The sequence below is a fragment of the Allofrancisella inopinata genome, from assembly GCF_012222965.1.
GTDB lineage: Bacteria > Pseudomonadota > Gammaproteobacteria > Francisellales > Francisellaceae > Francisella > Francisella inopinata.
In genome coordinates this window covers 230,686-461,371 of sequence record NZ_CP038241.1, presented here as the reverse complement: position 1 = coordinate 461,371, position 230,686 = coordinate 230,686, and the positions used below count along the sequence as shown (strand labels likewise).

Genomic DNA, 230,686 nt, shown 5'->3' with positions numbered 1-230,686 from the left:
AGCAATATCTGCTAATTTAGTAAAACTTTGAACTATTGGTAAAAAAGAACCTGTAGCTAATGCTGGTGCCTCATCAGTTATTGTATAAAATATTTTATGCATAAGAAATCTCCGTAAATAGATAATTTTAACTTTTAAATACTAGCATAAAACTAGTAAGTATTTAACATTTCAGCAATCTTATCCTCTGATCTTGCTACAACGGCAAAATCTTTATGCTCAATAATTGGTCTTTCTAGCAGTCTTGGATTTTTAGCTACTATTTCTATTATTTGATCTTCGGAGTATTCATTATCTTTAAAGCTTTCTTTCCAAAGTTCTTCTTTTGTGCGGATAATATCTCTTATAGAAAGTTTAAGTTTTTTAAGTAAACCTTTTAACTCTTCTATTGACAATGGATTATCCAAGTATAAATGTTCATCATAGTTTACATCTTGTTTATCTAAAATCTGTTTAGCTTGACGTGATTTTGAACATTTCGGGTTATGATAAATTTTCATAGCCATTTTTATATTTTCAGACGGTTTGAGCTAAATTATATCTTATATCAGCCCTAAAAGCTAAGTGTTACAGATCGATCTCTGTACATGATGATTTTTTCAACCAGTCCTTTGCCTTACTGTTTCATATAAGGCTACACCTGTAGCTACCGAAACATTCAAACTAGAAACTTTACCAAACATCGGTAACTTTGCTAAAAAGTCACAACTAGTTTTTGTGCGTTGTCGCATGCCACTGCCTTCTGCACCTGCTACTATAGCTATTGGATCATTTAAATTCATGTCATACAAACTATCACTAGCTTCACCTGCTAAACCTACCACCCACACTCCTTGGTTTTTAAGCTTTTCTATAGCTCTAGCTAAATTTGTAACCACAACAATTTTAGTATGTTCAACAGCTCCACAAGCTACTTTTTTAACCGTAGCATTTACAGGTGCACTATTGTCTTTAGGAACCACTATAAAATCCACGCCAGCTGAATGAGCACTACGGATACAAGCACCAAAATTATGTGGATCTTGAACACTATCAAGCACTAAAATGAAAGGTTTTTCACTCTCTAGCAATAAGTTAGGAATATCGTTCTCACTATATGTTCTTAAGTTAGACCTTTCAATAGCAAAAATATTTTGGTGGTTTGCATCTTTTTTAATACGGCTTGGCAAATCTTTAATACTACTTAAAAATGTAATCTCTATACCTAAAGCTTTAGCTTCATCTATAATCTGAGATAATTTAGCATTTAAGCTTTGCTTTTGTAATACAAGCAACTCTTTTGCTTGATGTGCTTTTACCAAACTTTCTACAGCATGGATTCCATATACTAAATCACTCATTATAACTTTCCAAAAATTTTACAAGTTTTTCTCTTAATCCATCAAAAGAACCATTACTCATCATAACTATTTCTATATCTTTACTTTTTTGGATTACTAAAGATCCTATTACATCCATAAACTCTTCTATATTTTTAATAAAATCAACTTTTGTACTATCTTTTAAGAGTTCGTTTGCATCCCATTTTAATAAAGCATGATCATATAATAAAACCTTATCTGCTTTTAGTATTGCGTTAGGTAAGTTTTCTTTATTATTTCCTTGTTTCATAGTGTTAGATCGTGGATCTATTAGAGCAATTATATAAGCTTGTGGATTTTTATTGCGTACAGCTTCTAAAGTTAGTTTTATAGATGTTGGGTGGTGTGCAAAATCATCGTATAAAACAATACCTTCTTTTTTACATAAAACTTCCAAGCGTCTTTTCACACCTTTAAAGTTCTCTAAAGCATGCTTAATATCGTTATTAGATATATTAAGCTGTTTAGCTACAGCATAAGCACTCAATGCGTTTAAAGCATTATGCTCACCAATAAAATTCCAAGAAATTTCTACTTTATCACTACTATTTGAAACCAGCGTAAACTTAGAATAATCATTAGAGTGTTCTGAAATATAGAAACCTAATTTTGAGTTAGCAGCAACAGTATTTGACCAGCATCCCATATCTATTATTTTTTGTACATTTACATCAGAAGCATTATAGATGATACTTGCACTAGCTGGCATTTTTCTAATAAGCTGGTGAAACTGCCAATAGATAGCATCAATGTCTTTGAAAATATCAGCATGATCATATTCAATATTATTTATCACTAAAATATTAGGGTCATAATGAATCAACTTAGAGCGTTTATCAAAAAAGGCTGTATCATACTCATCTGCTTCAATAACAAAATATTCTGAATCTGTATACCTTGATGAAACACCAAAATCCCCACTAATTCCTCCAACAAGGAAACTTGGATTAAAACCGGCCTGTTCTAGAATTTTGATAGTCATAGTAGTAGTAGTAGTTTTACCATGAGTTCCTGCTATGGCGATAACCTTTTTATATTTTAATATGTTATGGTAAAGCCACTCGGGCCCAGAGAAATAGTTTAATTTTTCATCTAAAATTTTTTCTATTATTGGCAAGCCTCTTTTCATAACATTACCGATAATAATCTCATCAGGTTTTGCCTCTAATTGTGAACAATCAAAACCTTGAATAATTTCTATTGCCTGTGACTCAAGATAAGTACTCATTGGAGGATAAACGTTAGTATCAGAACCAGTAACTTTATAACCTTTTTGCTTAGCTAATATAGCTAATGAACCCATAAAAGTCCCGCAAATTCCTAAGATATGGATATGTTTAGACATCAATTTTTTAAAAATAAATCACAAAGATTACTACCGATTATATCAGCTTATAGTTTTTAAATATACAGCTACTATGGGACTGTCCACGCTGGAATTAGATGGGTGGTAACAGTATGATTACGTTAAAGAAAACTGACAAGTATGAGAAAATTTCATTTCGAAATAGCATAAAATAAAAGTAATTACATATTAAAAGCTTGCGTTATTTCTATCAAAAATTCACTCATTTTATTAAAAAAAACATATATGATATTACGTCTTTAATACGTATATTATAACTACATTTTTGTATAACAAAAATAATTATAATTTAGGAGATAAGAAATAATGCATAAGGAAAAACAATATTATGGATTTTAAGCAATATATTAAAGCATATCTTGCGTTTAATGAAGGTTTGGTCAAACTCTTAGATAAAGAAGATAAGCTATGTGAGCCTATAAGATCTTTTAAGAAAGACTTTTTAACAACTTTTTACGTTAGGAAGAGTTTTATTACCGGCATTACAAATATGGATATAATATGTTCAATGGAAAAGGAATTAAAAATAAAAGCTATAAACATTTTAACAGACTATCTTAAGTTTACAGAACAAGCAGAATTTAAATCTAAGTATCTAAGTACTATTCCTAAAATTTCTGATAATTTACACTTATCTAAAATGAAAAGAGAAACTTGTACTTTTATCGTTGAAAATGTAAATACCCTGGCTAAGCTATCAATAGCTAATATGCAACAACAACCACTTAAATCTGATGAGTATAATACCACTCTCTTTCAAGCTCACTTAGAAAATGTTAAACAGATTTTAAAAGAGAATAGTTTGATTGCTATTTCAGCAACAATCAATAAACTTCAGGAAAAATTTATCCAGCATGCATCAACGACAAACGTATCAAAACTAACAATGAAACAAGCTAGTCAATATGCTTCTATCAATAACCCAGGTAGAATGTTATGTAGTAATAGTGCTATTTGTGCTGCGTTGGAAACAAATGGTATACTTTTAAACCGTAATGATAAAAAAATAGCATCTTTTGGTTATTTAAGGAGTGAATATTTAACTTCTAGCTTTTTAGAAAAATGGTTTACTATACAAGAAGTAGTATTAGATCCTAGATTGTCTACTACTGAAAATGCAATCTTAGCACTCACAAGTGGAAAGTTTAATGGTGGAGTTTTTATAAGGACCACTATGAAAGAAGGTCCGGGACATAGCGAATATGTAATGTCCGACCAAAATGGTAAATTTTGGAAATCTGACGCTAATAGTAATATAAGTTACAATAGTATTACTCATAGTTACAGATGGCGCAAACTATATACAGGAAACGATAAGCATGTATTATATCATGATGACCTTAATGATGGTGAACATGACAGCATCACTATTTGGGGATTGATTAGAAAAGAAAATATAACTTGTGAAGCTAACCTAAACTTTAATAAACTTAAAGCGGTTGATCAACTTAATAATAAAATTTTCAACTTTAACTTACCAAAAGTTAAACAAGTATGTTTAGCACACATTCAAGAGTATCTTGATATAAAAACTCTATCATGGAAATCTTATAAAGATAGAGCTAATTCGATGTTAAATAGTATTCAACAACAAACTTCTATACAAAATGTGATAAAGATTATAGATAATGAAATTGAAGTCATTCGAAATTCAGGGAGTGTTAGATATTTGAATAAATTAGTTGATACTAAACTATATGTATCAAGCGTTTTAATGGAAAACTTTTAACTGTGAAACTCATTTGTAATAGCTAAAACCATATCTGACGCTAATTGCTTTAAACACCATATACATTCGTAATTTCTACTCTTTTTTTAATGCAATTGCCATGCCGTATACACAGTTATTACTAGTATTCTGTAAATTATTATTTATACTTATAAGCAACTATTAAATACTTGAGAAAAGTAAAGTGTTTATTGATTTTGCACTCAAAAACCAAGTCCTTAAATTTGGCGAGTTTACCCTCAAATCAGGCAGAGTTAGTCCGTATTTTTTTAATGCTGGGTTATTTAATACTGGCAGCCAACTTGCAACTCTAGCGGATTATTACGCACAGCTAATAGCTAAAAATAATATAAAATATGATATTTTATTTGGCCCTGCATATAAGGGAATACCTCTGGTAGCAGCTATATCAACTGTCTTAGCTGTTAAATACAACATAGATATGCCATATGCTTTTGACCGCAAAGAAGCAAAAGATCATGGTGAAGGCGGGGTTTTTGTAGGTGCAGATATGACAAATAAAAACGTTCTACTTGTAGATGACGTAATGACTGCTGGAACTGCGTTTTATGAGTCTTATAATAAGTTAAAAAATATAAATGCTACAATCACTGGGGTTGTGTTATCAATAGACCGTCAAGAGAAAGCCAAGGACAGCAATATTTCAGCTACAAAAAAAATCTCCCAAGACTTCGGTATCCCAGTTTTAGCTGTTACTAACTTTGATAGTATATTTGAGTATGTTAAAGAAAAGCTTAATGACAAAGTGATCAATAAGTTTAAAAACTATCGTGAAAAATATGGATCATAACAAAGATATATATATAATAGCTGATTTACATCTGAATGCTCATCATAGTGAACAGGCTAATATTTTCAAAAAATTCCTTGATAAAATATTATCAAATGAAAATATTCTTTTCATACTAGGAGATTTTTTTGATTATTGGATAGGCGATAATCACAAAGACAAGTTTTATCATCAAATCACAACGTGGCTAAAACAAGCTAGCGATAAAGGCTTAAAAATATATTTCATGCATGGTAATCGCGATTTTCTGATTGGCAAAAAATTTGCAAAATACAGTGGTGTAACTATAATTAAAGATCCTTATTATCTAAACATTGCTGATAAAAAAATTCTTTTTTCTCATGGTGATTTATTTTGTACTGGTGATAAAAGCTACCAAACCTACCGTAAATGGATTGCTTATAATAAGCCTTTAAGATTTCTATTTCGAAGGTTACCATTATTCTTAAGGGAAAGAACTGCCAAAAATGTAAGAAGCCATAGCTATGTGAAAAATCGTAGACAACCAAATATAGATATCACATCAATAGGAATAGAAAAATATCGAAAAGATTGCAACATTGTAATCCATGGCCACACTCACAGAATGGCTATTCACAAAGAAAAAGACCACACCAGATACGTACTAGGAGACTGGTTTAAAACAGGTAATTATATAAAAATTTCTACAGTTGGTGAGATAGTCCAAATTTCTAGTTTTGTTTAATATAGCCGTTCTACCTCTAAATAATCACTAAATTAGTAATAAACTCCTTTGTGATAAATGCACCAATTTATGTTGGAATTGGTATAAAACCCCTTACAGCTTGTGCTATTTCTTCCATCTCATAACTTCTAGCACCTTTAACTATGACTTTTGTAGCTACGTCATTATAAAGCTTAAGGACTTGTTCTAAATCCTTTTTTAGTTCTTCTTTTGTCTCATAAAGTTTAACATTTTCACTTTGAATTTGGCTAAGAGCAATTTCTAGTAAACTGTTATCACCATATAAAAAAACTCTATCAAACTTTGCCTCTTGTAGCCACTGCCCCATCTGCCGGTGATAATTTTCTGCCTCGTTACCAAGCTCCTTCATCGAACTGATAGCTAAAATCTTTTTTCCATCAAACTCTGCTAAATCTTCAATAGCTGCTTTTACTGCAGCAACACTAGCGTTATATGTATCATCTACCAGAATTAACTTTTCACTTAATTTCTCTATACAAAATCTACCTTTATAATTAATAATTTTACTAGTATTTTTAAGAAAATCTTTTGGATCAACTCCTGCAGCAACTACACTAGCAATAGCTAATACACTATTAAATAAATTGTGTTTACCTATAGCTGGAAGAAAATATTCATATTCTTTACTAAAGATACTAAGTTTAACCTTATAGGTGTCTTGGATAAGATCATATCCTTTTATGTAAATATCTGCCATTTGATTAAACATAGAGCAAGTGATTTTTTTACAGTCTAAGACAGATACATATTTAGATATTCTCTCATCGTCAAGATTTACTATACAATAGCCTTTTTGTGGTGTTACTTTTAAGAGTTCACCCTTTTCTGCCATTACACCATCTAAACTTTTCAAATTTTCTAAATGTGAAGCTCCAACGTTTGTGATCATCGCTACATCTGGTTGAATAATTTCAGCAGCTGCTTTAATCTCACCACCCACATTAGTACCAGCCTCAATTACTGCAAAATCTGCATCTTGAGGTGTTTCTAAAATAGTCATTGGTACCCCAAGATAATTATTTAAATTACCCTTAGTAAAGTGAACCTTCTTATCACTTAGTAAAGCTACTATCATCTCTTTTACTGTAGTCTTACCACAACTGCCTGTTAGCGAGATTATTGGCATTTTTAACGATTTACGGTACTCCTTAGCAAGCTTACGTAAGCCACGGATAGTATTTTCACACACTATTTGTGGAACATCTGTATTTTGCTTTTTAGAAACTAATAACGCTTTTGCACCATTTACGATAGCCTGAGGAATAAAATCATGACCATCCCTATTTGCCACTATTGCGACAAACAAACCATCTTGCTTAATATCATTTGAATTAATTACAATGTTTTTTATTTGAACGTCTTTTCCTATATACTCGAATCCTGCTTGAATTGCTAAATCTTTTAAAGAAGTGATCATACCTATTAATAAAAAACCTTCAAATAACATTATTGTAAGGCAACAGAGAAATATATGCTAGCAATTCTTATCGCCTCACAAATAGTTTGATAATACTTTGATTTTTCTAAATCTTTAGGACGATTTTTTATTTGCCCAGGATCTTTAGTCCAACGCTCATCGATTTTAGCTTTTCCACTATACTTTACATCAGCAACTTCAAATGCCTTCTTTTCTTTGTTTAAAATATCTAACATATCAACTATATTCTGCGAACCATCTATCGCTTTTAAAACCAATTTTGAACGATCTATGTGATGTCTACCATTAAGATACAATAATGCCTTCAAAGACATTTTACCTTTATTAGGGTCAGTTTTTAAATACTTTTCAAGTATTTCCAAAACTTTTCGTTTACACGTCTCAACCACCTTTTTTAATTCCCGAGCTTCCTCTACTTGCCATTCAAAACTCTTAGTTAGCTGATACTGCTGAATATTATATTCTAAACTTTCTCTAACACTCCTAAATCTACGACCTCTAGCAAAAGATTCACGTTTATTATCTAATTTTTGTTTTTGCTCTTTATAAAAAAATTCAAACGTGTTTATATAATCCTCATTTATATTAGTGATTTTACTTTTCGGAGATATTGTAACATGAACACTCCCATACATTATGACGCTATCGTAAAAATCTCCAACTTGGAACAATTCTGCATGTTCCAGATGCTCTAAATAATTTGATAATTTTGTAGCTTTATAGATCCATGGATCAATAATAACAGCGTTGCTTAACTCAGGATCGATTGATAACTCATGAAAATTATCTTTGTAATATACCCACTCTGGAGATGATGTACTATTGAATAACTTTAAACTAGTATGAGCCAATATAAACGCATGTTCAGCAGTGTTCATAAAAGATAAATAAAATGTATTTACTTTTATTTTTTTTAAACCTTGTGCTATATATAAGCAAGCAAATGATAGTTCTCCACAATAGCCAACACCTAGTTCTAAACTAACTCTGCCCTCTTCTTCAGGTGTAGAAGGTGATAAGCTACGTAACTCCCTGAATTTATACAACCTACTTATATAAAAACCATTTTTTTTATAACCAGAGTAAAGAGAATCTATATTTTCTGAATACTTTATATATTTCCTAACAGTCTTAACCAAAGCAGTTCCAATAGCTAACAACTCATTACTATCTACCATTATATATAATATTTTTAAATTTATTTTATATAATTATATAATTTTAATTAAATTTTTAAAGGTTAATTTTATATTTTAAGACTTAACCTATTAAATCATCATAGACTAATTAAACTAATAAGCGGTTGCTAAGCTTGCTTGAAATTTTCAGTCAGATTCATGAATCTATAGCCTTCCTTACTAAATTATAGTAACCAGCCTTATTTGTATATAATTTCTCCAACCTGAACTGTGCATTCCAGCCTTCTAACTTATCTAAAAGGGCTGTATATCTAACTCTATCTATAGCACTGTGTCTACGAATATCTCTCACCCAATCTAATTTTAAATCCACATCTGAGGTATATTTTTCAAAGTCATATTGTGTTTCTGGCACTACACCTAAACTAAATAATCCTTTAGCTGTTGAAGTCATGGCTATATTTTCCTTACTTAAGTTAGTAGGTGCTATATTTGAACTTCTTACAATAGAAAGTATAGTCATTACCCTTGTAAATATTTTTACTAGTTTATCTTCCCCAGGATATTTATAATCATCTATACACCTTTCTAGATATAAAATTATAGAGTTTATAGCTTTACCTTTTCGATCACTATGAAGACACCAACTATACCAGTATGATGATTTACTTTTCAATTTAGTAAAAAAATCTATTAAACTTATTAACTGCTGCTGCAAATGCTTCCTTGTTGTATAACCACGGTATATCTTCTGGATTGTTACAATTTCATTTTCATTTTCTCTATTGACATCAAGTATTAAACTATTTTCCACACTACTAAATCTACGTCCTCTAGCAAAACTATCACTATGTTCTGATAGTTTTTGTTGTTGCTCTTTATAAAAAAATTCAAACGTATTTACATAATCCTCACTTATATTAGTGACTCCACTTTCTGGAGAGATTGTAATACGGACACCTTCATACCTTATAATACCCTCAAAAAAATCTCTAACTTGGAATAATTCTGCATGTTCCAGATGCTCTAAATAATTTGATAATTTTGTAGCTTTATAGATCCATGGATCAATAATAACAGCGTTGCTTAACTCAGGATCGATTGATAACTCATGAAAATTATCTTTGTAATATACCCACTCTGGAGATGTACTATTGAATAACTTTAAACTAGTATGAGCTAATACAAACGTATGCTTCAAAGTGCTTATAAGGGATAAATAAAATGTACCTATTTTTATTTTTTTTGATCCTTGTGCTATATATAAGCAAGCTAACGATAGCTCATCACACCAACCAACACCTAGTTCTAGTCCGACTTTCCCATACCCTTGGGGTGTATAAGTTAAGCCTGGTATATTATCTATCTGCGTCACTTCTTCTCGTCTTTTTTTATAAAATTTGCTGCCTTTATAGTTAGAATATAATAGCTTCATATTTTCTGAATACTTTATATATTTTCTAACTGTCTGAACCAGAGCAGCACTAATAGCTAACAACTGATCACTATCTATCATGTTAATCTCCCCATTTTTTATTTTTGTACACATTTTAATATTTTGGTCGCAAATATTGCCAACAAACAAGTTGCTAATCATTTTTTCAAATTACAAAATGTGACGCGTGAAACTGGATTTCTAGAGTCAGACTAAATAATTTTACTAATATTTCTGCTGTAAATCTAAGCCAAGAGATTTAAAGTACTAATATGTGCTGAGATTATAACGATAGTAGACTTTTTATAACTTATTATCTACGTGTATACTAGAATGGACAAAATATCAAACAAAAGCCAGATTCTAACTTTTAATATCCCAAATGTTTCTAAGAGTTACAGTTCTATTAAATACAGGGTTTTCTTTTGAGTAATCTTTTTGATCTGCTACAAAATAGCCAATTCTGTTAAACTGGAAATGCTCTTCAGGCACAGCATCTTCTAGAGATTTTTCTAGTTTAGCATTTTTGATAATTTCCATAGAATTAGGGTTTAGGCTATCTTCTATGTTTTCAAATTTAGTTGGGTTTTCGTCATTAAAAAGTCTGTCATAAATCCTAATTTCAGCATCTATACAGTTATTAGCATCTACCCAATGGATAATACCATCTGGTTTTTTACCATCTTCTGGTTTTTTACCACCTAAAGTTTCTGGTAAATAACTACATTTTAATTCAATGACCTCACCTCCAGCGTCTGTTATAACTTCATCACAATCTATTACATAGCTATTCATAAGTCGCACTCGACCATTTGGGTTTAGTTTTTTCATACCTTTTTCAAGCTCAAATACAAAATCATCTCTTTCAATAAATATCTCAGACGAAATGGTGATATCTCTTCTACCTAAATCAGAGTTTTGTGGGTGGTTTGGCACATCTAAGGTATGTGGCTGCATCCCTTTTATAGTTATTTTAATAGGATCTAAAACAGCATTTTTCCTTAAAGCGTTTTTATTAAGGTCATCTCTAATAGACTCTTCAAGTACTGATACATCAATTATAGAATCTTGTTTTGATATTCCTATCATTTCACAAAAATTACGGATAGATTCTGGAGTATAGCCTCTACGACGATAACCTTTTAGTGTAGGCATACGTGGATCGTCCCAACCATTTACCAGATTATTATCAATTAGATATTTCAATTTTCTCTTACTTGTAATCGTATAGTTTAGATTAAGCCTAGAAAACTCTATTTGCTGAGGTTTAACTTGGAACTCTGTCTCATTTACTACCCAATCATAAAATGGTCTTTGATCTTGAAACTCAAGAGTACAAAGAGAATGAGTGATACCTTCTATAGCATCTTCTAATGGATGGGCAAAAGCATACATTGGATAGATACACCATTTATCACCAGTTTTTGGATGACGTGAGAATTTTATTCTATATAAAGCTGGGTCCCTTAGATTGATATTGCCAGATGACATATCTATTTTTGCTCTTAAAGTTTTACTACCTTCAGCAAATTCACCATTTTTCATTTTTTCAAAAAGCTCTAGATTGTTCTGTATACTCCTATCTCTATATGGACTATTTCGACCAGCTTCTTTTAGGGTACCTCTATATTGCTTCACTTCATCAGCAGACAGATCACAAACATAGGCTTTGCCTTTTTTGATAAGTAATACAGCAAGCTCATACATTTTGTCAAAGTATTCTGATGCAAAGTGAGGCTGATTTTCCCACTTAAAACCAAGCCATTGTACATCCTCTTGGATTGCATTTATATATTCGATATCTTCTTTATCTGGATTAGTATCATCAAACCGTAAATTACATTTCCCACCAAATTCTTGAGCGATACCAAAATTTAGACAAATAGATTTTGCATGCCCTATATGCAGATAACCATTAGGTTCTGGTGGAAACCGTGTCAGTATGCTAGAAATATTATTATTTTCTAAGTCTTTTTTAACAATATTTTTGATAAAGTGAGTTTTAACAGTATAATTTTTATCAGTCATATTTCTTATGATAATGTGGTTTTAATATATTAGTTAATATTTTACTTTATTCGAGAACTCTGCGTACAATTTTTTGAAAAAAAAGTATATTCCAGCTATAATCTGACTAAAATATCACTAGCTTATCTGGCTAATAAGGAAACTTGTATCATGGATCCGTCTTTTGTGGATGATAGTAAGTATTTATTCACAACAAAAAATGTATACCAAAATTTAACTTTGGATGAACTGGCTGAACACGCTCAACATACTTGTAACTTCATAAATATGGACGGTAAGACCTTAATAGTTGATAGTGGAAATATCAAAGGTAGATTACCTGATGATAAGTATGTGGTTGAAACTAAATACGCTAAAAAAAATGTTTGGTGGCATGAGCATGGTTCTGATAACAAAAGACTCAAACGTAAAGACTGGAAGTTAATTAAACAAAAACTTTGTGATAACATTTCTAGCAAAAACATATTTGTTATAGAAGGTTTTTATAATCATGATGAAAAAAACAAAATAGCTGTTAGACTTATAACAACTCAAGCTTCAGCTGCTTATTTTTTTAGGCTTATATGTATCAGGCCAGCTGCAAAAGAGCTTGAAGATTTTAAGCCACAATGGGTAATGATGCATTCACCTGAAACCATTATAGATAACTATAAAGAACTCGGGTTGAATTCCTCAAAAGTTATAGCAACAAACCTTAAGCAACGTCAAAGTATATTTATAGGTACTCGCTACCTTGCAGAAATTAATAAAGTTTTGTTATCAATCATGAGTTATTATTTATCACTTAATAATATTGGTATCTTTTACTGCTCTGTTGGCGTTGATGCAGAAGCTAGAAGCCTTATGTTCTTAGGGCTTTCTGGTAGTGGTAAGACAACACTAGCGTTAGACAACCATAGAGCTTTAGTCACAAATGAAGCTATAGCTTGGACAGAATCAAAAGGTTTATACAGCCTAGAATCTGGACTAACCATTAAAGCTGCTAGTTTTAAAAAAGATGATAGCCGTATAAAAAACGTTCTACAAAACCATTTGCTTATAGAAAACCCTAATTTTGATGAAAGCGAGAATGTGATTTTCGGCCATAAAGAACCTTCCCAAAGCAACACCTATCTAACATTTTGTCGAGAAAATTTTGAAAACTGTATTATAAATACAAATGATCCTAGCACAATAATTTTTTTAGTAAAAGACGCAAAAGGTGTGTTGCCTAGAGTAGCAAAATTAAGCAAAGGTCAAGCAATATATTATTTCTTATCAGGTTATACTAGTACTTCAACAGGAGTTGAAGAAGGTGTGATAGAACCTAAGCCTGAATTTTCTAGTTGTTACGCTCAACCATTTTTATTACTCCAACCTACAAGATACGCAAGTATTTTACGTCAAAGGCTCAAGCATAGTAACGCTAAAATTTATATGGTAAATGTTGGCTGGATAGATGGCGATTTTAAAACAGGTAGGCGTGTACCAGTAGAAGAAACAAAAGCTATAGTTAATTATCTGGTAAATGATAAACAAGATATTGCTTTTAAATATGTACGGCAAAAATATTTTAATTTTAAATCGTTAATAACGATACAAGACCAAGAACAAACCTTACATTTAACTAATCACTGGCAAGATCAATCAGAATACAAAAAACAGTATAAATCTTTAGCTAAAGCTTTTATCAAGAACTATGAGCAGTTTGAAGAAGATGAATTTGCTCTAAAATACAAAAAATTTCAACCAATCGTATGAACAACTTTATAGCTAATATGATTGGGAAAATATAGCCAATCCTACAATATTTCGTAGTCTTTAGAAAATAGAAAAAACGGCTATTGGTAGTTAAATTTTCTTAAAGATAACTGACCCATTAGTGCCACCAAAACCAAATGAATTATTAAGCACATAATCAATTTTCATTTTTTTAGCAGCGTTAGCAGCATAATCTAAGTTACAGCCATCATCTAAATTTTGTAAATTTATAGTAGGAGGAGCAACTTGATCTCTTATAGCTAAGACACTAAATATAGACTCAATTGCACCAGCAGCTCCTAATAAATGACCAGTCATAGACTTTGTGGAACTCATAACAAGGTCTTTTCTATATTGACCAATAGTTTTTTCAACCACTTGACTTTCTTGAACATCACCTAAAGGAGTCGAAGTACCATGTGCATTTACATAATCTATAGCATCAGGGTTTTTTTCAAGTCCTGCATCTGCTAAAGCATTTTTAATACATTTTTCTTGACCTGGTGCGTAAGGCATAGTCATATGGTAACCATCGGCTGACATACCAAAACCTACAACTTCAGCATAAATCTTAGCGCCACGTGCTTTTGCTCTTTCATACTCTTCTAATACTACTACTCCAGAGCCATCACCTAAGACAAAACCATCTCTATCTCTATCCCATGGACGAGAAGCTCCTTGCGGGTCATCATTTCTTGTAGATAAAGCTCTAGCGGCAGCAAAACCACCGATACCAATAGCGTTACTAGCTTTCTCAGAGCCTCCAGCAAGCATGACATCAGCATCACCATAAGCTATAAGTCTCGCTGCCATACCAATATTGTGAGTACCAGTTGTACAAGCAGTAACTATAGGCACATTAGGCCCACGTAAGCCATGATTTATTGATATAACACCAGATAGGATATTGATAATTGACGATGGTATACAAAAAGGAGATATTTTTGATGGTCCTTTTGCATCAATAGTAGCTTTTGTAGACTCTAAAGTTTCAATACCACCGATACCAGAACTAACTGCTACTCCAAACTTATAAGAGTCTTCTTCAGAAACTTTATCTATACCAGCATCTTTTAAAGCTTCATTAGCAGCAGCTATACCATAATAGCAAAATGGATCCACTCTTTTTGCGTCTTTCTTGCCTACAAGCTTCTCTACATCAAAATTTTTAATCCTTGCAGCAAATCTTACCTTAAACTCACTAATATCTGGCGCTGGGGTATCAAAACCAGTTATAGTCTCCACACCACTTTTACCAGCTAGAATATTAGCCCAAGTTGTAGGCACGTCATTTCCCAAAGGTGTTACCATCCCAAGACCAGTAACCACGACTCTACGATTAGATTTCATATTAAATTAACCTATTTAATTCTTTTAGAAAAATGCATGAAACTAGTTTAAGTAAAATCATGCCACTTTTGAGATTAATTATTGATTAGTTTACTTTAGAATCTATATAGTCGTAAACATCTTTAACAGTTCTGATTTTTTCAGCATCTTCGTCAGGAATTTCAGTGTCAAACTCTTCTTCTAGAGCCATTACTAACTCAACTGTATCAAGAGAGTCGGCACCTAAATCATCAATAAAAGAAGCCTCTGGCTTAAGGTCTTCTTCTTTAACGCCTAATTGTTCTACTATGATAGAGTTTACTTTAGCATATAATTCGTTTGCGCTCATTTTTTTTCCTTCTATTATTTTGTTTAAAATTTTTAAATTAACTAACCGTTTTAATAATATTATTTTTTGGCTCTTTTTGCAATAATTTTGCAAAAATTAAGCCATATACATACCACCATTAACATGTAACGTTTGTCCTGTAATATATCTAGCTTCTTCGGAAGCTAAGAAAGCTACAGTATTAGCTATGTCTATAGGTTGGCCCATTTGTCCTGAAGGTATTTTGCCAGCTATGAACGTTTTTTGTTCTTCAGTAAGCTTATCCGTCATATCTGTAGCTATAAATCCTGGTGCTACAACGTTCACTGTAATGTTACGACTAGCAACTTCATAAGCTAAGGATTTTGAAAACCCGATTACGCCTGCTTTAGCAGCACAATAATTAGTTTGACCAGGATTTCCTGCAGAAGCTACTACTGAACCAATAGAAATAATTCTGCCCCATCTTTTTTTCATCATCCCACGGATACATTCTTTTGACATCTGGAAAATAGAGCTTAAATTAGTGTTGATAACAGCATTCCACTCGTCATCCGACATTCTCATCATTAGATTATCACGAGTAATACCAGCGTTATTTACTAAAATATCAATAACTATTTTTTCATCTTTAATTTTAGCAAAGAAATTTTTTATACTCTCAGAATCTGAGATATTTAAAACCATTCCTCTTGCACTTAAACCCTGATCTGTTAAGTTTTGTTCAAACTTTTTGGCGCCAGTTTCTGAGGTTGCAGTACCTATAACAGTAGCTCCTTTTTTTGCAAGAGTAACAGCCACTTCATAGCCAATACCTCGACTAGCTCCTGTTACTAAAACTACTTTTTCTTTTAAAGACATTTTTTATTATCTCCTTATAGTTATTGAATATTTTCTAGACTATCAATAGTATTTGTATCTTTTGTGCTTAAATTTTTGTCAATCCTCTTTATTAGCCCACACAGCACTTTGTTTGGCCCACACTCAATAATTTCGTTGACACCCAAATTTACAAGTTCTTGTACAGATTGAGTCCATAATACTGGTTTATATAATTGCTTGATTACAGCTTCTTTTATTTCACTTAAACTAGAGTGTGATTTAGCATCAAAATTTTGTACAACAGCTGTTGTAGGATTTTTAAACTCTACTTTATTTAATTCTATTTCAAATTTTTCTGCAGCACCCTTCATAAGTGAACAATGAGAAGGTACACTTACAGCCAATATTTGAGCACGTTTTGCACCCTTTTCTTTCGCTATAGCATTAGCTTTTTCTACAGCTATCTTTTCACCAGAAATAACAACTTGACCAGTCGAATTAAAATTTGCTGCTTCAACGATACCTTCACCAGAAGCTTCTTGGCAACAGGCTACCACGTCATCATTAGATAATCCAAGAATAGCACTCATGGCACATTCCTTGTCTGTAACAGCATTTTGCATAAGTTTACCTCTAGTTGAAACCAACTGTAAAGCATCCTTATAAGAGATACACTCAGCAGCCAATAAAGCGGTATATTCTCCCAGGCTATGACCAGCAAAGTATTGAACCTCTAGGCCTGGCCTTTGTTCTTTAAGTACTTTATATATCGCGTAGCTTGTAGCTAAAAGTGCCGGTTGTGTAAACTCAGTTTTATTTAATTTTTCTTCATCATTTTGAATAATGTTCCATAGATCGTAACCTAAATGGTTTTTCGCCTCATCTATTATATTTCTAAATGTTGCAAAGTTTTGATAATAATCTTGTAACATACCTAGTTTTTGTGAACCTTGACCAGGAAATACAACAGCAATTTTTTGTGACATAGTGTTCTCCTTATTATTGAAAATCAAAAAAGTTTTTAGAATATAAAAGTTGATAACTTTATTATATCTTTGCTACGAATCCGCCCCACACAAATCCCGCTCCAAAGGCTTCTGATATTATAATTTGTCCTGGCTTAATTTGTCCGTTTCTAACTGCATAATCTAACGCTAGTGGTATAGACGCTGCTGAGGTGTTGCCATGATCTTGTAATGTAGTTACCACTTTAGACATAGGCATGTTTATCTTATTTGCTGTTGAAGTTAGTATTCTATAGTTTGCTTGATGTGGTACTAACCAATCTATATCACTAGCTTTTATTCCAGCTTCTTGAATTAGTTCTTCAGCCAAAGACGATAATCTTGAAACAGCAAATTTAAAAACTTTATTTCCTTCCATTATCAGGTATGGGTCTATGGTTATAGCTTCTCCTCTATTACTTGGCAGATTGTTAGGGATATTTAACGTCTCTAAGCATGAGCCATCTGTATAAAGTAAAGAGGATAAAATTTTCTTCTCTTGGCTTTGAGATAAAACTACAGCACCTGCTCCATCACCGAAAAGTACACAGGTTGACCTATCATTCCAATCAAGTACTCTGGTCATTTTTTCAGCACCAATCACTAATATGTTCTTTGCTGAGCCATTTTCTATATATTGTTTTGCAATATCAAGCGCGTATACAAAACCACTACATGCTGCAGAAACATCAAAACAGCGGGTTTTAAAATTTTGGATATTAAGTGCTTTTTGAACAATAGAGGCTGTAGAAGGCATAATGTAGTCACCCGTACTAGTGGCAACTATTATAGTATCAATTTCTTGAGCATCTAAATTAGCCGCTTCTAGAGCTTTTTTTGCTGCTTCTGTAGCCATAAAGCTAGTATTTTCTTGCTCATTAGCACAGTGTCGTTTTTCTATACCGACTCTTTGCTTTATCCACTCATCAGAAGTATCAATAAATTTACTTATATCATCATTAGTTAAGATTTTTTCAGGCAAATAACTTCCTGTGCCTAATATTTGTGCAAACATGAATAGTCTACCTATATGTTAGTTAAATACAATATATGAAACGAGCCCTTTAGTCTTTAATAATCTAAAGAGTGCCAAACCCTCAAAATTATTGTAACATGATTAATATAATTAAAGAACTTTTTCTAAAGATTCTTGAATCGTTTTAGGGATGTTATATTTGATTTCTTTGGTAGCTTCATAAATAGCGGTCTCAAAGGCATTAGCACTAGCACTACCATGGCTTTTTATGACGATCCCTGTTAGGCCTAACAAAGAAGCTCCGTTAAAGCTATCCAAATTCATTCCTTTTTTCATTTTCTTGAAAAGTGGTAAAGCCATAATCGTTGGTATTTTCATTAACCAAGAGCCTTCAACTACAGTTTTTTTGATTAAAGATTCTATAAGCCTTAAAGTACCTTCCATAGTTTTTAATGAAACATTACCAACAAAACCATCACAAACTATGACATCTGTAGAATCATCAAAAATATATTTACCCTCTATATAGCCATTATAGTTGATAAAATCACAGCCTTGTAAAAGTTTGGCAGCATTTTTAATATTGTCCAACCCTTTCATCTCTTCTTCACCAATATTAAGTAAAGACACTCTTGGCTCAGCTATACCTTTTGAACTTGCTGCTAAAATAGAACCCATGATAGCAAATTGAAAAAGCTGTTCAGAAGAACAAACCACATTTGCACCTAAATCTAGCATATAGGTTTTACTTAGCTTTTTAGTTTCCCTATTGTACGCTGGTAAAGCATAAACTATTGCAGGGCGGTCTACCCCATTGATAGTTTTTAGAACAAATTTTGATATAGCCATTAGTGCCCCAGTATTACCAGCACTAACACAAGCGTTTACCGAGCCATCTTTGACAAGGTTAACAGCTACGCGCATAGAAGAATCTTTCTTTTTTCTTACAGCTATAGATGGTGATTCATCCATTCCAACAGTTTCACTAGCATGATGAATAGCTATTCTTTGTAGGATTGGCAGTTTTATCTTTTTTAGTTTTGAATATCTGTCTAAAGCCCTTTTAACCTTATGGTGATCCCCAACTAAAACAATTTGTAAGTTGGGGTCTTTTCTTACAGCCTCAAGAGCTGCTGGAATCGTAGTATTTAAACCATGATCACCACCCATTGCATCTATAGATATTTTGTAACCCATAATAAATAAAACTTCCTATTTTATTTCAAACCAATCATTTTACTAAAAGTTGATATAGTAAAATGATATAATTATAATTTTCTGGGAGAAGGAATTTTAGTCTTCAGATTTTACCTCTACTACTTTTTTACCCTTGTAAAACCCGTTTGGTGATACATGGTGTCTTAGGTGTAATTCACCAGTTGCTTTATCAGTTGATAAAGTAGGTGTAGATAAAGAGTCGTGTGACCTTCTCATATCTCTTCTTGATCTGCTTTTTTTGACTTGTTGTACTGCCATTTTATGTAACCTCCAGTAGAAATTTTACTATTTTTATTTAGTGTTGTTTAAGCACTTTTAGAACCTCAAAAGGGTTTTCCTTTTTTTCAACATCGTTTTCTTGCTTGCTATAGTATGAATGTTTTTTGTTTTTTTTACAAGTGTTAGCGTTGTTTTTTGGTATTAACGGTAAGTCTAAAAGTATTTCTTCTTTGATTACATCTGCTAAATTTATAATAGCTGTGCTACAAATAAAAGGCTCATATAAGCTATCTTGAACTAGTCTATCATCTTCGACAATCATAATAGTGTTAGATGCATTAAAATCATACTCAAAAGGTTCAAGAGATTCTTGGCAAATTAGTTCTAAGTTGCTAGAGATATTATATTTAATACAAGGTTTACCGTTTTCTTCAAAAAAAGAAAAATTACAGTTAAATGTATAGGACGCTTCTAAAATGTAATCAGATAGCTCGCTAAGATCAGTAAGTATGATTTCAAAAGCTACTAATTCTCTTTTTTGTTTGGCGTATACACTATAGTTTATGTCGTATTTATTTTTCATAATCAGCTTTCTAAGGTGTTACTTATATTTAGAATATTCTAACTTGGTTTCTTGTTTTATTAAAGTTGCTATTGTATCATCATAGTGTTGTTCACATTCACTTTACTTTAAATTTTTACTTAAAGGATCGCTTATATGTCTTTACCTATTTCTCAAGATTTTTCAAATGCCATAAGATTTTTGGCTATAGACGCAACACTAAAAGCCAAATCTGGCCACCCGGGTATGCCTATGGGAATGGCAGATATAGCTACAGTTTTGTGGACAAAATTTCTCAAACACAATCCTAAAAATCCTCACTGGATTAATCGTGATAGATTTGTCCTTTCAAACGGTCATGGCTCTATGCTTTTATATGCCTTGTTGCATTTAAGTGGATATGATGTGTCTATTGAAGATATTAAAAATTTTAGGCAGCTTCACTCTAAAACCCCTGGTCACCCAGAATATGGTTATACTCCAGGAGTTGAGACGACAACCGGACCTCTTGGACAAGGTCTTGCAAATGCTGTTGGCATGGCTTTAGGGGAAAAGCTTTTATCACAAAGATACAACTCTCCTGATTGCGAACTTATAGATCACCATACATATGTATTTTTAGGAGATGGATGCTTAATGGAAGGTATATCACATGAAGCATGTTCATTAGCTGGCACTTTGGGTTTGAATAAACTTATAGCTTTCTGGGATGACAATAGTATATCTATAGATGGTGATACAAAGGGATGGTTTACAGATAATACGGTCGAAAGGTTTAGATCTTATGGCTGGCATGTTATTGAAAATATAGATGGTCATGATACTAAGACTATCGCACAAGCTATCATACAAGCACAATCTGAACAAAAAAGACCCACCCTAATATGTTGTAAAACAGTTATAGGTTTTGGCTCACCAGAAAAAGCAGGTACAGCATCAGTACATGGCTCCCCATTAAGCGTGGAGGAAAGAAATTCAGCAGCCAAAGAGTTGGGTTGGCAGCATGGCCCCTTTGAAATACCTAATGAAGTGTATAGATTTTGGGATACTACCCAACGTGGTCAAATATTAGAGGCAAATTGGCAAAAGCGTTGGGAAGATTATGAAAAAAACCCTAAATATAATGAGCTTAAGAGAGCATTAGATAAAGTTATCCCAGCTGAACTTGAAAAAGAAGTTCAAAGTTACATAAAATCACAAATAGAAAATCCCACGAAGGTGGCTACAAGAAAAGCGTCTCAAATGTCACTGGAAGTACTATGTAAGCATATGCCAGAAATGTTTGGAGGCTCAGCGGACCTAACTGGTTCAAATAACACTAACTGGAGTGGCTCAGTTTGGTTAAATAATACGGATAAAGGGGCTAACTATCTTTCATACGGAGTACGCGAGTTCGGTATGGCGGCGATTATGAATGGTTTAAGCCTGTATGGTAGTTTTAAGCCATATGGTGGTACTTTTCTTGTGTTTAGCGACTATTCACGAAATGCTATCAGGATGGCTGCGCTTATGAAACAACCTGTCATACATGTAATGTCACATGATTCTATAGGGCTAGGTGAAGATGGCCCGACACATCAGCCAATTGAACATATCCCGAGTTTGAGATTGATACCTAACCTTAATGTTTGGCGTCCAGCTGATACAGTTGAAACAATGATCGCTTGGTATGAGGCTATTAAATCAAAAGAAACTCCAAGTGTTATGGTTTTAACTCGTCAAGGATTGCAACCAATAGTCGATTGTATGGAAAAAGCTAGCAATATATCTAAAGGAGGATACCTAGTTAAACAATATTTAGATGCTAAAGCTACGATAATTGCGACAGGTTCCGAAGTTGAGTTAGCGGTAAAAGTAGCCAATGAATACAATAAGAAAGGTATAAATATAAATGTTGCGTCTATACCTTGTGTAGAAATTTTTGATAAGCAAACCAATATATATAAAACCTCTGTAATTAGACAGGATATTCCAGCAGTATTTGTTGAGCTTGCTCAACCAGACATATGGTACAAATATATGCCAAAGGCAGGTGGTGAAGTTAAAGGAATAACAACTTTTGGAGAATCAGCACCTGCTGAAGAGTTATTTGAATATTTTGGCTTTACCGTGGAAAATATAAGCAATATAGTTGCTAAATACATTTAAAAACTTTATCTGATAAATATTAGTTAAAAAAATCTAATAAAAGGAGACTAAAATGAAAGTTGCAATTAATGGTTTTGGTAGAATAGGTCGTTTAGCATTTCGTCAAATGTTTGGCAAAGACGGGATTGAAATAGTAGCGATTAATGATTTAACAAATCCAAAAATGTTAGCTCACTTGTTAAAATATGATTCTGCTCAAGGTAGGTATACTAGAGCTGATGAGGTTTCTGCTAAAGAAGATTCTATAGTTGTGGGAGAAAAAGAGATAAAAATTTATGCGCAAGCAGATGCTACTAAACTACCTTGGGGTGAGTTAGATGTAGATGTTGTCTTAGAGTGTACAGGTTTTTACGCGTCAAAAGCAAAATCCCAAGCCCATATAGATGCTGGTGCTAAAAAAGTTGTAATTTCTGCTCCAGCAGGAAATGATCTACCAACAGTTGTTTATAATGTTAACCATAATATTTTAACAGCAGAAGATAAGGTTATATCAGCAGCATCTTGTACTACTAACTGTTTAGCTCCTATGGCAAAAACTCTGCATGATCTAGCAAATATAGAAAAAGGGTTCATGACAACTATTCATGCTTATACGGGTGATCAAAACACTCTTGATGGCCCGCATAGAAATGGTGATTTACGTCGCGCTCGTGCTGCTGCTATAAACATAGTACCAAACTCAACTGGAGCTGCAAAAGCTATAGGCTTAGTTATTCCAGAATTAGCAGGTAAATTAGATGGTGCCGCTCAGCGTGTGCCAGTTGCAACTGGATCTTTAACTGAGCTAGTAGCTGTGGTTTCTAAAAACGTAACAGCAGAAGAGATAAATGCTGCTATGAAATCAGCAGCTAATGAATCTTTTGGCTATACTGAAGAAGAGCTAGTTTCAAGTGATGTGATAGGAATTTCTGAAGGTTCATTATTTGATGCGACTCAAACTAAAGTTACTCTATTAGGTGATAAGTCTCTAGTGAAAGTTGTATCTTGGTATGATAACGAAATGTCTTATACAAACCAAATGGTTAGAGTAGTTAAGTTGATAGGATCTTTGTAATTTGGAGCTAATATGAGTTTTCTATCTATAAAAGATGTAAATCTAAAAGATAAAAAAGTAATAGTTAGGGTTGATTTTAACGTTCCAGTTAAAGATGGTAAAGTCACTAGCACTGTAAGGATTCAGGCAGCTATCCCTACTATAGAGTATATCTTAGAACAAGGCGGAAGACCGATTTTATTATCTCATCTTGGACGTCCTACTGAGGGTGAGTATGATCCTGAATTTTCGCTAGAACCTGTAGCAAAAGCTTTAGAAGAAATAATCCATAAACCAGTAAGATTTGAAAAAGGTTGGCTTGATGGTATTGAGATTAAAGCTGATGAAATTATTATGTGTGATAACGTCCGCTTTAATAAAGGTGAGAAAAAATCCGATGATGAGCTATCTAAAAAAATAGCAAGTTTAGGGGATGTATTTGTAATGGATGCGTTTGCAACAGCTCATCGTGCTCAAGCCTCTACTTACGGAGTAGCAAAATATATTCCAGTAGCATGCGCTGGATTTTTAGTTTCAAATGAAATCAAAGCTCTAGAGAAAGCATTAAAAAACCCTAAAAAGCCAATGGCTGCCATAGTAGGAGGCTCAAAGGTCTCTACGAAACTATCAGTTTTACATAACTTACTTGATAAAGTTGAAACTTTGATAGTTGGAGGAGGCATAGCTAACACCTTTATAAAAGCTAAAGGATACTCTGTGGGAAGTTCTCTTTATGAGCAAGATTTAGTTTGTCAAGCAAAAGATATCTTAATTAAAGCTAAACAAAAGGGTATTAATATACCTGTTCCTGTAGATGTAAGAGTTGCTAAAGAGTTTAGTGAAAATGCTCCAGCAGTTATAAAAAATGTAGCTGATGTAGCTGATGATGATATGATCTTGGATATAGGACCTAAATCAGCAGAAAATATTACTAAGCTACTAAATTCTTCCAGTACTATATTATGGAATGGACCAGTTGGTGTATTTGAGTTTGACAGCTTTTTAGAAGGTACAAAGGCTTTATCGTTAGCTATCGCTAATTCAAAAGCGTTTTCTGTAGCTGGCGGTGGAGATACTATAGCAGCTATAGAAAAATTTGGCATAAAAGACAAAGTTTCTTATATATCAACAGCTGGTGGAGCATTCTTAGAATTTTTAGAAGGTAAAGAGTTACCAGCTATTGAAATATTAAAAGAAAAAGCAAAAAAATAATTTTATTTAAGGTAATACTTATGAGAAGAACCAAAATTTTAGCTACTCTTGGCCCTGCAAGTGAATCTAAAGAAGTCCTTACTGAGATGATAAAGGCTGGGGTTAACGCTGTTAGGTGTAATTTCTCACATGGATCTGCTGAAGATCATAGAAAGAGAGTTGAATTGATTCGTCAAATTGCAAAAGAGCAAGATACTTACGTTGGGATATTAGCAGATTTGCAGGGTCCTAAGATTAGACTTTCTAAATTTAAAAATGGTTCTGTAGAGATAAAAAAAGGGCAAAAATTTATACTTGATGCCGACCTTGGTGTAAATGATGGCGATGAGAATACAGTAGGTATTGATTATAAAGAGTTAATTAAAGACGTTAAATCTGGAGATATTTTACTAGTTGATGACGGTAAAATTGTTTTGCAGGTTGAATCAGTTAAAGAAAATAAAGCTACAACCAAAGTAGTTATTGGCGGTAAAGTTTCTAATAACAAGGGAATCAATAAAAAAGGCGGTGGACTTACAGCCCCGGCTCTTACAGATAAAGATAAAGAAGATATTAAAATAGCAGCAATGTTACAAGTAGATTTTTTAGCTGTGTCTTTTGTAAGGGATGGTAAGGACATGGAGTATGCACGTCAATTAGTACATGAAGCTGGTTGGAAGCCAGCTATGGTTGCCAAGATTGAAAGAGCCGAAGCAGTACATAAAGAAAACTTAAAAAGTATTATAGAAGCTTCTGATTTAGTTATGGTTGCTCGCGGTGATTTGGCTGTAGAGATTGGTGATGAGAATGTCCCTACTGTACAGAAATTCATTATTAGTACAGCTAGACAAAATGAAAAGGGATCTATTACAGCCACTCAAATGATGGAATCCATGATAGAAAACTCCTCCCCTACTCGTGCTGAAGCTTCTGATGTAGCAAACGCTGTATTTGATGGTACAGATGCGGTTATGCTTTCAGCAGAAACAGCTGTTGGTAAATATCCAGTAGAGACTGTTGCTGCTATGTCAAGAATTTGTGAATCTGCTGAAAAAAGTAAGTATAACCACATTGTTAAAAAACAAAAAATAGCTGATTGTAGTCGAATTGATCATGCTGTATCAGTAGCAGCCGTTAAGATAGCTAATGATATTGGTGCTAAAGGTTTAATTGTTTTAACAGAAGGTGGAAATACTTCACGCTGGATGTCACGAATAAATACAGATTTACCAATTTATGCACTATCTCGTAATGCTCCAACATTAGGGGCTATGACTCTGTTTAGAGGAGTTATACCAATATATTTTGACTCTACTAGAATGTCAAAAGTATATGTAAACAGGTCTGCCTCTATGGAGCTTGAAAGTAGAAAGTTAGTAAAAGAGGGAGATATTCTTGTACTTACTAGCGGTGACAGTATGGGTGTACATGGAAGTACTAATAAAATCAAAGTAATAATAGCAGGTCAAGTAAGATAAAAGGAGAGAATAAATGGCTTTAGTTTCATTACGTCAACTATTAGATCATGCAGCAGAACATGGTTATGGAATCCCAGCTTTTAATGTAAATAATTTAGAACAAGTAAGAGCTGTTATGGAGGCTGCTGATAAAGTAAATTCACCAGTTATTTTACAAGGTTCTGCAGGTGCTAGAAAATACGCAGGTGCCCCTTTTATCAGACATTTAGTTTTAGCTGCGATAGAAGAATATCCACATTTACCAGTTTGTATGCATCAGGATCATGGAACATCTCCAGCAGTTTGTCAACGATCTATTCAATTAGGCTTTTCATCTGTGATGATGGATGGCTCGCTAAAATCAGATGGCAAAACCCCAGCAGATTATGAGTATAATATAAATGTAACCAAAACTGTTACAGATATGGCTCATGCTTGCGGTGTTTCTGTTGAAGGGGAGCTGGGTTGTCTTGGCTCTTTGGAAACTGGACAAGCAGGTGAAGAAGATGGTATAGGTGCAGAAGGCACTTTATCTATGGATCAGCTATTAACAGACCCGGAAGAAGCAGCTGATTTTGTGAGAAAAACTAAAGTAGATGCATTGGCAATTGCTATTGGTACAAGCCATGGAGCTTATAAGTTTACTAAGCCACCTACAGGTGATGTATTATCTATTAAAAGAGTAAAAGAAATCCATGCTAGAATTCCAGGCACACATTTAGTGATGCATGGCTCATCTTCCGTGCCACAAGATTGGTTAGAAGTAATTAACAACTATGGTGGCGCAATGGGTGAGACCTATGGTGTGCCAGTAGAAGAAATAGTTGAAGCAATAAAATATGGTGTACGTAAAGTAAATATTGATACTGATTTACGTATGGCAGCAACTGGTGCAATCAGAAGGTTTTTAGCAGAAAACCCTGCTGAGTTTGATCCACGTAAATATAACGCTGTAGCTAAAAAAGCAATGTCTGAAATTTGTCAAGCTAGATATGAGGCTTTTGGTAGTGCTGGTATGGCTAGCAAAATCAAGCCAATCTCACTTGAGACAATGTTTCAGCGTTATGAAAGTGGTGAGTTAGATCCAGTTGTTAAATAGGCACTAATTCATACCAAATGTTTTTCTATGCTTTTTTCACATACTTCTAGTGCTTCACAAATAGTTTTATAAAACTTTGATTTCTGAAAATTTTTAGGAACATTCATCTCTGACGTTTTACAACCACCCAAACCATCTTTCAAACCAGCTAGGCTCTTCACTTCCATCTGGCCTTAGTTTTTTAAGGTAATTACTATTTGGATAATTCTTTTTAAGCACTTCAAGGTTTACTTTTGCTTGCTCATTCAAACCTAAATCTCTGTATGCTTTTATTGTTATTACTAAAGCATCTTCGGTAGATGAGCTTTGAGGATAATTGCGTATGACTTGTGATGCTCTATCAATAGCCGCATTAAAAGCCCCTCTCTTATAATAAAAGTGTGCAATATTATCATAGTATTTTGCTATCGTATTATTTATATAAATCATCCTACGCTTAGCATCTGAAACAAATGAACCATTAGGGTCTAAAGCTAAGGCTTTCTCAAAATTGTTATATGCATCAGTATAGCCAGTAGGGTCATGATGACCCATATCATATGGAGCATAAGTCTGTAAAAGCCCCCTACCATTTTCAAAACCAACTACCCCAATCATATAGTAAATGTAGCCTTTGTACTTACTATATGGATACATCTTGATAAACTGCTGTGCTAAAGCTAATGACATAGTCGATTCGTCATTCATATAGTATACATATACAAGATCAACCATACCTTTTTCAGCTAAAGGAGTAAAAGGATACTGTGCAACTAATGATTTATAAGACCTGATCGCATCAAAATAATCATTATTTTGCATTTGTTTATGGGCATTTGCATAAATAAACTCTGCTGTGTAGCCTGTGTAGACCTGAGGTAGCTCATTATCTTTCTTAGGGCCACACCCTGCTACAGCAAAAATCATAGATAAAATAACTATTAAATATAAAAATCTAGTCATTTGATTAGCTATCCTTTATTTTTCTTATATAATTTCCATACAAAAAATTATAAAATTTACGCTACGTATAGCAATTTAAACTATGGCAAATAATACACTATCCAAGCGATTTCATCAAAAAATTATTCTAACACCTGAACACGCAGGCAAAAGGCTGGATATAGCTGTTAATGAAGTATTTGAGGATTTTTCGCGCTCTCAAATACAAAAATGGATAAAAGATGGCTCTATAACTTTAAATAATAGCCATACTAAAGCTAAACATATAGTTATTGGAGACGAAGAAATAGAAATAGATGTCACATTTGTACCAACAAATGAATGGATAGCTGAAGATATTAAACTAAATACCATTTATGAAGATGAAAATATTATTGTTATAAATAAACCAGCAAATATGGTTACTCATCCAGGTGCTGGGAATATGACTGGCACTATTTCAAATGCTCTGCTAAATCTCAATAAAAACCAACAAAACTTACCTCGTGCTGGGATCGTTCACCGTCTAGATAAAGATACTACTGGCCTTATGGTAGCTGCTAAGACTAATTTAGCTTACCTTAGCCTTACCCAGCAGCTATCAGATAGAGCGGTGTCTAGGAAATATCTAGCGATAGTAGAGGGTGAAATTTACGAATCAGGTACAATTGACCAACCAATAGGTCGTGACCCTAATAATAGAATCAAAATGGCTATTAATTATAGTGGCAAACAAGCTATCACAAACTATACTCCTTTGGAGATATACGATGGGTTTACTCTAGTAGAATGTAAACTAGAAACAGGCCGCACACATCAAATAAGAGTACATATGAAAAGTATCAATCACCCTTTAGTAGGTGACCAAACCTATAACAAATCCTCTTCTAAACTAAAAAATACAAACCTCGCCTGTTTCCCTAGACAAGCCTTACACGCTTATAGTCTTTCGTTTACTCACCCTTTAACTCATAAAATACTAAACTTTACATGTGATATGCCATGTGATATGTTAAATCTTATATCACAACTTAGGTTGACTATATCAGACGACCCCAGTCTAACAGAGGATTATTAAAATATGGTAACTGATAAATTACATACTCTTAGAAATTTCGTACTTTTCTGCAGTTTTATAATACTAGCAACTTTTTTATCTTTTGATCATGGAAAAGCTAAACACGCCAGTTATGCTCTAGCAACCAAAATTAGCCAGAAATCTGACAAGCCGGATTTTCTTAATATAGATGATACCGCTGAAAAAAAACAAGCTTTTATAAACTACATCTTAAAAGCGATTCAAAATGCTAATAAAGAAATTTGTGCTCAGCAAGAAGAATTACAGAAACTCAAAAAGGCTTACGATAAAAACCAAAAACTCACAAAGAAGCAGCAAGATAGGCTTGATACATATCTATCCTACTATAAAATACGAAATGCTACAGACACCCAACAGATGATAAATCAGTTAAAAATAAAAGTCGGTACTGTACCTAGCAGCTTTGTTATAGCTCAAGCGGTGCTCGAAAGTGGTTGGGGCACCTCACGTTTTGCTAGAGAGTATAGCAACTATTTTGGGCTTCACTGTTTTTCGGCAGATTGTGGTGTTAAAGCCTCAGGAGCTGACGTATATTTAGAGACTTTCCCTAATGCAACAGAAAGCGTTCTAGGATACTACCATAGACTAAATACAGGCACAAAATTTAAGCAGTTCAGGCTTACTCGTCAGCAAGTTAAAAATCATACTCTTCCACGTTCTGCAATGCTTGATGCTTTAGAAAACTACTCGGAGTTAGATGGTGAAGAATATAAAAACCGCCTAGAAGGTGTAATTAGACCTAATAATTTAACTCAATATGATAATGATGATACATGTTAATCCAATACTTTAGATATTCATGTTGGTATTAAACTATTTTTCTTGTATATTAGATTAATTAAGATATTGCTGCCCAGTATAATCAGTATGAATATAAAAGTAGTTCAAAACACTATTTATTTCGAAGGTTTTCTAACACTTAAGCAAATAAAACCAAAGCTTATTGAAAAACCTCTTAATAGCCTAAAAAATAATATTCAGTTTGTTGATATAACAAACGTTCAAGAATTAGATACTGCTGGTGCTTATATAATATTAAAAACCTTAGCTAAATTTAAACTCGACAAAAAACAAATCATTTGCACCTCAGAAAGAAACCAAAACCTTATTAATCTAACAAACCGAAATCTACCTACTAAAGAAATTGGTAAGTTTTCAAAAAAGCCAAATGCTGTTTTTAATAGTATTTATATACTAGGTAAAAACACCAATGACCTAATAACAGAAATTAAACTAAGCATTAGCTTCTTAGGAGCGATTGTTCTAGGTTATTTAAACTTTTTTAGACGGCCTTATGGCTCTTTTTTTTCTATTGTATTAAATATAGCATATGACTCAACTATTAAAGCGCTTAGTATCGTTATACTTTTATCATTGATTATCGGCTTAGTTTTAACATATCTACCACTTAATTTAATGATGCAGTATGGTACACAAATATTTGTCGTTGATATGTTGGGCATATCCTCTTTTAGAGAGTTTGCTCCCTTGTTTACTGCCATAATAATAGCTGGTAGAAGCGGTTCTGCTTTTACCTCAGAGATAGGAATTATGAAAGTAAATGAAGAAATTGACGCCCTTCAAACAATTGGTGAAGACCCTATACAACGCTTAGTTTTACCACGAATTACGGCTCTAATAATTAGCTTACCAGTACTAACAACTGTAGCGATGATAGCTAATATTACAGGGGGTATTATTATTACTTACTTGATTGCAGATATATCTCCTTTTGAATTCATTGATAGACTATTTTCAAATGTAAATGTTAGCCATTTTTATATTGGATTATCAAAAACACCTTTTTTTGCTCTAGTAATCGCTGGCATTGGTTGCCTAAAGGGTATGTCTGTTAAAATAGACTCTCAAAGTGTTGGTAAGGCAACTACAACAAGTGTTGTGTATTCAATATTTCTAATAATCATTGTTGATGCAATCTTTGCTGTTTCACTAAATGGTGTTGCTTAGGAACTATTTTATGGATAAAAATATTATTGAAATAAGAGACCTAAGCACAAAATTTGGTAAAGAGTGGATCCACAAAGATTTAAACCTTGATATTCCAGCTAAAAAAATTAGCTGTATAATTGGTGCTAGTGGCTGTGGGAAAACTACACTTATGCGTGAAATACTCATGCTACAACCAATTTATTCTGGAAAAATATTCTTATTAGGTCAAGAGATTTCTAAACTTGCTGATAATCCCTATAAGCGAAAACAAATATCAAGCAAAATGAGTATGATGTTTCAACACTGTGCGCTATTCTCCTCATTAACAAATCTACAAAATGTCATCTTCCCACTCAAGCAACATACAGATCTGCCGTTAGATATACTAACTGACATAGCTATCATTAAACTTAAAATGGTAGGGCTAAAAGAAGAAGCTTTTGATAAATACCCTTACGAAATAAGCGGAGGTATGTTAAAAAGGGTTGCATTGGCTAGAACTATAGTACTAGATCCTAAAATAATATTTCTAGATGAACCTAATGCAGGATTAGACCCTTATTCTGCTAGAGCTATGGATGAGTTAATCTTATATTTAAAGAATGAGCTTGAGATGTCTGTAGTTATGATAACTCATGATTTAAGCACAATTTGGAATATAGTCGATGATATAATATATATGGATAATAAAAAAATAATGTTACATGATACTGTTGAGTTTGTGTCTCAACAGACACAATATGAAAGTATAAGAAAGTTCTTTGGTTCACATAATGGGACTAAAGATATAGAGGAACCTATTTATGAATGAAAATAGTATAAAAAATATAGTTGCTGGCTTATTTGTTATTTTTATGGTTTTTGTGATGATATTTGTTGGCGTTTTTCTATCTGGAGGGTTCAAAAGTCAAGCTACTACAACTTTTGTAACAAACTTTAAGAGCATCTCAGGTTTAAGCGTAGGCTCTGATGTATCATACAAAGGATTCAGCATTGGTAAAGTTTCAGATATATTAATCAATAAAGAAAATCCTAAACTGATAAGTGTCTACATGAAGATCTATGATAATATTACCATTTTCAAGCAAACTGTAGCCACCCTACAACCAATGGGCATAACAGGTCAATCAAAAGTAGTGTTGTCTTTTAATATTAGCAAAGAAGATACAGCACTAGAGCCTCTTACAAAAACAAAAGGTAAAATCCCTGAAATCAACTCCAAACCATCACAAATTGAGAGTATTCTCAACAAAGTTAACAATATAGCTGACTCCTTACAGCAGATATCAAATAAATTCAACAAAATGCTTTCCCAGGAGAATATCCAAAGGTTCAATGAGTTTACAGATAGCGTTAATATCCTATTATATAATTTAAGTAACTCATCACTATATTTTAATAAGACTCTAGTAAACTTAAATGAAAATATGACAGAAAGTCAAGAAGCTATTTCACGGTTAAATGATGTTATTAGATTACTTCAATATGATCCTTCGATAATAGTTAGAGGCGTAGAACGCTAAGGAAAAATTATGAAAAAATACCTTTTATTTTTATCAGCTTTAATTATACCAGCATATACATTTGCTTTTTCGTTGCTTGGAGGCCCAATCAAAGTCCCTGAAGAAAAGCAGTTTGTAATATATAACAAACAACTAGAAAAAACAGAGTTGCCTAACGTTAAAAAAGCTGATGTTAACACTACCCTTCTAGTTTACAATATACAAACTCAAGCTGCTAAATCTACATCTATGTTTTATATTCAAGGTAACCAGTTACATACTTTTGAAAACAACGTATGGGCAATACCTGTAACAACAATGCTTACAGTTAGTGTTTTTGAGTATATTTTGGATAATAATATTGTCAGCAACCTAGCTTTTCAAAATGTTAATATACGCCAAGATTTTACTTTATCTGGCACTACACCATATGGTCCAGTTATAGACCTAGATGAGCACCAATTTTCTTTTTATATAACTTTCTATCTAAAAAATGAACGTAGTGGCGAAACCAAAATAAAAACAATAAGATATAAACAATCTATAACTAGTGATTATGTAACAGCAAATAATTATGTTGATTTAACAAATGATGCTTTAAAACATATTCTTTTAGAGCTAAAGCCCTGGCTTATCCATAATCTAGAAACTCAGATAACTAAAAATACACAAAATAATAATCCAGCACCAGCTTTAATAAATATAAATTAAAAGGTTTAAAATTAATTAATAAAGCTAGCTACCAAACCTATCAATCCTCCAAAAACTCCTCCCCATACAACAAGCCAACCTAGATGCTCTTTTATTATTTTTTGTATAATTTCTTTTACCATTTGTGGCGTTAACTCCTCTAATCTAGCATCTATGAGTTTTTCAATTTTTGCTGTTACTTGTATTGAAACTTTTTTTTCATCAATGTGAAGCTCTGCTATTAGCTGAGAAATTTTTAAATCAAGCTTAGATATAAAAGGCTCTCTTAAGCCTTCTAGCGCAGCTTTTCCCCCTAAAAACATCTCTACCATTGAGCCATATTTACTATCCATTAGCATCTCGATAAAACTGTCAAAAATTTTATTATAGTCAACCTTCTCCTTAAATGTAGTTTGTAAATACCTTTTAAGTTCGTCACTTGCTAAAAATTTCTGTAAATTCTCTTCGGAAAAAAACTGCTCCATAATCATTTTCTTAATAGCTTTTTTAAAACTATCAAACTTATTAGGAATAATCCCTGAACCATATAAAAATGGTATCTTCTCAAATAACATATAAATTGCTATCCAATTAGTTAAAGCTCCTGATAGAGCATAAAAACCAATATTTTTTATATGTTGATCTGTGAAATACAATCCAACTAGAATTATCAAAAAAGATATTAAGTTTGTCATAAAACTTTTATTTAACAAAAACATGTATCACCTCTACTTTTTATTTTTTCTAATTATGGGGCTGTTGCAAGCTGGAATTAGATGGGTAGTAACAAGGCAAAAATATTCGAAAAAGCGCAGCTTACACACAGTAAATAAGCATTTTGAGAATATTTTTAACACAGTTAGAAACATATAATTTTAGTTTGCAGCAGTCCCATTATATAATAAAGAATAAATATTTTAACAAATTATAATCCTATGAGAACTATTCGTGGTTTTTTCAATGATGTTTCTAATGCTTCAACTAGCCTTCAAATAACTGGTGAATACTATAACTACTTTAAAAACGTATTACGCTTAAAGAAAAATGATTTTATAGAATTATTTAATGGCTGTGATAGTAAACAATATAAAGCTAAAATTACAGCTGTAAATAATAAACATATTGAACTTGAAGTAATAAGCTCTCAGTTAATTAACAATGAAAATCCTTATATTATCAACCTTTACCAATCAATCATTAAAAATGAAAACTTTGAGTTAGTGATACAAAAAGCTACTGAATTAGGAGTTAACAACATTTTCCCTTTGATAACAGAAAGAACTAATCATAAGTTTGATAAAAAAAATTTTGATAAAAAACTCGAAAGATGGACGAAAATAGCTATAAACGCCTCCGAGCAGTGTGCGAGGGTGTTTATTCCAAAAATTCATAGTTTAATACAACTTGATAGTATAAATTTAGAGCCTGAAGCTTTAAACATCACATTATGTCCATATACAATAACAGACTCTACTTTTGTAGATAAAATTAAAAATAATTGTAATTTTAATGTTTTTATTGGGCCAGAAGGTGGTTTTAGTGATTCTGAAATAAACTACTTTAGAGAGAACAGTTTTTGTATGGTAAACTTAGGAAAGAGGATACTAAAGGCCGAAACTACGCCCGTAAATATATTATCCATACTAAATTTCATCAAACAGAGTTAATAAATCATTGAAAAATAATTGCTACAGTGTTTTAATTAACCTAATACAACTTTAAAATTCAGGTTACGTTATGCAAAAAAACTATAAAACTCTTTCAGCTCCCTTTTGGATTGTTTGGGGTGTCGAGTTTTGGGAAAGGTTTGGGTTTTACGGATTCCAAGCAATTATCGCCTTATTTTTCACGCAAAAAATGGGGTTAAGTGAAACTGAAACAATATACCTGATGGGTTCATTCTTTGCTTTTACTTTTGGTTTTATCTGGGTCGGAGGATTAATTGGAGATAAAATACTTGGAGCTAAACGTGCTGTTGTTATTGGTGCCATAATATTAGGTGTATCTTACTTAGGGTTTATCTTTGCTAACCAACAGACAATATATTATATATTTTCTGGGATTATTATTGGTAATGCTATCTTTAAAGCTAATCCTTCATCACTAATATCCAAAATGTTTGAAAAAGGTGATGGTCGCTTAAATAGTGCTATGACTTTATACTACCTTGCTATTAATATAGGCGGTCTAACATGCATGGCTTTAACGCCCGTTATCTCTGAAATTTATGGTTATACGTATGCTTTTGTATTATGTGGTTTGGGCCTGTTTATAGGACTTTTTGGTTTTTTAACCTTTTATAGCAAAATGAAAGACTTAGATACAGATATTGGCAAACAACCTGTAAATAAAACCCATCTTATTTACATATTAATTGGATTAATTATTGCCTTTCTAATAATAGCAAACATTTTAGCTAATACTACTTTATGTATAATTCTAACAGCTATAGTGGTATGTATAGCTACAATATATTTTCTATATGTTGCATTTGGCTTAGAGAAAATTGACAGAAATAGGATGTTTGTAGCTCTAATACTTATAATCGAAGCTATAGTCTTTTATGCTTTATACTTCCAAATGCCCACAACTCTTACTTTCTTTGCTAAACATAATGTTGAGTTAAATATCCTAGGATGGAGTGTACCAGCAGCACAGTATCAATTTCTCAATCCACTATGGATAGTAATTTTTTCCCCTCTTCTAGCAATAATCTACAAAAAAAGTAAACTCACTCACGCTACAAAATTCTGTATAGGAATGGCTTTGATGTTTATTTCATACAGCATATTATATTGTACTAAATTCTTTGCTACAAACTACGTTGTTTCTGGAAACTGGTTAATTATTTCTTATGCTGCCTCCTCTTTAGGCGAGCTTTTAATTTCTGGACTTGGACTAGCTATGGTAGCTGAACTGTGTCCGGCTTTTATTTCTGGGTTTGTTATGGGATTTTGGTTTATAGCCACTATGATAGCTTCATACCTTGCTTCATTTATAGGCTCATTCATAGCTTTACCAAAAGATAGTACTGGTATTACAAAACAGCAAATCTTAGAAATGTATACAACTGTATTTGGTAACATAGCTATTGGAGTAGCTATTGTTACTGTTATCATGCTTATACTGACCCCTACACTGAATAATTACACTCGTAAAATAAAGGTTGTTGATGACCATAAAGCTGAAGTTGGCACTTCAATTTAATCAAACAAAGCTATAGAAAGCTTCTCCCATGCTCTTAAAAATATTGCAAAAATATTATCACAATGCTTTAATACATTTCATTGAATATTATTTCCATGGTGCTTTTAATGAATAAAAACAACAAAACACTTTCTGCCCCTTTTTGGATTGTTTGGGCGATTGAATTTTGGGAAAGATTTGGTTTTTATGGTTTCCAAGCTATTATTGCTTTGTATTTTACAAAAAAAATAGGCCTAACTGAAACACAAACTATATACATAATGGGCTCTTTTTTTGCTTTTACATACGGCTTTGTGTGGATAGGAGGCTACCTGGGTGATAAGGTGCTTGGTGCCAAGCGAAGTGTCATTTTAGGGTCAATCATACTAGCAATCTCTTATTGGTCTTTTAGCTTTGCAGATAAAGAGACTGTCTACTATACTCTTGCTGGTATCATAATAGGAAATGCTATTTTTAAAGCTAATCCATCCTCGCTAATATCAAAGATGTTTGAAAAAGGTGATAATAGATTAGATGGAGCTATGACACTATACTATATGGCAATAAATATAGGATCATTATTTTCTATGAGTATAACTCCTATTATTGCTGAAACATTAGGTTATAAATATGCTTTTATAATTTGTAGTTTAGGTCTTATAGCTGGGCTTATAGGATTTTTCATTTTCTATAATAAAATGCAAGCACTCTATACAGTAGCGGGTAGTAAACCATTAAACAAAACCAAATTTGTTTACACATTAGCAGGGGCTTTAGTTTCTTTACTAATAATAGCCCATATATTACCTAATACTAAGCTATGTGTAAGCCTAACTGCTATTATAGTTATTATTGCTACAACTTATTTTTTATACATGGCTTTTACTTCAAGTAGTTATGAAAGAAATAGAATGCTTGTGGCTTTGGTTTTAATAATTCAAGCAATCATATTTTTTGCTTTATATTTTCAAATGCCTACTACTCTTACTTTCTTTGCTGAACACAATGTGCAATTAGATATATTTGGATGGAATGTACCTTCTGCACAATATCAAGTACTAAATCCTTTTTGGATAGTAGTACTATCTCCTTTACTAGCTATAATATATAAGAAAAGCAACTCAAGCCACGCTAGCAAATTTTGTTTTGGTATGTTTATGATGTTTACATCTTATGCTATCCTTTATTTTACAAAATTCTTTGCTACAAATGGCATAGTTTCTGGAAATTGGTTAGTTATTTCTTATGCTGCCTCATCATTAGGTGAACTTTTAATTTCTGGACTTGGTTTAGCTATGGTTGCAGAACTTTGTCCTGCTACATTTTCAGGATTTGTTATGGGCTTTTGGTTTATTTCTAGTATGATTGCCTCATATCTTGCTTCTTTTATTGGTTCATTTATAGCACTTCCAGAAGGTATCACACTAACAGTCCAACAAAGTCTAGAAACTTATACACATGTATTTGGAGTTATAGCACTAGCTCTTATAGTAATCACTGTATTAATGATAATTTTGGTACCTACTTTGAATAAATATATTAAAGGCATTCATGCTATTGAAGACCATAAAGTAGATAATGTTTAACCAAAAGTTTATAATTTTTCTCGATAGTTCTAGATTTTATTTGCTAAAATGTATTAACCAAAATGGCCTTTAAACAATTTATGACTAAATTTTCTAAACAAACGTGGTTAAATAACTATTCAAAACACGTACCTACAACTATTGACAATAATGCTCAGACAATATTGGATTTTTATGAAAATACTATAATACAATTTCCTTATAAAATAGCTTTATCTTGCCATGAAGTAGACTTCACTTACTCAAAACTAGATGACCTAGCTACAAAATTAGCTAGCTATCTACAGAATAATCTTGGTGTACAAAAAGGTGATAGAGTTGCTATAATCTTGCCAAATTGCGTCCAATTTACAGTTAGCTTATTTGCATGTATAAAGATTGGAGCTATTTTTGTAAACATTAACCCACTGTATAAGTCTGATGAGTTAGAAGCTATACTAAATAGTTGTAATGTGAAAATTGCTATTGTTTTAGATATGTTTGCCCACCATATTCAAAAAGCTAGGATAAATATACATTCTCTAGAAAATGTTATAGTGACTAATATCTCTGACTTATATTCATTTCCAAAAAAGCAGATTATTGGATTTATATCAAAATACCTTATTAAAGATAAGCCAAACTATAACAAAAACACTTTTATTTCATTTAACAAAGCTATGACTGCGGATAAAAAGCTATATCAAAGACCAAATATTACAACAGAAAACATTCTTTGTTTACAATATTCAAGTGGTACTACAGGCAAGCCAAAAGGAGCTATTCTCACACATAATAATGTTGCTTCTAACATTAAACAAGTCTGGGCCTGGATTAAAGCAGATATGGATTTATCAGAGCAAATAGTAATAACGGCCCTACCTCTGTATCATATCTTCTCTCTAAGTGCTAACTTGTTTTGTTTTTTCTTTGCAGGAGCAAAAAACATCTTGATACCAAATGCCAGAGATATTAAAAATCTTATCAAAACAATGTCACAAAATGAATTTTCTATTTTTAATGGCCTTAACACTCTTTACATGGCGATGTTAGAGCACCCTGATTTTGATAAAATTAATAAAACGAAATATAAATACTCTTTAAGTGGAGGCATGCCTATCTCACGTAAGATTTATTTACAGTGGTTAGATAAGACTGGTGTTGAGCTTAAAGAGGGTTATGGAATGACTGAGATGTCTCCTGCAATCTCTCTAAATAAGTTTAATGTTTCTGAAAATGATTATTTTGGCACTTGCGGATACCCTATCCCAAGTACTGAACTTAGTATACGAGACATAGACACACATCAAGAAATAGTAGAATGCTTTAAAGAAGGAGAAATTTGGCTCAACGGACCCCAAAAATGTCAAGGATTTTGGGATGACGAGGAAAGTAACAAACTCTATTTTACTGAAGATGGATGGTTGAAAACTGGAGATATTGGATATATTGACAAAAAAGGCCGTCTAACAATCTCTAGTAGACTCAAAAATATGATTATTGTTTCCGGATTTAATGTATATCCTAGAGAAATAGAGATATGTATTTTAAAACTTAACCAAATAAAAGAAGTTGCAGTTACTGGAATAGCATCAAAAACTTCGGGAGAACGCGCTATAGCATTTATATCGTTAGAAAAAGGAGCACAATTGACAGAAAAAGACATTATTGATCACTGTAGAGAAAAACTCGCTAGCTACAAGATACCAAAATCTTGCATCTTTGTTGAATCTCTTCCCAAAAATAATACTGGTAAGATTGACATTAAAAAGCTAAAAAATGACTTTCTATAAAACCTTACTAAAAATTCCAACTTTACATTTAAGTTCTTTTGGCATAAGCTTTCGCCATATTTTTGTATTTAATTTACTTTAAAATTTGACATGCAAGCAACTACACCTTCTCCTACCCAAAGCTTTTGGAGTCAAAAACGCACTATTGTTGCTCTAGCAATAAGCTTGCTTGCTTTGGCAGAAATAGTTGATTTAACAATCGTTGCTGTAGCCATACCACAGATTATGGGAGCTATTGGCGCAAACGTTGAAACCATAGCTGATGTGACAACCGTGTATATAGTTTCTGCGGCTATATTTATATTGCTATCTGGTTTAGTAATAGAAAAATATGGAATTAAACGTGTAGCGCTAGTTTCATCGATAGTTTTTGGTGTCTCATCTATTATGTGTGGCTTATCTACATCGCTTACAGAGATGATTATTTTTAGAGCATTTCAAGGGATAGGCGGAGCATTTTTGCCTTCTGTAGCTCAAACGTATATCTCAACAAACTTCAAAAATGATGAATATAAAAAAATGATGACCATATATAGTATGGTTATTGTCATGGGACCTATACTTGGACCAATCCTGGGTGGTGCAATATGTGAAAACATGTCTTGGGAATGGATTTTTTATGTCAACGTGCCTTTATGTATAGTAGCTTTTATTATCATTTTATTTATGATGGAAGCTACTACAATTAAAAAAATGAAAATAGACTACACAAGTTTTAGTTTTATGGCGATAGGTGTGGGCTGCTTAGAATTTTTTATTGATAATGGTAATACTAATGGTTGGTTTGATTCTATAGAAATGATTATCTTATTTGCTATATCTATAATATCATTAGGGTTTTTCATATGGCGAGGTTTAATTTATTCCTCGGTAGTTAAGTTTAGAATTTTTAAAAATATTAATTTTGTACTGGCATGCTTTTTATGTTTTACTTTCGTTTTACTATTTTCTGCAGCAATGGCGTACTTACCTACTATGCTACAACAAGTGTATGGCTATCCTGTCGATTTAGCTGGTTATATCACAGCTCCTAGAGGTGTTGCTGCTGTATTTGGGGCAGCGTTTACCCAAGCTTATCTAGTAAAAAAAATAGGTGTAAGAAAAACAATAAGCCTAGGTATAATCACCTTTGGTGTGTCATGTATTATGCAAGCCCATTTTTCAGCTACCGCTAATGAATTATATATAGTAATAACTACTATGATACAAGGAGTTGGTATGATGATGTTTTTTATACCTTTTATGAGTATATTAGTTGTTGGTATCGCCGAAGAAGATATGGGAGATATGTCAGGTTCATTTAACTTTTTTAGAAATTTTGGAAGCTCTGTTGGTACAGCTTTTGTAGCTACATTCATATCTAGAAGCCAACAAACCAGCTTTCAAGAATTATCACAGAATATTTCTTCTCTAAACCAAAATTTTCAAGCATGGAGTAACAAAATACCTCTTTCAGACCCTACCGTTATTGCTATAGCAAAACAACAAGTAATCCATCAAGGGAATTTATTAAGCTATCTAAACTCATTTTATATAGTTGGTATACTTAGCTTTTTTTTAGCTGTTATACCATTTTTATTAAAAGAACCACCAGAAGATATTCAAACAATAGTTGCACATTAAATTAATTATTATAACAAGGTTAGCAAAATGCCAGAAACTAAAGAACAAAACCCACAAAAAGATAATAAAACAACAAAGTTCTCACCAAAAAAAATTGCTATTGGTATCAGCATTATTGTAGTTACAGGTTTTAGTATATATGGGTATTATATGTATAATAAAATATATCCTAGCACAGATAATGCCTATGTTGATGCTAATGTCATAAATATATCTGCTAAAGTTGGAGGATATATTGAAAAGGTGTATGTTCAAAATAATCAATATGTGCATAAAGGTGATAAATTAATCCAGATTGACCCTACTGACTACCAACTTAAGGTTTCCCAAGCTAATGCCAGTTTGATTCAAGCAAAAGGACAATTAGCTGTAGCAAACGAGCAAGTATCGATAGCAAGATCAAATCTTATAAAGACAAAAGCCTCCCTTGAAACTGCAACAAGTATGGCTGATAGGTACGTTGAACTTTATAATGAAGATGCTGGATCATTACAAGACGCTCAAAAGTATACTGACCAACGCGTACAAGCAGAAAAAGCATCTGACCAAGCCTTTTCATCTTTAAAACAAGCCTTACTCCAAGTTGAGATAGCTAAAGCTCAAGTCCACTCTGCTCAAGTAAATTCCGAAAACGCCAACTTAAACTTAGGATATACAACTCTTAGAGCCCCTTCTAATGGTTATGTTTCTAACTTAAAAATATACAAAGGACAGCTTATATCCCCAGGCCAACCCTTATTTGGTTTTATTGACAATAAAAAATGGTGGATAAATGCTAACTTTAAAGAAACAGATCTTGATAGGATTAAAACTGGACAAAAAGTAAAAGTTAAACTAGACATGTATAGCCATACATATACCGGGAAAGTTGATAGTTTAAGTTATGCCACAGGCTCTGTCTTCTCACTATTACCTCCTGAAAACGCTACTGGGAATTGGGTGAAAGTTACCCAACGTTTTCCTGTTAAGATAGTCTTAAAAGATGATCCTAATTATCCTTTACGCGTTGGTGCAAGTGCAACTGTGAAAATTAATACTTTATAGGTGAGAACTATTATGTTAAAGAAAATTACGCTACCTATAATTTTAATTACAACTACTTTAGTTACATCTAGCTGTAGCTTCTTCAGTCCTAAGTATGAAAAACCAGAAATAGAGGTGCCTGCTCTTTGGAACAGTCAAAATAAAGACATTGAGAATACAAAGGATTGGGACCTAACAAGTCTAGCATGGTGGCGTGAATTTAATGACCCTGTATTAAACAATCTTATCACTACCGCGTTAAAAGATAACAATAGTCTACAAGTCTCAATAGGCAATATTCTTCAAGCAAACGCAGAAATAAACAAAGCTAACTATGGTTGGCTACCTACAGCTAGCGTTGGTGGAGGCGGGTTTATTGCCCAAACATTTGATACCAATTCCAGTACTAGTATTCCTAATTTAAACATCCCTAGATCAACTCTAGCTGGTGGTGGTCTTGTGGGTATAATTCCAAGCTACACTATCAACATAGCTAGACAATTTAAACTAGGCGAAATCTCCAGGTTTAGCAAAAATATGCAAGAAAATATTAAAAATGCTACTCGTCTTTCTATAATTAGCCAAGTTAGTGCAGCTTATTTTTCATTACTTACAGCACAAGAACAACTTAAACTACAATCACAAATGGTAAACCAGTTAGAGCTACTTTACCGTTATGCTAATGCTCAGCATAAACTAGGCGCTAATTCCCCTATGCTGTCAGAATTAATTAAGCAGCAATTAGAATCCGAAAAAGGTAAAGTTGCTACTATCAATAATGATATAGTGCACTTTCAAAATACTCTTAAAATATTGCTAGGTAAAAATCCTGGAAAAATTACTACATCACGAAATCTTAATGATATAAACGCTAACGTTAAAATCCCAGTCAATATGCCTTCTCAGGTTTTAGAAAACCGTCCTGACATAGCTATAGCTGAATATAAGCTTAAAACAGCTAATGCAAATATTGGTTTAGCAAGATCACAATTTTTCCCTAGCATAGATCTAACAGGAACTTTTGGTAATGCAACTTTAGCTTTAGGTGAATTAGCAACTATGAATGCTTGGGCTTGGGCGGCTCAAGCGGTTTCTGCTGTACCTATATTTAACATGAGCATTTTAGCTGATAGTGACAAAGCTAAAGCGCAATTTTACCAAGGGTATTATGATTATATCTCCACACTTCAAAAAGCATTCCAAGATGTTGATGATAGTCTGTCTGAAAGAACTGCAAATAACACAAATTTCAACAAACAAAAACTTTCTTTAGAATCTACAAGAAAACAACAAAGTATACTTTATAAACAGTATCAAAATGGTGCTATTAGTAAGGCTGAGTTGACAGGAATCGCCTTGAATATCCTTAATCAACAAATGCAAACAAATCAAGCTAAACTAAAATCACTAATAAGTATCGTTAATCTTTACCAAGCTTTAGGTAGTGGTTACAACGTTGATAACTATAGTGACCCTAATTATAACAATCCTGCCTTTGGTAAATAGTGATTAATTAAGAGGCGTAGTAGCTACTAGCGTAATCCGTTTCTCATCACAAAAGAAGAATGACTTTATAATCAGAATTAGATGGGTGGTAACAAGGCAAAAATATTCGAAAAAGCGCAGTTTACACGTAGTATAGCTAACGATACTAAAAAGTAGTACGTCATCAACTATGTTGCTAATTTCTTTATAAGACCTTCAAATCTCTTTTTAGATCTCTAATTTTAGCATTAGCAATGACTATAATTTTTCTCATAACAGCTACAAGTGCTACCATCTTCTTTTTACCCCTTTCAACAAGATCTCTATAAAATATTCCAAGCTTACCATTACTTCTAGCAGCAGTTAATGCTGACATAAATAATATAGGTTTTAAATCAGCTCTACCACCATAAGTCTTTCTATAACCAACCTTCTTACCACTTTCATACGGATATGGAGCTACTCCTGCTAAAGAAGCTATTTGTTTACGGTTTAAGTTTCCTAACTCAGGCATCAAAGCAAGTAAAGATGTGGCTGTAGCATTTCCTAAACCAGTAACCTCTTTAACTAATAGATCTCTAGCTTTTACTAAGTATTGGCAATCATCGACTAACTTATTTATATAACTTTCTATAATCATAATCTCTTGTTTATAGAATCCTATCATTCTTTGGTGAGAGTCTTTTGTACATTTTTGGTCTGGTGCTTGATATCTATTTTTTTCAGCTACTAACTGTTTTTTAATATCTTGTTTTCTAAGAATATATTTTATAAGCTTCTGCATTTTATCATCATTAGGTTGATAACATTCTAGATCACGGTGTCTTTCATACCCATATTTAGCTAGTCCAATAGCATCAATATTATCTGATTTACCTAATTGACCTGTAGAACGAATAAAATGTTTAACTACTCTAGTATTAGCTCTGTGAACAACTATATTCTTAGCTATTAAATACTCAAGTAAAGCTTTTTCATAGCCTCCAGTAGTTTCAAGAACTACAAAAGAATTATCCTTGAGTATAGGATGATCTGATAAAAGCTCATCAAAACCAGTTAAGTTATTAAGATATTTAAAAGTCTTTTTCTTAGCATGAATTGCTACTACAAAATCATTCTTTGATATATCAATACCGATAAAATTATGATACATTTCAAGTATCTCCTTAGTATGTTTATAAATGTTTGCGATTGTAAACGGTCGTTAAAACCAAGCAACTATCCAAACGTATTAAGGAGATAACCCAAGTACCTTGATGACGACGATTGTTTAAATCTATTCCGGGACGGTCGCTTGGGTTATAATCAAAACTATTAAACAGCTCTGATTTAACTCCTTAGTAAACATTATACTAAGAATTTAACTTACAATTCCGTCAGGCTTGACCACGGAATCTACTGAAATAGCTGGTTTTAAGCTATTTCAGTTAGTACTACTTTTATGACTAGTAGGCTATAAATGAGCATTTTGAGAATATTTTTAACACAGTTAGAAACGTATAATTTTAGTTTGCAACAGTCCAAATTTCTCATTAAATTTTTCAGGAGTGTATGGTTTATTAATAATTGATTTTGCTGAAGTAGACAGATGGCCTATATCTTCGAACACACACTGGTTCTCAAGATATTTTTTATAGGAGATTGCAATTCGAGAGTTAGCATTATGCGATAACATTTTAAATTCCGCAACGTCCCATAAATAATACACTATATTCTGGCCATCACAAAAACTTATGTTATAGCATATATAGTTTGTGTCTTCACGCATCATAAGATCGATTTCTATCCTTCTTCCATTTATATTTTGGATCCCTAAGGAAGCTTTTGGAGTAATAAATTTTTTTCTTTCGTTCAGGGGCACCTCCTCCAATCTATACCATTTACTTCGATGCAACATAATATCGGCAGATGGAATTTCTAGTTTATCAAAACTAGTGCCTGTAATTTTTTGGGTTTCCATTTTTTTGAATTTTTGAATCAAATCTTCCCTAGTTTTAAAGAATTTATGAGATTCCACTATAAAGTTCTCCTTATCTCTACTTTGTCCCATCAATTAGTAATACGTATGTATTACTATAGTTTTTCTATAAATAGTATGACTATTTCCAAGAACTAAGTCTCATAAAATAATCATATATACCAAAATTTTATTTCAAGCAAAACAAAATAATCGCTTTACATTAAAAATTTATTAACCATTTTAATTTATTTTAAATAGTTATGTAAACTTAAAAATTTACTTTATTAAATAATACAATAAAATAACTTAATAATAAACATAAAATTAAAAGAATTTCGGAATTGAAATAAATATTGAGAATACAATCTAGCAATCTATATAGAGCCTGTTGCTTAAATAATTGTTTTAAACAATGCACCGCAATCACTAGTAAGCTATAATAAACAATAATTTTCTATTTATGCTTCTAAATTATATGAAAGATTGTGAATTTATACTCAAGCAAAATGGTAAGATAAGTAGGCTTACTAATAAAACTTTTAATTTTGATGGGCAAATTGAAGAAGGATTTTATTCTGCTAAATATTTCTTAAAAACTCAACAAATCTTAGAGCAGCAACCCTCTTCTGCTATTGTATTATTGCAATTTTTTCAACGCAAAGAAAAGGCTATACTTTGCGGCGTGGACGAATCTTTAGCTTTAATTCAAAAGTTTGCTAAAAATCACGATAAATTAGAAATCAAAGCTTTACATGATGGCGATGAAATATCAGCTTTTGAGCCAGTATTAACAATAAAAGGTGAATATAAAGTCTTTGGTTTTCTTGAAGGTATAATTGACGGAATACTAGCACGTAGAACTAGTCTAGCTACTAATGCTTCTGATCTTGTAAATTTACTCAATGACAATCAAGAAATAATTTTCATGGGTGACCGAGAAGACATATACACAACTCAATCAGGTGATGGTTATGCTGTAAATATTGGTGGAATAAAAAAAGTAGCTACCGATGCTATGGGTGCCTGGACCGGTGCCAACGGTATAGGAACTATGCCTCACGCTTTAATTCAAAACTTTAATGGTGATTTAATAAAAGCTTGCCAAGCTTATGTAGAAACTTTTCCAACTGAACCTTTAATAGCTCTTGTAGACTACAATGATGACGTAATCATAGATTCACTAAAAGTAGCTCACCAATTTGGTCAGAAGCTTACTGCTGTGAGAGTTGATACCTCACCTACAATGGTTGATAAATATTTTCTGAGAAACCCTGAGCATATGGGCAGCTTTGATCCACGTGGAGTAAACCCAAATCTTATAAAAATTTTACGTAGCACACTCGATAAAGAAGGTTTTCACCATGTAAAAATAATAGCTTCTGGCAACTTTGATTACGAAAAAATCAAACAGTTTCAGAATGATGCTACTCCTGTTGATATATATGGCGTTGGTAGTTCACTCTTAAAAGTAAAGATAGGTTTTACAGGAGACTGTGTAGAGCTAAACGGTAAACCCCAAGCAAAATTAGGTCGCAAAAAATTAGATTCAAGTAGATTAACATTAGTCAAATAGGTACAAAATGAACATAGTAAAAAATTTTAATCCTAAAAGATATTCAGAAAAACTTGTACAATGGCTCACCGATAGCTGTATAAAATATCCTGCCGAGGGTTTTGTAATTGGTATAAGTGGTGGTATAGATTCTGCAGTCTGTGCATCACTTTTAGTCAAAACTGATCTTCCTATAACAGCTTTAATAATGCCCTCAGAAAACAATCCCGAGCAAGATATAGTAGATGCTTTAGAACTTATAAATAAATTAAAAATTCCATATCATATAATCCCAATCCAACCAGTTTATGAAAGCTTTCTACAATCTACACAAGTATTTACAAATTCACAGAATGATAGACAAAATGTCATAAAAGGTAATGCTCAAGCTCGTTTTAGAATGATGTATTTATATGCTTATGCCCAACAAAATAATCGCATAGTAGTTGGAACAGATAACGCTTGTGAGTGGTATATGGGTTATTTTACTAAATTTGGGGATGGAGCAGCTGATATATTACCGTTAATAAATCTTAAAAAATCTCAAGTATTTGAATTGGGTAAATACTTAGATGTTCCAGCAAATATTCTAACTAAGGCGCCTTCTGCTGGTCTTTGGCAAGGCCAAACAGATGAAGATGAAATGGGAGTTACTTATCAGGAAATAGATAATTTTCTCGACGGTAAAGAAGTATCGCCAGCAGCGCTTGAAAAAATAAGCTACTGGCATAATCGCTCTCACCATAAAAGAAGAATGGCTTTAATACCAGATTAAAAATACTACTACCCGAAATCATAACTATTTATTGCTTGCATTATTTTACCACTCAACAAACTAAAAATTTATATACAATAAATTTAAGCTTCTTATGTATAAAGGATATAAATTTTAATGAACAAGGTACGTTACCTCAAGGCATACATGATGAAAGTTATCTTAGATTGTATTCTCAGTGTTTATTTTTATTCCGAAATGCGCCTCATTAGGAGTTAAGTAATTTAAACATTTCTTAGATCTATTATTCAAGTCAATTTGTAACTTAAAACTTATAACTATTTAATTATCAACCATGGTCTTTAAAAATTGGAAATGGTGAACAAACTCCTGATAAGTGTATTCTTCTTTAATCGATAAAGCATTTGTATTCTTAAATATGTATTCTCTATTTATATGCTACCGCAACGCCACAGCCGTAATGATGTGATAAAATTTTTAAACACTTAATTTTAGTAATCGTATTTATTGCTTTATTTTTTCCATTATGAAAATATATATTATATTCATACCCTGCCGTATTACTTTTATAAACTATGACTTTTATTTTTCCTTCCTCTATATTACTAATTGTCCATGAAAAACTCGTACTTTTATGGGATCTATGTATATCTGTCAATTTCCATGTATTTCGATCCAATATAATATTAGCTTTGGGCAGTTTTAGGATGCTATAGGAATTATGCTGCATGGAATCTACTTTAGGGTTCTCAAAAATATCAAAGTCATCAACATCTGCAATCCCCCCCATGTAAAGTCCTCAAAAACTTTAAAGTTACTATTATTTGCTGTCTGCTGTACTTTAGAGCCTTCAAAAGTTTTAAAGTCACTGTCATCTGCAGTCTGCTGCACTTTAGGATAATCAACTAGTTGATTCAGTTTTTGCCCTTTTCTTAAGAAATGATCTCTCACACTATCAGCTATTTTAAAAAAGTTATTCATTTTTCCATAGCCTGTGTACATAAGTGATGATGGAGTATGAAGGTAAACACGAGTTAATTTATTCCAAAATAAATTAACGTATAGCTCTTTATAAGATTCATCTATTTTTGCAAGATCTCCGGAGACGTTATCGGGTGGTCTAAAGGTGCTAATATTATAAAGGTTTGAAACAAAATTCGATGCTGCTCTTAATGGGTCTCTGCTAATTGTAAAGCCCAGGGATGTATTCTTAAGTGCATTAAGAGCAACTACCTTTGACTGATCTTCCCAGTATTGTTGAGGGTATTCATTTTCTTTAAAGTAGCTACTAAATTTTTTTAATTTTTGTTCATTTTCCTTTTTTTGTACCTCACATAAACCTTCATGACCAATATATTTATCATCTTGAAACAACCCTGTAGGAAATATCTTCCGAGCACCTTCTTTATATTTCTCAGTAAAATCTTTATAGAGATTATAGTTTTCTTTAAACTCTGTCATTATTTTCAGGTCTCTTAATATTGGTATGGTTTTTTTTCTCTTATAGGCTCAAAACAAATTTTGAAACCGACATCATACCCAGCGATTGGTGTTTCTTCTATTATACTACCAATATCTCGCCTTATCTTGGAGATAAGCGCATCTTTGTCGCTTACATTGCAATACTTAACTAAAATAAAGCAAAAATTTTTATTAGTTGGATAAATTTCTTTTAATGGTAAAAAATCTATATCAAAATATAGTCCTCCAAAATTAGCAAGAAAATAAAGGATATAGTGATCTTTTACAAAGGCATAGTAATACGGTTTATTGCATAATTTATAAATTTCTAGCATAAACCTGAAATTTTCTGTTTCCACCGGTGTTTCTCCCAAATTAGATAAATAACTCTCAAAGTTAACTACTATTACAGGAATCCATTTAAACCTATCTTCTACTTCTTTTTTTAAGTCCCACCTTTCCTTATCTGGATAGAAGATACGCTGATCAAGCATCCAGACTTCTCTTTGCCCGGAAGTAAAGCTTTGCTTAAAAGCGATATGGACTATGAAGTTGTGCTCATAGACGCAACTGAAACACCTTGCCAGCGCCAAAAAAAGAGTAAAGAATAAGAAGCTTATTAAGAACCGCAACAACAAACAAAAGCAGTTTTACTCTGGCAAGAAGAGAAGGCATACTTTAAAGACTCAGGTTGTGGTTGATCAGAAAACTAAAGCAGTGATATGTACGGCATTTTCAAATGGCAAGCGTCATGATTTTAGGCTGTTTAAAGAATCCAAAACCAAAATACATGCTGATATAGTTAACTCCATATAAAACTATTACGAATAGCATTGAGTTACGGAGCATTTATATTTTCTGATAAAAGCCTTTTTCTCAGCCCATTTATTTTCTATAGGATTTAAGTCAGGTGAATAAGCAGGTAAAAACTCAACGATATGTCTAGCCTTTAACAATATCATCTAACATTCCAAAATTTTTATGAAACGTTGCATTATCCATAACAATAACAGTCTTTGTCTTTAAGTTAGGAAGTAAGAAATGCTTTATCCAAGTTTTAAACACTTCAGTATCAATGTTGCAGTTGAATAAGCCAACTGCAAATAGAATTTTGCCAATCAACGCACCTATGACGTTAGTACGACCTTTAGCACCCCAGTCACAAGTTCCATAACATCTTTCTCCTTTAATAGAGGAGCCATGTGTTCGAGGCATATCTAATGCATGACCAGATTCATCTAGGTAACAAATAGGCAAACCTTTAGCCTCATATTGTTCAATCTTTTTCTGAAATAATTTTCGCTTGCCTTCGTCTGCTTTGGGGTGAATCAGAGTTTTTTTTATATGTAACATCTAACTATTTAAGATTCTAGCTAATACAATGCTCGCTAACTCCCAACCTTTGAGCTCTTTCTCTTAAATATGCATCAGGATAGTCAAATATATCTTGTTTTAACTTAACTAAATCAAGTTTGGTATTAGGCTTATTTCTTGTACCTTTAGGTAAATTACCTTTTAGCCACTCTTGGATACTTCTAACACTAATATTAAATCTATTTGATAATTTTAAAAAGCTAACACCTTCTGATTTTAGCTTTAATACCTTCTTTATAAAGTGATGCGAATATGCCATAAGAGTAAATAAAAAATAGTATACTACTTTTATACGTAGTTAGCTATAAATATAGAAATAGAAGAAAAAGATTTGGGCTAAGATTCAATTTAATAGCTGGCATTTATAACCTAGAATTACATAAATGAGTTTCGAAAGAGGTCTAGTGAGATTCGGCATCAACTTTACAACTAAATAAAATGGTTTTTGAACGCTCTAGTAATTTACATTCTTCTGATACTTTCTTATCAAATCGTTTACTAGCAGAATGTCTGACTCGATACTTTGCATGCTCACTTTTAACTATAATCCAACGTTGCTGAACACCTGCGTAGTTTGCATCCAATTCAGTATAGCTGTATAACCGTATCTAGACGGATGCTGATAAGAGGAAAATTGTAAATATCCTACCAGTTTGCGACAGAACACCTTATATTGTCAATTTTAACCTGATATAATTTTTAACTTCATCAATATTTTTTGCTAATAAATCTGCAGTATTATCCGTATTTTGAGTTGTTAATAAATCTAATAATTGTTGTTTATTTATTCCAGTATTTGTCAACGCCTCAAAATAACCTAAAATAGCATTTACCTGTTCTTTTAGTATCGCCATATATAAGCCCGAAGTGCCATCCGCGTCCTTAGCAAATAATAAATCTAATAATTCTTGTTTATTTATTCCAGTATTTGTCAAAGCCTCAAGATAAACTTTAATTGCCTCTGCATGACCATTTCGTAAAGCCATATATAATCCCGGAGTGAAATTCGGCGATCTAGCAGCTAATAATCGTTGTTTATTAGTGGTAGCACTCTTTGCATTTATTAGATTGACATAAAAAATTACAGCTTCTTGGTGATTATGTGATAACGCCAAGTGGAGTATGTCACCGATAGCAGCTACTTCCCGATGGTCCTCAAAGTTTACTTTAAATTTAGTTGAAAGTACCCTACTATTATTTTCAGATGAAAATTCTAGTATGCTTATTGCATTATAGGCATTAAAAGTTCTGGATGGAAATAAAGCTTCATTTATACAGTTAAAAGCTGTTTCCTTAGTTATAATATAGTGTCGATCATGATTGATAAGAAAAATGGGGCTGGATCGGGATTTACCAATTGCTATTATGTGATTAAATATTGTAATTGAAAAAGCAATAGGTTGGATACTTTTATTGATTTTATCAATAAGCCATTGTACTAATTCTTTGCTAAGAAAATCTAGGTGTTTTGATTTTAATACTATACTTTCATATCCTGCATTTTTTTTAAAATGGTTTTCACTATGTATAGAGTCTGCTTTTCTAAAACGATTAGTTCTTGCTAAAGGTTTTTTTTGCTCATCTTTTGTTTTAAAAAAATTTGTAACAGCTCGGTAATCTTGATTGGCAGTTAGCTTCACATTATCTTCAAGATGTGTATCATTAAAATATAATTGAACACCGTCAAACCAAGCTAATATATCTAATAACTTTTCATCTTGCGGCGTGAGAGAATATCTTGTTTGTAGATTCTTTCTTTTCTCATAGGCAGCTTTTATATCTGCTACTAAAACTTCGATGGCGATTCTTTCTCTATTAATTTCCATACCATAGGATGACAAATATAATTCGTTTTTATTCCATTCTACTTTAATATCTTTAGAAGATATGTCATCGCTACTTTGTTGTTGAACCTTGATATCAAACAACTTCAAGTTATCTGAAGATGACAAGTTACTATAGTGTTGATATAACGGATTACGCTGTTTGTTTTCTGTTACATTGCTAGAGTTGTCAATATTAAGGATATTATGATTCTTAGGTAATACTATAATATTTTTTTCATAGCTATCTATCAACTTAATGCGAGAAATATAAGTTTTAACCTCATTCCGAATAATTGCTTGTATGGCCATATAGGTTATACCATAACACATGCCTTTTTCATTAACTTTATAGCCAAGTCTGTCTTGGAGGCTGAGTAAGTCCATACAATGTATCCTAGGTTTATACTAATAGCCCTATTATATAATATTCTTGGTGCTGTGGCAATAAACCTCTTGCATAACCGATCTATATCTCAAAATCATAAATTCCAGCAATCAAATTAAAACTTAAACCAAATCTTTTTCTTCTATTTCTATAACGATCGGCAATAATTTTAAATCGCTTAACCATGCTGATCACATTCTCATTTAGAACACGTTGACTAGACAGTTTACGGTTTTTCTTTTTGTCTTCTTTGGTTAGTGGGTTCTTCTTTGTTCTTTTCTTCGGCAATTCTGAATGCTGATGCAACTTATGTATCCCTTGATAGCCCGTATCGGTGAGACTTTTAATCTCTGGGTGGATATGAACACCAGATTCTTTAAATAATCTAAAGTCATGTCTCTTGCCATTGCAAAAATTGGTACAAATAATTTCCTTTTTCTTCCTATCCACGATAATTTGCGTCTTTAACGTATGTCGCTTCTTTTTGCCAGAATAAAAGCTTTTTTGTTTTTTTTAGGTCGTTCAATGGGTGTTTCTGTCGCATCTATCAGAACAACCTCATACTTAACATCACTTTTTAATAATGCCTTACGTCCAGGCAATGAGAATTGCCCATCTTTAATCAGAGTATCTTCAACCCAGCGTATATTACGATAACAAGTACTTTCACTTAGACCATAGCTGCGTGAAATATGAAAATATGTTCTATATTCGCGTAAATATTCCAGCGTCATAAGCAGCCTATCTTCTATAGACAATTTATTCGGCTTACCTCCTTGTGCTTTTAGTTGGGATTGCGCTTCATTTAATATCTTTGTCATGACAGTAAAAGTAGTGCGTTTAACACCTGTAAGTATACGAAATCCTTCTGGTGACTCATCTTTAATCTGCTCAAATTTCATCAACATCATTCCAATAAAAATAAAAAGTTTAAACAATTCAGAAAGTTATGCAAGAGGTCTAATTTAAGAAGTAAAGATAAACCACGGAAAACCATTGAAGCTAGTTCAGTAGGCAGAAAATAGAATAATAAATATAAATAAAAAGCCAAAAGTTACTCTTTTACTCAAAAAATTTCTTGGCATAGTCTTTAACATTATCAAACCAAGATTTGCTTTTTGGTGAATGTTTATTTTCGTAATCTTCACCTAAACTTTCAGCAAATTTTTTGAGCAAATCTTTTTGCTCGGAGTTAAGACTCACGGGAGTTTCAACCACTACCTTACAAAGCAAATCTCCCCTTCTATGACCACGAAGAGACTTCATTCCCTTTTCTCTTAAACGAAAAACCTTATCAGTTTGAGTCTCTGGCATCACTTTAAGCTTAACTTCTCCATCTAAAGTTGGGACTTTAATCTCTCCACCTAAGCAAGCTGTAGTGAAACTAATTGGCATTTCACAATATAGGTTAACATCTCTTCTTTCAAAAATACTATGTTGTTTTATGATAATTTGGACAAATAGATCACCATTCATAGCACCAGTGGACCCAGCATCGCCCTCACCTGGTAATCTTATTCTATCTCCATTATCAACACCTTCTGGGATTTTAACTTTTAGTGTTTTATGTTTTTTAACTTTCCCTGAACCATAACAATCATCACAAGGGTCAGCAACACTAGATCCACTACCGTTACACACAGGACAAGTTTGTTCAAAAGCAAAGAAACCTTGCTGTCTACGGATAGTACCTTGACCATGACAAGCATGACATGTTGCTTTAGATTTAGTTTTAGATCCTGTACCATCACAACTCTCACAAGTTGACATCCTTGGAATAGTTATTTCTTTTTCTACTCCTAAAAATGCCTCTTCTAGAGTTATTTCTAAGGTATACTCTAAATCACTACCTCTAGACTGGCGTGTTCTACCTGACCCACGAGCAGAACCTCCACCAAAGAAAGTATCAAATATATCCTCAAAACTACCAAAGCCCCCAGCAGACCCATTTCCTGCTTGCTGGTTAACCCCAGCGTGACCAAACTGATCATATCTAGATCTTTTTTGCTTATCACTTAGTACTTCATAAGCTTCTGAAATTTCTTTAAATTTCACTTCTGCTTCTTTATCACCAGGATTCCTATCAGGATGATATTTCATTGCTAATTTTCGATAAGACCTCTTTATTTCAGTGATATCTGCTGTCTTTGAAACATTAAGGATTTCGTAGTAACATCTCTGTTGCATAATATTATAACCAATAAAAAATTTAGGAAAATTATACCAAATAGAAAAGTGTGGATAAACCACACTTTATTGATTGTTAAAGGTTTAACTATTTTTTGTTATCATCAACGTCCTCAAAATCAGCGTCAACAACATCATCACCTTTTTTAGCTTCTTCACCTTGAGCAGCTTTCTCGCCACCTGCAGCAGATTGAGTATCTGCATATGCTTTTTGAGCAACTGGTGTAAACGCTTCTTCTAGAACCTTAGTCTTAGCTTCTATAGCATCTTTATCATCACCTTTTATTACAGATTCCAAATCTTTACAAGCAGCCTCAACTTTTTCTTTTTCTTCGGCTGTTATTTTATCTTCCAGCTCTTTTATCGCTTTTCTAGCACTATGAATCAAATTATCAGCGGTATTTCTAGTTGCTACAAGCTCGTGGAATTTTTTATCAGCTTCAGCATTAGCTTCTGCATCTTGAACCATTTTTTCAATATCATCTTCAGATAAGCCACTTGATGACTTAATCACAATATTTTGTTCTTTACCAGTAGCCTTATCTTTAGCAGATACATTCAAGATACCGTTAGCATCTATGTCAAATGTAACCTCAATTTGCGGCATACCACGTGGAGATGGTGGAATATCAGCTAAATCAAATCTACCTAAAGATTTGTTAGCTGAAGCCATTTCACGCTCACCTTGAAGTACATGTATAGTTACTGCTGGCTGATTATCCTCAGCTGTTGAGAAGACTTGTGATTTCTTAGTAGGAATAGTTGTATTTCTCTCTATCAGTTTAGTCATAACCCCACCCATTGTCTCTATACCTAGAGAAAGAGGCGTTACATCAAGTAAAAGTACGTCTTTTACATCACCAGCTAATACTCCACCTTGAATAGCAGCGCCTACAGCTACTGCCTCATCAGGGTTAACATCTTTACGTGGTTCTTTACCAAAAAACTCTTTTACTTTTTGTTGTACTAGAGGCATACGAGTTTGTCCACCAACTAGTAACACTTCCGTTATATCAGATTTACTTAGTCCAGCATCTTCTAAAGCTTTTTTACATGGTTCTAATGATCTTTCAACCAAATCATTAACTAAAGATTCAAACTTAGCTCTAGTAATCTTAATATTCAAATGTTTAGGTCCTGTAGCGTCAGCTGTAATATAAGGTAAGTTTACATCTGTTTGTTGCGCTGAAGATAACTCTACTTTTGCTTTTTCAGCAGCTTCTCTAACTCTTTGAAGAGCTAGCTTGTCATTATGTAGATCTATTCCTTGCTCTTTTTTAAACTCATCAATTAAATAGTTCATTAATGCTAAGTCAAAATCTTCACCACCAAGGAAAGTATCACCATTTGTAGATAGTACTTCTATTTGGTTGTCTCCATCAACATCAGCAATTTCGATAATAGATATATCAAATGTACCACCACCTAAGTCATATACAGCTACTGTTTGCTCACCTTTTTTAGAGTCAACACCATAAGCCAAAGCTGCTGCTGTAGGCTCATTAATAATTCTCTTAACATCAAGACCAGCAATCTTACCAGCATCTTTTGTAGCTTGTCTTTGGCTATCATTAAAATAAGCTGGTACTGTGATAACAGCTTCTGTAACTGGTTCTCCTAAGAACTCCTCTGCTGTTTTTTTCATTTTTCTTAAAACTTCAGCTGATACTTGAGGTGGAGCTAATTTTTTACCATCTTTAGTAGCAACCCAAGCATCTCCATTCTCAGCTTTGATTACTGCATAAGGCACTTTTTTCTTAATATCATCTTGTACAGCTTTATCGTCATACTTTCTACCAATTAATCTTTTAATAGCAAAAAAAGTGTTATCTGGATTAGTTACAGCCTGTCTCTTAGCTGCTTGCCCTACTAAAATTTCTCCACTGTCTGTATAAGCAACTATTGATGGAGTAGTTCTATGCCCTTCAGCATTTTCAATAACTTTTGCCTTCTTACCATCCATAATAGCCAAACACGAGTTAGTTGTACCTAAATCTATTCCTATTATCTTGCCCATTTTGTTCTCCTATTTTTCATTTTCTTTTTTTTAAAAACATACCGTAAACTTATCTAATAGATATGGTAGTTCTAATCAGTTTTTCAAGAAGATTTTTTAATTTTTTACCACTATCACTTTAGCAGCTCTAACAACTCGGCCATTTAACAAATAACCCTTTTGAAACACTTCAAAAACAGTATCATTTTCAAACTCTGGGTTAGGAATCATAGCCATTGCCTCATGCATATTCGGATCAAACTTTTCACCTCTAGGGTCTACCTCCTCCAGACCATTTTTCTTAAGTACATCTACAAAGATCTTTGCTGTTAACTCTACCCCATCTTTCATAGCGATAGCTTCTTCTAACTTAACTTCATGCTTAAGAGCTTGCTCTATACTATCCATAACAGGCAAAAGCTCTTTTGCAAACTTTTCAATCCCGAACTTGCGGGCGTTTTGAACATCTCTTTCTGCTCTTTTACGTGTATTCTCAGCTTCTGCCTTAGCTCTTAAGACTTCCTCTTTCATAGCATCACAAGTTTCTTCAAGTTCTTTAATAGTATCTTTTGATTTTTCTAACTGTTCTTCTATAGACAATTCATGGACAGCTCTACTAGAAGGTTTTTGCTCCGTTTCTTTTTCGGTGTCTAAGTTTTTATCTTCTATTTGATTTTTTTCTTCTTTACCCATAAAACAACCTTTTATTTTAATCCCGTTAATACTACAATTTATTAGATGTTTTAAACATAATGGTTATTTCTAACATTTTCAAGAAATTATTAGTATTTTTTAAATATGAGCGCTCAAAAACAATGAAAACTTTAGAAAAATTAAGTGTTTTACTAGTAATAATATTTATAGCTGGGTGCACAAATCTAAATGCTAAACGCTATCTTACAGAAAAATACTCAGATAAAGTAACATATAAGAAATCAACTTTTAAAAGTTTAAAAAATTGGAACAATGCCGACCAACTTAAATCTTTTAATGCATTCAAATTATCTTGTGAAAAAATCATTCAAGAAAGCAAAGCTGAGTATAATAACTGGATTAACATATGTAAAAAGACCATAAATACTAAAATTAGCACTATTGAAGAAGCAAGATTATTTTTTAAAGAAAATTTTTCGCCTTACCAAATAATATTTAATAATAAAAATACAGGCGTTTTTACCGGTTACTACGAGCCAACTCTGCAAGGAAGTTTAGTTAAAACTCTCCAATATGATGTTCCAATTTACAAAACTCCAACAGATCTAGTGAAAATACCAAACATAGGCGATTCCTATAAATTTGGTAGGTGTGAAAATAATAAACTAGTTCCTTACTATACTAGAGCTGAGATATCTAGTGGTAACCTTTTTGATAATAAAGATGTTTTAGTATGGGTAAAATCAAAAGTTGATCGCTCTTTTTTACAAATACAAGGATCAGGTAGAATTCAGACTGAAAGTGGTGATATTTTAATTGGTTATGATAGCGAAAATGGTCACCCATATAAGCCCATAGGAAAATACTTACTTGATCATAACCATATACCTCTAGAAAAAATATCTATGCAGTCTATAAAAGAATGGCTCTATAATAACCCTGACAAAATTGATGAAGTTCTTAGTTACGATCCATCATTTGTTTTTTTTAGATATATTGATGCCAAAAATGCCATAGGTGCTCAAGAAGTTGAATTAACCCCTGGTTATTCACTAGCTATTGATGATGAATATTATCTTTACGGTATACCAATGTGGTTAGAAACCCAATATTATGAAAAAAACCGTAGTGAAACTGTTCCTCTAGATAGACTAATGATTGCTCAAGACACAGGTGGAGCGATACGTGGAGCGATACGAGGTGATGTTTTTTGGGGGCATGGTGACCAAGCTGAATTTAATGCTGGACATATGAATAATCAGGGCAAACTATGGTTACTTTTACCTAAAGAAAAAATATGAAACATATAGATACAATTATAATTGGTAGTGGAATTTCTGGGTTTAGCTTAGCTCGAAAACTAAGTCAAGCAAATATAGGTAACTGTATTTTTGAAGCTAATAAAATCGGTGGTTGTATTGATTCTGCCACTTATCAAGATTTTTGGTTTGAAATGGGTGCACATACAATATACAACTCCTACTCAGATACTATAGAATATATTCAAAATAATACCCTTGAACAAAATATACAACCTAGAAAAAAAGCTCCCTTTTTATTTGTACAACCTAACAATAAAATTCAAAGTATTTTTACAAACCTAAATCCTTTTACTTTAGCGCTCAATTTTATCAAAAATAGGAAGACACTCAAAAATAATAAAACTGTTAGTGAATATGCTAAAAAGGTTTTTGGGGAGTCAAACTATACCAAAACCCTAAAGTATTGTTTTAATGCTGTACTTTCACAAAATAGTGAAAACTTTCCTATGAAATATCTTTTTAAGAAATATGACCGAAATACGTCATTACCCAGAAGCTTTACTTTAAAAAATGGCTTATCTGGTCTATTTGAAAAAAACTCTCAAAATATTATAAAAGAAAAAGTTACTAAAATAATAAAAGTAAAAGATAAATGGATCTTAAAACAAATCATTCCAAATACTCATGTGATAATTTATGTTTTGCAACACCGTGGTATGTTACAGAAAGACTACTTAAAAACATTTTACCAACTATAACTAATCACCCTTATCGTCCCACTACGTCTAAACTAACAAGTATTGGTATTGTAATTAGAAAAGAGAACTTAGAACATATTAAGAATATAGCTGGTTTAATAGGTAAAGAGCAGTTTTTCTTTTCAGCTGTTTCTAGAGATGTTGTTGATCATCCAAGCTATAGAGCTATAGTATTTCATTGTTATAAAAACATCTCTCAAGAAAATTTAACAGAGAAAATAGCTAAACTACTAAAAATAAGCAAAGAAGATATTTTACATAACTATGTAAAAAATAATTCTTTACCCTGCTATCATCGTAACCACAGTATCTTTTTAGAAGATCTAGAAAAAGAACTCTTACAAACCCCCAACTTATATATTACTGGAAATTTCTTTGATAGATTAGCAATTGAAAATTGTATCAAAAGATCTAATAAAGAGGCTGATAGAATTATTCAGAATAAAACCCCTATATAATTTGATTATTTGCAAATAAAAATGTATTATGTAAACTGCTTAAAATTTAAACTAGCATGCTAGAAATTTAGCGAGTCTTAAGCAACTTGCTGAAATAATTTTTTGCGAAAACTGAGTAATTTACAACAATAAAATAGGAATAAAGATGAAAACGTTTACTGCAAAACCATCAGATATCAAAAGAGATTGGCTTTTGATCGATGCTACAGATAAAACTTTAGGTCGCCTTGCTACAGAAGTAGCTATGATCCTAAGAGGTAAAAACAAGCCAGAATATACTCCACATATGGATACTGGTGATTATGTTATTATCATAAATGCTGAAAAAGTAGCTGTAACTGGCAACAAAAGAAAAGCAAAGATTTACCACCACCACACTGGCTACATTGGTGGGATCAAATCTATATCTTTTGAAAAGCTAATAGCCACTCATCCAGAAAGAGCCATTGAAAAAGCTGTTAAGGGCATGTTACCAAGAAGCCCTTTAGGTCGCACTATGTTTAAAAAACTAAAGGTATATGCTGGTGAGAATCACCCACATACAGCTCAACAACCTCAAGCTCTAAATATTTAAAAAAGGATGGAAAAGATGTCAGAATATAATTATGGTACAGGTCGTCGCAAAAGCTCTGTAGCTCGTGTGTTTATGAAAAAAGGTACAGGTCAGTTTATTGTTAATGGTCTTCCATTAGAACAATACTTATGCCGTGAAACAGATTGCATGATTGTTAAACAACCTTTAGAGTTAACAAATAATGTTGATAATTTTGATCTAAAAGTAACTGTAAAAGGTGGGGGATCAACTGGTCAAGCAGGTGCTATACGTTTAGGAGTCACTAGGGCTCTTATAGAGTTTGATGAGGATTTAAAACCAGCTTTACGTCAAGCAGGGTTCGTAACTCGTGATCCACGTAAAGTTGAGCGTAAAAAACCAGGTCTTAGAAAAGCTCGTAGAAGAAGACAGTTCTCTAAGCGTTAATATATCTTTATATTATACTTTTTATCTATTATTCTTTTTATCTATTAGGAGGTTAAAACTTTGGTTTTATACACAAAAAAGAATGATATCTATAGTGATATAGTACGCATGATCCTTCTTATAAAAGGAGCTAATGCTAAATTTATAGATGTTTCAGACGAGGAAAACTCTAAACATTTTGAAGAACTAAATATTATAACTCCTAACGGCAATATCCCTACATTAACTACTGAAGATTTTGCCGTTTATCGATTAGGAGTTATTATAGAGGCTATAGAGGACCTATACCCTTTTCCGCCTATGTTTCCTGTGTTTCCGAAACAGCGAGCTAATTCCAGAATTCTTTTGGAACATGTTAATAAAAGCTTCCTTCAAAATATTCATAAGCTGTGTGAGCTTGACTTAGACCAAGAACAAATTAATGAAATAAAAAAAGCTATGCAAAAAGAGCTTATCAAAACTTATAAAACAGTTATAAATGAAAGGGATATAAATGCTGAAAGTAATCCTGACTCTCAAAACATAAACGTTTTAACACTTATTATGACTTTTGTTTTTTATTATTTCATTAAACTAAAAATAGCTATTCCAACTAAAGACAAAAATATCATTAAAGAAATTAAAGCTCTTTTTAATGAACCAAACTTTGTTAAAACTATTAAAGACGGAGCTAAATATGGCAATGCTTAGAGCCTATATAATTAAGGCAACATATAACTGGCTAGTAGACCATGGATTTACACCATATGTGCTAGTAGATACCGAATATGACGGTGTTATAGTGCCAACTAATTATGTAGATGAAGACAAGAAAATACTGTTAGATTTATCCCTACAAGCTATCCAAAACTTTCATATAGATGACCAAAAAATTTCTTTTGACGCTACATTTGATGGTCAATCTATGTCAGTAGTAATACCTATAGAATCTGTGCTAGAGGTGTTCTCTAGGGAAACTGAGCAAGGGATATATGCGCGTGAGTTTGGATATGGTATTAACGTTAATGAAGGTGAGGATGACGATTCAGTTAACCCCAACAAAGTAGGCGAAAATACTTCTTCTGACAATAACGTTATAACTCTAGATTAATGATTTAATTTATAAGCAATTTTAATTTTTTAACCTTTTATTTCCAAAATATTTGCTATAGGTTTATAACTTCTTCGATGTATTTCTAATACACCATGCTTTAGAATATTTTTTAAGTGTTCTTTAGTGGGATATCCTTTATGTTTAGCAAAACCATATTGTGGATATTTCTTTTCATGCTCAAAGCATATATTATCTCTATGTACTTTTGCTAATATCGAAGCGGCTGAAATTTCCGGAATCTTAGAATCTCCTTTTACAATAGCTTCAGAATTATATCGCCAATTTGGTAGCCTATTACCATCAACTAAAACTTTGTCAAACTGATTTTTTAAATCCTCTGCTACTTTTTCCATACCGTACAAAGTTGCTTGAAGGATATTAAGCTGATCTATTTCTTTAGCAGACACCTCTATGATTGAATAAGCCTTAGCTTTAGTCGTTATCTCTAGAGCAAGTATTTCTCTTTTTTTACTACTTATCTTTTTAGAATCTGCCAAACCTTCTATAGGTCTATTCAGGTCAAGGATAACTCCAGCTACCACAACCGGTCCAGACAATGGACCACGACCTGCCTCATCAATACCTAGTATTATCATCTTAACTATTATCCATTTTTATAGAACTCAAGAAGCCTCGTAAAATATTTACTTCTTGACTTTCTAATTCACTTCTTTGAAAAAGCCTTTTAACCTTATCCATAACATACCCAGGCCTATCTTTATCTAAAAATCCTGTAGCTACCATCATCTCTTCAATATGCTTATAAAACCCTTGTAGCTCTTTTGCAGATGCTTTTTTGTGCAAATGAGTATAATCTGGTACATCATTTAAATCTAAAACATCAAGAGCTTGTTTATATATTTCATAAGCCACAAGCTGTACTGCTTGAGCTAGATTTAGCGATGTATACCCTTCATTAGAGGGTATATATGCATGCACATTACTCATAAGCAATTCTTCATTTAATAAGCCTGTCCTTTCTCTACCAAAAAGTATAGCTATTTTATCATTAGAAGCTTTTATCTTATTTAAAACATTACTAGCCACTTTTGATATAGGTTCTATTGGCAAGGAGACTCGCCTAACTCTAGCGCTGGTTCCAACTATATAATCTACTCCAACCAAGGCTTCTGCTAAAGTATTTACTGCTTTGACGTTATTGATAACTTCTAAAGCATGACATGCTAATGCTTTTGCTTCTTCATTAATTTCTTTCTTAGGGTTAACTAACCATAAATTTGTTAGACCCATATTCAACATAGCCCTTGCTGCAGATCCGATATTCCCACTATGAGATGGTTCAACTAAAACTATTCGGATATTAGTGAGTAAATTATTAGGTATCATTATTTTTAACAATCAATTTGTATAATGTATCGGCATTGTCAGCACCTTCAAAATACTTCTGGATGTGGACATCTTTTAGATAAAATGCTAATTGTTTTAGGAGTTCTATATGTATTTTTGAAATTTTATATGGGAAAAACACACCAACAGCTATTTTTATCTCTTCGTTAACTATATCATCGTAGTAGCTATTTTTTAGCGTAGCAATAATTATTTTAGTAGTGATCAATCCCTCAACTCTACAATGTGGAATATAAATATTTTTGCCTATATATGTGTTGCCGATCCTTTCTCTTTGGTAAACACTACGAATTACATTATCTTCGTCAACCTCAGGATGAGTGTCTGCTAGCCTATTAGCAAAAAATTCAATCAATCTCTTTTTAGATTCAATGTTAAGGTTCAGGATAATATTTTTTCTATCTATTAAAGCCTTTAAATTCATAAGAAAGGAAAATAAACTACTTAGAAAAGATTATTCTCCATGGTTACATTTAATTTTATTCTTATGTTTTTTAAGTTGACGAGCTAGCTTACCTTCTAGCATGTCTATAGCTGCATATAAATCTTTATCTTCAGCTTTGGCTACAAACTCACTGCCAGGCACTATAACTATAGCTTCAGCTACTTGATATTCTTTTTCAACAGCTAGAATCACCTTTGTTGATGTAATATTATCAAAATAATGCCCGATTTTACCGATCTTTTCATCAACGTATTTTTTGATTGGATCAGTAACTTCTACATGCCTACCTGTAATTTGAATATCCATTTAAACCTCCACAATTGAAATATTAAGTCCACTATTTACTTTACTATAGTAGCTCTATTTTAATAATCACCAAAGTGATATACTTGAACTCATATTATACAAGCTAAATACTTTAAATAAAAGCGATGAACAATAATGTCTCACAAATTTTAATTTCCTTAGGGTTAATAGCTGCCGCTATTATATCTTTCATACTATTTGCTCCTTTATTTATCTTTTTACTTATATTCTTAACGATTTCATCATTCTTCTTAAGAAGAAGAATAATAAAAGAAAATCCTGAGTTTTTTAAGCAATTTAAAACTAAAAAAGATAGAGTTATAGATCAAGAAGAAAATAATGATCCCTTCAATAATCTAAAAAATTTAAAATAACCATGTCAACAAAAGATACTATTGTTGCAATAGCAACTCCACAAGGTACAGGCGGGATAGGAATTATAAGAATCTCTGGAACAGATGCTCTAAATATCTCCCAGAGGATCACTCGTAAAAAACTAACCCCTCGTTATGCTACTTTTTGCAATCTTTATCACCAAGATGAAAGAATAGATAATGGTATTGCAATATTTTTTAACTCCCCTTTCTCATATACAGGAGAAGATGTTGTTGAAATTCAAGCACATGGAAACCCATTTATTCTTAATTTAATTATCAAAGCAGCTATTCATCATGGAGCAAGAATGGCCAAAGCTGGTGAATTTACAGAAAGGGCTTTTTTAAATAACAAACTTGATTTAGCCCAAGCTGAAGCAGTAGCTGATATAATTAATGCTTCATCAGAATTAGCTGCCAAATCCGCCGCCAAATCTCTACAAGGAGAATTTTCTAAAGAAATAAATAGCCTTCTAGAGAAACTAATCTACCTAAGAATGTATGTTGAAGCATCTATAGATTTCCCAGAAGAAGAAATAAACTTTTTAGAAGACCAAAAAATATATAATAGTTTAGAACAAATCTATAACGCTATTTTAACTGTTAAAAATAGCTGTAAACAAGGTGTTATACTTGCTGAAGGTATAACTATAATTTTAGTTGGCAAACCAAATGCTGGTAAATCTAGTCTTTTGAATGCTCTTGCCGGAAAGGAAACTGCTATTGTAACCTCTATAGCTGGTACTACTAGAGACATTGTAAAAGAGCATATCCAAATAAATGGTGTACCAATGCATATAATTGATACTGCAGGGCTTAGAAGCAGTGACGATATTATAGAAAGTGAAGGTATTAAAAGAGCTATAAAAAAAATTCAAGAGGCTGATCAAATACTTTTTGTCACTGATGATTATATAAACAGTAGAGTTAATTTTAGTGATATAAAAGAAATTATCCCTGAATTCTATAATCAAATTCCACAAAACATAAATATAACCTACGTGCATAATAAAATAGATTTACTAGATACAATTCCCCAAAACTCTGAAAATCATATTTATATATCTGCTGAAAAAAATATTGGGATTAATGAGTTAAAAGAGTGTATCCTTAAGAAAGTCGGGTTTATAAACCAAAATGAAAGCATTTATACAGCCAGAGAAAGACATATGACAGCAATTGATAAAGCTTTTCAACACATCAATTTAGCAAAAAAACAATTATCATTAGGTAATGGTGAGCTTATTGCTGAAGAATTACTCATCGTTCAAGAGTATTTAAACTCTATAACTGGTAAATTTAGTTCTGATGATTTATTAGGAGAAATTTTCTCAAGCTTTTGTATTGGTAAATAAAACTCTTTACTTGACTACCTTTTGCTAGGGAAAGTAAAAATGAAAAAACTAATTACTGCCTTAATTTTAATCTCTAACGTGTTAATCACTACCTATAGCTTCGCGTGTTCTGAATTAAATCATGACTTTGGAGATAAAATAGGTGTGTATACAGCTAGAACTATGGATATGTTTATAGACTTACAACCAAACCTTACTGTGTATCCTAGAGGCTTAAAACAAGATGGTGGGCTTAAAAAAAATTCTCTGACTTGGACAAGTAAATATGGTTATGTCTCAATTGATGAAACAAATTTAAATAATCTAACTGGTGAAGGACTAAATGAGAAAGGACTTGCTGCTCACCTTTTATATTTAGGTGACACCAAACAACCCAAGAGACACACCTCCCAGCCTGGAGTAAATGGATTATTCTGGGTGAGATATGTTCTTGGAAATTTTGCAAGCGTACAAGAAGTATTAGATAATTTGGACAAATACCAAATATATAATCCTCCTATAAGCATAAATGGAAAAGAGTCATACATACCAGTTCATTATATGATCGAGGATAAAACTGGTGATAGTGCTCTAATAGAATATATAAATGGAAAGATTACTGTGCATAAAAATGTTAAAACTATTAGTAATGAACCTAGTTATTATCAACAACTTAAGAATTTAGAAAAAGCTAAAGAACTTAATTTTTATAACATCGATCAGCTTCCTGGCGGTGCTAATTCAACATATAGGTTTATACGAGCATCTTTCATAAATGACAACCTACCAGTAGCAGAAACCCCAGAACAAGCTGTAAACTACCTATTTGCTGCTATGGACTTTGTATCTGTTCCTTTCACTAAAGGTTATAAAGATGAAAATTTTAATAACCCCAGTCTTTTAGACAAATGGCCAACACAATGGAAAAGTGTAATTTCTTTAGGTGAAAATAAGCTATATATAACTGATACTTTAACCAGCAACAGAGTATACATTGACTTAAATAAGGCTAATTTAAAAGATGGAACCCCAATAAAAACTATTTCTGTCATGGATAAAAATTTAGTAGGTGATGTAACAAATAAGTTAGCATGACCTATAATTTTTAATCTACTTACGTAAGCTGTTTATTTTCTGAGTGCATAAGTAAAGGATTGTTATAACTACTTTTTCAATTACCATAGAATTTTTTTCTTATTTAAACAAAATACTTTAGATAATCCTCCAATATAGCATAAATTTTGTTACAATTGCTCAACCCAAAAAAAATAATTAATTAAAATGTTATCTTTAATAGGTAATACTCCTATCATTAAACTTAAAGCACCTAATAACAAACACCATCTTTTTGCGAAATGTGAATGGCTTAACCCTACAGGTAGTATAAAAGATCGTGTAGCTAAATATATAATACAAGAGTTAATTAACAGTAAACAACTTAAACCCAATCAAGCTCTCGTAGAAGCAAGTTCAGGAAACATGGGAACATCTTTAGCAGCTTTAGGCAAGCTATATAACCATCCTGTTTATATAACTTGCCCAGAAAAAACTGGTCCCACAAAAAGAGTTATGATTGAAAAATTAGGTGCTAAACTAACGGTTTGCAAAAATACTTCTGACTACAAAGATCCAGAATTTTATGTTAATAGAGCTAAAGAAATAGCCAAAGAAATTGATGGTATCTTAATTAACCAATATGATAATAAGCTAAATACACTTTGCCATTATGAAACTACTGGACAAGAAATTGTAGATTTCTTCACTAAAAATAATTTATCTCTAGATTATTTTATCACTGTCGGAGGCTCCGGTGGCACTATTACTGGATGTGCTAAAAAGATTAAAGAACATTTTCCAGACGCTAAAGTAATAATGCCAGATCCTAAAGGTTCTGTCTATTATGATATCTTCAACTATGGAAAGCCTATCCAAGAAAATATACATAGCTATAAAGTCGAAGGTCCAGGCAATCCGGTTTTTTGCCAATCTATGGATTTATCTTATATTGATGAAGTAATACAATTTGATGATGTCCAAGCTTTTAATTCTTGTAACGATCTAGCTAAAGAGCAAGGAATATATGCTGGACACAGCAGCGGTGCTAACTATCTTATAGCTAACCAACTTCTAAAAACCTTGCCCCCAGATAGATCCTATAATATCCTCATCATGATACTAGATAGCGGTATGAAATACACTTTTTAGTTACTAAAATCAACTAATTGACTCCAGCAAATTGTATTAAAAAAATTTAAATGCTATGATTTTCTCTGTTTATTATGTAAATTAGGAGAAATTATTATGCCTGGTATTTTAATTAGTTTTATATTTTTATTTACCTCTGCAGTCATAGCTTGGTTTAACCGTAGATGGGGAGTAATAGTATTTAGCATTTTCCTTATCGTTGCTGGGGCGACATTCTTACATCATGCAACTGATCACTTATCTATATACCTATAAGGAACAAGCTATGAAAAAAATAACCCTTAACGATTTAATTAAAACTTTAAGTGCAATAGAAGTTACAGGTATAACTATCATAATTCTTATGGCTTTTTTCTTTCAATTTGTTATGAATGAAATCCCTTGCCCTTTATGCTTATTACAAAGACTTGGTTTATTAGCCATTGGCTTTGGTTTTTTATTAAATATGCACTATCATGTTCGTCCAAGCCATTATGCTTTATCATTATTAGCAGCAGTATTTACTGCCTTTGTTGCACTTAGACAAATAGCTCTACATATTACCGATCCAGTAGGGTTTGGCTCAAAAATATTAGGTATGCATATGTACAGTTGGGTTTTTGTAATTTCTATGATCGCAATTATTTATATAGCTATTATTTTATCATATCCACAACAGTACGAAATTCGTAAGCCTCCTCAAGAAACTGCTGAAGCTAAAAATAAAAAAATTAGAATTTTCACCCATGTAGCTTTTATATTATTTGCAATAATAATTTTCGCTAATATAGCTTCTACATTCTTTCAATGTGGCTTACATGAATGTCCCGATAACCCTGTAGGCTACATACTAGTATAAAAAGCTTATTAAATTTACAAACATAAAACTTACTCTTCGAGGACTTCTTTAATAATATAACCTAACCATTAAGGGACTGTTGCAAACTAAAATTATATGTTTCTAACTGTATTTCATACCTAATTTAATCCTTTAATATTTACCAATAGCCACTACTATTAACTGCACATCAAAAACTTAAATTAGTCATAAACTCCTTTGTGATAAATGCATCAATTTATGTTGGAATTGGTATTACAATTGCGCGTCAGGAAGTCATTGAGCGAAGTCGAAGTGCTAGAGCACTCAATCTCGTCAAATAGCTTTGTTTTAAGCTTGTTTCAACTAGTATTACTTTTATACATAATAGGTTATAGTAAATGAAATACTGGACTAGAAGTAATACAGATAAGGATTCCCTAAGAAACTGTAAAATTCTTAGCTGATAATATAGGTACACACCATGTTTCTGCAAAGCTTCCAGTTAAATCTATACTTGCTCTATCTCCTGTTGATATATCTAAAAAAGCAGTAGCATCGCCAGTAGGTGGTGTAATAGAAGGATTGATCTGAACATTTAAGATTCTAATATTATTTGCACCAGTGTAAGTTATATTTACAGATCCATTAAATGGTGGCGGATTATCAATTAAAGATTTAGGAATAATATAACCACCAGGGCAATCAAATTTAATTAACGTGGATATAACTATAAATATAGCCCCTAAAGCTGTTCCCTGACCAGAGCCAGTAAAAGCTCCTCTAATAGCTTGTGATGAACTTCCTGCTTCTTCCTGTTTTATGCATCCTGCAAGAACCATGACACTTATTACTATAACACCCAATATTATTTTTTTCATCTAACAGCATTAAATTTTAACAAAAAGTTTTAATATTATAGCTAATACTTTATAGCTAAACAATATTAGGAGTTTGAAATTTTGCTAGCTATTTAAAGTGTTTTTAAAAATTATTTAAAAACTTCTCTTAGAATAAAAAAGATGGCGACTACCTACTTTCACCTGGGCAAGAGCCAGACTATCATCGGCGTGTTGTAGTTTCACTTCTGAGTTCGGAAAGGGATCAGGTGGTTCCTACAAGCTATCATCGCCAAAACTTGAGTTTTGGATTATAAAGATATTTAACAATTCAGCATAGAAATAGACTTAAGTCTCTCGGATCATTAGTACTGGTAAGCTACATACATTACTGCACTTCCACACCCAGCCTATCAACGTCGTAGTCTCCAACGTTCCTTACAGGTTTTAAACCTGAGAGATCTAATCTTGAAGGAGGCTTCCCGCTTAGATGCTTTCAGCGGTTATCCCGTCCGAACGTAGCTACCCGGCAATGCTTCTGGCGAAACAACCGGAACACCAGTGGTTCGTTCACTCCGGTCCTCTCGTACTAGGAGCAACTCTTCTCAAATCTCTAACGCCCACGGCAGATAGGGACCGAACTGTCTCACGACGTTCTGAACCCAGCTCGCGTACCACTTTAAATGGCGAACAGCCATACCCTTGGGACCTGCTTCAGCCCCAGGATGTGATGAGCCGACATCGAGGTGCCAAACTCCTCCGTCGATATGAACTCTTGGGAGGAATCAGCCTGTTATCCCCGGAGTACCTTTTATCCGTTGAGCGATGGCCTTTCCATACAGAACCACCGGATCACTAAGACCTACTTTCGTACCTGCTCGAGCCGTCACTCTCGCAGTCAAGCGCACTTTTGCCTTTATACTCTTGGTATGATTTCCGACCATACCGAGTGCACCTTCGTACTCCTCCGTTACTCTTTAGGAGGAGACCGCCCCAGTCAAACTACCCACCATACACTGTCCTCGTCTTTCAACTGAGTTAGAACTTCAATAATTCAAGGGTGGTATTTCAAGGTCGACTCCACATGATCTAGCGACCATGCTTCTTAGTCTCCCACCTATCCTACACATAAATGATCAAAGTCCAGTGCAAAGCTATAGTAAAGGTTCACGGGGTCTTTCCGTCTAACCGCGGGTACGCTGCATCTTCACAGCGATTTCAATTTCACTGAGCCTCTGGTGGAGACAGTGTGGCCATCGTTACGCCATTCGTGCAGGTCGGAACTTACCCGACAAGGAATTTCGCTACCTTAGGACCGTTATAGTTACGGCCGCCGTTTACTGGGGCTTCGATCCAGAGCTTCGCCTAAGCTAACCCCTTCAATTAACCTTCCAGCACCGGGCAGGCGTCACACCCTATACTTCCTCTCTCGAGTTCGCAGAGTGCTGTGTTTTTGATAAACAGTCGCAGCCACCTGGTATTTGCAACCCTCAACAGCTTACGTAGCAAGTACTTCACCATTAAGGGCACACCTTCTTCCAAAGTTACGGTGTCATTTTGCCTAGTTCCTTCACCAGAGTTCTCTCATAGCCTTAGTATTCTCTACCTACCCACCAGTGTCGGTTTACAGTACGGTTACTTATACAATATACTTAGAAGCTTTTCCTGGAAGCAGGGCATCAGTAGCTTCGCCAAATAAATTTGGCTTCGTCTCGTATCTCAGATTATCAAGTTACCGGATTTGCCTAATAACTCTACCTACTTACTTTCACTTGGACAACCATGCGCCAAGCCTACCTAGCCTTCTCCGTCCCTCCTTCGTTCATATAAGCAGCACAGGAATATTAACCTGTTTCCCATCGACTTCACTCTTCAGCTACGCCTTAGGGGCCGGCTTACCCTACGTTGATTAACATTGCGTAGGAATCCTTGGGTTTTCGGCCAATAAGAATCTCACTTATTTTACGTTACTCATGTCAGCATTCGCACTTCTGATACCTCCAGCAAACTTCTCAATTCACCTTCATCGGCTTACAGAACGCTCCCCTACCAATATATTAAATATATTCCGCAACTTCGGTGCATAGCTTAGCCCCGTTAAATCTTACGTGCAGGCCGACTCGACCAGTGAGCTATTACGCTTTCTTTAAAGGATGGCTGCTTCTAAGCCAACCTCCTGGCTGTCTGGGCCTTCCCACTTCGTTTCCCACTTAGCTATGACTTAGGGACCTTAGTTGGCGGTCTGGGCTGTTTCCCTTTCCACGACGGACCTTAGCACCCGCCGTGTGTCTCCCGTGATAAAACTTGATCGTATTCTGAGTTTGCATCGAGTCGGTAAGCTCGTAAAAGCCCCCTAGTCGAAACAGTGCTTTACCCCAATCAGTCAATTCACGAGGCACTACCTAAATAGTTTTCGGGGAGAACCAGCTATCTCCGTGCTTGATTAGCCTTTCACTCCGATCCACAGCTCATCCCATACTTTTGCAACAGTACCGGGTTCGGTCCTCCAGTTAGTATTACCTAACCTTCAACCTGGCCATGGATAGATCGCGCCGGTTTCGGGTCTACTCCTAGCGACTAGTCGCCCTATTAAAACTCGCTTTCGCTACGGATCCCTTATTCAGTTATCCTCGCCACTAAAAGTAACTCGCTGACCCATTATACAAAAGGTACGCAGTCACATGACTAAATCATGCTCCTACTGCTTGTATGCAAGCGGTTTCAGATTCTATTTCACTCCCTTTATTAGGGTTCTTTTCACCTTTCCCTCACGGTACTAGTTCACTATCGGTCATTCAGGAGTATTTAGCCTTGGAGGATGGTCCCCCCATGTTCAAACAAGGTTTCTCGTGCCCCGTCCTACTTGTTCGTATGCTTAGTTCCATCTTAATCATTTCGTATACGGGACTATCACCCTCTATCGTCAAGCTTCCCAACTTGTTCTACTATAATTAAAATTATATCATACCAGGCTCTTCCCACTTCGCTCGCCACTACTATGGGAATCTCAATTGATTTCTCTTCCTAAGGGTACTTAGATGTTTCAGTTCCCCTCGTTCGCTCTCTATCTTATATCAGATAAAGTGACTGGACTGCTCCAGCCGGGTTCCCCCATTCGGAAATTCCGGGATCAACGCTTATTTGTCAGCTACCCCAGACTTATCGCAGACTAACACGTCCTTCTTCGCCTCTGAATGCCAAGGCATCCACCGCTTGCACTTATTCTCTTAAGTCTATTTCTATACTAAATTGTTAAATATCTCTATATTCATGCAAATAAAATATTGGTGGAGCCAAGCGGGATCGAACCGCTGACCCCCTGCGTGCAAAGCAGGTGCTCTCCCAGCTGAGCTATGGCCCCAAAAAAAATGGTGGGTCTGAGTAGACTTGAACTACCGACCTCACCCTTATCAGGGGTGCGCTCTAACCAACTGAGCTACAGACCCGTATCTTATTTACACTAAAATATATTAGCTACAAACACTCTATCAATTCATCTGAATTAGCAATTAAGCTCTATTCTTATTATTCTTTTCGTATTTCCTTTAAGGAGGTGATCCAGCCGCAGGTTCCCCTACGGCTACCTTGTTACGACTTCACCCTAGTCATGAATCACTCCGTGGTAAACGCCCATCCGTTAAGCTATCTACTTCTGGAGCAACCCACTCCCATGGTGTGACGGGCGGTGTGTACAAGACCCGGGAACGTATTCACCGCGACATTCTGATTCGCGATTACTAGCGATTCCGACTTCATGCTCTCGAGTTGCAGAGAACAATCCGGACTAAGAGTACCTTTCTGAGTTTCGCTCCACCTCGCGGTTTGGCAGCCCTCTGTAATACCCATTGTAGCACGTGTGTAGCCCTGGTCGTAAGGGCCATGATGACTTGACGTCGTCCCCACCTTCCTCCGCCTTGTCAGCGGCAGTCTCAATAGAGTACCCAACTTAATGATGGTAACTATCAATAGGGGTTGCGCTCGTTGCGGGACTTAACCCAACATTTCACAACACGAGCTGACGACAGCCGTGCAGCACCTGTCACACAGTTCCCGAAGGCACCAATTCATCTCTGAAAAGTTCTGTGGATGTCAAGACCAGGTAAGGTTCTTCGCGTTGCATCGAATTAAACCACATGCTCCACCGCTTGTGCGGGTCCCCGTCAATTCCTTTGAGTTTTAGCCTTGCGGCCGTAGTCCCCAGGCGGAGTACTTATCGCGTTAGCTACGCCACTAGGCCCTTTACACCGAACCCAACAGCTAGTACTCATCGTTTACAGCGTGGACTACCAGGGTATCTAATCCTGTTTGATCCCCACGCTTTCGTCCCTCAGTGTCAGTATTAGTCCAGAATGTTGCCTTCGCCATCGGTGTTCCTTCTGATCTCTACGCATTTCACCGCTACACCAGAAATTCCCCATTCCTCTACCATACTCTAGTTTGACAGTATCAAATGCAGTTCCAAGGTTGAGCCCTGGGCTTTCACATCTGACTTATCAAACCACCTACAGACCCTTTACGCCCAGTAATTCCGATTAACGCTTGCACCCCCCGTATTACCGCGGCTGCTGGCACGGAGTTAGCCGGTGCTTATTCTTTAGGTAACGTCAATTCCATTAGCTATTAACTAATAGACCTTCCTCCCTAACTAAAGTGCTTTACAACCCTAAGGCCTTCTTCACACACATGGTATTGCTGGATCAGAGTTTCCTCCATTGTCCAATATTCCCCACTGCTGCCTCCCGTAGGAGTTTGGGCCGTGTCTCAGTCCCAATGTGGCTGATCATCCTCTCAAATCAGCTATGGATCGTCGCCTTGGTAGGCCCTTACCCTACCAACTAGCTAATCCAACGCAGGCTCATCCATTCGCGGCAGCAACAAGTTGCCACCTTTAATCCTCAGATATTATGCGGTATTAACAGTCGTTTCCAACTGGTATCCCCCTCAAATGGGTAAATTCCTACGCGTTACTCACCCGTCCGCCACTCGTCAGCATCCGAAGACCTGCTACCGTTCGACTTGCATGTGTTAAGCATACCACCAGCGTTCAATCTGAGCCAGGATCAAACTCTTCAGTTTAATCTAATTCTCTGACTCAATCACTAAACTCAAATTCTTCAACAAAGTGTTTGTATTTAATATATCTCTTAAATATCTCCAGGCATCAAGCCCCTCTCTACCGCTAACATCACCCGTCAGCCAGTGAAGACATATAATACACACCTCCCTCTCTCAACGCAAGAGCTTTTTATGAAAAAAATGTGGTTTTTCGAGTTTTTCTAAAAAACTCGCTTAAATTAAAAGAATGTATAAAATAACTAAAGTTTTAAATCATGAATGATTAAGTATGCTTATTTTTTATAGCTTTTTTAATTATATTACAAAACTATCCGTTGCTTTAACTAAAGCCTCTATAATTCCAGGTTCACTTATTGAGTGTCCTGCATCTGGAATTATTTCTAATTTTGCAGCTGGCCAAGCCATATCATAATGCCCTTGTACAATCACCGCAGGTATATTTGCTATTTTATATGGATTTTTAAGTAATTGGGATTCTTCTAAAAATAGACCACCCTTAAAAAAAGGTGCTCCAGTCCAAATATCGACTGGATAGATCTCAACTAACTAGGTAGAAACTGTCCACTCCCCATCCGTAGAATTAGGCACACATGTAATATATATATTCATATCCTGATTACTATTATTAGAGTTTTCAATCCAATATCTATTTTGACCGTTTGTCATGGAAGTAGGTGCTGATTGATTATCTCCTAAAATAATTTCTGTTCTTGGATATATGCTACCATTACTGCTTGATATATTATATCCCGTCTGACGATTATTGATAGCATTGAATGCTGCCTCAAAAACATATCCATATCCTTGAGAACACCTAACCTCTAGCTTTTTAGTTAAAGAGTCCCAGCTGTATTCAACATTATTTAATACTGCCGATCCTGACCCTGTATTTGCATTAGGATACTCAAGCTCTAGGGTATCGTTACTCAACTGAGTATCATCAACCACAAAACTGCCTCCTTGCACGGTTTCATCTTCAAGGTTATATGTTGTGCCATTTACAGTTACCGTGCCACTTAATGATATATTAACACCCTCCCCAGCAGTAAACACACCTGCGGTAGGATTAGATGTATCTGAACAAACCCCTCCCCCACAGCTATTTAGTCCTAGAGGGGCAAGTATTGAATTATCCGCAAAATTTGATATACCATTCCACTGGATATTATATGAATCAGCCAATAATTTTTGTGATTTGACGACATGAGTAGACCCTAAAAAACTTTCTTGAACTACTTGTGAAACAGGTGTGAGGCTTATAGAACAAACTGTTCCATTACACTGGTGGATAATTTGAAATTCCAGCCTTTGCTGACTCTCCTTAACACAACTAGATAAAATAACTGGTCCAGCAAATATTCCAGCAAGTATCGACAATTTTTTCATTATTTACAATATCTCTCTTTTATTTAAAAAAAGAGATAATAATCGCTCAATTGTCAATTGTCAATTGTCAGAAAAAATGGTGGGGGCGAAAATCAAGATGTAAATGTATTTTTAAAGAATAATCTTTCTATCACCATTCTTTATGGTGGGTGCTGAGGGGTTCGAACCCCCGACCCTCGCCTTGTAAGGGCGATGCTCTCCCAGCTGAGCTAAGCACCCGATATGAAATCGAAATGGCGGAGAGGACGGGATTCGAACCCGTGATAGGGTTTAAAGCCTATACTCCCTTAGCAGGGGAGCGCCTTCAGCCTCTCGGCCACCTCTCCTAAACCATGTGAATGGTTATTATATATAGATATAATATGGTGTCAAGTAAAACGTTATAGATATTTGGCTTTAATTTTCATAAACAAGAAAAAAAGTAATCTGTAATACAATGTCCTTTATAATCTTTTCTGTAATATATATTGCCAAACTTTCCAGACGTATATACTTTTGCCATATAAGTTAACTATCAAATGGCATGACTCCTTCTGTATGATCAAGGTGGATCAAAGCATCAAACTGGTAGGGTAAGCGTGAGAAGTAATAATGACTCATACGCTCTGTTTCAGGACTGTAAATAACCCCTATCGCTCGCTGTAACAAAGGCAATTTAAGCAAATGTGTTAGATGAGTTTCTTCACGTAAGTTTAACAAAAATTGTTTTTCATCAAGTTGATGGAAAAACCATTCATAGCTGCCCTTTAAAGGAGAATTAATAGTTTTAGCCTCCGCTTTTGCTCCCCATCTACTAGCTGCTGTTACCACACCAGTAGCAGTAGAGAAACCCAATAAAAAGCTATTTGTATTAAAACGCTCCCTGACTAGCTGACCTAAATTTATCTCTCCATGCTCAGACATTTCTGTTGCTCGGGCGTCTCCTATATGTGAATTATGTGCCCACACAATTACTTTGGCAGGCTTATTAGTTAATGTTTCTATATGCGATATAATGTTTTGCAAAGTATCTGCCATATGTTGGTCACGAATATTCCAAGTACTAGCTTGAGACTCAAACATAGTTCTATAATAGTTTTCTGCATTTTTAACAACGCGGGCGTTTTGTGTCATATAGAATTGCTGTTCTTTAAAGTCAAAAGTAGTATCTATGTTTAAGTTTTGGTAAGCACTACGATAAGTTTCCAATAGTTGAGTAGTAACTTCATCTAAACAAGCTTCTCTCAAATGTTTTTCAACTGCATAACCATAAAATTGAGGATCCATCTGTACCTGGCCAAAACAAGCATAACGTTTAGCTGCCATCTCCGCAGCCTCAGGATCGTGCTGCTGCAGGTAATTAATAATTGCTCGTGTAGCTTCATTTAAACAATATAAATCTAAACCATAGATACCAATTTTATCTGCTTCATCTTCATAGTTATCATTATATTGTCTAAGCTGCTCGATAAATTTTAACATATCAGTGTTACACCACATCCATTTCGGAAAACGATCAAAAGCCTTTAATGCCTCTTGTGCTTTATTTAACTTACTTAAGCTTTTACAATAACAATGAAGAGGGTATACACTAGTCCAATCTCCTTCAATTGCTATTGCTTTAAATCCTTTTTCTCGGATAAGATATTTGCTTAATTCCATACGCGTTTGATAAAATTCTGATGTCCCATGAGTAGCTTCACCCATAAGCACAATACGGGCATCTCCAATCAACTTAGCAAGATCTTGATAAGAAGGTTGTTCTTTTATATCAAAAGCAATGATTTCTTCATTTAGTAGCTTAATAAGTTTGTCGGAAATAACTTTAGATTGTGTACTCATAACTTTCCTCCAGCTGATTTTTTTGGTGAATTTTGAAGTAATCGCAACACTTCTACATCTGTTGTTTGTTGAAAATTACGATACCATTGTCCTACACCATAAAAAGGTTCAGGAGTTGCTAAGCAAATAATTTCATCTACTAATAATGAAAGTTTCTGGATGCTGTCAGAACTTGCTACAGGTGCAGCAAGAACTATTTTTTTTGGCTTTAAAGTTTTTAAAGCTTGAACAGCTGCCTTAAGTGTGTTGCCTGTAGCTATACCATCATCCACTAAGATAATAATCTTATCTTTTAAGGGTGGTAACTTTTTGTTTTGTCTATATTTATCTAAACGCCGTTCTAATTCTTGTTTTTCTTTTTGTAATACTCTATGGATTTGCTCTTTAGGAATATTTAACTGCTGGATTAAACTATGATCAAGGATACAGATATCTTCTTCAGAGATAGCTCCCATAGCAAATTCCTCATGACCGGGAACTCCAAGTTTTCTTACAAGAAAAACAGTCATTGGAATTTGCAGTGTATTAGCAATTTCAAAAGCAACCGGCACACCGCCGCGTGGTAATGCCAAAACTAAAACATTCTCTTTACCTTTATAAGTTGTTAGCTTTTCAGCTAAACGTTGACCAGCGTCAGCACGGCTTTTAAAAAGGTTCATGAATTATAGCCTCGATAGTTTCATTTAATTTATGCTCTGGCAAAGGGATATAATCTTTTTCAATTACTTTTACCACCAAAGATTTTAATACAGAAGTAAAAAATTGTCTTAATAGACCATAAAAATAAGGTTCGGCACATAAAATCACCTGCTTGTAATGCTTTTTATCTACAACTTCTTTAATAAACTCTGCCACCACTTTTGCAAAATGAATATGCTCTTGCTTATGAGGGTCAGATGCTGGAATAAATTTTCTGGACTGGTAATTACCAGGACTATCGCTAGTTAACTGTTGTGCTTTTAGCCTACTCTGAGGATGTTCTAACTCCTCAATACGGGAGTACTTAAACCCATTTATATCATAGACTTTTGCTTTAGCCGTGTTAGTAACTAAAAGCAAAGTTGGTTTTTTCATATCAATATCCTCCTTTTTACAAACTTTAAATTAATACCAATTCCAACACATATTAGTACTTTCTAACTTTGTATTTCATACCTAATTTAATCCTTTAATATTTGCCAATAGCTACTGCTATTGCCTGCACATCAAAAACTTAAATTAGTCATAAACTCCTTTGTGGTAAATGCAACAATTTATGTTGGAATTGGTATAAGATGGTAAAAAACGCTTAAACCACCCTATTGTAAGATTAGTCATTTTCTCCAAGGTGCCGGGTTCTTCAAATAAGTGCGTTGCTCGAGGAACGATTTCCAAGCTCTTGGTGCAGTTTAAAGCTAGATAAGCTTGATTATTTAACATTATAACCTCCGTGTCGTTTCCCCCAACTATTAATAGTGTTGGTGCTTTAACCCGAGTCAGATCTGGAATAGCTAGGTCTGGTCGGCCTCCGCGTGAGACAATAGCTTTGATTTGTTTTTCTTGCTTAGCAGCACACTTTAAGGCGGCAGCTGCGCCTGTGGTAGCTCCAAATAGGCCTATTGGCAAATGCTGAGTACTAGAATTAATAGTAAGCCAATCAACTATACCAATTAAACGCTCTGTTAGTTTTTCAATATCAAATCTATTTTTATATATTTGATCTTCTTCTTCGGTTAAAAGATCAACTAATAATGTTGCAAAAGCACTTTGCTGTAATATACTTGCCACAAATTGATTGCGTGGTGACAAGCGACCACTACCACTGCCATGAGAAAATAAGATAAGTCCTAATGCTTTTTCCGGAATCGTAAGTATACCTTTTAATCGCTCACCAGAAACTGCGATATTTACTTTTTTTTGCACCACCAACCACTCCTTAGTACTTTGAAAACCACTTAGTACTGTCTTAAAGTCAGGCATATAACCGCATTTTAGGGACTGTTGCAAGCTGGAATCAGATGGGAGGTAACAAGGCAAAAATATTCGAAAAAGCGCAGTTTACATATAGTAAATGATCATTTTGAGAATATTTTTAACACAGTTAGAAACATATAATTTTAGTTTGCAACAGTCCCTTTTACATGAGAGTATAATCTACTTACTTTTGTTTACCTTGATTTTAGTCAAGTGTAATAAATGACTATGCTTCTGCAAGTAAATATATCTTCCAAAAATTTATCTAAACAAAACATGTAAAAATCTTTATAATAGCTATAATCTAACAAGTCAATTCAAATAATAATGCGGAAAATACTAGTTACCAATGCCTTACCTTATGCTAATGGTGATTTACACTTAGGTCACATGCTTGGCTATATACAATCAGACATCTGGGTTAGGTTTCAAAAATTACAAGGTAATAAATGTGTCTTTGTCTGTGGCAGTGATACTCATGGTACACCGATAATGTTAAAAGCTAAGAGCCTAGGTATTTCTCCTGAAGAATTGGTTAAAAGTTTTTCAGAAAGACACTTAAAAGATTTTACAGATTTTGAAGTTGAGTTTGATAATTATCATTCTACCCATAATAAATTAAATAAAGAAATTGTTGAAGAAATATACAATAAATTAAAAACAAAAGGCTTAATTTCAACAAAAGAAATTGCTCAAGCATATGATATGCAAGCTAAAATGTTTTTGCCTGATAGATTTGTAAAAGGCACATGCCCAAAGTGTAAAGCTGAAGATCAATATGGAGATAGCTGTGAAGTCTGTGGAGCAACCTATGATCCTACTGATTTAATAAACCCAAAATCTGTAGTTTCTGGTAAAGCTCCTATTCAAAAAAAATCTGAGCACTTTTTCTTTGACTTGCCAGCTTTGGAAAAAGATATAGAAACTTGGATAAACACAAACCAACAATTACAGCCAGAAGTTGCCAATAAACTAAAAGAATGGTTTGAGCAAGGCTTACAAAGTTGGGATATATCACGCGATGCTCCGTACTTTGGTTTTGCAATACCTGACACAAATGAGCAGAAATATTTTTATGTATGGCTAGATGCTCCTATGGGCTATATAGCTAGTTTTAAAGACTATTGTAATAAAACTGGTATAGTTTTCGATCAATTTTGGGGCAATGGTAGTCAAAATGAGCTTTATCATTTTATAGGAAAAGATATTATATATTTTCATGCCTTATTCTGGCCAGCTATCTTAGCTTCTACAGGATACAAAACACCAACTAGTGTTTTTGCAAATGGCTTTTTAACTGTAAACGGTAAAAAGATGTCAAAGTCGCGCGGTACTTTTATCCAAGCAAGAACATACCTTGATAATCTAGAGCCAAGCTACCTAAGATATTATTTCGCGTCTAGACTAACCTCTAAAATAGATGATATTGATTTAAATCTAGAAGAATTTGTCACTAAGTCAAACTCTGATATAGTCGGAAAAGTTGTAAATATTGCTAGTCGCTGTGCAGGATTTATATATAAAAATTTTGATGCTACATTATCAACTGAAGTCTATGATACAAACCTAGAAAAAGAATTTACCAATGATCATGATTCTATTACACAAGCATTTGAAAAAAGAGAGTTTGCAACTGCTGTTAGGTTAATAATGGCATTAGCAGATAAAGCAAACCAATTCATAGACCTTCATAAACCTTGGCAACTAGCTAAAGAAGAGGGACAAGAAGAGAAAGTTCATCAAGTATGCTCCCAGGGTATCAATATGTTTAAGGTTTTAGTTTCTTATCTTAAACCAATTGTTCCTAGCCTTACTGGAAAAGCTGAAACATTTTTAAATATTCAAGTTAACAACTGGTCTGACGCACCAAAGTTTTTAAAAAACCATAAAATAAATAAATTTAAGCCGCTAGCAACTCGCATAGAAAAAGAAAAAGTTGATAGAATTCTGGAAGATACAAAAATGATACTCGAAAATGAACAATCTCAGCAGCCTCACGATAAACCACAAGATCAAACTGATGATATAGCTCCAGAATGCACTTTTGACGACTTCATGAAAGTAGATTTACGTGTTGCAAAAATCATTGAAGCCTCACATGTCGAAGGAGCTGATAAACTCCTTAAGTTAATTCTAGATCTAGGTGGTGTTACTAAGCAAGTATTTGCTGGCATAAAATCAGCGTATAATCCAGAGGGCTTAGTAGGTAAACATACTGTTATGGTTGCAAACCTAGCCCCAAGAAAAATGAAATTTGGTGTTTCTGAAGGAATGGTTTTAGCTGCTGGAGATGGTAAAGGTCTATATATACTAGAGCCTCATGAGGGTGCTAAACCTGGCATGAGGGTAAAATAAATATGTCCAAAAAAACTTTTTATATTTTTGTCGTTTTTATACTTTTTCTAGGCGCCTTAATAAATTACCTTGATCGCTCAACATTAAGTATTGCCAATATCTCAATTGCTACTGATTTTAATATAAGCCCAGCAGGAATGGGATTACTACTATCTGCTTTTATGTGGTCTTATGCTTTATCAAGTCTCCCAGCTGGATACTTAGTTGACCGTTTTGGCATTAAACGTATTGCTATATTAAGTATGGTAGCATGGGCAGGAGTATGTATTCTAAGTGGTTTAGCTGTTGGTTTCTATTCGATTCTTGTAATGAGAATCTTATTAGGAATAGCTGAAGCACCTTTATTCATAATTGCAACGAAAATTATTCAACAAAACTTCTCAGTTGCTAAAAGAGGTTTTGTATCTTCAATAGTTGCTCTAGGCCCAAGGCTTGCAAACATTATAGCCCCAATTTTTTTAGTTAGCTTAATGCTTTTAGTTAGTTGGCGAGGCATGTTTATCTTACTTGGGGTTATCGGCTTAACCACAGCTTTTATCTGGGCTAAACTACAGAATCATAGTTACTTTGCCCATAATAATGATAGCTCAAAACCAAAACCTCTGACAAAAAAACAATTCAAAGCCATAATAACCAATCATAATGTAATATTTTTATGTATTGGTAATATCTGTAGCACGTATGCCTATTGGTTATTTATAACATGGCTGCCATTTTATTTTATTGAAATAAAGAACCTTAGCCTATCACAAATGGGGCTTGCAACATCTTTATCATTTTTATCGTCACTTGTATCGGTGATACTAGGTGGTATAGTTTCTGATTATCTTATAAAACGAGGTTTTTCAGCTATTGCTTCACGTCTAACTCCTATAATTCTTGGTTGTCTAATAGCTGGTGTTGCAATAATGACGATTGCTACTTTAGATAATATTTTAAGTATAATTTTGCTTATAAGTATCAGTATCTTTTGTCTAGGACTTAGAGTATCACCAACATGGGCAATAGTTGCTGACATAGCCCCACCAAAGTTAATAGGAATAGTTGGCGGCACACAAAACCTAGCTAATTTTATTGGTGCTGGACTGGCCCCCCTAACAACTGGTTTTATTTTGCAAAAAACAGGAAATAGTTTTAGTATCGTTTTTATTGCTGGAAGTGTTATTTGTATTTTAGGATCTTTGAGCTACTTATTCATAAACACTAAAAAAATCATTAATCACCAAATTGTCCAATAAATTTAAAAACTCTTTTAAACTCAGTGTCGTTTAAAATATTACCCCATTTTGCCTATGCCTCGTAATAGGATTGTTGCAAGCTTGAACTAGTGCATGTTGGTAACTAATTATTTTATTTATTTGTTAAAACCCTCCACACTTCCTGCACCTTCACGCAAAACAGTATAAGGCAATTCTAACATCTCAATTACAGTAGTTGGCTCATAACCACAGTAGTCAGATTCTACTATTAAATCTATATTATTCATGATTTCATTGTCAATGTTACTACAGTCAGTTATAACATGATCCTGAGTCGGTAGAATAAAAGAGCTAACTACCAAAGGCTCTCCCATCTCTGCACTTATAGCTTGAGGAACATAATGATCACTTACTCTTATACCTACAGTGTTTTTAGATTTAGTAACAAGTAAAGAAGATACCTTTTTAGTAGCGTTTAGTATAAATGTATATGGGCCAGGAGTGTATCTCTTTAGTAGCCTATAAGCGTTATTATCAACTTTAGCATATTCTGAAATTTCAGAAAGGTCTCTACACGCCAGAGTAAAATTATGACTACTATCTAAATCTCTTATTTTCCTAATTTTATCTATAGCTTTTTTTGATTTCATTTTACAAACTAAAGCATATCCTGAGTCTGTTGGAATAGCTACAACACCTTCTTTATCTAATACTTGTTTTATTTCTTGTAGTGCTAAAGCGTTGTTACCATAACTATATAATTCTATTAATCTCTTCATAATCTTCTTAACAAAGGCTATACTTTTATGATAATTATACAACACTTATTAAATTTAGCCTAAATTATGAATAAAATGCTTAATGATCTATTACCCGCAATCGTTTTTTTCGCGATTTATAAAGTCTATGATATTTTTTATGCAACTGCTGCTTTGATTATCATCACTGTAGCACAGGTTATATGGGAATACATAACTCATCGTAGAATCGCCAAGATGCAAATTTTAATTACTGTGTTGGTAATAATATTTGGTGGTGCTACTTTATATTTTCATAACGAGGAGTTTATCAAATGGAAAGTTAGTATAGTAAATTGGCTAATAGGTATTGGATTAATAATAACAACCTACGTTATGAAAGAAACTCCTATGGAAAAGCTTCTTAAAGAAGCTATTAATCTTAATTCACATAAATGGAAAGTAATTAATACTATGTGGGGTGCATACTTTGTAATTCTTGGGACGATTAATCTTTTTGTAGCCTATTTTTTCTCTACAAATATATGGATGAACTTTAAATTGTTCGGGCTTTTAGGTATTACTTTTATATTTATGCTAATCCAAACATTATACTTATCTAGAAATATGAAAAAATAAATCAGATTTTTAATTGCAAACTACATGTTATAAAATATATAAAAAATAATTAAATTAAGCTTTTACAAAACAATGAAAGACAATTATAGAAAATACCCTAAAAAAATTCACTTTTTTAATAAACTAGTCAGCTATTTACTTTTAACCACAATATTAGCTGTTTTTAGCTTTCTTGAGCTAGCAGTAATGACAGTAATATTTTTGATCTTTATGAGCTTCTATGTAGCTATAATTATTTTGGGCGCTACATACTTAGCTATTACAAGTGTATTTAAAATAAAGAAAAACATAAAAGATAAAAAAGCTATTTAATCTTTTTTGACCAAGTTGGCAGCATAAGCTCTAGCTCCTATCAATCCAACGTCTGTATTCATTATTATGTGGATTGGAAAATCTTTCATCATTGCTGACATTCTCCCTTTATCTCTAAATTTTTCCAAAAATTTGCTTTCTTTAATTTGACCAATAAGGCGCGGAGCAATTCCTCCAGCAATATATAAACCCCTAAATGGTAAGCTTGTTAAAGCTAGATTCCCTGCAACTGAGCCATAAATGCTCAGAAATATATCTACAGCTCTTGAAGCAGACGGTTCTTTATATTCTATAGCATACTTAACTATTATTGCCGCTTTATCTGAATCTGAAACTTTAAATAAATCTCTACGTAAACTGGTACATTCAGGTTGATTATATAATGGATTTCTAACTACATATTTATAAATATTATAAATACCATAACCGCTACAAAATCTTTCTGGAGAAACTCTATGTAAAGTTTTACGCATAAATTTAAATAACTCAATCTGCTCATCATCAACTGGAGGAAAATCAACATGACCGCCTTCGGTTTTATAAACTCTAGGCTTATGGTTTTCATCATAACTCACCAAACACATTCCAAGCCCAGTTCCTGCACCAATAACCGCGCAAAGGCTATTATCATCTTTTTTGCCTTCTTGGATAGTTATAATATCCTTTTGTCGGTCTAATTTTTCAATACCATAGCCAATGGCTTCAAAATCATTTATCACTTTGACTTTACTTTTATCAATACCTAAACCCTCAGCAACGTACTGCTCTGAAACCATCCATGGCAAATTTGTAATTTCGACCTCTCCATCTACCACAAAACCAGCAACAGCTAAGCAGGCTGAATCAATTTTTCCAGCTAAATCAATTTCAGCTAAAAAAATATTAATAACATCTGTTAAGCAGTTAAAATCTGCTCCTTTATATTTTCTTACAGCTATACTTTGAGTTTTACCATTTTCCAACTGAGAAACTTCTAATCTAGTATTAGTTCCTCCAATATCTCCAGATAATATATACATAAACCCTATTTCCCTTATTTACTATCTTGCCAGTACAAATATATGATATTCTGCTATAATTAGACAACAACTAATATATCATAAATCTTAGTCTAAATGTCTAAAGAAAATAAAACTACAGATTTTGAGTGTATAGGAACAGTCATATACCTTATTATTTAAATTTGTTTTTGCTGATGCCCATTTTTGTTACCGACCTCTACAATTTGTTTTTCTTTAGTTAGTTCCGTAAACGAAATTTTACAGTTAATACCAATACCAACATAAATTAGTACATTTATCACAAAGGAGTTTATGACTAATTTAAGTTTTTGATGTGCAGGCAATAGCAGTGGCTATTGGCAAATATCAAAAACTTAAATTAGGTATGAAATACAAAGTTAGAGAGTACTAATTTGTGTTGGAATTGGTATAATATAGCTAAGCTGAATAATTAATGTAGAGAAAGGCTCGTCATTTCAAACTCCGATCTGGAACATACTTAGTTGCCTCTGAAAAAATTTTCAAAGCAATATATTATGACGGCACTTTAACGATAAAATATTAGTAAATAAGTCCCAAGTAATTTACAGTAGTACTATCAAAACCTTGCAAATTTACATTATAATAACCAATAGGTAAATAATAAAATAAAGTAAGTATCGCATATTAGCGGTTAGTAGCTACAAAAAACAAAGAAAATAAAACGTTTGAGCCTAAGCGAGCTTTTTTATTTTCCATTTGTTTGTAACTACGTTAGCATAGTGCTAGGCAGCTTTACATATAAAGCTATAAGCTTAGCTTAGCTTCAACTTTTAAACACAGCTTAACCGGATTAACTATAACTCACTTTATAGCACATACATCTCTAGAGCAATAAAATAAATTATCTTCTATGTATGAGAGTGGATTTTCGTAGTAGCTTATCATTGCTTCCGACACATTCACTAAAAATTCTACATGCTCTTTTTTATCTAACGATTTTAACTTAAATTTTCTTGGGTCGTTTGCAAAGTAGCCTCTCTCATATACATTTGCACCTGTCTTATGGTCATGGTTATTAGTGCTCATTTCAGTATTTAGTATATTTAAGTATACTGGATAAAAATCCACTTTTTTAGATATAGAATTGTATATAACCATATCTCGCCTATATATTCCTGGGTGTTTAAGGTTGCCATACTTATAAACATTTTCATATTTTTTATAATTATACATAACAACCTCTTCAACTGTTACTTGCCCGGCTTTATCAGTTTTGACATGACTTTCTAAAGCTGCTATTAGTTCATTAAAAGAAATTCCTCTATGAAATTTATTTGCATTTCCGTTTGAAGCTGAACCTTTTATAACGATATTCTTGCCTGATAACATATAGAGGTTATAGAGTTTTTGTTTTTGAGTGAAGTTTAATGAAAAATTAGTCTTCTGGCTAGGATCAACACATATTGCTATAAAGTGAGGTTGGTATTTTCTAGTTAGAACTGAGCGATCAAAACATATACGTTGATAAGCCTTATGAGAGGATTGGTATTTAAGAGGCGTCATTTTTGAGAATATAGCATCAAGTTCAACATAACTTTGGTTGATATAGCGAGAATTTATATATTTTTCCCATTTCTCGAGTTGTCCCAATCTAGTACAATTTTCATTGTAATTACTAGCTTTAGAATGGGGTATGGTTGCAGTTTGATCTGACCAAAACCTTTGCACTTCATATATAATGTATTTTATATTAGTTTCATGAAAATTATTTCCAACACTATAATCAATCGTAAACTTCAGAATCATTCCTTTCCTCAACATTAGCTAAAAACAACACTTATCTATCATCAATAACTACAATATAATTAAAATTTAAGACTTATGTTTATATATAAATATTTTATATTAACATTTTTTAAAAAAAAGTCAACCCAGGTAAAAGCAAATAGAAGTTCTTAAAAGTAAAATATTATTCTAAACGTGTATGTTTTTGGTGTATACGCATTGTTTACATAATGTAGCTTATTAGGTTTCGGTAATTAAAATAAATATTAAAGTACAATCTGATGAAAAATTCTAACAAGCAACTCAACAATTCTATTATTTATTACATAAACCCTTATTTATTATCTCGCCAATACAAATATACGATATTCTGCTATAATTAGACAATAACTAATATATCATAAATCTTAGTCTAAATGTCTAAAGAAAATAAAACTACTGATTTTGGTTTCACAGAAGTACCATGGGAAGAAAAACAAAAAAAAGTTGCTGGAGTTTTTCACTCAGTCGCAGCTAAATACGACCTAATGAATGATTTGATGTCCTTTGGGATCCATCGGTTATGGAAAAAACAAACGATTTCAAAAGCTAGTATTCGTAAAGGAGATAGAGTTCTAGATTTAGCAGGTGGTACAGGAGATTTAGCTTATAAGTTTTGTCAGCTAGTAGGTTCTCAAGGCAAAGTTGTTCTTAGCGACATAAACTCTTCTATGTTAGAAGTTGGTAAAGAAAAACTGACTAATAAAGGATGCGTTGGAAATATTGAATATGTACAAGCAAATGCTGAATGCTTACCATTTCCAGATAACTTTTTTGATTGCATAACTATATCTTTTGGTTTAAGGAACGTTACAGACAAAGATAAGGCTTTAGCTTCTATGTGTAGAGTTTTAAAGCCAGGTGGTAGATTACTAGTTTTAGAGTTCTCTAAACCTATAATACCTATGCTTGCTAAAATTTATGATGAATACTCTTTTAAAGCATTACCTTTTTTAGGAAAAATCATTACACAAGATGCTGATAGCTATAAATATCTAGCAGAATCAATACGCAAGCATCCTGACCAAGAAACTTTAAAACAAATGATGTTAACTGCTGGCTTTGATAAGGTTGAATATCAAAATATGTCAGGTGGCATAGTCGCTTTACACACTGGGCATAAATACTAAAAATGATACAAACTGTTAATAAAGCTTTAAACTTAATAACAAAACTTGACCCCCAAGCTAGCCACTTACTATTGCCTTTAGAGAATAAATCTCTGACTATACACTTTAGTGATATAGACTACACAATTGCTATAAATGTAAAAAACCAAAGTTTATACGCTACAAACTCTAGTTTTGAGAATGTTTTAAGTGGTAAATTAGCTTATATTATAGAGTTAGTTTTTAATAAAAACCTACAAGAACTTTTAATAGCTGAAAAACTAGATTACAAAGGCAGCTTAAAAGCACTCAACGAATTTAATCATTTTTTTAATGCCCTTGATATCGATATAGTCTACAAAATTTCGCAAATTACAAGCCCAAGCTTTGCTAACCTAGTTGCAAAACCATTTAACAAAGCTAAAGAGTATTTACAAACATCTCACAAAGAAACTATCATTGATATAAAAGATTACTTAACTGAAGAAAAACAGTTATTAATTTCACAAAATGAAATAAATATCTTCTATCGTGAGATTCAAGAGTTAAAGCAATCTGTTGATAGGATAGATTTGAAACTAAAGCTACTACAAGGTTTGTATAATGATTAAAAAATTTTTCAGACTTATTTATATTTTTTATATCGTCAATAAATACTGCTTATTTAATGAACCAGTACGAGCTACAAATCTAAAATCTTTAAGGGCTATACTTTTTCTAAACCCTTTCTACTATTCAAGGAGAATTAGAAAGTTAGACCATGGTATACGCATACGTGAAGCTTTAGAAAAACTAGGACCTATATTTATTAAATTTGGACAAGCTTTATCTATTAGAGCAGACTTATTACCTCCAGAAGTAATAAAAGAAGTGGCAAAGCTACAAGATGATGTACCTCCCTTTGACAGTAAACTTGCAATGCAACAAATTGAAAAAGCATCTAAACAAACTATTAAAGACATATTTAGTGAGTTTAACGAATCTCCATTAGCTTCTGCATCTGTAGCGCAAGTACATAGTGCCACTCTTCATAGTGGTGAAGAAGTTGTAGTTAAAGTTCTGCGTCCAAACATTGAGAAAATCCTTAAACTTGATACTTCTTTGATGCTATTTTTCGCTAAAGGGCTTCGACTATTAAAAGAAATAAGAAGGTTTAAACCTGTTGAAATTGTTAGTGAAATTAATCAAAGTTTTTTTGACGAGCTAGACCTAGTAAGAGAAGCTGCAAATGCTTCTCAATTACGTAGAAATTTTGAAAATAGTCCTATACATTACGTTCCTAAAATTTACTGGGAATATACTAGTTCCACTGTAATGGTGATGGAAAAAGTCAGCGGTGTTAGCGTTTCAGACATAGAGACTTTAGACTCCCTAGGAGTTGATCGACGTTTACTAGCAAAAAGAGGTGTAGAAATTTTCTATTCTCAAGTTTTTGATGACTGTTTTTTTCATGCTGATATGCATCCAGGAAATATGTTCATAGATGTAACAAACCCAGCAGATCCTAAATACATATCTATAGATTTTGGTATTGTGGGCACTCTAAATAGAGAGGATCAACGCTATTTAGCTGGAAATTTCTTAGCTTTCTTTAAGCGTGATTATAGAAAAGTTGCTGAGCTGCATATAGAATCTGGTTGGGTACCAGCTAATACGCGTGTTGATGTACTAGAATCAGCAATCCGTACAGTTTGTGAACCTATATTTGAAAGACCTATGAAAGAAATTTCTCTTGGTTATACTTTAATGCAACTATTCAACGTTGCAAGAAGATTTGAGATGAATATCCAACCTCAACTAACTTTGCTACAAAAAACTTTATTCCATGTTGAAGGCTTAGGACAAAAACTCTGTCCTGAATTAAACATTTGGGAAACTTCTCGCCCTATTTTAGAAAAATGGATGAAAGAACAGATGGGACTTAGAGGCTTTTATCATCGTTCTATAGAAAATATGCCTAGAGTTAGTGACAAGCTGCCTGAATTACCACGTATAGTTTTTGATATCTTGCAGCAAACTCAAGCTAACCTAAAAAAAGAAAAAGATGTATCTTATATAAAAATTCCACAAAAAAAACCTAAAAAATGGCCTTTAGCTTTAGGGCTTGGATTGACAGGCTTAGGTATGTGGTATAGTTTATATGCTGACCCCACACCTTTAGTAAAACTACAAGAATTTATAGAAACCCATCATAATGGATTTATTGCTACAGGAGTAGTTTTTTTAATTTACTATATTTTTAAGAAGGAGAAATAAAAAATGTCTGACTGTATCTTCTGTAAAATTATCACTGGCGAAATTCCATGCAACAAAGTTTATGAAGATGATAGTTTTTTAGCTTTTCATGATATCAATCCTGCTGCAGATATCCATGTACTAGTCATACCTAAAAAGCATATAGCAAGCTTAAATGACTTATCTACGCAAGATCAAGAGCTTATGGGTGAATTTATGTTAATCATCCCAAAAATCGCTAAAGATTTAGGGCTAAAAGGGTTTAAAACTGTTATAAACACAGGTAAAGAAGGCGGTCAAATGGTATTTCATTTTCATGCTCATATACTAGGTGGTAAAATACATATGAGACTGCCTGAGTAATGTAAGAATACTCTACCCTGCCCTTACTAAGGTGATTATAGATATCTTATCGATCTTACTTCCCTCTTTAATAGTTTGAACAAATTCTTTTAAAGTTGACCCTGTTGTTAATACATCATCAAAAACTACTAGGTGTTTTGCTTGTATTGGCTTATTTAACTTAAAGACTCCTTTTATCTGGTCTATACGTTTTTGCTTAGAAGATTTTGATTGAGGTTTTGTATACTTAACTCTTTTATAATTTGTGAAAGTTGTTGGGACATTAGTATATTGTGAGAGTTTATTAGCTAGAAGCTCTGCTTGGTTAAAACCACGGTATAAATACCTAAATCTATGGATCGGTACTGCAGCTATAGTATCGATATCACCTAATTCTTTATTAATAGAGTTTTGCCACCATATAGATATTAATTTATCAAATATTGGCTCTACTAGTAAATCCTTATGGAATTTTAGTTTCTTAAGTAAATACTTAATTTCTACAGAATAGTTAAGTAAAAAATAATAATCATATTCATGGCAATCAAGTTCTATGGTTTCTTTTTTAAAGTTTAAATGACCAATTAAATCACTTGAACAATATTCACAAATAATATCATCTGAGCTTTGTCTACATAGTAAGCAACTTTGTTTAAGGAGTATTTTTATTATTTTTGGTATAATCACCATATAACTAGCTATCTTTTATAAAAAACTTATGTTTAATTATAACCTTTTTCTAAAGTTACAATCTAGTAAACCTGCTACTAAGGTTCACCAAGAGTCTTTTATAAAAAATGAAATTGCTCAAAGGTTATTAAGCAGACTTGAGTTCATAAAATTAAAACCTAACGATATTTTAGTCGACGGTTACAGCGATGAACAATATCAAAACGTTTTAAGCTTACGATTTCCTACAAGCAAAATACACAAACAACCAGGCCACCATATTAGATTTGACCTTATTGTCTCAAACTCGACAATTCACTTAACAGATAACATAGCTAATAAACTAGAGTATTATTATAAATTGTTAAATGATAATGGCATACTACTATTTTCAACTTTTGGCGATAAAACTTTTAGTAGTTTTAACAAAACTTTTGCTGAGATAGATGATCTAAAACATACCAATACAATGATAGACGTATTAACGTGGGGAAATACCCTACAAGCTAGCAAATATAAAACACCTGCTATAGAATCTGATCTTATAACTTTTACATATAAGTCTATAGAAGTTCTGTTTAATGATATACGTTCTCTAAACGAACCTCTTTCTGATACTAAGATGCGAACAACTTTTACTGGTAAAAAACGCTGGCAAAAATTTATAAATAAACTTAGTAAAAATTTACAATTAGAAATAGAAGCCTTATATGGCTATGCTGTACGTAAAGCTAATGATAATAACGTTACTCCTCGCCCAACTTCAAACAGAATAAGCTTAGATGATTTAAAAAAACAAATTATTGAATTTAAAAATACTACTAGCAATACATAATTGCCATAGTTGAAATATCACGCCAGTCTTGTGACGTACACATATTTGGCTTTGCTAAAGGTTGACAGTAAGTTTGCCATGCACCATCACCATATTTCTTCATAATCAAACAATTTTTAAAGCGTGTTTCTTCATTTTTAAGCAACCCAACTGTAGTTACATCTTCTATACGGTAGCCATCTTCTGATTGGAATTCTGATCCACTACTATTAACACTATCCTCTAAATTAGTTACTTGTGATGTTATTACACTAGTTGTTTTATTACTTTGCTCTGTTTCTTTTTCAAACGTTTCTTTGCCTAATATTTTTTCTGCTCTAGCCATTAGCTGGTCGTATTCTTGGTTCATATTTTTGCTAAACTGGTCCCATTCTTTTTTAGTGTGTTCAGGTAATTTCCTATTTTTGAGTTTTTCTACACTATTTTTATCAGTTTGTTTAGCTTGCTCACTATCAGCTACTGTACTAGCCAAACCAATGGTTTGAGACTCTAAATTAGTACTTCCAGCAGTGTCTGCATAAGCAAAACTTGAAGATACGAAAGCAATTGCAATAGCAAGTAATTTATTAATTTTCATATAACATATAAAAAGATTTTGTACGATTAAAAAAAGTATATAAAATATTGTGAATATAAAAAAGCCATTTTACAATTGTATCATCAAATTACAATCTGTTCTTCATGTAACTCGATATTATAGTGCTTAAATATTTGATCTTTAATAAAGTTAATTAAAGCTAAAATTTCCTGACCAGTAGCTTCACCTTTATTAACAATAATTCCTCCATGTTTCGGGGAAATTTGCGCATCTCCTATAGATTTTCCCTTTAAACCAAGCTCCTGTACCATTACACCCACTGGAACATTAGCCTGAGGCCTTTTAAAAACACTTCCTGCTGTAGGTTTTTGAGGTAAGTTAGCCAGACGCCGAGAATAAATGTCATTTAGCTTATTTTTAATCTCTTGCTTAGGTTTTTTTTCAAACTCAAATTCTGCTGACAAAATGCATAGGTTACTCTTATCTTTAAACATTGAGTACCTATATCCATATTCTATATCTTTTTTTGCATAGTTTATAACCTCTTGTGTAAGAAGATCCAAAACTCTTACACTTTTGACACAAGTATAAATCTCATCACCATAAGCACCAGCATTCATAATAAGTGCCCCACCAATACTAGCTGGAACATCATAAAATGTCTCAATTCCACTTAAACCAGCTTCATATGTGGCTATAGCAAGGTCTTGTAATAACACTCCTGACTGCACATTGACTGTGCTTTCTTGAATTGTAAACGAATTAAAATTCTTACAAAGAATTACAAAAGCAACCTCATCATCATAATATTTTTTAGAAAAGATAATATTACTACCATTACCCAAAAAAAATATTTTCTCATGCTTATTGGCTATAGCTAAAACCTCATCTTCACAACTTGGAAAATAAACGTTTCTAGCAAAAGATTTAATTCTATAAGTATTATATTTCTCTAGAGATAAGTAATTTTCTGGCATCGAGTCACCTAAATGTCTTGCTCTAGAAGCTCTATCTGCATAAAATGCGCCATATTATCTACAAGATTATCATAGCCTCTAAATATTTGATGTGCATTATTAATAGTAGAAAATTCATCCAGTAAAGAACCTGCCATCAAACACGCCATACCAGCACGTAAATCCTTCACACTCATAACAGCTGCTCTAAGGTTTTCGTAGTCTTTTATTGGATTTATTTTTATGAGGTTATTATCAATAGATAAATCAAAACCCATTTTACGAATCTGATAAACGTAATTAATACGCTCTGGATATACTGTATCTTGTATAGTGCTAGGGCTGTTTGCTATAAGCAGCATAACAGCATAGATCGGTTGCAAATCTGTAGGGAAATGCGGAAACGGCGCTGCGATTATGTCCACCCCGTTTAAACTACTATCCTTACCAAAAAATTTTATAGTTTTATTTTCTTGGTTATATTCCCAATTTGCTCCAGCATTAGTAAGCTTTTCTAAAGGTTTTTCAATATTGTAGATATCTTGAGTATTAATATTTGTGATTGTAACGTCCGTTTTATATAAGTATGCCATAGCTGCGTATGTCATAGCTTGGATACGATCAAATATAATCTCAAACTCACACCCTAAAAGTCTAGTCACCCCATATATTTTTATTTTTCTACTTCCAATATCAAAATCAATCCTTGCTCCACACCTATTTAGGTATTCTATTAAGGTAACCACTTCTGGTTCTAATGCAACATTTTCTAAAACCACCTCTGAACTACCTATCACAGCATACATTACTAAGTTCATCGTGGCACCAACAGACGGAAAAGGCATCTTAAACTCTGCATTTTTTTCTTCTTTATATATGACTTCAATATGCTCATCAGTTAATTTAACTTCTGCTCCTAAAGCTTCTAAGCCACTTAAATGAATATCAAAAGGCCTTTTTTCACTAAAACTACATCCACCTGGAAAGCCAATCTTAACTTTACCTTTTTTCTTTAGCATTGAACCTAAAAGCATCAAAGAACAGCGCGTCTTTGAGGTCATTTCACCACAAAGCTCAAGTGGTTCTATAGTAACACCTTTAGTATCAATACTTACCTCTTCACCTTTTTCGATAACTTTTGCACCAACATTTTCTAGAATTTCTTTTGCGCCTTTATAGTCTAAAAGAGTAGTAGGAACATTAGTAAATTTTGTTTTTGTATCTGGAATTAAACTAGCAAAAACAAGGTGTAAAAGGGCATTTTTCGCCCCACTAATATTTATAGTCACGTCAGAAGCAATATTATTTAGCTTTCTTACTCTTAGTACTTTCATCATTTATTCTCTTATTTTTTCTATTTGCAAAAGGATTATCTGACTGTTTAAACTCAAATATTACAGGGGTGCCACGAAAATCTAAAGCTTCTCTAAAGAAATTTTCTAAATATTTCTTATAAGACTGTGGTAATTTACTAAGTTGGTTTCCATGAATAACTATAATTGGAGGATTATGTCCTCCAACGTGAGCGTATTTAAGTTTTATTCTAAACTTACCAACCATTGGTGGTGAATGTGCTTCTATAGCTAATTGTAACAATTTAGTAGCCTCAGCTGTAGTTATTTTCTTATTAGCGCACTGGTAAGCTGTATCTATAGATTCAAATACATGACCAACATTTGTACCATGTAATGCTGAAATAAAATGGATATCTATATAATCTTGTAAGAAAAATAGACGTCTTTTAAGTTCTTTTTTAACGTTTTCTTTAGCTTCATCTGTCATACCATCCCACTTGTTAACAGCGATAACTAATGCTCTGCCATTTTTTATAGCAAAATGGATTAGACTTAAATCTTGATCTGAAATGCCTTCTCTGGCATCAACAACAGCGACTACAACGTTAGAATCTTGTATAGATTGTAATGTTTTTACTACTGAAAATTTTTCTAAAGTTTGCTTTATCTTACCTCGTCTACGTACTCCAGCAGTATCGATAATAGTATATTTTTTACCATGACGTTCAAAGGGAATACTTACACTATCAATAGTTGTACCAGGCATATCAAATACAACTACTCTTTCCTCTCCAAGCATTCTATTAGTCAAAGTTGATTTACCAACATTTGGTCTACCAATTAATGAAAAATGTACACCATGGCGAGATTTTTCTTTATGCTCATCTGTTTGTGTATGATCTTGGTAATACTCTAGCAACGGTTTTTTTAAATACTTATCTAAAAGCTTTTGAATATTACGACGATGTGCTGCAGATATAGCAAATACTTTTTCAAAACCTAATTCATAAAACTCTGCCATTGCTGAGTTTTCTTCAACGCCGTCTACTTTATTTACAACTACTACGACTTTTTTATCTTTCTGACGAAGTAAATTAGCAACATATTCATCACCACTTGTTAACCCTGACCTGCCATCAACAACAAAAAAAACTAAATTTGCTTCGTCTATAGCCATCTCTGCTTGCTTTGCCATAAATTCATCAAAGCCAATATCTTTATCAGAAATTCCTCCAGTATCTACTACCAGATAATCAAGGTCATCGTATTTTGATTGTCCATACTGGCGGTCACGAGTAACACCCTCAAAATCGAAAACCAAAGCATCTCGGGAATTAGTTAATACATTAAATAAAGTAGATTTACCAACATTTGCTCTACCCACTATAGCTGTTAGAAAAGACATTAAAATATAGCCATTTAGATTATTATATTATTATTGCTCAATATTACTCTATTTATATGTATTTATAAAGCGAATACTATTTAGATATAAACTGAAATATCTAAAGTAACAGTATTCATATGCTGGCCATTATACAAACTTTGATAAGAATACTCCGGACCAAACAATACATTATCATCAAAAAAAGACCTTTGTGTAGAGATCAATACCTGATCTTTAATTCCGGAGGCACCCATAAATCTACTTGCTGAAAAAGAAAGGGGCATAGGTATATTTTCTGCATTGTAAGAATGGCCATAGCTGATGTTAATATTCTGACCACTTCCAAAAATAGTAAATGTGTATGCAGCTTGAACTGTAAAAGCTCCTGCGTAGGAATCACTTATACCATTAAATTGGACGCTTTTATTTGTTGTAGTGGCCCAACCTGCTCCTAAGTTAAAACTACCAGGAAACATATTTGTAAGATTCAAAGCAAAGTCGATATTAAACTCGCCTACTCGCTTATTTACAAATGAAAACCTATTATTAGCACCACGAATATCATGCATATATCCTGTATTAAAACCAAGTTGAACTATATCAAATAACCTAACTGCATCAAAATAGGCCAAAGAAAAAGTAGGATGATCTCCTGCATTTGAAACTGTGAAGTTAGCATTTGAAGTATCCCCCTTATAATTAATAGCTGCATTAGCTACACGAAGTGGGCGAAACATATTTGCAGTTAGACCAGTTGTCCAAGGGCCACCTCCCCCAAAACTTCCTAAAGAAACCCTGTACTTACCTACAGATAAAAAAAACGGTGACGTATCTAAATTTCCAATCATGAAAAAAGCATCTTGGATGTTGTAGCTATTATTCTGACTAGCTGAAAAATCTAAATTAGCTGTAACATAATGACCAACATTTGCCAAAAAATAAAGTGTCGCTGCAGTTAAGTAAACTCCCTCACCAGCGCCTTCAAGCACCGAACCATTACGTTGAGTGATAGCTGAACCTCTCCAGCCTTGCAAATCAGTTTCTATAAAACCGCCAAAGAAAATAGCATAATCATCATACAACCCTCTTTGGTTAAGTATACTAGAAGCAAATAAATTACTAGGTAGCTGACCAATTGGGATACTGTTATTACTTGAAAATGATCCAACGTAAGATACCTGACCCTGAGTTGTAATCTTAACTTCACCACCTACATTAACATCTGATACTTTTTTATTATTCTTATTTATACGCTCTTGAAAAATCTTTTCTTGAAGCTCTTTACTCTTATACTCGAAAAGGTCATCATTAAAAGTAGAGTTTATAATCTCTCTTTGTAAATCCAAACTAACCGGACTTTGCTGCTTGGAGTTAAGATTACCGACCTCAAGCTCTAAAAGCTGAATTTGATGTACTAGTTTACTTATTTCTTGTTGTTGAATATTCTTAAGATCACTAGCAGTATCTTTAGAGTTAGCTACGCTAACACTAAAAATTGACAGCACTGTGGAAAAAAATACTTTTTTTTTGACATCAAAATTAAAAAACAACTATGATATGGTATTTAGGGTCCTATTCTACACTATAAAAGACTCTTATTAAACATATACTGAAACATCAAGCGTAATAGTATTCATATGCTGGCCACCATAAAGCTTTTGGTATGCGTACTCTGGACCAAATAGCACATTATCATCAAAATAAGCTCGCTGAGCAGAAACAATAAATTGGTTTTGAATACCTGAGGCTGCTCGTCCAAAACTAATAGGCGAAGAAGCTATAGTCATTGGTATATTAGCAGCATTATAAGATTGACCATAGGATGCACCAAAGTTAGTATTTCTACCAAAAAGTTCCAGTGAATAGTTAAGAGCTGTATACCATGCACCTGCAAGAACGTTATTACCTGTGCCATTGAAGTTTTCTTCGTTAGTTGTAGTTGCCCAACCTGCTTGAACCTGCCAAAACCCTCCTAACATAGCATATCCTAAGTTGGCATCAAGGTTAAAAACACCCACATTATCATTCTCTTGTGGTGTATCTTTTAATGCTCCTGCAAGAGCACTATTACCTGCACCGGCCATATTAAATACATATCCAACATTAAAACCAGCTGCTAGATTTTCTGATAAACTATCAGCATAAAATAAACCTGTAGAAAAGTTAGCACGTCTATCATCTGAACCAAACACAGCCACATTGGCGTTGATAGTATCAGACTTATAATTAAGAGAAACGTTAGTGACTTGTCCTGGTGATAAAAAATTCTTAATTATACCCGAAGTTAAAGTACCACCGCCACCATAAGAACCAACAGATAACTTGTTTCTACCTGCAGTTACAAAGAAAGGCGAAGTATCTAAGTTACCAAACATTACGAAAGCATTACCTAAGTTAAAACTACCAGATTCGTCTGTATCAAAATCAAACTGAGCTGTAACATAATGTCCAAGGTTTGATAAGAAATATAAGTTTGCAGCTGTTAGATAAATATTTTGACCATTACTTTGGGATATATCACCATTATTTTTTGTAATTTGACTACCAAAAAATACTTGCGCATCAGTTTCTAAGAAGCCCCCAAAGAAAACTGAGTAATCGTCAAATTTACTTCTTTGACCCATCAATGTAGAAGCAAAAAGGTTTGAAGATATCATTCCAATTGGGATGCTATTGTTACCTGAATATGAACCTAAAAAGGCTATTTGACCTTGGGTTGTAATTGGAGGTGCCCCACCTACATCAGTACCTCCGTTTTTGTTAAATACCCCTCCAAAAGACTGGTTTCCTAAGTTTACAATAGCATGATCTGAACTGACATTTTCTAAAATATCTGAATTGTCACTATCTATAAAAGATTCCTTCAAAGATGCATTAGGATTTGCTCTTCCAAACTCTTTATTATCATCTACTTTAGAGCTATAAGTTGTAAACTGAGACCCGCCACTAGAAGTGTTATTAAAATTTGTTTGTTGTTTTTTTAATTGTTGTAACTGACCCTGTAATTGCTGGACTTGTTGTTGCAACTGTAATAGTAGCTTTCTTTCATCTATGTTTGTCGTATTGGTACCCGTAGCACTACTACTATTTGATGATTTATCATCAATATCCTGTTCACCAATACTTGTAAAGCCTAATGGCCCACCTTGGGAAGCAACTTCTGGAGAATTTTCTGCAGAATAACCAAAGCTCCAACAAGACAAAATACCACCAACAATAGCGTAAGTTTTACTTAATTTTCTATACATTAAAAACCTCGGTTAAGTTAACCAAAAACACATAGAGTTTTTTTGATTTTAGCAATTAAGAATAACATTTTCAACAAATAAACAATAGAAATCTTAACAACTGAGAAATTACGCCTATTCTATCACAAAATTAAATTAAACAGGAGAAAAAACTAAAGTTTTTAATTGCTTATATTGGCATATATGGAGCATAAGTCGGCGTCCAAGAAGAAAGATTTATTAACCTATCTATTTCTTGAGCTAACTCTTCATCAGTTACATCTTCTAGGTCTATATCTACTTCATGTACACCTTCTACTATAGCTTGTTTAACTACAGCTTTTGTGATTTCTTTAGTCACTTCCACTAAATCTGTGATTTTTGCTAGTAATGGCTGTGTAATATCTTCATTAATAACCATAGGGGACAACTCACTTAATCTATAACAAGCTGCTCTAATCATTCCACTAGTTAAAACTCTAGCATGTACAGCAACGCATCCTAGACCTAACCCTGGAAAAATAAAGGCGTTATTACCTTGTGATATACGATATTTCTTACCATTATATTCAACATCTGGAAATGGACTACCCGTAGCTATTAGAGCTTTACCGTCACTCCATTTAACAATATCTTCCGGTAAAGCTTCACATAGTGAAGTAGGATTAGAAAGAGGCATAATAATAGGATAATTATTATGCTTAGTCATTTCTTTTATTATCTCTTCGGTAAATGTTCCTGGCTGACCAGATGTGCCTATTAGGACTTTAGCTTTAGTGTTTTTTACAGTTTCTTCTAAGGTGATACAATTTATGTCAGTAACGTTCCACTTATTAAACTCTTTTGAGCTTTTTATAAATAACCTTTGTTCAGGAGTAACTCGTTTTGCTTTTAACTTATCAGTTACCAAACCATACCTATCAACTAGATAAATATTTTGTCTTGCCCTCTCAATAGAAACTTGCGCTCTATCTGCTATTATATCAGCTATCTGTCTGGCTATACCACAACCTGCGCTACCTGCGCCAAAAATTACTACTTTAATATTACTAATACTACTTATAGCTTGCTCTGTGGTTAGCTCCCCTGCGTTGATTCTGATAGAATTCACAGTTTTTAATCCCGCTATACAATTAGCTGCTGCAACAATACCTGTACCTTCTATATCATCATTAAAAGTGCATAATCTTTCTTTGTATTTCTCAAGAATACGTGTAGCATTATCTCTACCAATATCTTCCCAATGTAAAAACACATTAGGAAACCTACTTTTAACTTGTGTCACAAACTCTTCAATAAATTCATCATAAGTCTCTCCTGAGACTCTTGGCAAGCGCATACCCAAATATCCAGGCGCGCTTAGTAGTTCATCATTATTAGTGCCCATGTCAAGCTGCACAGGTAGAACTCTAGCTGGATCTATACCACTTGCAGCAACATATACCATAATTTTGCCTATACTGATATTCATGCCACCTATCCCTTGATCTCCTATGCCAAGCACAGCTTCACCATCAGTGACCAAAACCAAATCAATACTATTAAAGTCATACCTTTCTAGAATTTTACCAATATGCTTTTTATGATTAATTGAAATAAATAAACCGCTTTGTTTTCTAAACTGGCTACTATACTTTTGTACAGCTTCACCAACAGTTGGAGTGTATATTATTGGCATTATTTCTTCTAAATTCTCACGTACAAAATGGTAAAAAAGTGTAAGGTTAAAATCATGTAACCTATTGAGAAAAACGTATTTTTCTAGTGAGTTAGGCTTAAGATCCAGTTGCCTTCTAACTCTAAGAGCCTGCTCTTCCAAGCTTTCCACCTTCTCTGGTAGATACCCTACTAAGTCAAAAACTATTCTCTCTTCTTGACTAAAAGCTACATCCTTATTTAAAACGCGATTATTTAGTAACTTTCTACCTGTAAGGTTTGTTTCAATTGCAAAAACTTTTCCAGTTTTATTTCTTAATTTTCTTATTCTTTTCTTTTCCATGTCTAGCCAAAGGTTGAATTGCACAAAAACTATAATACACTAATGCTCTTTTACAGCTAATAAGTATCTAACAGCAGTTGCTTTTTTTCAACAAAAAATGAATACTATAATGCTATTAGTTATGGTTTTTCCAACATCCAATAAAACATTTGTAATGAACATAATAACCCACCTAAACAAATTCTCTAGTACCCAAAATACAGCTGTAGCAATAGGAGCTTTTGATGGGATTCATTTAGGGCACCAAACCGTAATCAATAAACTTCTTTCAATCTCATATTTAAATATTTTAGTTCCTTTTGTTTTTTTCTTTGAACCTTTGCCCAAAGAGTTTTTTAGAAAAGAAAAACTTCCTACTAGAATTTATGACTTTAGAAACAAAATTATAAATATTAATCATGCAGGGATAAAAAACATTATTTGTCAAAAATTTAATGAGCAATTTGCCAATATTGATGCCGAGGAGTTTGTCACTGAATACCTTGTTAAAAAACTAAAAATCAAGCATATAATTATTGGTGATGACTTTAAATTTGGTAAAAACCGTAAAGGAGACTATAATCTTTTGGAACAACTCTCAAAAAAATATGACTTTCAGGTTGATAAAATATCTACTTTAACTCTTAACAACCAACGCATTAGTAGCAGCCAAATACGTACAGCTATTGAAAACCACAAGCTTGAAAATGCTGCAAAGCTACTAGGAAAACCACTAAGAATAAACTCACGAGTTATACACGGACAAAAAAACGGTAGAAAAATAGGTTTCCATACTGCAAACCAAAAATTACTTAAAAACTCTGTGTTAAAAGGTGTCTATTTAACTAAAATATATATTGATGATGAAGTTTTCTATGGTGTTTCTAACGCCGGAACCAGACCAACTGTGGACGGTAAAAATAATCTTTTAGAAACTCATATTTTTAATTTTAACAGAGAAATTTATAAAAAGCATATAACGGTAGAAATACTTGAATTTATTCGCGCTGAAAAGAAATTTAACTCCTTTGATGAGCTAAAAGACCAAATAGCCAAAGATATACAAGCAGCAAAAAGATTGATAACTACATCCTAGACTATTAACATAACTAGCTTTGTACTTTATAATTTGTATTTAAATAGTTTGATTTCATTAAACTTTAAATTAATCATATACCAAATAAACTAAGGAATCCGCATGAGTGATTACAAAGACTCTTTAAACCTTCCTAAAACTTCTTTTTCTATGAAGGGTAACCTTGCAAACAAAGAGCCCATGATTCTTAACAAATGGGAAAAGCAAGATATCTATAAAAAAATCCGTGAGCATTTTGCTGGGAGGAATAAATTTATACTTCATGATGGACCTCCTTACGCTAATGGAAATATACATGTTGGTCATGCTGTTAATAAGATTCTTAAAGATATTATAGTAAAATCAAAAACTTTAAGTGGTTACGATGCTCCATATATTCCAACATGGGATTGCCACGGTTTGCCAATTGAGCTACAAGTTGAAAAAAAATATGGTAAAGCTGGACAAAAGATAGATGAAAATACTTTCAGAAAAGAATGCCGTAAATATGCAAAACAACAAGTAGAGTTACAAAAAAAAGATTTTAAAAGATTAGGTGTATTAGGAGACTGGGAAAATCCTTATCTGACAATGAACTTTGAATACGAAGCTAACATGATTAGAACTTTAGCTAAAATAATCTCAAACGGTCATCTAAGTAAAGGATTTAAGCCCGTACACTGGTGTACTGATTGTAGCTCAGCATTAGCTGAAGCAGAAGTTGAGTATATGGATAAAGTCTCACCAGCAATTGATGTAAAATTTAAAGTAAAAGACCATGATAAACTTGCTAAAGCATTTGGATTAGAATCTCTAAAAAATGAAGCTTTTGCGGTGATATGGACTACCACCCCATGGACACTACCTGCTAACCAAGCTATTGCTGTACACAATAATCTTAATTATAGTCTAGTAGAAATTGATAACTTTTACATAATACTAGCTAGTGGCTTGGTTGAACAAACTTTAAAAAGGTACGCCACAGATAATGCTAAACTTATCGCCACAACTACTGGAGATAAGCTAACCGGTATAATTGTTGAGCATCCTTTTTACAGCCGCCATGTCCCTATCTTACATGGGGATCATGTAACTGATATTGATGGTACTGGTATGGTTCATACAGCTCCTACTCACGGTGTAGAAGATTTTTCTATAGGTAAAGAACACAATCTATCTATGGAATCCTTTGTAAAAGGTAATGGTTGTTATAGTGAAAATACTAAACTCTTTGCCGGTGAATTTATTTTCAAAGCTAACGATAGAATAGTAGAGCTTTTAGGTGAAAGAAAACGTTTAATGAATTTTGATAAAATAAAACATAGCTACCCTCATTGCTGGCGTCATAAAACTCCTTTGATGTTTAGAGCTACCCCACAGTGGTTTATAAGCATGGAGAAACAAAATTTACGTGATAACGCGATGACTGCTATTAAAAATACACTGTGGATTCCTTCATGGGGTCAAAACCGTATAGAAGCGATGATGAAAGACAGACCAGACTGGTGCATCTCTCGTCAAAGAACTTGGGGAGTACCGCTACCACTATTTATCCATAAAGATACAGAAGAGTTGCATCCCAATACAGCTGAAATTCTTGAGAAAGTAGCTCAAAAGATAGAAAAAGGTGGTATAGAAGCTTGGTTTAATGCTCAAGATAGCGAGTTTATATCAGAAACTAACGAGTATAAATCTGTAAAGGATACCTTAGACGTTTGGTTTGATTCAGGATCTTCTAGCATGTGTGTACTAGATAAGGATCCTCAATTAAATTATCCCGCTGATTTATATTTAGAAGGGTCAGACCAACATCGTGGTTGGTTTCAAACCTCTCTACTTGTTGGGTTATCTGCTAAAGGAGAAAAACCTTTCAAAGAAGTTTTAACTCATGGTTTTGTAGTTGATGAGCATGGTCGTAAGATGTCTAAGTCTTTAGGTAATGTAACATCTCCTCAAGATATCTATAATACTTTAGGAGCTGACATCTTGCGTTTATGGGTTGCTTCTAGTGACTATAAAAGTGAAATGGCTGTGTCAGATCAGATTCTTAAAAGAACCGCTGATACATACCGTAGATTGCGTAATACAGCAAGATTTCTATTATCTAACTTAACTGGTTTTGATCCTAAGTCTGATATTATAGAGTTTGATAAGTTGGTTAAACTTGACCAGTGGGCAATAGCAAAAACAAAAGAGTTTCAGGATAAAATAATTCAAGCTTACGAAAACTACCAGACTCATACAGTAGCTCAGCTAATACATCATTTTTGCTCGATTGAAATGGGTAGTTTTTATCTTGATATTATTAAGGATAGACAATACACAGCTAAAACTGATGGGCATCCACGTAAGTCAGCACAAACAGCAATTTACCATATTGTACATGCATTAGTTAGATGGATAGCCCCAATTTTATCATATACCGCTGATGAAATATGGGAAGCTACTCCAAAAATAACTGATTTACCAATCCAGTTATGTGAATGGTATACAGAGCTAAAATCATTCTCTTTAACTGGTGAATTAGATTTAGATTTCTGGGCGAAAATCCAAGAAGTTCGATCCGAAGTAAATAGAGTACTAGAGATAAAGAGAAATGAAAATCTCATCGGAGCATCTTTAGAAGCAAAAATAACTCTTTATGCTGATCAGCAAAACTATAAGCTTCTAGCAAAAATTGAGGATGAGCTAAGATTTTTACTAATATCTTCTGAAGCTAAGTTAAAAGACCTTGGTGGAAAGCCTAGTGATGCTACACCTACGGATATACAAGGCTTATATATTGATATCCAAAAAATGCTAGAACCAAAATGTGAAAGGTGTTGGCATCGTAGCTCTACAGTTGGCAAAAATCCTGAGCATAAAGATATATGCAGTCGCTGTATAGAAAATATTACGACAGAATCAGGGGAGTCTCGCAAATATGCTTAGACCTAAACTTAAGTATTTTGGGTTAGCTATTATAATCATAGCCCTTGATTTGTATACTAAATACCTAGCTAATATCAACTTAAATTTTGCTACTCCTGTTAAAATAACAAATTTTTTTAACTTAACTTTACTGTATAACCATGGAGCAGCATTTAGCTTTTTAAGTAATAGTCAGACCTCATGGCAACTAATGATGTTCTCTATAATCTCTTTAATTGCTGCTGTCATACTTATATGTTTGATTATAAAACAACCAATACAAGCTAAACTAAATCTAATCTCTTTCTCATTGATACTTGGCGGCGCATTAGGAAATTTTTACGATCGAGCTTTTAGAGGCTTTGTTATAGATTTTTTAGATTTTCATCTTGGCAACTATCATTGGCCTGCTTTTAACATTGCAGATTCAGCAATCACTTGTGGAGTTATATTGATAATTTTAAAGTCTTTTTATAAAAAAACTAGAGTTTAAGTTAAGTATTATAAGTTTTATTATTATACCATCTCTAGTTTTTTATAGCGCCTGAAAGATCATCTACTCTAGATTAGAGCATCTATTCTAGTTTGACATTCCTTACAGCATTGAGTAGGTTGAGGTTGAAAAAATGCGTTATTGCCTCTGCCAACTGTTATTCCATTAGGTTTACCTTTAATAAGATTACAGCTTTCACAATTAAAACGCCAACCAAAATATATTTTTGACTGAATAAGTCCAGCTACAGTTAAACGTTGATTAGTATCTATATACAGAGGATTTTTACATACTTCATAATCATTTTTTATTTCCGCAAGCTGTTGCTGTTCATTTTTTTGGTCATAAACTTTCATTTCCTTTAGTAAACCAATTACAATGTCGTTTCCAAGTATCCCCCATGAAGCTTTTACCATTAAAGCTTGTTTTTTATCCTCTTCATGACATTTAGCTTCGTAATCTTTGTGTTCTAGTTGTTTATTGAGAAAAGTATTTTTATTAATATTTCTTAAATCTTCAGGTAATGATTGTTTTTTCAATAAATTAAATTTTGCGATATCAACTCTATCATCTGTAAAGCTAAACGGCCAATTGACTTTCACTTTTGAGTCTAACGCTTCAATACTTCCTAAATTTAAACGCTTAACTGTTAGCTTTGTAGCCAACATAGGAAGCCGAACTTCTTTATTTAACTTTCCGGTTCTATTTTTTGTGTATTCTGCATATCTAGTCTTCCAAATCTGATATTTCTCACTATTTTCCTTGTAATGCTTTGTTTTTTTAGAATAGAGTTTGGCTTTGAGAATATGTTCTGACATCCCATAACCTTTTTGCGTCCACACAAAAAGAAGTAACCGCTTAACAGCTATGGATGAGGATTCACATCCCAAAAGACCTATATTTGGATCAAAATAATAAACTTTATTTTCAATTCTCACAAGAACTGTAACATGAGTTGATATTGAAACTAGATAAACATCATTAGAATTATCTTTACAAATATAATCACTCAAGTATATAAATTGGTCATAATCTGAAGCTGCATTATATTCCCCATAAGTTATAGTTTCTTTAATTTTGCCATAAAAATTACTTATTTTATCAAATTTTTGAAAATTCTGCGCGTCCTTGATGAAGTTTTGGTTGCTATCGACAACTTCTTCCCAACGACTTTTTTTAGGTAATTTTTTATAATGTCTAATATAACGAAATAGTAAAGCTGCTAAGCCATGACAAACACCTGATGCGTCAACTGTTTTTTGTAATTTTTCATATATACCTTTTTGTGTCCATTCATAATATAAGTTAATCATATAATACTACCTGCTGTCGTTTGCTACATTGATCTTACAAAGATAAGTATACAAATTAAAATTCGCTTTTCTATATAGGAATTTTGACAAGTGGGTAGTATTATTGACAGAAACCTTATAAATAATTAAATATAATAAGATAAAGACGTGAGTTACGTACGAGCTCTATAATTTCTAATTCATACATAGGGGCTGTTGCAAACTAACACAAGTAGTACATACTTTCGTCTTATATAATCCTTGCTTGATTTTCATACCCTTGCCACTTAACGGGTTATCTATTTTAGTAATTATGTAACAATTACCACAAATAATATGCCCACATGAACGACAATGATGTTTATTTGTGCTAAAAAACGATCCCTTAATCACTTGATTACACGCACTACAGTTGTTACTACTACTATCAGGTTGCCATTTATAGCCTTCTCTAATCATGGTTTTTGTTATAGATGGCGGTCTCACACTATAGTTATTATTAAGTTGCCAGTTTTGCTCTTCATGAATTAAATTTCTTGTTATAGGTGATGGTTTCTTAAATGTGTACTTACCATTTAGAAAATCCTCACATAAATTAGCAAAATTAGTATCCATTGTATCTCCACTATCATCGTAATAGAGTCTTATTATCATTTTTTCACATAAGTGGGTCAACCACTCTTGTTTTTCCTCTTCTGATTTACAATTATATAGTGAATTATCAATAAATTTGAACATAAAGGGGATTACATTGCACGCTTTTGGTTTAAAATGCCCACTATGAAAAAAAAATGTGTCCTTTTCAATAACGCCTGCACATTTAGTTACACCTTGCTCTGTCAAGCTTGGATGGCCACCGCGGCCAGTGCCAAAAAAGAGATCTCCAATAGTAATATTATCACTACCGTCCCAAACAAAATCGCCCTGATAGTGGTCTCCCTTAAAACTCCTCCACTTTCTGAAAATACCTTGGAAACTACACTTAAGACTATTCCTATATGAGCTATTTAAATCCCGAAAGTTATTATCATAACCTTGGCTACTTTGAAAAAGTGTCTCAGGAGATAAATAACACTTAAGTTTAAGCTTTTTATACTCAACTATGTCCACATTTATACCTATATTCATACTTCTACTGGTACTACGATTATAATAACCAAGCTAAGTATCTACAAGTCATGTCTCTAGAGATGTGCACAAACCACGCTCAAGGATTAAAATCCAAAATTTACTTAAAGCTAGTTTAAGAATTACAAACTTTTACTTTACAGTGTTTTTTTATAATCATTATAAAATTTACGAGCTAAGAAATTATTATCTCCGTAAACTATACTGTATTTAGTTTGCTTAGCTCGAGAATTCTGTTCCATTAAAATACCAACATAATAAACATCTGGCATAGGCTTATTAACCTCTGCTATAATTGTAGCTACTGCTGGTAATTTTTCATCGACTACTATAGTGTATCCTTCATGCTTAAGGTAACCTACCAATTTACTATACCTGGCGTCAAAGTCTTCACCATCTAAGAAAATTACTTGATCTGGGTGATTTGCAACTAAAAATCGCATTCCCTCAACTGTATTTGTATATTTAGCAAAACTAATTTCCTTAACATTTTGGTCTCTAGTTAATCTATTATAATGATCTATATTATCTTGAATATCCTCTCTAACTGTACAAGAACTAATAGCTAAAACCCCTAATCCTATAAGAAACATTTTCCTTAACATTTATAAACCTATAAACATTCAATATATAACCATTATATCCAAAAGACTTAAGTTTATAAATTTATATCAACCTTAAAACAGGGATTAGACTTTATTTAAGATTTAAATATTCATACAATATAACAAACTTTCCAATAAATACAAGAAATGGTTAAAACAGCTAGTAGTAAACGCTGGGTACAAGAGCACAACTCAGATTACTATGTTATTCAGGCAAATAAACTAGGCTATCGTAGTAGAGCAAGCTTTAAAATAATTGAGATTCAAGAAAAATACAAAATATTTAAACAAAATATGTTTGTTATAGACCTAGGCGCTGCTCCAGGTGGTTGGTCTGAGCAGATAATCAAATATATTGGTTCTAATGGAAAACTCATTGCTCTTGACTTACTTGAAATGGTACCTATCCCAGGCGTGGATTTTATTCAAGGCGATTTTACAAGTGATGAAACTTATGAGAAACTAAATAACCTAGTTGGTCAAAATAAAATAGACTGTATAGTTTCCGATATGTCTCCAAATATAAGTGGTAATAAAACTTCTGATCAAGCTAAATCTATATTCTTATTAGAACTAGCTCTAGATTTTGCAATAAACAATCTTAAAAAAAGTGGAGGTTTCGTAGCTAAAATTTTTCAAGGTGAAGGAGCTGATAAATATATAAAGCAAGTTAAAAACCACTTTACCAAAGTTACTCAATTTAAGCCTAAATCGTCACGATCTAGATCTAGAGAGTTTTATATTATTGCTCTAGGATTTAAAGGTTAAATATTATGCTTTAAAAGTTCAAACATTCTCTTAGCTATTACTTCATGACCTTTTGTTGTAGGATGACAATAATCCCAACATAAAAATTTATCCGGGTCATTTACTAACTCTATCTCATATTGAATATTGCCAAGAGAATCTGCTCCTCCATAGCTGTCTACACAAATATCTGTAACATTTTCAAAACCATAATCAGTAGGATTATTGAAACAATCATTCAGTAAAGCATAAAAATCAAAGAGCTTTATATTTACTTTAGGGAATAAAAGTTGCAAATCATTTACACGACTTTTAAGCAGGTTATTTTGTAAATTAATATTTAGTTGCAAATATGATCTAAAAAACTTACCAACCCAATTAGACAAATAGTCTTTATACGCAGGTGCTTTAGTCACATCAGGAATATTCCAAACTATAATATTACTAGCGCCCATCTTAATAGTTTTTGTGATTATTTTTTTAAGATCTCTGGCAACTCTGAGTTTAGCCATAATATTTATATAAGGTATTTCATTGTAAATGGTAAACATAAAATTATTAGCTCCACCATTTATGATCACAAGATCATCTTTAGAAAATCTCCCTTCTTCATTTTCAAATCTTATTACCTGTTGTGAGACAGCAAAAGAATGATACCTCAGTAAAGATGAAGGATTATTACCATGAGTTAAAGCTCCACCAATAGCATAACTTTTATGCTCAATAGTCTCTATGTTTTGATCTTTAGCGATATACTGAGCTAAATATTCTGTAGATACTATACCGTTAGAGAATCTACCTTGATAATACGGCTCCCCTGGCACATCTAGCGTTTTTATAATATTCCCTGCATCTAATAAACTATCACCAAATACAACTAAACGTTTAATCTGCATCATTAATCCTTAAATTCAAAAAAATTTGCCATCCAATGGCCTATCACTAAACTATTATCTCTTATTCTCAAACTTTCTAAAGCATGCTGAAATTCGTTTTTTATCTCATCTTGATACTCTTTTATCAAAGCGTAATTATGTGTTTTTAACATCTCTGGATGAGCTTGTATACCAAATATTTGATTACTAATACAAAACATCTGGATCTGACAATAATCACTAGTTCCTATAAGCTCAGCCCCTGTAGGGAGCTCAACTATCATATCTTGATGATAAAACAATAAGCTCAAATAATGATGAAATGGCTCCATCCAAGATTTTTTTGTTAAAATCTTCACATTTTTTATTCCAACAGAGAAACCTTTAGTAGCTCGCTCAACTCTGCCTCCTAAAGCTTGTGCTAAAATCTGATGACCAAAGCAGACTCCTATTATTTTTTTACTACTATTATACAACTCAACTATAGTTGATTTAAGCTTAGATATCCATGGTAAGTTATCAAATGCAGTGGCTTTACTACCTGTTATTATAAAACCATCATATATATCATAATCTGATGGATAATCTTGCTCTGTCACATCAAAAATATCAAAATCCACAATCAATGACAATTTAAAAAATAAATTTGCAAACATCTCTGGATAATTACCTCCAGCCATTTCACGTCGATGCTCTGGAATATGATCTGTTTGTAATATAGCTATCTTCATAAATCTTATTTTACAAGTGCTTCAAATAGTATTTTTTTAAATTCTTCTGTTATCTCAAAAGTATAAGTATGTGCTTTTAATCCTGAACGAGAGCCTTTTATTTTTAGAAGCTTACCTTCTTTAGATACTTCTTTTACATTTATCACATCTAGTTTTGCACTATCTAAAATTTGAGTTTTTCTTTTCCAGTTTTCTCTATAACGTGTTATAGCTGATCTAAAGGATCCTGAAATTTTGTTATCCAAGGCTTTTTTAACAAATTCGCTAGCACCTTCTGGAATTTCTTCAGCAAACTTTTTTAGCTCATATAAAGTGCGTACATCTTCTATGATACCCTTTTGGGCTAATTCGCGAATAGCCTCATCTGCATCAGATATTTTCAAACGCATAGAAATCCAGCTTGCATCTCGTCCAAGTATTTTTGCTATATCAGCTTTTTTTAGTTTTTTAACTTCAATCAGTTGTCTTAATGCGTCGGCTTCTTCAAATGGGGAAACATTCTCACGTTGATCATTCTCTAGAAGTTGTAACAATAGTATACTTGCATCAGACTCTTCTTCTCTAACAATACATGGTATCGTACTACGCTCTGCTTGTATACTTGCTAGATACCTTCTTTCACCTGCAATTATATGGTGAGTACCATCAATATTTTTAGGTGTAACTATAATTGGTTGAATCACACCATTTTCTCTAATACTATCTGCTAAAGATTCTATGTTTTTAAACGTTTTACGTGGCTGATTTCTATCAGGTTGTATAATACTAAGAGGTAGTTCAAAAAGTCTACCTACTTTGCTTGCTTGCTCACTTAATTCCTGTAGCTGCATAGCTCTTAGAATATCTTTTTTCTCTTGGCTTACTGGGTCATTAATTTTTTGGTTAATTTTACGATTAGCTAGAGATACTTTTTTAGCCATTTATACCCTCTCCAAAAAACTCCTCTACTTCTCTAGCAAGCTTTTTAACTTGAAGATGAACTTTACTACCATTTGCATAGTCACCTATATACACACCTTCTGCTTCTGCTTCGATAAACTTAACACTTTGGGAAACGAAAGCTTCAAAAAAATGTCCATCCTCTTCAAAAAATTCTATTAAACTTTTTGACATATTCGATTGCATTTGTACTCTATTTGCAAAAAACTTATATGGTTTATTTGCTGTTAAAGCTAAATCTTTTGCTTCTACCAATCCAGAAAGATCCATACCGCTTGGTGAACATGGAATCACAACCAAATCTGACAACAAAGCTGACTTTAATGCAGCTGTTTGGAAATTTGGAGGAGTATCAATAACTATAAAATCTACGGAGGATTTTAATTCTAGGACCTTTTCACGAACATTTTTCTCATCTAAGTTGTAAACAAAATCATTGTTTTCATTGTTTTTTGTCATCCACATGTATGCATCTGGTTTATCTTTATCCATGTCTACTATGGCAACTTTAAAACCCAACTCTTTTAAACCACACGCTATATTGATTGCGGTAGTGGTTTTCCCAGAACCTCCTTTTTGCTGGAGTAATGAAATTACTTTAGCTGCTTTCATCTAATCGAAACCTTAAACTATATAGCTTAGCTTATTAATAATTAAAAAAATACTTACAGAATTATAGTCTATATTTATTGACTATAAAACTAACTTTTATGATATTAACTATTGATAAGCATCTGCTTTTCTTATATTTTATAATGCAACTACAAAGCATAAATAAAACTCTTTTTTAGAAAAAAATTAGAAAAAGGTAAAAAATGGCAAAAAATTTAGTGGTCGTAGAATCACCAGCAAAAACTAAAACTATCAAAAAATACTTAGGAAAAGATTTTGATATCTTAGCCTCGTTTGGGCATGTAAGAGAGATCCCTTCAAAAGATACTTCGATAGATGTAAATGATAACTTCAAAATTAAGTATGTTATTAACGATAAAAGTAAAAAGCATATTGAAGCTATAAAAAAATCTGCTCAAGAAGCTGAGAATATATATCTTGCTACTGATCCAGATAGAGAAGGAGAAGCTATATCATGGCATGTTCAAGAAATTCTTAAAAATGCTAAACTCCTAAAAGGTAAAAATGTTTATAGAATTAGCTTTAATGAAATTACTAAAACAGCCGTATCTAATGCAATAGCTAACCCTAAAGAAATTTCTATGGATCTTGTGAATGCTCAAAAAGCTCGTCAAGCTTTAGATTTTCTAGTTGGTTTTAACCTATCTCCTCTGCTATGGCGTAAGATTACAAGCGGGTTATCTGCTGGAAGAGTGCAAAGTCCTGCCTTACGAATGATAGTAGAACGTGAAATTGAACGTGAAAATTTTATCAAAAAAGACTATTGGAGTCTTACTGCAGATACTTTTAAACAAAAGCAAATACTCGCAAATCTAACAGAATTTAACAAAACCAAAATAGAGCAATTTAGCTTTACCAATGAAGAAACAGCTCTAGCAGCTAAAAAAATAATTCTTAGTGATGCTAATGGATATCTTATAGTTGATGAAATAACAGAGAAAACACTAAGAAGAAATCCATATCCTCCTTTTATAACTTCAACTTTACAGCAAGAGGCAGCTAAAAAATTAGGATTTACTGCTAAAAAAACCATGTCTGTTGCACAAAAACTCTATGAAGGTATAGACCTTGGTGATGGTGAGTCAGTTGGTCTTATTTCATATATGAGAACTGATTCTACAAATTTATCTAATGATGCCTTAAATGACATAAGAAACTTCATAGAGTCAAAATATCAAAAAGGCATGCTGCCAAGCAAACCTCGTGTGTTTAGCAAAAAATCCCAAAATGCTCAAGAAGCACATGAAGCTATACGAGTAACAGCAGCAAGTAGAACTCCAGAATCTATCAAACAATATCTAACACAAGATGAGTTTAAACTATATAGTTTAATTTATAACAGAACAATAGCTTGCCAAATGAAGCATGCTACTTTAAACAGCACTTCTGTTGATTTGATTACAGAAAATAATAAACACAAATTTAGAACTACTGGTACAGTTATAGTTGATGCTGGTTTTTTAAGCTTATATAACGTTGAAAAAGATGAAGATGAACAAGATGATTCTGAAAGCCAGCAAACTTTACCAAAATTTGAAAAAGGTGAAAAGGTCAAACTTAACGATATTATAAGTAAAGCCCACTCGACAGAACCTCCCCCAAGATTTACAGAAGCCTCTTTAGTCAAAGCTCTTGAGAAATATGGTATTGGGCGACCTTCTACTTATGCCAGCATCATATCCACACTTCAGCAAAGAGATTATGTTGAAATTGAGAAAAAAAGGTTTATTCCTACAGATAAAGGCAGAGTTGTAAATAAGTTTTTAACAGAGTATTTTAAAAAATATGTAGAATACTCCTATACCGCAGGGCTTGAAGAAGAGCTAGATGAAATTGCTAATCATAAAAATGATTATTTGAGTGTTTTGAATAATTTCTGGCAGCCTTTTATAGAAAGAATAAATAAAATCTCTGAAGAGGTATCTCGTAAAGATGTTGTTCAAGAAGTAATTGATGAAGACTGTCCAGAATGTGGCAGTAAACTATCATTACGTTTAGGTAGAAATGGTCGCTTTATTGGTTGTACAAATTATCCTAAATGTACTTATACAAGACAAATAGTCGGTGTAGGTGAAGAACTAAAAGAAAAAGAAGAACCTACCGTCATCGAAGATAGAAAATGCCCTAAGTGTGACTCTGATTTACATATAAAACAAGGTCGATATGGAAAGTTTATTGGTTGTTCTAACTATCCGACTTGTAAACATATGGAACCACTTGAGAAGCCTAAAGATACTGGTGTAGTTTGCCCTAAATGTAATCAAAATCATATAGTTGAAAAGAAATCTCGTAAAGGAAAAGTGTTTTATGCTTGTTCAGGGTTTCCAAAGTGTAAAAATGCATATTGGTACCCTCCGATTAAAGAGCCTTGCCCTAAATGTAATTCACCTATACTTTTGCATAAAATCACAAAGAAAGATGGTGAACAAAAAGCATGCCCAAACACAGAATGTGACTATGCTGTATCTATATAAACTAAACTTTAAGAAGATTACCAAACAATACGGATAAAACACTTACAATTTGTCTTTTAAAAATTTCCAATATTCGTAGTCATGTTGTATAATACCAATTCAAATAGCTATAAAAATATAATAACTTGGACAAGAAAAACGAATATATAGAAATAAATTTTATGAGTTTTTTTATTCTTCTATATAAAAATTTTAAAACATTAATATTGTCTTTTATTTTGTTGCTGACTTTAGCTGGTGGTTTTTTATATTACAAAGGAAGCAAAGAAACTGGTATCGTACTTAAACAAATGATACAAGTTCCATCCTATTTTGATGGGAGTCAAAACCTACATCCAATAATAGATTACGATAGAATTAATGTTATTTTGCAAAATATCTTAGAAGAGATTAAACAGTCTGCTTATGAAGACAAAATGTTAAAAAATATACGTTTGCTTTACCCAATGGTCAAGTATAATATTGATATTCAAAGACAAGTACGTACAATAAATGGTCAAAATTCTATAGAAAATAAAAAAATTGTAAAGGATGCCAATTATAAGCTAAAACAAAAATATGACCGACAAAGGTTATATTTTACCCTGCTAGCACAAACAAAACTGTCAGATGTAAAGCAGATGTCTCAATTATATCAAGATATAATGAGGAAGTTCTCCGAATCGAAGCTTATAAGTAATCAGGTTCAACTTTGGAAAAATAGCATTGAGGTAAATATCAAAGAATCATCTGAGATGATAGCTGAATATAAAGAATTACTCAAGCAAGATGAGGTATATTTAAAAGAGCTTATGTCTGAAAAATCAAAAGGTGATGTCATAGAAGCACAAGCTATGAAAATTAAATATATAACTATAGTCGATGGATTGAAAAAGCAAATATTTTCATTAAAGCAATCTATTGATAAAAACAAGTTAAAGCTTAGTTCATCAAATTCAGAAGTATTAAGTTTTGGTGGAATTATACAACAGCCTGTCGTGTATGTGGTAGCAAAGAAGTTAATCTTAGCTAGTTTATTATTAGTTATTATCGGCTCTTTAACAATAACATTATTTGTTGCTTTCTTTAAAAAAGTAGCTAACGAAGCAAAAAAACCTGGAAATTAATATGAAAGATTTAATTATTGATACTGATTTATTGGATAACACCAAAGTGATTAAGGTTAAAAAAGAATGGTTTTCACCAAGTTATTCTAACATCACATCTCACCACCTTCTAATAGAAGCCGACAAAACTTTTTCTAGCTTCCAAGAAATCAACGTGAGTATGGGCCTCCTCGGTAGTTAAATATCATCTATCCGGTTGACTAACACCTTTCCCCTTGTTATAATTTTTCATATTAATGCTAGTCTACACAATTTGGGTGGTAAGTGCTTTTTGCAAAGAATTTATTTAATTTGCATTATTGTCGACACCCACATCAATTATATTACTTTTAAGGAGACAATCATGACCCCAAACCTGAAACCAGTTAATCCACCTACATATTTAATAGACTGGGAACCCCCAAAATTTAAAAAGCACCACCCCCAACTATCAAATACAATTGAAGGTAAATTATTTACATCTTTAAACGAATTTTTCACTTCTTATGGAGTGAGTTAGTGCTTCTGGCTGAATATTTTAGCTCTTAAACAAATGAATTAGAGATATATTTGTAGTAGTTATTAAAATATTTTATTTGCATAATAATTTCTTTATTATTTCTATCTCTATTCGCGTATCAACCCTTACCATTTTTTTTAGCTTTATAATTAATAGTAAGTACTCATAAAGTTGGTTGATTTTTATTAAAAAGTTTAACTCTGTAGAGCTTCTAATAGCATAAACCCCTTTTCGAGAGATTTTTACCCCTAAAAATTCAAAAGGTTTCGCATTTGGATTATTAAAATTTCTATAGTCCGTCTTATCAGGGTGTTCCTCTAATTTTAATTCTTGAAGTATTTGCTTAACTATTTTCACAGCTTCTCTAAGCTTGTGTTTTGTAGTAGCCATTATAATAAAATCATCAGTGTATCTTTGATAAATAACACCACCTAGGTTCTTCATAGCTAAATCAAGCTGATGCAGATAAATACAACCTAACACAGGAGATAAAGGTGATGATTTTGATATTCCTTTTTTAATTTCTATATAGCTTCCATTTCGCCATTCTATTCTATCTAGATGCGTTTTTATAACTTTATGTTCATAGAATGTAGAAAATTTAGTAAGCTTTTGTAGTAAAATATTATGATTTATAGAGTTGTAGAATTTTTTAATATCAGTCCTATAGATACACTTATGGGTTTTTATATATTTATTGACTACTGAAAAAGCCTGCTTAACTCCACTGTTAAGTTTATTTGAAACACAATTCTTAGAAAAAACATTCTCATATCTTGATTTAATATCTTCGGCTAAAGTTTTAAGCACTAGCGAAACTTGAGAACCCCATATACAAAGCATTTCTCCTGTTTTTGAATTATTTATTACTGTAGCAGGTTCAAAAAAATAGTTACCAGAATTTAGTAAATTATTTATATAAGTAATATTTTCCTTATTGGTATCTATTGCGCGTTTGAAATGCCAATAATCACTATTATAGTGAGATTTTCGTCTATTTCTAAATAACCATGATAAATGTTTTTCCACTTTAAGCATGCTAGGCTCACTTAAAGAAGATTTTTGTTAATAATATTTTCGACCATTTTTATTAAATTATCTATTTGAAATCCAAATTTATTAGCAGGTCTAGTAATTTTATATAGAGGAATGTTTTTAGCAAGTTGAGTATTTAGCTTAAAAAATTGTTCCTGATACCCCATTCTTTTAACATATCCCTTACGATAAGTATGCTTTTGAAGTTGGGTTAACTTTATTATGCCTTTTAGTTCCTCTATTTTAAAACTATTATCATCATGATTTTCTAATAGAAATATTGCTCTTATTACCCTAGGTTGTAAACAAATATTTGACGTAATAGGATAAGAATATTTATTTACTAAGAGTCTTATTTTATCAAGATTTTCTGTATTTATGTTTAGAATATTTGCTGTATCATGCCAAACTTTTAGCCTTGGTATGCCCGGTTGTACTTCTAGTTTGTCATTTATGACTGCTAAATCATCAGCAATAAACGGATATCCATTTTTATAAAAAGCTGTTGATATAGTTGATTTACCAGCTCCAGAGTCTCCTGTAAAAACTATACAGCCATTGTTAACTTCAATAGTATTACCATGAATTATAGTCTTCCCTTGTTGATGAATCAAAGCACCTATTCCAGAGCCAAATAAATATAAACATACTGTTTGTAGGTCAGCATTTGTATATAGCTCAACGGTAATATATTTACCATCATGTATGTGTATCCAGGCATTACCTTTTATATGTAGCCAAATATTGTTTGGTTTGACTATAGTGTGGTTATTTGTATTTTTCATATCATCTGGTAAGTGTTTTTTTACTTCACCAAACCTTATAAATACATTTGCTTGATCTTTGAGCTTGGATTTTTCTTGACATACTGGTAGCTGAATCTCACTAGCTATTATTAATCCAAAAATATTGTATATGTACATGTTAATACATTTATTCCTTTAAAGATTGTCTAACCATACCTTAGCGATATGATCGTTTTGGTCATAACTAAAAGCTCTATATAGTATTTCTATATCCCAATTATAATTTGCTTCTATAATTATTTCTTCTTTTGACGATATTATAATATCAAAAGCAACGGCTCTAATATTAAGTTTCTTGTGGGCTTCTAAACATTTATTAATAGCTGAGCGTATTCTGTTTTTTAAATTTAGTGGTATTTTTATATTCTCAAAATTTGCTTTATCTTTAAAATCTGGCATATCAGCTAGATCAATATCTAGAGTATTTATATCTAAAGGCAATATGTTATAAAACTGTTGCTTGTTATCATTCTCTAAAAGAGGTATCTCTAATTGAGTATATATGACTTGTGGGGATAATTTAGTACTATCTATAGAAGCTGTGATAATACGTAAAGTTGTAGCATCGTTATGATATTGAGATAATTTTTTTATTTCAATATAGTCCTCTAAAAAGGTTTCTACTAAAATATCCTGATCCTTTGAATAATGACTTTTAAGAAAAGCCAAAATATTATCTTTGCCAACTATTTGCTTTTTATCAACCAGAGTAGTAAGTTGATAATTGGAATTATTATAGTCAATATACAAAGCACCGATCGAACGATTTGCTATATTAGGTTTGCAAAAAATCTTTGTTTTCTTAAATAATATATCTGCCGAATTTGTTAAAATTTTATTAGCTTTAGCTTTGTAGCTGTAGTTAGTTTGGATACCTTCCTCTTCTAAAAAATTTAAAAAAGCATATTTATCTGAAATGAGCCTGCTGTCTTTTTTTGAAGCCTTGAGATTTCTATCACTATATAAATGTAAAAGACTATTTTCTTTACTATAGAAAAAACCTAAAGGGTTATTTTTATAGAGCTTATATTTAAAATAATAAGATGGTGCTATAAAATGTGTTAAGCTCAACTTCAAGAGTCTTAAGAAAAGAAAGCTTCTATTTTTAATAGACGCTTCGCATAATTTTTCTTTTGTAGTATTTTTACTAACTCTATAACTATTAACCCAAGCAAAATACACAACCCATTTAAAAATAGCTAATAGGTTAATAATAACCAAATCTACTCTTTTGAAATTTTTCAAAAACACAGCTCGATGTGCTTTTATATAGTTATCTGTTGACCTTGTAAAATATTTATAACTAATAATAAAAGTAGGCTGTTTCATATATACTATACGAGAAAAAAAAGGCTTTATTTTTTTTATCATTTTACTGTTAAACCAAAGTGCTTTAGCCATAGGTCTATATTATTAATATTAGAAATATTTCTATTGATCACCATAGTAATATTTTTATCAGGTTTATTAGAGTTATTATAGTTAGTTATTTGTGTTTGGAGTTTATCTAAATCTATCAATTTGGCTAATCCTAAATGCAGATTATTATTTAAAGTTAGCTTAGGATGAATATCTGATTTGTCTAAGAAAGGCTCGCCCATATATTTACTTCTTTTCCAAATGATTTTCTGAGGGACTACCTTTTCTACAGACTTTCTATGTAGGTACCTACCATAGCCATTATGAAATTTTAGGGTATTTGGCATAGATAAAAAAGTTTGGATCAATTTAACATCTAACAATGGCCAAAAATAATCAATGCCATACGCAGCAGCCATTAATGAGCAATTATCTGTGCGTGTTGGCACGAATGCGACCCATCTTTTTTGTAAGGTGAACTCATCTAGATTTGTATATCCATTGTCAAAACTTCCTACTTCAAAATACCTATTTTTCAGGTGGTATTTTTTAATAAATTCATCTTTGACACAGAAATAAGGCCACCTTGATTTAAATGCATTTAACATCTTAAAACTCTTCTTACCTCGTTTAATATTATTTTTTAGTAAAAAACGTAATATTCTAAGAGGTTTTGTTATAATATTACCACCAAAATGACGAAATATCCCTTTATAATCTTTTTTAGCAAGTAGCTCAAAAGCAACTAGGTCACCATGAATAGATGTTACAAACTCATCCCCACCAAAACCAGAAAATAAACTTCTAACCCCATCTCTTGAAGCGTTTTTATAAAAAATTTCATGACCCGTGGCATTACCATGCTCAACAGGAGCTCCTAATATATCTAGGGGGTTTTTATTATTAATTTCATCATAACTATTTCCAGAACAGATAAAAGCATTTGGTAAGTTATAGACTTGATTAACAAGTAGAGCGTACTCAGGCTCTTGGTCTAAACGAGTAAATCCATAAGTATAAAGCTCATATATTGGTTTGTTAAAATATTTAGCAATATATGAAGTTACAGTAGAAGAGTCTATTCCACCGCTTATTTCACTACCAATGGGGTGGTTAGTATTAATAAACCTCTCAGTAACTGCTTTTTTTACTTTTTCCTCATATTCTTCAAAATATTTTTCATCATCTTTTAAATATTTTTTTTCTGTAGAAAATTCAAAGTATTTTTGTTTTTTATAGGTGTTTTTTGATACTTCTAAAAAATAAGCTGGAGGAACTTTAAAAATCTCATTATAAGCCGTTTTCTCAAAATCCATATTTGTACCACCAGCTAAAAGTCTACATACCCATTCTTGGTTTGCAGATATATTTATTACCTCTAAATAATTAAATATAACTTGAGAAGAAGAGAAAATAAAAATATCTTCATTTAAGTAATAATAGAATGGTCTAGTCCCCATATGATCTCTAACACAGAGAGCTTTATCATTATCAGTATCAAAAATTACAAAGGAATAATCTCCATGCAAGTATTTTGGGAATGTATCTGTGAACTTTTCACATAAACGCGCGATTAATCCTTCATCTGTAATTTTATCCGAATAATTAAGTTGTAATTTTGAAAAAATCTCTTCACGATTATATAGTTTTATCCAACCAACAATAATAAGATTTTTATATGAAAAAATATTATTATTTGATCCTTTGTCTATCGCTTGGGCAAGCCAGTAATTTTCATTATATACTGTCTTAATTGTTTTTCTTTCAGGGTCAATATTTAATATTCTTTTTGATCCATCAGTTATATCTTGAGGAATATTATCTAATTTACTATTTTTTCTAAAAAAAATTCCGTGAAACATAATAGTCCATATATATTTAAATTGTTGTTTTAAATTCAATTGAGGTGATAGTGCAGCTTATATTATAGCTTTTGCAACCATGACCATCTCCACCAATAACTACCTTATCACCCACCTTAACCCATGCATGAGCTAAAAAAGGTTTTTCTTCTTGATTATACTTTTTTATTCCAATATGAATTACGTAAGGTATTTTATAGTATTTTAGTAAAGTTTTTACCATAATTGCTTCAATAAGACACTTAGATTCCCATGGAACGTATTTTGATACAAGCGTAGCTGTTTTACTAATTTTATATGCTATTATAATTTGTTGCTCATTAGCCGGAATACAAAGCTCTTTGTTCTCATACATATAACCCAAATACCAAAATATCTTCTTTAAGCTTAGTGTTAATGATGCAAATCTAGCTACCCCGCTTATAGGATAAAGTATTATAAACCATATTTTCCTTTTTAAAGGCATTTTGAAAGCAGTTAAAAGCTTTCTTAATATTTTCTTGGCAATCATTTTTCTATAAATATTGCACTATTATCTAATAGTTCAGTTAGAAACTTTAAAACATCTTTTTGACACTGTTCTTGAGAGACGTCATACTCTTGAATTAACTGTTTACAAATATCCTCACAGGTAGTTACAGTGTCTAATAGCTGCCAAATTCTATTGCCAATTTCTCCTGTACTATAATAAGAGTTATTATCTATATTCATCATTATAACCTCATCGTCAATTTCTGAGCTATAGAAGTCTTTATTTCTATATATTTTATCCTTTATGCTTAGATTATTCATATTGTCTCCTATGTATTTTATTTGCTGAGTGAAAAAATTTCATTAAATCGAGAATCTTTGTGGTTGCTTAATTCATCGTAGTTTCCTTGCTCTATAATTGTGCCCTTATCCATGACTAAAATGTTATCTGTAGCTCTTAAAGTTGATAATCTATGTGTGATAATAATTATAGTTATTTGCCCTTTAAGCTTTTTTAGAGTCTCATATATTATTTCTTCATTTTGCATATCTAGAGCACTTGTTGCTTCATCAAGTAATAAGACTTTGGGTTTTCTTAATAGAGCTCTAGCTATGGCAAGTCTTTGTTTTTGACCTCCTGATAAATATACTCCCCTATCTCCTATGATAGTATTTATATCATTAGGAAGCTGTGTAACAAAATCATACAAGGCTGCTAATTTTAGAGCTTCATAAATGTCTTTGTCTTTAGCTTCTGGTGCTGCCCATAGAAGGTTGTCTTTAACACTTTCATTAAAAAGGTATGTATCTTGAGGCACATAACTTATAGATCTTCTCCAGCTATATGTATATTTTTGGTCTAATATAATATCATCAATTTTTATGTATCCTTCATCTACAGTTAAAACACCTAATAATAAATCAGCAAAAGTACTTTTTCCAGCGCCAGAATGTCCTACAATAGCTACTGTTTGGTTGGCAAATAAGCAGCAGTTTAAATTATTTAATACTTTCTTTTTTGCATAAGAAAAACTGACATCTTTGATCTGAATTTTTTCTTTTAGTTGCATCTCTATGCTTCTCTGCGGAGCTTCTTGGTTTTCTTCAAGTTCTACCATCATGTTTTTTATTTGTATGTATATCGGAACAATATTTAAGACACGAAAATAGTTTTGTTGTATCGTCGCCAGGTTTGGTAATAGCCTTGAAAAAACTAACAATAATGCAATCATTGATACTAGTTGTATTTTAAATATAATTAGAGCAGTATAAAAAAATATAGCTATTACTATAGCTGAAGATATTTTTACAAATAAAGAAACTATTTTTTGTGAACGTATAAATTCCATTTGTACAGCTTCACTTTGTTTATTTAGAGTATCAAAGTGATCTATATAATTATCTATCGCATTATAGCTTTTTGCTAATTTTATTCCATCTAAAAAGGAACTAAAAGCGCAATGAATTTTTGTATGAATAGCAAAATTCTTCTGACCATTCACTATAGGATTAAACTTGTACGTTATAGCAAAAACTAGCAAAGATAAAAATATAGTAAGTAACGTTAACCATGGAGATATCACTAAAGCAAATAATATATACATAAAGGCTATAAGCAAAGCTGATATCATTTGAAAACTGAATATTGTTAAGGTAGATATTTGAGATAATCCACTAGAAAATAAATGTTCAATATTTTTTATTTTATTTCTTATTAAATAAGACCAGCCAGCATGAGCTATTTTGTAGTTAAAATCTTTTTTTAAATTATAAAGATAAGATTTTTTAAATGAGTTTGTGACGGTTGTATTTATGTACTCTACTATAGCTGCTAGCGTTATTAAAAATAAAAAAAAAGCTAAAACAATAAAAACTGAAACTTCTTTAGGAAGTTTAGTAAATGTTGGCAGACTTGTATTTACAAAGTATTGGCTTTCATTACTCCAGCCAAAAAAGTGAAATAATGGTATAAGCAACAATAAACCTATACCTGCACAAAAAATATTTATAATTGTTAGGATACAACCAATTACGAATCTATGCGGAGAATGTCTTATCACGTCTTTAATATATAAGTAAAAATAATATATATTTTTTGTATTATTCTTCATTACACTCATCTTCTATTAGTTTTACTAAGCTATCTATAGTTGATTTTGTTCGAATATTTAAAACTTTAAAAAAAGTTGCTTGAGTGGCTAATACTATAATTGTTTTTGCTATATTTATTTTGTCATTTTTATCTAAGCTAGTTAAATCACTTCCAAAAATGCAGCTTTGTAGTAAGGTTATTTTTTTTATGCCCGTAATTTTTTCAATCAAATTTTTATTTTCTAAGTTTTGTTCTTTAATTTTAAAGATATGTTTTACTTCTAATTTTTCATTACAAAAAGGAGCCTTCCAGTAAAATCTTTTTAAGTTTGGACGAACTTTCAGTAGCGTTTCACTATCTATTTTAAGTATTTTTGTAGCTTGAAACCAAAGTTTTATGTAAGGAAAAGCAGGTTGAACGTATACTTTATTATTCTCTATCGATAATATACAAAACTGATCTGATAATATTTTATAATCTCTTTTTGCAAAGGCAGCTAATAGAGTAGATTTACCTACCCCTGAGTTACCTAATAGTAAATTGGCAGTTTTACATTTTTTTGTAAAAGAGCACCCTCTTAAAATAACTCTTCCTTGCTTAGCAAAAAAATATGGTATCGCAGCGCTTACCAAAAAATTAGCTATAGTCTGTGTATCTACACCTTTGTAAGGTTGAATAAATATTTGATTGTTAGTAATTTTATAAAAACAAATATTTGGGATATCTAAGATAAGGTCACCCTCTGTATCTACACTTAATCCTTTATTTATTTGTTCTTTTATAGTAGGTATAAAATTATTTATAAATTCTATTTCAAGATCTGTTTGCTGTAAATCACAATTCTTAATACTATTTAAAAATGGTAAATCAATTTTAGAATTCAACTTTAGATCATAAACTTCATGTTTAAACATTACAATTCTATTAGGTATCTAAAATTACATTATTGTATACTATATGAAATTCTATGGGAATTTATTTATTAAATGAAGAAAATTAATTATAAAACTGTTTGGCTAGCCTCTTACCCTAAGTCTGGAAATACTTGGTTTAGAGTTTTTTTAACTAACTATATTAATGATTCTGATAAGCCAGCATCTATAGATGATTTAGAGCGAACCCCTATTGCTAGTTCTAGAGGCCATTTTGATCGATTATATGGAATAGACTCAGCAGATCTTTATTTAGATGAAATAGATGCCATGAGACCAGCTATGTATGATGATTGGAAAGCAAATGATAGTATACAATTTCATAAAATTCATGATGCTTACACTTACGTTAAAGAACAACCATTATTGGGTAATCCAGCCGGACAGGCGGCGATTTACCTTATTAGAAACCCTCTAGACGTTGCTGTATCATTTACTCATCATAATGGACATGAGGATGTGAATAAAACCATAAAAAATATGGCTCAGGAAGATTTTGCTCTTTGTAGCTCTGATAAAACCATGCCAAATCAACTTAGACAAAAGCATTTAACTTGGAGTAATCATGTTAAAAGTTGGGAAAATGCACCAATAGACAAAATTTTCCTTAGATATGAAGATATGGTTGTTAACCCTATAAAAGAATTCACAAAAGCAATAAAGTTTTTAGGGTTAGAAGCAGATGAAAAAAGGATAAAAAAAGCAGTTGAATTTAGTAGTTTTGAAAATCTAAAAAAACAAGAAGAAGAAAAAGGCTTCCAGGAAAAAGCTCCAAATGCAAAGAGTTTTTTTAGAAAAGGAAAAGCTTCTGATTATTTAGATACATTATCACAAGAGCAAATTAACCAGATTATAAAAGATCATAAGGAAATAATGGTAAGGTATGGTTTTGTCTAATTATAAATCAGATGTTACATTTCAGTTTCTTTTATATCTAATAAGAAAACATGTTCACAGATATAGGCATAGTTATGTCGACTCTTTTGATACAGAAAATATAAAGAAAGTTAATTTTGATAGATTATTCAAATTGATTACTTACCATAAAGTTGAGTTAATAGTCCTTCCAATTTTAAAAGATATGGATATACCAGGCTTTAATTATAGTCAGCTAAATTTGAGAACAAAAAAAATAGTAAAAAAGCAACTACTAATGGAGAAAATCCTTTCAGACATATTAGCAAAATTTGATGAAAATAAAGTAGAAAATATTATACTTAAAGGATTACCTCTAGATAAAAAGCTTTATGGAAATAAAGGTAAAAGGGTTTATAACGATATAGATATTTTAATAAAAGAAAATCAGCTAAAAACTGCACATAAGCTATTATTAGATCTGGGGTTTTGTTTTGATAAAGATCTTTTTTCTATTGAATTTATATCAAAAAACTCACTTGTTAGAAAAGGTCTAAAGGATATTGTATATATTAACAAAAAGTACAACATCACACTAGAACTTCATTGGAGACCTTTAATTATAGGAAATTTCAAATATGACATTTATAGTGAATGTTCAGAAAATTTTCAGTATGCTTTTAGGGCTTATCGGGTTCTAAAGAATGAGTACTGTTTATCTTATCTTGTTATACATGGATATAGATCTGCATGGCATAGAATTAAGTGGTTAATTGATATAATTAGTTTTATCCAAAATTTAGATTTTGATAAAAAGAAATTCCATGAAATTATACTAGAGGAATTTGGTGAATATAGATCAGTAATGGATTTAAGTAAGCTTCTTAAGGATTTTTTTAATTTTACAAGCAATATTTTAGTATCTAATAACGATAAGTTTTTTGATAGATATGCATGTAAATATAGAATAGAATATATTAAAAATATAGTATATAGAAATCCAGGTTTTACTCCATCAGTTTTTAAAAAAACTTTTTATCATATGCTAGTTTATCCAAATAAGTATGCTTACTTTAAAACATATATTATTTATTTACCACTAAAAAAAATGTATTTAATATCCAAAAAAAATTAGATTGTTATCTTGTAGCGAAATTTGTTTAATTTTTTGAAAACTTGTTAGTGGAGTGATAAGTGCAAACCCATTTAAAAAAACTAGAAAATGAATCAATACAAATATTTCGTGAAGTAGTAGCTCAATTTGAAAACCCAGTGATGCTTTATTCGGTAGGTAAAGACTCATCTGTATTACTTCACTTAGCTCGTAAAGCATTTCACCCTGGCAAAATACCTTTTCGATTATTACATGTTGATACCACATGGAAGTTTAAAGAAATGATCGAGTTTAGAGATAAGATGGCAAAAGAATATGATTTTGAGCTTCTAGTGTACATAAATCAAGATGGTATTGAGCAAGGAATTGGGCCATTTAGCCATGGTAGTGCTAAGCATACGGATATCATGAAGACTCAAGCCCTAAAACAAGCTCTGAATAAATATAAGTTTGATGCTGCTTTTGGTGGTGCTCGCCGTGATGAGGAAAAGTCTCGAGCAAAGGAAAGGGTATTTTCTTTTAGAGATAAAAATCACCGTTGGGACCCTAAGAATCAAAGGCCAGAACTTTGGAACATCTATAATGGTATGGTAAACAAAGGTGAGAGTATAAGAGTATTTCCACTTTCAAACTGGACTGAGCTAGATATTTGGCAGTATATTTATATGGAGAATATTCAAATACCTAGTTTATACTTTGCTAAAGAAAGACCTGTAGTTGAGTATGAAGGTATATTGATGATGATTGATGATGAGAGAACTCCTAAAGAGCTAAGAGAAAAGGCTGTCAATAAAATAGTCAGGTTTAGAACTTTAGGATGTTATCCATTAACAGGAGCTGTAGAGTCTGAAGCCGATACATTACCAAAAATTATTCAAGAAATGTTGTTAACTAAAACTTCTGAAAGGCAAGGTCGAGCTATAGATAAAGATAGTTCTGGATCTATGGAGAAAAAGAAGATTGAGGGGTATTTCTAGCTAATAGCTTTTGGTCGATAGTCGTTGGTTGATATTTGCTTAGTTAACATATTTTTTAATAGCGACTAGAAAAGCTTATGATTAACGACTAATTAACAAAGGCTAATAACTAAGGACTATTTATGAAATGTGAAAAATTAGAAGTGTGGGAAAAATCGATTAATATTTGTACAGAAATTTATAAGCTAATGGGCGAGTTACGAGATTATAGTTTTAGAGACCAAATAACTAGGAGTGCTCTCTCTATCCCTAGTAATATAGCTGAAGGTATAGAAAGAATATCAGATAAAGAAAAAGTCAGATTTTTAGATATTGCTAGAGGTTCTTTAGCTGAATTGCAAACTCAAATTATAGTTGGCACTGAAATTAACTATATTAATAAAGAAAAAAGCTCACAATTAATAAACCAGCTAGATCAAATAGGAAAGATGCTAACTGGCTTAATAAAATCCATAAAAGGCATCACTAATGACTAACGACAATAGACTAATAACTAACGACATATTAGCTTACTTAAAGCAACACGAACAAAAAGAGCTTCTTAGGTTTATAACATGTGGAAGTGTTGATGATGGTAAAAGTACTCTTATAGGTCGGCTTTTACATGATAGTAAAATGATTTTTGAGGATCAGTTAGCTGCTATACAAGAAGATAGTAAAAAAGTTGGCACTCAAGGTAACGAAGTTGACCTTGCTTTGCTTGTAGATGGTTTGCAATCTGAAAGAGAGCAAGGGATTACAATTGATGTTGCCTATAGGTATTTTTCCACAGATAAAAGAAAATTTATTATCGCTGATACTCCAGGCCATGAACAGTATACACGTAATATGGCTACTGGAGCTTCAAATTGTGATTTAGCTATTATCCTTATTGATGCAAGAAAAGGTGTACAAACTCAAACTCGTAGACACAGCTATATTTGCTCAATACTTGGAATTAAGCATGTTATTGTGGCTGTTAATAAAATGGATGCTGTAGAATACTCTCAAACAAAGTATAAAGACATACAAGCAGAGTATTTAAAATTAGCTGGTAGTTTAGAGATTCCAGATATTCGTTTTGCCCCTATATCAGCACTTAAAGGTAATAATGTTGTTACTAAAAGTGAGAATATGCCTTGGTTTAGAGGTTCTGCACTTATGGAATACCTTGAGACAATAAAAATTGATAATGCAGTTAATAATGAGTTTCGTTTTCCAGTGCAATTAGTCTGTCGTCCTAATTCTGACTTTAGAGGGTTCCAAGGTACAGTAGTTTCTGGTGAAGCTAAAGTAGGTGATATTATTCGAGTTTTGCCAAATGGTAAGATTACGACTATCAAGTCTATAGAAACTTTTGATGGACAGTTAGAGAAAGCAGAATGTGGTCAAGCTATAACAATTACAACTAGTGAAGAGATTGATATCAGCCGTGGAGATATGATTGTACATAAAGATGCTATTAGCCATGTTTCATCACGTCTTAAAGCACGTATTGTGTGGATGGCAGAGCAGCCAATGGTTGAGCATAAGGATTATTACATTAAATTTTTAACTAAGCAAACATCAATGAGTGTGGAAAAATTTGATTATAAAACAGACGTTAATACATTGGCAGATACAGATTGCGGTAAGCTTGAACTTAATGAGATAGGGGTGGCAAATTTAAACCTCTCTGAGAAGGTTTGTTTTGATGATTATCAAAAAAATAGAGCAACAGGTGCATTTATTATAATTGATAAACTAACAAATGTAACAGTTGGTGCAGGTATGGTACTTTCTCCATTAGCTGAAAAAATATTACCTGAAGCACCAGCTGAATACTCAGAATTTGAACTAGAATTAAATTCTTTAATCCGTAAGCACTTCCCACACTGGGGAACAAAAGACTTGAGAAATTAGTGTCTATAATCTATACATTATCTTGCATAGTAATGATTCCGTTGATTTATCCATTATACAGGAGAGTAAATGTCTAATATTGTTTGGCATAATGCAAGTGTCTTACACCAGGATAGAGTAAAGCAAAAAGGTCATAAGTCTGTGGTACTATGGTATACAGGCCTTAGTGGTTCCGGGAAATCTACTATTGCCAATGCTGTTGATAGAATGTTATATGAAAAAGGTTGCCATACTTATCTTCTAGATGGAGATAATATCCGTCATGGACTCAGTAAAGACTTGGGGTTTGATGAGCCAGACCGGGTTGAAAATATCCGTAGGATTGCTGAAGTTGCTAAACTTTTTGCAGATGCTGGATTAATTGTTGGCACAGCTTTTATATCGCCTTTTGTTTCTGAAAGAGAGCAAGCACGAGAACTTATTGGTAGAGATCAATTTATTGAGATATTTATTGATACTGATTTGTCAGAGTGTGAGAAAAGAGATCCAAAAGGATTATATAAAAAAGTAAGAAAAGGTAATATTACTAACTTTACTGGGGTAAGCTCTCCTTATGAGAAGCCAACAAATCCGGAAATCTATGTTAAAACGCAAGAAACATCTATAAAGGAGTGTGCTCAAAAAATTATTGATTATCTTGTTACTAGGGGAATAATCTAAGGTTTAAAAATGCATATAGATATATTTAACGGTGATGCTGACGGCATCTTATCACTAGTTCAGTTAAGAAAAGCTTTTTCCGTAGAACAATCTAACCAAAAACTGATAACAGGAGTTAAAAGGGATATAGATTTATGTAAGAAAGTTAGTGATTTACAAGCTCAAGGTTCGGAAATTACAGTTTTGGATATATCTTTTGATAAGAACGTTGAAGATATTAAAAGGCTCTTGCAATCTGCTAAGCAGATAAATTATTTTGACCATCATAAAGCAGATAAGCTTATTAGTCACCCTAAGCTAAATTTAAAGATAGACTTGACAGTAGATGTCTGTACAGCGTTACTTGTTAGCGAAAGTCTAAATAACGAACACCATTTATGGGCGATAGCAGCAGTTTATGGTGATAACTTGTTTCAAAAAGCAGAGCTAGAAGCAGATAAATTAAACTTAAGCCCAAAGCAAAAAGATCAATTAAAAGAGTTTGGGATTTTAATTAATTATAATGGTTATGGCAGTTCAATTGATGATTTGCATTATCAACCAGAAGATTTATATCGAGAGTTAATGAAATGTGATACGCCGTTTGAGATAATCGCCGATAAAAAATCTTGCTTTTATGTACTTAAAAAAGGCTTCGAAAAAGATAATGAGAATTTGGAAAAGCTAGGTATCCAAGAATTAGAGTATGTTAATTTTGTAGAATTACCTAATGAGCCTTGGGCTAGAAGAATTAGTGGTACTTTAGGCAATGACTTAGCAAACAGATATAGAGATAAAGCTATAATAGTTGCTACACAAAAAGAAAATGGTAATTATTTAATAAGTCTTAGAGCTCCTAAAAATAATCCTAAAGGAGCATCTGAGATTTGTTCGCAATTTTCCAATGGTGGAGGTCGAGAAGCTGCTGCTGGTGTAAATGATTTATTACCAAGTGAACTTACAGATTTTATAAAAAAAGTTCAAAGTTTTTATAATTATTGAGGATTAATCATGGAAAAAATTTGGGTAGTTATAGGCGGTGGAGTCGCTGGTATAACAGCAGTGGCTAAACTCTTAGATACAGGTGTAAAGGGTGAGAATATTTATTGGGTTTGCTCAGATTTTAGTGTAGGAGATCTTGGTAAAAAATGGCGTAATGTCTCTGGTAACACCTCTGTTAAGAGAGTTAAAGAGTTTCTTTTATCATATAAATTATTTGATTTACATGATAAGCAAGATAAATTTAGTATTTTTAGTATGCAAGAAGAAGAAACTTGCTATTTAAGAGATATAGTTATACCACTTGAGTATTCAACAAATATTTTGATGAATAAAGTCAACACATACAAAAATGTTGTAACAAATGTAGTATCTGATGAGTCAAAAGTATGCGTTACTTTGTGCAATAACCAAAATATAGTTGCTGATAAGGTTATTGTAGCAATAGGATGTGAACCTAAAGCTGCACTATATAAAGATATTGAAGAAATAAACTTAAAAATTGCTCTTGATCCTAGTAAACTTGTCAATAAGGTAACTTCCACCGATACTGTAGCTGTTTTTGGTTCATCACATTCTGCTATTTTAATTTTAAAATCTTTAGCAGAAATAGGGGTTAAAAAAATTATAAACTTTTATATTGAAGATATAAGTTATGCAGTTGAGACGCCTGATGGAATTATAAATGACAATACAGGACTAAAAGGGGTTGCAGCTAAATGGGCAAAGCAATATTTAGAACAGGGCTTAATAGAAAACTTAATCCAGGTAAAATCTACGAGAGAAAATATTGGTGATTTTTTGCCAAAGATTAATAAAGCTATTTACTCAATAGGCTTTAAAAAGCGTAAACTTTATATAAATGGTATTAGTGATAGAGATTATGATAAAGAAACAGGAGAAATAGTCAAAAATGTTTATGGTTTTGGTATAGCATACCCTAGTTTGAAAAAAGACTTATCTGGGAAGTATGAATATCAAGTTGGAGTTACGAAATTTGTTAAGCAAATAAATGAAAGTATTAAATTATGGGAACAGTAGAGAGTGTAATGGAGATTAACGCTATTAAAAAGTTTTGTGCACAAAATTATTATTGGGAAATTTATACAAAAGAGCCTTTCCACTTAACTGTGTAAATTCAGTTACATGAATCTCTGGATTCTATCCTCAAACTCAATAGCGAAATAAGGCATAGCCTCATTCCAATATCTGACAGGCATAGACCATTTTTTAGTCAAATAATCTATAGCCAAGTACAAAGATTTGAAAACAGAGTCATCCTTAGGAAACAGCTTTTTATTTTTAATAACTTTCCTAAACTGACTATTAAGCGATTCTATCGCATTAGTAGTATAAATAACTTTACGAATTTTTGGTGGGTATTGCAAGAATACGGTTAAATTATCCCAGTTATTTGTCCATGATTTTGAAATTAAAGGATATTTAGCGTCATACTTATTTGCAAAGTTATCAAGTTCAGATTGAGCTATTTCAATGGTATCAGCATCATATATTTTCTTTAACTCTCTAGCTACCTCTTTTTTGTCTTTATATGGCACATACTTAAGACTATTACGAATTTGATGAACCATACAAAGCTGATGCTTTGTCTCAGGGTATATAGCTTGTATAGCATCAGACATACCTTTTAAATTATCAGTACATGCTATAAATATATCCTGTAAGCCTCTATTCTTTAATTCAGTAAATACTCCTAGCCAATATTTAGCACCTTCATTTTGACTGATCCAAAGACCTAATACATCCTTATGACCAGTTAACGATATGCCAAGAGCCACATACACAGCTTTATTAATAATATGCTTGTCTTCTCTAACTTTAACGACTATACAGTCAAAAAACACTATTGGATAAACTGACTCTAAAGGTCTATTTTGCCATGCTTTAACATCATCAATAATAGCTTCTGTAACATCACTTATAAAGCTTGTACTTATCTTTGTATCATATAACTCAAATAACTGTTGTTGGATATCTGTAGTACTCATACCTTTAGCATACAAAGATATTATTTTTTGGTCTAATCCATTTATCTTTGTTACTCTTTTGGGAACTATTTGAGGCTCAAAGTTACTATCTCTATCTCTAGGAATTGATATATCTATATTACCAGTATCCGTAGATAAACTTTTATTACTATAGCCATTTCTAGCATTTGAAGAGTTACTGCGTTGATGCTTTGAGTAGCCAAGATGACTATTCATTTCTGTATCTAGTGCTTTTTCTAATAATCGTTTTGTTAGTTGCTTTAGCAAACCATCTTTCTCAAACATTTGATTAACATCAACACCTGAATCTATTATTTGATCTGCAATAACTGAGTAAATATCTTCTGACTTCTTATTCTTAGACATCGTTTCTATCCTTAATATTTTGCTAGATATAATCTAGCAGGTTAATTAAGAATTTACACATTTATTTGGAAAGTCCCATACAAAATTATTTAACTAAATAAATTTCTTTTGATATCTACATTATCGATAAAACTATTAGACCTAGAGTAACTAAAATCATTACTTTTAGGCCTAATAACTAATGCGGACATCCTTAAACCATCATCTTTTATATACGGGACTCCGACATTTAATTTACGATCATTTATATGCTCTTCTAAATTTAAATATACAAAATCTACAATAAGGCTAGTTGAATACTTTTCAGCTATCACTTTTGCTACAAATTTCCAACTTAATATTGCTGTTTTCATTTTTGATTCAAAAGCCTTATATCTATACTCTGTTAAATCTATGGGACCACCAAGGAAAATCATAGAGTCTTTATTTTTCAAATCTAATAGGGAAATCAAATTTTCCAAAAATCTTATCGCTTCAAATTTATTATAGCTATCAGATGGATGTCTTATAGGATGTCTTATGCCTGCACAACTAAAATTAAACCTATTCGTCATACAGTAACACAATCCTCGTATCATAAATATCTTATCAAAATAGCTTGTTTTTTTAACCTGCGAGATAATATTTTGACGGTTATCTACAGGCAAAATATGAATTTTAACTCTAGCATTCCAAAAAGAGTTCGTAGAATACCTTTTAATCTTAGATAGCGGATATCTTATATCTATTCCTCCCATCCAAACTTCTTCTGGAAAAATATTATCATTAATAACTAAAGATTTTACGTGACTATCAATAAGGCTATGATTATTATAATCAGCTAGAAATAGAGCTCTTCTTGTTGGTATAGTATTATTAAACTGCTTTTGCCCTCCAAATGATGACGTCTCCCTCATCAAGCCATTCATATTTTGATATGAAAAAAAAACGTCAAAATGAGAACTATAGTTACTTATCATATCTTCTCTTATTATATTAATTCTGCCTACCTTCATATAAAATAATGTAAATTTATTTTTATTTATTAAAATTATAATTTTAATTTATTGCTAAATCCACAGCGGTGAAAAAATTAAAGGCAAAATTACTATACAGAATAAGCTACCAAAAATTGCCAATCTAGTAACTAAAAGAGCTAACCTAGATACTTCTGTATTTCTATATCCACTAGGTTTAAAAATTGATAAACAAAAACCAACTACAAATACGCAACCAAATAAACCTAATGATGTTTTAAACATAGCATTTAACATACCGTCTATCATTCCAGCTGTTAACATCATTATGAAAATACAGTAATATGGATTTTCACATATTTCTTTACGCTGTTTAAATAAGTTCTTAATGGCAGTTAAAATAACTACTATAGCCGTTGCAAATGCTAATATACCCCACTGTGACCAAATTTCTAACAATAAATTATGGGGATAACCAGCAGAATCATATCTAGTAATAGCTAAATAATTCCACTGGCCTACTCCTGTAAAAGGGTATTCAAGGCCTATCTTAAAGGCTTCTATCCACACTGGTATACGCCCAGATGTATCATACCTAAAAATAGTAGAAACCTCCTGATTTGGGACTGCCATAATATAGTTAATATATATAAAATTAATAGCAATCGCTATAACTATACTTACAGTAAAAACCTTCAATACTAGCTTAAACATTTTACGATTATAAAATGCAAGTAATGGAAGTATAATTATGTATTCAGCGATGACTGTCCTAAAAGCATGATTAATAAGCACAAACCAAACCATAATCAAAGCTACTAAAGAACCTACTTTAAATATTGCTCTTAAGTTAATAAACCAAGGCAGTAATAACAAAGGAATAAACCAACTAAAATAGTTATCTAAAAATCGAGGATTCAGGCAGTTATATGTATATAACAAGACCTTCTGAATATTACCGGCTATTACTTGACCATAAATAGAAAAATTAGACAAAAACAAATGCAAAAACAAACTGCCACCAAAAAATATTAAAGACAACAAAACTATCGTGTAAAAATTTTTTATCGCAGTAGTATTTTGGCTAGTATAGTGTGCAACGAACGTTACACAAATAAATTGTAAGAAAGTAACACTTACTCCCTTAAAAGCTATCGAGGGGGAGATAGCAAAAGATGATGAGATTAACCCAAATATGAAAAACAAACCTATCGAGATTTGGACCAATTTACTAAAGCTTTTAAAATAGTTTATTAATTTAGCTAAAAGTTTTGTATTAAAGATGATTGCTATACTACAAATACATAAAGTATAGTAGAAAATAAGATACCTCACCTTAAACAAATAAAGATTTTCTGAGAGAATATCGTTTAAATAAATTGTCTTTCCACCAGATGAGGTTTTAATCAAATTTAGGGTACTATAAGGCATAAAAGGCATTAGAAAAACTATAAATAAAGATATACATAAAAAATAGAAGATTATATCTTGGTATGTTATCTTTTTAAGAAAATTTAGCATTAGGTAATATTTCTTTATTACTGGAATAAACAGTTTAACATAAATAGAAGTCACAAGCTTCTATCTTTAAAAAACTGTAATACCAATTCCAACATAAAGGGACTGTTGCAAGCTGGCAATAAGTCTTGAAAAAGAAGTATGAATATCATCCTATTATCACAGAAGCTTTAGCTAATTCTGAATTATCAGATTTATTTACTACTACAGCTTTCCAAGTACCCGCACATACCTTATCATCACTAAGAACACTTTGACTGTCAACAGTATAGTCTTCTGTTTCTTTAAATTTAGCAATAGGGAAAGATGTACTATAACAATCTGTATCTTTTGGAGCAAACCAAGTTAAATATACCGTGCCTTGAGGAGCTCCATTCCAATTAGTAACCATACGAGCATCTATCTCATGAGTAGCCGGCTTATACTTAAGTGTTAAGGAAGCTGTAGGAGTATCATAAGCTACAGCTTCACCATCTTGGTCCGGATTCTCTAAAGTATCATCTGGATTTACTGACACAGCATCATCATGACTATAAAGCTTATCTATAAAAGAATTATAAGTACTGCAACTTACCAAACCAATACTTACCAAACAAAATAACAATATTTTCTTCATCCCCACCTATCCACTATATGTTTTAAGTTTTAAGTTTAAATTTTACTTCTTATTTTAGTTTTACATTATATTACAACCACCATTGGATTAATAGACTTTACAAACTTTAAATTTTTCAAAACAATCATTTGACATAAAAAATTAGTTTTTGAAAAAATGATTATAAGGAAATATTTTTTAGAATGAAATAAATTAACTAATCGATAAAGTCTTTAATAAGTCTAACTTTTTATAAAGAAGTTACAATTAACACTAATTATATAGTAATAGAATCAGTAGCGATTACATGCTTGTCATAAACAACATTTGCTGTCCATGTACCTTTACAATACTTACCAGCTTGCTTAGTTTCTACAGATGCCCAAGTTTTATCATTTTTCTCACCGTATTTTGTAATAGGGAAACTAGTATCATAACAATTAGTGTCACTTGGAGCCTTCCATTGTAGCTTAACACTACCTTCTGGATTGTTATTATAATTTGTAACTATTATTGCTACAATTTTATCTTGTGAGCTCTGTTTTAAGCTTACTTTTGCAGTAGGAGCTGTACTTGATGAGCTTACGTCTGGAGCTTTAGCCTTATCTTGGCTACCAGTAGCACTTGGACTATCTGACCCAAGTGTAGAACAACCTGCTAACGCCATAACTGATAGAGAAAAAACTCCCAACTTAATTACTTTTTTCATAATGTTTCTCCTTTGAGTATTACACTTACAATTTACACATAACCAATTTAATTGTAACACTTATATTTTTAAAAAAAAATAGTTCTTTAAATAATTATACAGCTTACAATACGATTTTCATTAACAAGTAAGTTATAGGTTTTACAAGCAATATCACTAGCCATAAAATCAACACTTTTACCGACTTTAGCTAATTCGTTTATAACCTCTATAGGAGGTAAAACTTGTTTATTGCCTGTACCTAAAATTACAATCTCTGGATTAGTTTTAAGTATTAACTTTAAATGAGATTTCTTAATATCATTAATCGAAGTTATCTTTTCATCGTATTCTATCATCTTATTAGCGGATAAAATCAGTGGATAGTTATACTCACCTATATTAAGCTTAAAAAAGCCATTTATATATTCTTTGAAAAAAATTGGGGCTGTAATTTTATCTTCTTGTAAACTCATCATAAATAAAACCTTGATGTATGCTAAGATAGATCCTATATAAAATTATAGCACAGACTAATATTTAAAAACATTTTGAGGTAATTATGAATTCAATACTAAAACACTCTAGCTTGCCAGATTTAGCCAATTTTCAAGAGCATGAAGTAAAATCAGCTATAGATACTGCTATAGAACAAGCTCAAAATAATCTAAAAAATACTTTGAAAGCTAAAAATATAAGTTGGGAAACTCTCTTAAAACTAGAAGAAGACGATGAAAAAATCACCCAAGCCTTTTCAACCATTTCTCATATGAATGCTGTATGTAATACTAAAGAATTACGAGAAAGCTATGAATATGCTGTAACTAAACTTACAAACTTTTATACAAAAGTAGGACAAAATAAAGAATTACTAAGCTTTTATCAGAAAGTGCAAAATCAAGATTTAAATTCCGAGCAAGCACAAGCTGTACGTAAAGCTATTGTTGGTTTTGAGATGTCAGGAGTAAACCTTGAAGAAGCTAAAAGACAAAGACTACTAGAAATATCAGAAGAACTGGCCCAACTAGCTAGCAAATTTGAAAATAATGTTTTAGATGCTACTATGGATTGGGTTTACACTACTGATAACGATGAAGACTTAAGTGGATTACCAGAAACTACTATTCAAGTAGCTAAGGATAAAACTAAACAAAAAAGATTAAGCTCAAAATATGCTCTTGGCATAGATATCCCAACATATTTAGCGGTGATGCAACAAGCTGATAAGAGAGAGTTACGAGAAATATTCTATAAAGCATACTCGACAAAAGCCTCTAAAGAAGCTAGTAATATTAGCTTTGATAATGATGAAACTATTGAGAAAATTCTAAAATTACGTATCGAAAAATCACAAATTTTAGGTTTTAATAATTATGCTGAATATTCACTGTTTACAAAGATGGCTGAAACCCCAGAACAAGTTTTAGAACTTTTAAATAAACTTTTAGACAAATCAAAACTACAAGCAAAGAGAGAGCTAGAAGAGTTATGTACCTTCGCTAAAGAAAATGGTTTAAAAGATGAACTAAAACCTTGGGATACAGCATACTACGCTGAAAAACTTAAAAAAGCTAAATATGATTTCACAGCCGAAGAGCTAAGAGAATATTTCCCTCTAGAAAAGGTACAACTTGGTTTATTTAAAATCCTTAATTGTATATATGGTTTAGAGATAAAAGAAAATACTTCTTATAAAAAATATATCCCTGAACAACAAACTTTTGATTTTTTCAAAAACGATAAATATATAGGTAGTATAATTTGTGACTTATTTGCTAGAGATAATAAACGTGGTGGTGCTTGGATGGATAGCTCTCGCACAGCATTTATAAAATCTGACGGTAAAACACAAAATCCTGTTGCTTATGTAACTTGTAACTTTCTACCACCATCTAAACAAGGTGCTAATCTAACTCATAACGATGTTGTTACACTATTTCATGAATTTGGTCATGCTTTACATCATATTTTATCAAAAGTTAGTATTCCTTCAATATCTGGGACAAATGGTGTTGAATGGGATGCTGTAGAGCTTCCAAGCCAATTTATGGAAAACTTCTGCTGGTGCGAAGAAGGACTAAACTTAATCTCAGGCTCACGTGATGGTAAAAAGCTTTCTAAAGAGCAAATAAATAAACTAGTCGGAACACGACATTTTCATTCAGCATTAATGATGGTTAGACAGTTAGAGTTTGGTATTTTTGATATGAATATTCATTTTAAAAAGTTAACTAGTATAAATATGGTACAAACAGAGCTAGACGCTGTTCGTAAAAAAATAGACCTACTTCCAGTGCCAAACTACAATAAATTCCAAAATAGTTTTTCACACATTTTTGCTGGTGGGTATGCAGCTGGATACTATAGTTACAAATGGGCAGAAATCCTCTCTTCTGATGTCTTCTCTCGCTTTGAAAAAGAAGGTGTTTTAAGCGATAAAGTCGGACAAGAATTACTAGAGAATATTATTTCAAAAGGATCATCTCGTGATGCTATGGATAATTTTGTGGCATTTATGGGTAGAAAACCTAGTGAAGAGGCATTACTAAGGCATAGCGGAATTAACAATTAAGAAATTTAATCTTTAGTGTAGTGACCAGTTCGCTGATCTGTCAAAACCTAAATTTACTATCAAAGACAGCACAATGTGCTGTCACTACAAGTAACTACAAACATGAAAAAAACCACAAAAATTGGTAATAAAGCAGAATTAGAAGCTTGTAAATTTTTAAAGTCTCAAGGTCTGCAAATTTTAGTGCAAAACTTCAAAGTTTTGCCTTACGGTGAAATTGACATTATTGCATTAGACAAAAATACCCTCGTTTTTATTGAAGTCAAATATAGAGGCCCTACAACTTTTGCTAAAGCTGAAGAGATGATAACTTATTCTAAACAAAAAAAGCTTATAAACACTGCCAACATTTTTCTAAAGAGAAATTCAAAGTATGAAAATTATGAGTGCCGGTTTGATGTAATTGCTATAAATAATAATGACATTAACTGGGTAGAGAATGCTTTTATAGCATAATCTCAGAGATAAGCTTGCAACCTCGATACTTACTACTATCACTACTCCAAATTACTTTAATAACCTAATATTATTCAATTTTTAGCCATTCTATACAAATAAATTGAATAATAATATCTATTACATGAGTTATTGATTAATTTATGTTATACTTAACATTATTTAATAAAATATATATTAAATAACTTTAGTTAATCAAAACCATATAATTTGTTTAAAACTAAATTTAACTAAAAAATTGTTGATGAGCACTTGTTTTACTTTTAGGTTGCAACAGTGTCTTATAACTCAAACCAAAAAATAAGAATAAGGTATTAAAATGAAGGAGTATAAGAAGTATTATTCTAAATATAGAAATTTAAAGCAAATTAATATAGAACAAATAAAAAATGAATTAGATGAAAACTTCAAAATAGAACCTGGTTATAAAGCCACATTTGCTATTGGAGATTTACATGGCAATGCATTAAAAGCTATTAGATTTCTCATTGAAATCGGTGTTATAGATTTGCATCAACATGGTCTACAAAGTATATATGACAGGTTAAAGTCTGCTTATAACAGTAAAAATTATTATTCCTTTGAAAGAAATCTAGAGGAAATTCGATTTGATACCAGTCGCATTAAACAGATAAAATTAGTTTTTATTGGTGGTATTTTGGCTGATATAGGAAATTCCGACTATATGACTCTGCTAGTTTTCCAAAGAATGAAAGAATCTAAAATCGATTATACTATATGTCTCTCAAACCATGATGAGAAGTTTCTTGATTTACTAAACAAGAAAATAAAGCCTCAATTCCTGTATAAATCTTATGATTTAGATTCAATACTTCACTATGAAGATACATTCCTAGAGAATTATGCTACAGCTTACTTACCGCATTTAAAAGTTATGGAATATGAAACTATAGGAATCAAAGAAATAGTTTACTCTCATGCTCCCTGCAATCTTGAAACAATTAAGGAAATTACTTTTGCTCCAAAAGGAGCAAACCTACATGCTACGATAACTAAAATCAATAATTATTTCCATGACTTTGTCATTAATAGTAATCAATCATTTACCAGCATGTGGATACTGACTACTCATCTTCACAACTTCGTACGGGGTATAAAAAATACTAAGTTTCCTGATCATAATGTTATAAACGTTTTTGGTCATATAGGTAACAACGACACCAACAACCAAAATCAGGTAAATTTATATTCAAATTTTGGCAAAGATAATGATCCTCCTACAGGTGACTTAAAAATATACTCTGTTTACAAATATCAAACTTCTGAAAACTCCATTCACCACGATCTCTATGTTAAGGAAATGAATGAGCTATTTGACGATCTCTATGTTAAGGAAATGAATGAGCTATTTGACGATCTCTTTGAGCGTAGAGACGCAAGTAAAAGCTCTAGTAAGACCTCATTTAAAGCTGAAGCTAGTGACCAAAACTATGTTACTTGTAAAAAACGAAATAGCATTATAGATATTAAAGAAATTAGAATAAATATTTTGAGAATATTAGAAAAATACTTAAAAACCAACCCTAATAATACCTCAAAGTCTAGAAATATATGGTTATATCTTAAAGGTAAAAACCATATAGGTCGCCTAGAACAAGTTTATGACGCAATAGAAAAATCAACCAATATAAATGAAATGCGAAGCATTTTGCAACAGCAAAAGGACATATTTGAAACTGCAATGTCATATTCCAAAACCAAAGTAAAAGGTAGCATTTCTGAGCGTTGGAATAAGAACGAAGTTCATACCTGGGTAAAGAATATACCCAAAAATTTAAACAAATCAGAGTTTTATAAAACCATTGATAGTGCGCTTAAATATGTAAATATAAAGCTGCAGAAGGCCTCTGGTCCACGCTATAATTCACCTCGAGCTTCTTTTAATCATCTTGCTTCCCCCCACTTTAATAGCAATAGTAATTTTTTCACACCATTACGCAACGTTAATAATACTTGTTACATAAACTCATCTTTACAGCTATTAGACCATATAAATGAATCTCCTAACAACGTTTTCAATTTCCCATCTTTTTCTTCAAGAGATAGTTTAAATTCTTTAGTATCAGCTTTTTGGCTGCCTGAAGGCCAATTGTTAAATGAAAATTATTCACAGCAGGATGCTTATGATTTTTTATCTTCAATTATGAGTAACTCTGAATATAGAAATGTTTGTCTAAATAATTTTCAAATACTGTTTACTATAACAAAAAAACTTCACTGTACAAAACATAAAGAGATAGAAGAAACTAGAATAACAAATGATGAGATTTATATTTATGACCTAGATTTTATTAAAGATACACATTCGACTACACACTGTATATCAGATATGTTAGTTCGTCAACAAAGCCCACAAAAAAGTGATGTTCCACTAATTTGTTATAGTTGTCTAGCTGAGAAATATGGACAAAAAGAAAATTATACACTTCTAGAAGAAAATAATTATAAATTTCCAGGAGAGCACTCTACTAAAATTTCTAACAACCCTAATTTTTTTATTATAAGATTAAAAAGGTTTCAGTGGGATGGCTATAATAATTACTCAAAAAATATAAGTGAAATTGAAGTAGATATAAATTTAAATATTGCGAATAAGCAATATAAATTATTAGCCTATATTATTCATAAAGGAAAGACCTCTAAACAGGGACATTACTATTTAGTTTCACTCAAAAAATATCCGAAGGTGTATAAGATTAATGATGAAGAAGTAAAAATCTTAAAAGAAAATGAAGAAACAGAACTAAGAAAACAAGCATATATAATGCTGTATAAAAAGATATAAGTTAAGAATCACACAGTAAGCCAGAATCTGACTATATTACATACAGCTTAAAAGAACTTTAGCAAAACTGTGAGCATGCAATTTGCGCTACTACAAACAAGAAACTTTACGGTAGTTGTAGTTGTTTATAGACACGTGTCGTTACAATTCAATTATATCTACACTCTTCTTACTATGACCCAATTATTCCTCCACAAGCAATAGCAGTCCATTGCACTGAGGAAGAAACTTGCTCTGCGTTTCTAACGTAAGTTCCACCATACGACGCCGTGAACGTCACACCAGCTTCAAATTGTACTGAACCTGATTGGTCAACTAAATTTGAAAAATCTAATTTTTGACCACTTGATAAATCACGCATTGCTGAAGTAATATACTGCCCCTCCTCACATGTAAAAGTAATATTATTATTATCTACTGATATAGAACTAATTCCTGCTCTTTCATTACTTGGCAGGTTATTAAAGTCATTCACCATTTGAGTAGCGTTATAGTAAGTACTACTACTGTTTTTAGGAACCCTGTATGTAGCCGTAGAATAAAGTCCGACAAGTATAGATTTTGACTGATTTACATTAATCGTACGGCCATCACTTAGTTTAACAACACCTGATACACTTATTTGTTTAGCTCCAGGTGAACTAAATACGTAACCAGTTGGATTAGCTGTGTTTGAACAAGTATCGCTTTCACATGCTGTTAACCCAGCAGCTGTCATGTCTGCATCTGTAGCGTAATCTCCACCTGATATACTCCATGTTATATCAAACTGCGTGCCTTCAGTAGCCCCTACAGGTTCTGATTTTAGTACTCGATCAATATCTTTACCTAATACAGTTGTATATCTAAGTAAATCAACTTGATCTAAGGCTATACTACATGTTAGATCATTACAGCTTGTAACTATCTGATACTCACTTAGTTCTTCTTGTGTACCACAACTACTTAATAATGGAGCTGTTGTCAATATAGCTATCACACTTATTAATTTTTTATTCACAAATATCCACCTATTTTTATAGTTAAACCATGTATTTTTATTAAACTAATGTTTAAATATTATATATCAATAAAATTTACTATCAATACTTATTTTAATAAATATTAAATACTTAAGCATATTTGGTTGAAATATAAATTTAAATTATAACTAATGTAAAGTGGTTTTTGGAGACAAAATAAACCTTCCTTCGCTTTGGGGTGAATCATAGTTTTTTATAGTCAGATTGTAAATTATTTTTTGAGAATAGTAATACAATTTATCTTCGAAATAAGAATGGTGATTATGCTAAAAAAATAGAATAAGTGTTTTTAATTATGTCCAACTGTACACCTATCCTTATTATTCAAATCTTTAATAGTTTGGATGCCTGAAAAATTATTTTCTTGTAACACTCTTGCCACTTCTTCTGCTTGAGAGAATCCATGTTCTAAATATATTCTTCCTCCAGGTACTAAAAACTTTGATGCTTGAGTAACTATAATTTTTATATCAGCTAACCCCTCATCGCCAGCAAAAAGTGCTGATTTAGGTTCATAAGCTTTTACCTCAAAATCGATATTACTATCATCATGATCTATATAAGGTGGGTTTGAAACTATAATATCAAATTTTTCTAATCCTAAAGCTTGATACCAATTACTTTTAATAAATTTAACGTTATCAATACCATTTGCTACAGCATTTATTTGGGCAACCTCTAAAGCCTTTTCAGAAAAGTCCACAGCAATTATTTGACTATTTGATAGCTCATTAGCTAATGCCAAAGCTATTGCCCCCGTGCCTGTACCTAAATCTAATATTTTCAATTTAACATAAGACTTATAGTCAAGAGATACCGGGTCAGTGTCCGGAACGACTGTTTTATTAATATCATTCAAAATCGTTTCAATTAAAACTTCGGTATCTGCTCTAGGGATAAGAGTATCTTTGGTTACAAATAGTTTTTGTTTCCAAAAATATTTATAGCCTAATATATAGGCCAATGGCTCACCTTGGCTTAAACGTGAAATCTTTTGCTCAATTTCTTTAGCTTGTTGATCACCTAAAGTTTGCTCAGGGCACATATACAGATAAGTTTTATCTACACCTAAAACTTCGCAAACTATCGTCTGAATGTCAGATCTAGCTGTAGCAGTATCACTAAATTTAAACTTCGTTAAATTTGTTTTTATTAGATTAGAAATTGTTAGATTACTACTCATCTGACATAGTAGCTAAAAGATCAGCTTGATGCTCTAAAACCAATGGTTGAATCACACTATCTAAATAACCTTCCATGACTTCATCAAGTTTATACAGTGTAAGGTTAATACGATGATCAGTAATCCTTCCCTGAGGGTAGTTATAAGTTCTAATTCTCTCTGACCTATCACCGCTACCAACCAGATTTCTACGTGTATCTGACTGTTCTTTTTGTTGTTTATCTATCTCAGCTTGTAAAAGCTTAGATTTTAACATCGACATAGCAGCTGCACGGTTTTTATGTTGCGAACGCTGATCCTGGCACTCAACAACAACACCTGTTGGGATGTGTGTTATCCTAATTGCAGAGTCAGTTTTGTTAACATGCTGGCCTCCTGCTCCTGATGCTCTAAAAGTATCAACTTTTAAATCCGCCGGGTTAATGTCGATACCCTCAACCTCATCAACCTCTGGCATAACAGCTACAGTACATGCTGAAGTATGGATTCTACCTTGTGACTCAGTAGCCGGAACACGTTGCACTCTATGAGCCCCAGACTCAAATTTAAGCTGTGAGTACACACCTTCACCATTTATCTTTGTGATTATTTCTTTATAACCGCCATGCTCACCCTCACTAGCCGACACAACTTCTATTTTCCAGCCTTTTTGCTCAGCGTATTTAGAATACATTCTAAATAAATCTCCAGAGAATATAGAAGCTTCATCACCACCAGTACCTGCTCTTATTTCTAAAAATACGTTAGCATCATCATTAGGATCACGTGGCAACAGTAAGACCTGTAGTTCTTTCTCAAGCTCTATGATTTTAGTTTCAGCAAGTTTTAATTCCTCTTTTGCCATCTCAACCAAATCTTGATCCTTCTCATTTAACATCTCTTGTGCTGCTTGCTTATCTTCTTGTGCTTGAGAGTATTCTTTAAAAGCTTTAACAACTGGCTCTAAGTTAGAGTACTCTTTTGATAAATCTCTAAATTTGTTTTGGTTGGAAATAACACTGGCATCACTAAGTAACGCACTTACTTCCTCATGCCTTTCTACAAGGCTTTGTAATTTTGACTTTATAGAATCTTTCATTTATTTTTCCATGTTTAAACCAAACATTCGTTTCATACATACAAGACAATCTTTTCTACCTTCTTTCGATGCCTCTTTCATTCCCATAACTGGATAGTGTAAAACTTTTTTCTTAATCTCATATGCAAATCTTTTTATTATCTCTTCAGCATCTTTACCATTTCTAATTTTAGATAAACTTCTTTCTAGTGACATATCTACCATATCATCAGCTTTATCAAAGAGTTCTTTAATTGCTGTGTTAGATATAATAGCTTTTTCCTTTTCTAAATACTCCTCCAAAGATTTAACTATAATCTTCTGAGCCCTTGTGCTTTCAAGCTTACGCTTATCTTTACCTTCTTCCATGACTGCATGTATATCATCAACACAATAATATACATTTTGTCCAATACTTTCGACACTAGGATCTATAGCTCTAGGGATTGATATATCGACAAAAACTCTTGGTTTAAAATCTAAATATACTGGTGTAACAATATAGTCTTTTACAGTAACTGCAGCAATGACTATATCAGCTTCTTTAAGCAACTCTGGCAACTGATCTAAAGTATACGCTGTAGCATTAGCAAAGGTTCTGGTGATCTTTTGTGCTTTGTCCAAACTTCTATTAGCAAGCATAATATATTTTGGAGCTAAAGCTGTAACATGTCTAAATAAGAGTTCTCCTGTTTGACCTGCTCCTATAATCAAAACATTTTTGGTTGAAATATTATCTAGTTGTTTTTTAGCCAAAGAAATAGCTGAAAAAGCTACTGAAACTGGACAATGCCCAATTCTTGTTTCACTACGAACTTTTTTAGCTGTAGCAAAAACTTTTTGAAACACTCTATCTAACTCTTTGCCTAAAGCACGATTTTGTTTACTCTGCGTATAAGAGTCTTTAACCTGTCCTAATATTTGTGGCTCGCCTAAAACCATCGATTCTAAGCCACAAGCAAGCTTCATTAGGTGTCTTATAACTTCTGTACCTTGTCTTAGTTTAAAGTAATCTTTAAGAGAGTACTTTGAATCTCTGACATGATTTTGCCACCATACCAAAATAGCATCGACAACTTTTAAATTAGATATTTCAAGATAAATTTCTGTACGGTTACATGTTGATAAAATAACAGCGTAACAAACATCATCTATAGCAAGTATGGAGCTGTATAACTCTCTTACATCATACCCAGATAGTGAAAACTCACTACGCACATCTATGGGAGATTTTTTATAATCAATCGCTAAAGATATTAATGCCATACTTATTTTTAAAATTTTCTAAAATAATTTAATCAATTGGAAAAACACTCCCTATTCTAACACAAAATACCTTGACATTATACGCTATTCTTTTTATTAGGGGCATTAAGGAACTAACAACAAGCTTGTTTTTATGATAAGATATTGTAAGTTTACTAATTTATAAGAAGTTAAACTAATGAAGATTAAAAATCTATCTAAAAAACAAGCTCAAGCTTTATACACTATTGCTGGGGTGATTATTGTTGCTATTATTTGTATTACGATATTTCAGTTTTATAGTTCTGGGGATAACCAGAAAATGCTTGAAGCCTCCGAAAGCTACCAAAAAGCACTTATAACAAGCGAAAATCCAGACAATCCTATAGACACTAAAATAGCTAGTTTTGAAAGTGTAGCAAACACTTACCCAACTACAAGTTTTGGTATATTTGCAAGTTGGAATATAGCAAATATATATATTACATCAACTAAATTAAATCCTAAAAAAGAGATTAGTGCTACTGATTATAAAAATGCTATCGACGCTCTACTAAAAAGTTCTAATGCTAACCCTAAAGACAGTTTAACAGATATTACAAAAACCAGATTAGCTAAACTTTACATAGAAACCAACCAATCAGATGAAGCTATTGAAACTCTTAATAGTTTAAAATATTTACAAAATAATGCTTATCCTCTTATGTTATTAGGTCAAGCATATAAGCAAAAGGGTAATACAACAAAAGCTATTGAGATTTGGCAAAAAGCTACTCAAGACCCTAATACCACACCAGAGTTTAAACAAATAATCACTCAATTTATAAATAATTCAAACTAACTATGAATAGGTTATTAAATATTAACTACTTTATTATTCTTTTAATATTGACTATCTTGATTACTAGCTGCTCAAAAAGTAATGTACCCCCACCCACACCTTTAGAAGAAAAGCCTCCTCAACAAACCCATATAAAAGTAAAATGGCAAACAAAAACAGGTAATGGTAATGGTGGCATGGGCAACTATGATCTTGCACCAACATATACTAACGAATCAATATTTGTCCCTAATGAAAATGGACTAGTGTATGCTCTAAATATTAAAAATGGTGAAATAATTTGGCAAAAAGATATTGATATGAGCTTATCAGCTCAACCAAATGATATAGCCAACGCTGTAATATTGGGCTCAATAAAAGGCGACTTAATCGCTCTTGATACAAAAGACGGTTCAACATTATGGCATACGCAAATGCCAAGTAGTCTATTATCTCAACCAACCATCTATGACAGTATTATATATACTTACACGCATGATGGTTCTGTGTCTGCATTTGATGCAAAAGATGGTGAAAAAAAGTGGAGTGCTCTTAACAATATTCCAGAAATCACCTTGCCAACCAACTCTTCACCTATAGTTCTTAATAACACTGTTATGATTGGCTCGGCTTTTGGTACTGTTCTTGGTTTTACGACCGAAGAAGGAGATAGAACTATTAATATTCCTATTGCTATAGCTCATGGTTCTTCACCTGCAGACAAAATGGTCGATATAACTGCTAATCCTATGCTATATGGTGACTACCTGATATTTGCCTCGTATCAAGGAGCAATAGTAGCCCTAGATAAAGATAATGGTAAAATGCTATGGGCAAAAAAATCTTCTGTAATTAATAACATGGCTATTAATGATGGAATAATTTTTACCAGCCAAGATGACAGCTCACTAAAAGCTTTTGACACCCAAAATGGTGACACAGTATGGACCCAAGACATACTTAAATGGCGTAAAATCACTGGACCAGTGTATTACAAAGGCTTAATTGTTGTAGCAGATTATCAAGGGTACCTACACTTCTTTAACTCTCTAAATGGTGAATACTTAGGTAGGCTTAAATTAACTCCTGAAAGTAAAATTTTTGACTACGGTATTTCTAGTCAGCTAATTCCAACTGAAGAAGGTATTATCGTACAAACTGAAGATGGAACTATATATCTAGTAGACGCTTATAGTGATAAAGTTATATATGATAGTATACTTAGTGATTACAAAGTTGATAGAGGTACACAGATCAAGCAAATTTACCCAGTAAAAACTAAAGAGCTTACTGAAAACAATAATATTGATAAAAATAAACCTCAAACAAAAGGTTTAAAAATTAATGTAATAATCGGTGATTTTAGCAAAAATAAGCAGGGGTAAATGTATAAAATAACAAAACCATCTTTACTCATACTTATTTTAATGGTCTCATTAGGACCATTTGGCGATACTATCTACGCTCCTGTGTTACCTGAGCTAAAAAAAATTCTTGCTACTGACTATTCACATGTGCAACTTACTATAACCTCATATCTACTAGGCTATTCTATTAGCCAAATATTATATGGACCTTTATCTGATAGATATGGTCGTAAACCCTTAATTCTCACCGGAGCTGTTTTTTTTATATTCAGCTCTATAATATGCATATTTGTTGATAGTGTAGAAAATTTAATCTATGCAAGGTTACTACAAGGCTTTGGCGCTGCTGCTGGTGGAGTAATAGCTACCGTTGCTGTAAAGGATGCTTTTGAACTAAAAGAGCAAGGATCTATATTTGCCATCATGAATATTGCTTTCGTTTTGGCACCTGCTGTTGGGGCAATACTAGGGGTATTCCTGACACCGGTACTAATCTTTTGGATACTCCTTGTAGCATCTAGCTTTTTGTTTATAAATGTTACTTTATTTTTCCCTGAGACTATAAGAAAAAAAAATATTGAAGCCTTAAAACCAAAATATCTAATTATAAACTACTTATCCCTTTTTAAAGATCATCAATTTTTCTTCGCAACATTTGTGCTAGGTATTAACATTAGTGTAATTTATGCTTGCCTTATAGAAGCTCCTGATATTTTTTTAAACATTCTTAAGCTTGATAAATTTAGCTTCTTATATTTACTTACATTAATAGTTGTAGCAGTGGTTTCTGGCTCACTTGTATGTGCTAAGATAAGCCGCATAATAGCTTACAAATATTTAGTCAACTTCGGCATGCTTTGTACACTTATCTCTGGAATTTTATGTGTTTATGCATTTAGAGAATTAACTGACATGGAGCTTTCATTAGCTTTAACAGCGATACTGTCATTAACATTTACTGGAGTTTCTTTTAGTGTGCCACTACTGACTCCTATAGCTTTAGAAAACTTCTCTTCAACAGCAGGTGCGGCATCATCAATTATGGGGTTTATGCAAATGGGGATAGCCTCCATAACTACAGCCATTATGAGTCAAATTGGCTTAGGAAGTGAGTTCGTTTTATCGTTTGCATTCATAATATTACCTACTATTGGACTTGCTATATTTTTGCCTTATAGTTGTTATTTCTTAAAAAGATAATTATACATAAAATACTTGAAGATGCAGGATTTATATCAAAGTATTTTTGTATGAGTTTAGTGCTATGGATTGCAGATAATGGGGCTGTTGCAAGCTGAGATTAGATGGGTGGTAACAAGGCAAAAATATTCGAAAAAGCGCAGTTTACATGTAGTAAATGAGCATTTTGAGAATATTTTTAACACAGTTAGAAACATATAATTTTAGTTTGCAACACTCCCCTAATAGTTAGCTATTATCAAAATTTAAAGTACTAAAATCATCAATAAAGACAAAAATAGAAAACTGTATTTTCAAGTATTTTATGTATACTATGTGTATTAGTTAATTTTTAGAACATATACTTTAAATAACATTATGCAAAACTATAATGCTAAATCCATAGAAGTGCTGACTGGTCTTGATCCTGTTAAAAAAAGACCAGGTATGTACACAAATACAGAAAACCCAAATCACCTTGTTCAAGAAATCGTGGATAATAGTATCGATGAGGTGCTTGCCGGTTTTGCGGATAATATCCAGGTGACTATTTATAGTGATAACAGTGTCGAAATTATTGACAATGGTCGTGGTATGCCTGTGGACATACACCCTGAACATAAAATATCAGGGATTGAACTTATTATGACAAAACTTCATTCCGGTGGTAAGTTTAATAATAAAAACTATACTCATTCTGGTGGCTTGCATGGTGTAGGGGTTTCTGTAGTTAATGCTTTATCAAACCGTCTAGAAGCAGAAATAAAAAGAGATGGTAAAATTTATAGTATCACCTTTGAAGATGGTTTTAAGGTAAAAGACCTCGAAGTTATAGGTTCCGTTGGTAAAAAAAATACTGGTACAAAAGTCAGATTTTGGCCTAATAAAAAGTACTTCGATGACACTAAGGTTAATTTAAAAGCACTAAAGAACTTACTTGAAGCCAAAGCTATACTTTGTAAAGGTCTTACTATTAAATACTCTAATGAGCAAAAAAAAGAAGATTATACTTGGCATTTCAATACAGGATTAAAAGGTTACTTAGATCATAAGCTTGGTACAGATACCTTACCTTTAGAACCATTTTTTATAGATAATTTTTCAAATAGTGAGTCTTACATAGATGCTGTTTTTTGCTGGTGTGACTCTCCCATAGAATATATAAAAAATAGTTATGTAAATCTAATTCCAACCCCACAAGATGGTACTCACGTTGCAGGATTAAAAAATGGCATATACGATGCTATTAAAACTTATATAGAAAAGAATTCTTTAAGTCTAAAAAATGTAAAAATAACTGCTAACGATTCTTTTGCTCAACTAAACTATGTAATATCTGTAAAAATTCCAAATCCTCAATTCTCTGGACAAACAAAAGAAAAGCTATCAAACAAAGATGTAACCTCTTTTGTAGCAACCACAGTAAGAGACCTACTTACAATTTGGCTTAATCAACATCCAAATGAAGCGCGCGAAATAGTCGAAAATATTAACAAAATTGCCCAAAAAAGGATTAATGCTGATAAAAAAACGGCTCGTAAGCGCATTATGAATACTTCTATTCGTTTACCAGGCAAACTTACTGATTGTATTAGCTCAGATATAAACTCCACAGAACTTTTTATAGTTGAGGGAGATTCAGCAGGTGGCTCAGCAAAACAAGCTCGTGATAAAAACTTTCAAGCTGTAATGCCTCTTAAGGGGAAAATCCTAAATAGCTGGGAACTAGATGCCGATACAATTATGAACTCGCAAGAAGTCCATAATATAGCTACAGCTATTGGTGTTGAACCTGATAGTGAGGATATTTCTGGGCTAAGATACAATAAAATTTGTATCCTTGCTGATGCTGATTCTGATGGTTTACATATTGCTACTTTATTATGTGCAATGTTTCTAAAACATTTTAGAAAGCTCATAGAAAATGGTCATATATATATTGCTCAACCTCCTCTATTTAGGGTAGATATTGGTAAAAATACTTTTTATGCCTTAGATGAAATTGAAAGAGACTCCATACTTTCTCAGCATGCTAAAACTAATAATAAAGTAAATATAATGCGCTTTAAAGGTCTAGGAGAGATGAATCCTATTCAGTTAAGGGAATCCACAATGGATGTATCTTCAAGAAGACTAATACAGCTTACAATTTCAGATACACACAAAGACAGTGAGACCCTAGATATGCTTCTAGCAAAAAAAAGAGCTAAAGACCGCCGTGACTGGCTAGAAAGTTATGGTGATAAAGCTATTATTGAGTAAAAGGAAAAAGATATGAAAACTTTATGGAAACTTTTAAATGAAAAATTAACCATCGTCATTATAACTTTGCTAGGTATTTTATGTATAATCAATTCAACCATCAGTAAATATCAAAAAGCCCAAGTCACTCAGGGGCTGATTAATACTATTGAGTGGCAGTTTGGCTCTTTTGACAGTACCATAGGCTACATTGAAACATATACTCAAAAAACAAAAGACTGTAAAAATAATGACCAAAAAATTTGCGATGATGCAGAAATAAATAATTACAAACAGTTTGCAATGTCTGATTTTAATTATTCTGTTAGAAGCTTAGAAAATACTATAGTTAAATATAAGCAGCTATATGAACTACTAGGAAAGAAACAGAAGTTCCATTTTCTTACAAACCAATATGATAAAAATAAAGCTGTTATAGCAAAAATATCTGACTACAAAGATTTGGTAGAAAATCTCGATCTCATAAAAGAAATTAGTAAACAAAACTCTGACACAATTGCTAATCTTTATCAAAATGCTATGGAATACTATTATTCTAACTTGTAAAACTGTTAGCATTTAAATAGTACATTTAAAAAACTACTTTGCTCCAATTAAAACATCTACCAGGATCGGTTTTTCGTTGTGGCGCTATATCCTGATGCCCTACTATATCCTTCAAAGTTGGATAGCTTTCTTTCAAATTTTTCAACAAAAAGTTTAAAGAGGTATATTGTTCTGTTGTGTATGCTGACTTATCCGTACCTTGTAGCTCTATACCTATAGAAAAATCATTACAATTTTCTCTACCATTATAACTACTAACCCCTGCATGCCAAGCTCTATCATTCACAGCAACAAACTGGAAAATTTCACCCTCTCGCTTAATATAAAAATGAGCAGAAACTTTTATATCTCTTAGACTTTCAAAACTAACATCTACACTACAGTCTAAAGTATTTGTAAATAGTTTCTCAACGTTAGAATTATCGTACTGACCTTCTGGCAAACTTATACAATGCACAACGACCAAATCAACTTCAACATTAGTTGGGCGTTGGTTAAAATTTTCACTTAAAATTTGTGTTGCTTTTGTATACCAACCTTGTTCAAACATCTTAGGCTTTATTTATAACATATGGTAATATTACAACTCTATCAGTTAACCGAATGATTTTAAATAAACAGCATGAAATATTTAGATTTAAAACTTATAAAAATTACTGGATTATACGGAATTCTTACTTTAGTGTTAGCTACCTTAAGTTATAATTTTCTTGATATGAAAATCCTTAATCTAATACATACCAATGATTTTTTTGGGGCAGAAATCAGTAGTGTTGCGACTATGTTTTCAAAAATATTCTCTACAAAGGTATGGTCAATTATAGCTATTTTAGCAACAATACTTTGTATCTTTAAATACATAAAATCAGAAGAGCCTTCTACTAAAATTTACACCCTCTCTCTTTCATTAATACTAGCTATTATTATAGCTAGCATCGTAAAAGTTATACTAGCAAGATATAGACCAGAAATGCTTATTTTAGATAATAAATATGGCTTTCATTTTTTCTCTTTAAAGAAAATGTTCAACTCAATGCCGTCAGGACACACAACATTATCATTTGCAGGGCTTTTAGCGTTTGCCAATTTTTTTAATAAGAAATATATTACTGCTATAGCTATATTAATAGCTAGCCTTGTAGCTGTTAGTAGAATAATTATATTAGATCACTATATATCTGATGTGCTTGTAGCTGCATACATAGGAATATTCTCTTACTTATGGGCAAAAACTTTTGTAGAAGCACAGACAACAAAAAATTAGTTTCCTTATTTTATATAATCTTTAAAGTATGTTAGAGCTTTACGATAAGTCTCTTGCTTAAAGTAAACAACATGATTTATAGGATACCAGTAGCTAACCCAGCGCCAGTTATCAAATTCTGGTGATTTATTAGCTTCTAAATCTATATTACCTTCCGAAGATTTGAGTCTTAGCAAAAACCATTTTTGTTTTTGTCCTATACAAATAGGCTCCTTATTTCTAATTAAAGCTTCTGGTATGTCATATTTGTACCAATCCCTAGTCGAGGCTAAAACTTCCACATCATGAGGCCTTAAACCTACCTCTTCATGTAATTCACGATACATAGCTTGTAGTGGGGTTTCTCCTGAGACTACTCCACCTTGAGGAAACTGCCAAGATGATCGGTTACGACGTTGCCCCCAAAATACTCTGTTTTGCTTATTAAGCAATACAACAGCAACGTTTGCTCGATATCCATTTTTATCTATCATTATATAAAAAAATTTCTTTTACCTAATCTATATTCTAAACTAAAATTATAAAGATTAATATTTTTCTATAGTATTAAGTAAATATTAAATACAAAATGGCAAAGAATTTCTTGTACAATTAAAAGAAACTTTTATTTTAACCCTAGCTCTTTTAGTCTTTCGTTCAAAAAATCGCCTGCTTGAGGGTACCTTTGTGATAAGTAAACATCTGATTTAGGATGTATGAAACAAGGTATAGAAATCCTGTCAACGTTTTCAGCTTCACCCTCTGGCTTTACCACTCTATGTTTAGTTGCAATATACTCACCATTTGTCATTTCCTGGAGCATATCGCCTATATTTACTATTATAGACTCACTATCACATGGTACATCATACCATTGGTTATTAGTTGGTGATAAAACTTGCAAACCGGGTGAAGATGCTATTGGCAATAATGTTATAAGGTTTATATCTTCATGTGCTGCAGCTCTGACAGCGCCTGGCTCTTCATTTCCTTGCATTGCTGGGTAATGTAATATTCTCAACAAAGTACCCGGTTCTGAAATAGTCTCTCGAAGCCTCATAGGTAACTTATCTGCTACCTGAGGGTCCATATAGTCATCGATCCACTGCAATAAAGTCTTACCAAGCTCTATCATCTGATAAAACACCTTTCTAGCAGCATCACTTACCTCATTAGGATACCTTCCCCATGGAAAATACAAGTGATAAAAATGCTTTATATCCTTAACTTTTTCACCCTTAGCTACTTCTGAAACATCTTTTGGAAAATAGCCATCCTGCTTTTCAGTATCAAATCTATAGTTATGCACATACTCAGACTTTAAAAAATCTTCCCACTCCTTATAGACTGTTTGAATCAAACTCCAATCTATAGGATGAGTTTTTAATACAGCAAACCCAGTTTCTTTAAGAGATCTAGTAAAATCCTTAGCAGCGCCATCAGCATAATAGTCTACACTCAAGATATTCATTTATAGCTCCATTTTATCAACAACCATCTATAGCATTATACAATAATAAGCCCTTAAGTTCTTAGAAAAAAACTTGCTCAATAGACAATAGACAATAGACAATAGACAATAGACAATAGAGTAAGCCTAGTACAATTCTAATAAGTTATCATTATAAAGCCATTAAAATATTTTTTTATAAGGTCACCCCTACTAACCCCTAGGATGGTGTTTTTGGTAAATTTGTTTAAGTCTATTTTGTGAAATATGAATATATATTGTCGTTGTGGAAACATTACTATGTCCTAGTAACAACTGTACAGACCTTAAGTCAGCCCCATGGTTAAGCAAGTGAGTAGCAAAAGCATGTCTTAAGGTATGCGGAGATATCTCTGTATCTATCCCTGCTGTTAAAGCATAATGTTTTATACGATGCCAAAATGATTGACGAGTAATCCGCCTAAAATGCTTACTTACAAAAACTGCCTTTTCTTTAAACGTTCTTATTAAATTTGGCCTTACTTCATTAAAATATTTTTGTAAATACTCTAGAGCATATTCCCCTATTGGGACTATACGTTCCTTTGAGCCTTTACCTAAAACTTGTATAACTCCCATGTTTAAATCTAAATCATCAATATTTAATCCAACTAACTCACTTACACGCAACCCTGTAGCATACATTAACTCTAACATTGCTTTATCACGTATACCAACATCTTCACTTAGATCAGGTTCTTGTAGAAGTTTTTCAACATCTAACTCTGTCATATCTTTAGGTAAATTTTTTGCTAGCTTTGGTAACTCCAGCTTAGATGTTGGATTAAGCGTAATCTGACCTGTTGAAAAAAGCCAATTATAAAACTTACGTAAAGTAGAAATCATCCTAGCATTAGAACGAGCACTATAGCCTTTTTTTGACCTATAAGAGATAAAAGCATATAATTGCTCAAAGCTAAGATTTACAATATCTAATTTTGAAAAATAATTCTGTAAGAATTTAAGATCTGTACGATAAGAAGAGATAGTATTTTGGCTTAAACCATGCTCAAGCCATAAGTTATCTAAAAAAGTATCTATATTAGCAGACACTTTTATCAGTCCTTTAGGTATAAATTACTATACTTTTTCCTTAATTCTAGCAGCTTTACCAGTGAGGTCTCTCATGTAGTATAGTTTAGCTCTACGTACATCAGCCTTTTTATCAACTACTATACTATCTATAAGTGGTGAGTGAGTTTGGAATGTTCTTTCTACACCCATACCAGATGACATTTTTCTTACTATAAAGGCTGAATGAAGGCCTCTGTTTCTCTTTTTTAAAACAAAACCTTTAAATGCTTGAATTCTTTGCTTATCACCTTCTTTGATCCATAGATTAACTGTTATTGAATCTCCTGGATTGATCTCGGGAAGGTCCGTTCTTATTTGCGATTTTTCTACTAGCTCAACAAATTTATTTTTCATCTTTTACCCCTTGTGTGCTTACCTTATCTTTTTGGTATTGTTCTAATACATGTTTATCTTTATCAGATAGGCATAGGCACTGTATTAAATCTTTACGACGCTCATAAGTTCTAATCAACTTTTGCTTACGTCTCCATCTTGCTATTTCCAAATGATTACCAGATAACAATATATCCGGGACAGCTTCACCATTAGGTAAAACTGCTGGCTTTGTATAATGTGGGTAATCTAATAAACCATCATAAAATGAATCTTCTACAACAGAATCTTTATTACCCAACACATTAGGCAGTAGCCTAATTAAACTATCCATAATCAACATAGCTGGAATTTCACCACCACTTAACACAAAATCACCAACAGAGATTTCCTCGTCAACATGTTCTTGGATTAAGCGTTCATCAACTCCCTCATATCTACCACAAAGTAATATTAAAGAATCATTATTTAAAAGCTCTAGAGCTTTACTATGATCAAAAATACTACCCTGCGGCGACAAGTATACTACTTTTGTTTTATAACCTAAAGTTTTTTTTGCTCCCAAAATAGCATCCGCTAACGGCTGATACTTCATAACCATACCAGCTCCACCACCAAAACTAGTATCATCTACGGTTGCATGTCTGTCGGTAGTGTAGTCACGAGGGTTAAAATATTTTACTGCTGCTATTTCTGTTTTAAATGCTCTAGAAGTGATACCAAAATCACTTAATGCCTTAAACATTTCTGGAAAGATTGAAACTATTCCAAATTTCATAACTAAAAATCGTATTCCCAATCAACGACTATTTTCTTTAGATTAATTTCTTCTTTAACAATATATTGCTTAACATAAGGAATTAAATACTCTTGCTCCCCATCATGGCAAACTAAAACCTCATTTGCTCCTGTTTCAATAATATCTATAACCTTACCAAAGGATTCTCCATGATGATTACTAACTTTACAACCAATTAAGTCTTTAAAATAAGCTTCATCCTCTTGCAGCGCTGGTAATGCTTCCACAGGTACACCTATTAGTGCATTAACGTATTTTTTTGCAACACTTGCATCATTAACGTTAGCTAATTTCAGGTAAATCTTATCAGCCCGGCGATATACACTTTCGCCCTTTAGCAACTGCCAAGAATCAACCCCAGCAAGCCGTATGTACCAATCACCATAAGCTAATAAAACTTCTATGGGATTTGCCAAAGGATATAAGTTAAGTTCGCCGTCAAGCTTGTAAGTAGAACCAACTTTAGCTATTTCAACGAAACTCTCTGACATAAAAATATAGATCTTATGAAAAAATTAAGCAGATCTCTTAGCTTCTTTAATTAAAGAAGCTACTCTTTCTGAAGGTTGAGCCCCTTTTGAAATCCATTCATCAGCTTTTGCAACATCTAGCTTTAATCTTTCTTCACCACCTTTAGCGATTGGATTGAAAAAGCCAAGTTTTTCGATAAATTTGCCGTCTCTAGGGCTTTTTTTATCTGCAACCACTATTCTATAGAAAGGACGCTTTTTAGCTCCACCACGAGCCATACGAATTACTACCATTTATTATTTCTCCAGTTTTTAAATTTTCAAAACTATAAACTACCAAAGCTCTGATTTATGCTATCATTTACCTTTGGTACAAATTTTATACAAATTTTAATAGCACTACTTTAAAGTTTCTTAACTAAAAAGTCAATAGTTGACATAATATAAACATTAGATATAATACAACTTGTCGCTGTATTTAACAAACAACTTGCTTGCGACATAAAACAATAAGCTAAAGCGTTTCTATTAAATAAATTATTCCCAAGTTATTTTCTAGAAGCCTTTTAGCACAATCTAAAAGGAGCAAAAAATGTCAAAAAACTACCTTTTTACATCTGAATCAGTCTCAGAAGGACACCCAGATAAACTAGCTGACCAAATATCTGATGCCATACTAGATGAAATATTAAAACAAGACAAAAATGCTCGTGTTGCATGTGAAACTCTTGTAAAAACAGGAATGGCTTTAGTAGCTGGTGAGATTACAACCTCAGCATGGGTTGATATTGAGGAACTAGTAAGAAACGTAATCACAGAAACAGGTTACGATAATGCTAACAAAGGTATTGATGGTAGAACCTGTTCAGTTATAAACGCTATTGGAAAACAATCTAGTGATATAGCACAGGGTGTTGATCGCGGCTCACCAGAGGATTTAGGAGCAGGTGATCAAGGTTTAATGTTTGGTTTTGCCACCAATGAGACCCCTACCTTGATGCCTTCTGCAATTTATTACTCACATCTATTAATGAGAAAACAAGCCCAGCTTAGAAAAACAAATAAACTAAGTTGGTTACGACCAGATGCCAAAGCTCAAGTTACTTTAGCATATGAAAATGATAAACCAAAGTTTATTGATACTATTGTACTCTCAACTCAACATGATGAGACAATTTCTCAGAAAGACTTACATGATGCAGTAATAGAAGAAATCATAAAAGATGTAATTCCTAAAAACTTAATAACAAAGAACACAAAATACCATATAAATCCTACTGGAGTGTTTTTGATAGGTGGACCACAAGGAGATTGTGGCTTAACAGGTAGAAAAATCATAGTCGATACTTACGGTGGAGCTGCACACCATGGTGGAGGAGCTTTTTCTGGTAAAGATCCTTCCAAGGTTGACCGTTCTGGTGCATATATGGGAAGATATATCGCCAAAAATATCGTAGCTGCCGGCTTAGCTGATAAATGCGAGATACAAGTTGCTTATGCAATAGGTGTAGCAAGCCCCGTATCACTTATGGTAAATACATTTGGTACAGGTAGAATAGCTGATTCAAAAATCGAACAACTTGTTGCTGAAAACTTTGACCTAAGAGTTGGTAAAATTATTGAAAACTTAGACTTATTAAGACCAATCTACAGAAAAACCTCTAACTATGGTCACTTTGGTAGAGAATTACCAGAATTCAGCTGGGAAAAAATTGATAAAGCAGAAGCTCTTAGAACTGCCACTAAACTCTAATATAGACTATCGATTTAATAACAATTTATAAAAACAAGTTAACTGAGAAAAACCTAAAGCCTAGTGCTTAAATTATTAGAAGGTGTAAAACTTTATGGGCCAAACTACACTAATGTACTAGCTCTGTATTTCTTTTTAGCCTCAACAAACTCAATTTTAAGATCTTTATATCTTGATTTTATAGCTTGGATGTCAGCTTTAGACAAGACGTTATCTTTTTTAGCTTTCAGATACTCTTGTTTTGCACCATACATACTTTTAACATTAGCAACAAATTTAGTATATTTTTCTTCTATACCAAGTTGTGAAGCATTATTTTTCCTTTTTAAAGTTTCTTCTAACTTAACTTTTGCTTTTGCTATTTCAACCAAATGTTTAGGAGTTTTCTTAAGATCATAACACCAACCTATTTTAGCTAAACCTGCAATAAACCATTTTGAAGGGTCAAAATCAAAAAATCTAATACCATTCCTATAATCACCAGCAAAAGCATGATGATAGTTGTGGTAACCCTCTCCACCAGTAACTATAGCTGTTATAAAACTATCTCTAGCTGTATTTTTTGTTGAGTATGGTCTTTTACCGATAGTATGAGCCAAAGAGTTAATACAAAAAGTTGCATGATGAACTAACACAACTCTAAGAAACCCGCCCATCAGCACACTTGCTAAAATTCTGCCTGTAAACATCCCGTATAGTACAGGTAGACCAAAACAAGTTAATATAGCAAGTATTGTATAATGCTTATGTTGGAACACTAAAGCCTTATCTTTCATTAAGTCATTAACGCCTTTTATTTCCTGGACATCATGAGTATTATATCTTAGCAACCATCCAAAATGGCTATACCAAAAGCCTCTAGTAGCTGCATACGGATCTTTCACTGGATCATCAACGTCTTTGTGATGCTTTCTATGATCTGATGCCCATTGTAGTACACTGTTTTGTAACGCTGCTGTGCCAAATATCAGTAAAAAATAACTAACTAGCTTATTAGCTTTATATGTTTTATGTGACCACAATCTATGGTAACCCATAGTTATACTAACGCCTGTCAAACAGTAGAAAACTATAAGACAAACATAATCAGATGTCTGAAAACCATACGTAAAGCCATACCATGGTACCGCTATTATGGTAAATAAAGGAATTATTAGTAGTCCAAAAACACTTTTCCAAACTATGCTTCCTTCTTTTTCGAAAGTTTGATCTATTGTATTATTCATTCAAAACCTTAATTTTCTTTGATAAATTCATGAAAAAATTTAAACTTTAATCATTTCAATATAGATAATACCACATAAGATAGCTTTATAACAGAGCTTTAATATATATCAAATTGCTGCTCGTGCTTTTACATTAATTTCAAGGTTATTATCCTTAAAACCTTGATTATATCTATACGCCCCTGCAAGAGCTATCATCGCACCATTATCTGTACAGTACTTCATTGGTGGGAAAAATATTTGATAATTTTTCTTTTGGCTTAGATTATTTAATTTATTACGTAAAAACTTATTTGCACTTACACCACCGGATACTACTAATCTTTTGTTTTTCGTTGCACCTAATGCTTTATCACATTTAGTTACTAAAACATCTATTGCTGCCTCTTGAAAGGCATAGCAAAGGTTAGCTTTATTTTCTTGGGTTTGCTCAGACTCATTATACCAAGTATTTAAAACAGCTGTTTTTAAACCACTAAAACTAAAATCCAAGCTAGTTTTATTTTTCATTGGCCTTGGTAAGTAATATCTAGTTATATCAGAAGCTTTCTCAGCAAGATTTGCTACTTCAACTCCTCCAGGGTAAGACATTCCTAACAGTTTTGCTGTTTTATCAAAAGCCTCACCAACAGCGTCATCTATAGATTCCCCCAATAACTGGTAATCACCAAATTTTCTAACCTCGAAAAGTTGAGTGTGTCCTCCTGAGACTAGTAAAGCTATAAAAGGGTATTCTATACTGCTGTTATCATCTAATAATGGTGAGAGTAAATGTCCTTCCAAATGATGCACTGCCACAGTGTCAATATCATGCACAAACCCTAAAGTTTTAGCAAACGTTGCACCGACCATAAGAGCTCCAACTAAACCAGGCATAGCCGTATAAGCTATACAATCTATATCTGCAAAGCTAACTTTTGCCTTGCTTATAATTTCTTTAGTTAATACATTAAGCTTTGCAATATGTTCACGTGATGCTAATTCTGGTACAACTCCACCATAATCTTTGTGTAAGCTTATTTGGCTATACAAAGCATCTGCTATTAATTTCTTTTTAGAAAAATCATATAAAGCTATACCAGTCTCATCACACGAGCTTTCTATACCCAGAGTCAGCATTATTTTTTAGCGCCACCAGTAGTTTTTGTTATTTGAATAAATTTAGTGATAAAAGAACCTAACAATAAACCCAACACAAAAGCTATTGACATAAGAACTATCAATGGTAACGTAGTAATTCCAAATATATAGTCAAAACTAACTCTGTCAGTATTTAATATAGATAAAATAACTATAAGTATGATCGCTATACCAAAAAATATCTGCCAAAAAAGCTTCGCTAACATCGAAATATTAACCATTAATAAATATGTAAGTTATGTAGATAGTATAATTTAAAAAGTTAGAATAATAAAATTTTATTTGGGATAAAAATTTAAGATTTAGAAGTCTAATGATTCAAGAGCATTTCTTAATGATTCTTCGATATCATCATTTATATCTTTTTCCTCACTTACATGCTGATAATTCTCAAAAGAAGAACTATCTATTCCAAATGCTGCAGCATCTGTAAATGTCATACCATCTTCAACCCCTAACTCTTCTTTTAGCTTCTCAATCTTAGCTGCTTCTTTTCTGACAGCCAGTCCTGTACCTGTAGGAATTAATCTACCAATTAGAACATTTTCCTTAAGACCTCTTAGTTGATCAATTTGAGAATTAATAGAAGATTCTGTTAATACTCTTGTCGTCTCTTGGAAAGATGCTGCTGATAAGAAAGACTCCGTAGACAAAGAAGACCTTGTAATACCCATTAATACTGGTTCATACACAACTTCTTTTTTACCTTCTAAACTCAATTTATCATTCTCTTCAAGAATTCTAACAAGCTCAACCGTTTCTTCTCTTACAAATTTGCTGCCACCTTCATCTAGAATAACTGCCTTTCTAAGCATTTGTCTAACAATAGTCTCAATGTGCTTATCATTAATTACAACACCTTGCATACGATATACAGATTGAGCCTCAAAAAGGATATAGTCAGCAAAAGCCTCTAATCCTTTATATTTAAGTAGATCATGTGGGTCAGTAGGACCATCTGCTAATACATCACCCTTAGAGACAACTTCACCATCAAATACAACCAAATGACGAGATTTAGATAGTAATATTTCTTCAACAATATGACCACACTTGTCTAAAATCTCTATTCTTTGCTTCTCTTTGGTGTCTCTATTACCTAATCTAACTATACCATCACAAGGAGAAAGTATCGCAGCTTCTTTTGGACGTCTTGCCTCAAATAGTTCTGCAACACGAGGCAGACCCCCTGTAATATCTTTATTCTTAGACCCTTCTAGAGGAATCTTGGCAACAACATCTCCTATTGCAATTTGCATATCCTCAGTAACGTTTAACACTGCCCCAACAGCTAATGCTATTGATTTTAACTCATTACCATCATTGTCAACTATTTTAACTACTGGTTTTAAGTTTTTAGAAGTAATTCTCTGAGATAGCGAGGTTATTTCAATAGTCTGCTGGCCAGTTAGGTCATCATAAGTATGTTTAGATGTAATACCATCAATAACATCCTCCAAAATAACCTTACCTGCGACATCTGTGACTATTGGCTGCGCATGTGGGTCCCAAGTAGCTATCACATCACCGATCTCTACTGCTTTACCACTTGCTAGAGGAAGTACTGCACCCATAGGGATTCTGTGCTGTTCTCTAACCCTACCCATAGTATCAGAAACAACGATTTCACCAGCACGTGATATTACAATGTCTTGGCCTTCTTTATTTGTTACTGTCCTAATATTTTTAAACTTGATTTTACCAGCAGTTTTAACTTTAATATCACTAATTGTTACACCTAAAGATGCCGCCCCACCAGTATGGAATGTTCTCATTGTTAACTGAGTACCAGGCTCACCAATTGATTGAGCTGCAATTACACCTACAGACTCACCAACATTAACCTTTCTTTCTCGAGATAAATCTCTACCATAACACTTAGAACACAATCCTCTACGGGTCTTACATGTGATTGGTGATCTAACTTTAATCATATCAATACCATTATCATCTAATAGCTCTACTAAATTTTCATCTAATAAAGTATTTGCTTCTAACAATACGATACCTTTTTCCGTAACAACGTCAGCCGCTAATGTTCTACCTAATGCTCTTTCTGTAAGAGGCACTTTAACTTCACCATCTTCTACAATAGCTGAGAACATTAAACCATCATCTGTACCACAATCTTCTTCAATGATTACTAAATCCTGAGCTACGTCTACTAGTCTACGAGTTAAATAACCAGCGTTAGCTGTTTTAAGAGCAGTATCGGCCAAACCTTTACGAGCACCGTGAGTCGATGTAAAGTATTGCAATACTGATAAACCTTCTCTAAAGTTAGCTGTAATAGCCGTCTCGATCATCGTCCCATCAGGTTTTGCCATCAAACCACGCATACCTGCAAGCTGTCTCATCTGGTTATAAGAACCTCTAGCACCAGATTTAGCCATCATATATACAGAGTTAAATGATTCAATCTCTTTTTCTTGACCGCCAACAATAACTTTATCTTTAGATATAGCATCCATCATCGAAGCACCAACTTCATCTGAAGTTTTACTCCAAATATTGATTATATTATTGTATCTTTCATTCTCAGTAATAAGCGAAGACTGGTATTGCTCTGTTACATGCTTAATTTCTTGTTCTGCTTTTTCTACCTTAGTGTCTTTATCAGCAGGTATAGTCATATCATTTATACCTACAGAAATACCAGAAATGGTTGAGTATTTAAAACCAGCATACATAAGTTTATCAGCTAGGACAACAGTAGCTTTACCACCTAACATTCTAAATGCTTGGTTAATAATCTTAGAAATTTCTTTCTTAACTAAAACCTTATTAATTAACGAGAAAGACAACCCTTCAGGCAATATATTAATAAGTAATGCTCTACCAACAGTTGTATTAACAACACCTTTTTCATTATAAGTGTTACCTTTAGTATCAAATACTTGTCTATCTACTCTTAATTTGATTTTAGCATGGATATCTATAGTTCCAGAATTATACGCTCTACTAACATCTTCATAGCTTGCAAATAACTTACCTTCACCTTTTGCTCCATCTTTTTCTCTTGTAATATAGTATAAACCTAACACTATATCTTGAGTAGGAGTGATAATAGGCTGTCCTGAAGCTGGTGATAAAATGTTATTAGTAGACATCATCAAAACTCTAGCTTCTAGCTGAGATTCAACTGTTAATGGCACGTGAACAGCCATTTGGTCCCCGTCAAAGTCAGCGTTAAAAGCCGCACACACTAATGGGTGCAACTGAATAGCTTTTCCTTCGATAAGCTTCGGTTCAAATGCTTGAATACCCAACCTATGAAGTGTAGGAGCCCTGTTTAATAGTACTGGATGCTCATTAATTACAACTTCTAAGATATCCCAAACTACAGATTCCTCTAGCTCAACCATTCTTTTAGCTTGTTTAATAGTTGTTGCATGCCCACCAAATCTTAGCTTAGAGTAAACAAATGGCTTAAACAGTTCTAAAGCCATCTTCTTAGGTAAACCACACTCATGCAATCTTAAAGATGGACCTACTGTAATTACAGAACGTCCAGAGTAGTCAACACGCTTACCTAATAAGTTTTGACGGAAACGGCCTTGTTTACCTTTAATCATATCAGCTAATGATTTAAGAGGACGTTTATTTGAACCTGTTACAGCTCTTCCACGTCTACCATTGTCTAATAAAGCATCAACAGCCTCTTGTAACATCCTTTTTTCATTTCTAACAATAATATCAGGAGCATTAAGGTCTAATAGCTTTTTAAGTCTATTGTTTCTATTTATTACTCTACGATATAAATCATTAAGATCAGATGTAGCAAACCTACCACCTTCTATTGGTACAAGTGGTCTTAAATCAGGAGGAAGAACTGGTAAGACAGTCATTACCATCCACTCAGGTTTATTACCAGAAGCTTGAAAAGTCTCTAGAAGCCTTAATCTTTTTATAGCTTTTTCTTTTTTAGCTGCAGATTTGCTTTCTTCATATTCAACTTGTAGCTGTTCCATTTCTGATTCGATATCAGTATCAGATAATAATTCTCTAATAGCCTCTGCACCCATAGAAGCTTCAAACTCATAACCATAGTTTTCTAGAGCTTCTATATATTCTTCATCAGTAAGTAATTGCTTTTTCTCTAATGGAGTCATACCAGGATCAGTAACTATATATGACTCAAAGTATAATACCTTCTCTACATTTTTAAGAGGCATGTCTAAAAACAAACCTATCCTAGAAGGTAAAGATTTTAGATACCAAATATGTACTACTGGACACACTAAATCGATGTGCCCCATTCTTTCTCTTCTTACTTTAGCTTGCTCGACTTCAACACCACAACGCTCACATACCACACCGCGGTGTTTTAAACGCTTATATTTACCACATAAACATTCATAGTCTTTAACAGGACCAAAAATTTTAGCACAAAATAAACCGTCTCTCTCCGGCTTAAATGTTCTGTAGTTAATAGTTTCTGGTTTTTTAACTTCACCATGAGACCACGAACGTATAACCTCTGGGGACGCTAAAGATATCTTTATAATATCAAACTTTTTACTATTGTAATTTTGATGTAGGATACCGTTATTCACAGGTTGCTCTCCTATACTTTTATTTTAATAAAAAAATAAGTACTCTACTAAAGATGCTTATTCTTGCTCTGATGAATAGTCAAAATCCATATCTATACCCAACGCTCTAACTTCATTTCTTAAAACGTTGAAAGATTCTGGCACATCAACATTCATAGTTAATTTACCATCAACTATGTTTTTATACATTTTCGACCTACCAGCTATATCATCAGATTTAACTGTTAGCATTTCTCGTAATGTGTAAGCTGCACCATAAGCTTGTAATGCCCAAACTTCCATCTCACCAAATCTTTGACCACCAAACTGAGCTTTACCGCCTAAAGGCTGCTGGGTAACTAAACTATAAGATCCAGTAGATCTAGCATGCATCTTATCATCTACTAAGTGGTCAAGCTTAAGCATATACATATAACCAACTGTTACATGTCTGTCAAATGCTTTTCCAGTACGACCATCAAACAGTCTCATTTGACCATCTGTTGCAAAGCCACCTAGTTGAAGTAGTGATTTGATATCTTCTTCTTTAGCACCATCAAATACTGGTGTTGCAATTGGTACACCGTCTTTAAGATTTTCACAAAGCTGTAAGATTTCTTCATCACTTAGAGTATCTAAATCTACTTTCTTACCACCAACACTGTTATATACTTCATCCAAAGTTTTTCTTAGCTCAGCGGCTTTTCTTGTTTGTTCTAAAGTTTTTTCTATCTTTTTACCCAAACCATAAGAAGCTAATCCCATATGCGCTTCTAAGATCTGACCAATATTCATACGTGATGGTATACCTAGAGGATTTAAACAAACATCTACTGGAGTACCATCTTCCATGTATGGCATATCTTCGATTGGTAATACACGTGATACCACACCTTTGTTACCATGACGCCCTGCCATCTTATCACCAGGTTGTATACGCTTTTTAATAGCGACAAATACTTTTACTGTTTTTAGCACCCCTGGAGATAACTCATTACTTTGAGTTATAGATTTTTTCTTAGCTTCAAATCTAGCATCTACTGCTAATTTTGCTTCATCATAGTATTCTTTAGTTTTTTGCACCTTAGTGTTTAACTTCTCGTCTTCAAACGAAATTTCTAACCACTTAGAAAAAGGCAACTTCTCCAAAAAATCTTGTGTTAAAATAGCTCCTTTTTTGAGGCCTTTAGCTTTAAGAATTTCAGCACCAACAATTTCTTTTTCAATAGATTGCTTAACGATAGACTCAATAACGCTAAACTCTTCATCAAAGTCTTTACGCGCTTTTTCTATAAGCTCTTTTTCTATCTTTAAAGCTCTATAACTCTTGCCACCTTTATCATTTTCAAATACTTGAACATTAATAACTGTACCTGAAGTGCCACTAGGCATCCTTAATGAACTATCTGCAACGTTTGATGCTTTTTCATTAAAAATTGCTCTAAGTAGCCTTTCCTCCGGTGTTAATTGCTGTTCAGCCTTAGGAGTTATTTTAGCTACAAGAATATCACCAGATTCAACATTAGCACCTATATGGACAATACCAGATTCATCCAACTTAACTAAGCTACTTTCACTAACATTTGGAATATCTGCTGTTATTTCTTCTGGACCAAGTTTAGTATCACGAGCAACGCAAGTAAACTCTTCGATATGTATGCTTGTATACTTATCGTCTTTAACAATTCTTTCTGACAATAGAATCGAATCCTCAAAGTTATAACCGTTCCATGGCATAAATGCAACCATTAGGTTATGCCCTAAAGATAACTCACCAAAATCAGTAGCAAACCCATCTGCCAAGATATCGCCTTGCTCAACTTTATCACCAACATTAACTATAGGACGCTGGTTAATACAAGTATTTTTATTTGAACGTTTGAATTTAGTTAAACTATATATATCTACCAATTTATTAGTTTTAGATTTTTTAGTATCTACCTTAACTACTATTCTGTTTGAGTCAACCTCAACAACCGCTCCGGGATTTCTAGCAATAATACAGTTACCTGAGTCTCTAGCAACAATTTTCTCTATCCCAGTACCAACTAAAGGCTTTTCTGACTTAAGAGTTGGAACTGCTTGACGTTGCATGTTTGCACCCATCAAGACTCTGTTTGCGTCATCATGCTCTAAGAAAGGAATCAATGCTGCTGCTGCTGAAACCATCTGTTTAGCAGAAACATCCATATACTGAACTCTACTAGATTCAGTAAACATTGCTTCACCACCTGAACGACATTGGATCAATTCATCAACAAAATGATTATTTTCATCAAGTTGAGTTGAAGCTTGAGCAATTACATAGTTATCTTCATCAGTTGCTGATAAATACTCAATTTCATCTGTAACTCTACCGTTAACAACTTTTCTATAAGGAGCTTCTAAGAAACCATAATCATTTACCCTAGAATAAATTGCTAACGAGTTAATAAGACCAATGTTTGGTCCTTCTGGTGTTTCAATAGGACATAATCTACCGTAGTGAGTTGCATGAACGTCACGAACTTCAAAACCAGCTCTATCACGAGATAAACCACCAGGGCCTAGTGCTGAAATTCTTCTTTTATGTGTAACTTCTGATAGTGGATTATCTTGATCCATAAATTGAGATAATGCTCCAGAAGTAAAAAACTCTTTTATCGAAGCTGTTATAGGCTTAGAGTTAACTATATCTTTCGGCATCAGCTTATCTTTATGTACCAAAGACATGCTCTCACGGATTCCTTTTTCTACACGATAAAGACCTATTCTAAATTGATTCTCAACCATTTCACCAACAGAACGAACACGTCTATTACCAAGATGATCTATGTCATCTACTTTTCCTTTACCATCACGGATTTTAATAAGCTCCTCAAGGACACCTACTATATCACTATTTTCAAGAGTATAAACATCTTTAGAAACCTTGTCAGAACCTAACCTTGCATTTAATTTCATTCTACCAATATCAGATAAGCTATATCTACTTTCAATAAAAAACAACCCTTCAAATAAAGCCTTTACTGATGCTGCTGCTGGAGGATCTCCAGGTCTTAAAACCTTATAAATCTCAACCAATGCTTCATCTGTATTTTTTGTAACATCATACTTAAGAGTATCAGAAATATATCTACCTCTTTCTGTAGTTATAAAGTCTACAACCTCTAACTCATACATTCCCGCTTCTATACAAGCGTCTAACAAACCTTCTGTAATATCATTATTTGCATAAGCTATAACTTCACCTGTACTCTCACTGATAACATCTTTTGCCACCCTAAGGGTACTTACCAGATCAAAGTCTATAGCTACAGAATCAATACCTGCTTCTTTTATTTTCTTAACATCTTTCGAAGTAATTTTTTTATTTTTCTTTGCTATTACATTACCTTTTGAATCTATGATGTCAAACTTTAGTAACTCGCCTTTTATCAAAGAAAGATCGCCTAACTTCAAGCCAAAATTTTCACCGTCAAATTTAATCGTTTTAGTAGTAGAAAAATGTTCTAAAATATCTTCCTGTGAATATCCAAGCGCCTTTAGAATAACAGTTGCACAAATTTTTCTTTTTCTATCTATCCTAGCCCAGATTACACCTTTCGAATCAAATTCAAAATCTAACCATGAACCTCTATACGGGATTATACGTGCAGAAAAAGCCCCTTCCTCTGTGTCATCTTTACTAAAAAATGCTCCCGGAGATCTATGTAACTGAGAAACAACTACCCTTTCAGTACCATTAACAATAAAAGTACCGTTTGTTGTCATTAGAGGGATATCACCCATATATACATACTCTTCTCTAATATCTTCAACGATTTTTTCATTTGGAAGAGCCTCTTTATTATAAACAACTAACCTCATTTTAACATTAAGAGGAGCGTCATAAGTAGCTCCACGAACCTGGCACTCGCTCTCATCAAATGTTGGCTCACCAATTTGATAATCAACATAATGAAGTTCATATTGTCCATTTTTACTTTCTACAGGAAAAGACTGTTTAAGCACCTGCTCTAAACCAGAACATCCTCTACCTTTAGTCCCTTCCAGATTTAAAAATTTTTTATATGACTCTGTTTGAATGGAGAGTAAATATGGTACATCCAAGATATGAGGTAATTCCCCAAATTCTTTACGAATTCTTTTTTTCTCAGCGTATGAGTAAGACATCAAAAAACCCTTAAGATTTTGTTTACACAAAATAAAAAGCAAATATGAATATATTTGCACCAACCTATGTATCTTTCAATACTAGAAAGACTAGAAGCCATATAAATGACCACTAGTCATAATTCCTAAAAATTACTTTTTATGAATATTATTATTTAAGCTCAACTTTAGCGCCGGCTTCTTCAAGTTGTTTCTTAAGCTCTTCTGCTTCTGCTTTTTGAGCAGCTTCTTTGACTGTGAAAGGAGTACCTTCTACAGCAGCTTTAGCTTCTTTAAGACCTAAACCTGTAATACCTCTAACCGCCTTGATCGCAGCGATCTTATTTGAACCTGCATCAACTAAAACAACGTCAAACTCAGTTTTTTCTTCAGCTGCAGCCTCTTGACCACTAGCAGCTGGAGCAGCAACAGCAACAGCAGCTGCAGCAGATACACCAAACTTATCTTCCATCATTTTAACTAAATCACATACATCCATCACGCTCATTTCAGCAACAGCATTTAGGATATCTTCTTTTGTTATAGCCATTTTATAACTCCTATTTATTTAACAATTAATTCTTTGTTTAGCTTTTCTAGTAAGCCAATGCAATTATTTACTATCTCCAACAGCAGCAAATACTCGTACCACCTGAGAAGGAACCTCATTAAGAGTACGAACAAACTTAGTAACTGGTGCTTGCATAACACTAAGTAATGTAGCAAGTGCCTCTTCCCTACTAGGAAGCTTAGCAAAGTCATCTAACTTTTCTGGACCAAACAGTTCACCAGACATAGCTAAATTTTTAACTTCAAAAGCCTTATGGTCTTTTTGAAAGTTTTTAAATAGCTTAGCTGCCGCACCTGGCTCATCCTTAGAAAGAGCAAGAACAAGAGGACCTTTAAGAGCATCTGATAAACACTCAAAATTAGTTCCTTTAATTGCTAAACGTGCTAAGTTGTTACGAACAACCCTTAAATAAACTCCTGACTCACGAGCTTGTTTTCTTAATGAAGTCATTTCATTAACAGTCAAACCACGATAGTCGGCTACTGCTGCAGACAACGCTAAGGATACTTGTTCAGCAACTTCAGCGACAATTGCTTTTTTATCCTCTATTCTAAGTGCCATAATCGACTCCTTATATTGTCTACACTTTATTTAATTAACACGATATTTAGACCAAAAAAGGTTGTCAACATCGTCTGCGTAGGATAAATATTAAGCCAAGCTTGCTTGGCTCCTACGGTCTTTAACGTTGTATTCACATACAACCCAAAGAAATTGCAAAGTATTATTCTATATACTTAAATCTGAAAAGTCAACTGCTATTCCTGGACCCATAGTACTAGACACAGAAACTTTCTTCAGATATACGCCTTTAGAAACAGATGGTTTTGCTTTTTTAAGATCAATCAAAAGCTGCTCTAGGTTTTGCTTTAACGCATCTGAAGTAAAGTTAACCTTACCAATAGTAGTATGTATAATACCTGCTTTGTCAACTCTATATCTAACCTGACCTGCTTTAGCATCTCTTACAGCTTTAGCAACATCCATAGTTACAGTACCAACCTTAGGGTTTGGCATAAGTCCTTTAGGACCTAAAATTTGACCCAGCTGTCCAACTACTCTCATAGAATCAGGAGAAGCGATCACAACATCAAAATTCATATTGCCTTTCTTAACTTCATCGGCCAAGTCTTCCATACCAACGATATCTGCACCAGCCTCTTTAGCTGCATCTGCAGCAGGACCTTTTACAAAAACTGCCACTCTAACACTTTTACCTGTACCATTAGGTAATACAGAAGCTCCCCTAACCACTTGATCAGATTTACGAGGGTCAACACCTAAAGCAACTGACACATCCACAGATTCAACAAACTTAACTGAAGAAACATCTCTTAAAATATCAAAAGCTTCCGCTACAGGATATTTTTTTTCAGCATCTATCTTAGCTGCTATAGTTTTCATTCTTTTTGAAATTTTAGCCATTATTCAACCCCTTCTACTTTTACGCCCATACTACGAGCACTACCAGCAATAATTCTTACACCAGCATCTAAATCAGCAGCTGTCAAATCAGAATCTTTTATTTTAGCAATTTCTTCTAGCTGCTCACGGGTAATTGTACCAACAGACTCTTTTGAAGGGTTTGACGAACCTGATTTTATATTAACTGCTTTTTTAATCAAATAAGAAGCTGGCGGGGTTTTCATCTCAAAAGTGAAACTACGATCACTATATACAGAAATCTCAACAGGGATAGGCATACCTGGCTCCATACCCTGAGTTTTAGCATTGAATTCCTTACAGAATCCCATAATATTAACACCACGCTGGCCTAATGCAGGTCCTATAGGAGGACTTGGATTAGCTTTACCAGCAGCAACTTGCAATTTAATAATAGCTTCTACTTTTTTCTTAGCCATTGTTTTCTCCAAAATTTAGGTTAATAGCACTCGTTTTTAAAAATACGAGCTCCCTATGACTTAGCTTTGTTTTAAAACTAAGACTCTTTTTCAACTTGTGAAAATTCAAGCTCAACAGGTGTAGATCTACCAAATATAGATACAGCCACTCTTAACCTTGATTTTTCATAGTTAACTTCTTCTACCACACCAGTAAAGTCATTAAATGGTCCTTCAAGAACTCTAACCACTTCACCAACCTGATACGATTTTCTAAGTCTTGGCTCAATAGTATTTTTATCGCCCTCCATAAAACTAAGAATCTTATCAACTTCTTGCTTACTTAATGGAATAGGCTTACCTCTTGAACCAACAACAGTTAATACTCTAGGAACTGACTTTACAAGCTGCCAAGCATCTGTAGTAAGGTCAGCCTCTATCAAAACATACCCCGGAAAATACTTACGCTCACTTTTACGCTTTTGACCCGCTCTCATCTCTACCACATTCTCAGTAGGGACAAGTATTCTACCAAAACTATTTTCCAAACCAGCTATTTTAATATTTTCTTCTAACTGAGTTTTTACTCTTTTTTCATAACCTGAGTGCACCTGCACGACATACCAAAGCATAATTGTAAACCCCTATTAACCTAGGAAATATTGAATAAATTTTTCAAATACCAAACCAAATATAGATATAAAGATAGCAAAAATGATAACCACCACTATAACCATAGCAGATATAGCCATAGTTTCTTTGCGTGTAGGCCAAACCACTTTGGACAACTCCAGTTTTGAAGCATTAAAAAAAGCCCAAAATCTACGACCCTGATTAGTAAATCTTGCAATAACTAGTGCCACAAGAACAACCACTACAGCAATCGAGGTGTTATAAGAACTATAGTCAAAGCCCCAAAAGCTCGAAGCCATAGTAACCACAATGCCCATAACCACAACAGCTACTGCTGCCATCCATAGCAAAACATTAACAGAGCTTGAAACTTTTGTCACCTCAGTAGGTTTAGTAGCTCCACTCACCCAAACTTTATTAAAATTTTGACTTTTTTTCACAAGAATGATACTCCTTTAAAACGTAGGGTATAAAATAACACACAGAAAATATAATATCAAGAAAAATAAAAAAGACAGTGTGCAAATTTTGCAACACTGCCTTAATTATTTGGCAGGCCAGGAGGGACTCGAACCCCCAACTTGCGGTTTTGGAGACCGCTGCTCTACCAATTGAACTACTGACCTTTTTTACTTTATAACTATCTATTACTCGATAATTTTAGCAACAACACCAGCACCTACAGTTCTACCACCTTCACGGATAGCAAAACGTAAACCTTCATCCATTGCAATTGGGTTAATTAGGGTTATAACCATCTTAATGTTATCGCCAGGCATAACCATCTCTACACCCTCTGGTAGCTCAACAGCACCAGTAATATCTGTAGTACGGAAATAGAACTGTGGTCTATAGCCTTTAAAGAATGGAGTATGTCTACCACCTTCTTCTTTAGAAAGTACATAAACTTCAGCTTCAAACTTAGTGTGAGGCTTAATTGAACCTGGCTTACATAATACTTGTCCACGCTCAACATCATCTCTCTTAAGACCACGAACTAGAATACCAACGTTATCACCAGCCTCCCCTCTATCTAGAAGCTTACGGAACATTTCAACACCAGTTACTGTAGTTTTTTGAGTAGGACGAATACCCACAACTTCAACTTCATCACCAACGTTTATAACACCACGCTCAACACGTCCAGTTACAACTGTACCGCGACCTGAAATAGAGAACACATCTTCAATTGGTAAGATAAATGGCTTATCAGTATCACGCTCAGGAGCTGGAATATAGTCATCCATAGCTTGAACTAGCTCAACGATCTTCTCAACGTACTTCTCATCACCTTCTAAAGCTTTAAGAGCTGAACCCATAATAATAGGAGTATCATCACCCGGGAACTCATACTGATCTAAAAGCTCACGCACTTCCATTTCTACAAGCTCCAATAACTCTTCGTCATCAACCATGTCACACTTGTTTAAGAAAACAACAATATATGGTACACCAACCTGACGAGAAAGTAGAATATGCTCACGAGTTTGTGGCATAGGACCATCAGCAGCAGAACATACTAAGATAGCACCATCCATCTGAGCAGCACCAGTAATCATGTTTTTAACATAATCCGCGTGTCCTGGACAGTCAACGTGAGCATAATGTCTATTTGGAGACTCATATTCTACGTGAGAAGTATTAATAGTAATACCACGTGCTTTTTCTTCTGGCGCGTTATCGATCTCATCAAACTTACGAGCAGAGCCACCGTTTTTCTCAGCCATTACCTTAGTGATAGCTGCAGTAAGAGTAGTTTTACCATGGTCAACGTGACCGATTGTACCTACGTTTACGTGCGGCTTCGAACGTTCAAATTTTTCTTTAGCCATTCTTTCATTACTCCATTTTTTTTCAACAAAAAATAAAAAACCAATAATATGGTGCTCACAACCAGACTTGAACTGGTGACCTCTCCCTTACCAAGGGAGTGCTCTACCACCTGAGCCATGCGAGCTTAAATTTTATAACCACGTTTAGGGTGGAGCGGGTGATGGGAATCGAACCCACGCTATCGGCTTGGAAGGCCGAAGTTCTACCATTGAACTACACCCGCATGGTGGAGGGAGCAGGATTCGAACCTGCGAAGGCTGAGCCGTCAGATTTACAGTCTGATCCCTTTGGCCGCTCGGGAATCCCTCCCCTAAAACTTTCTAGAATACTATAAAGTCTATTTGAGTAAAAATCAAGCTTTTTGTGCTTGAATCTATAAAGCTTTTTAAGAAAACAACTACTTTAAACTTTTTCTTAAAAAACTAATCACATACTACTACGTTTAAAAATTAATGTAAATATTATTTTGTTATAAAAGCAGGGCAATTGCATTAAAAATGTCTTGACAACCTTATTATTTTACGGTTATAACCAGTAAAGTTACTATTTTTGGTAGAGTGTCCACCTAAAATGCCTATAAATACAGCTTATTTAACGAAGCTATAAATAATAAAGCGTCATTTTAATCATAATCAGTTAATTTTAGGAGATCTGAAACTGCTTGTATTGATCTTGTAAAGAAGTTAAAACTATTATAAACAAAGGATTCTAGCAAAAAATATTTTAATGCAATTGCCCTGGTTATAAAAGGCTTATTTACTAGAAAACCTAGTAATTACTTTTGACATAACCATATTATTCACAATCACAATCTCATCACCAGTTTCGCCACTAAGCTTTGTATACAAAAAGCCTATAGATTTAACAACACCTACTGAACCCCCTATATCAACGTTATCACCAATTTCAAAGGGTTTACTAAAAGCAAGCATTATGCCAGAGGCAAAAATACTATAAGATGCCTTTAAAGACATTGATATACCAAAAACGATACCTGCCAAAACACCAGTTATAGGAGAAATTGGGACACCCAATTTTGCCAAAGCTACCACAACAACTAAAATTAAAAAAATTACATATATTAAACTTGCTAAAAACTGAGAGACTGTATTGTCATACTTCTTTAACAAGTTATAAGTTAATGATTTAACATACTTGGATAAAAAGAAACCTACCACTAGTATAACCAGTGCTACAACCGCATTCGTCCAAAAAAAATTGTCAAAATACTTAATCATTTATTCTACTCCTATTATAAACTCTCTTTGCTTTGATAAGTATGCAGATTGACATTATACTTATAATAGTTGAAATAATAGCTGGTATCATCGTTTCAACGATTATAAACTCATCTGTAATAAATGATAATATGTAATAAACAGAAACCATATCTTCAATTATAAACAAAGCCATGCATATTGCAAAAACATATATACATACTACAAACCTAAACAAAAATGCTGTTAATCCAAGTAGTAACAATACAGGATAAACAATTATCTGTAACACTTCTATAAATAGCTGACTGGCATCATAAATGCAGTCAAAATTATAATCAACAGTCAAAACATAAATGATTGAAAACACAATAAAGCTTGCCAAAAACATTGGTGTATCATTATTTATAAGCTTATCATTAAAAATAATCTCCTCACCCTTAGATTTTGAGAACAATAAACCCACCACTGTCAAAAACCCAGCACCTGAAATAAAACCATCGTAAGAAAAAGTATTTTCCAAATATAAACGGTGAATAACGTACCCATATCCGCCTAAAACCACTAAAAAAATAGCAAAGCAACTCCAAAATGCTACACCCCAATTTTTCTTATACATGAAAATTTGGGCTAAAATAACACAACAAAAAAATAGTAAGATAGATAAAATAAGCCTTAAAAACTCATCACTAAACATAGGCACATATGTAAAATCACACATTTTATTTTAAAGTGCCCCTTTTGCTTTTAATAACAGATAAAAGACCGTTGCTATTACACTACCAACAATAGGACCTAGAATTGGTACCCATGCGTAACTCCAGTGAGATGGACCTTTACTCTGTATAGGCATAATAGTATGAAACAATCTTGGACCAAAATCTCTAGCTGGATTAATAGCATACCCCGTAGTACCACCTAAAGATAAACCTATAGCTATAACGACAAATGCCACCGGGATACCGCCTAAAGCTCCCATGTCAATTGGATAAGCTGTTGTTATATTAGAATCTCCAACCTGTATTACAACCCCATGCATAGCTAATATAGCAAGCACTAATACAAAGGTTCCTATAACTTCACTGGTAAAATTAGAAGGTAGATGTTTAATCGCTGGGGATGTGCAAAATGTTGCTAACTTTAGATCTACATCACTTGTAGCAGCATAGTGTGGATAGTATACAATCCAAACTAGTGCCTGACCGATCATAGCTCCCACAACTTGGCAGATAACATAAGGGGCCACCCAGCTCCAGGAAAATTTCCCAGCTATCGCTAACGAAAGTGTAACTGCTGGATTCATATGAGCTCCACTAATAGGACCTGCCACCAAAACTCCTAAAAACACTGCCAATCCCCAAGCAAAAGTAATAACAATCCAACCACTGTTCTGAGACTTAGTTTTATTTAAAACAACTCCTGCTACTACTCCATTACCCAAAAGTATGAGAATCATTGTTCCTATAATCTCTGCTACACATGCTGCCAACATAATTAGTCCTACCTAAATAATTCCTGTACATCAAAATTCTTAGCAAACTCTTTAAAACTACCTATCTGCTCACTTTGCCAAGCTTTATCTTTACCAAGCTCTTTAGCCATAAGCTCAGCAACTATAGGAGCTGCTTGAATACTCGCTTTAATATCTAAAAAAGCAGCTCGTGTACGCCGTGCCAACACATCTTCAACTGTTTTAGCTTTTTCATGTCTTACATGATAAACAGCTTCTGCCTTATAGTATGGTAAATCACTATGTAATAATTCATAGTTATTTATTTCTTGCTGAATTTCTTTAACATCTTCAACATTTTTACCATAAACTTTTAGTGGATAGCCTACTTCAGAATCAACAGCATCAATCAATAACTCTTCAGAAGTTTTAGAAAGCTTTTGAGCAATTTTACCACTTTCAATATAATCTAAAGTGTCCTGCCCCATACGTCTAAATATAGTCCACTTACCTCCTACTACCGTAATCAAACCATCTGTAGATTCAATAATCTCATGTTTGCGAGAAATATTGGCCGTTTTTTTACTTTTTTTAGGAGAAACTAACGGACGCTGGCCACAGTATACTGACTTTATATCTGTAATAGTTGCTTTTTGCTTAGCATATTGGTTAAAGGTTTCCAAAATAAACTCAACTTCTTGTTTATCAGCTTTTGGTTCAATATCGGGAACCTCTTTTTTAATATCCGTAGTACCAACTATCAAATGACCATGCCAAGGTAAAATAAATAACACCCTACCATCTTCTGTTTCTGGGATTAAAATTGCATGCTTCGTGGGAAACTTCTCTCGATCAAAAACTATATGAGTTCCTTGAGCAACAGAAACGTATTTATGTGCCTCTTTTCGCCCTGCTAAACTCATAATAGTATCGCAAAAAGTGCCAGTAGCATTAATAATATGACTTGCCTTAAACTCTCTTTTTTCCTGAGTTAATGTATCAGTAGCTACCACAGTGTCTAATTTTGAATTTGTTGAGCTATAGATTTTTTCAACCTTGTGGTAATTTAAGGCTACACCACTCTTTGACTCAAAAGTTTTCATTAAAGAGATCAAAAGTCTAGTATCATCAAACTGACCATCATAATACACCAAACTTTTTTTAAGTTTAGAACTTTCTATATTTGGTAGCTCTGCTAAAGTTTGTTGCTTGTTTAGATTATAGCTTTTACCGATCTTGTATTCACCTGACAAAAACTCATATAATTTGACTCCTATTGTGTATTTAATAGTTTCAAAATAATTACGTGTAGGAATAAGATAAGATTGTTTATGAGTCAAATGTGGAGCATTATGTAAAAATGAAAACCTCTCTTCTAAGCCTTCCTTAACTAATGCAAAATCAAAATTTTCTAAATACCTCAGGCCACCGTGAATAAGCTTAGTAGACTTTGAAGAAGTACCTTTACCAAAATCATACGCTTCTAAAAGTAAAGTTTTATAACCACGTGAAACAGCCTCTATAGCACAACCAAACCCAGTTGCACCACCACCAATTATTATTATGTCGTATTCTTTTTTCATTTCTTTATAGCCTTTATTTAAAATTTAATCTAGGCTTATTACCACCACTCTTCTCTCGTCAACTTTTATCTAATATGTAGCAGAGGATAGTAGCCACTTATCACTCTGCCCAAGCCTTACTTCTTTCTACGGCCTTTTTCCAACCCTTATAGTCATGAGCAACTGTTTTAGGGTCTTTTTGTGGCTCAAAAGTTTTCTCAGTAGTAAGGATAGCTTTCAACTTCTCTTTATTTTCCCAAAACCCAACTGCTAGACCTGCTAAAAAAACTGCTCCTAAACCCGTAATTTCATTGACTTTTGGTTTTGAAATTTCAGACTGGAGAATATCTGACTGGAATTGCATCAAGAAATTATTTTGTACAGCACCACCATCTACACGTAAGCCAGCTAAATCTAATCCCGTATCATCTTTCATACAATCTAAAACGTCTTTTGCTTGGTATGCTATAGCTTCAAGAGCAGCCCTAATAATATGCTCTCTCTTAGTGTCTCTAGTGATACCAACTATAGTGCCACGAGCATACATATCCCAATACGGAGTACCTAAGCCAACAAATGCAGGCACTAAATATACTCCATTAGTAGAATCAATTTTGGTTGCATAATACTCACTATCTTCTGCTGAACGGATAAGACCCAAACCATCTCTAATCCACTGAATAACAGCCCCAGCTATAAACACACTACCCTCTAAGGCATAAGTTGGTTTCCCATTTTCACCCCACGCGATAGTTGTTAGAAGTCCAGCATCAGAAAATACTGGTTTATCACCAACATTCATAAGTGCAAAACAGCCTGTACCATAAGTATTTTTAGCCATACCCTTGTCAAAACAGCAATGACCAAATAAAGCAGCATGCTGATCTCCAGCCACACCAGCTATTGGAATTTTAGCTCCCGCTAGTGTTTTCTCATCAGTGTAGCCGTAAACCTCACTAGAATTTTTCACCTCTGGTAACATAGACTCTGGAATATCTAAGTACTCTAAAATTTTCTTATCCCACTCTAACGTATTAATGTTAAAAAGCATAGTACGTGAAGCATTACTGTAGTCAGTTGCATGGACTTTACCTCGCGTCATATTCCAAATAAGCCAAGTATCTATAGTACCCATTAGAAGCTTACCAGCATTAGCTTTTTCTCTTGCACCCTCAACATTATCCAAAATCCACTTAACTTTTGTACCAGAAAAATATGCATCTACTACTAAGCCTGTATTTTCTTTGATATATTTAACTAGTTTCGAATCTTTTTTAATCTCATCACAAATATACGAAGTACGGCGACACTGCCAAACTATAGCATTATAAATAGGGTCACCAGTTTCTTTATCCCAAATAACAACCGTTTCACGCTGATTTGTAATACCTATGGCTGCAATTTGCTCTGGTTTAACTCTTCCAGACTCAAGAACTTCTCTAACAACTCCGCTTTGTGTCCCCCATATTTCCATAGGGTCATGCTCAACCCAGCCACTTTTTGGGTAAATCTGAGTAAACTCTTTTTGAGCAATTTTCCTGATATTACCATTTTTATCAAAGATAATTGCTCGTGAACTAGTTGTGCCTTGATCAACAGCTAAAACAAATTTTTCTGACATTGTTATTTTCAACACTTAGAATTTATTTAGAGAAATTATATATTTAATAGCCCATAGGGTAAATGATGAATTAAAAAAAGTTAATTAGACAATGTTGTTATAAAAGTGTAAATTTCTAAACTAATAAGAGCATTTTTTTATAAAAATGAAGAATTTCAGAACCTTTATAATACTAGTTATTGGCGTAAGCTTTTATTGCTATGAGTTTTTTTTAAGAATACTAACTGGAGCATACCAAGAGCAAATAGTTAACTACTTTAACATATCAACTCATATTGGCTTTTCATTTTTAATATCTAGTTACAATATAACTTACCTTATAATGCAAATACCAGCAGGAATGCTACTAGATAGATTTGGTAGCAAAAGAATTTTAATCACAGCAACGTTAATTTGTGGAGCTGGCAATATACTGTTTATAGCTGGAGGTTTTAATTTAGCAATAGTTGGTAGACTGTTAGTAGGTATTGGGTCATCATTTGCATTTATAGGAGTTCTGAAACTAGCTCTAGAGAACTTTAAGCCCAAATATTTTAGCTTCATAGCAAGTATTATAATATCGTTAGGGACCTTAGCTGCTGCTTTTTCACAAAACGTTAGTGTACTTATATCCAATTACAACACTTCTTGGATAAGTATTTTTATATACTCCGGTATTTTTGCGCTACCATTAGCTATATTATTTCAAATATTTTCACCTAAAGAAGTACAAACTATAAAACTAATGCCAAAATTTGGACAGATTTATAGCGCCAGTAAAAATTTAATACAAGATAAAAAGCTTTGGGTTAATGCAACATGGGCAGGCTTGATATACATACCTACTGTGGTTTTAACCTCACAATATGGAGTTTTATATTTTAAACAAGCATATGGTTTTGGTGATATACTTGCAACAGCATTGATAACCTCAATATTTATCGGTTGGGTTATTTTCTCTCCAACAAAAACTCTATTAGCTGATAAATTTGATACGACAAAAATTATCAATGTTTGCATTCTAGGAACCATAATAACCATCGTTATCATAAACTTTGGAATATTAAAAAACTATGCAATATTCTTAGTTTTTATTTTTGGTGCATTTTCTGCATCACAGGTTTTAGTATGGTATTATTTTAATAAAATATGTCCTCAGAATTTTGCCGCTATAGGAATTGCTATCACAAATATGCTAATTACCTTAGTCACTGAAATTGGTCAACTAACAGTTGGTTTATCAATCGATATAGGAAATGTCATAAACCTAGCACCTAAAACAAGTATAAGTGTATGCTTTGTTACTTCGCTAATACTAGGAGCTATAGTTTTTAAAAAACTAAACATGAAAGATAAGCCTATATCTTAACTAGATTAGCAATATCTGCCAATAGAATCTTTTGTCCAACGTCAGGACCAAAATTTACCGTATAGAACTCTTTTGTACCTTGAGCTTGTGATTTAATAAAAATACCTTTACCAAAGATTTTATGAAAAACTTTTTCTCCAGGTTTGAAAGTTTTATTATTAGAGGAACTTGATTTTAAAAAATCAAATGGCGAAACGCCAAAGTTAGATTTTGCTCTTACTTTAGCTTTTGATTGTTGATTTTGCTCTTGGCTTAAGTGTTCCTCGTCAATCTCAGATAAAAACCTAGAACAAACCTGGAAACTACTTCTACCAAAAATATTACGTACCTGGGCGTAACTAATAGTTAAAGATACCATAGCCCTAGTAATTGCAACGTAAAAAAGTCTCCTTTCTTCAGCAAGTTTTTCTTGAAGTTTTTTTGAATGAGAATTATCGAAAGCTTCCTGACTATTAATAACAGCATTTGGAGGGAAAACACCCTCTTCTGCAGCAACTATAAATACATGCTTAAACTCTAGGCCTTTTGCCGCATGAATAGTCATCAATTGTATACTATCTACTGATTCATCAGCCTGCATTTCACCAGCTTCTAAAACTGCTAAGGATAAAAAATCTTGTAAAATATCAGCGTTATCATCAAGCAACTCAATTTGTGGTTCAAAGTCCTTAGCTGCACTTATTAATTCTTTTAAATTATCTATTTTTTGACGATCTTTTTCTGTATCTTTCTCCTCATAAGAAGCTAAAAGCCCACTTTTTGTAATCACGTACTCCAGTAACTTATCTAAGCTAAGCTCTTTTATTTGATTAGCTATATCGTCAATTAATTGGATAAAATTTAAAAGCAAACTTGCTGTACGTTTTGTTACTAACTCTTTTTGAATAACTTCTAAGGTTGCTTGCCAATATGATAATAAGTTAATATGAGCAAAATTTCTAATTGTATCTAAAGTTTTGTTACCTATCCCACGTGCTGGAGTGTTAATGATACGTTCATAAGCTAAGTTATCTGTACTTGTAACTGCTAATCTTAGGTAAGCCAAAGCATCTTTAACCTCTGCTCTATCAAAGAATCTAAAGCCACCGTAAATCCTATATGGAATACTAGCATATATACAACTTTCTTCTAGTACACGAGACAAATAGTTAGAGCGGTACAATATTGCAATATCACTATAATTTTCACCATCTTGGTGAAGTTTACGGATTTTATCAATTATATATTTGGCTTCTTCTCTTTCATTTACAGCGTTGTATACTTGTATTTTTTCGCCCTCTTCAGCAGCAGACCAAAGTTCTTTTGACATTCTGTTATTATTATTTTTGATGACAGAATTTGCTGCCTTAAGAATATTTTTTGTTGATCGGTAATTTTGCTCTAACTTGATTATCTCAACGTTGTTTACTTCTTTTACATAACTATGGATGTTATCCACTATAGCTCCTCGCCAACCATATATTGATTGATCATCATCGCCAACAGCCATAATATAATTATCATCAGTTAGCAAAAGCTTTAACCAAAGATACTGTACATGGTTAGTATCTTGAAACTCATCTATAAGTATATATTTAAATAAATTTTGGTAATATTCTCTTAGTTGAATATTTAAAGAAAACAGCTCATACAAATAGAGTAATAAATCTGCAAAATCTAAAGCATTATCAAGTTGCAACCTCTCTTCATAAGCCTCATAAATACTGTTAAAGTTTGCATCATATTGTCTAGAAAGTTTACTGCTCCTTGTTGCTTGATCTTTTTGTTTATTTATAAAGTTTTGAAGTAATTTTGGAGGATATTTTTTATCATCAAGATCTAAAGATTTTATCACTTTTTTTATAAGTTGAGCTTGCTCTTCTTGATCAAGAATTCTAAAGTTTTTATCTAAACCAAGTTCATGTGCATGCTTACGTAGCAACCTATGGGCTATGCCATGAAAAGTCCCTATCCACATCCCAAATGTCGAGATTCCAAGCATTTTTTCAACACGCTGCTGAATCTCCTTAGCAGCTTTATTTGTAAATGTAACAGCTAAAATGTTGTCAACAGCTATACCCTTATCACGGCATAGATAAGCTATCCTTGAAGTAAGAACTTTAGTTTTACCACTACCAGCGCCCGCTAAAATAAGCGAGTTACGATCTTCAAGTAGTACAGCTTTATGCTGCTGTGGGTTTAAGCTACCCAAGGAATCTTTTAAAGACATTAGAAAAGAATTATTTTATTAATGAAGATATTTTAGCAGAAAAGAAGTTCTTATAAAAAATAAATAGGTATTCACTATAGCTAACGATACTAAAAAGTAGTACGTCATCAACTATGTTGCTAATTTCTTTATAAGACCTTCAAATCTCTTTTTAGATCTCTAATTTTAGCATTAGCAATGACTATAATTTTTCTCATAACAGCTACAAGTGCTACCATCTTCTTTTTACCCTTTTCAACAAGATCTCTATAAAATATTCCAAGCTTACCATTACTTCTAGCAGCAGTTAATGCTGACATAAATAATATAGGTTTTAAATCAGCTCTACCACCATAAGTCTTTCTATAACCAACCTTCTTACCACTTTCATACGGATATGGAGCTACTCCTGCTAAAGAAGCTATTTGTTTACGGTTTAAGTTTCCTAACTCAGGCATCAAAGCAAGTAAAGATGTGGCTGTAGCATTTCCTAAACCAGTAACCTCTTTAACTAATAGATCTCTAGCTTTTACTAAGTATTGGCAATCATCGACTAACTTATTTATATAACTTTCTATAATCATAATCTCTTGTTTATAGAATCCTATCATTCTTTGGTGAGAGTCTTTTGTACATTTTTGGTCTGGTGCTTGATATCTATTTTTTTCAGCTACTAACTGTTTTTTAATATCTTGTTTTCTAAGAATATATTTTATAAGCTTCTGCATTTTATCATCATTAGGTTGATAACATTCTAGATCACGGTGTCTTTCATACCCATATTTAGCTAGTCCAATAGCATCAATATTATCTGATTTACCTAATTGACCTGTAGAACGAATAAAATGTTTAACTACTCTAGTATTAGCTCTGTGAACAACTATATTCTTAGCTATTAAATACTCAAGTAAAGCTTTTTCATAGCCTCCAGTAGTTTCAAGAACTACAAAAGAATTATCCTTGAGTATAGGATGATCTGATAAAAGCTCATCAAAACCAGTTAAGTTATTAAGATATTTAAAAGTCTTTTTCTTAGCATGAATTGCTACTACAAAATCATTCTTTGATATATCAATACCGATAAAATTATGATACATTTCAAGTATCTCCTTAGTATGTTTATAAATGTTTGCGATTGTAAACGGTCGTTAAAACCAAGCAACTATCCAAACGTATTAAGGAGATAACCCAAGTACCTTGATGACGACGATTGTTTAAATCTATTCCGGGACGGTCGCTTGGGTTATAATCAAAACTATTAAACAGCTCTGATTTAACTCCTTAGTAAACATTATACTAAGAATTTAACTTACAATTCCGTCAGGCTTGACCACGGAATCTACTGAAATAGCTGGTTTTAAGCTATTTCAGTTAGTACTACTTTTATGACTAGTAGGCTATAATACCAATTCCAACATAAATTGTTGCATTTATCACAAAGGAGTTTATGACTAATGGGACTGCTGAAAGCCAAAATTAGGCAAATAATAATATGTGTTGGAATTGGTATAAACTAAGCTTTTCATATGTAATTAAAATAAAGCTTTTGTAAAACCTTCAGCATTAAAAGCTTGAAGATCATCAATTTTTTCACCAACTCCTATAAATCTAATTGGTAAAGACATTTTTTTGGCTATTGAGAAAACAATACCACCTTTAGCTGTTCCATCAAGTTTAGTAATTGTTATACCAGATAGGTTCACAATTTCATTAAATGCTTCTGCTTGGTTAAGAGCGTTACCACCAGTAGTTGCATCTAGCACCAACATTACTTCGTGAGGCGCTGTATCATCTAGTTTTTTAATAACTTTAACTACTTTTTTAAGCTCTTGCATCAAATTATCTTTATTGTGTAATCGACCTGCTGTATCGGCTATCACAACGTCTATATTTTTAGATTTTGCTGAACTAATAGCATCATAAATAACTGAAGCACTATCAGCACCTTCTCTTTGATAGATAACCTGAGCGTTATTTCTATCACCCCACTCACGTAATTGCTCCACTGCTGCTGCTCTAAATGTATCACCAGCTGCTAACATAACCGTTTTTCCTTCAGACTGAAGTTTTTTAGTCAGTTTCCCTATAGTTGTAGTCTTCCCAACACCATTAACTCCTACAACAAGTATCACATATGGAGATTTACTAGTATCTATTACTAAAGCTTTCTGACAAGACAGAAGTATTTCTGTAAGTTTTTCTTTAATAATCTGGTTAAGCATATCTGCTGTTTGTAGCTCATTTCTAGAAATCTTAGCTCTTAGATGCGCAATAATTTCATCTGTTGCTGCAACACCGATGTCTGCTGTTAAAAGCTGCGTCTCCAGCTCCTCTAAAAGGTCCTCATCCACAACTTTTTGGCCCATTAAAAGGGTATTTAAGCTATTACCAAATTTACTTGCTGTCTTTGACAGTCCAGACTGTAGTCTTGCAAATAAGCCTTTATTGCTTGGTTTTTGTTCTAGACTATTATCTTCTGATTGTTTCTTTTTTCTAAAGAGCATTATTAAAACCTTGGAGGTTAGTATCTATACGATTATTTATAAACAAGTGTTATTCGAAATATTTATCCCTAAGCTTAGCAATTTTTTGATGTAAAGGGTCAAACATACTGACGATATTTTTAGATTTAATAAAATGCACCTCTCCTTCAAAAGCTATTTCATCCCTTGCTCTTGCATAAACTTCAAGTAACTTATAACGCAAATCAATATTATTAGGATCTTTCTCTAAAGAATCTTGAATAGTGATACTAGCCTCCATGTATTTCTCACTATCTAAATATTGTTCCACTAATTCTTTTACATATAGCAACTCTTGTTCAATATTCTCTTTTAAGTCTATCTCTTCAACTGAATTTTCTGTGTTAACATTAAATTTATCATTAACGTTGGTTTCAAATACTATCCCTTTTTCGGTCTTAACAACTATACTTTTATCATTCTCACCAAATTCTTCTACCCCATCACTTGGTGATACATCTAAGCTATCTCTTGAATAAAACTCTGGCGTTTTTGTAACTAATTCTTCTTGTTTATCTGTAGGATTATCATTAAAAAAATCAAACTCACTTTGTAAAGTTTGCTGCGTTTTGTAAAAATCCCTGTCTGATACTACCGGAGAAATACGCGACATAAGATGATCTCTCTTTCTCTTTGATATAAGTGCCAGTTCTAGCTCTTTTTTAGAACTTATATTTTCCCATACTTTCTTTGCCACAAAAGATAACGTAACTAAAATCAGTAAACTTAAAATTAATTTAAATATGCTACCAAATATAGAACCTCGACCTTGTTCACTACTGAAATCTTCCGTCGTTTGGATATTTTTGGAGTCTAGACTATCACTATATACAATAGTTGAAGTACTATCGTCAGGGATCAAAGAGGGTATTGTTGCTTGACTACTAATTGCGTTTTGTGAAGTACTTATGTTTTCAGTAGACGAACTTGTATCTATCGTTGGCCTATCACCAAGCTTTTGTTCGGTTGTGTTTATTACTGTTGGTAAATTTTGGTTACTAGTTGAATTATCTTGTTGGCTTTCATAAGAACCATGCAAAATTTGATTTCTAGCAAGTGCTAAACCATCTTCAACCTCTGATTTTGTTGTTGGTAAAGCTAACTTATCACCAATTTTTATTCTGTTATCAACAATACCAGGTATTTCAGCTTTATTTATACCTCTAATAGCATCTATTAATTCTGAGCTATTAACACCATCGATAACGTGTGATTTTGCTATCTTATACAAATAGTCACCTGGTTTAACAGTATATATTTCCATCCCAAACGATAGATTAGTAACAGCTACAACAACGCTTGCTACGAAAATTTTCTTAACACTTCCCAGCATCTAACGACCCTAAATTTATTCTAATAAAGACTAAAAAATTATAGCATATTTTTTGCACTTAAAAAGCCCTTGATAATTAAGGGGCTGTTGCAAGCTGGAATTAGATGGGTGATAACAAGGCAAAAATATTCGAAAAAGCCCAGTTTACACGTAGTAAATGAGCATTTTGAGAATATTTTTAACACAGTTAGAAACATATAATTTTAGTTTGCAACAGTCCCATTAATGCTCTCTTGTCGAACTAAATATAATATCTGGGTTTTTATCCTGGGCAAGCTGTAGATTCACTCCAGTAGGTGCCAAGTAAGTTAAATAACCGGCGCCATCATAAGCTAAGTTTACTTCATATTTTTTCTTAAACTCATTAAGTTTTTTTTCATCTTTGCAAAAAATCCATCTAGCCAATGTTACGTTAACCCCTTCATAAGAGCACTTAACATTATATTCACTGGCCAAACGTTGTGCTACCACATCAAACTGTAGCACCCCTACAGCTCCTAAAATAAGATCATTTGAAATAGCTGGCTTGAAAACTTGAGTAGCACCTTCTTCTGAAAGCTGAACTAAACCCTTTTGTAAAGCTTTCATTTTTAATGGATCATTTAGTCTAACTCTTTTAAAAATTTCTGGTGCAAAGTTTGGTATACCCTTGAACTTTAATTTTTCACCTTGAGTAAAACTATCACCTATTTGAATACTTCCGTGATTATGCAAACCAATAATATCACCAGCAAATCCTTCTTCAACTTGTTCTCTTTCTCCTGCTAAAAATGTCAAAGCTTTAGAGATTTGGAGCGTTTTACCTGTTCTTTCATGATATATTTTCATACCTTTTTCATACTTACCTGAACAGATCCTAAAAAATGCTATTCTGTCTCTATGTTTATCATCCATGTTTGCCTGAATCTTAAACACAAAACCAGTTAGTTTTTCCTCACAGGCTTTAACTACTCTCTGATCAGTCTCTCTAGATTGCGGCGCTGGAGCATACTTAGTGAAGCCATCCATCATTTCTTTGACTCCAAAATTACTAAGTGCTGTACCAAAATAAACTGGTGTGAGTTTCCCTTCTAAAAATTCCTGCTCATCAAATTTATGACTTGCACCCCGTACTAGTTCTATCTCCATCTCGAGATCTTCGTAAAGATCTGAGCCTATAGCATCTTTAGCATTCTCTAGACCAATAATCTTTTTGTAGTGATAAATCTCATGACCATGACCACCCTCAAAAAGAGTTACTTCATCATTGTATAAGTCATAAACACCTTTGAAATATTTACCCATACCTATTGGCCAATTCATAGGAGCACATTTGATTTTAAGAATATTCTCAACTTCATCTAACAGTTCCAAAGAATCTCGTGTATCTCTATCAAATTTGTTCATAAATGTCACTATAGGTGTATCTCTTAAGCGACATACATTCATTAACTTAATAGTTCTATCCTCAACACCTTTTACAGCGTCAACAACCATCAAAGCTGAATCTACAGCTGTTAAAGTACGATATGTATCTTCTGAAAAGTCTTCATGGCCCGGAGTATCAAGCAAGTTAACAATTCTATCATTATAAGGGAATTGCATAACTGAAGTAGTTATTGAGATACCTCTTTGTTTTTCCATTTCCATCCAATCAGAGGTTGCATGCACACCACTTTTCTTAGCCTTAACAGTACCTGCCGTTTTTATCGCGTTTCCAAAAAGAAGCATTTTTTCAGTTATGGTTGTCTTACCTGCATCAGGGTGAGAAATAATTGCAAAAGTTCTACGTTTAGCGATCTCTTTAAGAATATTGTTCATAATAATTTAAATAAACTAATTGGCTTTATTTTAATTAGAAGAGTTTACTAAATATTTTATAATTTAAAAACTAAAAACATTCATTTAAAACTTGATGGATTCTTTTTTGTATTTCCTCTAACGGTAAACTAGCATCTATTTCTACAGCCTTATTTGATTTGTTTACGAGTTTCTTAAATACCTTTCTTGTTCTTTCGAAGAATTCTAAACCAGCTTGTTCTATTCTATCTGGAGAATCAACTTTTTTTGCTCTTTGCAACCCAACTAAAGGTTCTATATCTAGGTAAATAACTAAATCAGGCTCACAATTACCAAGAAAATTACTATTTAAAGCTTCTATCTTTGCCAAGTCTAAACCTCTACCACCACCTTGGTAAGCGAAACTAGACCAGTAAAACCTATCTGAGACAACATTTACACCTCGCTCTAAAGCTGGTAGGATTAAATTTCTATAATGTTGCACGCGGCCGGCATAGATCATCAGCAGTTCAGCGTCAGAGTGAATTTCTTCGTCATACTTATTATGCAGAACAAGATTTCTTAGCTCTTCAGCTATCTTTGTACCACCTGGTTCTCGTGTATAAATAGCTTGGATTTTTTTCTCAGCAAAAAAATTTTGAATAAATTGTATAGCAGTACTTTTACCTGCTCCATCCAAACCTTCTATAACTAGAAATTTACCTTGCATTCCCTAGCAATCCCCTATTTACTAAACAAAAAGACCAACCACAGTAGCCGATAGGAAACTTACTATAGAAGCTCCGTATACAATTTTTAAGCCAAACTTTGCCACCTTGATAGAGGCTTTTTTACTAACAGCTTGAATAGCCCCTATGATAATGCCTATAGAACTAAAGTTAGCAAACGATATTAAAAATACTGACAAGACAGCCTTTGTGTGAATAGTAAGCTCAACTCCTTTTTTAACCATAAGATCTATAGCTGCAAACTCATTACTAACCAATTTTGTTCCCATGATTTCACCAGCAAGATGTAATTCTTGGTCTGGAATACGCAGCAACCATGCTATAGGATAAAAGATATAGCCTAGAATACCCGTAAAAGTGATTCCAAGAACTGCTTTGCATATAATATCTATAAGACTTAATAATGCTATAAAACCGATAAGCATAGCACTAACAATTACAGCTATTTTAAATCCGTCTAAGATGTATTCAGCCAACATTTCAAAAAAACTTTGCTTCTCAATATTCTCTTCTAAACTAATATGTAAGTTATCATAATCAAAAGCTTCTGATTTCTCATATGGGTTTATAATTGTTAGTACAAAAAAGGTACCAAACATATTCATAACCATAGCTACAACCACATATCTAGGATCAAAACCATTTTCTATACTCAACATCCCCATATACGCACCTGCTATAGCAAGTGAAACTGTAGACATAGCTGTTGCTGCCATTGTATATAATACATTTGAAGGAAGGTGACCTATTATTTTTTTATAAGCTATAAAATTTTCCGATTGGCCAACAGCAAGGGAACTAACAGCGTTAAAAGACTCTAGCTTACCCATTCCTGTTATTTTTGATAGTACAAATCCAACCAACTTTATTAGAACCGGTAATATTTTTAAATATTGTAAAATACCAATAATAGCAGACATAACAATAATCGGCATCGCTACTGAAAAAAAGAAAATATGCCCCCCATCCATATCAGCTAACGAACCAAAGATAAATCTTGTCCCTACATTAGCACTATTTAGCAAATAACTAAACCCAACAACAATTACAGTAATAACTTTTTCACCGATGTTTGATTTTAAAAAAAAGTAAGCTAAGCTGGTTTGGACTATAAGGATTAATAATAAATAGTTATATCTAATTTTTTTTCTATCACTGCTCCAAATATAAGCTAATAAAAAAATTGCTAAAATATCTAATACAAAAAATAAAAGTTTAGTAACCATTCTTTACACATCCACCATCTGTTAATAAATTATCCAATAAACTACTGACTCCAAATCTAAAAGTTTTTGGATCGATATAATCATCTGAAAAGAGCGCTTGTGCTAACTTTATATATTCTACTGCTTGCTCATAGTCTCTTATACCACCAGATGCTTTAAATCCAATTGTTTTTTTAGTTTCTTTTATTGTTTGAAGAATAACTTTCGCTGCCTGAATCGTTGCACCTTCCAGTGCTTTTCCAGTAGAAGTCTTAACGAAATTAGCTCCATTATCTATAGCGTCTTGACTTGCCTTATGTACCAGCGCATCTGACTTAAGCTCCCCTGACTCAATTATAACTTTCAAAATTTTATCACCGCAGAGCTCTTTGATTTTTGAAACCATTTTACATGACTTCTTAGAAAAACCTTTTTCTAAATATTCTTTATAATCTATTACTAGATCAATCTCATCAGCACCTAGCTCTAAAGCTTCTGCAGTTTCAGCTAGAACTTCTTCTATAGAACAATTACCTTGAGGAAAGTTAACTACTGTAGCAACACTAAAAGCCTCCCCAAGCTGTTTTTTAACCAATGGAATAAACTTTTTATAAATACAAATTGCAGCAACTGTACCAAGTGAATTTCTTGCTTTTAAACATAAATCAACAATTTGTTGATCTGTATCATTATCACCTAACTGCGTTAAATCTATTAAGGATACTATTTTTTGTTTACTAATCATTACTTTTTCTCAAAAACTGATTTACCATACTCTAAACTCTCTACTCCCATAAAATCAGCTATACTTTGCCCAATGTCTGCAAAAGTTTCTCTAGCTCCTATAAACTCTGACTCTATATTTTTTCCCCACAATAAGAAAGGCACATATTCTCTAGTGTGATCTGTTCCTGCTGCAGTTGGATCACAGCCATGATCAGCTGCAAGGATGACTATAGTATCATCATCTAATATACTATCTAAACCAGGAATTCTAGAGTCTAAATATTCTAATGCTCTACCATAACCTTTTGGATCTCTACGATGGCCAAAACTTGAGTCTAAATCAACAAAATTAGTAAAAATAAGACTATTTGGCTCAGCTTGTGCATACTCTTTTATAGTTTGATCAAACAACTCTTCTAAACCTGTTGCTTTAATTTTTTTAGATATACCTTGGTTAGCATAAATATCAGCTATTTTGCCTATTGAAATAACTTTACCACCACTCTTAATAATTTTGTCTAACAAGGTTGGTGCTGGAGGCAAAATAGAAAAATCTCTTCTATTACCTGTACGCACATACTCGTCTGCTGACTCCCCTACAAATGGTCTAGCTATTACACGCCCTACTTTAATATTCATTTCATTAAGCGTTTCTCGAGCTATCTTACATATCTCTAACAACCGTTCTAATCCAAAATAATCTTCATGAGCAGCTATCTGAAATACACTATCTGCGGACGTATAAACTATAGGTTTTTTTGTAACACAGCTTTCGCAACCATATTGTTTTAAAATTTCAGTTCCTGAAGCATGTCCTGCATCTATAAAACCATCATTTAACTTTGCTTTTTCAACCCATTTATCTATAAATTCTTGGTCAAAACAACTTTGTTCACTTTTAGGTGTAAAATAATACCAATCAAATGTTACAGGTACACCTGCTAACTCCCAGTGGCCACTTGGAGTATCTTTTCCTCTACTAATTTCGGCACAATACCCGTACTTAGAGTTTTCAATTTCATCACCTTGAGTTGCTATATTCAAAGCTAAAGCTTGGCCACGACTATGTTCTGCAACTTTTTTTAAGCCTTTTTTAGCTAAGTTTGGCAAACTAATACTCATACCATTGTTTTTAAAGTAATCAACTATATGCCCTAAAGTATCAGACCCTTGGTCACCAAACTCTGCAGCATCTGGAGCTTGACCAATCCCAAAAGAATCAAAAAGCAAGATTACAACCTTTTTATTTCTCAACATATAAACCCCTGGCAACTAACTTTTATTGTCAATATTTCCTAAAAAAGCTATCCTTATGCCTCGTAAAATCAAATCTGGTGAAATTTCATCAAAGATGTCTTCATCTTTAAACAAATTAGCAAAACCACCTGTCGCTATAGTATACACATCATTTGTACCTATTTCCTCGATAACCCTACTCTTGAGTTCTTTTAATGCCCCAAGATGTCCAAAATACAACCCCGAACGAATGTTTGTGATTGTATCATTACCTATAGCCTTATTGGGCTTAATAATTGTTACTGACGGTAATTGAGCAGCTCCTTGACATAAAGCGTTCAAAGATAGCTTAACGCCTGGTAATATGCAACCACTTAAATATTTATGATCTTTAGTTACAACATCTAAAGTAGTTGCAGTACCAAGGTCAACTATAATCAAATCCTTATCTGGGTAGTCAGCAACTGCTCCTATACAACTTGCTAGCCTGTCTGCTCCTACTTGATGTGCCTCTACGGCAGACATATCAAGGTTTAGTTTAAGATTCATATTCACAAAAAAAGGTTTTAGCTTGAAATATTTTATGATTGCTGACCCAAGTGAATAATTTAAATGTGGCACCACTGAGGAAATTGCACATCCTGTTATATAATTAGGATCAATATTATTCTCACGTAAAACTTGTCGTAAAAATACACCCAACTGGTCAGAAGTTGAATCAGCCGAAGCTGTAGCATAACGTGTTTGATTAATTAATTTATCACTATCAAAAACACCTGCGTGAATATGTGAGTTACCCACATCCATAACTAATAACATTTTATTAACCTCAATTTTCTAGTAAACATAAATAACACCTTGATGTAACTTAATAATGTTAACGAACTTATTTACGTATTTGTTATTCACTATTTTAAACCCATTAATAACTATTAATAACCAAAACTCTACACCAATTTAAAACTATAATTTAAAGCTCTTCTTTTGACTACTTAATTGATATGATTCACTCTCACTCTAAAATTTTAGCAGATATCCCACAAAATAAGTCTAGTGTGCTTGATCCCAGTTATCGCCAAATCCTACGTTTACCTCAAGTGGCACGCTAAGCATGACAGCTTGCTCCATTATACCTTTTATCTGCTTGCAGACATCATCCATCTTATCTTTTGTAACTTCAAATACAAGCTCATCGTGAACCTGCATTATCATTTTAACGTCTTTACTGTATTCTTGTATAAGCTTAGTATTAACATCTATCATTGCTTTTTTAATAATGTCTGCTGCTGTACCTTGCATTGGTGCGTTAATAGCAGCTCTTTCAGCAGCGTTACGTTGCATAACGTTTCTCGCGTTTATCTCTGGTAAATACAACCTTCTTCCTAATATAGTCTCTACATAGCCACTTTCTTGAGCAACTTTTTTTGCAGTGTTCATATATTCTTTGATCCCCGGGTAGCGACTGAAATATATTTCTATATACTCTTGAGCCTCATTTCTAGAAATTTCTAGCTGTTTCGCCAATCCAAACGCACTCATCCCATAAATCAAACCAAAATTTACAGCTTTTGCTCTTCTTCTTTGCTCACTTGTTACATCAGCTATGCTTATGCCCAAAACCTCTGCAGCCGTTGCACGGTGTATATCCAAGCCCTGCCTAAAAGCTTTAAGAAGGTTTTCATCTTTGGATAAATGTGCCATAATCCTAAGCTCTATCTGTGAGTAGTCTGCTGCAACTATATAATTACCCTCTTCTGCTATAAAGGCTTCTCTTATTTTTCTACCCTCAGTGCTTTTAATCGGAATATTCTGTAAATTAGGGTCAGATGAAGATAATCTACCTGTTACAGTACCCGTTTGATTATATGAGGTATGTACTCTTGAATTCTTATCAAGCATAGCTGGCAACTTATCAGTATAAGTATTTTTTAACTTGCAAAGATGACGATATTTCATAATTAAATCAGCCACTTCATATTCTTGAGCTAATTGTGTAAGCACCTCTTCAGAGGTTGAAGCTTGACCTTTTGCTGTTTTTTTAACTGCTGGCAACCCCATTTTTTCAAATAGTACTTCTCTTAATTGCACTGGAGAAGATAAATTAAACTCTTGTCCACACAACTCAAAACACTTTTTTTCTAGCTCTCTTATACTACTCTCTAATTCTTGGCTATGTCTAATTAACTTATCAGCATTTATCTTGACGCCTAGCTTTTCCATTTGATTTAAAATTAGGGTCAATGGCATTTCTATTTCAAAATACAGCTTATTAAGTGTCTCTTCTTTTTCTAATAAAACTTTTAGAAACTTATATAACCTGAAAGTAATATCTGCATCTTCAGCGGCGTACTTAGCTACTTTGTCGATTTCCACTTGGTCTAAAGTTTGCTGGTTTCTACCAGTCCCAGCTATTGCACCATAAGGAATAGGCTCTACACCAAGATACTCTTTGGAGATACTATCCATATCATGCTTACCACTACTTTTTAGTACATAAGACATAATCATAGTATCATGAACACTTCCTTGAATATCGACTCCATATTTTGATAAAACTTTTTCATCAAACTTAAAATTATGAGCAACTTTAAACTTCTTTATGTTAGAAAATATTGGTTTTAGGGACTCCAATACAGTTTTTAACTCAAGCTGTTGCGGCACTCCAAGATATCTATGTTGTAAAGGGATATAATATGCTTGGCCTTCTTCAGCACAAAAAGAAAGCCCTACCAGGTTTGCTTCGTAAGTATCTAATGAATCTGTTTCAGTATCAAACGCAAAACCTTCTTTAGTTTCTAAAGTTTTCACCAAATCTTCTAACTCTTTATCTGTAAAAACCGTCTTATAATTAATATTTACGGTTTTTCTTTCAACAGTTTCTACACCAATATCTAGAGCTTTTAGAAGAGATTTAAATTCATACCTTACAAAAAATTCATGTAAAGCTTCTTTATCCATTTCTTTACATTTTATCTCATTTATAGGAATATTCAGATCAAGATCACGCTTTATAGTAGCTAATTGGTAAGATAACCTAAGAAGATCAATATTGTCACGCAAATTCTCACCAACTTTGCCTGCTATTTTATCCTTGTTTATTATAATGTTCTCAATATTTTTATACTCTTGTAACCACTTAACCGCTGTTTTTGGACCAACTTTTGGAATACCAGGAATATTATCTGAAGAATCTCCCATTAAAGCTAAATAATCTATAATCTGGCTAGGTTCAACTTGATACTTTTCTAAAACTTTGGGAATATCTGTTATAGCGTCTTTCATTGAGTCATATAACATTATATTTTCACTTACCAGCTGAGCCATATCTTTATCACCCGTAGATATAACCACTTGATAGCCCTGAGCTTCAAGCTGTTTTGCTAGAGTACCTATCACATCATCTGCTTCAACGTTTTCTTTGATAATAAGAGGAAAACCCATTTTTTTGATTATTTCATGTAAAGGCTTGATTTGAACTCTTAATTCGTCATCCATAGCCTTACGGTTTGCCTTATATTCTGGGTAAATTTCGTGACGAAAACTCTTACCTTTAGGATCAAACACTACGGCAACGTATTCTGTTTGATACATTACTGGTAGCTTTTTAATCATATTGATGACACCCAAGATCGCCCCTGTAGGCTCACCTTGACTATTAGTAAGCTTTGGTAGCGCGTGAAAGGCTCTAAACAAATATGACGAACCATCAACCAAGACTATTTTTTTCATGAGAATTTTATAAAATTTTTTATCAAGCTAAATAGTAATCTATATAGCCCAGTTTAGCAAACACTTAATGTCTTAAGCTTAGTTAAATATACTTAAGTCAGTTAGAGATAATTCTAAATCGATATCCAAATACCACCAATTTTCTTTACTAAAGTTTTTACATTTAATAGCATCTTTATATGTCATTACTACAGTTTGTGAGTCACCAATAATAGAAAAATCTTCTTGACTAAAGTTGTGATGATCTTTAAACACTTTTTTATCTACCATATCTAATCCACAATTTTCTAAACTAGTGAAAAATTTATTCGGGTTACCAATACCTGCTACAGCAACTACTGGTTTTTTACCAAAATCTTTTATAGGCACACGCTTGGCTGAAGTAATATTTACAAACTCAGTAGCCATAATTTTAGTAAAAAAAACATTTTGATTATAAGATAGTAAGAACTCTTTGTCCTTTAGATCACACTGGCCAATAACTATTATACTATCTACTGATTTTAACCTTTCTATAGGCTCTCTTAGTGGTCCGGCTGGTAAACACAAACTATTACCAAACATACGTGTAGCGTCAACAACAACTATCTCATAATCTCTAGCTAATTTATAATGCTGTAAGCCATCATCACTAATTATTATATCTGTATTAGGGTATTTTTTTTCAATAAACCTAACAGAGTCTATCCTTTTAGGACTGATAACTATAGGCACTTTACCACCTAAAGAATCATAAAGCATAGCAGGTTCATCACCACACTGACCAAAAAGAGTATCTTTATTTACTTCAAAAGGATACTCAGCAGATTTAGCACCATAACCTCTACTTATGATAGCTACTTTCTTATTCTGTCTAAGATAATTTTCAGCTAGCTTCCTAACTACAGGTGTTTTACCGGTACCCCCTACAGAAATATTGCCAACGACAATAACAGGTATATTAGACCCACACTGAAACTGAAGTTGCTTGGTTTTACGAAAATTAGCAACTCTTGAAAAAACAGCTGATAATGGTTTTAGTAAAAAACTCACAACGCTCGTCTTTCGCTGATACCATATTTTATCTAACATTTGGCTTACTTAAGTCCTGATTGGTACAACTTGCTATACAATCCATTATTTTCTAAAAGCTCTTGATGCTTACCACTTTCAACGACTTTACCTCTATCCATAACTATGATTTTATCAGCGTTTTCAACTGTACTTAACCTATGTGCTATCACTATAGTTGTACGTGAAGTAGTCAGGTTCTCAAGAGCTTGCTGAACTACTCTTTCAGATTCATTATCCAAAGCACTTGTAGCTTCATCAAATATAAGTATTGGAGCATCTTTTAATAATGCTCTAGCTATAGATAATCTCTGGCGCTGTCCTCCTGAGAGCTTAGATCCATTATTACCTATACCAGTATGTATACCTTCTGGCAAAGTTTCTACAAACTCATAAGCATTAGCTTTTTTTAAAGCATCTATAACTTCTTGTTCCGTCACATCTCTATCTGTACCAAATGCTACATTATTATAAACAGTATCATCAAATAGATGTACATTTTGTGAAACCAATGATAAATGAGAACGTAGGTTTTTTAACGTTAAATCACGACTATCAACATCATCAACATAAACAACTCCATTATGTTGTGTATAAAACCTTGATATAACACTAGTAAGGGTGGTTTTTCCACTACCGGATCTACCAACAAAAGCTACTGTTTCACCTGCTTTAATGTCTACGCTTACACCGTCTAACACTTTTTGATCACCAAATGAAAAACTTAAATCCTTAATACTAACGTTGCCTTTAACCTTCGTTAGTTCTTTACTTCCAGTCTCTTTTTCACTTGGATAATCAAGTATATAAAAAATATCTTCTGTAGCTGCTACAGCTTTTTGAATAACAACATTTACTTTAGTTAAGTTTTTAATAGGCTTTAATATAGCCGCAGCTGCTGCAAAAAATGAAGCAAACGAACCGGCCGTTAACCACGAAGTGCCACTCTCATTAGTCCCAAACATTGCAATGGTAAATAATGAAAAAGCCAAAACTAATGATGCAATAATTTGTATAATAGGAGAAGTCAGCGCATCTAAAGCTATAGTTCTAATTTGTTGTGAATATGTATAATCTAAATTTTTAAAAAATTTATTTTCTTGCTTTTTTTCTGCTCCAAAAATTCTTATTTCTTTGTAATTTCTAAGTGTCTCTTCTGCAGTATGCGTGACATCCCCCATTGATGACTGAGTATTTCTACTTAAAGCTCTAAATTTTTTATTTATCAATGTTATAAATAAACCCAAAAAAGGGCCAACTATAATCAAAAATAAAGATAATTGCCAACTTGAAACTACCATTACTATTATCAAGCCAATTACAAAAGTACCATCTTGAACCACAGTAATAACTGCTGTAGAAGTAGCTTCTGTTACTTGATCAACATTATATAATAATCTAGATATAATTTGCCCTATGGAATGCTTATCAAAAAAACTTGCAGGTAGGTTTGTAAATCTTTTATATATATCTTTTCTAAACTTATATACAACCTTTTGCCCTAAGGAGCCTATGAAATACTGTGAAATAAAAGAGCCTATAGATCTTAACCCCAGCAGTCCTACCATGCCCAAACCCATCAACATTAATATTTGGCCACTTTGTTTAGTGATATCCCCATCAGGCCCAAAGCCATAGTTTAAAATTGGATTTATCAAATAAATCATCGCAGCATCAGCTGCTGAAAAAAAGATACTACCAATCGCGGCAAGCACTAAAAAATACCATAGATGACTTACTTGCTTAAGTAATCTTTTATAAAGTGCTGTCACCTTTTCTTTATTTGCGTTGCCTGAAAGATTACTAGAGGAACCCTTTAACTCTATCTTATCTATTAAATTTGCCATATAACTGCTAAAAAGGTACAAAAGCACCGAAAAACCTAAATACATAAATCAACATTATACACTTTTTTCTGTTAACATAAACAGACAAATAACCTTAGCTTTAGCTCGATGAAAACTTATCTAGTAGGTGGTGCTGTTAGAGATATGTTACTTGGATTAATTCCAAAAGATAAAGATTGGGTAGTTGTCGGCGCTACTCCAGAAAAAATGCAGCAACTAGGATTTAAAAAAGTGGTATCAAGCTTTCCAGTTTTTATCCACCCCATAACAAAACAAGAATATGCTCTAGCTAGGACAGAACGTAAAATTTCTAAAGGCTATCACGGTTTTAAGCCAGAATTTTCTGTAACTACAACCTTAGAAGAGGACCTAAAACGACGTGACTTAACTATTAACTCAATCGCTTTAGACGAAAACAACAATATCATTGACCCTTTTAATGGCCAGCAAGATATAAAAAATAAAATTCTCAGACATACTTCAGAGGCCTTCTGTGAAGACCCGCTTAGAGTGGTTAGATTAGCTAGGCTTAAAACACAATTATGTGAATTTAATTTTCAAATAGCAGATGAAACAAAAAAGGTCGTCAATAACATATTAGAGTCTGACGAGCTTCTACATATAGCAAAAGCAAGACTGTATATGGAGTTTGTAAAATCACTAAAAAATCCTCGAGTTTTTTTTGAGTCACTAAATGAATTAAAATCTTTAGAAATACTCTTTCCTAGTATTCATAAACAATTAAGCTTAATACCTTCTGGAAACTTTTTTTACCATAATTTATACAGGTTAGCAACTACTGATATAAAGATAGCTTTAACTTTCTTTAACATAGATCAAAATCTATTACACAGCATTAGAAAAGAATTATTCTTAACGAATAATCAATATAAATTAATAGTGGCTGTCAATAACATCCACACCATACTTAAATCTAAAGAAAAAAATGATCCGAAAAAAATCTTATCGCTATTAAAAAATGCAAACCTATTAAGAGATAAGTGTCTATTTAGCAAAACCATGAAAGCATATTTACGTTTAACAAAAATTTTGCACCGAGACGAAAATATATACAAGCCAATAACTAAACTTAAGCTACTTAAAAAATTAGTTTCAGATATAAATAAATCAGATATTAAATGCCTAGTAAACTCAACACCGACAAACCTGCTCAGAGCAAGAGTTTATCAACTACATTTAGATATTGTCAAAAACTATATTTTTTATGATACAATAATTTAATGTTTGAACCGGTAAATAATATATTTTATTGAATTTAAAAAATGAAAAGGTTTGATAATTTAATATTCCCAATTAATACTTTAGTTTGTGCGGTAGCTATTGTAATTATTGTATTTACAATTATAGTACTAAATTGGAAGCCATGTCCTATGTGTTTGCTGCAGCAATTTAGTGTAATTACAATAGCGATTTTTAGTATCTTAGGGTGGGTTAAAAAAAAGCCCGTTATTTTTTCTTTGATAATTAGAATTATTATTTTCGCAGTTATTATCGCGGGACTTTATGTAGCTGCATATCAAACATATATCCAGTATTTTCCAATAAATGCATCAACATATGACAGCCCATGTGGTATGTTAGATAATACTCTGATCATCCAGGCTACAAAAGCTTTTACAGGTGCTGTAGAAAATTGCTCTGATATTTCTGAGGAAATTTCTGGTATCAGCTTAGCAGTCTATAGCTTAATGTTCTTTACAAGTTTATTAATCATAAATGCAATTTCTTTTTTTATGATTCTTTTTAAAAAGGTAGAAAAATAGATGTTAGATTACAAAAAAATTCTGTCCAATATAAAACAGAAAATTCATGCTAGTAAAAAAAATTATTTAGCTTTTGCTGGAACAACTTTAGTACTAACCTGGCTACTCTTGGGAAACGTTGGTGTTTCAATAGCTATTGTATACTTTATATTTCAATTGGGATTTATACAGAAACAACTTTCAAGACTAAAGGATAAAAAAGTTGCATCTATTGCTGTTGTAGTTGGAGCGGCTTTAATATTTGGAGGAATATTTAGCTTTACAAGCTTTGTACAAAGCTTAATCAAACATGGGATGGCATCGTATGTGCCTCAACCAGTAGCTGTAACTTCATCTGTAGTTGAAGAAACACAGTGGAAGCAAATCATTAATACTATTGGTGAAGCCCAAGCTGTTCAATCGACCGAAATATCATCTCAATCAGGTGGTATTGTCAGCGAAATACATTTTAAGAGTGGCCAAGAAGTGAAAAAAGGAGATCTACTTTTTAAGCTTGACACAAGTCAATTAAAAGCAAATTTGGAAGAAGCTCTTGCAAAACTAAAACTTGCTAAATTAACTAAAGATAGATATGATCAACTAGCTGAACAAAAAGCAACTTCTAAAGAGACTGCTGATAAAGCTGATGCTGATTATTTATCTAATATAGCACAAGTACAAAATATTGAATCCCAAATAGCTTTCAAAGTAGTCAGAGCACCTTTTGATGGTAAGATAGGTATTAGAAATATAAGCTTAGGTCAGTATTTTAATAATGGAGATAGCGCAGCTACATTGACAAAAATAAATCCTATATTTATAACCTTCCCAGTACCACAAAACAAAGTCAGTCTAATTAGTGTTGGTCAAGAAATAAGCTTCTACTCAGACTCTTTTCCAGGAGAAACTTTTAAAGCAAAAATTACTGCCATGAACTCATTTATTAACCAAACAAACAGATCAATCATGGTTCAAGCTACTTACGATAATCCTGATCGTAAGATTTTCCCAGGCATGTTTCTAACAGTCCATGTAAACTTACCACCAAAGGAAAACTCTATAGTTATACCAAGAAATGCTGTTTCTTATAGTCTATATGGTGAATCTGTATATACTTTAAAACCTGCACTTGACCCAGATGGTAAACCCCAAAAAGCCTCTTATACATCAACTGCTAATGGGGGCATGGAAACTGTAAATACAGATAAAATCTTATATAAAGTAGGCCAAGTAAACATACAAGTTCTAGAGACCAGGAATAACTTAGCTCTAGTATCTGGACTTAAAGCTGGCACTACGATAGTTACATCTGGGCAAAACAAAGTTCGTAAAGGTACCAACGCTGTAATAAATAATGATGTGAAAATAGACAATAACATCTACGACGAAGGGATACAGTAATGAAACTTATTGATACCTTTATCAGAAAACCAGTCTTATCACTTTCAATAAGCTTTATGATTATCGTTGTCGGTATTGGCTCTTTTTTCACATTACAGATTAGACAATATCCGTATATAGATAGTGCAACAATAACCATAACAACCAGTTATCCAGGAGCTAACCCATCTACAATCCAAGCGTTTGTAACTAGGCCCCTTGAATCATCTGTTGGCACCTCAAAAGGTATCGACTACATGACTTCTGAGTCTGCTTTAGGCACTAGTAGTATTACTGTATACGTTAAACTTGGGTATAATTCTAATGATGTACTATCAGAAGTAGTCCAGAACGTCAATGCTGTATTAAATAGGCTTCCTCAAGATGCCTATTCTCCTTCGATTAAATTAAATCCAGCTGATAATTTCCCCTCTTTGATACTTGCTTTTACCAGTAAGTCTATGAATACATCTGAGATATCAGCTTATGTAAACTCTGAACTAAAACCTAAACTACTAGCTCAGGGGGGGTTAACAGATGTTAACATTTGGGGGTTTAAACCATACGCTATGCGTATATACCCAAATAAAGAACATATGGCAGAATATGCAATAACTCCAACTGAGCTAGCAACAGCAGTTGGATCCAATAGCTTAGTTTCTGCTGGCGGACAAATTCAAGGACCATACCTAAATTATACTCTTAATCCTGAAACAAGCATGTCATCATCTCAAGAGTATGAAAACCTGATTATAAAAAAATCTGGTGATCAAATAATCAGATTAAAAGATGTCGCTAAAGTAGAACTTGGTGCACAGGATTATGATTCATCTGTAACTTTTGATAATAAAAATGCTGTTTTGGCTGGTGCTGTAGTTTCTCCAGAAGAGAATCCCCTTACGGTAATAAGTAAACTCGTTGATCAGCTGCCAAGTATAAAAGCAAGCTTACCAAATGGTCTAGATGTCGATATTGCCTATAACAGTACTCTTTATATAGAAAGCTCAATTGATGAAGTTATACATACTTTAATAGAAGCTGTAATTATTGTATCAATTGTGATGTTTTTATTTTTAGGCTCACTTAGAGCTATTATCGTACCGATTATTGCTATTCCGTTATCTATCATAGGAGCTTTTTTCTTTATGAAGATTATGGGATTTTCAATAAACTTGCTGACCTTATTAGCCATGATCCTCGCTATTGGTCTAGTAGTTGATGATGCTATTGTAGTACTTGAAAATATTTATAGACACATCGAAGAAGGTATGGAACCTTTTGCTGCATCTATCAAAGGGGCTCGTGAGATAGCTAATCCTGTAATATTAATGACATTAACCTTGGTGGTTGTGTACGCCCCTATTGGGATGATGGGTGGATTTACAGGCCAGCTATTTACAGAGTTTGCATATTCTCTTGCTGGTTCAGTTTTAATATCTGGGCTTGTTGCTTATACACTTTCTCCTATGATGTGCTCTAAAGTACTTAACCGTGAAATGATGAGCTCAAAACTGGTTGTCTTTATAGATAAGTTTTTTAGTAAATTAACAGCTAAATATAAAGCACTCCTAGAATTCATATTAGAAATTAAGCCAGCAATAGCTATAGTTGGTATAATAGTCCTTGCTAGTTGTTTTATTATGATTAGAGGTGTTAAATCAGAGCTAGCTCCTAATGAAGACCAAGGTTTTTTAGGTATAATGGGTACAACTCCCTCATCAGCCAACATTAACTATTTAGAAACATTTAGTAAACCACTTGAAAAAGTATTAGATGAAACCCCTGGTAAAGAAAATGTCTTTATACTAAATGGTGTTATGGGTTCAAATGTAATATTTGGTGGCTTTATAATGAAACCATGGGATGATCGTACCATTTCTCAGGGTGAAGTTGCAAATATAGTCCAATCAAAAGTTACAGATCTTCCAGGTATTCAAACTTATACATACCAAACACCTTCTCTTCCAGGAATACCACGTGGTGCACCTATGTCATTAGTTATTCAAAGCATCAATGACTATGAAGCTATAAATGAAGTGACAAATAACCTAATTAGTAAGATGATGAAAAGTGGTTTGTTTGTATTTGCTCAAAGTGACCTTAAATTTGATAACCCTGTTATAGATATTGATATAGATCGTGAAAAAGCTGGTATGCTTGGGATTACTATGTCAGATATCGCTAGAACTCTTAGTTATTCATATGCTGGAGGCTACATCAATTACTTCTTTTTGAAAGGTTATAGTTTCCAGGTAATCCCACAGTTAGCCCGTAATGAAATGCTCACCCAAGAGCAACTAAGCAATATTTATATCCGTTCAGATGCTACTGATAATCTGTTTAACTCTGAGTTACCATTATCAGCCTTACTTAGTTTTCATACAGAAGGCCAACCTCTTACATTAAACACTTTCCAACAGCTCAACTCTGCAACAATTTCCGCTGTTATGTCACCAGGGGTGACCCAAGGTCAAGCTATAGACTATGTTGAGAAGTTAGCAAAAAGTGAACTTACTGAAGGATTCTCTTACAACTTCTCAGGATCTGCGCGTCAATATATTGAAAATGGTAACACCATGATGGTTGCCTTTGGTTTTGCTATTATTCTTATATTCTTAGCTTTAGCAGCTCAATTTGAGAGCTTTAGAGATTCATTAGTAATCCTTGTAACAATACCAATGGCGATATCTGGCGCTTTAATCCCTCTGTATCTAGGACAATACTTAGGAGCTGGTTGGGCCTCATTAAATATATATACACAACTAGGTTTAGTAACACTAATAGGATTGATCTCAAAACAAGGAATCATGGTAGTTGAGTTTGCTAACCACTTACAAAAAGTAGATGGTCTTAACAAATATGATGCTATTGTGAAATCATCATCCCAACGTCTTAGACCAATACTTATGACTGTATCAGCAATGGTTGTAGGTGTTATACCACTTGTAACCTCTTCCGGAGCTGGTGCAATTAGTAGAAACTGTATAGGTGTTGTTATTTCTAGTGGGCTAGTGATAGGAGCAATGTTCTCATTATTCGTTTTACCTGTGGTGTACATGTACATAGCCGAAGATAAAACTCTCGCTGTTAAAAAAGAAAAAGAACAACAAAAAATTATCGATAATTTATCTAATGAGCAGCATTAGAACTTCCACAATTTAACCTGAAATTGAAACTCCTTTATCTCGCAATTGTTCTATAATTCTTTCTAAATCGACTTCACTTAAACAATGTTTCGCCAAAGAATCTTTATCAAAAAAAGTATTTTGGAAACTATGATCTGGATGCGCAAATTCCTTTTCAGGATACCCATAATTTTTATATCTTTCATTCTTACCTAAATTACCACATATCCTCTCAATCCACTTTCCTACTTGTGCATACATTTCCCAAACATGCGGATTTTTTTGTTTACTTTTATCCATTTTTATACCAGTTTGGTCTGGATCTAAGTTCGTTAGATACCATCTATCTTGTAGGAACCCTTTTCCAGAATGGTTATCTGTAGTGACATTCATATCACCTATAATAGTTTTATATACTTTATATACTCTTATAGATGTCGTCCTTGGATTATAAAAGACTATATCCCTAAGGTATACCCCTGATTTAGATGTTGGCTTGCGAGAATCAAATACTTCTTTAGACGCTATCTTGTGACCACCTATGTCATTTCCATATTTATTAATTTTGTTTTGCTGCCTTTGATAGTAATCATAACTTTGATGTTTCTCCAACCCGTACATAATCATATGTTCGAAACTCATACCACCTACATGAAGACACCCCGAAGCTAAATCACGACATACCGAATCAGGGTCATTTCCATGGTAAAATCTATTTGCGCTTCCTCTTGTACCTTCACGCTTTTGTACAGCCTGCCTTTTAGATTCTTCATAGAAACTCTTTAATTCATTTATTTCACCTTTATCGAATTGCTCTCCAAGTGTACCTTGTCTATTTATTAACATAAATTTAGGGTAAAATTTATCTGGCAGGTTGAAAGCTGCCATTGCTGCTCTCTGTAGGCACTTATCGTAATCAATTACCCCTGGAACATCAATATTATTTTCATTTATAAAAAACTTATCGTATCTTGGTTTAAACTTTTCATCTCCCTGGTATATACTAGAAGAATGTAAACTTTGAATTTCATAAATTACGCACTGTTTTTCATTTGCACTATAATCTACAACAAAGCTATACTCAAAGTCTTTTTTTGGGATAGATTGAGTAGGTTTCATTTCCTCATGCACGGTTTTATTATCAAACCTCGTACTAAACAAATCATGTGAATAAGGTAACAAATCATGTGAATAAGGTAACAAATCATGTGAATAAGGTTGAAACTGTGCTTCATTTCCTCTTCCAATAGTTATTCCACCAATAAACTGTTGTTCTTGATACTTCTCAGCATTCTGTTGCTCTTGATACCATTTTTCTTTCAAGCCACGAAACGTTGGTGTACCACAATCCTCTTGATCACTGAACAAATTTAAAACGGATGATGTTTTTTGAGTACTTATTTGTTGGTATATTTGTTCATTTTTATTATCGATAATTTTTAACGCATACGGCTCTAGTGCATTTTCCACAGTACGCTGTCCAAGGACGCAACACATTGTTCTAGTGTTAGATATATAATGTCTAAGACCATCGTAGCCGAGGTCTAATATTAATAGAGTTATATCTATACTTCCAGGCTTAAAATGTAAAGTTATTTTACGTCTTTTATTGTTAATTTCTTCTGTTAAATACCAAGCATGTTTATGTTTAGATACATATTCTTTCCACTCATTGTCACCTGGGTTTAAACTAAAAACGTTAAAATATCTATTTCCTAAGACACTAGCTATATTTACTTTCTCAAGATCTAAGTTCTTGATTTTTTTTATTTGCAATAAAACGCTATACATTTTGAATAACCATTAATTCCTTAACTTTTATATTGATACATTAAACAGGTAATTAATTTAAATTCACCCATATTAACTCACTACCTTTTCCATTACTGACTCTATAATTATATAGGTTTTAAATTAAACTATAGCTGTCAAAATTTGACACTACTTATTAAATTCAAATAGCCTCTCATCTTCAACCTTTTTGCCAGTATAAAAATAAGTAAAATACTTGATCAATTTATTTCTGATACATTAGTATTTTACTAGTAATTCAAGTAGTTATTTAGCTTCAGAAACCATATTTAATCACATCAGATACTATCTAATATTTTTTGTTCATTAATCCTAAAAAAAGTAGTTAAAATTAAATATTGCTAATCTATAGAATAAAAGCTACTATACATGGTTGTTACTTAACCTATAAATTACCTTTATGCATACCGAATCACATCTACCAAAGAGAAAGTTTTTAATAATTATAGCTTGGATCATCTGTCTAATTGCAACTTTAAATTATAGCTATGATTTCTTTATTAGAGCTGCCCCTGGGGTAATGTCGCATAGCTTAGCAGATGCCTTTAATATCAATGGTGCAAAAATAGGTTGGTTGTCGTCAGCTTATTTTATTTCGTATACTTTAATGCAAATTCCAGCAGGAGTTATAATAGATAAATATAATCGCAAGACTGTAATAGGTGTGGCTACTGGTCTATGTGTGTTAGGTAATTATTTATTTTCTGCTACAAACTATTATGAGGTTGCCTTCACAGGTAGAATACTAATGGGAATTGGTTCAGCATTTGGATTTATTGGTGCTGCTAAAATGGCTGCTATGTGGTTACCTCAAAGATTTTTCTCAACATTTATTAGTTTTACAACTATTGTAGGAATTTTAGGAGGCTTAGTAACTGACACTGTATTATCTACTTTAGTAGATAATTTCGGGTGGAGACAAGGTAATAATGTATTTACCTATTTTGGAGTAGTACTCTTTATACTAATAATTATTTTTATAAAAGATAACCCTAAGCATGTACAAAAGTTCTCTCACATTAATGAAAGTAGCTTCAAACAAGCTACGTTGAGGTTACTAAGTATCTTGACTAATGTCAGATTTTGGGTTGCTAGTACAGTAGGAGCTATTATGTTTATGCCCATAAATGTTTTAGGCTCACTTTGGGGAGTTAGTTTTATCCAAACAAAACTGAATATACCAGAAGTTACAGCCTCTCATATTAATAGTTTTTTATTTATAGGTGCAGCAGTCGGATTTGGTATCTTTGGAATAATTGCAGCTTATACTAATCGGTTTAGACTAATGCTTATTATTAGTCTTTCAAGCTTAGCTATTCTTACAAGTATATTAATGTATATACCTCTTGATAGAAATACCTTTATACTCTTATATTTTTTATTAGGTGCTATGGTTGGTCCTCAAGCAATTACTTTCACTATAGCTAAAGTTATATCACCGCCAGGGGCTTCTGGATCAAGCACAGCTTGTGTAAATATAGTTAATAACCTCATACCTATAGTACTATTACCAACAATAGGCTATATTCTATCAAGATATGGATCTAAGATACCAAGCTCGAACCTTTATGATATTACAAGCTACCAGCATGCTTTTATAACTATCTTAGTACCTACAATAATATGTCTACCAGTAGCTATGTTTCTACCCAAGAGAATTAAAATTTAAATTATCATAAGGTCATCAGGATAAGGATTTAAATAACTTTGTTTATTCAAATAAGGCAATTTAAGTTCCAATAAATACATCTTAATGATACTTACTGGAACATCCCAAGCTACTTTGTTATCTTTGTACTTATTAAGAATTTCTTGTAAATACTGGCGTTGTGATTTAGAAACTTTTTTATTTATTTCTCTTAAAACATTCTGTAAAGCCATATAATGAGCTCCTCTTCCTACAGGCTTATCTATAGCTTGCATAAAAACTTCCATATACTTACTCTTAAGTGTCTGTAGATCTAAGCTTTGTGAGCAATCCGACAACATATTGCCTAACTCTTTTTTTAACTTATTGTTATATAAACGTAACAAAACTTTATGTTTTGAGTGGTACTCCATCATTTGTGCTATATTTTCACAATTCATAAAAGTAGTTTTAAGATCATAGTAACAAAACACCCTTCTCAAGAAGTGATCACGTAACGTTTTATCTGTAAGTCTACCATCATCTTCTAAAGGTAATAATGGATCATATTCTCGTAATGCTCTAACAAATATACCATCTGCCTTAGTCCCAGTATAGTTATGCTGCGCGTCAAAAACTCTTGCTGTTTGAACTCCACAGCTTGGAGATTTTGTTCGTAGAATAAATCCATAAACAGTATCCAGTTTAGAGATTATTTGCTCAATGCCTAAATTAATTTCATCAGTTATATCATTATGCGTTTTACTAGTTTTTACAGCTAAAAAATTTTTTGTAGTATCTTCGACTAAAAACAAAGTAGGCCTGGGCACACCTAAACCTGCTGTAACCTCTGGACAGACTACTTTATAATCAAAATAGTTTGCATAAATGCCTGTTATATACGATTTATGACAGTTACCGCCATTAAAACGAACGTTATTACCAATTAAACAACTACTAACACCTATAGGGATTTTTCTCATTTAAAGCTCGATTATAAAAAACATTTTACCTCTAATTATAAGGTAACTAGTTAGATTTAATAAAGAACTATGTATAAGAAGTTGCTATTTCTAAAATTTCCTCTAATCTTTTTTCTGTATCAGCCATAACTAAAATCATAACTTTATTATTAAGATCAAGGTTGCCTATGCATGTTATTACCACACCTTCACTATCACCATATTTGTAATCAATCTCGTTTGACTTAAGATACTTATGATAATCTTTTATAGTAGCACCTTTTGGCACAATAACATTATTATGTCCTATCCAAGGCTTATGCTCACCTTCACGCAATTCGTACGCAAGAAAACCAGCGTATATTGCTCCAGTTTGACGCGCGTTAACCTCCAAAATATAAGGTACAATTTTACCATCTATATTTCTAATCAAAAGATCAACTCCAATGATACCTCTAACTCCCATATCTCTGAGTATTTCTGTCATCTGGTCACAAATTGCAATAACAGCTGGTTCATCACTAAATTTTGATTTATATTTATTACCCAAATGTGTTTGGCCATCTAACATTTGATCGCTAAGCCCTAGACATATATCATCTTCTCTTTTATCTGCTATACAAACCTGAAATGCCGGTGAGCCAACATTATCTAACCAAGGGTCTAGCATAAAAACTTCTACGTTTTCCATTAATTTTAAGATATCTCTTAATTCTTTTTCACTCCCAAAACGGTGAATACCATACCCTGAACATGCTTGAGGTATAACTACAGCACACTCATAAATACCCTCACTTTCATATCTACAATATATTTCTAAGGCTTTCTTGACATAGTCTTCGCTTATTGTCGAAATTATATCTACACCAGGTACTAATATACCTTTTTGATCTAACAACTGCCGTAAAAAAGACTTATCATTCAAAAATTGTGATAAAGACTCTGAAAGACCATAATGTTTTTTATATTTTATACCTAGCAACTCTATTGCTGCTGCTGAGGTAAATGGCACGATATGTGTGTAGCTAGGATCGCTAAATTCTGGAATTTGGTTAGCGTAATTCATAACTAAAGTAGATAGTCTATAATAATCTGTAGTTTTATCTATAAAAATAAAATTACTCATATTTATATAACTTAAACCTATATCTGCGAAATATTCTATAACCTGCTTAACCTCTGACTTAGCATTTTTGGACAAAATTATCTTATGGTCTTTTGCTAGTAGACAGACAGTACGGGTAGCATATTTATTTACAAAAGAACTTACCAAATCTGCACCATGTATATCTGTTGTATTAGGTATATGGATAGCTTTTTGCCCCCAAATTCTTTCAGCTATCTTATTTGTAGTTTTGTTTATCATACATGAAATCCCTTTTTTGGTTGTAACAAGTCATAAGCATCAACCAAAGCTTTAGCAAATGCTTCTACTATTAATTGCAGCTTACTGTTATCTACTGTTAACTCTGCAATATTGTAATTGTCATTATCTGTAGTGATAACTGATAATAAATCTTTAGGAATGTCTACACATACTGTATTAAGTTCACTCACAAGGTAATGTGCAACTAAATGCTCTGCTAAGATATAAGGTCTATCGTACTCTACGACTATGCCTTTACTCTGTAACTCTACAGTTAGTGTGTTTAGTAATTCTTTAGATGCAAAAATACCATTAGCATGATCACCAGTAAAAAGTTCCGTTACCCTTTTTACTCCTTCTTTATGACTGTTCTTATATAGGTTTATGTATTCTAGAAGATTATCAGGATTCTCTTTTACTGCTTCTGAGTAATATTCTTGTTTTAAGTTTGGGGAATAACTTGACATAGTATGTAACTCTATTGATAAAGCATTATAACTCTTTGCTACAGCAACTACATGACATAATTTAGCCATATAATCATTGTATAGTTTAACTAGAGAGTTTTTTAGTTCCGGGTGTTTACTGTAATCAATAATGTTTCTTAAACAGTTAGGATAAAGCCTATTTGCATCCAAAACTGAACGAGGAAAGGAAGGCTCTAATACCAAAGTGTTTAAACCATAAGTGTTATAGAGTTTTTCTGCAATAGCGTGACTAAGCGGTTGAGCTCCAAAATCATACTCTATTGATAAAAAATCAGTAAGATCTCGTATATTTAGTTTAACCAACTCTGCTATAACTGGATAATCATACTTAATAAAATCCTTACCTATCTCAGCATGCGGACAAGTTATTAGTAAATCAAATTTGAGATTTTTCTGAGTGTAAAAATATAAAGTAGCACAATCGTAATACTTAATGCAAAAAGGTTCTTTTGTTAATTTATTTATTTGACTCATTAGACTACTACAAAAACACCATTTTGTATTATTATTGCTACAGTAGTTAATTATAACAACTATAAAACTAATAATAAAATTTAAAATTCTTTATAATAATTAATAACTAAGACGTATATGATAAATTTAAAGCCATGTCCACTAATAACAAAAGAGAAAGTTCAATATTAGGTTTTTTAGCAATATCTTTTGCTAGTTTCTTCATGATACTAATGCTAGTTATATCGCTGCTTGGGTTTTATCAAATCAAATATCAAAATGACGCTTTTGCTGATGATCAGTTAAAAATTACTGCTCAAATAATAGAAACAATATTACATAAATACCCTATAGATAAACAAAAAAATTATTCTAAAAACATCTTGGATGATATCTCTAAATCATTTATAGATATTAAAAGTTATAGTGAAAACATAGGATTTACAATTTATGATCGAAAGAAGAAAAAAATTATTCTAAAAACAAGTAATCTTCCTATTTTTAAAAAAGGCTATCGAGATATCTCTTTGACTGTTGGTTATGAATGGCTATATACAAATAAAAACGAAAAACACCAATGGTATACTTATACACTAGAAGCAGATGATAACAGGTATTTTATTACAGTTTTTGCAAGCCACCATGTGAAAGATCAAATAACTCGACAAGCATTTCTTAGACTTACATTATTATCTATTATAACTTATATAGCCTTGATTATTTTTACTTATTATATACTACACATAGCTTTACAACCGTTAAAACGTATAAATAATAACGTCTCGAAAATTAATCCGCGTAAAAATGAAAAACTTCAAGAAAACATCGTTCCCCATGAGATAAAATCTGTTATAGAACAAATAAATTCTCTGATTGAAAAGTTTCATCAAACCATTGAAAGAGAGAAAAAATTCTCTGGAGATGCTGCTCATGAGCTTAAAACACCTATTTCTGGCATTAAAACTTTAGTAGAAATAGCTTTAGCCTCAGATGATATTAGCGAAATCAAACAAAAACTAAGAAGAATCAGAAACTCTGCAGACAGGTATTCACACATAATAGATCAATTACTTATACTAAGTAGAATCCAACCCGATGAGCAAGTAATATTTGCAAAGAAACTACTCGTTAATAAAGTTTTAGAAACTTTTATCGCTGAAAGCGCAATCAAAGCTATAGAGAAAAATATTGAAATATCTTTTTACCCATGCGAACAAGAGCTTTACTGTTATAGCAATGAGTATCTTTTAGGCATCTTATTCAAAAACTTACTATCAAATGCCATAAAATATACTAAAAACGGTGGTCACGTAGAAATAAGATCCTTTGAAAAAAATTCTAACGTTATAATTGAGGTCAAAGATAATGGTATAGGTGTACCTCCAGAAAATATAGATAGAATATTTGATAGGTTCTATCGAGAAGTTGGCACTGGTGAGGAAGGTAGTGGCCTAGGTTTAGCTATAGTTACAGAAATAATACGTCTCCATCAAGGTAAAATATATGCTAAAAACAATACTGACCAGCAAGGACTAACTGTAATAGTTGAAATACCTGTCCGTGATAAACTAGAAAATTAAAGTTATTTTTCTAACTACAAAACCTAACTGCCCTGCTATTAGAATCTTAATACTTTTACAACTAGTATGGGACGTTGCACGCTGGAATTAGATGGGTGGTAACAAGGCAAAAATATTCGAAAAAGCGCAGTTTACATGTAGTAAATGAGCATTTTGAGAATGTTTTTAACACAGTTAGAAACATATAATTTTAGTTTGCAACACTTCCAGTATTTACTAATACACTTATATATTTTATACATTCTGTATGAAAATTCTAAAACCTTAAAGGTGGCTGATTCTACTGTGATAAGATTGATAATTTAGCAAACATATATAAAATACTAATCAATCTGGTTTCATAATAGGGCTTTGGTAAACTGGAATTAAACGATGTTGATAACAAGGTAAAAATGTTCGAAGAGTATAGTTTATACATAGTAGATGAGCATTTTGAGAATATTTTTGACACAGTTAGAACCATATAGTTTTAGATTACAACCATTTCTAAGGAAAAGGTCTTTCCCTATATGAACCACATTATAAACACTAGTTTTAATACCAATTCCAACACAAATTGGTGCATTTATCACAAAGGAGTTTATGATTAATTTAAATTTTTGATGTGCAGGCAATAGCAGTGGCTATTGGCAAATATCAAAGGATTAAATTAGGTATGAAATACAAAGTTAGAAAGTACTAATATGTGTTGGAATTGGTATAAGTTAATAATTAATCTTAGCAATAAAAACAAAGGTGGTAACTTTTATGCACTGGATTGAAATTCTCTCAAGAGTCCAATTTGCTTTTACAATTAGCTTTCATATACTATTTCCAGCATTTAGTGTCGGTCTATCAACCTTTTTGATGATTTTTGAACTGCTGTGGCTTATAACTAAAAAAGACAAATATCTATCTATCGTCAAATTCTGGACAAAAATATTTGCTCTAACATTTGGTATGGGTGTAGTATCTGGAATAGTTATGGAATTTCAGCTAGGTGCTAATTGGGCAGGGTTTGCTCAAAAGGTAGGTCCTGTTTTAGGATCTTTATTTACCTATGAAGTCCTAACAGCATTTTTTATAGAAGCAGGCGCTTTAGGTATTATGATATTTGGTTGGGGAAAGATTAATAAATACATCCATTTTTTAGCTAATTTTACTATATTTATAGGTGTTACTTTATCAGCTTTTTGGATCTTATCAGCAAACTCTTGGATGCAAACTCCTGATGGTGTGAGATTTGTAAATGGACAATTTGAAGTTTACAGCTGGTATCATGTGATATTTAATCCATCTGTTATACCCAGGTATATTCATATGCTTCTAGCATCCTATCTAAGTACAGCTGCAGTAATATTAGGTGTAAGCTCATACTATATACTTAAAAATAAATTTCATTCTTTTGCTAAAACCTGTATCAAATTTTCTGCAGTATCTATTTTAATACTTAGTATAAGTCAACTATTAGTTGGGGATGAGGTTGGTTTAAAAGTTTATGAGAATCAACCTCTTAAGACTGCTGCTATGGAAGGGATATGGTATACGCAAAAAGGAGCTCCTTTGGTTTTATTTGCATATCCAAGCGAGAATAAAGAAAAAAACCTATTTTCTATAGAGGTGCCTAAACTTGCTTCTCTTATTAATACTCACAAATTAGATGGTGAAATGATCGGTTTAAAATCTGTAGTGGAAAAAGATAGACCTCTAGTGCCAGCTGTGTTTTTTAGTTTCAGAATTATGGTTGGCATTGGGGTACTACTAATTTTAATAGGTCTACTAGCAACTATATTTCTATTTAAAGATAAAATCTATACTCAAAAATGGTTCTTAAAGTTTTGTACTATAATCTCTCCTCTTGGTTTTATCGCAATTATTACTGGATGGTTTACTGCTGAGTTTGGGCGGCAACCATGGGTTGTTTATGGGATCCTTAGAACGCAATATTCTGTAAGTGACATTAGCTTTTGGCAAGTATTAGGTTCTCTATTATCAATAGTCATTGTTTACTTTATAATTTTTGGATACTTCTACTGTAAATATTTATTTAAAATCATTAAAAATGGTCCTAGTATAACTGAACAAGAACGTATGCCCTATTCATACTTTCAATCAGTTGAAAAGCATATTAGCGATGAGGAGTAAGTTATGGATTTAGGATTAATTTGGTTATTCATAATCGCTTTGGGGTTATTATTGTATGTAATCTTAGATGGTTTTGCACTAGGGATAGGAGCTCTTTTTCCTTTTTTGTCACAAAAGCAAAGAGATATCGCTATAAGTGTATTATTACCAACTTGGGATGGCAATCAAACCTGGTTAGTTTTTTCTTTAGCTTGCTTTTATGGCATGTTTCCTATTGCTTTTGCATATATCTTTCCGAAAATATATTTATCAGCCACTCTTCTAGTAGTAATGCTGCTTTTCAGAGGTATCTGTTTTGAATTTAGACTAAAATCTTCCATTTCAGGAGTCAAAAACTGGGATTATTTGTTTTTTATTTCATCTTTAATTGCTGCATTTTTACAAGGTTATATAGTCGGAGACCTTATTATAGGTTATCCTCAAAATAATATCATTAGCAGTATAAGCTTTGGAACTATCACAGGTTTAACACTAATGGTAGGCTATATGCTCTTAGGCGCTACGCGATTAATTTTGAAAACAGAAGATGAACTATTAGCAAAGGCAAAATCATTAGCAAAAAAGCTAGCCTTTTGCTTAATTATTTTAATGTTTTTAATAGGAGTAACAACTCCTTTTTATACTACTCTACCTTTAAGTAACACTTATAAAATTATAACTTTAATGCTCTTTTTTATATTAACGATTGTTGGTTTTATTTTCCTGTTCAAAAACATTGATAGTAAATATCATGCTCTACCTTATTGGATTACAGTTACAATATTTGTATTTACTTATGCTAGTATGCTGACTCTTATCTTCCCTTATATTATACCGTATAACATAACTTACATAGAAGCGCAAGCTAGTGATGCCACCCTTTTATTTACTCTAATACCTGCAGCCGTTATGATCCCTTTATTACTTTTATATACTAGTTACGCTTATTATGTATTTAGAGGTAAAACTAAAGAAAAAATTAGCTATTAATCTAAGCTAATATCTTTGAACAAACTGCTTATAAAGCTTTACCTTATAACTATATATTTAGCTGCTTCCTCTGGCGTAATTACTCCTGTTTTAAGAAGGCTTTCGATACTTTGTTCCATAGTCGACATGCCCTTAGATGTACCAGTCTGCAAAGCGGTATAGATCTGGGGAAGCTTGTTTTCTTTGATCATATTTCTAATACCAGAATTAGACACTAGCACTTCATAAGCTGCAACACGGCCACCACCTTTACGTTTAAGTAATCTTTGAGAAATAACTAATTGTAAAGATTCCGCCAACATATTTCTAACAAGTTCTTGCTCAGCTGGTGGAAATACTGATATAACCCTATCTACTGTTTTTATTGCAGACATTGTATGTAAAGTACCTAAGACTAAATGTCCTGTTTCAGCTGCTTCTAAAGCTAAACGGATAGTTTCTAGATCTCGCATCTCACCAACAAGTATACAATCTGGATCCTCTCTAAGTGCCGACTTTAGAGCTGCATTAAAGCTTTTTGTATCTCTTTTGACTTCACGTTGGTTTATCAATGCTCTTTGGCTAACATGTACAAATTCTACTGGATCTTCAATAGTCAGAATATGAGCCTCTTCATTGTGGTTTATCTCATTGACTAAAGCCGCTAATGTACTACTTTTACCAGATCCCGTGGGGCCTGTTACTAAAATTAAACCACCTCTTTTTGCTTGAACTTCTTTGAGTACCTTTGGAGCTCCAAACTGATCAAGTGTTGGGATAGTATTTTCTAAACGGCGTAACACAGCCCCATAACCACGATTATGAAAAAAAGCGTTTACCCTAAATCTAGCATCATTTTCTTTATCATCTATTGAAAAATCACACTCATAGGTATCTATCAGCTCATTTTTTTGATCATCTGTCATTATTTCCAACAGCATTTGAGAGATCATTTTGTCATTAAGGGTAGGCGATGACTCTATATCTATCAAGTCACCATCTACTCTGTATTTGGCCTTACAACCAGATGATAAATGTAAATCAGAAGCTTTCTTTTGCACGCAGAGAGTAAGAAGTTTTTTTATCATATTTATTTATAATTGTGGAATTAGTAATAGTATATAAACTTTATCATTCTTAAAGAATAAAAAAAATAGAAAAACAATAAACTCATAAATACAACAAGTACACAGCTGCCAAGTTATATCACGAAAACTAAGTTTTCAAAACTCTAAATATGGTCATGTTTTATACCAATTTCAACATAAATTGGTGCATTTATCACAAAGGAGTTTATGACTAATTTAAGTTTTTGATGTGCAGGCAATAGCAGTGGCTATTGGCAAATATTAAAGGATTAAATTAGGTATGAAATACAAAGTTAGAAAGTAAGGGGCTGTTGCAAGCTGGAATTAGATGGGTGGTAACAAGGCAAAAATATTCGAAAAAGCGCAGTTTACATGTAGTAAATGAGCATTTTGAGAATGTTTTTAACACAGTTAGAAACATATAATTTTAGTTTGCAACACTCCCAGTAATAATATGTGTTGGAAGTAGTATTATTACTTTCTCTAATGCTCTTTTAAAGAAATTAACCTTTCTATCATTTGTGACATACCTATTAAAAATTCTTCGCACTCGTTAATATTCTTACCAACTGTTTCTTCAATTGGTCCAGAGACACTTAGAATATCTTTGCGAAATAGCTCTATAGTTTCTTCTGTACCTATATAAATAGCCTCATATAAACATTTAGCTGCAAGTAAGCATTTTGAGTGAATTGAAATCATATTATCGACATCATGAAGAATTGCTGCTCGAATTTTAGGATATAAGACTTCAAAGTCATAAAGAATTTCTAAAGGGTAAGTAAACGAATCTTCAACAGTTGTCATATTTCTGATATCAAAAAGTCGAATAGCCGTTTCATATTGCTCAATTAACTTTTTTTCCATAAAATCTTCAAGCGTGATTTTATGCATAAAATTATTACTTTTTGGTTTCCTTGTAGGATTAATAGGTGCATTCATATATTGAACACAGTAATAGTCGTATATAATATGACATTGTGCTGAGTGTATAAAAATTTTCTGTTTTTCAAATTCTTCTTCAAATACCTTATTTATTAGCAAAGAATGTTGCGACCATAACTCCCAGTGCATAAGTTTAAAAGCAAAGTTTTCTTTTTTATTCATAGCTAAAAGATATAAACTCTTTGGGGGGAGGTATTAAAATTATATAGAGAGTTTAAAGAAAGACAAAAATTTTCTAGCTAAATAATTTTTTAAAAAAATTAGCCATTTTTGCAAAGATACAGCCTGATTCTGTATCACAAGAGCTAGCAGAGCTTGCTGGAGTTTTATCCATCATATCTTTAAGTACTGTCTGCAAAATACCACCATTTTTTAGATAATCGACATCCACATCAGCATCTAGTCTAGCTAAAGCCTCAAATGTTGTTGTATGCGCAGTACTTGGATGTACAGCTTCTACTACAACTCTTTGACGTGGTTTAATATCATTTAATTTTTTAATATTAAACATCTCCGTACCATCTAAACCTAAAGTTTTAGCATTTTGACCATCTACATATTCAAGTGGTAAAACCCCCATGCCAACTAGATTTGAGCGATGAATTCTCTCGTAGCTTTCTGCTATAACTGCTTTTACCCCTAATAGGAACGTACCTTTAGCAGCCCAGTCACGAGATGAACCTGTACCATACTCTTTCCCAGCTAATATTACTAGTGGTATACCTTTTTCTTTATATTTCATCGCAGCGTCAAACACATACTGTTTAGAACCATCTAAATGATACTTAGTAAAGCCGCCTTCTACACCGTCTAGCAATAAGTTACGGATACGGATATTTGCAAAAGTACCTCTCATCATAACTTCATGATTACCACGACGTGAACCATAAGAGTTAAAATCCTTTTTGTCTACTCCATGTGATTTCAGGTATTGACCTGCTGGGTATTCTTCCGGAATATTACCTGCTGGTGATATATGGTCTGTAGTAACAGAGTCACCTAGCATTAAAAGAGTTCTAGCACCTTTAATATCTAAATCATCATTACCTTCGGCAAAGTTCTCAAAAAAATTAGGACATTGGATATAAGTGGATGATTTATCAAACTCATATAGTTTACCTGTAGGTACCTGAAGCTCTTGCCAATCTTTTGTGCCATTAAGCACCGTGGCATATGCTTTTTCAAACATATCAGAGTTAACCACATCTGCTTGTATAGATGCAATCTCTTCTGTAGTCGGCCAAATATCAGCTAAAAACACATCTTTACCATCAGCATCTTGACCAATAGGGTCTTCTACTGGATCAAAGTCTACTGTACCTGCTAAAGCGTATGCAACTACATGTATAGGTGAGGCTAAATAGTTAGCTTTAACATGTGGATTTATACGACCTTCAAAATTACGGTTCCCTGAACTTACAGAAGCTACAACCAAGTCATCTTGGTTTATAGCATTAACAACAGGTTCATCTAATGGACCTGAGTTACCAATACAAGTTGTACAACCATAACCAACTAGATTAAAGCCTAAGTTTTCAAGCTCTGGTAATAAACTAGCTTTTTCAAGGTATTGAGTAACAACTTGAGATCCTGGAGCTAATGATGTTTTTACAAATGGTTTAACTTTTAGACCTTTTTCATTTGCTTTTTTCGCTAGCAATCCTGCACCTAAAAGCAGTGATGGGTTAGAAGTATTAGTACAAGAAGTAATAGCTGCTATAGCAAGTGAACCATGAGTTATAGTTTCAGCTAAACCTTTTACTTCAGTAGCTTTTTGTAATTTTTCTTCAGTTAGCCCGAAACCATGTAAACCTTGCTCATGTATTAAAGCTTCTCTAAAAGCTTTTTTCATGTCATGGAAAGCCACTCTATCTTGAGGTCTCTTAGGACCTGCAAGATTAGACTCCACATCTGATAAATTTATCTCAACTATACTAGAATATTCAGGCTCTTCAGCTGGGTTTTCTCTAAACAAAAGTTGCTCTTTGTACATTTGACGAGCCACATCAACAAGCTCACTACGGTTAGTGTTGTTAAAAAAGTCTAAAGTTACTTCGTCAACTGGGAAGAAGCCTATTGTAGCACCGTATTCAGGAGCCATATTTGCAAGTGTGGCTCTATCTGGTAGAGATAAACCTTCTAACCCTTCACCGTAATATTCTACAAACTTACCTACTACACCATGTTTTCTAAGCACTTCGGTAACCTTAAGTACCAAATCAGTAGCGGTAACACCAGTTTTTAGTTTGCCAGTAAGCTTAACCCCCACCACATCTGGTAGTACCATATAGTATGGTTGACCAAGCATAACAGCTTCAGCTTCAATACCACCAACACCCCAACCTACTACACCAACACCATTGATCATAGTAGTATGTGAGTCTGTTCCAACTAACGTATCAGGGTAGATCACAGCTTCACCATCAATAATTTTAACTAAAGCACCTTTTGCAAGGTACTCTAGGTTAACTTGGTGAATAATACCCATTCCTGGTGGTACCACAACGAAATCATTAAACGCTGTTTGTGCCCACTTAAGTAAACTGTATCTTTCACCATTTCTTTCAAACTCTTTAGCTACGTTTTGAGCTAAAGCTGTCTTTGTACCGTAAAAATCTACTTGTACTGAATGGTCAATAACCATTGCTGTATCTACAAGAGGATTAATTTTATCAGCATCACCACCTGCATCTTTGATAGCCTTTCTCATCGCAGCTAAATCAACTACTGCTGGTACACCTGTGAAATCTTGCATGACCACTCTAGCTGGCATATGGGGAATCTCTGGCCTAGACTCTGCTTTTGCAGCCCAATCTAAAACCTTATGCAGGTCATATTCTTTTACTTTATAACCATCTATATTCCTTAACTGGTTTTCAAGTAACACCCTGATTGAGTAAGGAAGACGAGAGATATCTTTGTCTAGCTCTTGACCAAGTTTCTTTAAGCTATATAGCGAATATTTTTTGCCTTTATCCTCTATTTGTAGCTTAGTGATATTTTTAATATCAGACATGCCTTTTAACCTCCGTAGATACTAATTAATTTTTGTAAAATACGAGTATATTTTAACCTGTTAATAAAGGTTTGTATATAAATAAAGATTTTCATAGCTCACATTGTTTTTTCAATATTTTAAAGACTAATTTTTTAGACGAAAATACTATTAGTTTGTATATACTTACATGCAACCTATTAAAAATTCCCTTACATTATCAAATTCACCCTATGCAAAACTATATTACTAAACTTTATAATTTCAACTTATGATAAAACTACTATATATTAACGTCTTCACGTAGAGGGTAGAAAAATTATGAAAATCAGTTTGTATACAGGTCAAGAATCTGTAATATCTCATAAAGAGCCTAAAATCATTGACATGCCCGGTATCACCATGTGCTACGGATTAGTAATAATAAATGGAGACAAAGAGATTTCCTATTTTTATCATGTGGCTTCTGGAAAGTTTCAACCTAAACAAAATTTTAGTGACTTCATGAAACTAACTGATGAAAATGATTTGTTAGAAATAATCATAAATTATGATCCAAATTGTAACAGCTCTAATGATGTCAAAGAGACTACACAAGAGATTCTCGGATCAATAATTAAAATACATGGTTATATTCGTTCAACTATCGTTAATTGCAGTGATTTAATTTACAATGAGAAAGGACAAATCATGCAAAAAGGCTCTATGTTAAGCCCCAACAGACATGCCTCTGTTATTGAAACATTAATAGAACGAGGTTTATATGTTCCTAATATCAACACAATAATCCAAAATCACTATCAGGGCAACCCTTTGTTAAAAAAACAACCTAATAAAACACAAAATCACGACGATCATAAATCAGTCAAAAAGCCTTGGTGGAAAATTTGTTGTGACTAAAAATACTCCATTCTGAAACTAACTGATAGAAAAAGCCGGTTCAAATTAATACGTATCTGTCAGATCAAAGTTGAAATCTTATATTTTCAATAATGACAAATCCAACTTACCCTTCTTAAATGGCGGACACCAAAGATAATTAGTTTCAATAATTTTAGAAAACTTAAACACTCCGTCTAATACACCATCACCCCCACCAAGCATATTCCACATTTGTAGATTAAAAGATCTAAATGATGGAGCAAAACCTGAAAACATAAACCCACCATTTAAGTGATCATCCGACCATGGCATAGATTTTCTAAGGATTTGAGCTTCTGGGGAAAAGTTTTCTTTTGCTGATCTTTTGACGTGAGCAAAATCTTTTAAATTTTCAAATTGATGTGAATCAACTAATGACCTCCCAACACACTCTTCTTTTTCAGATTGACTTACACTATCTAACCAATCAAAATCATGTAGCCATTGTTGCAGGACCCAAAAGCTTGAACCTTCTAATTTACCATCTGAGACTATTGAAGCAGGCACAACCTCATCGCCTTTAGGGTTTTCTATACCATCTTCAAACCCTCCTAAATCATACTTGCCACGATACGTGAAACTTGATACTACTTTCTTAAGCTTGAAAAAGTCTTTAAGTGCTTTTCTAATGGCTATCGCATGATGAAACAATTCTCCTCTATCATCTACCCTTAACCACAATACTAAATCATGTCCACTATGGTCTGACATTTTATCGCTGTCAAACGCAGCTTTTTGAAAGTCTAAATCTTTAGGTAAATCAAATTTAACTAAAAGCTCATTACCAAAACCAGCAACTATAGATTGACCATCAACAAATTTTTGTAAAATTTTCAAACCGAACCCAACATCACTACCAGAATTTAGATCAAACATCATAAATAACGCTGATGAAGGAAGTCTATCTACAATCCCTAATTGATACTTAAGTATCTCCACAATATTACCTTATAAATAATCCCTATTTACCGGTATAATATAAATAACAACCCAAAAACGCTACAATCAATGATAAAAAAACAAGCTTTTTATTTTTTAATAATAGGTGCTCTAGCTTCTTTAGTAAACTTTATACTGGTTTTTATAATTGTACATTTAAATATTACTAAACCACTTATTGCTAACTTTTTTGCTTATTTAATAGCTTTTAATGTGAGTTATTTTGGTCACAGGTACCTGACATTTTCCACAACTACACAGTCCCATACAAGAGCCGCTTCACAATTTTTTATAAATGCTCTGATAGGGCTAGCTTTAAATGAAGGAATATATTCTGTACTTTTACATATTTTTCATATTCAATATTTAATTGCTTTATTTATAACTATGCTGCTTGTTGCAATCTATACTTTTATTGTAAGTAAATTTTTAATCTTTAAAGCCTAAACCCAGAAGGACAAAGACCCTCTTATGTCTAACATAAATAGTCAAATTAGCATATACATTCATTTCCCTTGGTGTGTCCGTAAGTGTCCTTATTGTGACTTTAATTCACATGCTATCAAAGATGACTTATATCTATCTGAAAGCTACTACAAAAAACTCTTAGCTGATTTTGAGTACCATATAAACGATATCCAAAATAGAGAGATTATTAGTATATTTATTGGAGGTGGTACACCTTCTTTATTTAAGCCAAAATATCTAAGCAAAGTTTTAGAGCATATCAAATCGCACTCAAAACTAAGTCAAAATTGTGAAATAACTCTTGAAATGAATCCTGGAACTGTTGAAAGAGGCTCTATACAGAGCTATCAAGAGATAGGAATAAATAGAATATCTTTAGGCGTGCAAAGCTTTCAGGATAATAAACTCAAAGCTTTAGGTAGAATCCATAATTGTGCAAATGTATACTCTACTATAGAGGAAATTCATCAATCTAAAATTACTAATTTTAATATTGATATAATGCATGGCTTACCCGACCAAAGTATAGATGAGGGTATATTTGACATATCTCAAGCTATAGCTATGCAACCCACACATATTTCCTGGTATCAGCTAACTATAGAACCAAATACACTATTTGCAGCAAAACCTCCTATACTCCCAAATGAAACAACTTTAGAGCAAATAGAAATATCAGGTAAAAAATTACTAGATCAAGCTGGTTTTAA

205 protein-coding genes, 8 tRNA genes, 3 rRNA genes and 4 pseudogenes (2 of these 220 running past the window's edge) are annotated in these 230,686 nt (G+C 32.9%); 84 read left to right on the top strand and 136 right to left on the bottom strand.

Annotated features, from left to right (window positions below):
• The 4 genes from E4K63_RS02140 to mpl form a co-directional block, all read right to left on the bottom strand.
• Positions 1–102, bottom strand: partial view of an NADP-dependent isocitrate dehydrogenase gene (locus E4K63_RS02140; RefSeq protein ID WP_133941592.1) — the 5' end (the start) only. The gene continues 2,115 nt to the left of window position 1, outside the view; the window shows 102 of its 2,217 coding nt (coding positions 1–102); the start codon lies at positions 100–102; its stop codon lies off the left edge, out of view.
• A 50-nt stretch (positions 103–152) separates the two neighbouring features.
• Positions 153–500 carry an ArsC/Spx/MgsR family protein gene (locus E4K63_RS02135; protein ID WP_133941630.1) on the bottom strand — a complete coding sequence of 116 codons (348 nt, stop codon included), beginning with the start codon at positions 498–500 and terminating at the stop codon, positions 153–155.
• Between the two features lie 99 nt (positions 501–599).
• Positions 600–1,340, bottom strand: coding sequence for a 23S rRNA (guanosine(2251)-2'-O)-methyltransferase RlmB (gene rlmB / locus E4K63_RS02130; protein ID WP_133941590.1), 741 nt, complete (start codon positions 1,338–1,340; stop codon positions 600–602).
• Positions 1,333–2,706, bottom strand: coding sequence for a UDP-N-acetylmuramate:L-alanyl-gamma-D-glutamyl-meso-diaminopimelate ligase (gene mpl, locus E4K63_RS02125; RefSeq protein WP_133941588.1), 1,374 nt, complete (start codon positions 2,704–2,706; stop codon positions 1,333–1,335). Before mpl ends, rlmB begins: the two co-directional genes overlap by 8 nt.
• 349 nt (positions 2,707–3,055) lie before the next feature.
• Here mpl and E4K63_RS02120 point away from each other — a divergent pair, with 349 nt between their 5' ends.
• The 3 genes from E4K63_RS02120 to E4K63_RS02110 all read left to right on the top strand — a co-directional run bounded on the left by E4K63_RS02120 (position 3,056) and on the right by E4K63_RS02110 (position 5,973).
• Positions 3,056–4,456 carry a hypothetical protein gene (locus E4K63_RS02120; protein ID WP_133941587.1) on the top strand — a complete coding sequence of 467 codons (1,401 nt, stop codon included), beginning with the start codon at positions 3,056–3,058 and terminating at the stop codon, positions 4,454–4,456.
• Positions 4,457–4,640: 184 nt separating this feature from the next.
• On the top strand, positions 4,641–5,267 hold the full coding sequence (pyrE, locus tag E4K63_RS02115; RefSeq protein WP_133941585.1) for an orotate phosphoribosyltransferase: 627 nt from the start codon (positions 4,641–4,643) through the stop codon (positions 5,265–5,267).
• On the top strand, positions 5,257–5,973 hold the full coding sequence (locus E4K63_RS02110) for a UDP-2,3-diacylglucosamine diphosphatase (RefSeq protein WP_133941583.1): 717 nt from the start codon (positions 5,257–5,259) through the stop codon (positions 5,971–5,973). The genes pyrE and E4K63_RS02110 overlap by 11 nt, the downstream gene beginning before the upstream one ends.
• 67 nt (positions 5,974–6,040) lie before the next feature.
• On the opposite strand, the gene E4K63_RS02105 is transcribed toward E4K63_RS02110, so the two are convergent.
• The 4 genes from E4K63_RS02105 to E4K63_RS02090 form a co-directional block, all read right to left on the bottom strand.
• The gene (locus tag E4K63_RS02105) at positions 6,041–7,411 is read right to left on the bottom strand and encodes a UDP-N-acetylmuramoyl-tripeptide--D-alanyl-D-alanine ligase (RefSeq protein WP_133941581.1); all 1,371 of its coding nucleotides are present in this window, start codon (positions 7,409–7,411) and stop codon (positions 6,041–6,043) included.
• 29 nt (positions 7,412–7,440) lie between these two features.
• On the bottom strand, positions 7,441–8,610 hold the full coding sequence (locus tag E4K63_RS02100; RefSeq protein ID WP_133941579.1) for a hypothetical protein: 1,170 nt from the start codon (positions 8,608–8,610) through the stop codon (positions 7,441–7,443).
• 157 nt (positions 8,611–8,767) lie between these two features.
• Positions 8,768–10,087 carry a hypothetical protein gene (locus E4K63_RS02095; protein WP_133941577.1) on the bottom strand — a complete coding sequence of 440 codons (1,320 nt, stop codon included), beginning with the start codon at positions 10,085–10,087 and terminating at the stop codon, positions 8,768–8,770.
• A gap of 282 nt (positions 10,088–10,369) precedes the next feature.
• Positions 10,370–12,034 carry a glutamine--tRNA ligase/YqeY domain fusion protein gene (locus E4K63_RS02090; protein ID WP_133941575.1) on the bottom strand — a complete coding sequence of 555 codons (1,665 nt, stop codon included), beginning with the start codon at positions 12,032–12,034 and terminating at the stop codon, positions 10,370–10,372.
• Between the two features lie 150 nt (positions 12,035–12,184).
• Between E4K63_RS02090 and E4K63_RS02085 the strand changes: the two genes are divergently transcribed.
• Positions 12,185–13,774, top strand: a complete 1,590-nt coding sequence (locus tag E4K63_RS02085) for a phosphoenolpyruvate carboxykinase (ATP) (RefSeq protein WP_133941573.1) — start codon at positions 12,185–12,187, stop codon at positions 13,772–13,774.
• Positions 13,775–13,864: 90 nt separating this feature from the next.
• On the opposite strand, the gene fabF is transcribed toward E4K63_RS02085, so the two are convergent.
• The 8 genes from fabF to E4K63_RS02045 all read right to left on the bottom strand — a co-directional run bounded on the left by fabF (position 13,865) and on the right by E4K63_RS02045 (position 20,253).
• The gene (gene fabF / locus E4K63_RS02080; protein ID WP_035719876.1) at positions 13,865–15,124 is read right to left on the bottom strand and encodes a beta-ketoacyl-ACP synthase II; all 1,260 of its coding nucleotides are present in this window, start codon (positions 15,122–15,124) and stop codon (positions 13,865–13,867) included.
• Between the two features lie 85 nt (positions 15,125–15,209).
• Positions 15,210–15,452 carry an acyl carrier protein gene (acpP, locus tag E4K63_RS02075; protein ID WP_035719877.1) on the bottom strand — a complete coding sequence of 81 codons (243 nt, stop codon included), beginning with the start codon at positions 15,450–15,452 and terminating at the stop codon, positions 15,210–15,212.
• A gap of 96 nt (positions 15,453–15,548) precedes the next feature.
• Positions 15,549–16,292 (bottom strand): 3-oxoacyl-ACP reductase FabG, encoded by a 744-nt coding sequence (fabG, locus tag E4K63_RS02070; RefSeq protein WP_133941571.1) that lies wholly within the window; start codon positions 16,290–16,292, stop codon positions 15,549–15,551.
• A gap of 20 nt (positions 16,293–16,312) precedes the next feature.
• Entirely contained in the window at positions 16,313–17,239 is a 927-nt protein-coding gene (gene fabD / locus E4K63_RS02065) for an ACP S-malonyltransferase (protein WP_133941569.1), read from the bottom strand.
• A gap of 61 nt (positions 17,240–17,300) precedes the next feature.
• Positions 17,301–18,272, bottom strand: a complete 972-nt coding sequence (locus E4K63_RS02060) for a beta-ketoacyl-ACP synthase III (RefSeq protein ID WP_133941568.1) — start codon at positions 18,270–18,272, stop codon at positions 17,301–17,303.
• Between the two features lie 111 nt (positions 18,273–18,383).
• Complete coding sequence (gene plsX / locus E4K63_RS02055; protein WP_133941566.1) at positions 18,384–19,430, bottom strand: phosphate acyltransferase PlsX; 1,047 nt, start codon at positions 19,428–19,430, stop codon at positions 18,384–18,386.
• A gap of 96 nt (positions 19,431–19,526) precedes the next feature.
• Positions 19,527–19,709 (bottom strand): 50S ribosomal protein L32, encoded by a 183-nt coding sequence (gene rpmF / locus E4K63_RS02050; protein WP_039125084.1) that lies wholly within the window; start codon positions 19,707–19,709, stop codon positions 19,527–19,529.
• Positions 19,710–19,746: 37 nt separating this feature from the next.
• A complete protein-coding gene (locus tag E4K63_RS02045) occupies positions 19,747–20,253 on the bottom strand; it encodes a YceD family protein (RefSeq protein ID WP_133941564.1) in 507 nt (168 codons plus the stop codon).
• A gap of 135 nt (positions 20,254–20,388) precedes the next feature.
• On the opposite strand from E4K63_RS02045, the gene tkt reads away from it, so the two are divergent.
• The 5 genes from tkt to fba are packed head-to-tail and all read left to right on the top strand — an operon-like array spanning position 20,389 to position 27,160.
• A complete protein-coding gene (gene tkt, locus E4K63_RS02040; protein WP_133941562.1) occupies positions 20,389–22,380 on the top strand; it encodes a transketolase in 1,992 nt (663 codons plus the stop codon).
• A gap of 52 nt (positions 22,381–22,432) precedes the next feature.
• Complete coding sequence (gap, locus tag E4K63_RS02035; RefSeq protein ID WP_133941560.1) at positions 22,433–23,434, top strand: type I glyceraldehyde-3-phosphate dehydrogenase; 1,002 nt, start codon at positions 22,433–22,435, stop codon at positions 23,432–23,434.
• A gap of 12 nt (positions 23,435–23,446) precedes the next feature.
• Positions 23,447–24,625: a phosphoglycerate kinase gene (locus E4K63_RS02030; protein ID WP_133941559.1), complete on the top strand. Its 1,179-nt coding sequence runs from the start codon at positions 23,447–23,449 to the stop codon at positions 24,623–24,625.
• A gap of 20 nt (positions 24,626–24,645) precedes the next feature.
• A complete protein-coding gene (gene pyk / locus E4K63_RS02025; protein WP_133941557.1) occupies positions 24,646–26,082 on the top strand; it encodes a pyruvate kinase in 1,437 nt (478 codons plus the stop codon).
• 13 nt (positions 26,083–26,095) lie between these two features.
• Positions 26,096–27,160, top strand: a complete 1,065-nt coding sequence (gene fba / locus E4K63_RS02020; RefSeq protein ID WP_133941555.1) for a class II fructose-bisphosphate aldolase — start codon at positions 26,096–26,098, stop codon at positions 27,158–27,160.
• Positions 27,161–27,277: 117 nt separating this feature from the next.
• Here the strand turns inward: fba and E4K63_RS02015 are convergent, their stop codons facing one another.
• Complete coding sequence (locus E4K63_RS02015; protein ID WP_133941553.1) at positions 27,278–28,102, bottom strand: outer membrane protein assembly factor BamD; 825 nt, start codon at positions 28,100–28,102, stop codon at positions 27,278–27,280.
• An 82-nt stretch (positions 28,103–28,184) separates the two neighbouring features.
• Here E4K63_RS02015 and E4K63_RS02010 point away from each other — a divergent pair, with 82 nt between their 5' ends.
• The 6 genes from E4K63_RS02010 (at position 28,185) to E4K63_RS01985 (ending at position 33,343) form a co-directional block, all read left to right on the top strand.
• Positions 28,185–29,159, top strand: coding sequence for an RluA family pseudouridine synthase (locus E4K63_RS02010; RefSeq protein ID WP_133941551.1), 975 nt, complete (start codon positions 28,185–28,187; stop codon positions 29,157–29,159).
• A gap of 3 nt (positions 29,160–29,162) precedes the next feature.
• Positions 29,163–29,960: a glucosaminidase domain-containing protein gene (locus tag E4K63_RS02005; protein WP_133941549.1), complete on the top strand. Its 798-nt coding sequence runs from the start codon at positions 29,163–29,165 to the stop codon at positions 29,958–29,960.
• An 87-nt stretch (positions 29,961–30,047) separates the two neighbouring features.
• Positions 30,048–31,148, top strand: a complete 1,101-nt coding sequence (locus tag E4K63_RS02000) for an MlaE family ABC transporter permease (protein ID WP_133941547.1) — start codon at positions 30,048–30,050, stop codon at positions 31,146–31,148.
• A gap of 10 nt (positions 31,149–31,158) precedes the next feature.
• Complete coding sequence (locus tag E4K63_RS01995) at positions 31,159–31,941, top strand: ABC transporter ATP-binding protein (RefSeq protein ID WP_133941545.1); 783 nt, start codon at positions 31,159–31,161, stop codon at positions 31,939–31,941.
• On the top strand, positions 31,934–32,653 hold the full coding sequence (locus E4K63_RS01990; RefSeq protein WP_133941543.1) for an MlaD family protein: 720 nt from the start codon (positions 31,934–31,936) through the stop codon (positions 32,651–32,653). The genes E4K63_RS01995 and E4K63_RS01990 overlap by 8 nt, the downstream gene beginning before the upstream one ends.
• Before the next feature lie 9 nt (positions 32,654–32,662).
• The gene (locus E4K63_RS01985; protein ID WP_133941541.1) at positions 32,663–33,343 is read left to right on the top strand and encodes a hypothetical protein; all 681 of its coding nucleotides are present in this window, start codon (positions 32,663–32,665) and stop codon (positions 33,341–33,343) included.
• 11 nt (positions 33,344–33,354) lie between these two features.
• Here the strand turns inward: E4K63_RS01985 and E4K63_RS01980 are convergent, their stop codons facing one another.
• Positions 33,355–34,041, bottom strand: coding sequence for a DUF445 family protein (locus E4K63_RS01980; RefSeq protein ID WP_133941539.1), 687 nt, complete (start codon positions 34,039–34,041; stop codon positions 33,355–33,357).
• A gap of 216 nt (positions 34,042–34,257) precedes the next feature.
• Here E4K63_RS01980 and E4K63_RS01975 point away from each other — a divergent pair, with 216 nt between their 5' ends.
• From E4K63_RS01975 to E4K63_RS01945, 7 genes are all read left to right on the top strand, one after another.
• Positions 34,258–34,989 (top strand): 16S rRNA (uracil(1498)-N(3))-methyltransferase, encoded by a 732-nt coding sequence (locus tag E4K63_RS01975; protein ID WP_133941537.1) that lies wholly within the window; start codon positions 34,258–34,260, stop codon positions 34,987–34,989.
• A gap of 70 nt (positions 34,990–35,059) precedes the next feature.
• Positions 35,060–36,529: an oligopeptide:H+ symporter gene (locus E4K63_RS01970; protein WP_133941535.1), complete on the top strand. Its 1,470-nt coding sequence runs from the start codon at positions 35,060–35,062 to the stop codon at positions 36,527–36,529.
• 107 nt (positions 36,530–36,636) lie between these two features.
• Positions 36,637–38,094: an oligopeptide:H+ symporter gene (locus E4K63_RS01965; protein ID WP_133941534.1), complete on the top strand. Its 1,458-nt coding sequence runs from the start codon at positions 36,637–36,639 to the stop codon at positions 38,092–38,094.
• Positions 38,095–38,174: 80 nt separating this feature from the next.
• Entirely contained in the window at positions 38,175–39,866 is a 1,692-nt protein-coding gene (locus tag E4K63_RS01960) for a long-chain-fatty-acid--CoA ligase (protein WP_133941628.1), read from the top strand.
• Between the two features lie 90 nt (positions 39,867–39,956).
• Positions 39,957–41,489 (top strand): MDR family MFS transporter, encoded by a 1,533-nt coding sequence (locus E4K63_RS01955; RefSeq protein WP_133941532.1) that lies wholly within the window; start codon positions 39,957–39,959, stop codon positions 41,487–41,489.
• 27 nt (positions 41,490–41,516) lie between these two features.
• Entirely contained in the window at positions 41,517–42,533 is a 1,017-nt protein-coding gene (locus E4K63_RS01950) for an HlyD family secretion protein (protein ID WP_133941530.1), read from the top strand.
• Positions 42,534–42,545: 12 nt separating this feature from the next.
• Entirely contained in the window at positions 42,546–44,018 is a 1,473-nt protein-coding gene (locus tag E4K63_RS01945; RefSeq protein ID WP_133941528.1) for an efflux transporter outer membrane subunit, read from the top strand.
• Positions 44,019–44,202: 184 nt separating this feature from the next.
• On the opposite strand, the gene E4K63_RS01940 is transcribed toward E4K63_RS01945, so the two are convergent.
• Positions 44,203–45,150: an IS110 family RNA-guided transposase gene (locus tag E4K63_RS01940; RefSeq protein ID WP_179965679.1), complete on the bottom strand. Its 948-nt coding sequence runs from the start codon at positions 45,148–45,150 to the stop codon at positions 44,203–44,205.
• Between the two features lie 336 nt (positions 45,151–45,486).
• Positions 45,487–46,014: a hypothetical protein gene (locus E4K63_RS01935; RefSeq protein ID WP_133942449.1), complete on the bottom strand. Its 528-nt coding sequence runs from the start codon at positions 46,012–46,014 to the stop codon at positions 45,487–45,489.
• Between the two features lie 418 nt (positions 46,015–46,432).
• Here E4K63_RS01935 and E4K63_RS01930 point away from each other — a divergent pair, with 418 nt between their 5' ends.
• Positions 46,433–47,530 carry a nicotinate phosphoribosyltransferase gene (locus E4K63_RS01930; RefSeq protein WP_133942448.1) on the top strand — a complete coding sequence of 366 codons (1,098 nt, stop codon included), beginning with the start codon at positions 46,433–46,435 and terminating at the stop codon, positions 47,528–47,530.
• A 7-nt stretch (positions 47,531–47,537) separates the two neighbouring features.
• Positions 47,538–48,284 (top strand): NAD(+) synthase, encoded by a 747-nt coding sequence (nadE, locus tag E4K63_RS01925; RefSeq protein ID WP_133942447.1) that lies wholly within the window; start codon positions 47,538–47,540, stop codon positions 48,282–48,284.
• A gap of 162 nt (positions 48,285–48,446) precedes the next feature.
• On the opposite strand, the pseudogene E4K63_RS08365 reads toward nadE, so the two are convergent.
• From E4K63_RS08365 to E4K63_RS01915, 3 genes and pseudogenes are all read right to left on the bottom strand, one after another.
• Positions 48,447–48,551: pseudogene (locus tag E4K63_RS08365) on the bottom strand (IS30 family transposase); the annotation flags it as partial.
• A gap of 429 nt (positions 48,552–48,980) precedes the next feature.
• A complete protein-coding gene (locus E4K63_RS01920; protein ID WP_133942445.1) occupies positions 48,981–49,706 on the bottom strand; it encodes a hypothetical protein in 726 nt (241 codons plus the stop codon).
• Between the two features lie 14 nt (positions 49,707–49,720).
• Positions 49,721–50,200, bottom strand: a complete 480-nt coding sequence (locus tag E4K63_RS01915) for a glycosyltransferase (RefSeq protein ID WP_133942444.1) — start codon at positions 50,198–50,200, stop codon at positions 49,721–49,723.
• Between E4K63_RS01915 and E4K63_RS01910 the strand changes: the two are divergent.
• Positions 50,174–50,507: pseudogene (locus E4K63_RS01910) on the top strand (transposase); the annotation flags it as partial. The gene E4K63_RS01915 and the pseudogene E4K63_RS01910 sit on opposite strands and share 27 nt — an antisense overlap.
• A gap of 20 nt (positions 50,508–50,527) precedes the next feature.
• Here the strand turns inward: E4K63_RS01910 and E4K63_RS08360 are convergent.
• Genes E4K63_RS08360 through E4K63_RS01900 form a run of 3 tightly spaced genes read right to left on the bottom strand, consistent with a single transcriptional unit; the run spans position 50,528 to position 51,339 of the window.
• Complete coding sequence (locus tag E4K63_RS08360; protein WP_208318269.1) at positions 50,528–50,668, bottom strand: transposase; 141 nt, start codon at positions 50,666–50,668, stop codon at positions 50,528–50,530.
• The gene (locus tag E4K63_RS08180; protein ID WP_208318268.1) at positions 50,649–51,059 is read right to left on the bottom strand and encodes a transposase; all 411 of its coding nucleotides are present in this window, start codon (positions 51,057–51,059) and stop codon (positions 50,649–50,651) included. The genes E4K63_RS08360 and E4K63_RS08180 overlap by 20 nt, the downstream gene beginning before the upstream one ends.
• Before the next feature lie 16 nt (positions 51,060–51,075).
• A complete protein-coding gene (locus E4K63_RS01900) occupies positions 51,076–51,339 on the bottom strand; it encodes an IS630 transposase-related protein (protein WP_133942443.1) in 264 nt (87 codons plus the stop codon).
• 35 nt (positions 51,340–51,374) lie between these two features.
• On the opposite strand from E4K63_RS01900, the pseudogene E4K63_RS01895 reads away from it, so the two are divergent.
• Positions 51,375–51,467 (top strand): annotated as a pseudogene (locus E4K63_RS01895) (IS5/IS1182 family transposase); the annotation flags it as partial.
• 14 nt (positions 51,468–51,481) lie between these two features.
• Here the strand turns inward: E4K63_RS01895 and E4K63_RS01890 are convergent.
• From E4K63_RS01890 to grpE, 6 genes are all read right to left on the bottom strand, one after another.
• Positions 51,482–51,664, bottom strand: coding sequence for a hypothetical protein (locus tag E4K63_RS01890; RefSeq protein WP_133942442.1), 183 nt, complete (start codon positions 51,662–51,664; stop codon positions 51,482–51,484).
• Positions 51,665–51,748: 84 nt separating this feature from the next.
• Positions 51,749–53,290 (bottom strand): hypothetical protein, encoded by a 1,542-nt coding sequence (locus tag E4K63_RS01885; protein ID WP_133942441.1) that lies wholly within the window; start codon positions 53,288–53,290, stop codon positions 51,749–51,751.
• An 82-nt stretch (positions 53,291–53,372) separates the two neighbouring features.
• A protein-coding gene (locus tag E4K63_RS01880) for an IS5 family transposase (RefSeq protein WP_243830510.1) occupies positions 53,373–54,193 on the bottom strand; the annotation gives its coding sequence in 2 pieces (ribosomal slippage) (positions 53,373–53,806 and positions 53,806–54,193; 822 coding nt in all).
• A 160-nt stretch (positions 54,194–54,353) separates the two neighbouring features.
• Positions 54,354–55,478: a molecular chaperone DnaJ gene (gene dnaJ / locus E4K63_RS01875; protein ID WP_133942440.1), complete on the bottom strand. Its 1,125-nt coding sequence runs from the start codon at positions 55,476–55,478 to the stop codon at positions 54,354–54,356.
• 88 nt (positions 55,479–55,566) lie between these two features.
• Complete coding sequence (gene dnaK, locus E4K63_RS01870) at positions 55,567–57,495, bottom strand: molecular chaperone DnaK (protein WP_133942439.1); 1,929 nt, start codon at positions 57,493–57,495, stop codon at positions 55,567–55,569.
• 96 nt (positions 57,496–57,591) lie between these two features.
• Positions 57,592–58,167 (bottom strand): nucleotide exchange factor GrpE, encoded by a 576-nt coding sequence (gene grpE, locus E4K63_RS01865; protein WP_133942438.1) that lies wholly within the window; start codon positions 58,165–58,167, stop codon positions 57,592–57,594.
• A 122-nt stretch (positions 58,168–58,289) separates the two neighbouring features.
• On the opposite strand from grpE, the gene mltA reads away from it, so the two are divergent.
• The 6 genes and pseudogenes from mltA to mglB all read left to right on the top strand — a co-directional run bounded on the left by mltA (position 58,290) and on the right by mglB (position 62,675).
• Entirely contained in the window at positions 58,290–59,429 is a 1,140-nt protein-coding gene (gene mltA, locus E4K63_RS01860) for a murein transglycosylase A (protein ID WP_166666919.1), read from the top strand.
• Positions 59,426–60,606 (top strand): annotated as a pseudogene (locus E4K63_RS08325) (NAD(P)-binding protein). The gene mltA and the pseudogene E4K63_RS08325 overlap by 4 nt, the downstream one beginning before the upstream one ends.
• Positions 60,607–60,751: 145 nt before the next feature.
• On the top strand, positions 60,752–61,180 hold the full coding sequence (gene rplM, locus E4K63_RS01850; protein ID WP_133942435.1) for a 50S ribosomal protein L13: 429 nt from the start codon (positions 60,752–60,754) through the stop codon (positions 61,178–61,180).
• Between the two features lie 15 nt (positions 61,181–61,195).
• Positions 61,196–61,585, top strand: coding sequence for a 30S ribosomal protein S9 (gene rpsI / locus E4K63_RS01845; protein ID WP_133942434.1), 390 nt, complete (start codon positions 61,196–61,198; stop codon positions 61,583–61,585).
• 60 nt (positions 61,586–61,645) lie between these two features.
• Positions 61,646–62,275 (top strand): transcriptional regulator MglA, encoded by a 630-nt coding sequence (gene mglA / locus E4K63_RS01840; protein WP_133942433.1) that lies wholly within the window; start codon positions 61,646–61,648, stop codon positions 62,273–62,275.
• On the top strand, positions 62,262–62,675 hold the full coding sequence (mglB, locus tag E4K63_RS01835; RefSeq protein ID WP_133942432.1) for a transcriptional regulator MglB: 414 nt from the start codon (positions 62,262–62,264) through the stop codon (positions 62,673–62,675). The genes mglA and mglB overlap by 14 nt, the downstream gene beginning before the upstream one ends.
• A 29-nt stretch (positions 62,676–62,704) precedes the next feature.
• Here the strand turns inward: mglB and rnhB are convergent, their stop codons facing one another.
• From rnhB to hpf, 4 genes are read right to left on the bottom strand one after another with little or no spacing between them, the layout of a single operon-like run.
• Positions 62,705–63,274 (bottom strand): ribonuclease HII, encoded by a 570-nt coding sequence (rnhB, locus tag E4K63_RS01830; protein WP_133942431.1) that lies wholly within the window; start codon positions 63,272–63,274, stop codon positions 62,705–62,707.
• Between the two features lies 1 nt (position 63,275).
• On the bottom strand, positions 63,276–64,025 hold the full coding sequence (locus E4K63_RS01825; RefSeq protein WP_133942430.1) for an RNA methyltransferase: 750 nt from the start codon (positions 64,023–64,025) through the stop codon (positions 63,276–63,278).
• A complete protein-coding gene (locus tag E4K63_RS01820) occupies positions 64,015–64,470 on the bottom strand; it encodes a PTS sugar transporter subunit IIA (RefSeq protein ID WP_133942429.1) in 456 nt (151 codons plus the stop codon). Before E4K63_RS01820 ends, E4K63_RS01825 begins: the two co-directional genes overlap by 11 nt.
• A gap of 30 nt (positions 64,471–64,500) precedes the next feature.
• Positions 64,501–64,797 (bottom strand): ribosome hibernation-promoting factor, HPF/YfiA family, encoded by a 297-nt coding sequence (gene hpf / locus E4K63_RS01815; RefSeq protein ID WP_133942428.1) that lies wholly within the window; start codon positions 64,795–64,797, stop codon positions 64,501–64,503.
• Between the two features lie 125 nt (positions 64,798–64,922).
• Between hpf and E4K63_RS01810 the strand changes: the two genes are divergently transcribed.
• From E4K63_RS01810 to E4K63_RS01785, 6 genes are all read left to right on the top strand, one after another.
• Positions 64,923–65,171: a hypothetical protein gene (locus tag E4K63_RS01810; RefSeq protein WP_133942427.1), complete on the top strand. Its 249-nt coding sequence runs from the start codon at positions 64,923–64,925 to the stop codon at positions 65,169–65,171.
• Between the two features lie 2 nt (positions 65,172–65,173).
• Positions 65,174–66,526 (top strand): tRNA uridine-5-carboxymethylaminomethyl(34) synthesis GTPase MnmE, encoded by a 1,353-nt coding sequence (mnmE, locus tag E4K63_RS01805; RefSeq protein WP_133942426.1) that lies wholly within the window; start codon positions 65,174–65,176, stop codon positions 66,524–66,526.
• Positions 66,527–66,565: 39 nt separating this feature from the next.
• A complete protein-coding gene (locus E4K63_RS01800) occupies positions 66,566–67,600 on the top strand; it encodes a linear amide C-N hydrolase (RefSeq protein WP_133942425.1) in 1,035 nt (344 codons plus the stop codon).
• Between the two features lie 186 nt (positions 67,601–67,786).
• Entirely contained in the window at positions 67,787–68,710 is a 924-nt protein-coding gene (locus E4K63_RS01795) for a PLP-dependent cysteine synthase family protein (protein ID WP_133942424.1), read from the top strand.
• A gap of 96 nt (positions 68,711–68,806) precedes the next feature.
• Positions 68,807–68,965 (top strand): DUF5993 family protein, encoded by a 159-nt coding sequence (locus tag E4K63_RS01790; RefSeq protein WP_166666918.1) that lies wholly within the window; start codon positions 68,807–68,809, stop codon positions 68,963–68,965.
• Positions 68,966–68,975: 10 nt separating this feature from the next.
• Positions 68,976–69,548 (top strand): disulfide bond formation protein B, encoded by a 573-nt coding sequence (locus E4K63_RS01785; RefSeq protein ID WP_133942423.1) that lies wholly within the window; start codon positions 68,976–68,978, stop codon positions 69,546–69,548.
• Between the two features lie 398 nt (positions 69,549–69,946).
• On the opposite strand, the gene E4K63_RS01780 is transcribed toward E4K63_RS01785, so the two are convergent.
• From E4K63_RS01780 to E4K63_RS01720, 14 genes are all read right to left on the bottom strand, one after another.
• On the bottom strand, positions 69,947–70,387 hold the full coding sequence (locus tag E4K63_RS01780) for a hypothetical protein (protein WP_133942422.1): 441 nt from the start codon (positions 70,385–70,387) through the stop codon (positions 69,947–69,949).
• A 139-nt stretch (positions 70,388–70,526) separates the two neighbouring features.
• Positions 70,527–70,642 (bottom strand): 5S ribosomal RNA (gene rrf / locus E4K63_RS01775).
• A 47-nt stretch (positions 70,643–70,689) separates the two neighbouring features.
• A 23S ribosomal RNA gene (locus E4K63_RS01770) occupies positions 70,690–73,578 on the bottom strand.
• 52 nt (positions 73,579–73,630) lie between these two features.
• Positions 73,631–73,706 (bottom strand) — tRNA-Ala (locus E4K63_RS01765).
• A gap of 8 nt (positions 73,707–73,714) precedes the next feature.
• Positions 73,715–73,791: transfer RNA gene (locus tag E4K63_RS01760), tRNA-Ile, on the bottom strand.
• Between the two features lie 100 nt (positions 73,792–73,891).
• A 16S ribosomal RNA gene (locus tag E4K63_RS01755) occupies positions 73,892–75,421 on the bottom strand.
• Together the 16S, 23S and 5S rRNA genes with 2 tRNA genes alongside form the textbook arrangement of a ribosomal RNA operon.
• Positions 75,422–75,715: 294 nt before the next feature.
• Positions 75,716–75,850 carry a hypothetical protein gene (locus E4K63_RS08285; RefSeq protein ID WP_279586413.1) on the bottom strand — a complete coding sequence of 45 codons (135 nt, stop codon included), beginning with the start codon at positions 75,848–75,850 and terminating at the stop codon, positions 75,716–75,718.
• 117 nt (positions 75,851–75,967) lie between these two features.
• Entirely contained in the window at positions 75,968–76,807 is an 840-nt protein-coding gene (locus E4K63_RS01750) for a DUF3281 family protein (protein WP_133942047.1), read from the bottom strand.
• Between the two features lie 143 nt (positions 76,808–76,950).
• Positions 76,951–77,026: transfer RNA gene (locus E4K63_RS01745), tRNA-Val, on the bottom strand.
• A 15-nt stretch (positions 77,027–77,041) separates the two neighbouring features.
• Positions 77,042–77,133: transfer RNA gene (locus E4K63_RS01740), tRNA-Ser, on the bottom strand.
• A gap of 181 nt (positions 77,134–77,314) precedes the next feature.
• Complete coding sequence (locus E4K63_RS01735) at positions 77,315–78,628, bottom strand: erythromycin esterase family protein (RefSeq protein ID WP_133942048.1); 1,314 nt, start codon at positions 78,626–78,628, stop codon at positions 77,315–77,317.
• Positions 78,625–79,287 (bottom strand): phosphoribosyltransferase, encoded by a 663-nt coding sequence (locus tag E4K63_RS01730; protein ID WP_039125575.1) that lies wholly within the window; start codon positions 79,285–79,287, stop codon positions 78,625–78,627. The genes E4K63_RS01735 and E4K63_RS01730 overlap by 4 nt, the downstream gene beginning before the upstream one ends.
• Positions 79,274–79,702: a host attachment protein gene (locus E4K63_RS01725; protein ID WP_133942049.1), complete on the bottom strand. Its 429-nt coding sequence runs from the start codon at positions 79,700–79,702 to the stop codon at positions 79,274–79,276. The genes E4K63_RS01730 and E4K63_RS01725 overlap by 14 nt, the downstream gene beginning before the upstream one ends.
• A gap of 144 nt (positions 79,703–79,846) precedes the next feature.
• The gene (locus E4K63_RS01720; protein ID WP_209451670.1) at positions 79,847–80,530 is read right to left on the bottom strand and encodes a dienelactone hydrolase family protein; all 684 of its coding nucleotides are present in this window, start codon (positions 80,528–80,530) and stop codon (positions 79,847–79,849) included.
• A gap of 378 nt (positions 80,531–80,908) precedes the next feature.
• Here E4K63_RS01720 and metG point away from each other — a divergent pair, with 378 nt between their 5' ends.
• Together metG and E4K63_RS01710 are read left to right on the top strand one after the other, a co-directional pair.
• On the top strand, positions 80,909–82,936 hold the full coding sequence (metG, locus tag E4K63_RS01715) for a methionine--tRNA ligase (protein ID WP_133942051.1): 2,028 nt from the start codon (positions 80,909–80,911) through the stop codon (positions 82,934–82,936).
• Between the two features lie 2 nt (positions 82,937–82,938).
• Complete coding sequence (locus E4K63_RS01710) at positions 82,939–84,174, top strand: MFS transporter (protein WP_133942052.1); 1,236 nt, start codon at positions 82,939–82,941, stop codon at positions 84,172–84,174.
• Positions 84,175–84,290: 116 nt separating this feature from the next.
• Here the strand turns inward: E4K63_RS01710 and E4K63_RS01705 are convergent, their stop codons facing one another.
• Positions 84,291–84,914, bottom strand: a complete 624-nt coding sequence (locus E4K63_RS01705; protein WP_133942053.1) for an L-threonylcarbamoyladenylate synthase — start codon at positions 84,912–84,914, stop codon at positions 84,291–84,293.
• Positions 84,915–84,980: 66 nt separating this feature from the next.
• Between E4K63_RS01705 and E4K63_RS01700 the strand changes: the two genes are divergently transcribed.
• The gene (locus E4K63_RS01700; RefSeq protein ID WP_133942054.1) at positions 84,981–85,511 is read left to right on the top strand and encodes a septation protein A; all 531 of its coding nucleotides are present in this window, start codon (positions 84,981–84,983) and stop codon (positions 85,509–85,511) included.
• Between the two features lie 72 nt (positions 85,512–85,583).
• Positions 85,584–85,823: a hypothetical protein gene (locus E4K63_RS01695; protein ID WP_133942055.1), complete on the top strand. Its 240-nt coding sequence runs from the start codon at positions 85,584–85,586 to the stop codon at positions 85,821–85,823.
• Here E4K63_RS01695 and glk read toward each other — a convergent pair.
• Together glk and E4K63_RS01685 are read right to left on the bottom strand one after the other, a co-directional pair.
• Positions 85,820–86,842 (bottom strand): glucokinase, encoded by a 1,023-nt coding sequence (glk, locus tag E4K63_RS01690; RefSeq protein ID WP_133942056.1) that lies wholly within the window; start codon positions 86,840–86,842, stop codon positions 85,820–85,822. The genes E4K63_RS01695 and glk overlap by 4 nt on opposite strands.
• 825 nt (positions 86,843–87,667) lie before the next feature.
• Positions 87,668–88,612, bottom strand: a complete 945-nt coding sequence (locus E4K63_RS01685) for a hypothetical protein (protein WP_166666902.1) — start codon at positions 88,610–88,612, stop codon at positions 87,668–87,670.
• 395 nt (positions 88,613–89,007) lie between these two features.
• Between E4K63_RS01685 and ubiE the strand changes: the two genes are divergently transcribed.
• The 4 genes from ubiE to E4K63_RS01665 are packed head-to-tail and all read left to right on the top strand — an operon-like array spanning position 89,008 to position 92,337.
• Positions 89,008–89,760 (top strand): bifunctional demethylmenaquinone methyltransferase/2-methoxy-6-polyprenyl-1,4-benzoquinol methylase UbiE, encoded by a 753-nt coding sequence (ubiE, locus tag E4K63_RS01680; protein ID WP_133942058.1) that lies wholly within the window; start codon positions 89,008–89,010, stop codon positions 89,758–89,760.
• Positions 89,761–89,762: 2 nt separating this feature from the next.
• Positions 89,763–90,350: a ubiquinone biosynthesis accessory factor UbiJ gene (locus E4K63_RS01675; protein ID WP_133942059.1), complete on the top strand. Its 588-nt coding sequence runs from the start codon at positions 89,763–89,765 to the stop codon at positions 90,348–90,350.
• Entirely contained in the window at positions 90,343–91,995 is a 1,653-nt protein-coding gene (gene ubiB / locus E4K63_RS01670; protein ID WP_133942060.1) for a ubiquinone biosynthesis regulatory protein kinase UbiB, read from the top strand. The genes E4K63_RS01675 and ubiB overlap by 8 nt, the downstream gene beginning before the upstream one ends.
• 3 nt (positions 91,996–91,998) lie before the next feature.
• A complete protein-coding gene (locus tag E4K63_RS01665; RefSeq protein ID WP_133942061.1) occupies positions 91,999–92,337 on the top strand; it encodes a histidine triad nucleotide-binding protein in 339 nt (112 codons plus the stop codon).
• A 12-nt stretch (positions 92,338–92,349) separates the two neighbouring features.
• On the opposite strand, the gene E4K63_RS01660 is transcribed toward E4K63_RS01665, so the two are convergent.
• The gene (locus E4K63_RS01660; RefSeq protein ID WP_133942062.1) at positions 92,350–93,006 is read right to left on the bottom strand and encodes a ComF family protein; all 657 of its coding nucleotides are present in this window, start codon (positions 93,004–93,006) and stop codon (positions 92,350–92,352) included.
• A gap of 28 nt (positions 93,007–93,034) precedes the next feature.
• Between E4K63_RS01660 and E4K63_RS01655 the strand changes: the two genes are divergently transcribed.
• On the top strand, positions 93,035–93,820 hold the full coding sequence (locus E4K63_RS01655; RefSeq protein WP_133942063.1) for a methyltransferase domain-containing protein: 786 nt from the start codon (positions 93,035–93,037) through the stop codon (positions 93,818–93,820).
• Here E4K63_RS01655 and E4K63_RS01650 read toward each other — a convergent pair.
• The 7 genes from E4K63_RS01650 to E4K63_RS01620 form a co-directional block, all read right to left on the bottom strand.
• Positions 93,807–94,397: a hypothetical protein gene (locus E4K63_RS01650; protein WP_133942064.1), complete on the bottom strand. Its 591-nt coding sequence runs from the start codon at positions 94,395–94,397 to the stop codon at positions 93,807–93,809. The two genes, E4K63_RS01655 and E4K63_RS01650, sit on opposite strands and share 14 nt — an antisense overlap.
• A gap of 83 nt (positions 94,398–94,480) precedes the next feature.
• Positions 94,481–95,335, bottom strand: a complete 855-nt coding sequence (murB, locus tag E4K63_RS01645; protein WP_133942065.1) for a UDP-N-acetylmuramate dehydrogenase — start codon at positions 95,333–95,335, stop codon at positions 94,481–94,483.
• Between the two features lie 8 nt (positions 95,336–95,343).
• Positions 95,344–96,648, bottom strand: coding sequence for a UDP-N-acetylglucosamine 1-carboxyvinyltransferase (locus E4K63_RS01640; protein ID WP_133942100.1), 1,305 nt, complete (start codon positions 96,646–96,648; stop codon positions 95,344–95,346).
• Positions 96,617–98,014, bottom strand: coding sequence for a ribosome biogenesis GTPase Der (gene der, locus E4K63_RS01635; protein WP_133942066.1), 1,398 nt, complete (start codon positions 98,012–98,014; stop codon positions 96,617–96,619). The genes E4K63_RS01640 and der overlap by 32 nt, the downstream gene beginning before the upstream one ends.
• 80 nt (positions 98,015–98,094) lie before the next feature.
• Positions 98,095–99,501 carry a DUF3573 domain-containing protein gene (locus tag E4K63_RS01630; protein WP_133942067.1) on the bottom strand — a complete coding sequence of 469 codons (1,407 nt, stop codon included), beginning with the start codon at positions 99,499–99,501 and terminating at the stop codon, positions 98,095–98,097.
• 93 nt (positions 99,502–99,594) lie between these two features.
• Positions 99,595–101,244 carry a DUF3573 domain-containing protein gene (locus E4K63_RS01625; RefSeq protein ID WP_133942068.1) on the bottom strand — a complete coding sequence of 550 codons (1,650 nt, stop codon included), beginning with the start codon at positions 101,242–101,244 and terminating at the stop codon, positions 99,595–99,597.
• 169 nt (positions 101,245–101,413) lie between these two features.
• Positions 101,414–103,222, bottom strand: coding sequence for an NAD-dependent malic enzyme (locus tag E4K63_RS01620; RefSeq protein WP_133942069.1), 1,809 nt, complete (start codon positions 103,220–103,222; stop codon positions 101,414–101,416).
• 154 nt (positions 103,223–103,376) lie between these two features.
• On the opposite strand from E4K63_RS01620, the gene ribF reads away from it, so the two are divergent.
• The 3 genes from ribF (at position 103,377) to lspA (ending at position 107,679) form a co-directional block, all read left to right on the top strand.
• Positions 103,377–104,297, top strand: coding sequence for a bifunctional riboflavin kinase/FAD synthetase (gene ribF, locus E4K63_RS01615; RefSeq protein WP_133942070.1), 921 nt, complete (start codon positions 103,377–103,379; stop codon positions 104,295–104,297).
• Between the two features lie 102 nt (positions 104,298–104,399).
• Entirely contained in the window at positions 104,400–107,207 is a 2,808-nt protein-coding gene (ileS, locus tag E4K63_RS01610) for an isoleucine--tRNA ligase (RefSeq protein ID WP_133942071.1), read from the top strand.
• Positions 107,200–107,679: a signal peptidase II gene (gene lspA / locus E4K63_RS01605; RefSeq protein ID WP_133942072.1), complete on the top strand. Its 480-nt coding sequence runs from the start codon at positions 107,200–107,202 to the stop codon at positions 107,677–107,679. Before ileS ends, lspA begins: the two co-directional genes overlap by 8 nt.
• A 68-nt stretch (positions 107,680–107,747) precedes the next feature.
• Here lspA and E4K63_RS01600 read toward each other — a convergent pair whose 3' ends face one another.
• The 3 genes from E4K63_RS01600 to E4K63_RS01590 form a co-directional block, all read right to left on the bottom strand.
• A complete protein-coding gene (locus E4K63_RS01600) occupies positions 107,748–108,992 on the bottom strand; it encodes a hypothetical protein (protein ID WP_133942073.1) in 1,245 nt (414 codons plus the stop codon).
• A gap of 174 nt (positions 108,993–109,166) precedes the next feature.
• Complete coding sequence (locus tag E4K63_RS01595; protein ID WP_133942074.1) at positions 109,167–110,099, bottom strand: FYVE zinc finger domain-containing protein; 933 nt, start codon at positions 110,097–110,099, stop codon at positions 109,167–109,169.
• A 137-nt stretch (positions 110,100–110,236) separates the two neighbouring features.
• Entirely contained in the window at positions 110,237–110,704 is a 468-nt protein-coding gene (locus tag E4K63_RS01590; protein WP_133942075.1) for a hypothetical protein, read from the bottom strand.
• A gap of 147 nt (positions 110,705–110,851) precedes the next feature.
• On the opposite strand from E4K63_RS01590, the gene E4K63_RS01585 reads away from it, so the two are divergent.
• The gene (locus E4K63_RS01585; RefSeq protein ID WP_133942076.1) at positions 110,852–111,472 is read left to right on the top strand and encodes an RlmE family RNA methyltransferase; all 621 of its coding nucleotides are present in this window, start codon (positions 110,852–110,854) and stop codon (positions 111,470–111,472) included.
• Here the strand turns inward: E4K63_RS01585 and E4K63_RS01580 are convergent.
• The 4 genes from E4K63_RS01580 to E4K63_RS01565 are packed head-to-tail and all read right to left on the bottom strand — an operon-like array spanning position 111,469 to position 114,608.
• On the bottom strand, positions 111,469–112,350 hold the full coding sequence (locus E4K63_RS01580; protein WP_133942077.1) for an SGNH/GDSL hydrolase family protein: 882 nt from the start codon (positions 112,348–112,350) through the stop codon (positions 111,469–111,471). The genes E4K63_RS01585 and E4K63_RS01580 overlap by 4 nt on opposite strands.
• Positions 112,350–113,057: a glutamine amidotransferase-related protein gene (locus tag E4K63_RS01575; protein ID WP_133942078.1), complete on the bottom strand. Its 708-nt coding sequence runs from the start codon at positions 113,055–113,057 to the stop codon at positions 112,350–112,352. Before E4K63_RS01575 ends, E4K63_RS01580 begins: the two co-directional genes overlap by 1 nt.
• Positions 113,058–113,062: 5 nt before the next feature.
• The gene (locus tag E4K63_RS01570; RefSeq protein WP_133942079.1) at positions 113,063–113,977 is read right to left on the bottom strand and encodes a ParB/RepB/Spo0J family partition protein; all 915 of its coding nucleotides are present in this window, start codon (positions 113,975–113,977) and stop codon (positions 113,063–113,065) included.
• Positions 113,970–114,608, bottom strand: coding sequence for a ParA family protein (locus tag E4K63_RS01565; protein WP_133942080.1), 639 nt, complete (start codon positions 114,606–114,608; stop codon positions 113,970–113,972). Before E4K63_RS01565 ends, E4K63_RS01570 begins: the two co-directional genes overlap by 8 nt.
• Positions 114,609–114,811: 203 nt before the next feature.
• On the opposite strand from E4K63_RS01565, the gene topA reads away from it, so the two are divergent.
• The 3 genes from topA (at position 114,812) to E4K63_RS01550 (ending at position 118,390) form a co-directional block, all read left to right on the top strand.
• The gene (gene topA, locus E4K63_RS01560) at positions 114,812–117,103 is read left to right on the top strand and encodes a type I DNA topoisomerase (RefSeq protein ID WP_133942081.1); all 2,292 of its coding nucleotides are present in this window, start codon (positions 114,812–114,814) and stop codon (positions 117,101–117,103) included.
• A 161-nt stretch (positions 117,104–117,264) separates the two neighbouring features.
• Entirely contained in the window at positions 117,265–118,209 is a 945-nt protein-coding gene (locus tag E4K63_RS01555; protein ID WP_243830492.1) for a hypothetical protein, read from the top strand.
• A gap of 1 nt (position 118,210) precedes the next feature.
• Positions 118,211–118,390, top strand: a complete 180-nt coding sequence (locus E4K63_RS01550) for a hypothetical protein (RefSeq protein WP_133942083.1) — start codon at positions 118,211–118,213, stop codon at positions 118,388–118,390.
• Positions 118,391–118,780: 390 nt separating this feature from the next.
• Here the strand turns inward: E4K63_RS01550 and E4K63_RS01545 are convergent, their stop codons facing one another.
• From E4K63_RS01545 to E4K63_RS01510, 8 genes are read right to left on the bottom strand one after another with little or no spacing between them, the layout of a single operon-like run.
• A complete protein-coding gene (locus E4K63_RS01545) occupies positions 118,781–119,737 on the bottom strand; it encodes a reverse transcriptase/maturase family protein (RefSeq protein WP_243830493.1) in 957 nt (318 codons plus the stop codon).
• A gap of 20 nt (positions 119,738–119,757) precedes the next feature.
• On the bottom strand, positions 119,758–120,666 hold the full coding sequence (locus E4K63_RS01540; protein ID WP_133942085.1) for a phosphoenolpyruvate carboxykinase (ATP): 909 nt from the start codon (positions 120,664–120,666) through the stop codon (positions 119,758–119,760).
• Between the two features lie 18 nt (positions 120,667–120,684).
• Positions 120,685–121,920: a hypothetical protein gene (locus tag E4K63_RS01535; RefSeq protein WP_133942086.1), complete on the bottom strand. Its 1,236-nt coding sequence runs from the start codon at positions 121,918–121,920 to the stop codon at positions 120,685–120,687.
• Complete coding sequence (locus E4K63_RS01530; protein ID WP_133942087.1) at positions 121,917–123,770, bottom strand: asparagine synthase-related protein; 1,854 nt, start codon at positions 123,768–123,770, stop codon at positions 121,917–121,919. The genes E4K63_RS01535 and E4K63_RS01530 overlap by 4 nt, the downstream gene beginning before the upstream one ends.
• Positions 123,771–123,786: 16 nt before the next feature.
• Positions 123,787–124,281 (bottom strand): lasso peptide biosynthesis B2 protein, encoded by a 495-nt coding sequence (locus E4K63_RS01525; protein WP_133942088.1) that lies wholly within the window; start codon positions 124,279–124,281, stop codon positions 123,787–123,789.
• A complete protein-coding gene (locus E4K63_RS01520) occupies positions 124,278–124,562 on the bottom strand; it encodes a lasso peptide biosynthesis PqqD family chaperone (protein WP_133942089.1) in 285 nt (94 codons plus the stop codon). The genes E4K63_RS01525 and E4K63_RS01520 overlap by 4 nt, the downstream gene beginning before the upstream one ends.
• A 17-nt stretch (positions 124,563–124,579) precedes the next feature.
• Entirely contained in the window at positions 124,580–126,352 is a 1,773-nt protein-coding gene (locus E4K63_RS01515) for an ABC transporter ATP-binding protein (RefSeq protein WP_133942090.1), read from the bottom strand.
• Positions 126,342–127,247: a serine/threonine protein kinase gene (locus E4K63_RS01510; RefSeq protein WP_133942091.1), complete on the bottom strand. Its 906-nt coding sequence runs from the start codon at positions 127,245–127,247 to the stop codon at positions 126,342–126,344. The genes E4K63_RS01515 and E4K63_RS01510 overlap by 11 nt, the downstream gene beginning before the upstream one ends.
• Positions 127,248–127,319: 72 nt before the next feature.
• On the opposite strand from E4K63_RS01510, the gene E4K63_RS01505 reads away from it, so the two are divergent.
• The 8 genes from E4K63_RS01505 to E4K63_RS01470 all read left to right on the top strand — a co-directional run bounded on the left by E4K63_RS01505 (position 127,320) and on the right by E4K63_RS01470 (position 134,771).
• Complete coding sequence (locus E4K63_RS01505) at positions 127,320–128,162, top strand: sulfotransferase domain-containing protein (RefSeq protein ID WP_133942092.1); 843 nt, start codon at positions 127,320–127,322, stop codon at positions 128,160–128,162.
• Positions 128,149–129,255, top strand: a complete 1,107-nt coding sequence (locus tag E4K63_RS01500) for a nucleotidyltransferase family protein (RefSeq protein WP_133942093.1) — start codon at positions 128,149–128,151, stop codon at positions 129,253–129,255. Before E4K63_RS01505 ends, E4K63_RS01500 begins: the two co-directional genes overlap by 14 nt.
• Before the next feature lie 59 nt (positions 129,256–129,314).
• A complete protein-coding gene (gene cysD, locus E4K63_RS01495) occupies positions 129,315–130,211 on the top strand; it encodes a sulfate adenylyltransferase subunit CysD (RefSeq protein ID WP_133942094.1) in 897 nt (298 codons plus the stop codon).
• 122 nt (positions 130,212–130,333) lie between these two features.
• Positions 130,334–130,687: a four helix bundle protein gene (locus tag E4K63_RS01490; protein WP_133942095.1), complete on the top strand. Its 354-nt coding sequence runs from the start codon at positions 130,334–130,336 to the stop codon at positions 130,685–130,687.
• Positions 130,680–132,092 (top strand): sulfate adenylyltransferase subunit CysN, encoded by a 1,413-nt coding sequence (cysN, locus tag E4K63_RS01485; RefSeq protein ID WP_133942096.1) that lies wholly within the window; start codon positions 130,680–130,682, stop codon positions 132,090–132,092. The genes E4K63_RS01490 and cysN overlap by 8 nt, the downstream gene beginning before the upstream one ends.
• Before the next feature lie 69 nt (positions 132,093–132,161).
• Positions 132,162–132,752, top strand: coding sequence for an adenylyl-sulfate kinase (gene cysC, locus E4K63_RS01480; RefSeq protein WP_133942097.1), 591 nt, complete (start codon positions 132,162–132,164; stop codon positions 132,750–132,752).
• Between the two features lie 9 nt (positions 132,753–132,761).
• Positions 132,762–133,733, top strand: a complete 972-nt coding sequence (locus E4K63_RS01475; protein WP_133942098.1) for a DHH family phosphoesterase — start codon at positions 132,762–132,764, stop codon at positions 133,731–133,733.
• A 9-nt stretch (positions 133,734–133,742) separates the two neighbouring features.
• Positions 133,743–134,771 (top strand): FAD-dependent oxidoreductase, encoded by a 1,029-nt coding sequence (locus E4K63_RS01470; RefSeq protein WP_133942099.1) that lies wholly within the window; start codon positions 133,743–133,745, stop codon positions 134,769–134,771.
• Between the two features lie 101 nt (positions 134,772–134,872).
• Here E4K63_RS01470 and E4K63_RS01465 read toward each other — a convergent pair whose 3' ends face one another.
• The 6 genes from E4K63_RS01465 to E4K63_RS01440 form a co-directional block, all read right to left on the bottom strand.
• On the bottom strand, positions 134,873–136,105 hold the full coding sequence (locus E4K63_RS01465) for an IS256 family transposase (protein WP_179965676.1): 1,233 nt from the start codon (positions 136,103–136,105) through the stop codon (positions 134,873–134,875).
• 89 nt (positions 136,106–136,194) lie between these two features.
• Positions 136,195–137,100: a hypothetical protein gene (locus tag E4K63_RS01460; RefSeq protein WP_166666905.1), complete on the bottom strand. Its 906-nt coding sequence runs from the start codon at positions 137,098–137,100 to the stop codon at positions 136,195–136,197.
• 54 nt (positions 137,101–137,154) lie between these two features.
• Entirely contained in the window at positions 137,155–138,582 is a 1,428-nt protein-coding gene (locus E4K63_RS01455) for an O-antigen ligase family protein (protein WP_243830497.1), read from the bottom strand.
• A gap of 145 nt (positions 138,583–138,727) precedes the next feature.
• Complete coding sequence (locus tag E4K63_RS01450) at positions 138,728–139,195, bottom strand: TUL4 family lipoprotein (protein WP_133942190.1); 468 nt, start codon at positions 139,193–139,195, stop codon at positions 138,728–138,730.
• A 256-nt stretch (positions 139,196–139,451) separates the two neighbouring features.
• Entirely contained in the window at positions 139,452–139,883 is a 432-nt protein-coding gene (locus E4K63_RS01445) for a TUL4 family lipoprotein (protein WP_133942189.1), read from the bottom strand.
• An 86-nt stretch (positions 139,884–139,969) separates the two neighbouring features.
• The gene (locus E4K63_RS01440) at positions 139,970–140,341 is read right to left on the bottom strand and encodes an Mth938-like domain-containing protein (RefSeq protein WP_133942188.1); all 372 of its coding nucleotides are present in this window, start codon (positions 140,339–140,341) and stop codon (positions 139,970–139,972) included.
• An 83-nt stretch (positions 140,342–140,424) separates the two neighbouring features.
• On the opposite strand from E4K63_RS01440, the gene E4K63_RS01435 reads away from it, so the two are divergent.
• The 3 genes from E4K63_RS01435 to E4K63_RS01425 all read left to right on the top strand — a co-directional run bounded on the left by E4K63_RS01435 (position 140,425) and on the right by E4K63_RS01425 (position 145,696).
• A complete protein-coding gene (locus tag E4K63_RS01435) occupies positions 140,425–142,434 on the top strand; it encodes a M3 family metallopeptidase (protein WP_133942187.1) in 2,010 nt (669 codons plus the stop codon).
• A gap of 102 nt (positions 142,435–142,536) precedes the next feature.
• Positions 142,537–142,890, top strand: a complete 354-nt coding sequence (locus E4K63_RS01430) for a YraN family protein (protein ID WP_133942186.1) — start codon at positions 142,537–142,539, stop codon at positions 142,888–142,890.
• 319 nt (positions 142,891–143,209) lie between these two features.
• Positions 143,210–145,696, top strand: coding sequence for a ubiquitin carboxyl-terminal hydrolase (locus E4K63_RS01425; RefSeq protein ID WP_133942185.1), 2,487 nt, complete (start codon positions 143,210–143,212; stop codon positions 145,694–145,696).
• A gap of 172 nt (positions 145,697–145,868) precedes the next feature.
• Here the strand turns inward: E4K63_RS01425 and E4K63_RS01420 are convergent, their stop codons facing one another.
• From E4K63_RS01420 to E4K63_RS01405, 4 genes are all read right to left on the bottom strand, one after another.
• Positions 145,869–146,696 (bottom strand): DUF3281 family protein, encoded by an 828-nt coding sequence (locus tag E4K63_RS01420; RefSeq protein WP_166666904.1) that lies wholly within the window; start codon positions 146,694–146,696, stop codon positions 145,869–145,871.
• A 311-nt stretch (positions 146,697–147,007) separates the two neighbouring features.
• Positions 147,008–147,901, bottom strand: coding sequence for a peptide chain release factor N(5)-glutamine methyltransferase (prmC, locus tag E4K63_RS01415; RefSeq protein WP_133942183.1), 894 nt, complete (start codon positions 147,899–147,901; stop codon positions 147,008–147,010).
• Positions 147,894–148,979, bottom strand: coding sequence for a peptide chain release factor 1 (gene prfA / locus E4K63_RS01410; RefSeq protein ID WP_133942182.1), 1,086 nt, complete (start codon positions 148,977–148,979; stop codon positions 147,894–147,896). Before prfA ends, prmC begins: the two co-directional genes overlap by 8 nt.
• Positions 148,980–150,224: a glutamyl-tRNA reductase gene (locus tag E4K63_RS01405; protein ID WP_133942181.1), complete on the bottom strand. Its 1,245-nt coding sequence runs from the start codon at positions 150,222–150,224 to the stop codon at positions 148,980–148,982.
• A gap of 184 nt (positions 150,225–150,408) precedes the next feature.
• Between E4K63_RS01405 and E4K63_RS01400 the strand changes: the two genes are divergently transcribed.
• The 5 genes from E4K63_RS01400 to E4K63_RS01380 all read left to right on the top strand — a co-directional run bounded on the left by E4K63_RS01400 (position 150,409) and on the right by E4K63_RS01380 (position 156,377).
• Positions 150,409–151,044, top strand: a complete 636-nt coding sequence (locus E4K63_RS01400; RefSeq protein WP_133942192.1) for a tetratricopeptide repeat protein — start codon at positions 150,409–150,411, stop codon at positions 151,042–151,044.
• 2 nt (positions 151,045–151,046) lie between these two features.
• The gene (gene bamB, locus E4K63_RS01395; RefSeq protein ID WP_133942180.1) at positions 151,047–152,408 is read left to right on the top strand and encodes an outer membrane protein assembly factor BamB; all 1,362 of its coding nucleotides are present in this window, start codon (positions 151,047–151,049) and stop codon (positions 152,406–152,408) included.
• Positions 152,409–153,590, top strand: a complete 1,182-nt coding sequence (locus tag E4K63_RS01390) for a multidrug effflux MFS transporter (protein WP_133942179.1) — start codon at positions 152,409–152,411, stop codon at positions 153,588–153,590.
• Positions 153,591–153,947: 357 nt separating this feature from the next.
• Positions 153,948–155,831 (top strand): DNA topoisomerase IV subunit B, encoded by a 1,884-nt coding sequence (parE, locus tag E4K63_RS01385; protein ID WP_133942178.1) that lies wholly within the window; start codon positions 153,948–153,950, stop codon positions 155,829–155,831.
• A 12-nt stretch (positions 155,832–155,843) separates the two neighbouring features.
• A complete protein-coding gene (locus tag E4K63_RS01380) occupies positions 155,844–156,377 on the top strand; it encodes a hypothetical protein (RefSeq protein WP_133942177.1) in 534 nt (177 codons plus the stop codon).
• A gap of 25 nt (positions 156,378–156,402) precedes the next feature.
• Here E4K63_RS01380 and ampD read toward each other — a convergent pair whose 3' ends face one another.
• Positions 156,403–156,927, bottom strand: coding sequence for a 1,6-anhydro-N-acetylmuramyl-L-alanine amidase AmpD (gene ampD, locus E4K63_RS01375; protein ID WP_133942176.1), 525 nt, complete (start codon positions 156,925–156,927; stop codon positions 156,403–156,405).
• Between the two features lie 72 nt (positions 156,928–156,999).
• On the opposite strand from ampD, the gene E4K63_RS01370 reads away from it, so the two are divergent.
• A complete protein-coding gene (locus E4K63_RS01370) occupies positions 157,000–157,641 on the top strand; it encodes a phosphatase PAP2 family protein (RefSeq protein ID WP_133942175.1) in 642 nt (213 codons plus the stop codon).
• 5 nt (positions 157,642–157,646) lie between these two features.
• On the opposite strand, the gene E4K63_RS01365 is transcribed toward E4K63_RS01370, so the two are convergent.
• The 7 genes from E4K63_RS01365 to rpsP form a co-directional block, all read right to left on the bottom strand.
• On the bottom strand, positions 157,647–158,114 hold the full coding sequence (locus E4K63_RS01365; RefSeq protein ID WP_133942174.1) for an RNA pyrophosphohydrolase: 468 nt from the start codon (positions 158,112–158,114) through the stop codon (positions 157,647–157,649).
• A 131-nt stretch (positions 158,115–158,245) separates the two neighbouring features.
• Positions 158,246–159,091, bottom strand: a complete 846-nt coding sequence (locus E4K63_RS01360; RefSeq protein ID WP_133942173.1) for a 2OG-Fe(II) oxygenase family protein — start codon at positions 159,089–159,091, stop codon at positions 158,246–158,248.
• A gap of 192 nt (positions 159,092–159,283) precedes the next feature.
• On the bottom strand, positions 159,284–160,162 hold the full coding sequence (xerD, locus tag E4K63_RS01355; RefSeq protein WP_133942172.1) for a site-specific tyrosine recombinase XerD: 879 nt from the start codon (positions 160,160–160,162) through the stop codon (positions 159,284–159,286).
• Positions 160,163–160,189: 27 nt separating this feature from the next.
• On the bottom strand, positions 160,190–160,537 hold the full coding sequence (rplS, locus tag E4K63_RS01350; protein WP_133942171.1) for a 50S ribosomal protein L19: 348 nt from the start codon (positions 160,535–160,537) through the stop codon (positions 160,190–160,192).
• Positions 160,527–161,294: a tRNA (guanosine(37)-N1)-methyltransferase TrmD gene (gene trmD / locus E4K63_RS01345; RefSeq protein ID WP_133942170.1), complete on the bottom strand. Its 768-nt coding sequence runs from the start codon at positions 161,292–161,294 to the stop codon at positions 160,527–160,529. The genes rplS and trmD overlap by 11 nt, the downstream gene beginning before the upstream one ends.
• A gap of 2 nt (positions 161,295–161,296) precedes the next feature.
• Entirely contained in the window at positions 161,297–161,806 is a 510-nt protein-coding gene (gene rimM, locus E4K63_RS01340) for a ribosome maturation factor RimM (RefSeq protein WP_133942169.1), read from the bottom strand.
• A gap of 24 nt (positions 161,807–161,830) precedes the next feature.
• Entirely contained in the window at positions 161,831–162,079 is a 249-nt protein-coding gene (gene rpsP / locus E4K63_RS01335; protein ID WP_133942168.1) for a 30S ribosomal protein S16, read from the bottom strand.
• A gap of 298 nt (positions 162,080–162,377) precedes the next feature.
• On the opposite strand from rpsP, the gene metK reads away from it, so the two are divergent.
• Positions 162,378–163,538, top strand: a complete 1,161-nt coding sequence (gene metK / locus E4K63_RS01330) for a methionine adenosyltransferase (protein WP_133942167.1) — start codon at positions 162,378–162,380, stop codon at positions 163,536–163,538.
• Between the two features lie 104 nt (positions 163,539–163,642).
• Here the strand turns inward: metK and E4K63_RS01325 are convergent, their stop codons facing one another.
• The 21 genes from E4K63_RS01325 to glpK form a co-directional block, all read right to left on the bottom strand.
• Positions 163,643–164,764, bottom strand: a complete 1,122-nt coding sequence (locus E4K63_RS01325; RefSeq protein WP_133942166.1) for a fatty acid desaturase — start codon at positions 164,762–164,764, stop codon at positions 163,643–163,645.
• Positions 164,765–164,872: 108 nt separating this feature from the next.
• The gene (tsaD, locus tag E4K63_RS01320) at positions 164,873–165,883 is read right to left on the bottom strand and encodes a tRNA (adenosine(37)-N6)-threonylcarbamoyltransferase complex transferase subunit TsaD (protein WP_133942165.1); all 1,011 of its coding nucleotides are present in this window, start codon (positions 165,881–165,883) and stop codon (positions 164,873–164,875) included.
• A complete protein-coding gene (locus E4K63_RS01315) occupies positions 165,883–166,110 on the bottom strand; it encodes a lipopolysaccharide assembly protein LapA domain-containing protein (RefSeq protein ID WP_133942164.1) in 228 nt (75 codons plus the stop codon). Before E4K63_RS01315 ends, tsaD begins: the two co-directional genes overlap by 1 nt.
• Before the next feature lie 96 nt (positions 166,111–166,206).
• Positions 166,207–170,460, bottom strand: coding sequence for a DNA-directed RNA polymerase subunit beta' (gene rpoC / locus E4K63_RS01310; RefSeq protein WP_133942163.1), 4,254 nt, complete (start codon positions 170,458–170,460; stop codon positions 166,207–166,209).
• Positions 170,461–170,517: 57 nt separating this feature from the next.
• Positions 170,518–174,594, bottom strand: a complete 4,077-nt coding sequence (rpoB, locus tag E4K63_RS01305; RefSeq protein WP_133942162.1) for a DNA-directed RNA polymerase subunit beta — start codon at positions 174,592–174,594, stop codon at positions 170,518–170,520.
• Positions 174,595–174,745: 151 nt separating this feature from the next.
• Positions 174,746–175,123, bottom strand: coding sequence for a 50S ribosomal protein L7/L12 (gene rplL / locus E4K63_RS01300; RefSeq protein ID WP_133942161.1), 378 nt, complete (start codon positions 175,121–175,123; stop codon positions 174,746–174,748).
• Positions 175,124–175,186: 63 nt separating this feature from the next.
• Positions 175,187–175,705, bottom strand: coding sequence for a 50S ribosomal protein L10 (rplJ, locus tag E4K63_RS01295; RefSeq protein ID WP_133942160.1), 519 nt, complete (start codon positions 175,703–175,705; stop codon positions 175,187–175,189).
• A 168-nt stretch (positions 175,706–175,873) separates the two neighbouring features.
• Positions 175,874–176,569, bottom strand: coding sequence for a 50S ribosomal protein L1 (gene rplA / locus E4K63_RS01290; protein ID WP_133942159.1), 696 nt, complete (start codon positions 176,567–176,569; stop codon positions 175,874–175,876).
• Positions 176,569–177,006 (bottom strand): 50S ribosomal protein L11, encoded by a 438-nt coding sequence (gene rplK / locus E4K63_RS01285; RefSeq protein ID WP_133942158.1) that lies wholly within the window; start codon positions 177,004–177,006, stop codon positions 176,569–176,571. The genes rplA and rplK overlap by 1 nt, the downstream gene beginning before the upstream one ends.
• 77 nt (positions 177,007–177,083) lie before the next feature.
• A complete protein-coding gene (nusG, locus tag E4K63_RS01280; protein ID WP_133942157.1) occupies positions 177,084–177,617 on the bottom strand; it encodes a transcription termination/antitermination protein NusG in 534 nt (177 codons plus the stop codon).
• A gap of 15 nt (positions 177,618–177,632) precedes the next feature.
• Positions 177,633–178,058 (bottom strand): preprotein translocase subunit SecE, encoded by a 426-nt coding sequence (gene secE, locus E4K63_RS01275; RefSeq protein ID WP_133942156.1) that lies wholly within the window; start codon positions 178,056–178,058, stop codon positions 177,633–177,635.
• A 110-nt stretch (positions 178,059–178,168) separates the two neighbouring features.
• A tRNA-Trp gene (locus E4K63_RS01270) sits at positions 178,169–178,244 on the bottom strand.
• Positions 178,245–178,265: 21 nt separating this feature from the next.
• Entirely contained in the window at positions 178,266–179,450 is a 1,185-nt protein-coding gene (gene tuf / locus E4K63_RS01265) for an elongation factor Tu (RefSeq protein ID WP_133942155.1), read from the bottom strand.
• Positions 179,451–179,499: 49 nt separating this feature from the next.
• A tRNA-Thr gene (locus E4K63_RS01260) sits at positions 179,500–179,575 on the bottom strand.
• A 25-nt stretch (positions 179,576–179,600) separates the two neighbouring features.
• Positions 179,601–179,674, bottom strand: a tRNA-Gly gene (locus E4K63_RS01255).
• Between the two features lies 1 nt (position 179,675).
• Positions 179,676–179,760, bottom strand: a tRNA-Tyr gene (locus tag E4K63_RS01250).
• A 443-nt stretch (positions 179,761–180,203) separates the two neighbouring features.
• Positions 180,204–180,689, bottom strand: coding sequence for a mechanosensitive ion channel domain-containing protein (locus E4K63_RS01245; protein ID WP_133942154.1), 486 nt, complete (start codon positions 180,687–180,689; stop codon positions 180,204–180,206).
• Entirely contained in the window at positions 180,682–181,389 is a 708-nt protein-coding gene (locus E4K63_RS01240) for a hypothetical protein (RefSeq protein ID WP_133942153.1), read from the bottom strand. The genes E4K63_RS01245 and E4K63_RS01240 overlap by 8 nt, the downstream gene beginning before the upstream one ends.
• A gap of 6 nt (positions 181,390–181,395) precedes the next feature.
• A complete protein-coding gene (locus tag E4K63_RS01235; RefSeq protein WP_133942152.1) occupies positions 181,396–182,160 on the bottom strand; it encodes an MIP/aquaporin family protein in 765 nt (254 codons plus the stop codon).
• Positions 182,161–182,168: 8 nt separating this feature from the next.
• Positions 182,169–183,701, bottom strand: coding sequence for a glycerol-3-phosphate dehydrogenase/oxidase (locus E4K63_RS01230; protein ID WP_133942151.1), 1,533 nt, complete (start codon positions 183,699–183,701; stop codon positions 182,169–182,171).
• A gap of 100 nt (positions 183,702–183,801) precedes the next feature.
• The gene (gene glpK / locus E4K63_RS01225) at positions 183,802–185,301 is read right to left on the bottom strand and encodes a glycerol kinase GlpK (protein ID WP_133942150.1); all 1,500 of its coding nucleotides are present in this window, start codon (positions 185,299–185,301) and stop codon (positions 183,802–183,804) included.
• Positions 185,302–185,446: 145 nt separating this feature from the next.
• Here glpK and E4K63_RS01220 point away from each other — a divergent pair, with 145 nt between their 5' ends.
• The gene (locus E4K63_RS01220; protein WP_133942149.1) at positions 185,447–186,649 is read left to right on the top strand and encodes an MFS transporter; all 1,203 of its coding nucleotides are present in this window, start codon (positions 185,447–185,449) and stop codon (positions 186,647–186,649) included.
• Here the strand turns inward: E4K63_RS01220 and E4K63_RS01215 are convergent.
• The 13 genes from E4K63_RS01215 to msbA form a co-directional block, all read right to left on the bottom strand.
• Positions 186,639–188,858 carry a UvrD-helicase domain-containing protein gene (locus E4K63_RS01215; RefSeq protein WP_133942148.1) on the bottom strand — a complete coding sequence of 740 codons (2,220 nt, stop codon included), beginning with the start codon at positions 188,856–188,858 and terminating at the stop codon, positions 186,639–186,641. The genes E4K63_RS01220 and E4K63_RS01215 overlap by 11 nt on opposite strands.
• Before the next feature lie 128 nt (positions 188,859–188,986).
• Positions 188,987–189,934, bottom strand: a complete 948-nt coding sequence (locus E4K63_RS01210; RefSeq protein WP_179965678.1) for an IS110 family RNA-guided transposase — start codon at positions 189,932–189,934, stop codon at positions 188,987–188,989.
• Positions 189,935–190,369: 435 nt separating this feature from the next.
• Positions 190,370–191,341, bottom strand: coding sequence for a signal recognition particle-docking protein FtsY (gene ftsY, locus E4K63_RS01205; protein ID WP_133941518.1), 972 nt, complete (start codon positions 191,339–191,341; stop codon positions 190,370–190,372).
• Between the two features lie 49 nt (positions 191,342–191,390).
• On the bottom strand, positions 191,391–192,692 hold the full coding sequence (locus tag E4K63_RS01200) for a LysM peptidoglycan-binding domain-containing protein (RefSeq protein ID WP_133941516.1): 1,302 nt from the start codon (positions 192,690–192,692) through the stop codon (positions 191,391–191,393).
• A gap of 222 nt (positions 192,693–192,914) precedes the next feature.
• Positions 192,915–194,492, bottom strand: coding sequence for a peptide chain release factor 3 (locus tag E4K63_RS01195; RefSeq protein ID WP_133941514.1), 1,578 nt, complete (start codon positions 194,490–194,492; stop codon positions 192,915–192,917).
• 70 nt (positions 194,493–194,562) lie between these two features.
• Positions 194,563–195,180 carry a dTMP kinase gene (gene tmk / locus E4K63_RS01190; RefSeq protein WP_133941512.1) on the bottom strand — a complete coding sequence of 206 codons (618 nt, stop codon included), beginning with the start codon at positions 195,178–195,180 and terminating at the stop codon, positions 194,563–194,565.
• A 21-nt stretch (positions 195,181–195,201) separates the two neighbouring features.
• Complete coding sequence (locus tag E4K63_RS01185; RefSeq protein ID WP_133941510.1) at positions 195,202–196,425, bottom strand: NupC/NupG family nucleoside CNT transporter; 1,224 nt, start codon at positions 196,423–196,425, stop codon at positions 195,202–195,204.
• A complete protein-coding gene (gene deoC, locus E4K63_RS01180) occupies positions 196,415–197,149 on the bottom strand; it encodes a deoxyribose-phosphate aldolase (RefSeq protein WP_133941508.1) in 735 nt (244 codons plus the stop codon). Before deoC ends, E4K63_RS01185 begins: the two co-directional genes overlap by 11 nt.
• Positions 197,149–198,387 (bottom strand): phosphopentomutase, encoded by a 1,239-nt coding sequence (locus tag E4K63_RS01175; protein ID WP_133941506.1) that lies wholly within the window; start codon positions 198,385–198,387, stop codon positions 197,149–197,151. The genes deoC and E4K63_RS01175 overlap by 1 nt, the downstream gene beginning before the upstream one ends.
• A gap of 15 nt (positions 198,388–198,402) precedes the next feature.
• Positions 198,403–199,185 (bottom strand): type III pantothenate kinase, encoded by a 783-nt coding sequence (locus tag E4K63_RS01170; protein ID WP_133941504.1) that lies wholly within the window; start codon positions 199,183–199,185, stop codon positions 198,403–198,405.
• Positions 199,186–199,416: 231 nt separating this feature from the next.
• Positions 199,417–202,095 (bottom strand): DNA polymerase I, encoded by a 2,679-nt coding sequence (gene polA, locus E4K63_RS01165; protein WP_133941502.1) that lies wholly within the window; start codon positions 202,093–202,095, stop codon positions 199,417–199,419.
• Positions 202,096–202,173: 78 nt separating this feature from the next.
• The gene (gene lpxK, locus E4K63_RS01160; RefSeq protein WP_133941500.1) at positions 202,174–203,166 is read right to left on the bottom strand and encodes a tetraacyldisaccharide 4'-kinase; all 993 of its coding nucleotides are present in this window, start codon (positions 203,164–203,166) and stop codon (positions 202,174–202,176) included.
• Between the two features lie 5 nt (positions 203,167–203,171).
• Positions 203,172–204,992 carry a lipid A export permease/ATP-binding protein MsbA gene (gene msbA, locus E4K63_RS01155; RefSeq protein ID WP_133941498.1) on the bottom strand — a complete coding sequence of 607 codons (1,821 nt, stop codon included), beginning with the start codon at positions 204,990–204,992 and terminating at the stop codon, positions 203,172–203,174.
• 108 nt (positions 204,993–205,100) lie between these two features.
• Between msbA and E4K63_RS01150 the strand changes: the two genes are divergently transcribed.
• From E4K63_RS01150 to E4K63_RS01135, 4 genes are read left to right on the top strand one after another with little or no spacing between them, the layout of a single operon-like run.
• Positions 205,101–206,234, top strand: a complete 1,134-nt coding sequence (locus E4K63_RS01150; protein WP_133941496.1) for a tRNA nucleotidyltransferase/poly(A) polymerase-related protein — start codon at positions 205,101–205,103, stop codon at positions 206,232–206,234.
• Between the two features lie 41 nt (positions 206,235–206,275).
• A complete protein-coding gene (locus E4K63_RS01145) occupies positions 206,276–206,776 on the top strand; it encodes a disulfide bond formation protein B (protein WP_133941494.1) in 501 nt (166 codons plus the stop codon).
• Entirely contained in the window at positions 206,777–208,156 is a 1,380-nt protein-coding gene (locus E4K63_RS01140) for an efflux RND transporter periplasmic adaptor subunit (RefSeq protein WP_133941492.1), read from the top strand.
• Positions 208,156–211,281, top strand: coding sequence for an efflux RND transporter permease subunit (locus tag E4K63_RS01135; protein ID WP_133941490.1), 3,126 nt, complete (start codon positions 208,156–208,158; stop codon positions 211,279–211,281). Before E4K63_RS01140 ends, E4K63_RS01135 begins: the two co-directional genes overlap by 1 nt.
• A gap of 12 nt (positions 211,282–211,293) precedes the next feature.
• Here the strand turns inward: E4K63_RS01135 and E4K63_RS01130 are convergent, their stop codons facing one another.
• Positions 211,294–213,051, bottom strand: coding sequence for a hypothetical protein (locus E4K63_RS01130; RefSeq protein ID WP_133941488.1), 1,758 nt, complete (start codon positions 213,049–213,051; stop codon positions 211,294–211,296).
• A gap of 421 nt (positions 213,052–213,472) precedes the next feature.
• Here E4K63_RS01130 and E4K63_RS01125 point away from each other — a divergent pair, with 421 nt between their 5' ends.
• Complete coding sequence (locus E4K63_RS01125) at positions 213,473–214,741, top strand: MFS transporter (protein ID WP_133941486.1); 1,269 nt, start codon at positions 213,473–213,475, stop codon at positions 214,739–214,741.
• Here E4K63_RS01125 and E4K63_RS01120 read toward each other — a convergent pair.
• From E4K63_RS01120 to E4K63_RS01110, 3 genes are all read right to left on the bottom strand, one after another.
• A complete protein-coding gene (locus E4K63_RS01120; RefSeq protein ID WP_133941484.1) occupies positions 214,738–215,682 on the bottom strand; it encodes a YbgA family protein in 945 nt (314 codons plus the stop codon). The genes E4K63_RS01125 and E4K63_RS01120 overlap by 4 nt on opposite strands.
• A gap of 67 nt (positions 215,683–215,749) precedes the next feature.
• A complete protein-coding gene (locus tag E4K63_RS01115; protein WP_166666894.1) occupies positions 215,750–217,027 on the bottom strand; it encodes an ATP-grasp domain-containing protein in 1,278 nt (425 codons plus the stop codon).
• Positions 217,024–217,989 carry a hypothetical protein gene (locus tag E4K63_RS01110; RefSeq protein ID WP_133941482.1) on the bottom strand — a complete coding sequence of 322 codons (966 nt, stop codon included), beginning with the start codon at positions 217,987–217,989 and terminating at the stop codon, positions 217,024–217,026. Before E4K63_RS01110 ends, E4K63_RS01115 begins: the two co-directional genes overlap by 4 nt.
• 134 nt (positions 217,990–218,123) lie before the next feature.
• On the opposite strand from E4K63_RS01110, the gene E4K63_RS01105 reads away from it, so the two are divergent.
• The 3 genes from E4K63_RS01105 (at position 218,124) to E4K63_RS01095 (ending at position 222,641) form a co-directional block, all read left to right on the top strand.
• Positions 218,124–219,548, top strand: coding sequence for a sensor histidine kinase (locus E4K63_RS01105; RefSeq protein ID WP_133941480.1), 1,425 nt, complete (start codon positions 218,124–218,126; stop codon positions 219,546–219,548).
• Between the two features lie 747 nt (positions 219,549–220,295).
• The gene (locus tag E4K63_RS01100; RefSeq protein WP_133941478.1) at positions 220,296–221,672 is read left to right on the top strand and encodes a cytochrome ubiquinol oxidase subunit I; all 1,377 of its coding nucleotides are present in this window, start codon (positions 220,296–220,298) and stop codon (positions 221,670–221,672) included.
• 3 nt (positions 221,673–221,675) lie between these two features.
• Positions 221,676–222,641: a cytochrome d ubiquinol oxidase subunit II gene (locus E4K63_RS01095; RefSeq protein WP_133941476.1), complete on the top strand. Its 966-nt coding sequence runs from the start codon at positions 221,676–221,678 to the stop codon at positions 222,639–222,641.
• Positions 222,642–222,679: 38 nt separating this feature from the next.
• Here the strand turns inward: E4K63_RS01095 and E4K63_RS01090 are convergent, their stop codons facing one another.
• From E4K63_RS01090 to acnA, 3 genes are all read right to left on the bottom strand, one after another.
• Entirely contained in the window at positions 222,680–223,708 is a 1,029-nt protein-coding gene (locus tag E4K63_RS01090) for a type IV pilus twitching motility protein PilT (protein ID WP_133941474.1), read from the bottom strand.
• A 483-nt stretch (positions 223,709–224,191) separates the two neighbouring features.
• Positions 224,192–224,602: a hypothetical protein gene (locus tag E4K63_RS01085; protein ID WP_133941472.1), complete on the bottom strand. Its 411-nt coding sequence runs from the start codon at positions 224,600–224,602 to the stop codon at positions 224,192–224,194.
• 286 nt (positions 224,603–224,888) lie between these two features.
• On the bottom strand, positions 224,889–227,669 hold the full coding sequence (gene acnA / locus E4K63_RS01080) for an aconitate hydratase AcnA (protein WP_133941470.1): 2,781 nt from the start codon (positions 227,667–227,669) through the stop codon (positions 224,889–224,891).
• A gap of 300 nt (positions 227,670–227,969) precedes the next feature.
• Here acnA and E4K63_RS01075 point away from each other — a divergent pair, with 300 nt between their 5' ends.
• Positions 227,970–228,548, top strand: a complete 579-nt coding sequence (locus tag E4K63_RS01075; RefSeq protein WP_133941468.1) for a hypothetical protein — start codon at positions 227,970–227,972, stop codon at positions 228,546–228,548.
• Positions 228,549–228,626: 78 nt separating this feature from the next.
• On the opposite strand, the gene E4K63_RS01070 is transcribed toward E4K63_RS01075, so the two are convergent.
• Positions 228,627–229,508: a Dyp-type peroxidase gene (locus tag E4K63_RS01070; RefSeq protein ID WP_133941466.1), complete on the bottom strand. Its 882-nt coding sequence runs from the start codon at positions 229,506–229,508 to the stop codon at positions 228,627–228,629.
• A 69-nt stretch (positions 229,509–229,577) separates the two neighbouring features.
• On the opposite strand from E4K63_RS01070, the gene E4K63_RS01065 reads away from it, so the two are divergent.
• Positions 229,578–229,955: a GtrA family protein gene (locus tag E4K63_RS01065; RefSeq protein ID WP_133941464.1), complete on the top strand. Its 378-nt coding sequence runs from the start codon at positions 229,578–229,580 to the stop codon at positions 229,953–229,955.
• A 24-nt stretch (positions 229,956–229,979) separates the two neighbouring features.
• Positions 229,980–230,686, top strand: the 5' portion of a protein-coding gene (gene hemW / locus E4K63_RS01060; RefSeq protein WP_133941463.1) for a radical SAM family heme chaperone HemW. It continues 436 nt past the right edge of the window; 707 of the gene's 1,143 nt are visible here — the first part of the coding sequence; its start codon is at positions 229,980–229,982; the stop codon falls past the right edge of the window.

What these genes read in the sequence shown, in the direction of transcription:
- E4K63_RS02135 (WP_133941630.1), bottom strand. Translation starts at nt 500, where the DNA reads ATGAAAATTTATCATAACCCGAAATGTTCAAAATCACGTCAAGCTAAA.
- rlmB (WP_133941590.1), bottom strand. Translation starts at nt 1,340, where the DNA reads ATGAGTGATTTAGTATATGGAATCCATGCTGTAGAAAGTTTGGTAAAA.
- mpl (WP_133941588.1), bottom strand. Translation starts at nt 2,706, where the DNA reads ATGTCTAAACATATCCATATCTTAGGAATTTGCGGGACTTTTATGGGT.
- E4K63_RS02120 (WP_133941587.1), top strand. Translation starts at nt 3,056, where the DNA reads ATGGATTTTAAGCAATATATTAAAGCATATCTTGCGTTTAATGAAGGT.
- E4K63_RS02110 (WP_133941583.1), top strand. Translation starts at nt 5,257, where the DNA reads ATGGATCATAACAAAGATATATATATAATAGCTGATTTACATCTGAAT.
- E4K63_RS02105 (WP_133941581.1), bottom strand. Translation starts at nt 7,411, where the DNA reads ATGATCACTTCTTTAAAAGATTTAGCAATTCAAGCAGGATTCGAGTAT.
- E4K63_RS02100 (WP_133941579.1), bottom strand. Translation starts at nt 8,610, where the DNA reads ATGGTAGATAGTAATGAGTTGTTAGCTATTGGAACTGCTTTGGTTAAG.
- E4K63_RS02095 (WP_133941577.1), bottom strand. Translation starts at nt 10,087, where the DNA reads ATGATAGATAGTGATCAGTTGTTAGCTATTAGTGCTGCTCTGGTTCAG.
- E4K63_RS02090 (WP_133941575.1), bottom strand. Translation starts at nt 12,034, where the DNA reads ATGACTGATAAAAATTATACTGTTAAAACTCACTTTATCAAAAATATT.
- E4K63_RS02085 (WP_133941573.1), top strand. Translation starts at nt 12,185, where the DNA reads ATGGATCCGTCTTTTGTGGATGATAGTAAGTATTTATTCACAACAAAA.
- fabF (WP_035719876.1), bottom strand. Translation starts at nt 15,124, where the DNA reads ATGAAATCTAATCGTAGAGTCGTGGTTACTGGTCTTGGGATGGTAACA.
- acpP (WP_035719877.1), bottom strand. Translation starts at nt 15,452, where the DNA reads ATGAGCGCAAACGAATTATATGCTAAAGTAAACTCTATCATAGTAGAA.
- fabG (WP_133941571.1), bottom strand. Translation starts at nt 16,292, where the DNA reads ATGTCTTTAAAAGAAAAAGTAGTTTTAGTAACAGGAGCTAGTCGAGGT.
- fabD (WP_133941569.1), bottom strand. Translation starts at nt 17,239, where the DNA reads ATGTCACAAAAAATTGCTGTTGTATTTCCTGGTCAAGGTTCACAAAAA.
- E4K63_RS02060 (WP_133941568.1), bottom strand. Translation starts at nt 18,272, where the DNA reads ATGTTTGCACAAATATTAGGCACAGGAAGTTATTTGCCTGAAAAAATC.
- plsX (WP_133941566.1), bottom strand. Translation starts at nt 19,430, where the DNA reads ATGGGTTACAAAATATCTATAGATGCAATGGGTGGTGATCATGGTTTA.
- rpmF (WP_039125084.1), bottom strand. Translation starts at nt 19,709, where the DNA reads ATGGCAGTACAACAAGTCAAAAAAAGCAGATCAAGAAGAGATATGAGA.
- E4K63_RS02045 (WP_133941564.1), bottom strand. Translation starts at nt 20,253, where the DNA reads ATGAAAAATAAATACGACATAAACTATAGTGTATACGCCAAACAAAAA.
- tkt (WP_133941562.1), top strand. Translation starts at nt 20,389, where the DNA reads ATGTCTTTACCTATTTCTCAAGATTTTTCAAATGCCATAAGATTTTTG.
- gap (WP_133941560.1), top strand. Translation starts at nt 22,433, where the DNA reads ATGAAAGTTGCAATTAATGGTTTTGGTAGAATAGGTCGTTTAGCATTT.
- E4K63_RS02030 (WP_133941559.1), top strand. Translation starts at nt 23,447, where the DNA reads ATGAGTTTTCTATCTATAAAAGATGTAAATCTAAAAGATAAAAAAGTA.
- pyk (WP_133941557.1), top strand. Translation starts at nt 24,646, where the DNA reads ATGAGAAGAACCAAAATTTTAGCTACTCTTGGCCCTGCAAGTGAATCT.
- fba (WP_133941555.1), top strand. Translation starts at nt 26,096, where the DNA reads ATGGCTTTAGTTTCATTACGTCAACTATTAGATCATGCAGCAGAACAT.
- E4K63_RS02015 (WP_133941553.1), bottom strand. Translation starts at nt 28,102, where the DNA reads ATGACTAGATTTTTATATTTAATAGTTATTTTATCTATGATTTTTGCT.
- E4K63_RS02010 (WP_133941551.1), top strand. Translation starts at nt 28,185, where the DNA reads ATGGCAAATAATACACTATCCAAGCGATTTCATCAAAAAATTATTCTA.
- E4K63_RS02005 (WP_133941549.1), top strand. Translation starts at nt 29,163, where the DNA reads ATGGTAACTGATAAATTACATACTCTTAGAAATTTCGTACTTTTCTGC.
- E4K63_RS02000 (WP_133941547.1), top strand. Translation starts at nt 30,048, where the DNA reads ATGAATATAAAAGTAGTTCAAAACACTATTTATTTCGAAGGTTTTCTA.
- E4K63_RS01995 (WP_133941545.1), top strand. Translation starts at nt 31,159, where the DNA reads ATGGATAAAAATATTATTGAAATAAGAGACCTAAGCACAAAATTTGGT.
- E4K63_RS01990 (WP_133941543.1), top strand. Translation starts at nt 31,934, where the DNA reads ATGAATGAAAATAGTATAAAAAATATAGTTGCTGGCTTATTTGTTATT.
- E4K63_RS01985 (WP_133941541.1), top strand. Translation starts at nt 32,663, where the DNA reads ATGAAAAAATACCTTTTATTTTTATCAGCTTTAATTATACCAGCATAT.
- E4K63_RS01980 (WP_133941539.1), bottom strand. Translation starts at nt 34,041, where the DNA reads ATGTTTTTGTTAAATAAAAGTTTTATGACAAACTTAATATCTTTTTTG.
- E4K63_RS01975 (WP_133941537.1), top strand. Translation starts at nt 34,258, where the DNA reads ATGAGAACTATTCGTGGTTTTTTCAATGATGTTTCTAATGCTTCAACT.
- E4K63_RS01970 (WP_133941535.1), top strand. Translation starts at nt 35,060, where the DNA reads ATGCAAAAAAACTATAAAACTCTTTCAGCTCCCTTTTGGATTGTTTGG.
- E4K63_RS01965 (WP_133941534.1), top strand. Translation starts at nt 36,637, where the DNA reads ATGAATAAAAACAACAAAACACTTTCTGCCCCTTTTTGGATTGTTTGG.
- E4K63_RS01960 (WP_133941628.1), top strand. Translation starts at nt 38,175, where the DNA reads ATGACTAAATTTTCTAAACAAACGTGGTTAAATAACTATTCAAAACAC.
- E4K63_RS01955 (WP_133941532.1), top strand. Translation starts at nt 39,957, where the DNA reads ATGCAAGCAACTACACCTTCTCCTACCCAAAGCTTTTGGAGTCAAAAA.
- E4K63_RS01950 (WP_133941530.1), top strand. Translation starts at nt 41,517, where the DNA reads ATGCCAGAAACTAAAGAACAAAACCCACAAAAAGATAATAAAACAACA.
- E4K63_RS01945 (WP_133941528.1), top strand. Translation starts at nt 42,546, where the DNA reads ATGTTAAAGAAAATTACGCTACCTATAATTTTAATTACAACTACTTTA.
- E4K63_RS01940 (WP_179965679.1), bottom strand. Translation starts at nt 45,150, where the DNA reads ATGTATCATAATTTTATCGGTATTGATATATCAAAGAATGATTTTGTA.
- E4K63_RS01930 (WP_133942448.1), top strand. Translation starts at nt 46,433, where the DNA reads ATGAAAGATTGTGAATTTATACTCAAGCAAAATGGTAAGATAAGTAGG.
- nadE (WP_133942447.1), top strand. Translation starts at nt 47,538, where the DNA reads ATGAACATAGTAAAAAATTTTAATCCTAAAAGATATTCAGAAAAACTT.
- E4K63_RS01920 (WP_133942445.1), bottom strand. Translation starts at nt 49,706, where the DNA reads ATGACAGAGTTTAAAGAAAACTATAATCTCTATAAAGATTTTACTGAG.
- E4K63_RS01915 (WP_133942444.1), bottom strand. Translation starts at nt 50,200, where the DNA reads ATGCTTGATCAGCGTATCTTCTATCCAGATAAGGAAAGGTGGGACTTA.
- E4K63_RS08360 (WP_208318269.1), bottom strand. Translation starts at nt 50,668, where the DNA reads ATGATATTGTTAAAGGCTAGACATATCGTTGAGTTTTTACCTGCTTAT.
- E4K63_RS08180 (WP_208318268.1), bottom strand. Translation starts at nt 51,059, where the DNA reads ATGTTACATATAAAAAAAACTCTGATTCACCCCAAAGCAGACGAAGGC.
- E4K63_RS01900 (WP_133942443.1), bottom strand. Translation starts at nt 51,339, where the DNA reads ATGGCATATTCGCATCACTTTATAAAGAAGGTATTAAAGCTAAAATCA.
- E4K63_RS01885 (WP_133942441.1), bottom strand. Translation starts at nt 53,290, where the DNA reads ATGGACTTACTCAGCCTCCAAGACAGACTTGGCTATAAAGTTAATGAA.
- dnaJ (WP_133942440.1), bottom strand. Translation starts at nt 55,478, where the DNA reads ATGCAACAGAGATGTTACTACGAAATCCTTAATGTTTCAAAGACAGCA.
- dnaK (WP_133942439.1), bottom strand. Translation starts at nt 57,495, where the DNA reads ATGGGCAAGATAATAGGAATAGATTTAGGTACAACTAACTCGTGTTTG.
- grpE (WP_133942438.1), bottom strand. Translation starts at nt 58,167, where the DNA reads ATGGGTAAAGAAGAAAAAAATCAAATAGAAGATAAAAACTTAGACACC.
- mltA (WP_166666919.1), top strand. Translation starts at nt 58,290, where the DNA reads ATGAAAACTTTAGAAAAATTAAGTGTTTTACTAGTAATAATATTTATA.
- rplM (WP_133942435.1), top strand. Translation starts at nt 60,752, where the DNA reads ATGAAAACGTTTACTGCAAAACCATCAGATATCAAAAGAGATTGGCTT.
- rpsI (WP_133942434.1), top strand. Translation starts at nt 61,196, where the DNA reads ATGTCAGAATATAATTATGGTACAGGTCGTCGCAAAAGCTCTGTAGCT.
- mglB (WP_133942432.1), top strand. Translation starts at nt 62,262, where the DNA reads ATGGCAATGCTTAGAGCCTATATAATTAAGGCAACATATAACTGGCTA.
- rnhB (WP_133942431.1), bottom strand. Translation starts at nt 63,274, where the DNA reads ATGATAATACTAGGTATTGATGAGGCAGGTCGTGGTCCATTGTCTGGA.
- E4K63_RS01825 (WP_133942430.1), bottom strand. Translation starts at nt 64,025, where the DNA reads ATGATACCTAATAATTTACTCACTAATATCCGAATAGTTTTAGTTGAA.
- E4K63_RS01820 (WP_133942429.1), bottom strand. Translation starts at nt 64,470, where the DNA reads ATGAATTTAAAGGCTTTAATAGATAGAAAAAATATTATCCTGAACCTT.
- hpf (WP_133942428.1), bottom strand. Translation starts at nt 64,797, where the DNA reads ATGGATATTCAAATTACAGGTAGGCATGTAGAAGTTACTGATCCAATC.
- E4K63_RS01810 (WP_133942427.1), top strand. Translation starts at nt 64,923, where the DNA reads ATGAACAATAATGTCTCACAAATTTTAATTTCCTTAGGGTTAATAGCT.
- mnmE (WP_133942426.1), top strand. Translation starts at nt 65,174, where the DNA reads ATGTCAACAAAAGATACTATTGTTGCAATAGCAACTCCACAAGGTACA.
- E4K63_RS01800 (WP_133942425.1), top strand. Translation starts at nt 66,566, where the DNA reads ATGAAAAAACTAATTACTGCCTTAATTTTAATCTCTAACGTGTTAATC.
- E4K63_RS01795 (WP_133942424.1), top strand. Translation starts at nt 67,787, where the DNA reads ATGTTATCTTTAATAGGTAATACTCCTATCATTAAACTTAAAGCACCT.
- E4K63_RS01790 (WP_166666918.1), top strand. Translation starts at nt 68,807, where the DNA reads ATGCCTGGTATTTTAATTAGTTTTATATTTTTATTTACCTCTGCAGTC.
- E4K63_RS01785 (WP_133942423.1), top strand. Translation starts at nt 68,976, where the DNA reads ATGAAAAAAATAACCCTTAACGATTTAATTAAAACTTTAAGTGCAATA.
- E4K63_RS01780 (WP_133942422.1), bottom strand. Translation starts at nt 70,387, where the DNA reads ATGAAAAAAATAATATTGGGTGTTATAGTAATAAGTGTCATGGTTCTT.
- E4K63_RS01750 (WP_133942047.1), bottom strand. Translation starts at nt 76,807, where the DNA reads ATGAAAAAATTGTCGATACTTGCTGGAATATTTGCTGGACCAGTTATT.
- E4K63_RS01735 (WP_133942048.1), bottom strand. Translation starts at nt 78,628, where the DNA reads ATGAGTACACAATCTAAAGTTATTTCCGACAAACTTATTAAGCTACTA.
- E4K63_RS01730 (WP_039125575.1), bottom strand. Translation starts at nt 79,287, where the DNA reads ATGAACCTTTTTAAAAGCCGTGCTGACGCTGGTCAACGTTTAGCTGAA.
- E4K63_RS01725 (WP_133942049.1), bottom strand. Translation starts at nt 79,702, where the DNA reads ATGAAAAAACCAACTTTGCTTTTAGTTACTAACACGGCTAAAGCAAAA.
- metG (WP_133942051.1), top strand. Translation starts at nt 80,909, where the DNA reads ATGCGGAAAATACTAGTTACCAATGCCTTACCTTATGCTAATGGTGAT.
- E4K63_RS01710 (WP_133942052.1), top strand. Translation starts at nt 82,939, where the DNA reads ATGTCCAAAAAAACTTTTTATATTTTTGTCGTTTTTATACTTTTTCTA.
- E4K63_RS01705 (WP_133942053.1), bottom strand. Translation starts at nt 84,914, where the DNA reads ATGAAGAGATTAATAGAATTATATAGTTATGGTAACAACGCTTTAGCA.
- E4K63_RS01700 (WP_133942054.1), top strand. Translation starts at nt 84,981, where the DNA reads ATGAATAAAATGCTTAATGATCTATTACCCGCAATCGTTTTTTTCGCG.
- E4K63_RS01695 (WP_133942055.1), top strand. Translation starts at nt 85,584, where the DNA reads ATGAAAGACAATTATAGAAAATACCCTAAAAAAATTCACTTTTTTAAT.
- glk (WP_133942056.1), bottom strand. Translation starts at nt 86,842, where the DNA reads ATGTATATATTATCTGGAGATATTGGAGGAACTAATACTAGATTAGAA.
- E4K63_RS01685 (WP_166666902.1), bottom strand. Translation starts at nt 88,612, where the DNA reads ATGATTCTGAAGTTTACGATTGATTATAGTGTTGGAAATAATTTTCAT.
- ubiE (WP_133942058.1), top strand. Translation starts at nt 89,008, where the DNA reads ATGTCTAAAGAAAATAAAACTACTGATTTTGGTTTCACAGAAGTACCA.
- E4K63_RS01675 (WP_133942059.1), top strand. Translation starts at nt 89,763, where the DNA reads ATGATACAAACTGTTAATAAAGCTTTAAACTTAATAACAAAACTTGAC.
- ubiB (WP_133942060.1), top strand. Translation starts at nt 90,343, where the DNA reads ATGATTAAAAAATTTTTCAGACTTATTTATATTTTTTATATCGTCAAT.
- E4K63_RS01665 (WP_133942061.1), top strand. Translation starts at nt 91,999, where the DNA reads ATGTCTGACTGTATCTTCTGTAAAATTATCACTGGCGAAATTCCATGC.
- E4K63_RS01660 (WP_133942062.1), bottom strand. Translation starts at nt 93,006, where the DNA reads ATGGTGATTATACCAAAAATAATAAAAATACTCCTTAAACAAAGTTGC.
- E4K63_RS01655 (WP_133942063.1), top strand. Translation starts at nt 93,035, where the DNA reads ATGTTTAATTATAACCTTTTTCTAAAGTTACAATCTAGTAAACCTGCT.
- E4K63_RS01650 (WP_133942064.1), bottom strand. Translation starts at nt 94,397, where the DNA reads ATGAAAATTAATAAATTACTTGCTATTGCAATTGCTTTCGTATCTTCA.
- murB (WP_133942065.1), bottom strand. Translation starts at nt 95,335, where the DNA reads ATGCCAGAAAATTACTTATCTCTAGAGAAATATAATACTTATAGAATT.
- E4K63_RS01640 (WP_133942100.1), bottom strand. Translation starts at nt 96,648, where the DNA reads ATGAAAGTACTAAGAGTAAGAAAGCTAAATAATATTGCTTCTGACGTG.
- der (WP_133942066.1), bottom strand. Translation starts at nt 98,014, where the DNA reads ATGTCTTTTCTAACAGCTATAGTGGGTAGAGCAAATGTTGGTAAATCT.
- E4K63_RS01625 (WP_133942068.1), bottom strand. Translation starts at nt 101,244, where the DNA reads ATGTATAGAAAATTAAGTAAAACTTACGCTATTGTTGGTGGTATTTTG.
- E4K63_RS01620 (WP_133942069.1), bottom strand. Translation starts at nt 103,222, where the DNA reads ATGGAAAAGAAAAGAATAAGAAAATTAAGAAATAAAACTGGAAAAGTT.
- ribF (WP_133942070.1), top strand. Translation starts at nt 103,377, where the DNA reads ATGAACATAATAACCCACCTAAACAAATTCTCTAGTACCCAAAATACA.
- ileS (WP_133942071.1), top strand. Translation starts at nt 104,400, where the DNA reads ATGAGTGATTACAAAGACTCTTTAAACCTTCCTAAAACTTCTTTTTCT.
- lspA (WP_133942072.1), top strand. Translation starts at nt 107,200, where the DNA reads ATGCTTAGACCTAAACTTAAGTATTTTGGGTTAGCTATTATAATCATA.
- E4K63_RS01600 (WP_133942073.1), bottom strand. Translation starts at nt 108,992, where the DNA reads ATGATTAACTTATATTATGAATGGACACAAAAAGGTATATATGAAAAA.
- E4K63_RS01595 (WP_133942074.1), bottom strand. Translation starts at nt 110,099, where the DNA reads ATGAATATAGGTATAAATGTGGACATAGTTGAGTATAAAAAGCTTAAA.
- E4K63_RS01590 (WP_133942075.1), bottom strand. Translation starts at nt 110,704, where the DNA reads ATGTTAAGGAAAATGTTTCTTATAGGATTAGGGGTTTTAGCTATTAGT.
- E4K63_RS01585 (WP_133942076.1), top strand. Translation starts at nt 110,852, where the DNA reads ATGGTTAAAACAGCTAGTAGTAAACGCTGGGTACAAGAGCACAACTCA.
- E4K63_RS01580 (WP_133942077.1), bottom strand. Translation starts at nt 112,350, where the DNA reads ATGATGCAGATTAAACGTTTAGTTGTATTTGGTGATAGTTTATTAGAT.
- E4K63_RS01575 (WP_133942078.1), bottom strand. Translation starts at nt 113,057, where the DNA reads ATGAAGATAGCTATATTACAAACAGATCATATTCCAGAGCATCGACGT.
- E4K63_RS01570 (WP_133942079.1), bottom strand. Translation starts at nt 113,977, where the DNA reads ATGGCTAAAAAAGTATCTCTAGCTAATCGTAAAATTAACCAAAAAATT.
- E4K63_RS01565 (WP_133942080.1), bottom strand. Translation starts at nt 114,608, where the DNA reads ATGAAAGCAGCTAAAGTAATTTCATTACTCCAGCAAAAAGGAGGTTCT.
- topA (WP_133942081.1), top strand. Translation starts at nt 114,812, where the DNA reads ATGGCAAAAAATTTAGTGGTCGTAGAATCACCAGCAAAAACTAAAACT.
- E4K63_RS01555 (WP_243830492.1), top strand. Translation starts at nt 117,265, where the DNA reads ATGAGTTTTTTTATTCTTCTATATAAAAATTTTAAAACATTAATATTG.
- E4K63_RS01550 (WP_133942083.1), top strand. Translation starts at nt 118,211, where the DNA reads ATGAAAGATTTAATTATTGATACTGATTTATTGGATAACACCAAAGTG.
- E4K63_RS01540 (WP_133942085.1), bottom strand. Translation starts at nt 120,666, where the DNA reads ATGTACATATACAATATTTTTGGATTAATAATAGCTAGTGAGATTCAG.
- E4K63_RS01535 (WP_133942086.1), bottom strand. Translation starts at nt 121,920, where the DNA reads ATGATAAAAAAAATAAAGCCTTTTTTTTCTCGTATAGTATATATGAAA.
- E4K63_RS01530 (WP_133942087.1), bottom strand. Translation starts at nt 123,770, where the DNA reads ATGTTTCACGGAATTTTTTTTAGAAAAAATAGTAAATTAGATAATATT.
- E4K63_RS01525 (WP_133942088.1), bottom strand. Translation starts at nt 124,281, where the DNA reads ATGATTGCCAAGAAAATATTAAGAAAGCTTTTAACTGCTTTCAAAATG.
- E4K63_RS01520 (WP_133942089.1), bottom strand. Translation starts at nt 124,562, where the DNA reads ATGAATAATCTAAGCATAAAGGATAAAATATATAGAAATAAAGACTTC.
- E4K63_RS01515 (WP_133942090.1), bottom strand. Translation starts at nt 126,352, where the DNA reads ATGAAGAATAATACAAAAAATATATATTATTTTTACTTATATATTAAA.
- E4K63_RS01510 (WP_133942091.1), bottom strand. Translation starts at nt 127,247, where the DNA reads ATGTTTAAACATGAAGTTTATGATCTAAAGTTGAATTCTAAAATTGAT.
- E4K63_RS01505 (WP_133942092.1), top strand. Translation starts at nt 127,320, where the DNA reads ATGAAGAAAATTAATTATAAAACTGTTTGGCTAGCCTCTTACCCTAAG.
- E4K63_RS01500 (WP_133942093.1), top strand. Translation starts at nt 128,149, where the DNA reads ATGGTTTTGTCTAATTATAAATCAGATGTTACATTTCAGTTTCTTTTA.
- E4K63_RS01490 (WP_133942095.1), top strand. Translation starts at nt 130,334, where the DNA reads ATGAAATGTGAAAAATTAGAAGTGTGGGAAAAATCGATTAATATTTGT.
- cysN (WP_133942096.1), top strand. Translation starts at nt 130,680, where the DNA reads ATGACTAACGACAATAGACTAATAACTAACGACATATTAGCTTACTTA.
- cysC (WP_133942097.1), top strand. Translation starts at nt 132,162, where the DNA reads ATGTCTAATATTGTTTGGCATAATGCAAGTGTCTTACACCAGGATAGA.
- E4K63_RS01475 (WP_133942098.1), top strand. Translation starts at nt 132,762, where the DNA reads ATGCATATAGATATATTTAACGGTGATGCTGACGGCATCTTATCACTA.
- E4K63_RS01470 (WP_133942099.1), top strand. Translation starts at nt 133,743, where the DNA reads ATGGAAAAAATTTGGGTAGTTATAGGCGGTGGAGTCGCTGGTATAACA.
- E4K63_RS01465 (WP_179965676.1), bottom strand. Translation starts at nt 136,105, where the DNA reads ATGTCTAAGAATAAGAAGTCAGAAGATATTTACTCAGTTATTGCAGAT.
- E4K63_RS01460 (WP_166666905.1), bottom strand. Translation starts at nt 137,100, where the DNA reads ATGAAGGTAGGCAGAATTAATATAATAAGAGAAGATATGATAAGTAAC.
- E4K63_RS01455 (WP_243830497.1), bottom strand. Translation starts at nt 138,582, where the DNA reads ATGCTAAATTTTCTTAAAAAGATAACATACCAAGATATAATCTTCTAT.
- E4K63_RS01450 (WP_133942190.1), bottom strand. Translation starts at nt 139,195, where the DNA reads ATGAAGAAAATATTGTTATTTTGTTTGGTAAGTATTGGTTTGGTAAGT.
- E4K63_RS01445 (WP_133942189.1), bottom strand. Translation starts at nt 139,883, where the DNA reads ATGAAAAAAGTAATTAAGTTGGGAGTTTTTTCTCTATCAGTTATGGCG.
- E4K63_RS01440 (WP_133942188.1), bottom strand. Translation starts at nt 140,341, where the DNA reads ATGATGAGTTTACAAGAAGATAAAATTACAGCCCCAATTTTTTTCAAA.
- E4K63_RS01435 (WP_133942187.1), top strand. Translation starts at nt 140,425, where the DNA reads ATGAATTCAATACTAAAACACTCTAGCTTGCCAGATTTAGCCAATTTT.
- E4K63_RS01430 (WP_133942186.1), top strand. Translation starts at nt 142,537, where the DNA reads ATGAAAAAAACCACAAAAATTGGTAATAAAGCAGAATTAGAAGCTTGT.
- E4K63_RS01425 (WP_133942185.1), top strand. Translation starts at nt 143,210, where the DNA reads ATGAAGGAGTATAAGAAGTATTATTCTAAATATAGAAATTTAAAGCAA.
- prmC (WP_133942183.1), bottom strand. Translation starts at nt 147,901, where the DNA reads ATGAGTAGTAATCTAACAATTTCTAATCTAATAAAAACAAATTTAACG.
- prfA (WP_133942182.1), bottom strand. Translation starts at nt 148,979, where the DNA reads ATGAAAGATTCTATAAAGTCAAAATTACAAAGCCTTGTAGAAAGGCAT.
- E4K63_RS01405 (WP_133942181.1), bottom strand. Translation starts at nt 150,224, where the DNA reads ATGGCATTAATATCTTTAGCGATTGATTATAAAAAATCTCCCATAGAT.
- bamB (WP_133942180.1), top strand. Translation starts at nt 151,047, where the DNA reads ATGAATAGGTTATTAAATATTAACTACTTTATTATTCTTTTAATATTG.
- E4K63_RS01390 (WP_133942179.1), top strand. Translation starts at nt 152,409, where the DNA reads ATGTATAAAATAACAAAACCATCTTTACTCATACTTATTTTAATGGTC.
- parE (WP_133942178.1), top strand. Translation starts at nt 153,948, where the DNA reads ATGCAAAACTATAATGCTAAATCCATAGAAGTGCTGACTGGTCTTGAT.
- E4K63_RS01380 (WP_133942177.1), top strand. Translation starts at nt 155,844, where the DNA reads ATGAAAACTTTATGGAAACTTTTAAATGAAAAATTAACCATCGTCATT.
- ampD (WP_133942176.1), bottom strand. Translation starts at nt 156,927, where the DNA reads ATGTTTGAACAAGGTTGGTATACAAAAGCAACACAAATTTTAAGTGAA.
- E4K63_RS01370 (WP_133942175.1), top strand. Translation starts at nt 157,000, where the DNA reads ATGAAATATTTAGATTTAAAACTTATAAAAATTACTGGATTATACGGA.
- E4K63_RS01365 (WP_133942174.1), bottom strand. Translation starts at nt 158,114, where the DNA reads ATGATAGATAAAAATGGATATCGAGCAAACGTTGCTGTTGTATTGCTT.
- E4K63_RS01360 (WP_133942173.1), bottom strand. Translation starts at nt 159,091, where the DNA reads ATGAATATCTTGAGTGTAGACTATTATGCTGATGGCGCTGCTAAGGAT.
- rplS (WP_133942171.1), bottom strand. Translation starts at nt 160,537, where the DNA reads ATGAAAAATAAATTTGTTGAGCTAGTAGAAAAATCGCAAATAAGAACG.
- trmD (WP_133942170.1), bottom strand. Translation starts at nt 161,294, where the DNA reads ATGAAATTTGGAATAGTTTCAATCTTTCCAGAAATGTTTAAGGCATTA.
- rimM (WP_133942169.1), bottom strand. Translation starts at nt 161,806, where the DNA reads ATGTCAGAGAGTTTCGTTGAAATAGCTAAAGTTGGTTCTACTTACAAG.
- rpsP (WP_133942168.1), bottom strand. Translation starts at nt 162,079, where the DNA reads ATGGTAGTAATTCGTATGGCTCGTGGTGGAGCTAAAAAGCGTCCTTTC.
- metK (WP_133942167.1), top strand. Translation starts at nt 162,378, where the DNA reads ATGTCAAAAAACTACCTTTTTACATCTGAATCAGTCTCAGAAGGACAC.
- E4K63_RS01325 (WP_133942166.1), bottom strand. Translation starts at nt 164,764, where the DNA reads ATGAATAATACAATAGATCAAACTTTCGAAAAAGAAGGAAGCATAGTT.
- tsaD (WP_133942165.1), bottom strand. Translation starts at nt 165,883, where the DNA reads ATGCTGACTCTGGGTATAGAAAGCTCGTGTGATGAGACTGGTATAGCT.
- E4K63_RS01315 (WP_133942164.1), bottom strand. Translation starts at nt 166,110, where the DNA reads ATGTTAGCGAAGCTTTTTTGGCAGATATTTTTTGGTATAGCGATCATA.
- rpoB (WP_133942162.1), bottom strand. Translation starts at nt 174,594, where the DNA reads ATGTCTTACTCATACGCTGAGAAAAAAAGAATTCGTAAAGAATTTGGG.
- rplL (WP_133942161.1), bottom strand. Translation starts at nt 175,123, where the DNA reads ATGGCTATAACAAAAGAAGATATCCTAAATGCTGTTGCTGAAATGAGC.
- rplJ (WP_133942160.1), bottom strand. Translation starts at nt 175,705, where the DNA reads ATGGCACTTAGAATAGAGGATAAAAAAGCAATTGTCGCTGAAGTTGCT.
- rplA (WP_133942159.1), bottom strand. Translation starts at nt 176,569, where the DNA reads ATGGCTAAAATTTCAAAAAGAATGAAAACTATAGCAGCTAAGATAGAT.
- rplK (WP_133942158.1), bottom strand. Translation starts at nt 177,006, where the DNA reads ATGGCTAAGAAAAAAGTAGAAGCTATTATTAAATTGCAAGTTGCTGCT.
- nusG (WP_133942157.1), bottom strand. Translation starts at nt 177,617, where the DNA reads ATGCTTTGGTATGTCGTGCAGGTGCACTCAGGTTATGAAAAAAGAGTA.
- tuf (WP_133942155.1), bottom strand. Translation starts at nt 179,450, where the DNA reads ATGGCTAAAGAAAAATTTGAACGTTCGAAGCCGCACGTAAACGTAGGT.
- E4K63_RS01245 (WP_133942154.1), bottom strand. Translation starts at nt 180,689, where the DNA reads ATGATTAAGTATTTTGACAATTTTTTTTGGACGAATGCGGTTGTAGCA.
- E4K63_RS01240 (WP_133942153.1), bottom strand. Translation starts at nt 181,389, where the DNA reads ATGTGTGATTTTACATATGTGCCTATGTTTAGTGATGAGTTTTTAAGG.
- E4K63_RS01235 (WP_133942152.1), bottom strand. Translation starts at nt 182,160, where the DNA reads ATGTTGGCAGCATGTGTAGCAGAGATTATAGGAACAATGATTCTCATA.
- E4K63_RS01230 (WP_133942151.1), bottom strand. Translation starts at nt 183,701, where the DNA reads ATGAAAAAAGAATACGACATAATAATAATTGGTGGTGGTGCAACTGGG.
- glpK (WP_133942150.1), bottom strand. Translation starts at nt 185,301, where the DNA reads ATGTCAGAAAAATTTGTTTTAGCTGTTGATCAAGGCACAACTAGTTCA.
- E4K63_RS01220 (WP_133942149.1), top strand. Translation starts at nt 185,447, where the DNA reads ATGAAGAATTTCAGAACCTTTATAATACTAGTTATTGGCGTAAGCTTT.
- E4K63_RS01215 (WP_133942148.1), bottom strand. Translation starts at nt 188,858, where the DNA reads ATGTCTTTAAAAGATTCCTTGGGTAGCTTAAACCCACAGCAGCATAAA.
- E4K63_RS01210 (WP_179965678.1), bottom strand. Translation starts at nt 189,934, where the DNA reads ATGTATCATAATTTTATCGGTATTGATATATCAAAGAATGATTTTGTA.
- ftsY (WP_133941518.1), bottom strand. Translation starts at nt 191,341, where the DNA reads ATGCTCTTTAGAAAAAAGAAACAATCAGAAGATAATAGTCTAGAACAA.
- E4K63_RS01200 (WP_133941516.1), bottom strand. Translation starts at nt 192,692, where the DNA reads ATGCTGGGAAGTGTTAAGAAAATTTTCGTAGCAAGCGTTGTTGTAGCT.
- E4K63_RS01195 (WP_133941514.1), bottom strand. Translation starts at nt 194,492, where the DNA reads ATGAACAATATTCTTAAAGAGATCGCTAAACGTAGAACTTTTGCAATT.
- tmk (WP_133941512.1), bottom strand. Translation starts at nt 195,180, where the DNA reads ATGCAAGGTAAATTTCTAGTTATAGAAGGTTTGGATGGAGCAGGTAAA.
- E4K63_RS01185 (WP_133941510.1), bottom strand. Translation starts at nt 196,425, where the DNA reads ATGGTTACTAAACTTTTATTTTTTGTATTAGATATTTTAGCAATTTTT.
- deoC (WP_133941508.1), bottom strand. Translation starts at nt 197,149, where the DNA reads ATGATTAGTAAACAAAAAATAGTATCCTTAATAGATTTAACGCAGTTA.
- E4K63_RS01175 (WP_133941506.1), bottom strand. Translation starts at nt 198,387, where the DNA reads ATGTTGAGAAATAAAAAGGTTGTAATCTTGCTTTTTGATTCTTTTGGG.
- E4K63_RS01170 (WP_133941504.1), bottom strand. Translation starts at nt 199,185, where the DNA reads ATGTTATTAGTTATGGATGTGGGTAACTCACATATTCACGCAGGTGTT.
- polA (WP_133941502.1), bottom strand. Translation starts at nt 202,095, where the DNA reads ATGAAAAAAATAGTCTTGGTTGATGGTTCGTCATATTTGTTTAGAGCC.
- lpxK (WP_133941500.1), bottom strand. Translation starts at nt 203,166, where the DNA reads ATGTTAGATAAAATATGGTATCAGCGAAAGACGAGCGTTGTGAGTTTT.
- msbA (WP_133941498.1), bottom strand. Translation starts at nt 204,992, where the DNA reads ATGGCAAATTTAATAGATAAGATAGAGTTAAAGGGTTCCTCTAGTAAT.
- E4K63_RS01150 (WP_133941496.1), top strand. Translation starts at nt 205,101, where the DNA reads ATGAAAACTTATCTAGTAGGTGGTGCTGTTAGAGATATGTTACTTGGA.
- E4K63_RS01145 (WP_133941494.1), top strand. Translation starts at nt 206,276, where the DNA reads ATGAAAAGGTTTGATAATTTAATATTCCCAATTAATACTTTAGTTTGT.
- E4K63_RS01140 (WP_133941492.1), top strand. Translation starts at nt 206,777, where the DNA reads ATGTTAGATTACAAAAAAATTCTGTCCAATATAAAACAGAAAATTCAT.
- E4K63_RS01135 (WP_133941490.1), top strand. Translation starts at nt 208,156, where the DNA reads ATGAAACTTATTGATACCTTTATCAGAAAACCAGTCTTATCACTTTCA.
- E4K63_RS01130 (WP_133941488.1), bottom strand. Translation starts at nt 213,051, where the DNA reads ATGTATAGCGTTTTATTGCAAATAAAAAAAATCAAGAACTTAGATCTT.
- E4K63_RS01125 (WP_133941486.1), top strand. Translation starts at nt 213,473, where the DNA reads ATGCATACCGAATCACATCTACCAAAGAGAAAGTTTTTAATAATTATA.
- E4K63_RS01120 (WP_133941484.1), bottom strand. Translation starts at nt 215,682, where the DNA reads ATGAGAAAAATCCCTATAGGTGTTAGTAGTTGTTTAATTGGTAATAAC.
- E4K63_RS01115 (WP_166666894.1), bottom strand. Translation starts at nt 217,027, where the DNA reads ATGATAAACAAAACTACAAATAAGATAGCTGAAAGAATTTGGGGGCAA.
- E4K63_RS01110 (WP_133941482.1), bottom strand. Translation starts at nt 217,989, where the DNA reads ATGAGTCAAATAAATAAATTAACAAAAGAACCTTTTTGCATTAAGTAT.
- E4K63_RS01105 (WP_133941480.1), top strand. Translation starts at nt 218,124, where the DNA reads ATGTCCACTAATAACAAAAGAGAAAGTTCAATATTAGGTTTTTTAGCA.
- E4K63_RS01100 (WP_133941478.1), top strand. Translation starts at nt 220,296, where the DNA reads ATGCACTGGATTGAAATTCTCTCAAGAGTCCAATTTGCTTTTACAATT.
- E4K63_RS01095 (WP_133941476.1), top strand. Translation starts at nt 221,676, where the DNA reads ATGGATTTAGGATTAATTTGGTTATTCATAATCGCTTTGGGGTTATTA.
- E4K63_RS01090 (WP_133941474.1), bottom strand. Translation starts at nt 223,708, where the DNA reads ATGATAAAAAAACTTCTTACTCTCTGCGTGCAAAAGAAAGCTTCTGAT.
- E4K63_RS01085 (WP_133941472.1), bottom strand. Translation starts at nt 224,602, where the DNA reads ATGCATAAAATCACGCTTGAAGATTTTATGGAAAAAAAGTTAATTGAG.
- acnA (WP_133941470.1), bottom strand. Translation starts at nt 227,669, where the DNA reads ATGTCTGATATTAAAAATATCACTAAGCTACAAATAGAGGATAAAGGC.
- E4K63_RS01075 (WP_133941468.1), top strand. Translation starts at nt 227,970, where the DNA reads ATGAAAATCAGTTTGTATACAGGTCAAGAATCTGTAATATCTCATAAA.
- E4K63_RS01065 (WP_133941464.1), top strand. Translation starts at nt 229,578, where the DNA reads ATGATAAAAAAACAAGCTTTTTATTTTTTAATAATAGGTGCTCTAGCT.